Annotated in this window: 204 protein-coding genes and 2 pseudogenes (2 of these 206 only partly in view); 86 read left to right on the top strand and 120 right to left on the bottom strand. The window is 66.5% G+C overall.

Annotated elements, in window-relative coordinates:
* On the bottom strand, nt 1-675 hold the start of the coding sequence (locus tag ACPTTF_RS22445) for a type II toxin-antitoxin system Phd/YefM family antitoxin (protein ID WP_423368263.1). It extends 993 nt beyond the left edge of the window; only the first 675 of its 1,668 coding nucleotides appear in the window; it begins with the start codon at nt 673-675; its stop codon lies beyond the left edge, outside the window.
* 164 nt (nt 676-839) lie between these two features.
* Here ACPTTF_RS22445 and ACPTTF_RS22440 point away from each other — a divergent pair, with 164 nt between their 5' ends.
* On the top strand, nt 840-1,664 hold the full coding sequence (locus tag ACPTTF_RS22440; protein ID WP_423368262.1) for a hypothetical protein: 825 nt from the start codon (nt 840-842) through the stop codon (nt 1,662-1,664).
* 274 nt (nt 1,665-1,938) lie between these two features.
* Here ACPTTF_RS22440 and ACPTTF_RS22435 read toward each other — a convergent pair whose 3' ends face one another.
* The 6 genes from ACPTTF_RS22435 to gspG form a co-directional block, all read right to left on the bottom strand.
* Nucleotides 1,939-2,190 (bottom strand): FecR/PupR family sigma factor regulator, encoded by a 252-nt coding sequence (locus tag ACPTTF_RS22435; protein ID WP_243771512.1) that lies wholly within the window; start codon nt 2,188-2,190, stop codon nt 1,939-1,941.
* A gap of 257 nt (nt 2,191-2,447) precedes the next feature.
* Nucleotides 2,448-3,443: a FecR family protein gene (locus tag ACPTTF_RS22430; RefSeq protein ID WP_423368261.1), complete on the bottom strand. Its 996-nt coding sequence runs from the start codon at nt 3,441-3,443 to the stop codon at nt 2,448-2,450.
* 11 nt (nt 3,444-3,454) lie between these two features.
* Nucleotides 3,455-4,003: an RNA polymerase sigma factor gene (locus tag ACPTTF_RS22425; RefSeq protein WP_043177401.1), complete on the bottom strand. Its 549-nt coding sequence runs from the start codon at nt 4,001-4,003 to the stop codon at nt 3,455-3,457.
* A gap of 6 nt (nt 4,004-4,009) precedes the next feature.
* Complete coding sequence (locus tag ACPTTF_RS22420; RefSeq protein ID WP_423368260.1) at nt 4,010-4,756, bottom strand: TonB C-terminal domain-containing protein; 747 nt, start codon at nt 4,754-4,756, stop codon at nt 4,010-4,012.
* Between the two features lie 172 nt (nt 4,757-4,928).
* Entirely contained in the window at nt 4,929-5,435 is a 507-nt protein-coding gene (locus ACPTTF_RS22415; RefSeq protein WP_423368259.1) for a GspH/FimT family pseudopilin, read from the bottom strand.
* Between the two features lie 10 nt (nt 5,436-5,445).
* On the bottom strand, nt 5,446-5,925 hold the full coding sequence (gspG, locus tag ACPTTF_RS22410) for a type II secretion system major pseudopilin GspG (RefSeq protein ID WP_279573888.1): 480 nt from the start codon (nt 5,923-5,925) through the stop codon (nt 5,446-5,448).
* Nucleotides 5,926-5,989: 64 nt separating this feature from the next.
* Between gspG and ACPTTF_RS22405 the strand changes: the two genes are divergently transcribed.
* Complete coding sequence (locus ACPTTF_RS22405) at nt 5,990-6,436, top strand: type II secretion system protein N (protein WP_423368258.1); 447 nt, start codon at nt 5,990-5,992, stop codon at nt 6,434-6,436.
* Between the two features lie 13 nt (nt 6,437-6,449).
* Here the strand turns inward: ACPTTF_RS22405 and gspF are convergent, their stop codons facing one another.
* Complete coding sequence (gspF, locus tag ACPTTF_RS22400) at nt 6,450-7,667, bottom strand: type II secretion system inner membrane protein GspF (protein ID WP_423368257.1); 1,218 nt, start codon at nt 7,665-7,667, stop codon at nt 6,450-6,452.
* A 641-nt stretch (nt 7,668-8,308) separates the two neighbouring features.
* On the opposite strand from gspF, the gene ACPTTF_RS22395 reads away from it, so the two are divergent.
* Both ACPTTF_RS22395 and ACPTTF_RS22390 read left to right on the top strand, forming a co-directional pair.
* Nucleotides 8,309-9,643, top strand: a complete 1,335-nt coding sequence (locus ACPTTF_RS22395) for a substrate-binding domain-containing protein (protein WP_423368256.1) — start codon at nt 8,309-8,311, stop codon at nt 9,641-9,643.
* 166 nt (nt 9,644-9,809) lie between these two features.
* On the top strand, nt 9,810-11,144 hold the full coding sequence (locus ACPTTF_RS22390) for a substrate-binding domain-containing protein (protein WP_423368255.1): 1,335 nt from the start codon (nt 9,810-9,812) through the stop codon (nt 11,142-11,144).
* A gap of 103 nt (nt 11,145-11,247) precedes the next feature.
* On the opposite strand, the gene ACPTTF_RS22385 is transcribed toward ACPTTF_RS22390, so the two are convergent.
* The 10 genes from ACPTTF_RS22385 to ACPTTF_RS22340 form a co-directional block, all read right to left on the bottom strand.
* A complete protein-coding gene (locus tag ACPTTF_RS22385; RefSeq protein WP_423369857.1) occupies nt 11,248-24,009 on the bottom strand; it encodes a filamentous haemagglutinin family protein in 12,762 nt (4,253 codons plus the stop codon).
* A gap of 311 nt (nt 24,010-24,320) precedes the next feature.
* On the bottom strand, nt 24,321-26,555 hold the full coding sequence (locus tag ACPTTF_RS22380) for a tetratricopeptide repeat protein (protein ID WP_423368254.1): 2,235 nt from the start codon (nt 26,553-26,555) through the stop codon (nt 24,321-24,323).
* Nucleotides 26,552-28,795 carry a tetratricopeptide repeat protein gene (locus tag ACPTTF_RS22375; RefSeq protein WP_423368253.1) on the bottom strand — a complete coding sequence of 748 codons (2,244 nt, stop codon included), beginning with the start codon at nt 28,793-28,795 and terminating at the stop codon, nt 26,552-26,554. The genes ACPTTF_RS22380 and ACPTTF_RS22375 overlap by 4 nt, the downstream gene beginning before the upstream one ends.
* Before the next feature lie 42 nt (nt 28,796-28,837).
* A complete protein-coding gene (locus ACPTTF_RS22370; RefSeq protein WP_423368252.1) occupies nt 28,838-31,060 on the bottom strand; it encodes a tetratricopeptide repeat protein in 2,223 nt (740 codons plus the stop codon).
* A gap of 188 nt (nt 31,061-31,248) precedes the next feature.
* Nucleotides 31,249-31,911 (bottom strand): PulJ/GspJ family protein, encoded by a 663-nt coding sequence (locus ACPTTF_RS22365; protein ID WP_423368251.1) that lies wholly within the window; start codon nt 31,909-31,911, stop codon nt 31,249-31,251.
* Complete coding sequence (gspI, locus tag ACPTTF_RS22360; RefSeq protein ID WP_423368250.1) at nt 31,895-32,326, bottom strand: type II secretion system minor pseudopilin GspI; 432 nt, start codon at nt 32,324-32,326, stop codon at nt 31,895-31,897. Before gspI ends, ACPTTF_RS22365 begins: the two co-directional genes overlap by 17 nt.
* Nucleotides 32,327-32,645: 319 nt before the next feature.
* Nucleotides 32,646-32,852 carry a hypothetical protein gene (locus tag ACPTTF_RS22355; protein WP_034180396.1) on the bottom strand — a complete coding sequence of 69 codons (207 nt, stop codon included), beginning with the start codon at nt 32,850-32,852 and terminating at the stop codon, nt 32,646-32,648.
* Nucleotides 32,853-33,192: 340 nt separating this feature from the next.
* Nucleotides 33,193-33,798, bottom strand: coding sequence for an alpha-ketoglutarate-dependent dioxygenase AlkB family protein (locus ACPTTF_RS22350; protein ID WP_423368249.1), 606 nt, complete (start codon nt 33,796-33,798; stop codon nt 33,193-33,195).
* Nucleotides 33,799-33,978: 180 nt separating this feature from the next.
* On the bottom strand, nt 33,979-35,127 hold the full coding sequence (locus ACPTTF_RS22345) for a metallophosphoesterase (RefSeq protein WP_423368248.1): 1,149 nt from the start codon (nt 35,125-35,127) through the stop codon (nt 33,979-33,981).
* 281 nt (nt 35,128-35,408) lie between these two features.
* Complete coding sequence (locus ACPTTF_RS22340) at nt 35,409-35,822, bottom strand: hypothetical protein (RefSeq protein WP_423391178.1); 414 nt, start codon at nt 35,820-35,822, stop codon at nt 35,409-35,411.
* Nucleotides 35,823-36,239: 417 nt separating this feature from the next.
* On the opposite strand from ACPTTF_RS22340, the gene ACPTTF_RS22335 reads away from it, so the two are divergent.
* From ACPTTF_RS22335 to ACPTTF_RS22315, 5 genes are all read left to right on the top strand, one after another.
* On the top strand, nt 36,240-36,533 hold the full coding sequence (locus ACPTTF_RS22335; protein WP_011547413.1) for a hypothetical protein: 294 nt from the start codon (nt 36,240-36,242) through the stop codon (nt 36,531-36,533).
* Nucleotides 36,530-37,579: a multidrug transporter subunit MdtN gene (gene mdtN / locus ACPTTF_RS22330; protein ID WP_423368246.1), complete on the top strand. Its 1,050-nt coding sequence runs from the start codon at nt 36,530-36,532 to the stop codon at nt 37,577-37,579. The genes ACPTTF_RS22335 and mdtN overlap by 4 nt, the downstream gene beginning before the upstream one ends.
* Nucleotides 37,560-39,632, top strand: coding sequence for an FUSC family protein (locus tag ACPTTF_RS22325; protein WP_423368245.1), 2,073 nt, complete (start codon nt 37,560-37,562; stop codon nt 39,630-39,632). The genes mdtN and ACPTTF_RS22325 overlap by 20 nt, the downstream gene beginning before the upstream one ends.
* A complete protein-coding gene (locus ACPTTF_RS22320; RefSeq protein WP_423368244.1) occupies nt 39,619-41,163 on the top strand; it encodes a TolC family protein in 1,545 nt (514 codons plus the stop codon). Before ACPTTF_RS22325 ends, ACPTTF_RS22320 begins: the two co-directional genes overlap by 14 nt.
* Nucleotides 41,164-41,468: 305 nt before the next feature.
* Nucleotides 41,469-42,176, top strand: a complete 708-nt coding sequence (locus ACPTTF_RS22315) for an MgtC/SapB family protein (protein ID WP_423368243.1) — start codon at nt 41,469-41,471, stop codon at nt 42,174-42,176.
* A gap of 56 nt (nt 42,177-42,232) precedes the next feature.
* Here the strand turns inward: ACPTTF_RS22315 and ACPTTF_RS22310 are convergent, their stop codons facing one another.
* Complete coding sequence (locus ACPTTF_RS22310) at nt 42,233-42,952, bottom strand: autoinducer binding domain-containing protein (protein ID WP_166951319.1); 720 nt, start codon at nt 42,950-42,952, stop codon at nt 42,233-42,235.
* Between the two features lie 73 nt (nt 42,953-43,025).
* Between ACPTTF_RS22310 and ACPTTF_RS22305 the strand changes: the two genes are divergently transcribed.
* From ACPTTF_RS22305 to ACPTTF_RS22290, 4 genes are all read left to right on the top strand, one after another.
* A complete protein-coding gene (locus ACPTTF_RS22305; protein ID WP_423368242.1) occupies nt 43,026-43,469 on the top strand; it encodes a DUF4902 domain-containing protein in 444 nt (147 codons plus the stop codon).
* A 210-nt stretch (nt 43,470-43,679) separates the two neighbouring features.
* Nucleotides 43,680-44,288, top strand: a complete 609-nt coding sequence (locus tag ACPTTF_RS22300) for an acyl-homoserine-lactone synthase (protein WP_423368241.1) — start codon at nt 43,680-43,682, stop codon at nt 44,286-44,288.
* Between the two features lie 51 nt (nt 44,289-44,339).
* Complete coding sequence (locus ACPTTF_RS22295; protein WP_166951310.1) at nt 44,340-45,104, top strand: hypothetical protein; 765 nt, start codon at nt 44,340-44,342, stop codon at nt 45,102-45,104.
* Nucleotides 45,105-45,362: 258 nt separating this feature from the next.
* Complete coding sequence (locus tag ACPTTF_RS22290; RefSeq protein WP_423368240.1) at nt 45,363-45,749, top strand: VOC family protein; 387 nt, start codon at nt 45,363-45,365, stop codon at nt 45,747-45,749.
* A gap of 21 nt (nt 45,750-45,770) precedes the next feature.
* On the opposite strand, the gene ACPTTF_RS22285 is transcribed toward ACPTTF_RS22290, so the two are convergent.
* Nucleotides 45,771-46,337 carry a GNAT family N-acetyltransferase gene (locus tag ACPTTF_RS22285; RefSeq protein ID WP_423368239.1) on the bottom strand — a complete coding sequence of 189 codons (567 nt, stop codon included), beginning with the start codon at nt 46,335-46,337 and terminating at the stop codon, nt 45,771-45,773.
* A gap of 150 nt (nt 46,338-46,487) precedes the next feature.
* Complete coding sequence (gene ribA / locus ACPTTF_RS22280) at nt 46,488-47,138, bottom strand: GTP cyclohydrolase II (protein ID WP_069260282.1); 651 nt, start codon at nt 47,136-47,138, stop codon at nt 46,488-46,490.
* Nucleotides 47,139-47,315: 177 nt separating this feature from the next.
* On the opposite strand from ribA, the gene ACPTTF_RS22275 reads away from it, so the two are divergent.
* Nucleotides 47,316-47,777, top strand: coding sequence for a CBS domain-containing protein (locus tag ACPTTF_RS22275; protein ID WP_423368238.1), 462 nt, complete (start codon nt 47,316-47,318; stop codon nt 47,775-47,777).
* 153 nt (nt 47,778-47,930) lie between these two features.
* Here ACPTTF_RS22275 and ACPTTF_RS22270 read toward each other — a convergent pair whose 3' ends face one another.
* Nucleotides 47,931-48,260 carry a DUF4148 domain-containing protein gene (locus ACPTTF_RS22270; RefSeq protein ID WP_166951298.1) on the bottom strand — a complete coding sequence of 110 codons (330 nt, stop codon included), beginning with the start codon at nt 48,258-48,260 and terminating at the stop codon, nt 47,931-47,933.
* 511 nt (nt 48,261-48,771) lie between these two features.
* On the opposite strand from ACPTTF_RS22270, the gene ACPTTF_RS22265 reads away from it, so the two are divergent.
* Complete coding sequence (locus ACPTTF_RS22265) at nt 48,772-49,170, top strand: GreA/GreB family elongation factor (protein WP_006486027.1); 399 nt, start codon at nt 48,772-48,774, stop codon at nt 49,168-49,170.
* Nucleotides 49,171-49,345: 175 nt separating this feature from the next.
* Here ACPTTF_RS22265 and ACPTTF_RS22260 read toward each other — a convergent pair whose 3' ends face one another.
* Entirely contained in the window at nt 49,346-50,467 is a 1,122-nt protein-coding gene (locus ACPTTF_RS22260; protein ID WP_423368237.1) for a porin, read from the bottom strand.
* 619 nt (nt 50,468-51,086) lie between these two features.
* On the opposite strand from ACPTTF_RS22260, the gene ACPTTF_RS22255 reads away from it, so the two are divergent.
* Nucleotides 51,087-51,461 carry a YXWGXW repeat-containing protein gene (locus tag ACPTTF_RS22255; RefSeq protein ID WP_166951292.1) on the top strand — a complete coding sequence of 125 codons (375 nt, stop codon included), beginning with the start codon at nt 51,087-51,089 and terminating at the stop codon, nt 51,459-51,461.
* Between the two features lie 507 nt (nt 51,462-51,968).
* Here ACPTTF_RS22255 and ACPTTF_RS22250 read toward each other — a convergent pair.
* Entirely contained in the window at nt 51,969-52,355 is a 387-nt protein-coding gene (locus tag ACPTTF_RS22250; protein WP_205785288.1) for a winged helix-turn-helix transcriptional regulator, read from the bottom strand.
* A gap of 326 nt (nt 52,356-52,681) precedes the next feature.
* On the opposite strand from ACPTTF_RS22250, the gene ACPTTF_RS22245 reads away from it, so the two are divergent.
* The 3 genes from ACPTTF_RS22245 to ACPTTF_RS22235 all read left to right on the top strand — a co-directional run bounded on the left by ACPTTF_RS22245 (nt 52,682) and on the right by ACPTTF_RS22235 (nt 56,273).
* Nucleotides 52,682-53,158, top strand: coding sequence for a nuclear transport factor 2 family protein (locus tag ACPTTF_RS22245; protein ID WP_423368236.1), 477 nt, complete (start codon nt 52,682-52,684; stop codon nt 53,156-53,158).
* 255 nt (nt 53,159-53,413) lie between these two features.
* Nucleotides 53,414-54,229 carry a helix-turn-helix transcriptional regulator gene (locus ACPTTF_RS22240; RefSeq protein WP_423368235.1) on the top strand — a complete coding sequence of 272 codons (816 nt, stop codon included), beginning with the start codon at nt 53,414-53,416 and terminating at the stop codon, nt 54,227-54,229.
* A gap of 418 nt (nt 54,230-54,647) precedes the next feature.
* Nucleotides 54,648-56,273, top strand: a complete 1,626-nt coding sequence (locus ACPTTF_RS22235; protein WP_423368234.1) for an amidohydrolase — start codon at nt 54,648-54,650, stop codon at nt 56,271-56,273.
* Nucleotides 56,274-56,292: 19 nt separating this feature from the next.
* Here ACPTTF_RS22235 and ACPTTF_RS22230 read toward each other — a convergent pair whose 3' ends face one another.
* The 3 genes from ACPTTF_RS22230 to ACPTTF_RS22220 all read right to left on the bottom strand — a co-directional run bounded on the left by ACPTTF_RS22230 (nt 56,293) and on the right by ACPTTF_RS22220 (nt 59,802).
* Nucleotides 56,293-56,904: a cysteine hydrolase family protein gene (locus ACPTTF_RS22230; RefSeq protein ID WP_423368233.1), complete on the bottom strand. Its 612-nt coding sequence runs from the start codon at nt 56,902-56,904 to the stop codon at nt 56,293-56,295.
* 173 nt (nt 56,905-57,077) lie between these two features.
* Complete coding sequence (locus ACPTTF_RS22225) at nt 57,078-58,328, bottom strand: MFS transporter (protein WP_423368232.1); 1,251 nt, start codon at nt 58,326-58,328, stop codon at nt 57,078-57,080.
* A 157-nt stretch (nt 58,329-58,485) separates the two neighbouring features.
* Nucleotides 58,486-59,802: an MFS transporter gene (locus ACPTTF_RS22220; protein WP_423368231.1), complete on the bottom strand. Its 1,317-nt coding sequence runs from the start codon at nt 59,800-59,802 to the stop codon at nt 58,486-58,488.
* A gap of 323 nt (nt 59,803-60,125) precedes the next feature.
* On the opposite strand from ACPTTF_RS22220, the gene ACPTTF_RS22215 reads away from it, so the two are divergent.
* The 3 genes from ACPTTF_RS22215 (at nt 60,126) to ACPTTF_RS22205 (ending at nt 62,571) form a co-directional block, all read left to right on the top strand.
* Complete coding sequence (locus tag ACPTTF_RS22215; RefSeq protein ID WP_423368230.1) at nt 60,126-61,043, top strand: LysR family transcriptional regulator; 918 nt, start codon at nt 60,126-60,128, stop codon at nt 61,041-61,043.
* 196 nt (nt 61,044-61,239) lie between these two features.
* Entirely contained in the window at nt 61,240-61,776 is a 537-nt protein-coding gene (locus ACPTTF_RS22210) for a VOC family protein (RefSeq protein WP_423368229.1), read from the top strand.
* A 39-nt stretch (nt 61,777-61,815) separates the two neighbouring features.
* The gene (locus ACPTTF_RS22205; RefSeq protein ID WP_423368228.1) at nt 61,816-62,571 is read left to right on the top strand and encodes a glucose 1-dehydrogenase; all 756 of its coding nucleotides are present in this window, start codon (nt 61,816-61,818) and stop codon (nt 62,569-62,571) included.
* Between the two features lie 177 nt (nt 62,572-62,748).
* On the opposite strand, the gene ACPTTF_RS22200 is transcribed toward ACPTTF_RS22205, so the two are convergent.
* The gene (locus ACPTTF_RS22200; protein ID WP_423368226.1) at nt 62,749-64,263 is read right to left on the bottom strand and encodes a purine-cytosine permease family protein; all 1,515 of its coding nucleotides are present in this window, start codon (nt 64,261-64,263) and stop codon (nt 62,749-62,751) included.
* Between the two features lie 202 nt (nt 64,264-64,465).
* Entirely contained in the window at nt 64,466-65,113 is a 648-nt protein-coding gene (locus ACPTTF_RS22195; RefSeq protein WP_423368225.1) for a glutathione S-transferase family protein, read from the bottom strand.
* A 104-nt stretch (nt 65,114-65,217) separates the two neighbouring features.
* Between ACPTTF_RS22195 and ACPTTF_RS22190 the strand changes: the two genes are divergently transcribed.
* Entirely contained in the window at nt 65,218-66,342 is a 1,125-nt protein-coding gene (locus ACPTTF_RS22190; protein WP_423368223.1) for a transketolase-like TK C-terminal-containing protein, read from the top strand.
* An 18-nt stretch (nt 66,343-66,360) separates the two neighbouring features.
* Here the strand turns inward: ACPTTF_RS22190 and ACPTTF_RS22185 are convergent, their stop codons facing one another.
* Complete coding sequence (locus ACPTTF_RS22185; protein ID WP_176050197.1) at nt 66,361-66,816, bottom strand: MarR family winged helix-turn-helix transcriptional regulator; 456 nt, start codon at nt 66,814-66,816, stop codon at nt 66,361-66,363.
* Nucleotides 66,817-66,994: 178 nt separating this feature from the next.
* Between ACPTTF_RS22185 and aceE the strand changes: the two genes are divergently transcribed.
* Nucleotides 66,995-69,679, top strand: a complete 2,685-nt coding sequence (gene aceE / locus ACPTTF_RS22180) for a pyruvate dehydrogenase (acetyl-transferring), homodimeric type (protein WP_423368221.1) — start codon at nt 66,995-66,997, stop codon at nt 69,677-69,679.
* A gap of 94 nt (nt 69,680-69,773) precedes the next feature.
* On the opposite strand, the gene ACPTTF_RS22175 is transcribed toward aceE, so the two are convergent.
* The 3 genes from ACPTTF_RS22175 to ACPTTF_RS22165 are packed head-to-tail and all read right to left on the bottom strand — an operon-like array spanning nt 69,774 to nt 75,713.
* Nucleotides 69,774-71,291 (bottom strand): efflux transporter outer membrane subunit, encoded by a 1,518-nt coding sequence (locus ACPTTF_RS22175; protein ID WP_423368220.1) that lies wholly within the window; start codon nt 71,289-71,291, stop codon nt 69,774-69,776.
* The gene (locus ACPTTF_RS22170; protein ID WP_166951245.1) at nt 71,288-74,461 is read right to left on the bottom strand and encodes an efflux RND transporter permease subunit; all 3,174 of its coding nucleotides are present in this window, start codon (nt 74,459-74,461) and stop codon (nt 71,288-71,290) included. Before ACPTTF_RS22170 ends, ACPTTF_RS22175 begins: the two co-directional genes overlap by 4 nt.
* Before the next feature lie 13 nt (nt 74,462-74,474).
* Entirely contained in the window at nt 74,475-75,713 is a 1,239-nt protein-coding gene (locus ACPTTF_RS22165) for an efflux RND transporter periplasmic adaptor subunit (RefSeq protein WP_423368219.1), read from the bottom strand.
* Nucleotides 75,714-75,793: 80 nt separating this feature from the next.
* On the opposite strand from ACPTTF_RS22165, the gene soxR reads away from it, so the two are divergent.
* Entirely contained in the window at nt 75,794-76,273 is a 480-nt protein-coding gene (soxR, locus tag ACPTTF_RS22160) for a redox-sensitive transcriptional activator SoxR (RefSeq protein WP_423368218.1), read from the top strand.
* Nucleotides 76,274-76,327: 54 nt separating this feature from the next.
* On the opposite strand, the gene ACPTTF_RS22155 is transcribed toward soxR, so the two are convergent.
* Nucleotides 76,328-77,089: an SDR family NAD(P)-dependent oxidoreductase gene (locus ACPTTF_RS22155; RefSeq protein ID WP_423368216.1), complete on the bottom strand. Its 762-nt coding sequence runs from the start codon at nt 77,087-77,089 to the stop codon at nt 76,328-76,330.
* Nucleotides 77,090-77,197: 108 nt separating this feature from the next.
* Here ACPTTF_RS22155 and ACPTTF_RS22150 point away from each other — a divergent pair, with 108 nt between their 5' ends.
* Entirely contained in the window at nt 77,198-78,109 is a 912-nt protein-coding gene (locus tag ACPTTF_RS22150) for a LysR family transcriptional regulator (RefSeq protein ID WP_423368215.1), read from the top strand.
* A 13-nt stretch (nt 78,110-78,122) separates the two neighbouring features.
* Here ACPTTF_RS22150 and ACPTTF_RS22145 read toward each other — a convergent pair whose 3' ends face one another.
* Nucleotides 78,123-78,776 carry a TetR/AcrR family transcriptional regulator gene (locus tag ACPTTF_RS22145; RefSeq protein ID WP_423369856.1) on the bottom strand — a complete coding sequence of 218 codons (654 nt, stop codon included), beginning with the start codon at nt 78,774-78,776 and terminating at the stop codon, nt 78,123-78,125.
* 148 nt (nt 78,777-78,924) lie between these two features.
* Between ACPTTF_RS22145 and ACPTTF_RS22140 the strand changes: the two genes are divergently transcribed.
* Both ACPTTF_RS22140 and ACPTTF_RS22135 read left to right on the top strand, forming a co-directional pair.
* The gene (locus ACPTTF_RS22140) at nt 78,925-80,217 is read left to right on the top strand and encodes an NAD(P)/FAD-dependent oxidoreductase (protein ID WP_423368213.1); all 1,293 of its coding nucleotides are present in this window, start codon (nt 78,925-78,927) and stop codon (nt 80,215-80,217) included.
* Nucleotides 80,218-80,261: 44 nt separating this feature from the next.
* On the top strand, nt 80,262-80,660 hold the full coding sequence (locus ACPTTF_RS22135) for a DUF3331 domain-containing protein (protein WP_423368212.1): 399 nt from the start codon (nt 80,262-80,264) through the stop codon (nt 80,658-80,660).
* Between the two features lie 17 nt (nt 80,661-80,677).
* On the opposite strand, the gene ACPTTF_RS22130 is transcribed toward ACPTTF_RS22135, so the two are convergent.
* Together ACPTTF_RS22130 and ggt are read right to left on the bottom strand one after the other, a co-directional pair.
* Nucleotides 80,678-82,006 carry a dicarboxylate/amino acid:cation symporter gene (locus ACPTTF_RS22130; RefSeq protein ID WP_423368210.1) on the bottom strand — a complete coding sequence of 443 codons (1,329 nt, stop codon included), beginning with the start codon at nt 82,004-82,006 and terminating at the stop codon, nt 80,678-80,680.
* A 225-nt stretch (nt 82,007-82,231) separates the two neighbouring features.
* Entirely contained in the window at nt 82,232-83,983 is a 1,752-nt protein-coding gene (gene ggt, locus ACPTTF_RS22125) for a gamma-glutamyltransferase (protein WP_423368208.1), read from the bottom strand.
* 363 nt (nt 83,984-84,346) lie between these two features.
* Here ggt and ACPTTF_RS22120 point away from each other — a divergent pair, with 363 nt between their 5' ends.
* Nucleotides 84,347-85,225, top strand: a complete 879-nt coding sequence (locus ACPTTF_RS22120; RefSeq protein ID WP_423368207.1) for a MurR/RpiR family transcriptional regulator — start codon at nt 84,347-84,349, stop codon at nt 85,223-85,225.
* A 26-nt stretch (nt 85,226-85,251) separates the two neighbouring features.
* Here ACPTTF_RS22120 and ACPTTF_RS22115 read toward each other — a convergent pair whose 3' ends face one another.
* The 16 genes from ACPTTF_RS22115 to tssH all read right to left on the bottom strand — a co-directional run bounded on the left by ACPTTF_RS22115 (nt 85,252) and on the right by tssH (nt 107,557).
* On the bottom strand, nt 85,252-85,830 hold the full coding sequence (locus ACPTTF_RS22115; protein ID WP_423368206.1) for a DUF6708 domain-containing protein: 579 nt from the start codon (nt 85,828-85,830) through the stop codon (nt 85,252-85,254).
* Nucleotides 85,831-86,166: 336 nt separating this feature from the next.
* Nucleotides 86,167-87,384, bottom strand: coding sequence for a type IVB secretion system protein IcmH/DotU (gene icmH / locus ACPTTF_RS22110; RefSeq protein WP_423368204.1), 1,218 nt, complete (start codon nt 87,382-87,384; stop codon nt 86,167-86,169).
* A 20-nt stretch (nt 87,385-87,404) separates the two neighbouring features.
* The gene (gene tssM, locus ACPTTF_RS22105; protein WP_423368202.1) at nt 87,405-91,502 is read right to left on the bottom strand and encodes a type VI secretion system membrane subunit TssM; all 4,098 of its coding nucleotides are present in this window, start codon (nt 91,500-91,502) and stop codon (nt 87,405-87,407) included.
* A gap of 25 nt (nt 91,503-91,527) precedes the next feature.
* Complete coding sequence (gene tssL / locus ACPTTF_RS22100; protein WP_423368201.1) at nt 91,528-92,832, bottom strand: type VI secretion system protein TssL, long form; 1,305 nt, start codon at nt 92,830-92,832, stop codon at nt 91,528-91,530.
* 2 nt (nt 92,833-92,834) lie between these two features.
* Nucleotides 92,835-93,116 carry a PAAR domain-containing protein gene (locus ACPTTF_RS22095; RefSeq protein WP_423368200.1) on the bottom strand — a complete coding sequence of 94 codons (282 nt, stop codon included), beginning with the start codon at nt 93,114-93,116 and terminating at the stop codon, nt 92,835-92,837.
* A gap of 24 nt (nt 93,117-93,140) precedes the next feature.
* Complete coding sequence (locus ACPTTF_RS22090) at nt 93,141-95,513, bottom strand: T6SS phospholipase effector Tle1-like catalytic domain-containing protein (protein WP_423368198.1); 2,373 nt, start codon at nt 95,511-95,513, stop codon at nt 93,141-93,143.
* 12 nt (nt 95,514-95,525) lie between these two features.
* Nucleotides 95,526-96,044, bottom strand: coding sequence for a DUF3304 domain-containing protein (locus ACPTTF_RS22085; RefSeq protein WP_423368197.1), 519 nt, complete (start codon nt 96,042-96,044; stop codon nt 95,526-95,528).
* Between the two features lie 179 nt (nt 96,045-96,223).
* Entirely contained in the window at nt 96,224-96,745 is a 522-nt protein-coding gene (locus ACPTTF_RS22080) for a DUF3304 domain-containing protein (RefSeq protein ID WP_423368195.1), read from the bottom strand.
* A complete protein-coding gene (locus ACPTTF_RS22075; protein ID WP_423368193.1) occupies nt 96,742-97,626 on the bottom strand; it encodes a DUF4123 domain-containing protein in 885 nt (294 codons plus the stop codon). The genes ACPTTF_RS22080 and ACPTTF_RS22075 overlap by 4 nt, the downstream gene beginning before the upstream one ends.
* A gap of 10 nt (nt 97,627-97,636) precedes the next feature.
* The gene (locus ACPTTF_RS22070) at nt 97,637-100,168 is read right to left on the bottom strand and encodes a type VI secretion system Vgr family protein (protein ID WP_423368192.1); all 2,532 of its coding nucleotides are present in this window, start codon (nt 100,166-100,168) and stop codon (nt 97,637-97,639) included.
* Nucleotides 100,169-100,239: 71 nt separating this feature from the next.
* On the bottom strand, nt 100,240-101,586 hold the full coding sequence (tssK, locus tag ACPTTF_RS22065; protein ID WP_423368191.1) for a type VI secretion system baseplate subunit TssK: 1,347 nt from the start codon (nt 101,584-101,586) through the stop codon (nt 100,240-100,242).
* A 31-nt stretch (nt 101,587-101,617) separates the two neighbouring features.
* Nucleotides 101,618-102,121, bottom strand: coding sequence for a type VI secretion system lipoprotein TssJ (gene tssJ, locus ACPTTF_RS22060; protein WP_423368190.1), 504 nt, complete (start codon nt 102,119-102,121; stop codon nt 101,618-101,620).
* Between the two features lie 78 nt (nt 102,122-102,199).
* Nucleotides 102,200-102,685, bottom strand: coding sequence for an Hcp family type VI secretion system effector (locus ACPTTF_RS22055; protein WP_166951133.1), 486 nt, complete (start codon nt 102,683-102,685; stop codon nt 102,200-102,202).
* A gap of 93 nt (nt 102,686-102,778) precedes the next feature.
* On the bottom strand, nt 102,779-104,272 hold the full coding sequence (tssC, locus tag ACPTTF_RS22050; RefSeq protein WP_166951129.1) for a type VI secretion system contractile sheath large subunit: 1,494 nt from the start codon (nt 104,270-104,272) through the stop codon (nt 102,779-102,781).
* Nucleotides 104,273-104,299: 27 nt separating this feature from the next.
* The gene (gene tssB / locus ACPTTF_RS22045; RefSeq protein WP_423368189.1) at nt 104,300-104,839 is read right to left on the bottom strand and encodes a type VI secretion system contractile sheath small subunit; all 540 of its coding nucleotides are present in this window, start codon (nt 104,837-104,839) and stop codon (nt 104,300-104,302) included.
* A gap of 36 nt (nt 104,840-104,875) precedes the next feature.
* Nucleotides 104,876-107,557, bottom strand: a complete 2,682-nt coding sequence (tssH, locus tag ACPTTF_RS22040; RefSeq protein ID WP_423368188.1) for a type VI secretion system ATPase TssH — start codon at nt 107,555-107,557, stop codon at nt 104,876-104,878.
* Between the two features lie 619 nt (nt 107,558-108,176).
* Between tssH and ACPTTF_RS22035 the strand changes: the two genes are divergently transcribed.
* From ACPTTF_RS22035 to ACPTTF_RS22010, 6 genes are read left to right on the top strand one after another with little or no spacing between them, the layout of a single operon-like run.
* Nucleotides 108,177-108,728 carry a TagK domain-containing protein gene (locus tag ACPTTF_RS22035; RefSeq protein ID WP_423391177.1) on the top strand — a complete coding sequence of 184 codons (552 nt, stop codon included), beginning with the start codon at nt 108,177-108,179 and terminating at the stop codon, nt 108,726-108,728.
* Nucleotides 108,725-109,576: a type VI secretion system accessory protein TagJ gene (locus ACPTTF_RS22030; RefSeq protein WP_423368186.1), complete on the top strand. Its 852-nt coding sequence runs from the start codon at nt 108,725-108,727 to the stop codon at nt 109,574-109,576. The genes ACPTTF_RS22035 and ACPTTF_RS22030 overlap by 4 nt, the downstream gene beginning before the upstream one ends.
* Entirely contained in the window at nt 109,569-110,135 is a 567-nt protein-coding gene (gene tssE / locus ACPTTF_RS22025) for a type VI secretion system baseplate subunit TssE (RefSeq protein WP_423368185.1), read from the top strand. The genes ACPTTF_RS22030 and tssE overlap by 8 nt, the downstream gene beginning before the upstream one ends.
* Before the next feature lie 39 nt (nt 110,136-110,174).
* Nucleotides 110,175-112,064: a type VI secretion system baseplate subunit TssF gene (gene tssF, locus ACPTTF_RS22020; protein ID WP_423368184.1), complete on the top strand. Its 1,890-nt coding sequence runs from the start codon at nt 110,175-110,177 to the stop codon at nt 112,062-112,064.
* On the top strand, nt 112,064-113,137 hold the full coding sequence (gene tssG, locus ACPTTF_RS22015) for a type VI secretion system baseplate subunit TssG (RefSeq protein WP_423391176.1): 1,074 nt from the start codon (nt 112,064-112,066) through the stop codon (nt 113,135-113,137). Before tssF ends, tssG begins: the two co-directional genes overlap by 1 nt.
* Nucleotides 113,134-114,252, top strand: a complete 1,119-nt coding sequence (locus ACPTTF_RS22010; protein ID WP_423368182.1) for an ImpA family type VI secretion system protein — start codon at nt 113,134-113,136, stop codon at nt 114,250-114,252. The genes tssG and ACPTTF_RS22010 overlap by 4 nt, the downstream gene beginning before the upstream one ends.
* A gap of 50 nt (nt 114,253-114,302) precedes the next feature.
* Here ACPTTF_RS22010 and ACPTTF_RS22005 read toward each other — a convergent pair whose 3' ends face one another.
* The 3 genes from ACPTTF_RS22005 to ACPTTF_RS21995 form a co-directional block, all read right to left on the bottom strand.
* Nucleotides 114,303-115,649 (bottom strand): AAA-associated domain-containing protein, encoded by a 1,347-nt coding sequence (locus ACPTTF_RS22005; RefSeq protein ID WP_423368181.1) that lies wholly within the window; start codon nt 115,647-115,649, stop codon nt 114,303-114,305.
* 11 nt (nt 115,650-115,660) lie between these two features.
* Nucleotides 115,661-117,418 (bottom strand): ABC transporter permease, encoded by a 1,758-nt coding sequence (locus ACPTTF_RS22000; RefSeq protein ID WP_166951073.1) that lies wholly within the window; start codon nt 117,416-117,418, stop codon nt 115,661-115,663.
* Between the two features lie 81 nt (nt 117,419-117,499).
* On the bottom strand, nt 117,500-119,089 hold the full coding sequence (locus tag ACPTTF_RS21995) for an inorganic phosphate transporter (RefSeq protein ID WP_423368180.1): 1,590 nt from the start codon (nt 119,087-119,089) through the stop codon (nt 117,500-117,502).
* 268 nt (nt 119,090-119,357) lie between these two features.
* Here ACPTTF_RS21995 and ACPTTF_RS21990 point away from each other — a divergent pair, with 268 nt between their 5' ends.
* The 4 genes from ACPTTF_RS21990 (at nt 119,358) to ACPTTF_RS21975 (ending at nt 122,562) form a co-directional block, all read left to right on the top strand.
* Complete coding sequence (locus ACPTTF_RS21990) at nt 119,358-120,302, top strand: metallophosphoesterase family protein (protein WP_423368179.1); 945 nt, start codon at nt 119,358-119,360, stop codon at nt 120,300-120,302.
* Nucleotides 120,303-120,327: 25 nt separating this feature from the next.
* Nucleotides 120,328-120,660: a cupredoxin domain-containing protein gene (locus tag ACPTTF_RS21985; RefSeq protein WP_423368178.1), complete on the top strand. Its 333-nt coding sequence runs from the start codon at nt 120,328-120,330 to the stop codon at nt 120,658-120,660.
* Nucleotides 120,661-120,752: 92 nt separating this feature from the next.
* Nucleotides 120,753-121,214 carry a cupin domain-containing protein gene (locus tag ACPTTF_RS21980; protein ID WP_423368177.1) on the top strand — a complete coding sequence of 154 codons (462 nt, stop codon included), beginning with the start codon at nt 120,753-120,755 and terminating at the stop codon, nt 121,212-121,214.
* A 208-nt stretch (nt 121,215-121,422) separates the two neighbouring features.
* The gene (locus ACPTTF_RS21975; protein WP_423368176.1) at nt 121,423-122,562 is read left to right on the top strand and encodes a patatin-like phospholipase family protein; all 1,140 of its coding nucleotides are present in this window, start codon (nt 121,423-121,425) and stop codon (nt 122,560-122,562) included.
* 277 nt (nt 122,563-122,839) lie between these two features.
* Here the strand turns inward: ACPTTF_RS21975 and ACPTTF_RS21970 are convergent.
* The 6 genes and pseudogenes from ACPTTF_RS21970 to ACPTTF_RS21945 form a co-directional block, all read right to left on the bottom strand.
* Nucleotides 122,840-123,805, bottom strand: a pseudogene (locus tag ACPTTF_RS21970) (D-2-hydroxyacid dehydrogenase family protein); the annotation flags it as partial.
* 123 nt (nt 123,806-123,928) lie between these two features.
* Nucleotides 123,929-125,098: an alpha/beta fold hydrolase gene (locus ACPTTF_RS21965; protein ID WP_423368175.1), complete on the bottom strand. Its 1,170-nt coding sequence runs from the start codon at nt 125,096-125,098 to the stop codon at nt 123,929-123,931.
* A 109-nt stretch (nt 125,099-125,207) separates the two neighbouring features.
* Nucleotides 125,208-125,789 carry a Dabb family protein gene (locus tag ACPTTF_RS21960; RefSeq protein WP_423368174.1) on the bottom strand — a complete coding sequence of 194 codons (582 nt, stop codon included), beginning with the start codon at nt 125,787-125,789 and terminating at the stop codon, nt 125,208-125,210.
* Between the two features lie 39 nt (nt 125,790-125,828).
* A complete protein-coding gene (locus tag ACPTTF_RS21955; protein ID WP_423368173.1) occupies nt 125,829-126,653 on the bottom strand; it encodes a helix-turn-helix domain-containing protein in 825 nt (274 codons plus the stop codon).
* A 97-nt stretch (nt 126,654-126,750) separates the two neighbouring features.
* Nucleotides 126,751-127,431: an HAD family hydrolase gene (locus tag ACPTTF_RS21950; RefSeq protein WP_423368172.1), complete on the bottom strand. Its 681-nt coding sequence runs from the start codon at nt 127,429-127,431 to the stop codon at nt 126,751-126,753.
* Between the two features lie 81 nt (nt 127,432-127,512).
* Entirely contained in the window at nt 127,513-127,881 is a 369-nt protein-coding gene (locus ACPTTF_RS21945; protein ID WP_166951030.1) for a winged helix-turn-helix transcriptional regulator, read from the bottom strand.
* Here ACPTTF_RS21945 and ACPTTF_RS21940 point away from each other — a divergent pair.
* Nucleotides 127,880-128,617, top strand: coding sequence for a carboxymuconolactone decarboxylase family protein (locus tag ACPTTF_RS21940; protein ID WP_423368171.1), 738 nt, complete (start codon nt 127,880-127,882; stop codon nt 128,615-128,617). The genes ACPTTF_RS21945 and ACPTTF_RS21940 overlap by 2 nt on opposite strands.
* A gap of 34 nt (nt 128,618-128,651) precedes the next feature.
* On the opposite strand, the gene ACPTTF_RS21935 is transcribed toward ACPTTF_RS21940, so the two are convergent.
* Nucleotides 128,652-129,158: a winged helix-turn-helix transcriptional regulator gene (locus ACPTTF_RS21935; RefSeq protein WP_423368170.1), complete on the bottom strand. Its 507-nt coding sequence runs from the start codon at nt 129,156-129,158 to the stop codon at nt 128,652-128,654.
* A gap of 160 nt (nt 129,159-129,318) precedes the next feature.
* On the opposite strand from ACPTTF_RS21935, the gene ACPTTF_RS21930 reads away from it, so the two are divergent.
* The 3 genes from ACPTTF_RS21930 to ACPTTF_RS21920 all read left to right on the top strand — a co-directional run bounded on the left by ACPTTF_RS21930 (nt 129,319) and on the right by ACPTTF_RS21920 (nt 130,989).
* The gene (locus ACPTTF_RS21930; protein ID WP_423368169.1) at nt 129,319-130,110 is read left to right on the top strand and encodes an SDR family NAD(P)-dependent oxidoreductase; all 792 of its coding nucleotides are present in this window, start codon (nt 129,319-129,321) and stop codon (nt 130,108-130,110) included.
* Between the two features lie 38 nt (nt 130,111-130,148).
* Nucleotides 130,149-130,568 carry a tautomerase family protein gene (locus ACPTTF_RS21925; RefSeq protein ID WP_423368168.1) on the top strand — a complete coding sequence of 140 codons (420 nt, stop codon included), beginning with the start codon at nt 130,149-130,151 and terminating at the stop codon, nt 130,566-130,568.
* A gap of 91 nt (nt 130,569-130,659) precedes the next feature.
* Nucleotides 130,660-130,989, top strand: a complete 330-nt coding sequence (locus ACPTTF_RS21920; RefSeq protein ID WP_423368167.1) for a hypothetical protein — start codon at nt 130,660-130,662, stop codon at nt 130,987-130,989.
* Nucleotides 130,990-131,174: 185 nt separating this feature from the next.
* On the opposite strand, the gene ACPTTF_RS21915 is transcribed toward ACPTTF_RS21920, so the two are convergent.
* From ACPTTF_RS21915 to ACPTTF_RS21905, 3 genes are all read right to left on the bottom strand, one after another.
* A complete protein-coding gene (locus ACPTTF_RS21915) occupies nt 131,175-132,680 on the bottom strand; it encodes an agmatine deiminase family protein (protein WP_423368166.1) in 1,506 nt (501 codons plus the stop codon).
* Between the two features lie 86 nt (nt 132,681-132,766).
* The gene (locus ACPTTF_RS21910) at nt 132,767-134,329 is read right to left on the bottom strand and encodes a DUF3138 family protein (protein ID WP_423368165.1); all 1,563 of its coding nucleotides are present in this window, start codon (nt 134,327-134,329) and stop codon (nt 132,767-132,769) included.
* Nucleotides 134,330-134,562: 233 nt separating this feature from the next.
* A complete protein-coding gene (locus ACPTTF_RS21905; protein WP_423369855.1) occupies nt 134,563-135,684 on the bottom strand; it encodes a polyamine ABC transporter substrate-binding protein in 1,122 nt (373 codons plus the stop codon).
* Between the two features lie 671 nt (nt 135,685-136,355).
* On the opposite strand from ACPTTF_RS21905, the gene ACPTTF_RS21900 reads away from it, so the two are divergent.
* Together ACPTTF_RS21900 and ACPTTF_RS21895 are read left to right on the top strand one after the other, a co-directional pair.
* A complete protein-coding gene (locus ACPTTF_RS21900; RefSeq protein ID WP_166950996.1) occupies nt 136,356-136,664 on the top strand; it encodes an ArsR/SmtB family transcription factor in 309 nt (102 codons plus the stop codon).
* Between the two features lie 81 nt (nt 136,665-136,745).
* Entirely contained in the window at nt 136,746-137,807 is a 1,062-nt protein-coding gene (locus ACPTTF_RS21895; protein ID WP_423368164.1) for an alkene reductase, read from the top strand.
* An 18-nt stretch (nt 137,808-137,825) separates the two neighbouring features.
* Here ACPTTF_RS21895 and ACPTTF_RS21890 read toward each other — a convergent pair whose 3' ends face one another.
* Nucleotides 137,826-138,353, bottom strand: a complete 528-nt coding sequence (locus tag ACPTTF_RS21890; RefSeq protein ID WP_423368163.1) for a GNAT family N-acetyltransferase — start codon at nt 138,351-138,353, stop codon at nt 137,826-137,828.
* A gap of 87 nt (nt 138,354-138,440) precedes the next feature.
* Between ACPTTF_RS21890 and ACPTTF_RS21885 the strand changes: the two genes are divergently transcribed.
* The 3 genes from ACPTTF_RS21885 to ACPTTF_RS21875 all read left to right on the top strand — a co-directional run bounded on the left by ACPTTF_RS21885 (nt 138,441) and on the right by ACPTTF_RS21875 (nt 140,479).
* A complete protein-coding gene (locus ACPTTF_RS21885; protein WP_423368162.1) occupies nt 138,441-139,052 on the top strand; it encodes a LysE family translocator in 612 nt (203 codons plus the stop codon).
* Nucleotides 139,053-139,091: 39 nt separating this feature from the next.
* Nucleotides 139,092-139,430 carry a hypothetical protein gene (locus ACPTTF_RS21880; protein ID WP_166950984.1) on the top strand — a complete coding sequence of 113 codons (339 nt, stop codon included), beginning with the start codon at nt 139,092-139,094 and terminating at the stop codon, nt 139,428-139,430.
* A gap of 83 nt (nt 139,431-139,513) precedes the next feature.
* Nucleotides 139,514-140,479 (top strand): alpha/beta hydrolase family protein, encoded by a 966-nt coding sequence (locus ACPTTF_RS21875; RefSeq protein ID WP_423369854.1) that lies wholly within the window; start codon nt 139,514-139,516, stop codon nt 140,477-140,479.
* On the opposite strand, the gene ACPTTF_RS21870 is transcribed toward ACPTTF_RS21875, so the two are convergent.
* Complete coding sequence (locus ACPTTF_RS21870; protein ID WP_423368161.1) at nt 140,476-141,396, bottom strand: phosphatidylinositol-specific phospholipase C; 921 nt, start codon at nt 141,394-141,396, stop codon at nt 140,476-140,478. The genes ACPTTF_RS21875 and ACPTTF_RS21870 overlap by 4 nt on opposite strands.
* Nucleotides 141,397-141,402: 6 nt before the next feature.
* Here ACPTTF_RS21870 and ACPTTF_RS21865 point away from each other — a divergent pair, with 6 nt between their 5' ends.
* The gene (locus tag ACPTTF_RS21865; RefSeq protein WP_423368160.1) at nt 141,403-142,425 is read left to right on the top strand and encodes a LacI family DNA-binding transcriptional regulator; all 1,023 of its coding nucleotides are present in this window, start codon (nt 141,403-141,405) and stop codon (nt 142,423-142,425) included.
* A gap of 126 nt (nt 142,426-142,551) precedes the next feature.
* Here ACPTTF_RS21865 and ACPTTF_RS21860 read toward each other — a convergent pair whose 3' ends face one another.
* The 12 genes from ACPTTF_RS21860 to ACPTTF_RS21805 form a co-directional block, all read right to left on the bottom strand.
* Nucleotides 142,552-143,412, bottom strand: coding sequence for a carbohydrate ABC transporter permease (locus ACPTTF_RS21860; protein WP_423368159.1), 861 nt, complete (start codon nt 143,410-143,412; stop codon nt 142,552-142,554).
* Nucleotides 143,409-144,278: a carbohydrate ABC transporter permease gene (locus ACPTTF_RS21855; protein WP_423368158.1), complete on the bottom strand. Its 870-nt coding sequence runs from the start codon at nt 144,276-144,278 to the stop codon at nt 143,409-143,411. Before ACPTTF_RS21855 ends, ACPTTF_RS21860 begins: the two co-directional genes overlap by 4 nt.
* Nucleotides 144,279-144,312: 34 nt before the next feature.
* On the bottom strand, nt 144,313-145,551 hold the full coding sequence (locus tag ACPTTF_RS21850) for an ABC transporter substrate-binding protein (RefSeq protein WP_423368157.1): 1,239 nt from the start codon (nt 145,549-145,551) through the stop codon (nt 144,313-144,315).
* A gap of 257 nt (nt 145,552-145,808) precedes the next feature.
* On the bottom strand, nt 145,809-147,017 hold the full coding sequence (locus ACPTTF_RS21845) for a porin (RefSeq protein WP_423368156.1): 1,209 nt from the start codon (nt 147,015-147,017) through the stop codon (nt 145,809-145,811).
* 167 nt (nt 147,018-147,184) lie between these two features.
* On the bottom strand, nt 147,185-148,123 hold the full coding sequence (locus tag ACPTTF_RS21840; protein WP_423368155.1) for a helix-turn-helix domain-containing protein: 939 nt from the start codon (nt 148,121-148,123) through the stop codon (nt 147,185-147,187).
* Nucleotides 148,124-148,186: 63 nt separating this feature from the next.
* On the bottom strand, nt 148,187-148,774 hold the full coding sequence (locus tag ACPTTF_RS21835; RefSeq protein ID WP_423368154.1) for a DUF3156 family protein: 588 nt from the start codon (nt 148,772-148,774) through the stop codon (nt 148,187-148,189).
* Nucleotides 148,771-150,273 carry an APC family permease gene (locus ACPTTF_RS21830; protein WP_423368153.1) on the bottom strand — a complete coding sequence of 501 codons (1,503 nt, stop codon included), beginning with the start codon at nt 150,271-150,273 and terminating at the stop codon, nt 148,771-148,773. The genes ACPTTF_RS21835 and ACPTTF_RS21830 overlap by 4 nt, the downstream gene beginning before the upstream one ends.
* 236 nt (nt 150,274-150,509) lie before the next feature.
* The gene (locus ACPTTF_RS21825; RefSeq protein ID WP_423368152.1) at nt 150,510-151,850 is read right to left on the bottom strand and encodes an aspartate aminotransferase family protein; all 1,341 of its coding nucleotides are present in this window, start codon (nt 151,848-151,850) and stop codon (nt 150,510-150,512) included.
* 70 nt (nt 151,851-151,920) lie between these two features.
* Nucleotides 151,921-153,423, bottom strand: a complete 1,503-nt coding sequence (locus tag ACPTTF_RS21820; protein ID WP_423368151.1) for an aldehyde dehydrogenase family protein — start codon at nt 153,421-153,423, stop codon at nt 151,921-151,923.
* A 189-nt stretch (nt 153,424-153,612) separates the two neighbouring features.
* On the bottom strand, nt 153,613-153,810 hold the full coding sequence (locus ACPTTF_RS21815) for a hypothetical protein (RefSeq protein ID WP_423368150.1): 198 nt from the start codon (nt 153,808-153,810) through the stop codon (nt 153,613-153,615).
* Nucleotides 153,811-153,897: 87 nt separating this feature from the next.
* The gene (locus ACPTTF_RS21810) at nt 153,898-154,563 is read right to left on the bottom strand and encodes a hypothetical protein (protein ID WP_423368149.1); all 666 of its coding nucleotides are present in this window, start codon (nt 154,561-154,563) and stop codon (nt 153,898-153,900) included.
* Nucleotides 154,564-154,626: 63 nt separating this feature from the next.
* The gene (locus ACPTTF_RS21805) at nt 154,627-155,367 is read right to left on the bottom strand and encodes a response regulator transcription factor (protein ID WP_423368148.1); all 741 of its coding nucleotides are present in this window, start codon (nt 155,365-155,367) and stop codon (nt 154,627-154,629) included.
* Between the two features lie 199 nt (nt 155,368-155,566).
* Here ACPTTF_RS21805 and ACPTTF_RS21800 point away from each other — a divergent pair, with 199 nt between their 5' ends.
* Nucleotides 155,567-155,773, top strand: a complete 207-nt coding sequence (locus ACPTTF_RS21800; protein WP_423368147.1) for a hypothetical protein — start codon at nt 155,567-155,569, stop codon at nt 155,771-155,773.
* Between the two features lie 36 nt (nt 155,774-155,809).
* On the opposite strand, the gene ypfJ is transcribed toward ACPTTF_RS21800, so the two are convergent.
* Complete coding sequence (gene ypfJ / locus ACPTTF_RS21795; protein WP_166950936.1) at nt 155,810-156,691, bottom strand: KPN_02809 family neutral zinc metallopeptidase; 882 nt, start codon at nt 156,689-156,691, stop codon at nt 155,810-155,812.
* Nucleotides 156,692-157,092: 401 nt separating this feature from the next.
* Here ypfJ and ACPTTF_RS21790 point away from each other — a divergent pair, with 401 nt between their 5' ends.
* From ACPTTF_RS21790 to ACPTTF_RS21770, 5 genes are all read left to right on the top strand, one after another.
* The gene (locus tag ACPTTF_RS21790; RefSeq protein ID WP_423368146.1) at nt 157,093-157,884 is read left to right on the top strand and encodes an SDR family NAD(P)-dependent oxidoreductase; all 792 of its coding nucleotides are present in this window, start codon (nt 157,093-157,095) and stop codon (nt 157,882-157,884) included.
* Between the two features lie 489 nt (nt 157,885-158,373).
* Nucleotides 158,374-159,420: a LysR family transcriptional regulator gene (locus ACPTTF_RS21785; protein ID WP_166950930.1), complete on the top strand. Its 1,047-nt coding sequence runs from the start codon at nt 158,374-158,376 to the stop codon at nt 159,418-159,420.
* A gap of 98 nt (nt 159,421-159,518) precedes the next feature.
* The gene (locus ACPTTF_RS21780) at nt 159,519-160,208 is read left to right on the top strand and encodes a hypothetical protein (protein ID WP_423368145.1); all 690 of its coding nucleotides are present in this window, start codon (nt 159,519-159,521) and stop codon (nt 160,206-160,208) included.
* Entirely contained in the window at nt 160,150-161,607 is a 1,458-nt protein-coding gene (locus ACPTTF_RS21775) for an MFS transporter (RefSeq protein WP_423368144.1), read from the top strand. The genes ACPTTF_RS21780 and ACPTTF_RS21775 overlap by 59 nt, the downstream gene beginning before the upstream one ends.
* Nucleotides 161,608-161,656: 49 nt before the next feature.
* Nucleotides 161,657-162,358, top strand: coding sequence for a DUF2848 domain-containing protein (locus ACPTTF_RS21770; protein ID WP_423368143.1), 702 nt, complete (start codon nt 161,657-161,659; stop codon nt 162,356-162,358).
* A 64-nt stretch (nt 162,359-162,422) separates the two neighbouring features.
* On the opposite strand, the gene ACPTTF_RS21765 is transcribed toward ACPTTF_RS21770, so the two are convergent.
* From ACPTTF_RS21765 to ACPTTF_RS21755, 3 genes and pseudogenes are all read right to left on the bottom strand, one after another.
* A complete protein-coding gene (locus ACPTTF_RS21765) occupies nt 162,423-162,563 on the bottom strand; it encodes a hypothetical protein (RefSeq protein WP_423368142.1) in 141 nt (46 codons plus the stop codon).
* 209 nt (nt 162,564-162,772) lie between these two features.
* Nucleotides 162,773-164,164: pseudogene (locus tag ACPTTF_RS21760) on the bottom strand (RtcB family protein).
* Nucleotides 164,165-164,296: 132 nt separating this feature from the next.
* The gene (locus tag ACPTTF_RS21755; RefSeq protein WP_423368141.1) at nt 164,297-165,280 is read right to left on the bottom strand and encodes an NAD-dependent epimerase/dehydratase family protein; all 984 of its coding nucleotides are present in this window, start codon (nt 165,278-165,280) and stop codon (nt 164,297-164,299) included.
* A gap of 98 nt (nt 165,281-165,378) precedes the next feature.
* On the opposite strand from ACPTTF_RS21755, the gene ACPTTF_RS21750 reads away from it, so the two are divergent.
* Nucleotides 165,379-166,278, top strand: coding sequence for a LysR family transcriptional regulator (locus tag ACPTTF_RS21750; protein ID WP_423368140.1), 900 nt, complete (start codon nt 165,379-165,381; stop codon nt 166,276-166,278).
* A 143-nt stretch (nt 166,279-166,421) separates the two neighbouring features.
* Here ACPTTF_RS21750 and ACPTTF_RS21745 read toward each other — a convergent pair whose 3' ends face one another.
* The 4 genes from ACPTTF_RS21745 to ACPTTF_RS21730 form a co-directional block, all read right to left on the bottom strand.
* Nucleotides 166,422-166,913, bottom strand: a complete 492-nt coding sequence (locus tag ACPTTF_RS21745) for a hypothetical protein (RefSeq protein ID WP_423368139.1) — start codon at nt 166,911-166,913, stop codon at nt 166,422-166,424.
* An 80-nt stretch (nt 166,914-166,993) separates the two neighbouring features.
* A complete protein-coding gene (locus ACPTTF_RS21740) occupies nt 166,994-167,383 on the bottom strand; it encodes a DUF3592 domain-containing protein (RefSeq protein ID WP_423368138.1) in 390 nt (129 codons plus the stop codon).
* Nucleotides 167,380-167,853: an Hcp family type VI secretion system effector gene (locus ACPTTF_RS21735; RefSeq protein WP_423368137.1), complete on the bottom strand. Its 474-nt coding sequence runs from the start codon at nt 167,851-167,853 to the stop codon at nt 167,380-167,382. The genes ACPTTF_RS21740 and ACPTTF_RS21735 overlap by 4 nt, the downstream gene beginning before the upstream one ends.
* 776 nt (nt 167,854-168,629) lie before the next feature.
* Nucleotides 168,630-169,502 (bottom strand): LysR family transcriptional regulator, encoded by an 873-nt coding sequence (locus tag ACPTTF_RS21730; protein WP_423368136.1) that lies wholly within the window; start codon nt 169,500-169,502, stop codon nt 168,630-168,632.
* Nucleotides 169,503-169,672: 170 nt separating this feature from the next.
* On the opposite strand from ACPTTF_RS21730, the gene ACPTTF_RS21725 reads away from it, so the two are divergent.
* A complete protein-coding gene (locus ACPTTF_RS21725; RefSeq protein ID WP_423368135.1) occupies nt 169,673-171,133 on the top strand; it encodes an MFS transporter in 1,461 nt (486 codons plus the stop codon).
* An 81-nt stretch (nt 171,134-171,214) separates the two neighbouring features.
* Here ACPTTF_RS21725 and ACPTTF_RS21720 read toward each other — a convergent pair whose 3' ends face one another.
* Nucleotides 171,215-171,406, bottom strand: a complete 192-nt coding sequence (locus ACPTTF_RS21720) for an oxidoreductase-like domain-containing protein (RefSeq protein ID WP_021158182.1) — start codon at nt 171,404-171,406, stop codon at nt 171,215-171,217.
* 82 nt (nt 171,407-171,488) lie between these two features.
* A complete protein-coding gene (locus tag ACPTTF_RS21715; protein WP_423368134.1) occupies nt 171,489-171,926 on the bottom strand; it encodes a hypothetical protein in 438 nt (145 codons plus the stop codon).
* Between the two features lie 180 nt (nt 171,927-172,106).
* Here ACPTTF_RS21715 and ACPTTF_RS21710 point away from each other — a divergent pair, with 180 nt between their 5' ends.
* Nucleotides 172,107-172,529 carry a RidA family protein gene (locus ACPTTF_RS21710; protein WP_166950898.1) on the top strand — a complete coding sequence of 141 codons (423 nt, stop codon included), beginning with the start codon at nt 172,107-172,109 and terminating at the stop codon, nt 172,527-172,529.
* A 76-nt stretch (nt 172,530-172,605) separates the two neighbouring features.
* Here the strand turns inward: ACPTTF_RS21710 and creD are convergent, their stop codons facing one another.
* The 5 genes from creD to ACPTTF_RS21685 form a co-directional block, all read right to left on the bottom strand.
* Nucleotides 172,606-173,997, bottom strand: a complete 1,392-nt coding sequence (creD, locus tag ACPTTF_RS21705) for a cell envelope integrity protein CreD (protein ID WP_423368133.1) — start codon at nt 173,995-173,997, stop codon at nt 172,606-172,608.
* A gap of 102 nt (nt 173,998-174,099) precedes the next feature.
* On the bottom strand, nt 174,100-175,551 hold the full coding sequence (creC, locus tag ACPTTF_RS21700) for a two-component system sensor histidine kinase CreC (RefSeq protein ID WP_423368132.1): 1,452 nt from the start codon (nt 175,549-175,551) through the stop codon (nt 174,100-174,102).
* A 15-nt stretch (nt 175,552-175,566) separates the two neighbouring features.
* The gene (gene creB / locus ACPTTF_RS21695) at nt 175,567-176,313 is read right to left on the bottom strand and encodes a two-component system response regulator CreB (protein WP_423368131.1); all 747 of its coding nucleotides are present in this window, start codon (nt 176,311-176,313) and stop codon (nt 175,567-175,569) included.
* A 79-nt stretch (nt 176,314-176,392) separates the two neighbouring features.
* Nucleotides 176,393-177,106, bottom strand: a complete 714-nt coding sequence (locus tag ACPTTF_RS21690) for an SDR family NAD(P)-dependent oxidoreductase (protein WP_423368130.1) — start codon at nt 177,104-177,106, stop codon at nt 176,393-176,395.
* A gap of 105 nt (nt 177,107-177,211) precedes the next feature.
* Nucleotides 177,212-178,120, bottom strand: coding sequence for a sterol desaturase family protein (locus ACPTTF_RS21685; RefSeq protein ID WP_423368129.1), 909 nt, complete (start codon nt 178,118-178,120; stop codon nt 177,212-177,214).
* Between the two features lie 766 nt (nt 178,121-178,886).
* On the opposite strand from ACPTTF_RS21685, the gene ACPTTF_RS21680 reads away from it, so the two are divergent.
* From ACPTTF_RS21680 to ACPTTF_RS21650, 7 genes are all read left to right on the top strand, one after another.
* Nucleotides 178,887-179,966 (top strand): hypothetical protein, encoded by a 1,080-nt coding sequence (locus ACPTTF_RS21680; RefSeq protein WP_423368128.1) that lies wholly within the window; start codon nt 178,887-178,889, stop codon nt 179,964-179,966.
* A gap of 89 nt (nt 179,967-180,055) precedes the next feature.
* Entirely contained in the window at nt 180,056-180,361 is a 306-nt protein-coding gene (locus ACPTTF_RS21675; protein ID WP_081058806.1) for an EF-hand domain-containing protein, read from the top strand.
* Nucleotides 180,362-180,404: 43 nt separating this feature from the next.
* A complete protein-coding gene (locus tag ACPTTF_RS21670) occupies nt 180,405-181,118 on the top strand; it encodes a response regulator (RefSeq protein WP_423368127.1) in 714 nt (237 codons plus the stop codon).
* Nucleotides 181,118-182,464 carry an ATP-binding protein gene (locus ACPTTF_RS21665; RefSeq protein WP_423368126.1) on the top strand — a complete coding sequence of 449 codons (1,347 nt, stop codon included), beginning with the start codon at nt 181,118-181,120 and terminating at the stop codon, nt 182,462-182,464. The genes ACPTTF_RS21670 and ACPTTF_RS21665 overlap by 1 nt, the downstream gene beginning before the upstream one ends.
* 672 nt (nt 182,465-183,136) lie before the next feature.
* The gene (locus ACPTTF_RS21660; RefSeq protein WP_423368125.1) at nt 183,137-183,904 is read left to right on the top strand and encodes a DUF4410 domain-containing protein; all 768 of its coding nucleotides are present in this window, start codon (nt 183,137-183,139) and stop codon (nt 183,902-183,904) included.
* Nucleotides 183,905-184,111: 207 nt separating this feature from the next.
* A complete protein-coding gene (locus ACPTTF_RS21655) occupies nt 184,112-184,834 on the top strand; it encodes a dihydrodipicolinate reductase (protein WP_423368124.1) in 723 nt (240 codons plus the stop codon).
* Between the two features lie 277 nt (nt 184,835-185,111).
* Nucleotides 185,112-185,594, top strand: a complete 483-nt coding sequence (locus ACPTTF_RS21650) for a cupin domain-containing protein (protein WP_166950865.1) — start codon at nt 185,112-185,114, stop codon at nt 185,592-185,594.
* A 102-nt stretch (nt 185,595-185,696) separates the two neighbouring features.
* On the opposite strand, the gene ACPTTF_RS21645 is transcribed toward ACPTTF_RS21650, so the two are convergent.
* Both ACPTTF_RS21645 and ACPTTF_RS21640 read right to left on the bottom strand, forming a co-directional pair.
* Entirely contained in the window at nt 185,697-186,506 is an 810-nt protein-coding gene (locus ACPTTF_RS21645) for an SDR family oxidoreductase (RefSeq protein ID WP_166950862.1), read from the bottom strand.
* Nucleotides 186,503-187,336 carry a MoaF C-terminal domain-containing protein gene (locus ACPTTF_RS21640; RefSeq protein ID WP_423368123.1) on the bottom strand — a complete coding sequence of 278 codons (834 nt, stop codon included), beginning with the start codon at nt 187,334-187,336 and terminating at the stop codon, nt 186,503-186,505. The genes ACPTTF_RS21645 and ACPTTF_RS21640 overlap by 4 nt, the downstream gene beginning before the upstream one ends.
* A gap of 170 nt (nt 187,337-187,506) precedes the next feature.
* Here ACPTTF_RS21640 and ACPTTF_RS21635 point away from each other — a divergent pair, with 170 nt between their 5' ends.
* Complete coding sequence (locus tag ACPTTF_RS21635; RefSeq protein WP_166950859.1) at nt 187,507-188,301, top strand: AraC family transcriptional regulator; 795 nt, start codon at nt 187,507-187,509, stop codon at nt 188,299-188,301.
* Here the strand turns inward: ACPTTF_RS21635 and ACPTTF_RS21630 are convergent.
* Nucleotides 188,285-188,647, bottom strand: coding sequence for a hypothetical protein (locus tag ACPTTF_RS21630; RefSeq protein ID WP_423368122.1), 363 nt, complete (start codon nt 188,645-188,647; stop codon nt 188,285-188,287). The two genes, ACPTTF_RS21635 and ACPTTF_RS21630, sit on opposite strands and share 17 nt — an antisense overlap.
* Here ACPTTF_RS21630 and ACPTTF_RS21625 point away from each other — a divergent pair.
* Nucleotides 188,646-189,605, top strand: a complete 960-nt coding sequence (locus tag ACPTTF_RS21625) for a DMT family transporter (RefSeq protein ID WP_423368121.1) — start codon at nt 188,646-188,648, stop codon at nt 189,603-189,605. The two genes, ACPTTF_RS21630 and ACPTTF_RS21625, sit on opposite strands and share 2 nt — an antisense overlap.
* Nucleotides 189,606-189,842: 237 nt before the next feature.
* On the top strand, nt 189,843-190,412 hold the full coding sequence (locus tag ACPTTF_RS21620) for a permease (protein WP_423368120.1): 570 nt from the start codon (nt 189,843-189,845) through the stop codon (nt 190,410-190,412).
* A 93-nt stretch (nt 190,413-190,505) separates the two neighbouring features.
* Here the strand turns inward: ACPTTF_RS21620 and ACPTTF_RS21615 are convergent, their stop codons facing one another.
* Complete coding sequence (locus ACPTTF_RS21615; protein ID WP_009688930.1) at nt 190,506-190,640, bottom strand: entericidin A/B family lipoprotein; 135 nt, start codon at nt 190,638-190,640, stop codon at nt 190,506-190,508.
* Between the two features lie 233 nt (nt 190,641-190,873).
* Here ACPTTF_RS21615 and ACPTTF_RS21610 point away from each other — a divergent pair, with 233 nt between their 5' ends.
* Nucleotides 190,874-192,169 (top strand): aspartate carbamoyltransferase, encoded by a 1,296-nt coding sequence (locus ACPTTF_RS21610; RefSeq protein ID WP_423368119.1) that lies wholly within the window; start codon nt 190,874-190,876, stop codon nt 192,167-192,169.
* Between the two features lie 136 nt (nt 192,170-192,305).
* Here the strand turns inward: ACPTTF_RS21610 and ACPTTF_RS21605 are convergent, their stop codons facing one another.
* Both ACPTTF_RS21605 and ACPTTF_RS21600 read right to left on the bottom strand, forming a co-directional pair.
* A complete protein-coding gene (locus ACPTTF_RS21605; RefSeq protein WP_423368118.1) occupies nt 192,306-192,725 on the bottom strand; it encodes a type II toxin-antitoxin system VapC family toxin in 420 nt (139 codons plus the stop codon).
* Complete coding sequence (locus ACPTTF_RS21600; RefSeq protein WP_059619278.1) at nt 192,722-192,961, bottom strand: FitA-like ribbon-helix-helix domain-containing protein; 240 nt, start codon at nt 192,959-192,961, stop codon at nt 192,722-192,724. Before ACPTTF_RS21600 ends, ACPTTF_RS21605 begins: the two co-directional genes overlap by 4 nt.
* Before the next feature lie 310 nt (nt 192,962-193,271).
* On the opposite strand from ACPTTF_RS21600, the gene ACPTTF_RS21595 reads away from it, so the two are divergent.
* The 8 genes from ACPTTF_RS21595 to ACPTTF_RS21560 all read left to right on the top strand — a co-directional run bounded on the left by ACPTTF_RS21595 (nt 193,272) and on the right by ACPTTF_RS21560 (nt 199,565).
* Nucleotides 193,272-195,515: a TonB-dependent receptor gene (locus tag ACPTTF_RS21595; protein ID WP_166962202.1), complete on the top strand. Its 2,244-nt coding sequence runs from the start codon at nt 193,272-193,274 to the stop codon at nt 195,513-195,515.
* A gap of 3 nt (nt 195,516-195,518) precedes the next feature.
* Nucleotides 195,519-196,292 carry a tetratricopeptide repeat protein gene (locus ACPTTF_RS21590; RefSeq protein WP_423368117.1) on the top strand — a complete coding sequence of 258 codons (774 nt, stop codon included), beginning with the start codon at nt 195,519-195,521 and terminating at the stop codon, nt 196,290-196,292.
* A complete protein-coding gene (locus tag ACPTTF_RS21585; protein WP_206123042.1) occupies nt 196,289-196,972 on the top strand; it encodes a Fe2+-dependent dioxygenase in 684 nt (227 codons plus the stop codon). Before ACPTTF_RS21590 ends, ACPTTF_RS21585 begins: the two co-directional genes overlap by 4 nt.
* Nucleotides 196,973-197,064: 92 nt before the next feature.
* On the top strand, nt 197,065-197,304 hold the full coding sequence (locus ACPTTF_RS21580; protein ID WP_011659184.1) for a type II toxin-antitoxin system Phd/YefM family antitoxin: 240 nt from the start codon (nt 197,065-197,067) through the stop codon (nt 197,302-197,304).
* The gene (locus tag ACPTTF_RS21575; protein WP_166962194.1) at nt 197,301-197,696 is read left to right on the top strand and encodes a PIN domain-containing protein; all 396 of its coding nucleotides are present in this window, start codon (nt 197,301-197,303) and stop codon (nt 197,694-197,696) included. The genes ACPTTF_RS21580 and ACPTTF_RS21575 overlap by 4 nt, the downstream gene beginning before the upstream one ends.
* A 226-nt stretch (nt 197,697-197,922) precedes the next feature.
* A complete protein-coding gene (locus tag ACPTTF_RS21570) occupies nt 197,923-198,525 on the top strand; it encodes a M15 family metallopeptidase (RefSeq protein ID WP_423368116.1) in 603 nt (200 codons plus the stop codon).
* Nucleotides 198,526-198,628: 103 nt separating this feature from the next.
* Nucleotides 198,629-199,213 (top strand): nucleotidyltransferase family protein, encoded by a 585-nt coding sequence (locus tag ACPTTF_RS21565; protein WP_423368115.1) that lies wholly within the window; start codon nt 198,629-198,631, stop codon nt 199,211-199,213.
* A gap of 211 nt (nt 199,214-199,424) precedes the next feature.
* Entirely contained in the window at nt 199,425-199,565 is a 141-nt protein-coding gene (locus ACPTTF_RS21560; RefSeq protein ID WP_021158153.1) for a hypothetical protein, read from the top strand.
* Nucleotides 199,566-199,632: 67 nt separating this feature from the next.
* On the opposite strand, the gene ACPTTF_RS21555 is transcribed toward ACPTTF_RS21560, so the two are convergent.
* From ACPTTF_RS21555 to panE, 8 genes are all read right to left on the bottom strand, one after another.
* The gene (locus tag ACPTTF_RS21555) at nt 199,633-200,391 is read right to left on the bottom strand and encodes an SDR family oxidoreductase (protein WP_423368114.1); all 759 of its coding nucleotides are present in this window, start codon (nt 200,389-200,391) and stop codon (nt 199,633-199,635) included.
* Complete coding sequence (locus ACPTTF_RS21550) at nt 200,388-201,935, bottom strand: FGGY-family carbohydrate kinase (protein WP_423368113.1); 1,548 nt, start codon at nt 201,933-201,935, stop codon at nt 200,388-200,390. The genes ACPTTF_RS21555 and ACPTTF_RS21550 overlap by 4 nt, the downstream gene beginning before the upstream one ends.
* A gap of 29 nt (nt 201,936-201,964) precedes the next feature.
* On the bottom strand, nt 201,965-203,053 hold the full coding sequence (locus ACPTTF_RS21545; RefSeq protein WP_423368112.1) for an alcohol dehydrogenase catalytic domain-containing protein: 1,089 nt from the start codon (nt 203,051-203,053) through the stop codon (nt 201,965-201,967).
* Nucleotides 203,054-203,105: 52 nt separating this feature from the next.
* Complete coding sequence (locus ACPTTF_RS21540; protein WP_423368111.1) at nt 203,106-204,119, bottom strand: ABC transporter permease; 1,014 nt, start codon at nt 204,117-204,119, stop codon at nt 203,106-203,108.
* Nucleotides 204,106-205,626: a sugar ABC transporter ATP-binding protein gene (locus ACPTTF_RS21535; protein ID WP_423368110.1), complete on the bottom strand. Its 1,521-nt coding sequence runs from the start codon at nt 205,624-205,626 to the stop codon at nt 204,106-204,108. The genes ACPTTF_RS21540 and ACPTTF_RS21535 overlap by 14 nt, the downstream gene beginning before the upstream one ends.
* Nucleotides 205,627-205,688: 62 nt before the next feature.
* Nucleotides 205,689-206,633, bottom strand: a complete 945-nt coding sequence (locus ACPTTF_RS21530; RefSeq protein WP_423368109.1) for a substrate-binding domain-containing protein — start codon at nt 206,631-206,633, stop codon at nt 205,689-205,691.
* Nucleotides 206,634-206,752: 119 nt separating this feature from the next.
* Nucleotides 206,753-207,712 carry an AraC family transcriptional regulator gene (locus ACPTTF_RS21525; RefSeq protein WP_423368108.1) on the bottom strand — a complete coding sequence of 320 codons (960 nt, stop codon included), beginning with the start codon at nt 207,710-207,712 and terminating at the stop codon, nt 206,753-206,755.
* A 276-nt stretch (nt 207,713-207,988) separates the two neighbouring features.
* Entirely contained in the window at nt 207,989-208,936 is a 948-nt protein-coding gene (gene panE / locus ACPTTF_RS21520) for a 2-dehydropantoate 2-reductase (RefSeq protein ID WP_423368107.1), read from the bottom strand.
* A gap of 250 nt (nt 208,937-209,186) precedes the next feature.
* On the opposite strand from panE, the gene ACPTTF_RS21515 reads away from it, so the two are divergent.
* On the top strand, nt 209,187-210,740 hold the full coding sequence (locus ACPTTF_RS21515; RefSeq protein ID WP_423368106.1) for a methyl-accepting chemotaxis protein: 1,554 nt from the start codon (nt 209,187-209,189) through the stop codon (nt 210,738-210,740).
* Nucleotides 210,741-210,765: 25 nt separating this feature from the next.
* On the opposite strand, the gene ACPTTF_RS21510 is transcribed toward ACPTTF_RS21515, so the two are convergent.
* Nucleotides 210,766-211,443: a LuxR C-terminal-related transcriptional regulator gene (locus tag ACPTTF_RS21510; protein WP_423368105.1), complete on the bottom strand. Its 678-nt coding sequence runs from the start codon at nt 211,441-211,443 to the stop codon at nt 210,766-210,768.
* Nucleotides 211,444-211,844: 401 nt separating this feature from the next.
* Here ACPTTF_RS21510 and ACPTTF_RS21505 point away from each other — a divergent pair, with 401 nt between their 5' ends.
* Complete coding sequence (locus ACPTTF_RS21505) at nt 211,845-212,339, top strand: hypothetical protein (protein ID WP_423368104.1); 495 nt, start codon at nt 211,845-211,847, stop codon at nt 212,337-212,339.
* A gap of 27 nt (nt 212,340-212,366) precedes the next feature.
* Here ACPTTF_RS21505 and ACPTTF_RS21500 read toward each other — a convergent pair whose 3' ends face one another.
* From ACPTTF_RS21500 to ACPTTF_RS21460, 9 genes are all read right to left on the bottom strand, one after another.
* The gene (locus ACPTTF_RS21500; protein ID WP_423368103.1) at nt 212,367-212,873 is read right to left on the bottom strand and encodes a hypothetical protein; all 507 of its coding nucleotides are present in this window, start codon (nt 212,871-212,873) and stop codon (nt 212,367-212,369) included.
* 130 nt (nt 212,874-213,003) lie between these two features.
* The gene (locus tag ACPTTF_RS21495) at nt 213,004-214,425 is read right to left on the bottom strand and encodes a sigma 54-interacting transcriptional regulator (RefSeq protein ID WP_423368102.1); all 1,422 of its coding nucleotides are present in this window, start codon (nt 214,423-214,425) and stop codon (nt 213,004-213,006) included.
* A gap of 111 nt (nt 214,426-214,536) precedes the next feature.
* A complete protein-coding gene (locus ACPTTF_RS21490; protein ID WP_166962143.1) occupies nt 214,537-215,121 on the bottom strand; it encodes a hypothetical protein in 585 nt (194 codons plus the stop codon).
* Between the two features lie 156 nt (nt 215,122-215,277).
* Complete coding sequence (locus ACPTTF_RS21485; RefSeq protein ID WP_423368101.1) at nt 215,278-216,999, bottom strand: chemotaxis protein CheA; 1,722 nt, start codon at nt 216,997-216,999, stop codon at nt 215,278-215,280.
* Nucleotides 217,000-217,043: 44 nt separating this feature from the next.
* Nucleotides 217,044-217,325, bottom strand: coding sequence for a hypothetical protein (locus tag ACPTTF_RS21480; protein WP_011354481.1), 282 nt, complete (start codon nt 217,323-217,325; stop codon nt 217,044-217,046).
* A gap of 74 nt (nt 217,326-217,399) precedes the next feature.
* Nucleotides 217,400-217,990 carry a hypothetical protein gene (locus ACPTTF_RS21475; protein WP_166962137.1) on the bottom strand — a complete coding sequence of 197 codons (591 nt, stop codon included), beginning with the start codon at nt 217,988-217,990 and terminating at the stop codon, nt 217,400-217,402.
* A 111-nt stretch (nt 217,991-218,101) separates the two neighbouring features.
* On the bottom strand, nt 218,102-218,425 hold the full coding sequence (locus tag ACPTTF_RS21470; protein ID WP_423368100.1) for a hypothetical protein: 324 nt from the start codon (nt 218,423-218,425) through the stop codon (nt 218,102-218,104).
* An 819-nt stretch (nt 218,426-219,244) separates the two neighbouring features.
* A complete protein-coding gene (locus tag ACPTTF_RS21465) occupies nt 219,245-220,039 on the bottom strand; it encodes a hypothetical protein (protein ID WP_423368099.1) in 795 nt (264 codons plus the stop codon).
* A complete protein-coding gene (locus tag ACPTTF_RS21460) occupies nt 220,008-220,520 on the bottom strand; it encodes a hypothetical protein (RefSeq protein WP_423368098.1) in 513 nt (170 codons plus the stop codon). The genes ACPTTF_RS21465 and ACPTTF_RS21460 overlap by 32 nt, the downstream gene beginning before the upstream one ends.
* Here ACPTTF_RS21460 and ACPTTF_RS21455 point away from each other — a divergent pair.
* The 6 genes from ACPTTF_RS21455 to ACPTTF_RS21430 all read left to right on the top strand — a co-directional run bounded on the left by ACPTTF_RS21455 (nt 220,519) and on the right by ACPTTF_RS21430 (nt 227,468).
* A complete protein-coding gene (locus ACPTTF_RS21455; RefSeq protein WP_423368097.1) occupies nt 220,519-221,526 on the top strand; it encodes a UDP-glucuronic acid decarboxylase family protein in 1,008 nt (335 codons plus the stop codon). The genes ACPTTF_RS21460 and ACPTTF_RS21455 overlap by 2 nt on opposite strands.
* Nucleotides 221,523-222,512, top strand: a complete 990-nt coding sequence (gene galE / locus ACPTTF_RS21450) for a UDP-glucose 4-epimerase GalE (RefSeq protein ID WP_423368096.1) — start codon at nt 221,523-221,525, stop codon at nt 222,510-222,512. Before ACPTTF_RS21455 ends, galE begins: the two co-directional genes overlap by 4 nt.
* Before the next feature lie 35 nt (nt 222,513-222,547).
* Nucleotides 222,548-223,951: a UDP-glucose dehydrogenase family protein gene (locus ACPTTF_RS21445; protein ID WP_423368095.1), complete on the top strand. Its 1,404-nt coding sequence runs from the start codon at nt 222,548-222,550 to the stop codon at nt 223,949-223,951.
* Between the two features lie 26 nt (nt 223,952-223,977).
* The gene (locus ACPTTF_RS21440) at nt 223,978-226,629 is read left to right on the top strand and encodes a glycosyltransferase family 2 protein (RefSeq protein WP_423368094.1); all 2,652 of its coding nucleotides are present in this window, start codon (nt 223,978-223,980) and stop codon (nt 226,627-226,629) included.
* Nucleotides 226,630-226,909: 280 nt separating this feature from the next.
* Nucleotides 226,910-227,140, top strand: coding sequence for a type II toxin-antitoxin system RelE/ParE family toxin (locus ACPTTF_RS21435; protein WP_423368093.1), 231 nt, complete (start codon nt 226,910-226,912; stop codon nt 227,138-227,140).
* The gene (locus tag ACPTTF_RS21430; RefSeq protein ID WP_423368092.1) at nt 227,133-227,468 is read left to right on the top strand and encodes a helix-turn-helix domain-containing protein; all 336 of its coding nucleotides are present in this window, start codon (nt 227,133-227,135) and stop codon (nt 227,466-227,468) included. The genes ACPTTF_RS21435 and ACPTTF_RS21430 overlap by 8 nt, the downstream gene beginning before the upstream one ends.
* A gap of 150 nt (nt 227,469-227,618) precedes the next feature.
* On the opposite strand, the gene ACPTTF_RS21425 is transcribed toward ACPTTF_RS21430, so the two are convergent.
* A complete protein-coding gene (locus ACPTTF_RS21425; protein WP_423368091.1) occupies nt 227,619-228,542 on the bottom strand; it encodes an AraC family transcriptional regulator N-terminal domain-containing protein in 924 nt (307 codons plus the stop codon).
* A 181-nt stretch (nt 228,543-228,723) separates the two neighbouring features.
* Here ACPTTF_RS21425 and ACPTTF_RS21420 point away from each other — a divergent pair, with 181 nt between their 5' ends.
* Nucleotides 228,724-228,828, top strand: partial view of a (2Fe-2S)-binding protein gene (locus ACPTTF_RS21420; protein ID WP_011354470.1) — the 5' end (the start) only. Its footprint extends 357 nt past the window's final position; only the first 105 of its 462 coding nucleotides appear in the window; it begins with the start codon at nt 228,724-228,726; its stop codon lies beyond the right edge, outside the window.

The following is a 228,828-nucleotide window of genomic DNA, read 5'->3' as shown; positions in this document are numbered from 1 at the left end:
CGCGTCGATATCGAAACGGCCGTCGACGATCCACATCTCGCCGGGCCGAACCGCTTCCAGCAGCGCGCCGACGAATGCGCGTTCGTGCGAACGGCCGCGCTCGACCGGCAGCAGATCGACGATCATGGCAAGCTCCGGATCGTAGACCGGCAGCACACGTGCGCCGGTCGGACCCAGCGCCGCGTCACGCACCGGGTCGTCGCACGCGCGGCCGCAGTCGCAACCGACACCGCCGTGCGCACAACCGTCGCCCGCGCCGTCCAGCACGCGCAGCCGCATTCCGCCGAGCGCGCGCCCGCGTTCGTCGGCCCGCGCCGCCGCCACCGGCAACAGCAGATCGACGCTGTCCCTGACGAGCGCACGCCCCCAGCCGGCACGCCATCGGCTCATGCCGTCGTGAAGCGCGGCCACCGCGGCGCCCGGCACGGACGATGCGTGCCCGGCCACACCGTGCGGCATCTGCGATGTCGGCATCTGTTTCTGCGCGGCAATTGCCGCGATCGCGTCGACCGCCAGCGCGAACAGCGTCTCGCGGATCGATTCGTCATCGGGTTCTTCGTCCGCTTCGGCCGTCATATCGATCCAGTCGTCGTGCAGCGCGCACTGCAGCACGAGCCGCGCCATGATCGTCATCGGGCTCTGTTCGACGAAGCGTTCCACAATCGTGCGCATCATCCGGTCACTCCACCTTGTTCGGCCAGGTGCGCCCGCCGGCCTGCGTCGCCGCGCACTCGCACTTGACGGGCCGCCCGCGACGCCGCAGCATCGTGTGCGACCGGACCCGTGCGACGACGCGCCGTTGCGACGGTCCACCCGCAATCGATGCACGAGGCACCGGCATGTACGTAGATCCCCGCGTGGCCCATGGCCGCGCCCGGTTCGACCTGAGCGGCTCCCCGCGGCTCGTCGCCGACGAGCGCCGCTGGGAAATCAGCGACGTGGTCACACGCGGCCTCGACGATTTCACGGGCGTGCGCAATCGCCGCAACCTGATGCGGCTGCTCGAACGCCAGATCGCGCCGAAGCTCGTGCGCCTCGGGCTCGAGCCGTACGTCGGCGCGCTCGGTCATGCCGAAGGGTTGTTCGTCAACTTCTCGACGATGAGCGCCGAGCATGGCCTGCGCGAATTCCAGCTGCAACTGACGGTGCCCGACCTCGTGCTGCGCAGCTTCGCGTCGAACGTGATCCGGCCGCACGCGGTCGCACGCTGCATGCAGCGCAACGGCGTGATGTCGCTTGCGGAAATCGAAGATGAAACGCGCATCGCGTTCGTCGCGGCGCGCGTGATGCGCTCGCTCGCCCTCGCGGAAGGCTGGCAGCAGATCGGCGTGCCGACGCCGCACGGGTTGTTCGTCGGCGCATTGACCGACGCGCACGACGTCTCGATGAACACCTATTTCCGGCCGGGTGACAACGACCGGCCGTCGCGCTGGAGCGGCTTCGCGGCCCTCTTCTCGACGATGCCGGACTGGCGCCCGGAACAGGTCCGGCACGGCGGCGAACTGCTGCAATGGATGGTCAACCATATCGTGGCCCTGCAAGAATCCGCACCGTTCGTCGAACGCTTTCCCTTTCTGCGCGAGCCGCTGCGCGATGCCGGCGATCCGCTCGATGCCGCATGGCACGGCGCACGCGCCGGCCTGCGGCCCGGGTCGCCATCCTGAATCGCGAAGCCGGGCTTCCGTGATGCGGCCGGCACCTACTCGCCACACGCGCGCCGCCGTACGTGAACGGTGATCCGGGAGCCATCTTCGGCCCCCGTTCCCCGGTCTCCGCTTTACCGCCCCTCTTCACGGTCCTGCTACACGGCCCCCTCGCTCTCTCATATACAAGGTCGAAGCAGGCTCGCATAACCCGCAGACTTTCTTCCGATGCCCTTGGGCCACGGCGCGAACGCGATCGCGCACCACACCGGTGCGTGCTCGAATCGCCATCGCGTCAATGCGTGCGCGTCGACCCGCCGGGCTCCTGGCGGCCGACCGTCTCCAGCACGGCCCACATCCAGATCAGCTCGCGGACCGTGCGCGCGTGCTCGTCGCTCTGCGCGCGCCAGCGCCCGAAAGCGTCGAGTTCCTGCTCCGTCGTGTCGCCGGCGCGCAACCACAGCAGCCAGCGCACGGCGCCCTCGCGGATCGCATCGGCGCGCGTATTCGCGTCGCCGGGATCCGTGTCCCGTTGCGATTCGTTCATGATCACGCCACCGCCCGAAGCTCCATCGACACACATCCCCCGCACCGCGCATCGCTGCGCGGCCGGGGCGCTTGCCACCCACGCCTCGGGTCCGACGACGTCACACCGGGCCGCCACGAAGGACAGCCCAGCGTTTGCCGGCCCTCATTGATCAAGTCGTATCGGACGGCCGTAACCCGCAGTGCGCGGACGGCCGCAAGCGTCGCGAACGCATCGCGGGCGGGAGGAAGACTGGGAAATAAAACGCGGGAAGCCGGTCAGCTCAGCAGCACGATGTTGCCGGGCAGGCGCGTGATGTGTGCGCCATACAGGCGGCCGACCATGTCGATCACGTCGTCGAGCCGCGTGATCGGGAACTGCGCCTGCATCCGGTTCTCGCCGAGCGACGCGCTGCGCAGGATGACCTTGCCGCGCCGGTAGCGGTTGATCTCGTCGACGACCTGCGCGAGCGGCACGCCGTTGAACACCAGCATGCCGCGCCGCCACGCGCTGACCGCGCCCGGATCGATGCGCGACACGGGCTGCACGCCACGATCGTCATAGACCACCTGATCGTCAGCCGTCAGCGTGCGCGCGCCGCGCGGATGCTCGAGTGCGACCGTGCCCGACAGGCAGGTCACGCAGACCTGCGTGCCCGTGCGCCGCACGTTGAAGCGCGCGACGGTCGCCTGCATGCGGCCGCCGCCTGCCACCACGGTGACGGGCTGGATCGGCGTCGCGCGGTCGGCCGGCGGCGCGGCCGCGTCGATCTCCGCTTCGCCGGCGACGACTTCGACGCCGTGCGCGGCATCGCTCGCGGCCAGCACGTCAAGACGCGTCTGCGTATTCAGTTCGACCGTCACGCGCGACGACAGCGCGACGCTGCGCTGCTCGCCGGTGCCCGTGTGGTAATCGGCCGCGAGCTCGCCGAGCGACGGCCACAACTGCAGCGGCGGGCGTACCGCGAGCCACGACGCGCCGGCTGCGACCGCGAAACCGATGAACGCGCGCCGCCCGGTGCGCATCGTGCGCTCGCGCTTTGCAACGTTTGCCCAGGCAGCGGCCGCGCGTTCCTCGTGCGCGAGTTCGGTCGCCGCCGCGCGCAGCGAGCTCCAGGTGTCGCGCAGCAGATCGGCGGCTTGCGGACGATCGGCGCACCAGCGCTCGAACGCATCGGCTTCGGCCTGGCTCGCTTCTCCCGAGCGCAGACGCAGCAGCCACGCACTCGCTTCGTCGAGTTCGTCGTGGGCAGGTTGGGCCTGGGCTTTCGTCATCGTCCTGAAGCTCAAAATTTACGCGGGCCGCCTCGCGTGCCCGTGTACGGATCACCGTCTTCCTGCATGCGCTGCAGGCAGTACTTCATTGCCGCACTCAGCTCGCTTTCCACGAGCCGCAGCGAAATGCCGAAATGCTCGGCGATCTCGCGGTTCAACAGGCCGTCCACGCGGGCGGCCAGCAGGATCGCGCGGCGCCGCGGCGGCAGGCCGCGCAGCACGTCCTTCAGGGTCTCGACCTTGCGGCGCGCCGCGACGATCCGCTCGGGATCGGCCAGCTCGTCGGGCATCTCGAGCAGCGTCTCGACATCGTCGTCGTGCAGATGGCGCCGTTCGCGCCGATGCTGGTCGATTGCGACATTGTTCGCCATCCCAAGTATATAGGCGTCCGCGTTCGTCACCTGCGTGGAGACGTTCGCGTTCTCGAGACGCAGCCAGGTTTCGTGCAGCGCGTCGGCGGCGCCGTCCTTCGACCCGGTCACGCGCTCGAGGCGCCTGACGAGGTACGCGTAGCGCGTCGCCAGCAGCTTCCTGAGCCCGGTGCGATTGCTGTCGGTCATCGCGGCCTAGCCCCGAACGGCCGGCTGCGACGCCGGACAGCGGAAATGCACGCCGTTGCCGGCCGGCCGCAGCAGGATCGTGACCGGCTGCGGCAGGTCCGCAGGCGGCGCGTCGTCCAGCTTCAGTGCGCGCAGCGCGCGCATCACCGCCGCGTCGCGGGCGGCCGAGCCGCTCGATGCCACCATGTTGACCGCCACCACCGCCCCCCTGTTGTCGATGCGCACCTGCGCGACGAGTCGATAGCTGCCCGGCACCGCCGCCGGCTGCGCACACAGCGCATCGATCAGATGCGCCTGCAGCAGGCCCGCGAACGTGTGCCGCTCGCCGGAATCGCCGATCCCGTCGATCGGCAAGGCCGCATCCGCCGGCGTGTCGGCCGTCGCGGGCGCCTGCTCGGCGGCCGGTTGCGCGACGATGATCGCTTCGTCCGGACGCGAGAATTCCGCACGCAACCCCGTTCCGGCCAGCATCCGCTCGAGTGCGGCGCGCGGCACGAATTCGCCCTGGACCGGCGCACTCGTGCGCCCGTCGAGCAGCGGCGCCGGCGCCAGCACGATCAGCTCGGTAAGCCGCGCGAAGTCCTGCAAGGTCTTCGCGAGCGGCTGCGCGGGCAGATCGAATCGCACCGCACTGCCCGGCTGGCGGACGATGGAACCGGTCTCCTGCGCGTGTATGCCGTGCATGCACGGCACGACGAACGCCAGCCACGCAACGAGCGCCAGGACACCGGTCGGCGCCCGTGAACGAGTCATGAATCCCTGGACGGAAGTGGAGTTGCACGTTGCCGGCGAAACGTGCTCCCCCGTGAGCGGTTCCGCAGCAAACGAACATCTGATTCTGCGCGGGCACTATGACAGTCAGGTGAACCATGTCGCAATGCGATTCAATCCGTCTCGCCGCGCGCTCGCCGGCGTCGCATGCGGTTCACGGCCGGCGCACGACGAAGTTGCCGATGCCGCTACCCACCACCGCCATCCGCACGTCGCCGGACCACAACGTAATCGTCACCGGCACGTCGATGCTTTCGCTGCCGAGCACGATCTGCGAAGGCGTTTCGCCGCCGCCGGTGTAACGCACCGACACGGCCGTCACCTCGGCGCCCCAGCGGCGCGCACGATAGAGGTCGTCGGACATCGGCGCCCACGCGCCGCTCTCGGTGCGCTGCACGAACCGGTAGCCACCGCCCACCGGCTGCCACGCGATCGGCATCGACCGCACCTGCGCATCGTCGCCGGCCGATTCGAGCAGGTTCGCGAGCCGCTGCGCTTCCTCGGCGAGATCCGTGCGGCGATTGCGCGACGGCGCGAGCGTCACGACCGCGACCAGCAACCCGACGATCACGAGCACGACGAGCATTTCCAGCAGCGTGAAGCCGGATTGACGATATCGACGCGATCGCGGCCGCCCGTTCGTGCGCTTCATGTGCGCCATGCCTTTTCCGTTACTGCCACGAACCGATGTCCGCATCGTTCCCCTCGCCGCCCGGCTTGCCGTCCGCGCCGTAGCTGAACACGTCGATCACGCCGTGCGCGCCCGGGTTCAGATATTGATACGCGTTGCCCCAGGGATCCTTCGGCAACCGCTCCAGATAGCCGCCGTCTTTCCAGTTGTTCGGCACCGGGTCGGTCGTCGGCTTCTGGATCAGCGCCGTGAGCCCCTGCTCCTGCGACGGATATCGGCCGTTGTCGAGTCGATACAGGTTCAGCGACTGCATCATCGTGCCGATGTCCTGCTTCGCGGCAATGCGGCGCGCTTCGTCGGGACGACTCATGATCTTCGGCACGATCAGCGCCGCGAGAATCCCGAGAATCGCGACGACCACCATGATCTCGATCAGCGTGAAGCCGAGTTGCGCGCGTCGACGTGCAGGTTCCTGCGGCTTGCCTGCGCGCGACAAGCGGGTTTCATTCGGGCCCGTCATCATGCATTCACCCTTTCATCAAAGAATGGCAATCGTCTTTCGTCCATCGCACCGACTCTTCGCCATGAAACCGTTCGCCCTGCACCGCATCGTTCCATCCCGCGCCGATCTCGTGCCGCTCGTCGCGACGCTCGCTTCCGGCGCGGCGCTCGTCGCCGTCTCGCTATGGGCCGTGCGGCTGCTGACCGTGCCCGACGCATCGGCGCCCGCGCCCGTCGCAGTGCCCGCGCCGATCGACGTCACCGCGAGCGCGCAACTCTTCGGCGCGAAACCCGACGACAACCGCGACACGATCCAGTTGCTCGGCGTGCTCGCGTTCGACGCGCGCCGTGCGGCCGCGATCGTCAGCGTCGGTGGCGAAGCGGCGCGCGTCGTGTCGCTCGGCGCGGCGGTCGGTGAAGCCGCGAAGCTCGCCGAGGTTCGCGCGCGCTCGATCGTCGTCGATCGCCACGGCCTGCAACGCGAGATCGCGCTGCCCGCCACGGAGAAGGCCAACGCGTTCGTGCGCTGAGCCGAACCGCGCATCACTGCACCATGTTGTTCAGCTCGATGATCGGCATCATCACCGCGAGCACGATCACGAGCACCACGCCGCCCATCGCGAGAATCAGCAGCGGTTCGAGCAGGCTCGTCAGGAACATCGTGCGGCGCTCCAGCTCGCGCGATTCGCCTTCCGATGCGCGGTCGAGCATCGTCGTCACGTCGCCGGTCGCCTCGCCCGAGCGGATCAGGTGCACCAGCACCGGCGGAAACGTCTTCGTGTGGGCGAGCGCACGCGACAGTGCCGAGCCTTCGCGAACGCGCACGATCGCATCGTCGACGTTCGCGCTCATCGCGCGGTTCGACAGTGTCTCGCCGGCCGCCTGCAATGCGCGCAGGATCGGTACGCCGGCGGCCGTCAGGATGCCGAGCGTGCTCGCGAAGCGCACCGTGTTGTAGCCGCGCACGAGCTTGCCGGCGAGCGGCGCGGTGAGCAGCCAGTGATCGAACCTCAGTCGCGGCCCTTCCTGTGACAACACCTTGCGGATCGCGAACGCAACCGCAACCATTCCCGCGAGCGACGCCCACCACCAGTGCCGCACGAAATCGGACAGCGCCATCATCACGACCGTCAGCGTCGGCAACTGCTGTTTCGTGCTGGTGAACACGTTCGCCACCTGCGGCACCACGTAGCTCAGCAGGAACGTGACGATGCCGAACGCAATCAGCGTGACGATCCCCGGATACGTGAACGCCAGCAGGATCTTCTGCTTCAGCGCATTGCTCTGTTCGATGTAGTCGGCCAGACGCGACAGCACGATGCCGAGCTTGCCCGTGTGCTCGCCGGCCGCGACGAGCGCGCGGTAGATGTCGGGGAAATCGCGCGGATGCTGGCCGAGCGCGTTCGCGAACGAATGGCCGCCGACGACTTCCGCGCGGATCGACGCCATCAGCTCACGCAGGTATTCGCGCTCGGCCTGCTCGCTCAGCACCGACAGCGATTCGTCGAGCGGCAGCCCCGCAACCAGCAGGCTCGCGAGCTGGCGCGTGAGGATCGCCTGCTCGCGCTGCGACAGCTTGCGGCCGAGCGACAGGCGTTGATGACGTTCGCCGTGCAGGCGCTGCGCGGCGAGTTCGACGACGAGCGGCGTGAGGCCTTGCGTGCGCAGATGGCTGCGCCCGGCGCGTGCGCTGTCGGCTTCGAGCACGCCTTTCAGCGTGCGGCCGGTGGGATCGATCGCTTCGTAGCGGAATGCCGACATGTCACTGCCCTCGGGTCACGTGTGCGACTTTCCCGGCGACGTCGTGCAACGAGTCGGACGGAGTCGTCGGGGAAGACTAAGGAGTGAACCGGCGCAGATTTGTGACGAATGTTGGGCTACCTTTTGGGGGGTTTGGCGGGCTTTATTACTTCCGGTCTTTGTTCTTATATTGGATAAACGATTTCATTCTGAGCGGTGACATCAATTATTCGATCATTAACCATCCAGCGATCACGATCCAATGATTTTCAAATAATTCAATTCGATCAATTTCAAGAATATCTCAACCGGATGATCGATTCGCCTCTGGAAGAAATGTTCCGTAGCATCTGCCACGAAACCGACTTGATGTTGAGATAGCGCTACTGTGTGCACAAACACGCCAGCGGGGCCGGCGTGGCGCCACATCAGGCCGCCGCCTTCCCACCATCTGGGAATCACTCGTTACGCGAATCGATCTCGATTTAGCGCCCGCCAATCCGGATAACGCGTTGGCAATATCGCCAAAAATGTTCCGTACCATTCGTTATTAAAAATTCACACGCGTCATACGGAATTCCCCCTACATTTACCCGGCGGTCCACAAGTATTCAAACCGCAGTAGCAGGGGTTCCGTTTATCTTCGTCCAAGGAAATTTCTCATGAAATCCAGCAAGCGCAAGATCTGTCAAGTCCTCGCTCTCGTCGTTTCGGGCATGGGTGCATCCCTCGCGATGGCCGCAGGCCCGCTGATTCAAGGTGGCGGTTCGTCGCTCGTCGCGCCGACGATCGGCGCCAACTCGCCGGCTTCGGGTGAAATCGGCCTGTTCGGCACGTCCAACGCCACGTTCACGTACTTCTCGGTCGGCTCGGGCGCCGGCCAGAACGCGTTCCTGAACAACCAGCCGACGTATTTCGGCGCAGGCGCCAACACCGCCAGCGCGGTCTACTTCGCGAACAGCGATGCCGCGCTGACGGGCGCGCAAGTCACGGCGTACAACGCCAGCACGGTCGGTTCGAACAGCGGCCCGCTGATCCAGATCCCGTACATCGTGACGGCCATCACGGTGCCGGTCGTCAACGGCCCGGCCGTGACGAGCACGAAGACGCCGCAAACGACGCCGGGTCAGGCGCACAGCATCGCGCTGAACGATGACGACCTGTGCGGCATCTTCTCGGGCAAGCTGACGAACTGGAACCAGGTCGCGAATCCGGAAGGCGGCAACTACTCGCTGAACGCACCGATCAAGGTGGTCTATCGCGCCGACGGCAGCGGCACGACCGAACTGCTGACCCGCCACCTGGCGGCAGTCTGCACGACCGCCAACACGGCGTCGGGCGTCAAGTTCATCGACTCGCTGACGTTCGCGAACACGTCGGCGTTCCCGTCGGGCGTGCCGGCGAACTTCGTCGCTGCGTCGGGCAGCGGCGGCGTTCGCAATACGCTCACGACGCTGTCGTCGGCCGGCACGGCCGCCGTCGCATACCTGAGCCCGGACTACACGAACACGTTCATCGCATCGCAAAGCACGGTCGTGACGCCGTCGGGCGCGCTGCAACTCCCGCTCGCCAGCCTCTTCAACAAGACGGCCAACGCGTACTACGCGCCGACGTATTCGAACGCGACGACGGCAGTCAACACGACTGCAGCGCCGTCGAACCAGGCCACCGCTTCGGACCCGACGCAGTGGGTGCCGGTCTCCGGCGCGGCTTACGCTTCGCTGGCCAACCCGTCGTCCGGCTATCCGGTTTCGGGCACGAGCCAGATCATTCTGAGCCAGTGCTATGCCGATCCGACGGTTGCCTCGAATGTTCAGAGCTTCCTGAACAACCACTACACGAGCGCCAGCAACGCGACGGTCGTGCACGGCAACGGCTTCGACACCGTCCCGTCGGGCTTCAAGACCGCGATCCTCGCCGACTTCCTGAGCAACAGCAGCACGTACGGCCTGGATATCAACGACGCATCGGCCTGTGGTTTCATCCCGGGCCGGTAATCCGGATCCTCTCTGATTCAACGCATCCTGCTGAAACCGCCTCGAGAATTCGAGGCGGTTTTTTTATCACCGACGCCGCGCGTATCGATTCAACGATAAGCCTGTTGCATGTCGGATCGAGTCGATACCTGTACGTTGCGTTCGACCCTGTCTCCGAGGAATTCACATGAAATTCAACAAACGCAAGGTCTGCCATATCCTGGCACTTGTCATCCCTGGCGCAAGTGCGTCGCTCGCCATCGCAGCCGGCCCCGTCATCCAGGCCGGCGGTTCGTCGCTCGTCGCTCCGCTGATCGGCGCCAACTCGCCGGCTTCTGGTGAAATCGGCCTGTTCGGTACGTCCAACGCCACGTTCACGTACTTCTCGGTCGGCTCGGGCGCCGGCCAGAACGCGTTCCTGAACAACCAACCGACGTTCTTCCGCGCCGGCGCCAACACCGCCAGCGCGGTCTACTTCGCGAACAGCGATGCCGCGCTGACGACCGCGCAAGTCACGTCGTACAACGCCGGTACAGTCGGTTCAAACAGCGGCCCGCTGATCCAGATCCCGTACATCGTGACGGCCATCACGGTGCCGGTCGTCAACGGCCCCGCGGTGACGAGCACGATCACGCCGCAAACGACGCCGGGTCAAGCGCACAGCATCGCGCTGAACGACGACGACCTGTGCGGCATCTTCTCGGGCAAGCTGACGAACTGGAACCAGGTCGCCAATCCGGAAGGCGGCTACTACTGGCAGAACGTACCGATCAAGGTGGTCTATCGCGCCGACGGTAGCGGCACGACCGAACTGCTGACCCGCCACCTGGCTGCGGTCTGCACGACCAGCAACACGGCGTCAGGCGTCAAGTTCGTCGATTCGCTGACGTTTGCGAACACGACAGCATTTCCGACCGGCATGCCGTGGAGCTTCGTCCCGGCTTCGGGTGACGGTGGCGTCCGTGCTTCGCTGGCTTCGCTGTCGTCGGCCGGCACGGCCGCCGTCGCATACCTGAGCCCGGCCTACACGAATACGTTCATCGCGTCGCAAAGCACGGTCGTGAGGCCGTCGGGCGCACTGCAGCTCCCGCTCGCCAGCCTCTACAACACGACGGCCAACACGTACTACGCGCCGACGTATTCGAACGCGACGACGGCAATCAACACGCTTGCCGCGCCGTCGAACCAGGCCACCGCTTCGGACCCGACGCAGTGGGTGCCGGTCTCCGGCGCGGCTTACGCTTCGCTGGCCAACCCGTCGTACGGCTATCCGGTGTCGGGCACGAGCCAGATCATCCTGAGCCAGTGCTATGCCGATCCGACGGTTGCCTCGAATGTTCAGAGCTTCCTGAACAACCACTACACGAACGCCAGCTACGCGACGGTCGTTCACGGCAACGGCTTCGACACCGTCCCGTCGGGCTTCAAGACCGCGATCCTCGCCGACTTCCTGAGCAACAGCAGCGACTATGGGCTGGACATTAACAACTCGACGAACTGCATTTTTGTCACGGGTCGGTAATCCGGATCATCTCTGATTCAACGCGTCCCGTTGACCCCGCCTCACGTGTTCGAGGCGGGGCATTCTCATTCCGCCCAGTTCGATAGACGTTGATTCAGACGGCTCAGAACCTGTTCAGCTTCCCAAGCTCCTCCTTGCTGAGCAACGTCCGCTGGGTCGGACCTGCCGCACCAAACCCCAGCAGCGAAACCGCATTGGACGAATCGTAGCCAACCTGCTCAGACTTGCGACGCTTCGATCCACTATCCGGACCGTTATCTCCGAAGCCCTCGACCTGCACGCTGATCGTCCATCGACGCGGCGCGACACCTGATGCATTGTTCTTTGCAATATCCTGCGCAACCTGGCTCGCCGCAGACGCAGCAGAACTCGCAGCCGTCAGCGCCCCCGTGTTCACTGCCTGCACGAGCGGAATACCGGTTGCCTTACCCGTCACCTGGATGTTGTCGGCGTTCACCACACGCAAAGCAGCAACGTTGAGGTTGCCCGCGCGAATACCCGCATCGCCCGCATCGACCGTACCGCGCGGCGCGATCAGGTTGACCGTTCCCTTCGGTGCATCCGGGATACTTTGCAGCGTCGCGATCCCTGCGCCCGTCACCTGCCCGCGCGCGTCGACCGTACAGTAGTGGTTCGCATCACACACATACTGCGGTGCCGGCGTGTCGGCCGACGTCTTCGCCCCCTTGCCGGCGTTGATATCGCCGTTCGAACTCCAGATCGTCATGTCACCGCCCTGCTCGGTAAAGATCCGGCTCTGCGCGAGCAGCACACTCTGGTCGGTAAAGATATCGACGTTGCCTTTCTCGAGCGTCAAGATCCCCATCGTGCCGGGGCCAGCGACAACCTTCCCCGTACTGTCGACGATCTGCGGCGGCGCTGTCGTACTGCCGACAAGCGCCTGCCCACCCGGCCCGAGGATCGTCACGTCGCCGCCCTGCTGAGTCTGGATCGTCGTGCTGCGGATGTCGAGGCTGCCCGTACTGATCTGCTTGTTCGCACCGTTGGAGCCACCGCCCAGATTGTTCGCCGTATAGCCGTACGAAGCCGGGAACAGCGTGTTGATCGCCTGATAGCCTCTCCCGTACTGGCCGCTGTATCGGCTCGTGGGATCGTTGAAATCGGCACCGACTTGCGCGAGCACGCCGAATAGCACCTTTTCCGCGAAGAGTTGCTGTACGTAGGACGGCAGCGCCTGGAACTGCTTCCACGCTTCGTCAGCCGTCAACTGGCCGACCTTTGCCAGTGCCTTGTCCTTGTCTGCCTGCAACCCCGTATCGACACCCAGCCCCGCGTCGTACTGCTCCATGAACGAGATCAACGCCGGCGTCGCGCTCGGTACGCCGGCAACCGCGCTACCCGGCGCGATATAAGTTGAGACGAACCCCGGTAAATCGACGCCGGGGCCCACGCCGAACAACACGTTGACGTTCGCGCTCTCGTGCGGCAGGTTCGGATTGTTCGCATTGCCTATTGCGTCGATACCGGTGAAAACATGTGCGATCCCATCTGTACTGGCGTGCTGGTTATACAACTCCGCCTGACTCGTCAGCGGGCCGATGTTGCGTCCCGCCTGCACATCGAACCATCCCGGCCCGCCGATCGCCAACACCGGGACAGCGCCGCCACCGGTGTTGGCGATCGGAGTGTCGTAGATATCTCGGCCGGCCACGACTCGTGTCACATCGGAGCTGCGCAGATTCTGCCCCCAGAACGCCAGGTTGACGATGTCCTGCCCGGCCTGCACCAGCGCCGGTTTGTCGATCGATAGCGTAATGAGGCTCCGGTAGAAGCCGTCACTGTAGTTGGGATTTTCCACTGTGCCGTTGACGATGCTTCCATTCAGGCTGTAAATGCGCGCGGGCTGCATATCGTCGCGATGCAGTGCACTCAGCGCATGTCCGGCAAGTGTCGCATCGGTCAATGCCGGAATCACGGCGAGTGGATTCGTCGGTGAAGGCATCTGCGACGGATCGGCATCAGACATACCGAACGTATTGGGCAAGTTGGTTCCAACCAGTATTGACGATATGCTGGAAAGATTCACGGATCGATCCGCAACCAGATTCAACTGACCGACGGCCGACGGATAAAGCACACCACCGGATTGGACATTGATCCCTCCGTCAAATGCCGTCAGATTGACGCTCGCCGGCAGTACTCCATTTGCCCCGGTCAACAAGCCACCGAGCGCACCGATTCGAATGTCGCCGGTTGTGGAGAGCACATTCACCGCGGAAGTCGGTGAGTATCCCTGGCTGTCGGCGTACTGTCCGTATTCCGACAGGTTGACGGCTCGGGTTGGCTGCCCCCCGGGCGGCGCGAAACGACTCGCATAGGACGGATCCAACACCGCACCGATGTCTGCGCCTTGACGCGCCGTGACATCGAATGTGCCATCCTGCGTCGCAAGCACCGTCGATACGGCAATTGGAGCCACCCCAGTCTGAGGAGACAAGACGGTGATGTCCGACCCGATGCTTCCGCCGGCCGATATCGTCCCTGCTCCCTTCGCGACGAAGTAGTCGCCACTCAGAATATCGCCGCCCGCCCGCACCGTCAGATTTCCGCCGCCGACAGTGACAGGCTTACCGCTTCCATTCAGGTACCACGTAGTCGGGAGCGACGCGGCGAAGTCCGAGATATTGCCACCGGCGCTGATCGATACGTTGCCGCCAACACTCAATACACCTTGGCCGAATGCGCCGAAATCGATCGACGATCTCGTCAACGGAGCAACAATTTCACCGTTACTCGCGGTTGCCCCCGCAGTGATCTGCATCCACTGCCACCAGTACTGACCGATGCTGTTACCCGCCCCGCCCGTCACTGCGCCATTCGCATCGGTAACGTTCTGAACGCCATTGATGTCACCCTGCACACGAATCGAAATGTCGCCGGCCGAATCCGGGTTCACTGCAGGCGTGACCAGAATGTCTTGCAGACCCGGCTGGTTACCGTGCATCACCGCCGAAGCTAGTCCCAATGCCGGCGAACCCTGTGCAGGCGCCCCCGCCGCATACACCACCCCCGGTGCGGTGGCATCCGCCAGCGTGAAATCATTGCCTGCCGCAATGTCGATCGATCCCGTGCCGGTCCGGATGGTCGTCGGCTGAAGCAACGTCAATCCATTCGAATCGACGTAAGCAGTGTGCTGGTTCAGGATTACGTTTCCGGCAAGCGTGCCACCGGCGTTCAATGCGGCGGCAGGCTGTACGGCGAGCGGATTGGCACTTGCCAGATCTGCGCCGCCAACAATGCGATATGACGTGCTTTGACCACCCAGCAATGCGGCATAGCTGATCGGCAGCGGGTTGTCTTTCGTTGCAACGTTGGCCGTCGTATTGCCTGGCAATGCACCGATGTTGACACCCGTGTTAGGGATCGACAGCGGAGAGGCAGGCGCATAGAAGAAGCTATACGCGTTCCTTGGATCAACGAACGCAAGATTGGGCGATTTCGTGAAAGTCAATCGCGCCAGATAGTTCCCGTATAAAGCGATGTACTGTCCGTAATCGTCAGGCTTTGACGACATGACCGGCGGCGTCGGCGTACCAAATTTCTCATAGAAAACCACGCCGTTTCGCACTATTCCGGCAACGGTGTTATTTGTATACCCAGACAACCAGGAACCTGGACCAAAGTACGCGTTCGCATAATCCTGGTATGACGCATAGTTCGATAGCACCGGAGCGGCGACACGCAGCGGGACATAAGGCATGATGTGAAATGCATAGTTTCCGCTTGCCCAGTATCCGTAATACGAACCCCATGAATTGCCGTACTCCAGATAGTCGGAGTAGTACAGAGGCGCCTGATTCTGGAGTGGCGCAGTCAATGCAACGTTAGGGTCGTAGAGCGGATTCGTCGAATCTTTACTGATCGACGTCAGTGACTGGGTTGATCCATCGGTAAATTGCACGGTGATCGACGTCGGATCATCCAGCGACATCAAGCTGTTGTACAACGCCAGCGCCGCCGCATACGTCCCGGTAGCAGAACCCGTCCCCGCCGCCCCCAGAATCGTCGCGACCTGGCTCTGGAAAAAACCGTCGGTGATACTCGCTTCCGCATCGAAATTGTTCGTCGCCCGGAACGTCAGCATCGGCGCGATCGTTCCGTTGTAGCGATACGAAGGCACGATCACCCCGTTGTTGTTCGGCAGCCCTGCGCCGAGATTCCAGTTCGACAGGATCGAGATGTTGCCGCCGTTGATCGCCGTGCTCGGATTGTCGAACTCGATCCCCGGCGCCACGCGGAAATTCGCGATATTCGCCGTCGATCCCTGCAGCGTCGGCCCGTTGGCGCCGAGCCCGCTCTGAATGAATCCCATCAGCGTGCCAGGCGTCATCGACAGCGTACCGTCGCTCGCCTTGACGATCTGTCCGCCGTAGAAATTCTGATGATCGGCGTTCGCGGTCGTCGGCACGAAGTACGCGCTGCTCATCCCCGGGAAACCGATCGCCGTGATGCCGTTATACAGCGAGGCCTGGTCCGCGTCGCTGCCCGTCAATGTCACCTGCGCGCCAGTCGCGTTGTTTGTCAGCGTACCGCCACCGTCGCCGTTCGCGTTCGGTGCGAACGTGAAGGTCGGCGGGTTGGCGCCTTGCGCGGTGAACGTGCCGCCCAGCAAATGCCCGTTGCCGTCGTACCAGCCGGCCGGATCGACGATGCCGTCGAAGTGCTGCGCGCCCGACGTCGCGTCGGTCGTGCTCCACGTCGCATACGCCTCGAGCGTTGTTGCACGGGAACCGACGATGCCCTTGCCGCTGTTGAACGTATTCGGCAACTGCACGTCGACGCTGCCGTCCGCAAGCAACGGCGCGCGGAAATTCACGGTGCCGCCGGACAACCCGCCGGCCGTTCCGCCCGATACGTCGATCAGTGCATTCGCGCCTACCCGGATCAGCCCCGAACGCGACGGGTCGATGTTCTCGTAACCATAAGTCGTGTTGTACGGATTCGCGATGGTCGGATCGAACACCGCGCTCGTGCCGATATTCACATTGCCGCCGCGCTGCGTCGGATCGGAGCCGCGCGCGAGCAGCGTGCCCTCGACATCGACGCCGCTGCGCCCGTACAGGTTGATCTGCCCGCCCGCCTTGCCCGACGCGTCGATCGTCCCCAGCACGTTCACGTTGCCGTTTGCCGTATCCGACGCATTGCCCGCGCCGCCGTCGGCCGTCAGCTGCACCGAGCGCGCGGTCAGCGCGTTGCCGGCCGACAGCGTCAGGTTGCCCGACTTCGTGTGAACGGCAATCGACTGGTTCACGCCGCTCGATGCGAGCGTCTTCGCGAGCGAATCGAGATCGGCCGCGCCGGCGGTGTCGAGCGACAGCGAACCGCCCGCGTAGCCGTTCGTCGCACCACCCTTGATCGTGCCGTTCAAATTCACGACCTGCTTCGGCGCCGACAACGTCAGGCTGCCCGCCGCGCCGCCGCCCTTCGCGCCCGAGAAGTCGAGCGTCGTGCCTGACTGCACATCGACCGTCCCTGCATCGGCAGTCAGCACGATCGAACCGGCCGGCGCGTATTGCGTCACGTCGAAGAACTGCTTCGACACACCGGCCGAACTGACCGTCGACCCGCCGCCGATCGTCAGGTTGCCGGTGGTCGCTTCGAGGCTCACGTTGCCGGCCGGTGCGGCGATCGTCGCACCGTTGTCGGCGAGCGTGCCGCCCACGAATTTCCATGCACCGCCCACCGGCGTCTTCGTCAACGCCGTGCCCGCCGCGCCGTTCAGTGTCAGCGCGCCGGTCGTCTTCACGGTCGACGCGGAACTCGTATCGGCGAAATACACCGGCGCATTGAGCGTCACCGGCAGCGCACCGAAATCGAACGTCCCCATGCCTTGCCCGACGATGCCGCCGCTTGCGGTCATGTTCGCCGACGAGAAGCCGCTCAACGTCTTCGCGCCCGTGCCGAAATCGATCTCCTTCGCGTTGACCGTCAGCGTGCCGTTACCCGGCGTGACCGTGCCATTAGGCGCACCCGTCTCGTTCGTGAATGCGATCTGCTGCCCGTTCAGCGTCACGCGGCCGCCGTCGCTCGTGAACGTGCCTGCGCTCAGGTCGACGCTCTTGCCGAACGTCGCGTTCACGTCGCCGACGAAGCCCATCGCGCCGTAGCTGCGCAGCGACACGAGATCCGCATTGGCAAGCTGCGCAAGTCCCGCCTGATCGATCACGAAGCCCGGCAAGTTCGCAGCAGCCGCGCCACTCGCATTGGTGAACGTGATCGCCGAACCGTCCGCCGTGATCGCCTTCGCCGACAGCACCGCGCTCGGGTCAACTTTCAGGTTGCCCGACGAATCGAGCATCAGCGCCTGACCGCCCGACAGCGTCGCACCTGCGCCGACCGTCAACAGCCCCGTGCCGGTGCCGCCCGTGCGCGTGAGCGGCGCCATCGCGCCGTTTGACACGCGCAGCAGCGCACCGTCGCCGGCGATCGTGATCGGCTGATCCTTCGCCGCCGGATAATCGCCTGCCGCTACGATCGACGCACCTGCGTCGACACGCAAGCCGTTCGCCGCATTCGGGTCCGTGCCGCTCGCGTCGGTCTTCGTCACGAGCAGGATTTCGGGGCCCTTCAACGACGAGTTCGCATCGTTCGACACCACCACGCTGTTCGCGATCGGCGTGATCGTCACGCCCTTCGTTGTCCCCGCGCGCGTGCCACCGATCAGCAGGCTGCCCGCGTTCAGCGAATCGAGCGCGTCGCCGCCGATCTGCAGATAACCGGGCAGCGCCGCGCTGCCGTTGCCGGTGATCTGGATGTCCTGCGACGCGACGTCGACCTCGGCCGGTGCGCCGCCTATACCAGCCGCGGCGTTCAGCGTCGCGCCGAGCGTCAGCGCCTTCGTCGCGGCCAGCACGAGCTGGCCGCCGTCCACCGGCAGCGGCGGCGTCACGTTACCCTGTTTCGCGGCCTGCGCGGTGAAGAAGGCGTTCGCGCCCTTCAGCGTGTACTGCGAATACTGTTGCCACGTCGCACCCGACTGCACGTTGAAGAGCGTCGGCGTCGCGCTGCGGCCGCCCGTCACCGCATCGGCGAAGTACCCGGCCGCCATCACCGTGCCGTCCGGCAGCACCTGCGACGCGCCCGGCACGACGTTGCCCGTCGCCGACGACACGGTCACACGGTACGCGCCCGGCAGCGTCGCGTACTTGCCCGGCAGCAGCGTGTAATAGCCGGGCGCCAGGCCCGGCACGCCGGACAGGTACACGGCCTTGCCGATCGCGTCGTTCAACCCGGCCTGACCGACGCCGAGCGTCGAGGTCTTCGTCGTCGGCGTGCCGTTGCTGCCGACGTCCGGCTGCACGGTCTGGGCGAACAGCGGATCGTATGCGGCCACCGGCGATTGTGTGCCCGGCACGATTGCATAGACGTTTCCGGCACCCGCGTTGACCGGCACCGCCGTCGCACCCTTGCCGCTCGCGTAGCTCACGTTGTATTGCGACAGCACGTCGCGCGTGCCGCCCGTGCCTGGCACCCATTCGGCGGCCTGCAGGTCGCCGCCGCCGGAGAGATCGATCGTCGCGCCCTTGTTGAGCGCGACGCTGGTGCCGTTCACGCCGATGTACTTCGCGGGCGGCCCATTCAGGTCCGATGCCGTCGTGCCCGCGAGCGGATTGAACTGCCATTCGACGCCGTCGATCGTCGTGCCGTACGGAATGATCGACCTGCCGTTCGAAACCGACGTTACGCTGCCGTTCGCGAACGTCACCGAATCGGTCGCGACGAGCGGCAGGTTGCCGAACTGCTTCTGTGTCGCGGCGTTCGTCGGATCGCCGACGCCGAACACGAGCGTGCCCGACGGCGCACGTACGTTACCGCCCTGCACGATGTTCGTTGCATCGACGAGCAGCGTGCCGCCGGCCGACAGCGGCGTGCCGGACGAACCGGTCGTGCCGAAGGTGACGGTGGTCGGCGCGGGCTTGCCGGTGGTCGAATCGACCGGGCCGACTGCGTCGATGATGAAGGTGTTGCCGGTGGCCGGATACAGGCTCGCGGCATTGAGCGTCACGTTGCCCGGCGTGTACAGCTCGCCCGGCAGCAGCACGTTGCTGGTCTGCGACACACTGGTCGAACTCAGCCGGATATCGCCGCTGCTCGCCAGATTCGCCTGACCGATGTTGTTCAGCTGGAACTGATTGCGCAGGTCGAGGAACGACGCGTTGACGTTCAGCGTCGCATCGGACAGCGTCGCGACCGGTGCGAATGCGGGCGTTGACGGGGTTACGGTCGGGCCTGCAAGCGCGACATAAGGCGCGTTGATCGTCACCGTCGCGCCGAGAGGATGGGCCGGCGGCTGCGCGAGTTGGTCCGCGAGCGCCGAACTGCCGCCTGCAGGCTTGGCCGGCGTCGACAGCAGCGTCGAGAGCTGATCCATTCCGATTGCCGCGATTCGCCCGGTATTCAGCGTCACCGATTCGGGTAACGTCAGATTCACATCACCGGCAAACACGATCGGCGGCACCGACACGGGAATCGGGGACGGCGTGCTGTCGCCCAGCACGAGATTCGCGATTCCCGAACCGTTCAGGCGATCGGCGGCGAACTGGATCACGCCCGTCGGCTGGCCGATCGGCTGCCCGGTGGTCGGATCGATCGCGGTCGAGAAATCCTGGCCCGGCGCAAGTCCGGCGGGTACGAGCGTCCCGCTCTGCCGCACGACGAGTGCCGTCGCGCCGGCCGAGCCGCTGTTCTGATGCGGCAGGATCGTCAGCGTGCCGCCGCGTGCCTGGGCCGCTCCGCCGTGGCCAACCAGTGTCGCATCCGAGAAGAGACCGTACGCGGCCGACAGCGTGATCGAGCCGGCATCGCTCCACACGGGCTGTGACGCATAAGTGCCGTTCGCCTGCAAACGATCGAAGTTCGCCGACGCACCCGACACATCGATCGTCGAACCGGCTTGTGCAACAACGTAGCCCGAGTCGCTCGACAGCGTCACCGAACCGCCCGGCAGAACCTTGCCTGAATTGGGCACGACAGTCGTTCCACCAACTTTGACCGGCGCGGCGAGCGGATTGGCGAGCGCAACACCGGATACATCGAGCGTGGCATCCGGGCCAAGCCAGACGGACCGGCTGCTCTGCCCGGCCGCAATGCCGCCCGCGTTCGCGCCCAGCGAGATCACCCCGCCCGGCGCGACCACCGACCCGAGCACCGTGACCTGCGTTGGCGACGACAAAGCGACGCTCGCACCGGCATCCGCGTCGATCGACGCACCGGACGACAGCGTGACCGAGCCCGTCACGCCCGGATACGACACCGATCCCGTGCCTCCCGCGTTCGGCCATGCCACGTAACCACCGCCCGTCACCACCAGACTCGTGGGCTGCCGGTGATACGCGTCCAGTTGGCCGATCGTCGTCAGGCCGGCCGTCGTCAGGTTTGCGCCCGAGCCTGTCTGCTGGAGCGCCAGCGCGTCCGGAATACGGTTCAGTTGTGTCAGCGCGACTGTCGCGCCCGGTGCGACGGTCGAGTCGTAGTACGCATTCAGCACATACTTGCCGAAGCCCTGCCGGGAAAAGAAGTTCTCGGGCAGGTACACATCCCACGGAGATGCCGCGGACGGCGCTCCGCCGATCCTGAAGCCGAGCGCGCCCAGCGTCATCGTGCCGCCACCTGAAAAGCCCTCGCTCAGGATCGCGCCGTTCATCGCGATCGTGCCGGCTGTCGGCTGAGCATTCGGCATGTTCGGGCCGCCGTCGCCCGTATCGCCGAACTGCGCGCCTCCCGCCGGCACCGCATAGGTCTGCAACGCCACGTTGCCGCCGCGCCCAGCAGGCACGCCGTTCTGGAGCAACAGCTGGCCGTTCGCGAGCATTTCACCGCCGCCCGATACGTCGAGCAAGCTTCCCGGTTGCAGCAGTACCGAGCCCGTCGTGTCGACGGCATTGCCGTTCACAGTGACCGATCCCTGCGTCGCCGACAACGAGATGCTGCCTCCGTTGATGAACTGGCTGTTGCCAGGCGTCGTGCCAGGCGCGGCCTGCACGTCGTTGTTCACCCACTGGCCGGCCGCGCTGATCGCGCCCTGCGGCCCGACGACGACGTTGCCGCCGCTCGTGATCGAGATCGAACCGGACGGCGCGGACAGCCGCCCCGCAACATTCACGTCGGCGCCAGCGGCCGGGCTGTTGAGCGAGATCGACCCGCCCGGCTGCAGGTTCAGTTGCGTGCCCTGCGCAACCACGATGCCCTTGCCTGCGTTCTTGTCCTCGGTCACGCTCAGGTTCGCGAACCCGCCGTTGTTCAGCGTCGCGACCGGTACCACACGCGTTGCCTGCAGATTGTTCGGATCGTTGCCAGACAGCGATTGCGAAGCATTTTTGTCGAGCTGCGTATCGATCGAGAAACCCGGCATCAGTGCACTCAGTTGCGGCGCCCCGTCCTGCAGGATCGTCAACCCCGAGAGGGCACCGAGCGGTGGTGCCGTGGTAAAGGCCACACTGTTCCACGTCATCCCGGCCAGCGCGCCACCCGCCAGTTTCGGATCCGCACCGAGGTTGAACGTGCCGCCGGACGGCAGGCTATTGCCTTGCATCTGCTTTGCGCCGCCGAACGCCTGCGCGCTGATGTCGCCATCGAGCACCAGCGCCTGCGACGCGAACAGGTCGAGCGTGCCCGCATTGCCGCCGACGATATAGTCGGACTGGTAAGTGCCGCTCGTCAGCAGCGGGTTGTACCAGGACTTCGTCACGCCCCAGCGCGGATGGTTTTCGACGAACTGCCCGGCGATGCCGACATAGTTATCGTACGGGCTCGCCTGCCCGATCGGAACGATCGCGCCGTTGGCGTCGACGAGCCGCGTCGTGTTGACCATCCCGCCGTTGTAATGCACATACCCGCCGTTCAGGTTCATCGACGAACCCGCTGCGGTCACCACCTCGTTGCCGGACAGCGTGATCGTGCCGCCGTTGGTCAGCAACTGGTCGACGGTACGCGGAATCAGGTTCACGTAGCCCGACAGGTTCAGGATCGGGCTGCCGACCCACTGCACGCCGTCGCTGCGCGTGCCCGTCAGCGTGCTGTCGACGACCGCGCCCTTCAGCCCGAACAGGAAGCTGTTGCGCAGCAGCGGCGAATCGGCCAGCTCGTTCTGGCCGATCCGGTCGATCGTGACGAGCGTCTGCGAAATCGGCGCCTGCACGTTTGCCAGCCCCGACACGTCGATCGTCGCGCCGTCGTCCACGTAGATGCGGCCCGGCACCGCGGTCTGGCCCGGCACCTTGTTCGTCACGATCGACGGCGCATAAGCCGTCACCGATACGTTCGAGCCCGGCGCCTCGATCAGCGAGCCGCCCTGGAACCAGACGGAGCCGGCCGTCATCGTGATGCCGCCCGGCGTGAACGTCGTGCCCGGCGTCGACGTCGCGGTCTGGCCGTTGTTGTCCGGCAGTACCGTCGTCACCGAACCTGGCCCGAAGCTCAGCAGGCCGGCACGGTTGACGTTGTCGACGCCGCTCAGGACCTGATTCGGATACGGATTGCCCAGCGGATTGTTCGACGCGTACTCGTCCGCCGTCGAGATCGTGATCGTGCCCGGCGTGTTCACGCTCGTCGTCACGCCGACCACGCCGTTCTGCGCAACGCGGCTGCCGAGCAGGTTCACGTTGCCGCGTGCAGCCTGCACGATGCCCGTATTGGTCAACGTGCCAGCCGGCGTGACGTCGATCGTACTGCCGGTCTGAAGATCCGTCGTCACGATCTGCCCGCTCAACTCCGGCAGCAGGACTTGCGGGTTGCCCGTCGTCCCGGCTCCGTTCGGCCGCAGGCTCACCCCCACGCCCGCCGCGAGCACGACCTGCCCAGACGTCGCCGAAATGCTGCCCGCGTTCGTCACGTTCGGCGCCGCAACCAGCACGAACCCGCCGTCGCTCGCCGTACCGTTGGTATGCGTCGTGATCGACGCCCCCTGCTCGATCGTCACGTCGCCCGGCGCCTGATACGTCCCGATCAGCAGCGCCTGATTACCGAGCCCCAGCACCTCGTTCGGCTTGCCCCCCGGCCCGACCGTCCCGCTCGAACTCCCCGACTCCGGATAAGCGAGCCCGCCGGTCGTCCCCGCCGGCAAGCTCAGGAACTGCTGATTGCTCGCGACGATGCCCGCCGGCGTCGGCACGAGCTGGTTCTTCATGTCGAGCAGGTTCAGCGACGACGCGACCAGCGAATGCACGTTGACCTGCGACCCCGCACCGAACAGCACACCGTTGCGGTTGATCACATACACGGCCCCCTGCGCGGTGATGTTGCCGAGAATCTGGCTCGGCCGCCCGCTCGGGTCGTTGATCCGGTTCAGCACGGCCCAGTTGTTCGCGCCGTTGGTCTGGGTGCCGCCCGACTGATCGAAATTCAGCGTCGTCTGCCGGCCGACGTTCATCGTCTCCCACGTCAGCACCGCGTTCTGCCCGGTCTGCTTGACGTCGACGTTCACGTGGCCGCTGCTGTCGACGGTCTGCTTCGGTCCGTTCGCGTTGACCCACAGCAGCGGGTTACCGGTATCCGTGTTCTGACTGATCTGGTTGCCGTTGCCGTCCGTCACGAAGGTCACGCCGTTCGCCACCTGCAGCCCGCCCGGCGCGAGCCCGTTCGGCACGGTCGAAGGCAGCTTCGCCGCCGCAGCAGCCGCATTCTGCTGCGCGGCAATCTGCGCGGCGATCGCATGTGCGGCATACCCGAGGTTGCGGATCGACGGCTGGCTCGCCTGCAGCGCCTGCTGCGCCGACACGCCGAGATTCGGCATGCCCGGCGCGCCGCCGGCGCCACCCGCGCCGCCGCCGGACGCACGCGCGGCCGCCGCCCCGAGGTTCATGATGCCGGCCGCCTGCACGTGCGCGGACGCGCCCGCCAGCAGCATCAAGGCCACGGCCCGGACCAGCGGCCGCAGTTCCGATTTCAGGACCGGGCGCAAGCCCGTCGCGTCAGGTTGTCGTGCCGTGCGTGCGCGTGCTGCCATTCTTCACCCCGAATCCTATGAAATTGCGCTTGACGACGCTCGCGCCGAAGACGGCACCGAGCCGTCGCCGCGCTGGGTCGTTGCGACCGGGATCGAACCCGGTCACTGGAATCACACGAACATACGAAGGCCCGATGGCAACGGCATGGCGGGTGTTACGGACCATTCGGGCCGCACGCGAAAGGTCCGTAGCTTTTGTCACAGTCAGCCGGTCACGCGGTTTCGCGGTGCGTGCGGATGCGGGCCGCGAGCGCCAGCGCCACACGCTCGACCAGCGCCGGCCAGTCGCCGGGCAGCCCCTGCCGGAACAGTGTCGCGCTCGGGTACCACGGGCTGTCGTCACGTTCGAGCAGCCAGCGCCAGTCCGGCACGCGCGGCAGCAGCACCCACACGGGACGCCCGAGCGCGCCGGCCAAATGCACGACCGAGGTATCGACGGCGATCACGAGGTCCAGCGCATCGACGAGCGCCGCCGTTTCCGCGAAATCCCTCAGCTCCGCCTCGAACGACAGCACGCCGCTTGCCGCGAATGCGTCGGCATCGCGCGAACGCACGCCCACCTGCAGGCTGACGAACGTCGCGTCGAGCGCGACCAGCGGCGCGAGCGCGGTGAACGTCATCGACCGGTTTTCATCGTTTGCATGATCCGGATTACCCGACCATGCGAGCCCCACTCGCAACCGTCGCGCCGGTGCGGCCGCATCGAGCCGGTCGATCCACGCGGCACGCCGCTGCGGGTCGGCATGCAGGTACGGCACGTCGGCCGGCACCGTATCGAGCGTCGTCCGAAACGCGAAAGGCAGGCTCATCATCGGGCAATGAAGATCGAACGCCGGCGCAGGCTGGCCGTCGGCGACGACGCGGCTCACGCCGCTCAAGGTGCCGAGCAGGCCAGCGAGCGCGGCCGGTGCGTCGATCAGCACGGTCGCGCCGCGATCGTGCGCAAGGCTCGCATAGCGGCAGAACTGCAGCGTGTCGCCGAAGCCCTGTTCAGCGTGCAGCAGCAGCGTGCGACCGGCGAGCGGTTCGTCGCCCGTCCATTGCGGGCGGCCGGCATGGCGCCGGTGCAGCATTACGTCGGCGGCATCCCAGCGCGCTTCATGCTGCCGCCAGCCTGCATCGAAGTCGCCCATCACCAGGCGGCAGAACGCCTCGGACCGGCGTGCGATGCCGTGATTCGGATCGCGCACGGTGGCCAGCGCGAAATCGGCGAGCGCGGCGTCGTAGTCGCCGAGTTGCTGGCGTGCGACTGCGCGCGTGTAGATCTCCTGCGCCGTCCGTCCCGGCGCGCCGGCCGCCGCCGCATAGCTCGCGAGCGCATCGTCGTAGCGGCCGAGCAGTTGCAGCGCGATCGCGCGATTGCACAGCACTTCCGCGTGCGGGCCGCGCGCGTCGAGCGCACGGTCGTAATGCGCGAGCGCTTCGTCGCAGGCACCGAATGCCCGCAGCGCACCGGCCCGGTTGCGCAGCGCGTCGAAATCCGCCGGCGCGCGCGCGAGGGCTTCCCCGTACGCATGCGCGGCTTCCTCGTGCCGCCTCAGCCCGAGCAGCGCGTTGCCACGGCCGACCCACGCGCCGACGTTGTCGCGGTCGCGCGCCAGCAGCCGGTCGCTACGCTTGAGCAGTTCGTCGCGCAAATGCAGCAGATCGAGCGCGACACAACTCACGAACAGCAGCTGCATGTCGTCCGGCGTCCGCGCGAGCGCTTCGTCGAGACACGCCAGCGCTTCGGCCGGACGCCCCAGTTCGATCAGCGTATAGCCGCACGCGTAGACGAGATCGGGCGTCTTGCCGCGCACCACCATCGCGAGCTGAAAGCAATGCAGCGCCTCGTCGCCGCGGCCGAGCGCGCGCAACGCATGGCCGCGTTCGGCGAGCGCAGCCGGGTCGTCGGGATCGATCCGCAGCGCACGCTCGATGCTGATCAGTGCGTCGGCAGGCCGGCCGAGCGCGCGCAATGCCTCCCCGCGTCGGACCCACGACTCCGTGCGGCCCGGCTCACGCGTCAGCGCAAGATCGTACGCGCCGACCGCTTCGCCATGCCGGCCGAGCGCGTGCAGCGCGTCGCCGCGCGCCGCGTACGCCGGCGCATGGCCGGGATCGCGCGCGAGCGCCTGCGCGGCCGTGTCGAGCGCTTCACGATGACGGCCGGTGCGTGTCAGCGCCTGCGCATGATTCACGAAATTCCACGGTTGATTCAGCCCGGAGCGCATCGATCGCGCAATCAGCGGCGCCGCGCGCACGGGATCGCCCAGCTGGAGATGCACGAACCCGAGCAGATGCAGCGCCTCGACGTGGTCGGGCAGCATCGCCAGCACCCCGTCGTAAAGCCGCCCCGCCCCCGCGAAGTCGCGTTGCTCGAGTTTCACGCGCGCGTTGCGCAGCGCATCGTCGACGGCGGCCCGCAGCGGCGCGGCACCCGCGCCGAACGCCGGCGCCGTGCTCATCGCGATGCTCCCGCCACCAGTGCCGGCAACGCGTCGCGCATCCGCTCGACGACCGGTGCCCACTGTCCACCGTCCGGCTGGCGAAACAAACGCGCGCCCGGATACCACGGGCTGTCGTCGCGATCGAGCAGCCAGCGGAAGTCGGGCGTGTGCGGCAGCATCACCGCGAGCGGCCGGCCGAGCGCACCGGCCAGGTGTGCAACCGACGTATCGACGCTGATCACCGCGTCCATTGCCTCCGTCAGCGCGGCCGTTTCCGCGAAATCCGTCAGTTCGTCACCGACGAAGCGGATCGGGCTCGCATCGAGCACCGGACGATCCTCGTCGCGGATCACCTTCTGCAGGCTGATCCATTCGTAGCGGTCGTCGAGCAGCGGCGTCAGGTCGGCGAGCGTGATCGAGCGGTTGCGGTCGTTCAGGTGCAGCGGGTTGCCGGACCACACGAGGCCGACGCGCGGCCGGTCGGCCGCGCCCAGCCGCGCGCGCCAGTGCTCGACCCGCGCAGGATCGGCGCGCAGGTACGGCACACTCGCCGGAATCGACGCGAGATCGGTGCGGAATTCGAGCGGCAGGCTCAACAGCGGGCAATGCAGGTCGAACGGCGGCAGCGGGTCGCCGCGCGCGACGAGCACGTCGACGCCGTCGAGCGTCGCGAACAGCGCCTTCAGCTCGACCGGCGCCTCGACCACGACGCGTGCGCCGAGCGCCTTCACGAGCGGCACGTAGCGGCAGAACTGCAACGTGTCGCCGAGCCCCTGCTCCGGATACAGCAGGATCGTCTGCCCGTCGAGCGGCATGCCGTGCGTCCAGCGCGGCTGCGCAAAATCGCGCCGGCTGCCGTCGAGCTGGCTGTCGCGCCAGCGCCATTCGTATTCGGCCCAGCCGGCGTCGAAGTCGCCGATCGACAGGCACAGGAACGAACGCATGCAGTGCGCGTGCGCATAGTCCGGGTCGATGTCGATCGCTTCCGCATACGCGCGCAACGCATCCTCGTGGCGCCGAAGCGCGCGCAACGCGCTGCCGCGGTGGAAGTGCGCGAGCTTGTCGCGTGGCGTCGCGGCGATCACGTTGGCGAGATCGTCGAGCGCGTCATCGTAGCGATGCGCTTCGAGTCGAACCCGCGCACGCGTGAACGACGCGGGCGCATAGTGTGGATCGATCGCCAGCGCGCGGTCACACATGTCGTGCGCATCGTCGTGACGGGCCACCTGCATCAGCGCGCACGCGTAGTTGCACAGCACGCCCGTGCTGCCCGGCTCGACGTCGAGCGCGCGCGCATAGCTGTCGACCGCATCCGCAAAGCGGCCCAGGTGGCTCGCCGCATTGCCGCGATTCGCGTGCGAGCGTGCATGGCGCGGGTCGATCGCGAGCGCACGGTCGCAGCGCACCAGCGCTTCGTCGTGCCGGCCGAGCTGTTCGAGTGCGATCGAGCTGTTGAAGATCGCATCGACGAACGTGGGGCTCGCCGCGATCGCCGCGTTGAAATCCGCCAGCGCGTATTCGGGATCGTGCAGGTCGAGATACGCGACGCCACGCAGAAACAGCGCGTCGGCGCTACCCGGCCGCAGCGCGAGCGCATGACCATAGCTGTCCGCCGCCTCGCGGAAGCGGCCGAGCTCACGCAGCGCGAGCCCGCGCGCGCGCATCGCGTCGAACGTGCGGCCCGCGAGTGCGATCGCGCGATCGCAATCGGCGAGCGCGTCGTCGCAGCGGCCGAGCGCGCGCAGCATGTCGCTGCGCTTCACGTAACCGTCGGCGAACCCGGGTGTCAGTTCGAGAAGGCGATCGTAGACCTCACAGGCTTCGTCGTACCGCGCGAGTTGCGCGAGCAGCCCGGCCCGCTGAAACAGCACGCGCTGATGCACGGGATTGATCGCGAGCGCCTCGTCGAGCCGCGCGAGCGCATCGTGCTCGCGCCCGAGCCCGGCCAGCACCGCCGAGTAGTTCGCGAGCGCGAGCGGCACCGGCTGGCGCTCGACCGAGCGCCGCATCAGCGGCTCGGCATCGTCGAGGCGCCCCTGCTGGAAACGTACCGCGCCGAGCAGGTGCAGCGCCTCCGGATGCTCGGGATCGAGCGCCAGCAGCTCGGCATAGGCATGCTCCGCGTGCTGCAGCGCGCCCTCATGATGCGCCTTGCGCGCACGCACGAGCAGCCGTTCGAGCTGCATGGTGTCGGGCGGGCGGCGATCCGGCGCGACCGGCGCGCTCGCAAGTGTCGTCCCTTCCCCGTTCGGTGTCATCGTGTCGCCCTCACTTATCGCTGTTCGTATCGCGTGTCGTGTCTAACGTGTCATCGGTTCAAGCGCGGCACGCACCGCGTCGATCGCATCGGCCCAGTTGCCGGGTGCCGGCTGGCGAAATAGTCGCGCGGACGGGTACCACGGGCTGTCGTCACGCATACGCATCCAGCGCCACACCGGCGGATCGGGCAGCAGCACCCATACGCGTGCGCCCAGCGCACCCGCCAGATGCGCGACCGCGGAATCGGCCGCGATCACGAGATCCAGCGCGCCGATCAACGCGGCCCTGTCCGCGAAATCGCCTAGCTCGTCGTCGACGCGACGTACCTGCGCATCGGCCAGCCGCGCGGCGTCGCGCTCATGCACCGGTTTCTGCAGGCTGATCCAGTCGACGTCGAGATCGAACAGCGGCGCGAGTCGCGCGAAATCGATCGACCGGCCGGCGTCGTTTCGTCGTGCCGAATCGCTCGCCCACGCGAATCCGACGCGCAGCCTGCACCGTTCGCCCAGCAGCGTGTCCCACTGGCGCGTGCGCTGCGGGTCCGCATGCAGGTACGCGGCCGTGTGCGGAATCGTGTGCGCTTCCGTGCCGAACGCATGCGGCAGGCTCGACAGCGGCACATGGCAGTCGAAGGCCGGCAGCGGCTCGCCCCGTGCGATCACGCGGGCCGCACCGGTGAGCGACGCCATCAGCATGCGCAACGACGGCTGCACCTCGAGCACCACGCGCGCGCCGCGCGCAGCGACGAGCGGGACATAGCGGCAGAACTGCAGCGTGTCGTCGACGCCCGGTTCCGCATGGATCAGGATCGTCTTGCCTTCGAGCGGTTCGTCGCCGCGCCACACCGGCTGCGTGAACGACCGTGCATCGCGCGCGAGTTGCGGATCGCGCAACCGCCATTCATACCCGCGCCAGCCGCGCGCGAAATCGCCTTCCATCAGGTGCAGCGCTGCACGCGCGCAGTGTGCGGCGGCGAAGTCGGGTTGCAGCGCGAGCGCGCGATCGTAGGCGGTGAAGGCGTCCTCCGCCTTCCCCATTTCGGCAAGCAGGTTGCCGTGGGCCAGCCAGTTCGTCGCCAGATCGGGGCGCAGCTCGAGCGCATGATCGAGCGACGCAATCGCTTCTTCGTAGCGATACAGGTCCCGCAGCACGTTGCCGCGGTTCATCCACGCTTCGGCAAAATGCTCGTCGAGTGCCAGCGCGGCGTCGTAGCTGGCGAGCGCCGCATCGAAGCGCTGCAGGTCACGCAGCACGGTGCCGCGATTGCACAGTGTGTCGGCCGCGCGCGGATCGATGGCGAGCGCCCGGTCATGGCTGTCGAGTGCGTCGTCGTGGCGCTCAAGTTGCAGCAGCGCATTGCCACGGCCCGCGAGGGCGCGGACGTGGTCCGGATCGAGCGCCAGCACACGTTCGCACCGCGCGAGCGCTTCGTCCGCACGGCCGAGCCGTTCGAGCACGGCTGCGCTGTCGCAGAGCGTGTCGAGCCGCGCGGGATCGGCCGCGAGTGCGTCGTTGAAGGCGGCAAGGGCTTCGTTGAGACGATCGAGCCCGGCAAGCGTACGGCCGCGTTCGGCCATGATCGCGGCGATGCCCGGCCGGATCGCGTTGGCGCGATCGAAGCAATGCAGCGCATCGGCCGCGCGCTGCAACTCGCGCAGCACGAGGCCGCGGTTGAACCACGATTCGAACGAATGCGGATCGACCATCAGTGCACGGTCGTAGGTGTCGAGCGCGTCGTCGAGGCGGCCGAGTGCGCGCAGCGCGCCGCCGCGATTGCAGAGCGCGTCGAGCACGAGCGGCGACACCGCGAGCGCACGGTCGAACGACGCAAGCGCGTCGTCGTAGCGGCGCAGGCCGATCAACGTGTTGCCGTGACGCACGAGTGTCTGCACATCGTCGGGCGCCGCGCGCAGTGCGTTCTCGAAATGGCCGAGGGCTTCGTCAATGCGGCCGCCCTCGCCGACGATCGCGCCGAGATCCGACAGCGCGCGCACGTCCGGCGCGATCGCGATCGACTGGCGCAGCAGCGCTTCGGCCTGTTCGGCCGCACCGCGCTGGAATTGCAGCACGCCGTACAGATGCAGCGCCTGCGGATGGTCGGGCTCCTTCGCGAGCACCGCGAGGTATTCCCGTGCCGCGTCGTCGAAGCGACCCGCGCCGTGCCACTGCTGTGCGCGGCCCAGCATCGCCGCCGATTGCCATTGCCCGCGCGCGTCGTGTCCCGACGCGCCCGCGTGTGCATCATGCCGGTGCTCGACCGTCACGTTCGCCCCCTTCCCGTTTGCCGATGCCGCCGCTGAACCGGTCGATGGAACCGGTCGCGGCGGTCATGCTCGGCACGAGACTAACGGACGGCCAATAACAGACGTATGACGAAAGTTACGGACCATTTTGCCCGGGGGACGGAACGCCTTTCCGCGCGTGGACGCGCAAGCCGGACGACCTTGCGCGCTCACTGGCCGATCGGGATCGTCCGCACGTACTCGACCGCCGGCGCGCCCATCGTGACCGTGAAGCGGACCCCGCGCGGCACCGGTACGCCGATCGACGTCGAATTGCTGATGCCGTGCTGCGCGAGAAACTGCGCATAGCTCTGTTCGATGGCGGCCTGGCTCGTTGTCCATCCGCCGGGCGGGATCCATACGGAAAGCTGCATCGAGCGCGCATCGTTGCTGACCACCACGCGCGCGAACGCGTCCATGTGTTGCAGCGCGTCCTCCACGTCGGCGAGCGACGCGAGCGGCTGCGACGCGCTGCGCACGAGTTCGCGCCCCTTGAGCTGGTAGCGCACGACCTGCATCTGCGTCGGCCCGCCGCCGACGCCGAGATGGCGCACCATCACGAGCTCGCCCGGACGAATGCGCAGCGGCGGCCCGAACACTTCGTCGGCCGTGACGAGGTTCGTCAGGTCGAACTGCAACTGGGAGAAGTAGCGGCCGAGCAGACGCGTTTGCGCCAGATTCGACGCGATATCGTCGCGGCCGCGGATCGTCGCGTCGAGGCCGCGCCACGACAGCAGCGCGATCACGGCGAGCAGCGCGATCGCGACCAGCATCTCGATCAGCGTGAAGCCGCGGGCACGCGCCGCCGCGCGCGGTTCAGCGGCGCGCTTCATTCTGGATCACCGTGACGACTTCGGCGAGCACGTTGCGGCTCGACGCGGACGGATACACGCTCACCGTCACGCGACGCACGAGCGGGCTCGGCAACGCGGCCACCGACTGGCGGCACACGAACCGGTAGCGGCCCTGCGGGCATGCAAACGTGTTCGTGCCGACGGGCGGCCAGGTCGAAGCGATGCGGATCTCGCCGAGCGCGTTGTCGGCGCTCCACAACGCGAGCAGGCGCATGCGCGCCATGTCGGTATCCGACGCGAGCGCGCCGATCGCGCGCATCACGGCACCCAGCGCCACCGCGACGATCGCCAGCGCGATCAGCACCTCGATCAGCGTGAATCCCCGTTGCGGCGCCCGCGCCGTGCGCGATCCGCCGCGCGCATGGCGGTTGTAGTCGGTTCTGTCGTCGCACATGACCTGCATTCTTGTCGATGGGTCGGCGTCCGGCATCCGGCGTTCAAATCACGGCGCGAAGCCGCATCGCCGGCGCGACGGACGCCGTGCAGGGACGTTAAGCGCGGCGTATGGCACACACGTGTCGAATGGTACGGACCATTTGGCGCGGGGGCCCGGACGGACATGCGCCCACGCGCGCCGCATGCGCTATCGCGCGAAGGGCGTAGCGCGGCGCGGCGGGCGAACGGGCGGAAAACGGAAAACGGAAAACGATCGGAAAAAAACACCCGGCGGCGGGCGGTGAAGGCGATCCTCGAGCGGGATCGACGCGACGGCCTCAGGCCGTCACGGCGGCGTCATACTCGGCGCGGGCAAGCTGGCCGGCGGCATATGCCTCGGCCTCGCCGCGAAAGCCTTCCCGGCTGAACGCAACGACTTTCACGCCAACGCCGGTCGCCCGCTTCACCGTCAGCGCCCATTGCCATCCGCCGTCTTGTTCAAAGACGTGCAGCGAGGGTTCGAAGGAAGGGTCGAGTACGGTCACGCGTTTTGCTCCTGCCCCCTTGCGCGCCGCATCGGCGACGCTTGGGGCATGTCGAAAGGGTCGCGCCGGGATACGACGCGCTTCTGCCATTCGACAGTCTAGTCAAGGATTGTTGCGACGCACCATCAGAGGTTTCACTCATCTATCGGAACCGATCGGTCGATCGAATTTTCCTGAAACCCATATGGGACGGGTCTCAGCGCCGTTTTATAGCGCGCGGTTTCGTGCTCATGCGGCAACGTGCCGCACACGCGACTGCTTGCCTGCGTCGGTCGCCCGTGAGTTAAAAAAACGGGGCGCGAATCGCCCGGCGATCCGGGCACCGCGGTGGCGAGGGTCGTTACCGGCCCGTTCCAGCCGGCATCACACGCCGGAACGTCAGGTTCACCCGCTCGCCCTGCACGCCCGGCGCCTTCGGCACGCGATGCTGCCATTCGGCCTGCGTGCGTCCGCGCATCACGAGCAGGCTGCCATGCGCGAGCCGATACGCATGCGTGACACCGGTCACGCGATGGCGCAGGTCGAACACGCGCATCGCACCGAGGCTCACCGACGCGATCACCGGTGCATCGCCAAGCTCAGGCTCGTTGTCCGCGTGCCAGCCGAGGCTGTCCTGTCCATTGCGGTAGCGATTGAGCAGCACGCTGTTGAAACGCGCGCCGCATGTCGCCTCGACCGCGCACTTCAGGTCGAACACGGCCGGCGTCCACGGCGCCGGCACGTTGCGGATCCCCGAATACACGTAGACGGCATCCGGCTCGCCCTGCCATGCGGTGAGCCGCGGCAGCGGAATGCGTCCGCGCGGCGTGCGGATCGTGTCCTGCCGCCACGCGACCTCGTCGATCAGCGCGGCCAGCGCGCGATCGGCATCGGGCGGCGCCAGCCAGTCCGGGTACCAGTCCACGTCGGGGGCGGGCGTGTCAGCGAAGAGATCGGGTGTCGACATGTCGAGAGGAACGGGCGATGGGCGAAGCGAATAGTGCATGCCTGCATACTAGCCAACGGCGTCGCACGCCGCCATGCGCTGTCATTCGCAGTTGAAGAAAGCTGCCGCCCTCCCTTCTCCCGCCGATGACGGGCTTGCCCCGGTCCCGCGAATGATTTTTTCCAAACGGGGGACAGTGCGCTACCCGCCGCGCGTCAGCCGGATCAGCGTGATCTCGGACGGCACGCCGAAGCGGTTCGGCGGCCCCCAGTATCCGGTGCCGCGGCTCGTATAGAGCCACAGATCGCCAAAGCGGCTCAGCCCGCCGATCACCGGCTGCTGCAGCCGCACGAACGGCGGCCACGGAAGGAACTGGCCGCCGTGCGTGTGCCCCGACAACTGCACGGTAAACCCCGCGCGGTTCGCCGCTTCCGCGCTGCGCGGCTGGTGCGCGAGCAGGATCTTCGTTGCCACCTCGTGCGGCGCCCCCGCCAGCGCCTGCTCCGGGTCGCTGCGATGGGCGGGATCGAACCCGCCCGCCGTGAAATCCGTGACGCCCGCGAGCACCGCGTGCGCGCCGTCATGCTCGATCAGCACGTGCTCGTTGAGCAGCACCGTCAGCCCGATGCGCCGGAATTCGTCGATCCACGCATGCGCGCCCGCGTAATACTCGTGGTTGCCCGTCACCAGGAAGCTGCCGTGCCGCGACTGCATGCGGCCGAGCGGCGCCGTGTGCTCGCGCAGGCGCTTGACCGAGCCGTCGACCACGTCGCCCGTCACGACGACGAGGTCGGCATCTAGCGCATTGACCGCGCGCACGATCCGTTCCACATAGGGCCGCTTGATCGTCGGCCCGACGTGAATGTCGGACAGTTGCACGATCGTCAGCCCGTCGAGCCCGGCCGGCAGCCCCGCGACCGGGATCGACACCCGCTTGACCGCGGCCGTGCGGCGCGCACCGACGAACCCGATCACGGTGACGAGCACCGCGCCGACCAGCACGCCGAGCGCCGTGTCGGTCGCCGCGCCGGGCCATGCGCCGTCGTGCCCGAGATTCCGCCATGCAAACACGCCGAGCAGCACGAATTCGCGGAGGAACGTCAGCAGGAGCAGCGACGAGAAGAAGCCCATCACGAGCGACCCGACCCAGCCGGCCAGCGTCGCGGCCCAGCCTTCGTCGAAGCGGCGCGAGAACATGCCGACCGGGATCAGCACGACGAAGCTCGCCAGCACGAGCGCCGCGATCGTGCGCGCGACCGGCGACGCGAACGCATCGGGAATGATCCGCATCCCGACGTACAGATGGAACAGCACGCCGATTGCGATGAACCGGACAAAAAAACTTCGCATGGAACGCTCACCTTCGTTGCGATGCTGCTTTATCGCTTCCGCGTCGCGCGTCACACGGGGCCGTGAGGCTCCGTTCCGCGCGTCGCACCAGACGTACGATGGTACACAGATCGCGGCGGCGACGACCGGTCGCTGGCCTGGCGTCGCTGCCGCTCGACACAGCGCGAGGCCACGCCCTCATCGGCCTGCCCGAAGTGAACGCGATCGACGACTTCTTGAAGCGCCCCCGCTACCGGCATGAAACGCACGCTGCGCCTGCACATCCAGGTCAGCTACTTCGATCAGTCTGCCGGATGATCGATGGGAGCGTCCGCGGCTTGCCCGAAGGCGCCGCGCGTCGGCATGCGAAGCCGATGGCGCTGCGCGCCGTTGCCATTGCCATTGCCATTGCCATTGCCATTGCCATTGCCATTGCCATTGCCATTGCCATTGCCATTGCCGTTGCCGTTGCCGTTGCCGTTGCCGTTGCCGTTGCCGTTGCCGTTGCCGTTGCCGTTGCCGTTGCCGTTGCCGTTGCCGTTGCCGTTGCCGTTGCCGTTGCCGTTGCCGTTGCCGTTGCCGTTGCCGTTGCCATCGCCATCGCCATCGCCATCGCAGACGAGCAGACGAGCAGACGAGCAGACGAGCAGACAACTCTCGCCGAACGCCCGCTGCAGATCTGCGTGGCCGATCTCGACGCACTGCGCGCTTCGCACGCCATCCCGTCGACCGACTCGTCAACATCGTCCTCCGGCCTGCCGGGCCAACCTGATTCCCATGCGTTCGAGTGGCAATCGACCATTTCCACACCGATTTCACCCTATCGCCAAGGCAAACTCAGCCACCCTTCGTTCGTCTGACGATCCTTTACAGTCTGTTAGCAACCCTACGCGAGCTTGCACTGGCAGAATCGCGACGGTCCGGTCCCGGTTGCCCTCGGTTGCCGAAACGCGATGCCGGACGAGTGGATGCGCTCCCCGACCGGCAACGCCCCCACGGTGCGCAAGGCGGATCGCTGGCGGTCCGCATCACGCTGATTTATTATCGGCTCCGTATCTTGGAATCGTCGTCGCGGCGACGATCCGCATTGCGCCGCGCCCGGCATCCACCCCCAACGTCGAGCTCGTCACACCATGAGAAAAACAACGCCGCGCGCGCCGTTGCGCGTCGCCGCCGTCCTGGCGCCCGCCCTGCCGCTCGCGGGTTGCGCATCGCGCGGCGCACCGTCGTACGTCCTGTTCGGCGCGTATTTCCCGCTTTGGCTCGTCAGTGCGATCGTCGGCGTCGTCGGCGCGATCGTCGCGCACCGCGTATTCGTCGCGACCGGCTGGGCCGCCACGGTGCCCTACCAGCTTGCCGTCTGCACCGCGATCGGGCTCGTGGTCGCCGTAATCGTGTGGCTCACCGGCACGGGGCCGTTCGCATGAAGGCCGCCGGCATCGCCCGCCCCTCGACCAAAGGCCGCGTGATCGCACTGGCGATCGTCGCGCTCGGCATCGCTGCGCTCGTGTACGCGTACTACCGCACGACGGCCTACCCGTCCACCGACGACGCGTCGATCGACGCGGACGTCGTGCATGTCGCGTCACCGGTCGGCGGCCGCATCGTGCAGCTCGCGGTGCATGAAAACCAGCGTGTCGCGAAGGGCGACCTGCTGTACGTCATCGATCCCGTGCCGTACCGTCTGACGGTTGCGCAGGCGCAGGCCGACCTCGAGCTCGCGCGCGCCTCGCTCGACACGCGCCGCCGTTCGCTGATCGGCGAGCGCTCGAACGCGGCCGTGGCCGCTGAGCAGGTCAAGCGCGCGACGCAGAACCACGACCTTGCGGCGCGCGACGTGAACCGGCTCGCACCGCTCGCCGCGCAGGGCTACGTCAGCGCGCAGCAGTTCGACCAGGCGAAGGTCCGCCAGCGCGACGCAGCCGTGTCGCTCACGCAGGCACAGGAACAGCAGCGCGCGTCCGCGCAGACGATCGGCGACGACGCCGATGCGATCGCGACGCTGCATGCGCGCGAAGCCGCGCTGGCGCGCGCGCAGCATGCCCTCGACGACACCGTCGTGCGTGCGCCGCACGACGGCCTCGTCACGGGCCTGACGGTACTGACCGGTGAAACCCTGGCGTCGAACCAGTCGATCTTCACGCTGATCGACGCGAGCGAATGGTTCGCCGTCGGCAACTTCCGCGAGACGTCGCTGAGCCGCATCGCGGTCGGCGACTGCGCGACCGTTTATTCGATGATCGACCGCAGCCGCCCGCTGACGGGCAAGGTCGTCGGCATTGGCGCCGGCATCGCCGACAGCGCACGCATCAACCTGCCGCGCACGCTGCCGATCGTGCAGAACTCGGTGAACTGGGTGCACGTCGCGCAGCGCTTCCCCGTGCGCGTGAAGCTCGACGAACCCGACGGCACGCTCGTGCGCGTCGGCGCCAGCGCGATCGTCGAGGTCCGGCATGGCACTGCCTGCCGCTGAGGTTCGCGCGCCGGGCCCGCGCGAAATCCTGCGGTTGCTCGCGCCGTTTCCGGGGCGTGCGTCGATTGCCGTGCGGGTCGCGCTGATCTGCGCGCTGACCGCGTTTGTGACGGCCGCATACGGCACGCCCGAAGCCGCGCTGTCCGCGTACGTCGTGTTCTTCATGATCCGTGCCGACCGCGTGACGAGCGTCGTGCTCGCGGCCGCGCTGCTGCTGATCGTCACGATCGTGATCGGCCTCGTGCTCGGCATCGCGATCTTCAGCATCGACTATTCGATCCTGCGGGTTGCGTGCATGGCCGTGCTGTCGGTCGCCCTCCTGTACCTGACCTCGGCCAGCAAGCTGCGCCCGGTCGGCGCGATCCTCGCGATGATCGTCGGCTTCGGGCTCGACCAGCTCGGCCTCGCGCCGTTCGGCGAAGCCGCGACGCGCGCGCTGCTGTACATCTGGCTGACGATCGCGATCCCGGTCGGTGTCGCGATCGTCGTCAACCTGCTGATCGCGCCGTCGCCGCGCAAGCTCGCGCACGCGCAGCTCGCGAAGCGCCTGCGGCTCGCCGCGCAGCGGCTGCGCGGCGACGATGCGGCACGCGACGCATTCGATACCGGCCTTCACGAAGGCGACAAGCAGCTGCTCACGTGGCTCAAGCTGTCGACACTCGAAGGCTCGTCGTCCGCCGCCGACTTCGCGGCATTGCGGCAGGCCGTGGCATCGAGCACCGCGCTGCTCGTCGGCGTCGCGCTGGCCGATCGCGAACCGGGCGCGCGGCTGCCCGACACGTACGCCACCCCGATTGCCGCGACGCTCGACGAGATGGCCGACATCCTCGACCAGGGCGGCTACCCCGTCGACGTGACGCTCGCACTGCCGCCGGCCGACTCACTGCCGCCGCTCGCGCGTGTCGCTGTCACGGATATCCATGCGGCGATCACACGCTTCGCGGAACCGGCCGCAGCGGCTGAAGCCACGACGGATGCATCGGCCGCCGCGGCCAACGCGCCGGCGGCCGCCCCCGAAGCGCCTGCTGCCGCGGAAGCAGCCACGCCGCCCGCACCGCGCGGCGGCTTTTTCCTGCCCGACGCGCGCACCAATCCCGACCACATCCGCTACGCGCTGAAGACAACCGCCGCGGCGATCTTCTGCTACCTGCTGTATTCGCAGCTCGACTGGTCGGGCATCCATACGTGCGTCGTCACCTGCTACATCGTTTCGCTCGGCTCGACGGCCGAGACGGTCGAGAAGCTCACGCTGCGAATCTTCGGCTGCATCGTCGGCGCGCTACTCGGCACAGCGGCACTCGTCTTCGTCGTGCCGTCGCTGTCGTCGGTCGGCCACCTGATGGCGCTCGTGTTCGCCGGCGGGTGGCTCGCCGCGTGGGTCGCATTCGGCTCGCCGCGCATCGCGTATGCCGGCTTCCAGATCGCGTTCGCGTTTTTCCTGTGCGTGATCCAGGGCGCCGGCCCCGGTTTCGACCTGACGATCGCGCGCGACCGCACGATCGGCATCCTGCTCGGCAACGTCGTCGTGTATCTCGTGTTCACGCGCATCTGGCCCGTCAGCATCGGCAAGCAGATCGACGCCGGGCTCGCGGCGCTGACCGACCAGTGGCGGCGCCTCGTGCAGGTCGCGCAGCCGGCCGAGCGGCGTGCGCTCGCAGCTGAGGCGTTCGCCCGCCACGGCGCGATCGCGCAGGCGCTCGGGCTGGTTCACTACGAACCGTCGTGGGTGCGGCCGGCCGCCACGTGGCTCGCCACGCGGCGGCGCACACTCGCGGAACTCGGCGCGCTCGAGGGCCCGCTGTTCCTGCTCGCCGAACGCAAGCCCGGCGACGCGGCGATCGCCGCACAGCTCGCCCGCGTGACCGAACCGCGCGACGACGAAGCCGCGCGTCATACCGATTCGCCCGCGCCGCAAGCCACTCCGCCGGGCGCCGCGCCTGCCGACTCCGCGCGCGACGCGTTGCTGAACCTGATCGACACGCGGCTCGCGCACATCGCCGACGCCGCCCGTCAAGCCACACCGAAGGAGCCTGCCCCCCATGCGCCTACCTGAACCGCCGGCCGCCTCGATCGCCGCCGCCGCCCTCGCGACCGCCGTCGCGCTGGCGGGCTGCGCGACGTCATCGATCGATCTGGCGCCGGAGGCGTCCGACCGCCCGTGGCAGCCGCAGACGTCGGCTGCTGGCGACATCGTGCCGGGCCCGCCGCGCACGTCCGCGCAAGGTTCGCACGACTACACGCTGCCCGCCTCGCCCGCACTCGCGTCAGTCTCGCCGCCGGCCGCGCTCGACACCGCGCACGCATACACGCTGCCCGAGCTGATCGATCTCGCCGAATCGGCGAATCCGCTGACCCGCATCGCCTGGAACGATGCACGCAACGCGGCGCTCGCGGTCGGCCTGGCCAAGTCCGCCTACCTGCCGAGGCTGTCCGCGACGGCCATGGGTGCGTACCAGGCAAACCACGGCTCGACGTCGACGATCCTCGGCGACTCGTCGAGCGACACCACCGCTCACGGCACCATCTCGGCGCTGTCGCTGCAATGGCTGCTGTTCGACTTCGGCGGCCGCGCGGCGCGCGTCGAAGCGGCCGAGCAGGCGTCGATCGCGTCGAACGTCGCGTTCACGGCCGTGCACCAGCAGGTGATCCACGACGTGACCGTCGCGTATTACCGTTACGACGCCGCGCGCTCGCGCGCCCTCAGCGCCCGGCAGGGCCTCGCAAACGCGGACGCGATCCTCACGGCCTCCCGCGCGCGGCTCAAGCATGGCGTCGGCACGGTCGTCGAGCTTGCGCAGGCGACACAGAACCGCGCGCAGGCAAACCTCGCGCTCGTGCAGGCGAACGGCACGGAAAGCGACAGCTACCTCGCCCTCGTCTCCGCGCTCGGCATCTCGCCGCTGTCGAAGCCGACCATTGCCGCGCTGCCGAAGCGGCCGCTGCCGCCCGCACTTGGCTCGTCGGTCGACGCGATCGTGTCGGATGCAATCGCGCGCCGCCCCGACCTGCAGGGTGCGTTCGCGCTTGAAAAAGCCAATCGCGCGAAGATCAAGGCCGCGGAAGCCGCGTTCATGCCGAAGATCTTCCTGTCCGCGTCGACGTCGTACGCGAGCGGCGGCACGTCCATCTCCGCGCTGCCCGCGATCGGCGACCAGGCACCGACCGTCAACCTGAACGGCAGCCGCTACGGTGGCGGCGTGTTCCTCGGCGTGACGATTCCGCTGTACGACGGCGGCCTGCGCTCGGCCGTGCTGATGCAGGCGCGCAACGATGCGGAAAGCGCCTCCGCGCGACTCACGCGGACCAAGGAGGAAGCCGTCCGTCAGGTCGTCGCCGCGCAGAACGCGGTGCAGACGAGCCTTGCGTCGCACGACGCGGCGAAGGCGCTCGTCGACGCCGCGCAGACGAGCTACGACGCGGCGCTGACCGCGTACCGGAACGGCGTCGGTTCGGTCACCGATGCGACGATCGCGCAAAGCCAGTTGCTCGCCGCCCGCAACGCGGAGGTCGACAGCTATGCCGGCGCGCTGTCGGCCGCTGCTGCGCTCGCGCTTGCGACGGGGACGATCGGCTCGGCGCAGTAGCCCGACCACCGCGAGGCGGTTGACGCATGCGCTCGCCCCCCACTAGAATGCCGCCCATTCTCCCTTCAGGAACCATCGTGGACAGTTGCAGCACTCCGTTGCGTGCGCCGCTTGCCGCCTGAACGCCTGTCCGACGCAGTTCTCCTGCCCGGCTCGCGTTCCGCGAGCCGCACGCCTACCGTTTCACACTGAATGACGCATTCGCGCGGTACAGTACCGCGCGATGACGGCTATCTTCGCGTCGCTTTCGGCATTGCGCCGCAGCGACGCGAAACGGCACGCGCTCCTTGCACGGCAGGACAACCATGACTTTCGATTTCGCACTTCGTCTTTTCACCGCGTTCGCCTGCGGCGTCGCCATCGGCCTCGAGCGCCAGATGCGCCAGCGCACGGCCGGCCTGCGCACGATCACGCTCGTCGCGAGCGGCGCATGCCTGTTCGTCACGCTCGGCGTGCTGACCGGCAACGGCGTCGCGGGCGTCACGCAGATCGCCGCTTACGTCGTGTCGGGCGTCGGCTTTCTCGGCGGCGGCGTGATCATGCGCGACAAGGGCTCGATCCAGGGCATCAACACGGCCGCGACACTGTGGTGTTCGGCCGCCGTCGGCGTGCTGGCCGGCTCCGGTCATTTCGTACCCGCGCTTGCCGGCACGGGTGTCGTGCTGCTCACCAATACGGTGCTGCGCGGCGTCAGCCAGGCGATCAACGCCACACCCGTGTCGAACGCCGATCTCGTGCGCGAATACCAGATCACCGTGATCTGCCTGACCGCCGACGAAGTGCACATCCGCACGCTGCTGTCGAACTCGATGTATGCGAAGCCGCTGTCGTTCCAGAGCCTCACGAGCGAGGATGTGCCCGACCAGCCGGACCGGCTGAAGGTGACCGCGACACTGAAGCTGCATCCGAAGGATCAGCAGAAGCTCGAGCAGATCGCGAGCCGGATGAGCATGGAGAAGAGCATTTCCAGCGTGAGCTGGACCGCGAAGGAAGCGGAGCCGCTGATGGAGTGAGCGGCCCGGCGGCAGCCGCGTGTCGCGCTGCCGCCCGCGCCCGCCCTCATTCCGGGTCAGGGCGTCTCGATCAGACCGGCCGAGATTGCCTTGACGACCGCCTGGACCTTGTTCGTCGCACCCAGCTTCTCGAGGATGTTGTTGACGTGGAAGTTGACCGTCCGCTCCGAGATGCTGAGGATCTGGCCGATTTCACACGCGGTCTTGCCCTCGGCCGTCCAGCACAGTACCTCCCGCTCGCGCGCGGTCAGCGTGACGCCCGCTGCCGGCGACAGCTTCGGCACCATGAAGCGGCTCATCAGTGAGTGCGACAGGTTCGCGAGCCAGTTCGTCTGCAGCGTCAGCATGTTGATTTCCGCCGGTGTCAGGGGGTCGGCATGGCGTGCGATGCTCAGCAGGCCGAACGCACCGCGAGCCGCCCAGCTCGACTGCGCGATGCCTACCGACAGCCCGAACTCACGCGCGTCCTGCCACAGCGGGCACGGTTCGATCCGGTCGACGTCCGGCCACACGATCATGTTGGTGCTGAGCGCGCCGTCGCGAACCGTCGAATCGATCTCGATGTAGTTCTGCGCCTGGTAGTGCGCCATCCATCCGTCTGGATAGGTATTGAAGATCGCTACCGATGGCTTCGATACGGGCAGCGGCACGCGAATGCCATAACAGCAGTATTCGAATCCCAGCCGTTTGGAATAGGCGGCAATCCGCTGGAAGAGCTGCTGCTCGTCTTCCGCGGCGCTGAATTGTTGATAGGCATCCTGCCAGCGCAGTTCCATTCATTCTCCGACAACGTCACGCTGTCATACTTGTCAGGTTCCAGCACCCGTTCGACGCTGATACATTCCGCGCATGACTTCACCTTTGCTGCACCCGGTCCTCGGCCCGTCCCCGGACGGCTACGTACGCCTGTCAGAAAGCGCACTGGCCGTGCTTGCGCTCGACCATGTCGCAAGCGGCCTCGACGCATCGCTGCTTGCGGAATTGCGCGACAGCGCAATCGACGCACGCCTCGCCGGCTATACCGAATGGCATCGCCCGGCCAGTGCCGGCGTCGCTTACGTGACGATCGGCTGGGACTGGTATCTCGAACGCGCGACGGGCACGTTCGTGATCGCGGGCGGCGACGTCCGCAGCAACGTGATGGCCGTCGACGCCACGGGCACCGACATCGGCATGTTCCGCACGGCCGCCGCGCTCGCCGCGCGGCTCGCGTACATCGACTGGCCCGCAGCGGTCGCGTCGGCCCTGCTCGGGCACAACGACGCCTATCATGCCGGTCCGACGCTCCAGTGACAACTGGCCGCGCATTCCTCTGACGATTTCCGCGATGCTGGCGCTCTTTATAAGCAAAAGCGGCACGGTTTTCAATCCCGTTGATCAAGAAACCGTTACCACGTCCTGATCGGCGTCGTTCCACCGCCACCCTGTAAGAGTTACCAGTTACAGCCTCCTCGTGCTGCGCGATGTAATGCGCACATACAAAAGCACAGATCCGAGGACACCATGCAGACCTTCGTTCACGAGGAAGGGCGGTTGCCGCACGAACTAGCAGCGGATCTCGGGCGCTATCGGCGCCGTGTGTTCGTCGAACAGCTCGGTTGGGCGCTCCCGTCGGCGAACGAAAGCTTCGAGCGCGACCAGTTCGATCGCGACGATACCGTGTACGTGTTCGCGCGAAACGCCGGCGGCGACATGTGCGGATGTGCGCGCCTGCTGCCGACCACGCGCCCGTATCTGCTGAAGTCGCTGTTCGCCGAACTGATCGCCGAAGACATGCCGCTGCCGCAATCGGCCGCCGTCTGGGAGCTCTCCCGGTTCGCGGCGACCGACGACGAAGGCGGGCCGGGCAATGCCGAATGGGCCGTGCGCCCGATGCTCGCGGCCGTCGTCGAGTGCGCGGCGCAGCTTGGCGCGCGGCAGTTGATCGGCGTGACGTTCGCGAGCATGGAGCGGCTGTTCCGCCGGATCGGCATACACGCGCACCGCGCAGGCCCGCCGAAGCAGGTGGACGGACGCCTGGTGGTCGCGTGCTGGATCGATATCGATCCGCAAACGTTTGCCGCACTAGGAATCGAGCCGGGGCTGGCTGCCCGGCAAGCCATCGCCGCCTGATCCGGAACACGCGTTCCTGTTCAGGCGGCATCGTAACGAAGGAGAATCAACGTGGACCAGTCTCAGGTCTTTCGCGCGATGATGCCCGGGTTGACGAGCCCCAACGGCGCCCGCATCGCGGTCGCCTACCCGTCGTTTCCCCGGCCGCTGCCGCTCGTGCGGCTCGACCGGCGCGGCCTCGTGTTCCGTGCCGCCGGCGCCGCGCCGCTCGTCTGCGGGCTGCCGCGCGCAGCGACGCTGCTGGTCGCGGACGAGCCGCTCTGCTCGCTGCGCCTCGTGATCCGCGACATCGCGCCGGCCGGCGAAGGCCGGCATGACCTGACGATGCAGCCGTCCGGCGCCGCCGGTGACGAATTGCTGTGGCATGCGTTGCGCGACCGCGAACCCTACCGCCGGATTCAGCACCCGCTCGCCCCTGTCGACACGTCCATCGCCGCCGACAGCGAACCGCATGCATCGGCGGGCGAAGCCGGGGCGCGCCCGTCGCGCAGCGCGGCCTTCCGGCTGCCGTGCCACAGCGACGCATTGTTCTTTGCCGACTGGCTCGAATATCACTTCGACGAATTGCGCGCGCTGTCGCAACAGCACGGGCCGCAACTGCAGCTCAACCAGCTCGAGCGCCAGGTCGCCGACGACGAAGTCGGCGTGCGCTTCGTCTACGACATCGACGGGCATGCAACGCGCCACGCGCTGACCGACTGCGCGCGCGAAGCCTGTGCATGGATCGAGACGGAGATGCGCGACAAGTTCGCGTTGCCTGTCGCGCAGGAGCGGTTCAGCGCGTTTGCGGCGCACGCGCGGGCCGGCGGCATGTGATTCCAGTGCAACAGAAAGTTGTATCGATACAACTAGGGCTTGCCATGCCTCGGGTTTTCCCTTAAATTTACGTCTGTCTCCTCCATGTCTCCAAACATGGATTCAGCCCGCTGCGATGCAGCGGGCTTTTTCTTGCCTGTTCGAATTGCGGGGCCATACCATCGCCCGCCTTCATCGGTTGCCTGCGCACACAGTCAGGCACGCCACAATCGGAATCGACTATCATCGGCGGGTCTGCCACGCTCCCCCGAGGCCATCTTGCACGCCCATCTGCGCATTGCCCGCCCGGTCAGCAACCTCGCCCGAACCGAACGCATGTATCGCGACGGCCTCGGCCTGTCCGTCCTTGCACGCTTTGAAGATCACGACGGCTTTTCCGGCGTGATGCTCGGACGCGATGGCCTCGACTATCACTTCGAATTCACGCACTGCCCCGACCACCCGATCGCGCCGTCGCCAACGCCGGAAGACCTGATCGTGTTCTACCTGCCCGATCGGCCGGAATGGGAATCTGCCTGCGCGAGCGCCACAGCGCATGGTTTCATGCCCGTGACGTCGTTCAATCCGTACTGGGAAATATCCGGCCAGACCTTCGAGGATGCCGACGGCTACCGGATCGTGCTGCAGAACGGCACGTGGCGCTGACGGGCGAATCCGTGTGAGCCGTTACGCGCCGACCAGGTCGGCGGCGCGGGCGGCAAACACGACGTGCCGACGCAGCGCGTGTCCTTCCGGCAACGCAGGATGGTCGAAATCGCGCGTGGGCTGACGCTGCATGCCGAGCCGCTGCATCACATGCTGCGATCGCAGGTTGGTGTCGGCCGTCCACGCGAGAATCTCGTCGAGCCCGATCCGGTCGAACCCGTCGGCCAATGCGGCGGCGGCCGCTTCGGCGACGTAGCCATGCCCCCAGGCGTGGCGAGCCTGCCGCCACATGATCTCGACGCACGGCGCCATCGGATGTGTCGCACGCACTTCGTGCGACAGGCCGCACACCCCGATCAACATCGCGTCGGCACGGCGCTCGACTGCCCATGGGCCGAAGCCGTGCGCATTGAAATGCACGTCGAAGCGCGCAATGACGTCGCCCGCCTCGTCAATGGACATCGGGCCGCGCGCGAGCCACGCAGTCACTTCCGGATCCGCATGCATCTCCGCCAGCGCACCCGCATCCGCCGGCTGCCAGCGACGCAGCGTCAGACGCCCGGTTTCGATCTTCGACGGTGTGGACATGGGGGAGACGGATCGTTCAGGCGGCGTAACGCGAGCGCCTTCACATACCCGAAAGCGGAATGGACGAAGAGGAAATCGTGATCGTCGCTTGCGCCGGCGACGATCACGGGAACAGATGACGAGAAACGGGCGCCGGCGCGCCCGCGGCAATTACTCGTTCTCTTCGAAGTAATGCCCGAACTTCGTCTGCTTCGTGCGGATATAACGCTCGTTTTCCTCGCGCACGGGCACCGCAAGCGCCACGCGTTCGCAGACGGGGATGCCGTGCTTCGCGAGCGTGTCGAACTTCGCGGGGTTGTTGCTCATCAGCCGCACCGACGTCACGCCGAGGATCCGGAGGATCGCGGCGGCCGAGTCGTATTCGCGGGCGTCGTCGGGCAGGCCGAGGTCGAGGTTCGCTTCGACCGTGTCGCGCCCCTGCTCCTGCAGCGCGTATGCGCGGATCTTGTTGCTCAGGCCGATCCCGCGCCCTTCATGGCCGCGCAGATACAGCAGCACGCCGCGGTCTTCGGCCGCGATGTAGCGCAACGCGAGATCGAGCTGCTCGCCGCAGTCGCAGCGGTACGAGCCGAACACGTCGCCGGTCAGGCATTCGGAATGCAGCCGCGTCAGCACGGACTGCTCGCCGGCGACGTCGCCCATCACGAGCGCGAGATGTTCGGCATCGCTGCCCGATACGCGGAAAGCGTACGACGTGAACGTACCGTAGCGCGTGGGCAGCGACGCCGTGGCGACGAGCGTCACGCACTCGTCGGCCTGGCCATTGCCCGGCGTGGGCGATTGGGGACGCGAAGACATCATGAATTCAATCGAAACGTTCAGGAATGTAGGAGTTGTGTGGATAGTACGTGACGGCAGTTTACCGCTAATCTGGAATCGTCACGCGACTGCCGCCACCTGCGCGGCTATACTGGGCTCGTCGGGTGACACGCATCACGCCCTGCCTGCCCAGCATCGACCTGCACACGGAGAAAGCGAATGAGCACGACTGTCGCGCAGATTCTCAAGGCCAAGCCGGATTCGGGCCGTACCATCTACACCGTCAAGAAGACCGATCTCGTCTACGACGCCATCAAGCTGATGGCGGAAAAGGGCATCGGCGCGCTGCTGGTCGTGGACGGCGACGACATTGCGGGCATCGTCACCGAGCGCGACTACGCGCGCAAGGTCGTCCTGCAGGATCGCTCATCGAAAGCCACCCGCGTCGAGGAAATCATGACGGCGAAGGTGCGTTACGTCGAACCGTCGCAATCGACCGACGAGTGCATGGCGCTGATGACCGAGCACCGGATGCGCCACCTGCCCGTCCTCGACGGCGGCAAGCTGGTCGGCCTCATCTCGATCGGCGACCTCGTCAAGAGCGTGATTGCCGATCAGCAGTTCACGATCAGCCAGCTCGAACACTATATCCACGGCACGCCCGCGGTCACGTCCGCCTGATCCACCCCAGCAAAAAAGGCCCAAACGCGCGAGCGTCTGGGCGGAAAGCCGCCGGAATGCGGCGACGGAGGTTCTGCTCCTGCGGGCGAATGACGCGGGCAACTGGCGCGCGTCTCGTCGATTAAGCGGTGCGCTCGGCAGACCCGGGGGCGTTCAGTTGCCGAAGTAGACCGAGTTCACGGGGTTCGGTGCTTCACGCGTCATGCGACGGCCGGCTTGTCCGGCACCCGTCGCCACGGCACCGTAGCCGCTCGTATCAGCCTGCGCGAGCGTCGGCTGGTTCGGTTGAATGCGTTGTTCGGCGGCCTGGATGTTGTCCGGATACTGCGAATCGGTCGCCAGCGGCTTGTAGCCGTTCTGTTCGAGTTGCACGAGCTCGGCCTTGACCTGGTCGCGGGTCAGCCCCTGCTCCGACTGCGCAAACGATGCGATCGGGGCGGCAAGGACGGATGCGGCGATGGCTGCGTAGATGATCGACTTCATGATTTACCTCCGGAATATGTTCTCTTATGACGTCGCCTCGGCAGGACTGTCTGAAGCGATTGAATGGAGTGTAGTTCTCGTCATCCCAAGGGGAAACCCTTAGTTTGAACATACAGCGTTGCGATTTTGACAAGAATAACCCGCCTTTCCCGGACGATATCGCCGCAACTTGCTTCGCCGGCACAACAATCGCTGACGAAATGCCGACGGCCAAATCACATATCCCAAAGGTTGTGTTGTAGAATCGTAAGGTTTTATTCGCTAGTCGATATTCCATCCACCATGTACGCGCTCACGCCCCTTTCGGTTTCGCCGTCCGGCCCGGCCGGCGTGCGCGCGCGCGCCGGCCATCCGGCGTATCCCCTCGCTCGACGCACGGCCCAGGCGCCGCTCGCCCCTGCCCGGCGCCTGATCTGACGGCTCGGTCTCCTCCCGGAGCCAGTCAGACAGGCTCCGGGCGATCCTCATAGGCACGCCACGCCTGCCCCTGCCGATCATTTGGAGAACTGCCATGAAACAACGCCTTTACCAGTTGACCGAACTCGACGTTGCTCGCCTCGAGAAGCACGCCGAACACAACCCGCGCTTCCAGACGATGCTCGATACGCTGCTCGAGCGCGCCGACATCGTCCAGCCCGATGCCATCAAGGCGAACGTCGTCACGATGAACTCGCAGATCACGCTGCTCGACGAAGCGACCCAGGAACAAGCCACCTGGACGATTGTTTATCCGGATGCCGCCAATCTCGAACTCGGCCGCCTGAACGTCTTCTCGCCCGTCGGCATGGCGCTGCTGGGTACCCAGCGCGGCCAGATGGTCAAGGTGATGCAGCCGAGCGGCGCCGAAAAGCTGATGAAGGTCGCCGCGATCGTGTTCCAGCCGGAAGCCAACGGCGAATACACGCGCTGAGCTATCTGCCGCGGGTATCGCCCCGTAACGGCGCACAACGAAAAAGCGAGGCACGGGCCTCGCTTTTTTGCATCCGGACGACGCGAATCGTCGACACCACATTCCGCAGACGAAAAAAAAGGCGCCCGAAGGCGCCTTTTTCGATGCTGCGAAGCGGGTTACCCCGCCGTCACGCTTAGAAGCGGTGACGCAGACCAACCGTTGCTGCGGTTTGGTTGATCGACGAGCTCGGCAGGTTGTTGTTGAAGCTGTCGCCGTTGTAGATCGATGCGCCAACACCGTTCTTCGCTGCACGCTGGTACACAGCTTGTGCGTAGACGTCCGTGCGCTTCGACAGTGCGTAGTCAGCTTGCAGGCCGAACTGGTTCCAGTGCGTGCTGCCGTTGTTGATCTTCGCGTTCGTGTACGTGTAAGCAGCGCCCAGGCCGAGAGCCGGCGTCAGGTTGTACTTTGCGTTGACTTCGTAGTTGTCGGTGCGCACCGAGCCCAGGCTACCGACTGCATTGTTGTCGAGACGCGCTTGCGTCCATGCTGCGCCGACTTGTGCCGGACCGAATGCATAACCAGCAGCAGCACCGTACGTGCGGACGCGGCCTTGGCTAGCAACGCCACCGATCGCCGACGACGTTGCGCCGCTACCGTTCGTACCGTCACCCAGGTTCGCTTGCGAGTATGCAGCTGCCAGCTTCAGACCTTGGAACTGGTATGCAGCACCCGCGCTGTACGCACGGTTGTTGCCGAAGTTCGTGCTGTTCGAGAACGAGTACGTGGCGCCGAATTGCAGGCCAGCGTAGTTCGCGCTCGTGAACTTGACGGTGTTGTTCGCTGCGACGTCGCCGGTCGTGCTCAGACGGTCGAGGTTCAGCGGGTGCGCGAAGTACGTGCCGCCCCACGAACCCGTTGCCGTCAGCGGCGCCAGGTAGTCTTGCGCTGCGTCATACTGCTTACCCAGCGTGACCGTGCCGTACTGGCTCGACAGGCCGACGAAGGCTTGACGGTTGAACATGCCGCCGTTGTTGCCCAGCTTGCCGTTACCGATGCCGAAGCCGCTTTCCAACGTGAAGATTGCCTTCAGGCCGCCACCCAGGTCTTCCGAGCCACGCAGGCCGAAACGGCTCTGGTCAATGCCCGAACCCATCGCGAAGCGCGACTTGCCAGCTTGGCCCAGTGCCGGTTGGACGTTGCTCGTGTAGGTGATGCCTGCGTCCAGCACGCCGTACAGCGTGACGCTGCTTTGCGCGTGAGCGACGGTAGCAAACGATGCTGCAGCTGCTGCAACGATCAGAGTCTTGTTCATTCGTGGAGCTCCCTTCTAAAAAGAGGCAGGTCTCGCGACCTTGTTCATAAACGGTCTGCAACCGCCCGGGAGCGCCATCGATCCTGCTGGCCGCGCCCGGATAGTTGCCCGTTTGGGAACCGTGAGTTTAGGGGTGTACCCTAGGGGAGCGATCCGCAAATAAAGAAATAAGCTTTTCCAGAACTAGAAATAATGAAAGTGGGGCCGAGTTATAAGTATTTGTTTTAACGTTTGTTTTTGACTTCTTGACGGGGGCTTTTTGGAGGCTTCCATCGCACCATTCTTTCATGTCATCGTCTTGACGGTTGCATAGAAACAACAAACGGATTCGGTACACCACCCCGGAATCGGCAAATTTTACCCAATTCAGTCTCGAATTTCAGGCTCCGAGCACCTAAAACGCATCCGTCAGCCAGTAAACAGGGCGCGACGTTCGTACAACGGACAACCTCCACCCGTCAGCCGCAGCAAAACAGAAAGGTCGGCTTGCGCCTGCCGGCGGCTCGCCTGCCTGCCTGCCGTGACGCACGGTAACAGCCTTAACCGCGCGCGTAACCCGGTCGGCGGACTGGCAGGCTAATGTAAGGCAGCCTCGAATACTGAACAAACAGGACACGCCATGAATCGACGCTCCTTGTTACGCGCCATCGGATTGACCGCCGCCTTCGTCGGCACCGGCAGCTGGCTCCGCGCCGCCTCGGCCCAGCCCGCGCCACCCGTGTACCGGCCGTCCGGCCCGAACCGCGTGCCCGGCGGGCCGCCCTATGCGGACCGGCCGGGATTCGCGCCGCCAGCCGCCCGACACGATCGCCGCCCGCCGCCGCCACGGCCGCACGGCTATATATGGACGGACGGCTACTGGCGCTGGCAGCGTGGCCGCTATATATGGGTGTCCGGCCGCTGGGTGTCACGGCGCCCCGGGCGTCGCTGGGTGCCCGGCTACTGGCGTCGCCAAGGACACGTGTGGATCTACGTCGACGGTACATGGCGATAGGCAGGCACCCGGCGCCTGGCACTCGGCCGATGGCAGGCCCGGGATCAGGCGGCGCGGCGAACCCGCGCCATTCGGCCCCGACATCGTGATGCCTGGCAGGCGGCCCCGCGCGCCCTGCCCGACCTCGCCCCGGTGCCGGCGTCCAAACCGGTGTCGAGGCGTCCATCAGGTCAGGCAACCTCGGCCGCCGACATGCCCGCCGATCTGCGGTGCGCCATCCCGGCTCGACCGGACCCTGCCACGCCGCTTGTGCGCCATGCAGAGGAAGACCGCCGTTTCGGTCGCCCCGGCGGGTGCCCCGTAAGCAGGGCACCGCCAGCGCATTGCCGCATTCGGGACGAACGGAACACAACACATCGAAGCATCGGCGACCCTGCTCACCCCACCAGAGATCATTCGGATAACGAAATCACGTGCGGCAATGCACATGCAGTCGCGACATGCGTCGTCGCATCGCACTCCATCCGCAGTACAACGCCCGTCGACATAGCGGCACGCACCTCCCGCTCAGCGCCCGCCGCCCTCCAGCTCCCGTGCCCGACGTCGCGCGGCGCAGATCGCGCGATGATGTTCGTCGGCCCACCGGATCATCGCCTGCATCGGCGTCAGGAACGAACGCCCGAGGTCGGTCAGCGCATATTCGACACGCGGCGGCACTTCGGCGAACAGCGTGCGACTGACGAAGCCGTCCTGCTCGAGCCGCTTGAGCGTGCGCGACAGCATCTGGTTCGACACATCGCCGATCGCACGGCCAAGTTCGTTGAAACGCATCGTCCCGCCGGACAGCGCTTCGAGCACGAGCAGGCTCCACTGGTCGCCGATGCGGTCGAGCACATCGCGGATCGGGCATGGCTGATCGAGTTCGACGGTTTCATCAGCTGGCGGGAACGGCATGACGGGATTCTCTTTCAAGGGCAGCGCATGGTCAGCGCGGTGTGACCTGTTCACACCGCGCTGACTTCTTGTGACGGGTTCGCGGCAACTGTACCATTCGATCGGCCCGGCAGCCGCGCGGATTCGCCAGTTCAACGAAGCATGACGACGTGCGGCCTCGCGCAGTCCGTATCGTGGCGATACGAACTGCGCGGCGAATCCCTCGCGTCGACCACGCACGTGCATCCGCGGCTCTGCCCCGTCGCCCGCCGATCGTCATGGCCGGCTCGACCCGCCGTCGCGCATCGCGCGCCAACCCACGCTTCGTCAGACAAGGAACCCGCTACATGTCATCGCTCCGCTCCCCCGTTCGCGCCGTTGCCGCGCTCGTCCTGCTGGCCGCGTCGACGGCCGCGCTGGCCGCCGGCCCGGCCACGCGCGACCTGGCCGCCGAGGAAGCCAACCGCCAGCTCGTGCTGACGTTCTACGACCGCTTCTTCAACAAGCACGAAGCGGTCGAGGCCGCGGCCGTCGTCGCGGACGACTACAAACAGCACAACCCGCACGTACCGGACGGCAAGAAGCCGTTCGTGTCGTACTTCGTCGGCGCGTTCCAGAAGAACCCGGCATCGCGCGCGCGCATCGTGCGCAGCGCAACCGACGGCGACCTCGTCTACCTGCACGTGCATGCGACCGAACGTCCGGGCGACCGCGGCGAAGCCGTCGTCGACATCTTCCGCGTTAAGGACGGCAAGATCGTCGAACACTGGGACGTGATCCAGCCGGTACCCGAAACGTCCGCGAACGCGAACACGATGTTCTGACGCGCGGGGCACCTACGCGGTACGCAACGATGCGCGTCGCCCGTCGACGGGCGATCGGCCGGGCGCCGGGCGCCGGGCGCCGGGCGCCGGGCAAGCGAGCATGCCTCGCGCCGGCAAAGTCCCCTACAATCGAGCTTCGCCGCCGCACCGGCCGCCGTCCCGCATGACCGCACAGCCGGCCGCCGCGCCGCCGGCTCGCCGTCGTACGCGAAACACGGCCGGCACGGGCGGCCGTTCGCGCAGACGGTGTCAACGATGAGCCCCGCCCAAATTTCCCTCAGCAATGCCGGCGACCTGGTCGCCAGCCTCGGCAGTCCGCAGTTTCCCGCCCGGCTTTGGGCGTGGCTGCGTGAAACCGTCGATCCGCAGTCCCACTACAGCGTCGCGACGCGCTACCGTCGCGATGCGCCGTCGCAGTCGGTCGACAGCGTCGACGTGCTGTTCTTCGCGGGCGGCGACGATCCCGACGGCACGCGCCACGCGCTCGATCTGTATACACAGGGCGAGTGGCGCACCGACACGCTGCTCCCGCATATCGAGCGCGCCACCGATTCGCAGCTCGTGTTCTCGTGCAACGAGGACGTCGACACGGCGACCGAATACGGCCGCCAGTTCGCGCTCGGCGAACTCGGCGAAGACTGCACGCTGCTCGGCAGCGAGCGCGACTATGTCTATGCGTTCTCCCTGTTCCGCCGGCGCGGCCAACCGTCGTACACGCTGCCCGAACTGGCGCTGCTGCGGCAGCTCGGCGATTTCGTGCTGCCGCTCCTGATCCAGCACGCACGGCTCGCACGCCTGACGCCACGCTCGGACGACGGCGCGCTGTTGCAGCGGTTCGAGCAGCGCCTGTCGGCCAGCGGCGCGGCGCTGTCGCAGCGCGAACGGCTCGTGTGCCGCGCGGTGCTGCAAGGCCAACCCGTCCCGCAGATCGCCGACACGCTCGCGCTCAAGCCGAGCAGCGTGCGCACCTATCTCGGGCGCGCGCTCGCGAAGCTCGGTGTTGCAAACCGGGCCGGGCTGTTCGCGTGGTGCGTGACCGAGGAGGAACCTCCTGAGGACCGCGGCCGCTAGACGGCGCCCCCGCATCGCTGCAACACCTATCCCCCCGCCGCCTTTGTCGCGCATTGTCCTCAAAACGATGACAGACAGCCGGTCGCCCCGCTCCTAGTATCTGACTCACCCGACGACGGGAACGCGTCGGATGCCACGGAGACACCGAATGCCGAATACCGGATGGACGCCGGCCCGCACGGCCGCCCGCGCGTCGCCCATCGACCTGCCGATTCAGTCCCGGCGGCGGAATCGGCATGACGCTCCGGCGGCGGCCGGCCTTCACCACGACGCATCGCCGCGCCTGCCGCGCAGTACCGGCACATAGCCGCTCCCCAGCCCATTTCAACCCGACCGGGTTCACGCGACCGGACGAGCCTCACGGCCCGCCCGCCGGACACGTGCGCCCGTCGAACAGCCCCCAATCCGGAGGAGACACATGCAACACGCCGACACCGTCTATCTGAACGGCCTGCTTTACACAGGCGACGCGCAGCGCCGCTTTGCACAGGCGCTCGCTGTCCAGGACGGCAAGATCGTCGCCATCGGCCGCGACGACGATATCCGCCCGCTGGCCGGCCCTGCGACGCGCACCGTCGACCTGGCCGGCAGGCTGATGCTGCCGGGCCTGATCGATGGCCACGTGCACCCGCTCGAAGGCCACCAGATCCTCGGTGACTTCGACCTGTCCGGCATCAACGATCCCGACGCGATCCTGCAGCGCATCCGCGCCTGCGCCGATGCGACGCCGAACGAGCCGTGGGTTTATCTCGGCGGCGCCAACCTGGCCGCATTCGGCGCGTATCCGACCCGCGAACTGCTCGACCGGATCGTGCCCGACCGGCCGCTGCTCGTGGTCGGCTTCGACGTGCACAGCGGCTGCCTCAACACGAAGGGCCTCGAAGCGGCCGGGATCCACGCCGACACACCCGACCCGGCCGGCGGTGTTTACGAAAGGGATGCATCCGGCGCGCCGAACGGTGTCGTGCACGAAGCGGCGTTCTATCGCGTCTGCCCGATCATTCCGCAACTGAGCCCCGCCGGCTACCCGAAGTCGCTCGCTAAGGCGCACGCGATGGCACACGGTTACGGCATCACCGGGTGGTTCGACGCGCGCGTCGAGGAGGCCGAACTCAAGGCTTATGCCGATGCGCAGCGCGCGGGCACGCTGAAGGTGTACATGAGCGCCGGCCTCTATGCGAACCCGCGCCGCGATCCGCGCGAGCAGATCGAGCGCTTCGCCGCATGGCGCCGCGCGTACGAATGCGACAACCTGCGCCTGCATACGGTGAAGATCTTCGTCGACGGTGTGCCCGAATCGAAAACCGCCGCGCTGCTCGAGCCGTACGCCGGCACCGACGACTGCGGGCTCGCGCTGTGGAGCCAGGATGCGCTGAACGAGATCTGCCTGCTCGCCGATACCGCCGGCTTCGACCTGCACTTCCACACGCTCGCCGACCGCGCGGTGCGCATGACGCTCGATGCGCTCGAATATGTCCAGATCCGCAACGGCATGCGCGACCGCCGTGCACAGCTCGCGCACCTGCAACTCGTCGATCCCGCCGACATGAGCCGCTTCAACCGGCTCGGCGCAATCGCCAGCGTGCAGACGCTGTGGACGGCCGCGCGCGCAGAGCAGCAGCAGCTCTATCGCGACCTGCTCGGCGCCGAACGCACCGCGCGCAACTATCCGTTCCGCAGCCTGCGCAACGCGGGCGCGATGCTCGCGGCCGGCTCCGACTGGTCGGTCAGCACGATGGACCCGATGCAGATCATCCAGACGGGTGTCACGCACCTGCTGATCGACCAGCCCGACAGCCCGCCGTGGAATCCGCACGAACGCCTCGACCTGCTCACGATGCTCGAGGCCTATACGGTGAATACCGCGTATGCGCTGCGCTTCGACGACTGCACGGGTTCGCTCGAAGCGGGCAAGGACGCGAGCTTCGCGATCCTCGACCGCAATCCGTTCGCGCACCCTGTCGAGACGTTCGCGCAAACCCGCGCGATCGAGACGTGCTTCCGCGGCGAAGTCGTGTACGCCGCGCCGGGCTGGGCCGACTGAAGCACGAACCCGGCGGCCGTCAGGCGACGCCGAGCGCCAGCACCTGCTCGGTCGTCAGCACGTCGCCGAACGTGTCCGACAGCGCGGCCAGCGTCGCGCGATGGAGGTCACGGTGCGATACCGTGCCGCCATGCGCGATGTCGAGGTCGCGCGTCGCGCAGGCGTCGTCGACGACGATCACCGAGTAGCCGAGCGGCACCGCATCGCGTGCCGCGCCGGCGACGCATGCATGCGTCATCAGGCCCGTGACGATCAGCGTGTCGATACCGGCCGCCTTCAGGCGCGCATCGATGTCCGTCGTCGGGAACACGCTCACCGACGTTTTCTTCACGACTGCGTGATGCGGCGCCGGCTGCAGGTCCGCGTGAAAGCGGAAGCCGTCGCTGCCGTCCGCGAAGATCGGGCCGTCGGCCGCATCGACGTGCTGGACGTGAAACACCGGAATGCCCGCGCGATCGGCGAACGCGATCACGCGCTGCGCATTGCCCAGCGCACGCGGCCCCTCCGGAATCGGCAGGCGGCCGCTGAAGTATTCATTCTGGAAATCGATCACCAGCAGCGCGGTGCGGGCGGCGGCGATCGACGTCGGCGCGGTCGCGCCCGCCAGGGTACGGATGGTCGGATGTTGCATGGGTCGCTCTCTCGGTTGGCCTATCGAAGGAACGGCGCGCCGGGCGAGCCGGCGCCGCCGGACGCGGCCCGGACGTTCCCCGGCCGCGAGGCGCCAGTGTCGGGCCGCGCGGCCGTGCGCGACAGCGGCACGCGGGACAACGTCCGACAGGATCGGGCCAACGTTCATCCCGCCTATGACAGCGCGGCCGTTCGCGCCCCCGTCTGCGTGCGACCGTACGCGACCATCATCGCGAAGCTGAGCAGGAAACCCGCGCCGCCAATCAGCAGCAAGCCGATCTCGCCGAACACGGGCAGCAGGTTCGTGAGCGCCCCCGTGACGACCCACGCGACGGCCATCACCGAGCCCGCGACGCCGAGTGCCCAGCCTTGCCGGTCCTCGCTGACCGCATCGGAGAACGCCGTATACATCGTCGTATACGCGACCATGTCGAAGCAGCCGACGACCATCGCGAGCGCCCACAACACCGGCTCGTGCGGAAACAGCGCGGACAGGACCTGGCCGACGCCCGCGACGAGCAGACCCGTCTTCGCGATGTCGACCACACGCCACACGCGCAGCATCAGCCGCACGACGAACAGCAGGCCGAATACAAAGCAGAGGCCGATCACGCCGCTGAACAGCCCGAGCCGCGCGCTCGTGTAGCCGAATTTCGCCTGCAGCAGCAGCATGATGGTCTGCAGGTAGAGTCCATAGCCGACCTGCATCAGGAAGAACACCACCGACAGGAACGCGACGTTGCGCTGGCGCGCGGCCTCCCCGATGATTCGCAGCGGCAGCAGCGGATCGATGCGCGTGTCGACGCGCGGCACAGCCGAGTCGCGATACGACGCCCAGGTCCAGAACGCGCCGATCAGCGACAGCGCGGCCACCAGCACGAACGGCGTGCCGTAGTCGAACAGCGGCGAAATCGTGCGGTCGGACGTGACGCCGCCGAGCACGGGGCCGACGATCACGCCCGCGCTGAACGCGAGCGACATGATGCTCATGTTGTACGCCTTGTTCTCCGGCGTGCTCAGGTCGGTGATGGCCGCCTGCGCGATGCCCTGGCAGCCGGCCATCAGCCCGGTGAGCCCGCGGCCGGCGAGCAGCAACACGACACTTGCATGCCATGCGCCGGCCGCCATCATCGCGTAGCCGGCCGCGAGGCCGGTCACGCACAGCAGCAGGATCCTGCGGCGGCCGTAGCGATCGGACAGGTCGCCCATCAGCGACGAGCCGAAGAACATGCACAACGGGTAGATCCCGTAGCCGAGACCGAGGTAGAAATTGCGCGCGTGCACGCCGGCGTCGGCCGGCAGGATGCCCGCGTGCGGATCGCTGAAGATTGCGGACATCATCGGATAAACGAGCCCGAATCCCATCGCATCGATCGCGATCGCGAGCAGGCAGGGGCCGAGCAACTTGTAATCGAGCCGGGACATGGCGACCTTCCGGATAGAGTGGATGATCGCCCAAGCGTAACGACCGGGCGGCGGCCGCGGTAGGCCGCCGCCCGCGATGCTGACCATCGGCAAAACCGATACCCTGCATGCCGCCCGCGCCGATGGGCCGCCGGCGGCGGGCGGCGGGCGGCCGCCGCTACTTGACGCTCAACGGCTCGCCCTGAAACTGCCGCCGCGCGAGCACGCACGGCGCACCGTCATGCATGAACACGCTCGCGAGCAGCCCGAACGACGCCGCGAACAGCACGTACCAGGCGGGCGCGACGGGCGACCCGCTCGCGTGCGTCAGCCACGTGACGATGAACGGCGCGAAGCCGCCGAACACCATCACCGCGACGTTGTACGCGAGCGCGATGCCGGTCGAACGCGAGCGCGTCGCGAACTGTTCGGCGAGCGTGGTCGGAGCAGGCCCGTAGCAGATGCCGATGATCGTACAGATCACGAACTGCATCACGACCAGGCGCCCGATGCCCGGCGCAGCGGCCAGCCACGAGAACAGCGGATACGTGACCGTCAGCAGCGCAAGCGTGCCGGCGATCAGCACGGGCCGCCGGCCGATGCGGTCCGACACGAGCGCCGCGACCGGAATCGTCACCGTCAGCAGCGCAACCGCCGCCATCTGCACCTTGAATACCTGGTCGAGCGGCAGCCCGAAGGTCTTGTGCACGAACGTCGGCATGTTCACGAGCATCACGTAGAACACGGCCGTGCCGGTGATCGTCTGCCCCATCGACACCAGCACGCCGCGCAGGTTGTCGCGCAGCACGCGCGACACGCTCGCCGGCGGCTCGACGGCCGACTTGCTCGCGTCGAGAAACGCGTCGGTCTCCTCCATGTGCCGGCGGATCCACAGGCCGACCGGCCCGATCAACAGCCCGAGCGCGAACGGCACGCGCCAGCCCCAGCTATGCAGCGCCGCGTCCGACAGCGACTGTGTGGCCCACGCGCCCATCGCGGCGCCCGAGAACACCGCGAGACACTGGCCGATCAGCTGCCACGATCCGTACAGCCCGCGCCGGTTCTCGGGCGCGCTTTCCACGAGGAACGCGGTCGCGCTCGCGTATTCGCCGCCGGTGGCGAAACCCTGCAGCAACCGCGCGACGACGATCAGGACGGGTGCCGCCGGGCCGATCGTCGCGTACGACGGCGCGAACGTGATCAGCGCGATCGACAGCGTCATCAGGAAGATGATGAGCTGCATCGCGGCCTTGCGGCCCTTGCGGTCCGCATAGAGCCCGAGCAGGATGCCGCCCACCGGGCGCATGAAGAAGCCGACGCCGAAGGTCGCGAGCGACATCAGCAGCGACGCGTACTGGCTCTCGGCGGGAAAGAACAGCCGCGCGATGATGCCGGAGAAGAAACCGTAAACGATGAAGTCGTACCACTCGAGGGTGTTGCCGACGACAGCGGCAATCACTTGCCGATGCCGCGAGTTCCGACGTGTGTCGCGCATGCTTGTCTCCTGCTGTCTCATGGCGCCGCGCCGCATGCGTGCCGCGTTCCGTGGCAAACATGGGCGAACCGGCTGTTCGTATCGCCGGCCGGTGAGGCGCGGGCCCGCACCATCGGAACCTCTCGCCCCGCGCGCACGACCGGTGTGAAACGATCATAGGGACGCCGAAAACCCGTATCAATTAATGCCTGCGGCAGATGATTAGCCGGAGATTAAATGTTTCCCCGCCGGGCTCCGTCACACGAAAACCCCGGAAATTCGCGCATTGTTGCGGCCTCGGTTCTGCGGCAGAATCGTCGGCCGCCCTTCCCGTCGTCCGCACCATGCGCAACCGCATCAACGAAGAGATCACGTTCCGCAAGCTCGAGGTGCTGCTCGCCTTCATGGAAGCCGGCAGCCTCGCGAAGGCCGCCGAGGCGCTGGGCGTCAGCACGGTCAGCGTGCACCGCGCACTGCACACGCTCGAAGAAGGAATGCACTGCGCGCTGTTCCGCCACGAGGGGCGGAACCTGATTCCGACCGACGCCGCGCAAGTGCTCGCCGAGGTCGCGGGCGAAGTGCTCAAGACGATGACGGACGGGATCCGCTCGACGCGCGAGGCGGCCGGCTACGGCGCCGGCCAGTTGAAGATCGGTTCGCTTTACTCGCTGACGATCCGCACCGTGCCCGAAGTCGTGATCGCGTTGAAGGAGCGCCGCCCCGAGCTGCAGGCCGAGCTCGTGCTCGGCTCGAACGCCGACCTGCTCGACAAGCTCCGGCAGGGCGCGATCGATGCGACGCTGATGGCCCTGCCCGAACCAGATGCCGAGATCGAATCGATCGCGCTGTTCGAGGACGAGATGTTCTTCGCCGCGCCGATCGACTCGCCGTACGCGCGGCACGACGCCATCGATCTCCACGCGTGCGGCGACGCACCGTTCGTATCGCTCGGCGAAGGCTTTGCGACGCATCACGGCTTTACGGAAGCGTTTCGCACGGCCGGCGTCACGCCGAACGTCGTGATGCGGGTGGGCGACATCTTCTCGCTGATCAACCTCGTGTCGGGCGGTATCGGCTGCTCGCTGCTGCCCGGCCGCGTGCGCGACCTGTTCGCGCACAAGATCGCGCTCGTGCCGCTCGCCGGGCCCACGATCCGCCAGACGATCGGCCTGAGTTTCCTGCACCGGCGCGAGCGCGACCCGAACCTGCTCGCGCTCGCGACCGTGTGCCGGCTCACGGTCAAGGCGCCGAACACGCGGTAGCGCGGCTCGCCCGGCGGCGCGCCCTTTCCTTTCCGCTTCACGCACCTGCATCGTCGCGACGACGCGCGCCCGCCCGTCACGCCAAAAAGAAGCGTGCGCACTCGTCCGTTTGGACGGCACGAAGCGCGCGCTTTGTTGCGATCATGGCCGTCATTCAACGCGCGGCGCGCACACGTGCGTCCGCCACGGAGACGCCATGAACGACCCAGTCCTCGGCCCCATCGACCAGATCGGCTACGTCGTCGCCGATCTCGACCGCAGCATCGCGCGCTGGCGCGAACGTCACGACGTCGGCCCGTGGACCGTATTCCGCAACGTGCGCCTCGACGGCCATCATCTCGGCGAACCGGTGACGGTCACGATGGACGTCGGGCTCGCGTATCGCGGCGATCTGCAGATCGAACTGATTCACGTGACGAACGACACGTCGTCGCCGTACCGCGATGTGCATGGGCGGCCGCTCGTCGGGCTGCATCACGCCGCGTGGGTCGTCGACGATCTCGATGCTGCGCTCGCGCAACTGACGGCTCGCGGCCTGCGTGTCGTGTTCGAAGCACGCAACCCGGCCACACGCGTCGCGTATCTCGACGACATCGACGATCCCGGCGTGCGCGTCGAAGTCATCGAAGGCGCCGGCATGCGCGACATGATCGCGCACGGCATCGCCGAAGCCCGCGCATGGGACGGCGCCGATCCGCTTCGCATCATCGACGCGGCGGCCCTCTCCGCGTGAGCGGCCGTGCGCGCCCCTCTCACTAAAGGAGCAAGCAGCATGAAACGACTCGAAGGCAAGGTGGCGCTGATCACGGGCGGTGCCCGCGGCCAGGGCGAAGCGGAAGCGCGCCGGTTCGTCGCCGAAGGCGCACGCGTGGTGATCGCCGACGTGCTGGACGACGCCGGCCGGCGCGTCGCGGCCGAACTCGGCGACGCCGCGCGATTCCAGCATCTCGACGTGACAAGCGAAGCCGACTGGCAAGCTGCCGTCGAGGCAACGCTCGCGCAGTTCGGCCGGCTCGACATCCTCGTGAACAACGCGGCAATCCTGAAGCTCGTGCCGATCGAAGCGTGTTCGCTCGACGACTATCGCAAGGTGATCGACGTGAACCAGGTCGGCTGCTGGCTCGGCATGAAGTCGGCAGTGGCCGCGCTGAAGGAAGCCGGCGGCGGCTCGATCGTCAACGTATCGTCGACGGCCGGGATGGAAGGCGTCGCGGGCGGCAGCGCGTACGTGTCGAGCAAGTTCGCGGTACGCGGGATGACGAAGGCCGCCGCACTCGAATTCGGCCGCTACGGCATTCGCGTGAACTCGGTGCACCCGGGCGGCATCGATACCGTGATGGCGCGCCCGCCCGAGTTCGCGGATTTCGATCCGTCGTCGATCTACAGCGGCCTGCCGATCGCGCGCATCGGCAAGCCCGACGAAGTCGCCAGTCTCGTGCTGTTCCTCGCGTCCGACGAATCCGCGTACTGCACGGGGTCGGAATTCATCGTCGACGGCGGGATGCTGGCGGGCAGCACATTCCACTGACACGCATCGAAGTCGACGCGCGCCTGCCAACCCGGCAGGCGTTTTCGTTTGAGGGGGCGGCACGTGGAAGATCAGGCATCCCCTCTGGCGATCACACACCCGGAAGCGGCAATGCCGCCGGCGGCTCTACCGCGCGGCGGCATCGTCATTTGCGCAGCGACACACCGCGCGCCGCTCTTATCCCCTGGGCTGGATCGCCGGCGCACCGTTGACGCGCGCCGCCTGCGTGCCGCCGCGCACGAAGCGGCGCCCGTGCGGGCCGTACACGCCGTCCGGCTCCGGGTACAGCGTCAGCAGCACGAAGTACAGCATCCCACCCATCACCAGCGACACCGGCACGCTCAGGTCGAGCCCGCCCGCGAGGTTGCCGAGCGGCCCGACGAACTGCCCCGGCAGGTTCACGAACGACAGCCCGACGAACGCGGCCGGCAGCCACGCGCCCATCGCGCGCACGTTCCAGCCACGCGTGAACCAGTAATGGCCGCCGTGCAGCCCGCGATTGAACACCTGCAGGTCGTCGGCGAGATAGTAGCCGCGCCGCGTCACGTAGCCGATCACCATGATCGCCATCCACGGGCAGCTGAACGTATCGATCAGCGTCGAGAACGTCGCAACACTTTCGACGAGGTTGAACCAGAAGCGGCCGACGAAGATGAACGCGATCGCAATCGTGCCGATCAGCAGCGTCGCACGCACGCGATTCAGGAGGCGCGGGAACATGCTCGACACGTCGAGGCCGGTGCCGTACAGCGCGGTCGTGCCGGTCGACATCCCGCCGATGATCGCGATCAGGCACATCGGCAGCAGGAACCAGCGCGGCGAGATCGCGAGCAGGCCGCCGACGTAGTCGTTCGACGCAATGAATGCGGGTGCCTGCGTCGCGATGATCGTCGCGGTCGCGAGGCCAAAGAAGAACGGCACGAAGGTCGCGATCTGCGCGGCGAACACGGCGCCCATCACGCGATGCTTCGGCGTGCGCTGCGGGATGTAGCGTGCCCAGTCGCCGAGTGTCGACGCGAACGACACCGGGTTGCTCAGCGCAACCAGCACCGCGCCGACGAACGCGGCCCAGAAGCCCGCGCTGCCCTGCTGCACCGTGCCGGCGTAGTTCGTGTCGAACAGCCCGGCGAACGCGAACAGGCCCGCGACGAACAGCACGCTCGCGGCCCACACGGCGATCTTGTTGACCCACAGCATGAAGCGGAAGCCGTAGATGCAGACGATCAGCACGAGCACCGCGAACACCATGTACGCCGCACCGAGCGTGAAGCCGTTGACCGGCACGCCGACCATGTTGTGCGCGCCGCCGACGAGCGCATCGCCCGAGCTCCACACCGCGAGCGAGAAGAACGCGATCGACGTGAGCAGCGCGAGGAACGAGCCGACGATCCGGCCGTGAATGCCGAAATGCGCACCGGACGACACGGGGTCGCTCGTGCCGTTGCGCGGGCCGAACAGGCTCATCGGCGCGAGGATGCAGGTGCCGGCGAGCACGCCGAGCACGATCGCGCAGACACCCGCCTTGAACGACAGCCCGACCAGCACGGGAAAGCTGCCGAGCACCGAAGTGGAAAACGTATTGCAACCGCCGAACAGCAACCTGAACAGGTCGATCGGCCGCGCATAGCGCGATGCATCGGGAATGCGCTCGAAACCGAACGACTCGACCTGCGTAATCCTGCCTTCACTCATTTGTCTCCCACTCCTCTGGTGCATCTGTACGGCCCGGGACTGCGGCGGTACGACACATCGTCATCGATTCGCGGCCACTCTAAACCGGATCGCGCGGCGCAAATATCACGCATTCGAGACGTTTACGACGAAGGAGAACGATGTTTCCCGGCAGGCCGGCGGCCGGCGCCCGCGCCATCCGTCCGGCGCGGGCGATGTGATGTCAGTGCGCGTTCTCCGACGCCGGCGCGCGGCATGCAATCAGGCCCCGCTGGACGGCTTGCCGCGCCTCGATTCCGGCGAGCCAGCGCTCGACGTGCGGGTAGCCGGCAAGGTCGATCTCGAGTTCGGCCGCCGCGCGCAGCCACGGGAACGCGGCGATGTCGGCGATCGAGTACCGCGACGAAGCGAGATACGCCGATTCCGCCAATCGGCCGTTCACGACCCCGTAGAGGCGCCGCGCTTCGTTCCGGTAACGCTCGAGCGCTTGCGCATTGACCGTCTTCGATGCATGCAGGAACCACCAGAGCTGGCCAAGCATCGGCCCGATCCCGCCGATCTGGAAGTGCAGCCATTGCTGCACCGCCGTGCGCTCGGCCAGCGTTTCGGGCTGCAGAAAGCCCGTCTTCGCAGCGAGATAGCCGAGGATCGCGCCGGATTCGAACACGGCCAGCCCGGTGTCGTGGTCGACGATGGCCGGGATCTTGCCGTTCGGGTTGATCGCGAGAAACGCCGGGCTGCGCTGCTCGCCGGCGGACAGGTTCACGTGCACGCGGTCATGCGCGAGCCCGGCCTCCTCCAGGTAGATCGCGATCTTGTGCCCGTTCGGCGTATCGGCCGTATAGAACGTGAGGGAATGCGTCGAGGTCATGTCGGTCCTTGTCTTCCGGTTATTGTTGCAACTACAATCGTTGCAATTGCAATCCTATGCCGGAACCGACGCCCCGGCGACATGCCAATACCAGAAGGAGGGACATGCAGACTGCGCGATCCGGTCCGCCCGTGCGGACACCCGACACCCGCCGCGCCGCGGCGGCCTGCCTCGAAAGGCTGCTGACGCAGCGGCTCGCGCCGCGCGGCCGTGCGGTGTCGCCGCTCGACGCGATGCGCGCGGCCGCCGATTGCCTCGAACGCGATGCGGCAACAGCGGAACGCGTATGGATCGTGCGAGCCGATACGCATGAGCCCTGTGCAGACGCGGGTGCGGGCGCGCATCGCCGCATCAGCGCATGGCCGCTGCGGTTTCTCGATGCGCGCAAGCGGTTCGAGCGGCCGCTGCTGTACCTGCTGCATGCGCGCGCGACCGACCGGCTGCGGCTGGCGTCGATCGAAACCGTCGATCGCGGGATCTTCGTGAACGATGCCGAAACGGTCGCTTCGTCCTGGCCGAAAGGCGTGACGCCCGACGTCCCGCACTGGCTGGCCGCGAACCCCGCGTGCATACCCTACGATCCGGCTTCGGGGCACGAGGCAATCGCGATCCTGCGCCACGCGCTGCGCACGCTTTATGTCGCCGGCCAGCCGGGATTCTGCTACCTCGCGAGCCACGACGACCCCGTGCCCGATGCGAAGCCGCTATCGGCCACGGCGGCCCGCGATGCGTTCAGCGGCATGGTGCGGGCCGGCCGGCGCGCGGCGGCCGGCGCGGCCGCCCGAATCCGGCTGTGCGGCGCGGGCAGCACGCTCGCGCAGGTGAAGGAGGCGGCCGATCTGCTGCACGACGAATGGCGCGTCGATTCGACGATCTGGAGCTGCCCGAGCTACACGCAGCTCGCCCGCGACGGTCACGCGGCCGACCGGTGGAACCTGCTGCACCCGCACGACAAGCCGCAGATCGCGCATGTGCGCCGATGCATCGGCGACAGCCGCACGCCGGTGCTCGCGGTGACGGGCTATGCGCGGCACGTCGCCGCGCAGATCGGCGCGTTCGTCCCGGCCCGCTTCGCAGCGCTCGGTGCGGACTCGGCCGGCCCGGGCGCCGGCACACGCGCACCGAATGCGCGCTGGATCGCCGCGGTCGCGCTTCGCCTGCTGGCCGACAACGGCTGCGTGCCGGCCGACTGGGCCGCGCAGGCGATGCACCGTTATGCGCGCGGCTGATGCGCGCGCCGGCTGCCGTTACTTCGCGTCGGCGGTCGCGTCGCGCGCCACGGCCGTCGCGCGATCGAGCGCGGCGGCCATCGCCGCCTGCTCCTTGCCGGTGAACTGATCGAGGAAGAGTTCCGCGACCGTCGACTGGTACACCTTCCACATCTTCTTGCGCAGCGTGCGCCCCTTGTCGGTGATGCTCGCAAACGCGGCGCGGCCGTCGTCGGCCGACCGCGCGCGCGTGACGAGCCCTTCCTGTTCGAGCCGGTCGACGAGCCGCGTCAGGTTGTAGCGCTCGATCGCGAGCACATCGGCCAGTTCGTGCATGCGGCGCGTGCCGTCGGGCCCGCTTTCGAGCCCCCACAACGCGTCGTACCACGCATAGGCGGGAAGGCCGGCAGCCGCGAGGCGGCGCTCGATCTCGCGAATCATCGTCCGGTGCGCGCGGACGAACGAGAACCACAGATCGGGTTCGGGTGCGCTCATGTCAGGTCGTTCCTTTCGTTGAATTGCAGTTGCAATTAAATTTTACCTCGATAACAATGCCCCTCAATACGATTGCAATTGCAATCATTTCTTTGCCCGCCGATCGGCGGGCGTTCCGTCGCGCGACGCGGCGCCACGACCGTCGCCACGCGCAGCCTGATGCTTCTGGAGACACTGCATGACCGCACCTCTCGCGTTACCCGACATCGACCCGCAGGAAACCCGCGAATGGCTCGATGCGCTCGAATCCGTGATCGCGCTCGAAGGCCGTCCGCGCGCGCACTACCTGCTCGACCAGCTTTCCGATCTCGACGCGGCGCGCCACGGCGACCTGCACGGCCGCGTGACGACCGCGTACGTGAACACGGTGCCGCGCGAACGACAGCCGGCCTATCCGGGCGATCTCGCGCTCGAACGCCACCTGAATGCGATGATCCGCTGGAACGCGATGGTGATGGTGCTGCGTGCCGGCCGGCATTCGAACGTCGGCGGGCACATCGCGACCTACCAGTCCGCCGCGGTGCTGTACGACGTCGGCTTCGACCACTTCTTCCGCGGCCGCACCGACACCTTCGACGGCGACATGGTCTACATCCAGGGCCACTCGGCGCCCGGCATCTATGGCCGCGCGTATCTGGAAGGCCGCATCACGGACGCGCAACTCGACAACTTCCGCCGCGAGACCGGCCGCGAAGCGGGCCGCGACGGGCTGTCGTCGTATCCGCATCCCCGGCTGATGCCGGATTTCTGGCAATTCCCCACCGTGTCGATGGGGCTCGGGCCGCTCACAGCCGCGTATCAGGCGCGCTTCATGCGCTACCTCGAATATCGCGGGCTGAAAGCGCATCAGGGCCGCAAGGTCTGGGCCTTTCTCGGCGACGGCGAAATGGACCAGCCCGAATCGCTTGCCGCGATCTCGCTCGCCGGGCGCGAACGGCTCGACAACCTGATCTTCGTCGTCAACTGCAACCTGCAGCGCCTTGACGGCCCGGTACGCGGCAACGGCAAGATCATCCAGGAACTCGAAGGCACATTCCGCGCGGCGGGTTGGAACGTCGTCAAGGTGATCTGGGGCGGCGGCTGGGATCGCCTGCTCGAGCGCGACACAACGGGCCTGCTGCGTCAGCGCATGATGGAATGCGTCGACGGCGACTACCAGACCTTCAAGTCGCAGAGCGGCGCGTACGTGCGCGAGCATTTCTTCGGCAAGTATCCCGAACTGCTCGAACTCGTCGCCGACCTGTCCGACGACGACATCTGGAAACTGGCGCGCGGCGGCCACGATCCGGAAAAGGTGCATGCGGCTTATGCGCAGGCGATGCGCGCGGACGGGCGGCCGACCGTCGTGCTCGCGAAGACGGTCAAGGGCTTCGGGATGGGCGAAGCCGGCGAAGGCCAGAACGTGAATCACCAGTTGAAGAAGATGAGCGCGGACGCCATCCGCGCGTTCCGCGACCGCTTCGCGCTGCCGGTCAGCGATGCGCAGCTCGACGAACTGCCTTACCTGAAACCCGAACCCGGCAGCGCCGAGGCACGCTACTTCGCGGAACGCCGTGCCGCGCTCGGCGGCCACGTGCCGGCCCGCTTCAGCCGTGTGGCGCCGCTGCCGGTGCCCCCGCTCGCCGCATTCGACGCGCAGCTCAAGGACAGCGGCGAGCGCGGGCTGTCGACGACGATGGCGTTCGTGCGCATCCTCGGCACGCTGCTGAAGGATCCGGCGCTCGGCAAGCTCGTCGTGCCGATCGTGCCGGACGAATCGCGTACGTTCGGGATGGAGAGCCTGTTCCGCCAGATCGGTATCCACTCGCATCTCGGCCAGCTCTATACGCCGCAGGACGCGGGCCAGCTCAGCTACTACAAGGAAGCGAAGGACGGGCAGATCCTGCAGGAAGGCATCAACGAATCGGGCGCGATCGCGTCGTGGATCGCGGCCGGCACCGCGTACAGCAATCACGGGCTGCCGGCGATCCCGTTCTACATCTTCTATTCGATGTTCGGGCTGCAGCGCGTCGGCGATCTCGCGTGGGCGGCCGGCGACGCGCGTACGCGCGGCTTCCTGCTCGGCGCGACGTCGGGCCGTACGACGCTGATGGGCGAAGGGCTGCAGCACGACGACGGACACAGCCACGTGCTGTCGTCGGTGATTCCGAACTGCGTGTCGTACGACCCGACCTATGCGTACGAACTCGCGGTGATCGTGCGCGACGGCTTGCGGCGGATGTTCGCGGAACACGAGGACGTCTACTACTACATCACGCTGCTCAACGAGAATTACCCGCATCCGGCGCTGCCCGACGGCGCGGAGGCCGGCATTCTCAAGGGGCTTTACCTGCTGCGCGAAGGCGCGTCGCGCGCGGCCGATGTGCCGCATATGCAGTTGATGGGTAGCGGCGCGATCCTGCGCGAAGTGATCGCCGCGAGCGACCTGCTCGCACAGGACTTCGGCGTGTCGAGCGACGTGTGGAGCGCGACGAGCCTGAACGAGCTGCGTCGAGACGGGCTTGCCGCGGAACGCTGGAACCTGCTGCATCCCGAGCAGGCGCCGCGCGTGCCATACGTGCAGCAATGCCTCGACGGCCGCACGGGGCCGGTGGTGGTCGCGACCGATTACATGAAGATCGTCGGCGACCAGATCCGCGCGTTCGTCGACGGCCGGCGCTTCGTGTCGCTCGGCACCGACGGTTTCGGCCGCTCGGATACGCGCGACGCGCTGCGCACGTTCTTCGAGGTCGACCGGCACTTCATCGTGATCGCGGCGCTGAAGGCGCTCGCCGACGACGGCGCGATACCGCGTGCGCGCGTCGGCGAAGCCATCCGGCGCTACGGCATCGACATCGACAAGATCGATCCGGCCAGCGTGTAGTCACCCGGCGAGCGGCGGGCGGCAGGCGGCAGGCGGCAGGCGGCAGGCGGCAGACAAGAATGCCCCAGCCTGCCGCGCCGCCGTACCCGGACTACTACTGCCCCGCTTGCGCGAGCGGGCCTTGCGAACCCTGCGCCGTTCCCGACGGCCAGCCGCCCGCAAGCGCCTTGTACAGCGCCACCGTCGACGCCGCACTGCGCATCTGCCCGTCGGCCGCCGCATCTTGCGCCTGCAGCAACGTGCGTTGCGCGTCGAGCACCTCGTAATAGTCGATCGCGCCCGCCGAAAACCGCGCCTGCGCCAGTTGCGCGGCACGCGCGCTGTCGGTCGCGGCCCGCACGAGATGGTCCGTCTCGTCACGCGTGCGTGCCGCGCGCAGCAGCGCGTTCTCCGTTTCCTCCAGCGCCCCGAGCACGGTCTGTCGGTACTGTGCGAGCTGCCCGGCCGCTTCCGCGTCGCTCGCGGCAATCCGCGCACGCACGCGGCCGACGTCGAGGAACGACCAGTCGATGCCGAGCGCGATCAGGTTCGTGTCGCTGCCCGCGCGGAAGAACCCGTAGCTGCTCGTCGCGCTGCCGAGCAGGCCCGACAGCGTGAAGCGCGGGAACAGGTCCGCCGTCGCGACGCCGACGCGCGCGGTCGCCGCGTGCAGCCGTGCCTCGGCGGCCGCGACGTCGGGCCGCCGCCGCAGCAGGTCGCCCGGCGTGCCGGGATCGATGTCGGCTGCCAGCACCGGCAGCGGCACGGGCGTGCCCGCCGGCGCGGCTGCCTTCGGGAGATCGAAGCGGCCGATCAGCGCATCCGGCGTCTGCCCGGTCAGCACCGCGAGCCGGTGCTCGTCGACGCCGATCGCCGCTTCGTACACCGCGATCCGAGAGGTCGTCGATTCGTACTGCGCGCGCGCCCGCGCCGCATCGAGTTCGGAGCCGCGCCCCGCGCCGACGCGCGCATTGATCAGCGCGAGCGTCTGCTTCTGGTTGTCGGCGTTCTCGCGCGCGATCCGCAGCCGCTCCTGCGAGCCGCGCAGATCGACGTACGTGCTCGCCACCTCGCCGGCGATCGCAACGCGCACCGCGCGCACGTCCGCCGCGCTGGCAGCCGTTTCCGCACGCTGCGACTCGATCGAACGACGCACGCGGCCGAACAGGTCGAGCTCCCACGCCGCATTGATCCCGACGCTGGACGTCGGCGTATCGCGCTGGCTGCGCGGCGCACCGAACGCCTGGTCCTTGCTCATCAGCTGATGGCCGATCGTCCCGCTCGCGGTGATCGTCGGGTAGCGGTCGAACGTGGCCTGCGACAGCAGCGCATTCGATGCGTCGTAGCGCGACACGGCGACCTGCAGGTCCTGGTTCGCCGCGAGTGCCGTGTCGATCAGCTGCGTCAGTTGCGGATCGCCGAAACCGCGCCAGAACGCGGCATCGGCCGACGCGTCGGGCGGCGTATCCCGCGTCGTACCGGACGGCGACGCATCGCGCTGCGCTGCCGGATGCGCATCGCGGGCGAACCGCGCGGTCGTAGCCGTGTCGGGCCGCTTGAAATCGGGGCCGACCGCGCATGCGGCGAGCGTCACCGACATCGCGAGCGCGGAAAGACGGAAAGCGGCGCTCATCGGTTTTCTCCTTCGAGGGTGCCGTGGTGTTCGCTCCACACGGCCGGCGTGCCGCCCGCGAGCTTGCGGATCGCCACATAAAACACAGGCGTCAGGAACAGCCCGAACAGCGTGACGCCCAGCATCCCCGCGAACACGGTGATGCCGGTTGCCGCCCGCACTTCGCTGCCCGCGCCGCCGCCGATCAGGAGCGGCACCGAACCCGCGATGAACGCGACCGACGTCATCACGATCGGACGCAGCCGCAGCTTGCACGCTTCCAGCGCGGACTCGATCACGCCCTTGCCCTGGATTTCCAGCTCGCGCGCGAACTCGACGATCAGGATCGCGTTCTTGCACGCCAACCCCATCAGCACGACGAGACCGACCTGCACGAACACGTTGTTGTCGCCTCCCGACAGCCACACACCGAACAGTGCCGCACAGATGCACACGGGCACGATCAGGATCACCGCGAGCGGCAGCGTCCAGCTCTCGTACAGCGACGCGAGCACGAGGAACACGAGCATCACCGCGAGCGGGAACACGACGATCGCCGCGTTGCTCTGCGTGACCTGCTGGTAGCTGAGATCGGTCCACTCGAGCACGATCCCCGGCGGCAGCACTTCCTTCGCGATCTGCTGCAGCTTCTCGATCGCCTGCGACGACGACATCACCTTCGGATCGGCGTCGCCGATCAGGTTGGCGGCCGGATAGCCGTTGTAGCGGACGACCGGGTCGGGCCCATACGCGGGCACCACCGTCACCATCGAGCCGATCGGCACCATCTCGCCCTTCGCGTTGCGCGTGCGCAGGTTCGCGATGTCGGCGGCCGTCTGCCGGTGGCCGGCATCCGCCTGCGCCATCACGCGATACACGCGGCCGAACAAGTTGAAGTCGTTCACGTACATCGAGCCGAGATAGACCTGCAGTGTGCTGAACAGGTCGGTCAGCGCGACGCCCTGCGCCTTCGCCTTCAACCGGTCAACCTTCACCTCGAGCTGCGGGATGTTCGCCTGGTACGAGCTGACGGGGTAGCTCATCCCCGGCGTCTTCGCGACCGCGGCCTGGAACGCGGTGAGCGCGTTCTGCAATGCGCCATAGCCGAGCCCGCCGCGATCCTCCAGGTACAGCGAATACCCCGAGCCGTTGCCGAGGCCCTGGATCGGCGGCGGCATCAGCGCATAGGTAATGCCGCCGCCGATGGCCGCGAAGCGCGCGTTCAGGTCCGCGTTGATCTGCGCCGCGCTGCGGTGGCGCTGGTCGAACGGCTTCAGGATCACGTACGAGTTCGTGATGTTCGGCGTGTTCACGCCCTGCAGCGCATTCAGCCCGGCAAACGCCGGCACCATCTCGACACCGTCGGTGCCGAGCGCGATCTTCGTCATCTGCTCGGTCACCTCGCTGGTGCGCGCAAGCGACGCGCCTTCCGGCAGCTTCGCGCCCGCGAACAGGTACAGCTTGTCCTGCACCGGGATGAAGCCGCCCGGCACCGCATTGAGCAGCAGCGCGGTCGCCCCGAGCAGCGCCGCATAGACCGCGAACACCACCCCGCGCCGCTTCAGCGTGCGCGAGACGACGCCGTGATAACGATCGGAACTGCGGTCGAAGAAGCGGTTGAACGGATGGAACAGCCAGCCGAACGCGCGGTCGAGCCCGCGCGTGAGCGCATCCTTCGGCGCGTCGTGCGGACGCAGCAGCTTCGCGGCAAGCGCGGGCGACAGCGTCAGCGAGTTGATCGCGGAGATCACCGTCGAGATCGCGATCGTCACCGCGAACTGCCGGTAGAACTGCCCCGTGACGCCCGACATGAATGCCATCGGCACGAACACCGCGCACAGCACGAGCGCGATCGCGACGATCGGCCCCGACACCTCGCGCATCGCCTGGTGCGCGGCGTCGCGCGGGCTCAAGCCCTGCGCGATGTTGCGCTCGACGTTCTCGACGACCACGATCGCATCGTCGACGACGATCCCGATCGCGAGCACAAGCCCGAACAGCGTCAGCGTGTTGATCGAATAGCCGAGCAGATAAAGCCACGCGAACGTGCCGACCACCGAGACGGGCACCGCGACGAGCGGAATGATCGAGGCGCGCCACGTCTGCAGGAACAGGATCACGACGAGCACGACCAGCACGACGGCCTCGATCAGCGTGTGCTGCACCGCGCGGATCGAATCGCGCACGAATACCGTCGGATCCCACACGGGACGGTACGCGACGCCGGGCGGAAAGTGCTTCGACAGTTCGTCGAACGTCGCGTACACGGCCTTCGCGACCTCGAGCGCGTTCGCGCCCGGCGACAGGAAGATGCCGACCACGGCCGATTGCTTGTCGTTGAAATACGAGCGCAGCGTGTAGTCGCCCGCGCCGAGCTCGACACGCGCGACGTCGGACAGCTTCACGACCTGGCCGTCGTCGCCGTTGCGCAGCACGATGTCGCCGAACTCCTGTGCCGTGCGCAGCCGGCCGCGCACGTTGATCGACAGGAGGAAGTCGTTTTTCTTCGGCGTCGGCTCCGCGCCGAGCTGGCCGGCCGACACCTGCACGTTCTGCTCGCGCACGGCGGCAATCACGTCGCTCGCGGTCAGCCCGCGCGACGCGAGCCGGTTCGGGTCGAGCCACAGCCGCATCGCGTAGTCGCCGGCGCCGGACAATCCGACGTCACCGACACCGGTCAGCCGCGACAGCTCGTCCTTCACATGCAGCGTCAGGTAGTTGCGCAGGTACAGCGAATCGCGGCTGTTGTCCGGCGAGTAGAGGCTCACGTACATCAGCGGCGTCGGCGACTGCTTCTGCGTGGTCACGCCGTACTGGCGCACCTCGTCGGGCAGGCGCGACAGCGCCTGGCTCACGCGGTTCTGCACGCGCACGGCGGCCGTGTCGGGATCGACGCCCTGCAGGAACGTGACGACGACCTGCAGGCTGCCGTCCGAACCGGCGACCGACTTCATGTACATGATGCCTTCGACGCCGTTGATCGCCTCTTCCAGCGGTTCGGCGACCGATTCGGCGATTTCCTTCGGGTTCGCACCCGGGTACGTCGCACGCACGACGACGCTCGGCGGCACGACTTCCGGGTATTCGCCGGCGGGCAGCATCGGAATCGAGATCAGGCCGATCGCGAAGATGACGATCGACAGCACGACCGCGAAGATCGGCCGGTCGATGAAGAATCGGGAGAAATCCATTACATGTCTCCCGTCACTGCACGGCCGGCGCGCCGGCATCGGCGACAGCCTGCGTGCCGTTGCTCGACCCGTTGCTCGGCCCGTTGCCCGCGCCATTGCCGGCACCGGCGTCGGCGCGCGCGGGCAACGCCTTCGGCTTCACCTGCGCGCCCGGATAGTAAATCCGCTGCATGCCGTCGACGACCACGCGGTCGCCCGCCTGGATCCCCTTCTCGATGATCCGCTCGCCGTCCAGCCCGCGGCCGATCGTCACGTCACGGCGCAGCGCCTTGTCGCCGGGTCCGATCACATACACGTACTTGCGGTCCTGGTCGGTGAGCACGGCCTTGTCGTCGACGAGCAGCGCATCCTGGTCGCGGCCGCTGATGAGCTGCACGCGCGCATACAGGCCCGGCGTAAACGTATGGTCCGCATTCGGCAGCCGCACGCGCGCGCGGATCGTGCCCGTCTGCGGGTCGAGCCGGTTGTCGAGGAAATCGACGGTGCCCGCATGCGGGAAGCCCGTCTCGTTCGCGAGGCCCACGCGTACCGGATCGGCGCCGATCGCGCGATGCTTCGGATCGGCACGCCGTGCGTTGTAGCGCAGGTAGCTCTGTTCGTCGCAGTCGAAATACACGTAGACGGGGTTCTGCGACACGACGGTCGTCAGCAGCGTGTCGTCCGCGCGCGCCAGGTTGCCCACGGTGGCGACCGCGCGGCCGACGCGACCCGCGATCGGTGCACGCACTTCGGTGAAACCGAGATTGAGCTTCGCGTCGGCGACGGCCGCGTCGGCCGCCTGCAGGTCCGCACGCGCCTGCTCGGCCGTGGCGCGCGCGTTGTCGAGTTCCTCTTGCGACGTCGCATGCGCGTCGATCAGCGTCTGCACGCGCTTGAGCTGCACGTTCGCGAGGCTCGCGGCCGCGCGGGCCCGCTGCAGCTGCGCGTTCGCGCGATCGAGTGCGATCCGGTACGGGCGCGGGTCGATCTCGAACAACAGCGCGCCCTGCGCGACCAGGTCACCCTCCTTGTAGGCGACGCGCTGCAGATAGCCGCTCACGCGCGGCCGCAGTTCGACTGCATCGACCGCTTCGACGCGTCCGTTGAATTCGTCCGCGAGGCGGATCGTGCGCGGCGCGATGGTGGCAACGCCGACTTCGGGAAGGGATGGGGCCGACGATGCGCCTTTGCCGTCGTGACAGCCCGACAACGCCAGCAGCAGGGCACAGGCCGCGCCCAAAGGCGACGTCCTGCGTAGGGATAAGGAGAGCATGATGCCTCGCGACGGGTTAAACTGGCGCGTAGCATAAAAGTTAAAGTTAACTTCAAGTCAAGCTTTCCCGGAGGAGCGTCATGGGTATCCAGGAAACGCCGCAATGGCCGCTGATGTCGATTCGCGAAGTGGCCTCGCGCAGCGGCGTGCCGGCGTCGACACTGCGGTTCTACGAGACGCGCGGGCTCATCAAGTCGCACCGCAACGGTTCGAGCCATCGCCACTATTCGCGCGCGGTGCTGCGGCTGATCGCGTTCATCGTGTTCGCGCAGAAGATCGGCTATTCGCTCGACGAGATCGCCGAGCAGCTCGTGAGCCTGCCCGAGGACACCGCGCCGAGCAACAAGGATTGGCAGCGGCTGTCGCGCGGCTGGAAGCAACGTGTCGCGAACCGGATCGAGGAGTTGCAGCGGCTCTACATCAACCTCGACGAATGCATCGGCTGCGGCTGCCTGTCGCTGAAGCGCTGCAAGCTGACGAACCCGGAGGACCGTGCGGGCCGCAACGGGCCCGGCGCGCGGCGCTGGCTCGGCGATGCGCCGCCCAAGGACCTCGAGTGACCGGCGGCCGGGCGTGGCGTGCGATGCCGCGCCCGGCCGCCGGTGCGGATGGCGTCACCCGACGCGCCAACCGCCGTTCACCGCGATCGTCGCGCCGGTGACGAACGACGCGCGCGGCCCGGCGAGCCACGCGACCGCGTCCGCGATGTCATCCGGATGCCCGGAGCGGCCGGCCGGCGTCTGCTCGCGGATCGTCGCCGCGATGGACGGCGCAACGCCGCCGTCGCCGAAGAAGCGTGTGTCGGCGATATAGCCTGGCGCGACCGTATTGACCGTTGCCCCGCGCGGCCCGAGTTCGCGCGCGAGCGCGACGGTGAACCCTTCGACGCCGGCCTTCGCCGCCGCGTACGCAAGGCCGCCCGGCAGCAGGCTGCCGGCGCGCGCCGCGATCGAGCCGATGTTGACGATCCGTGCGTCGTGCTCGGCCAGATGCGGCAGCACGGCCATGGTCGTCACGAACAGGCTTTTCAGGTTCGCGTCGAGCACGGTGTCCCACACGTCCTCGGCCTCGCCCGCCTCGGTATCCGCACCGACACGGCCGGTCAGCCCCGCGTTGTTGACCAGCACGTCCACGCAAGACCACTGCGCGACGATCGCGTCGACCGCCGCTTCCGCATCGCGCCGCACACTCAGGTCAGCCGCCTGCCCGATCGCCGCGCCGCCGAGACGCGTGACGGCCGCTTCCAGCCGCATCGCGTCGCGCCCGACGATCGCGACGCGATACCCTTCCTCCACCAGCCGTCGCGCAATCGCGAAGCCGATCCCGCTCGACCCGCCCGTGACGATCGCCGTTCGCTGCCGTTCGTTGCCCGCCATGACCTGCCCTCCTGACTATTGACGGTTGATGACAAGGCCATTCTGGGCAGCGCGAGGTGATAGGTAAAATACGAATTCGATGATCAACTGATACATGAAAGGTATCGCATGATCGATCTGCGGCAGTTCAGGCAATTCATCGCGGTTGCCGAGACGCTGAGCTTCCGGCGCGCGGCCGAGCGGCTGCACATGGCGCAGCCGCCGCTCAGTGCGGCGATCCGCAAGCTGGAGGACGAGCTGGGCGTGACGCTGCTCGAGCGCGACAACCGCGGCTCGGCGCTCACGCCGGCCGGCGAGGCGTTCCTGCTCGAAGCACGGCGCGCGCTCGAACAGGCCGAGCGCGCGGTGGCCGTGGCCCGCCGCGCAGGCGCCGGCCTCGGCGGCACGCTGAGGCTGCGCTTCGTCGACAGCACGGTCAACGCGCTGCTGCCACTGATCCTGCGCGCATTCCAGGAACGGTATCCGGGCGTCGATTTCCAGCTCGAGGAAGGCACGACCGCCGAACAGGTGCTCGCGCTGCGCCAGGACCGTACGGACGTCGGCCTCGTCGTGCTGCCGGTGGCCGATGCGGGCGACGTGCGCGTCGAGCCGCTGCTGCGCGACCGGATGGTCGCGGCGCTGCCCGACGGTCACCGGCTCGCGCGCCGCCGACGCATCGCGCTCGCCGAACTGGCGGACGAACCGTGGGTCATGTTCGCCGCGCACCACGGGCCCGGCATGCACGCGTTGATCGTGACGGCGTGCGCGCAGGCCGGCTTCGCGCCGCGCGTCGTCCAGCGGCCGCGCCAGATGCAGACGACGGCCGGGCTCGTCGCGGGCGGCATCGGCGTCGCGCTGATGCCGCGCCTGTTCGTGCCGATGCAACCACAAGGCATTACGTTCTGCGAACTGAAGGATGCGGGCAGCCCGCTCGCGTACGAACTGGCGATCGCGTACCGGACGCCATCGCCGCTCGTCGATGCGCTGCGCGAAACCGCGCAGCACGCGGTGCGCGAACTGGGGCTGGTTGCCGCGACGTGAGCGCGCGCGGTGCTCAGTCGCCGATGAGGTTGAACGCGACGGCGAGCACCGCTTGCCGGAACGCATCCTGCTGCGTGGGCAGCGACGTGAACTCCAGCATCATGTGACTGTACGACACCGTCGTGCCGACCGCGCTCGCGATCATGAAGAACAACACGTTCGGATCGACCGGGCGGATCGCGCCGGCCTCGACCGCCTCCGCCAGCAGCGGAAACATCGCATCGTGATACGGGCGCACGATCCGCTCCTGCAGCCGGTCGAGCCGCCCGCCCTCCTCGGTCGCCGCTGTCGAAAAAAACATGCCGATGTCCGGCTCCGCGAATTCGTGATCGACGCACAGCTCGAGCATGCGCCGCACGCGATCGCGATGGGGCAGCGACGACGTGCGCAAAGCACGCAGCGCATCGAACATCGGTTCGGCGATCTCGACGATCTGCTCGACGACGGCCAGCCACAACGTTTCCTTCGTACCGAAATGATGGGCGATCAGCGCCGCGTCGATGCCCAGCTCGCGCGCGACCTCGCGCACGCTCGTCGCGTCGTAGCCCCGCTTCGCGAACGTACGACGCGCGGCCCGCAATATCACGTCCGGACCGACGGACGCCCCGGCCAGCGGCCGCCCTCGCATACGCCGCTTGGCCGGCGCGCGCTCAGTGACTTCAGCCACGTTTCCCTGCTCTCCTTGAATGATTCGGATACCCCTGTTCCGGCCCCGCTTTAGCGCCGCCAAAACCATATGACCTGCCCGGTTCCGTTGACACGCGAAGCCGGGAAGCGCTAGGATCATACCTTATTCATCACGTGATGATTTATCCATGGCAACCCCTATACGCATCGTTATCGTCGGCGGCGGGATCGCCGGACTGCAGCTCGCCACCCGCCTGGGCGAGCGCCTCGGCCGGTCCGGGCGCGCACAGGTCACCGTCGTCGACCGCAGCCCGACCCACATCTGGAAACCAATGCTGCACACGATCGCGGCCGGTACACGCGACGTGCAACAGCAGCAGGTGATCTTCCTGGCCCATGCCCGCGATCACGGTTACACGTACCAGCCCGGCGAATTGAAAGGGCTCGATCGCGCGCGGCGCCGCCTGCAGCTCGGCGAGATTCGCTCGCAGGACGGCGAACTCGTGGTCGACGCCCGTGAACTCGAATACGACGTGCTGATCCTCGCGCTCGGCAGCCAGGCCAACGATTTCGGCACGCCGGGCGTACGCGAGCACTGCTATTTCATCGACAGCCAGCCGCAGGCCGAGTCCTTCAACGAAGCGTTGCGGATGCGCGTATTTCGCAGCATCGCGCGCGACGAGCCGTTCCGCGTCGCGATCGTCGGTGCGGGCGCGACGGGCGTCGAGCTTGCCGCGGAGCTGAGCCGCCTGCTGGAAGTGGCACAAGCCTATGGCGACGAAACGGTACGCGACCGGCTGCAACTCACGCTGCTCGAAAGCGGCCCGCGCATCCTCGCCGCATTTCCGCCAAAGATTTCCGCATCGGCACAGCAACGGCTCGAACAGATCGGCTTTCACGTGCTGACGTCGACCCGCGTCACGTCGGCCGACGCGAACGGCTTTCACTACGGCGACGGTTCGTTTGCGGAAGCGGACCTGATGGTCTGGGCGGCCGGTGTGAAGGCGCCCGATTTCATGCAGGCGCTCGGCGGGCTCGACACGAATCGCGCGAACCAGGTCGTCGTCGGCCCGACGCTGCAGGCAACCGGCGACGAGCACGTGTTTGCGATCGGCGATTGCGCGAGCCTGTTGCCCGACGGCCAGGAACGGCCGCTGCCGCCCACCGCGCAAGTCGCGACGCAGCAAGCCGAGCATCTCGCGAAGCACCTGCCCGCGTGGCTCGACGGCAAGCCGATGCCGCCGTTCGCGTTCCACGATTTCGGCGCGCTCGTGTCGATCAGCGACTACGACGCGTTCGGCACGCTCGGGCAGTTCGGGTTCTTTCGCGGCGGCTTCATCCAGGGGCGTTTCGCGCAGTTCAGCCACCTGATGCTCTACCGGCGGCACCAGCAGGCGCTGCACGGCTTCTCCAAGGCGACCCTGCTGTGGATCGCCGAACGGATCAACGGCTGCGTGCGGCCGCGCATCCGCCTGTCGTGATGCCGCGCGAAGCGGTGTCGCGTAACGTTTCGAGGAAAACTGACATGAACAACCGTATAGCGCCCTGGCTCGTGACTGTCGCCGCGATCGGCAGCTTCGACATGCCGTCCGTCTCGTGGGGCATGCCGCAGCGGCGCAGCGTCACACGCGACCGGCTGCCGTCGTGGAACGCGACGAGCAAGCCGGCCATCAGCGTACTCGAGCGGCCCACGGCCGACACCGTGATGATTTCATGGCGCGACGCATGCACCGGGCACTACGGTTATCAGAAGTGGCGGCTGTTCACCACGCGCAAGCGCGGTGTATGCGCGCTGTCGGGGCAACCGATCGAGATCGGCGACAGCGTCTATGCGCCGCAGTTGCTCGGCTCGACGCCGGGCAACGCCGCCGCGATGGTGCTGGCCGCGTGCATCGACGCGGCCCGCCCCGCCGAAGCGGCCTGAAGGCTCGGGATACCGCTTCAGGCCGTGGTGACGCGATCCGCCTCGCGGGCCGCCTCGTTCATCCGTGCTTCGGCTTCCTCATCCAGCCGCGCCGCATTCGCTTCGGCTTCCGCTTCCGGCATCAGCTCGCCTTCCCATTTCGCGACCACCGCGCTGGCGATCGAGTTGCCCACTGCGTTCGTGGCCGAACGGCCCATGTCGAGGAACGTATCAACGCCGAGAATCAGCAGCAGCCCGGCTTCCGGGATGTTGAACTGGTGCAGCGTCGCGGCGATCACGACGAGCGACGCGCGCGGCACGCCGGCCATCCCCTTCGACGTCAGCATCAGGATCAGCAGCATCGTGACCTGCGTGCCGAGCGACAGGTGAATGCCGTATGCCTGCGCGATGAACAGCGACGCGAACGTGCAGTACATCATCGAGCCGTCGAGGTTGAACGAATACCCCATCGGCATCACGAAGCTCGAGATCTTGCGGCGCACGCCGAAACGGTCGAGCGCATCGAGGATCTTCGGATACGCGGCTTCCGAGCTCGCGGTCGCGAACGACAGCATGAACGCTTCCTTGATCAGCACCAGCAGCTTGAACACGCGGCGGCCGAGGAACAGCAGCCCGGCGGCGACAAGCGTGCCCCACAGCAGGAACAGGCTCAGGTAGAAGTCGCCCATGAACACCGCGAACTTCAGCAGGATCGACAGGCCGTTGATCGCGACGGTCGACGCCATCGCCGCCAGCACCGCGAGCGGCGCGAGCTTCATCACGTAGCCGGTGATCCTGAGCATCACGTGCGCGAGCTGGTCGATTGCCGCGACGAGGATCTTGCCGCGTTCGCCGAGCGACGCGAGCGCCACGCCGAAGAACATCGAGAACACGACGATCTGCAGGATCTCGTTGTTCGCCATCGCCTCGGCGATCGACTTCGGCACCATGTGACCGACGAAATCCTTCAGCGTGAACTTGGACGTTGCCAGATGCGCGGACGCGCCGATATCCGGCAACGGCAACCCGAGGTTCTCGCCGGGTCGCAGCAGGTTCGCCATCAACAGGCCGAGCAGCAGCGAGATCAGCGACGCGGTGACGAACCAGCCGAGCGCCTTCACGAACACGCGTCCCACCGACGACGCGTCGCCCATGTGCGCGATCCCGACGACCAGCGTCGAGAACACCAGCGGGCCGATCACCATCTTGATCAGCCGCAGGAACACGTCGGACACCAGCGAGATGTAGCCGGCGATCTCCGCTGCGGACTGCTTGTCCGGCATCTGCGTGTAGATCATGTAGCCGATCAGGATGCCGGCCGCCATCGCGAGCAGGATCCAGCCTGCCGCGGACATTCGTTTGTTCATGACGGAATTCGATGCACGGGGAGAAGTTGAAGGATGAACGGCGCGCGTCCCGTGCCGTGCCAGGGAGCGCGCGTGGCGAGCCGGTCGTGCCCGGTGTATCGGGCACGGGCGCCGGCGCCGGTCAGGCTCGCGGATGTCCGCGAACCGACGTGCTGCCGCCGCAACGGCATTCGCGCGAGGGCGAACGCCTGCGGCAGCGATTCAGCATGATGCGATCGGGTCAGGTCAGTAACCGATTGCCGATCCGGCCGGACGACGCGGGTCGTTGTAGCCGTAGATGAAGCCGACACGTACGTTGCCGGACACGGACGAATCATTCCCGGAACTCTGGCGGCTCGCGGCTTCGGTGCCCGGCAGGCCGACCATGATCAGCTCGGCGGCGCCCCACGGCGTCTGCTCGACCATCTTGTAGCCCATGTTGCGCAGGATCGCGAGCGTGTCGGGCGACAGGCCGTAGGTTTCGTAATAGACCGCGTCAGGCAGCCACTGGTGGTGGATGCGCGGCGCGGTGACCGCGTCCTGCGGCGTCATCCCGTAGTCGATCACGTTCAGCACCGTCTGCAGCGTGATCGTGATGATGCGCGACCCGCCCGGCGAACCGACCACCATGAACACCTTGCCGTCCTTCTTCACGATGGTCGGCGCCATCGACGACAGCGGACGCTTGCCCGGCGCGATCGAGTTGCGCGTGCCCTGCACGAGACCGAACAGGTTCTGCGCGCCGACCTTCACGGTGAAGTCGTCCATCTCGTCGTTCAGGAAGAAGCCCGTGCCCGGCGCGATGACCACGGCGCCGAAGCGGCCGTTGACCGTGTAGGTCGTCGACACCGCGTTGCCGTCCTTGTCGATGATCGAATAGTGGGTCGTCTCCGGCTTCTCGTGCACGCCGACGCCCGGCTGCACGTCCACCGACGGCGTCGCCGTATCCGAATGGATGCTCTTGCGGATCTGCGCCGCGTATTCCTTGCTCGTCAGTTTCGCGACCGGGTTGTCGATGAAGTTCGGATCGCCGAGCAGCGTGTTGCGATCTTCGTATGCGTGGCGCATCGCTTCGGTCATGTAGTGAACCGCCGCGGCCGAATGGTAGCCGAGCTTGCGCAGGTCGTACCCTTCGAGGATGTTCAGCGTCTCGCACATCGTCACGCCGCCCGAGCTCGGCGGCGGCGCCGACACGAACTCGTAGCCGCGATACGTGCACGTCAGCGGCGCCATGTCCTGCGCACGATAGGACGCGAAATCGGCGGCCGTGATCACGCCGCCGCCGCGCTTGGCCGCCGCTTCGACAATCTTCGGGATCTCGCCGTGATAGAACGCGTCGGGCCCCTGCTCCGCGATGCGCTCGAGCGTGCGGGCCAGGTCCTTCTGCACGAGGCGATCGCCTGGCTGCAGCGGCGTGCCGTCCGGCCGCAGGAAGATGCGCGCCGCTTCCGGATCCTTCCTGAAGCGCTCGACCGTCGTGTCGAGGATGTCCGTATCGCCGCGCGTCAGCACGAAACCGTCGCGCGCGAGCCGGATCGCCGGCTCCATCACCTGCTTGCGCGTCAGCTTGCCGTACTTGCGCTGCGCGAGATCGAGGCCCGCAACCGTGCCCGGCACGCCGACCGCGCGATAGCCGTACAGGCTGTCGTCAGGGATGACGTTGCCCTTCTCGTCGAGGTACATGTTCGCGGAAGCCGCGGCCGGCGCGGTCTCGCGGAAATTGATGAAGCGATCGCGCCCGTCGGCCAGGTGGAGGGTCATGAAACCGCCGCCGCCGATGTTGCCGCAGCACGAATTGGTCACGGCCTGCGCATAGCCGACCGCCACCGCCGCATCCACCGCGTTGCCGCCTTCCTTCAGGATGTCGACGCCGATCTGCGACGCAAAGTGCTGCGACGACACGACCATGCCGTTCTTCGCTTCGACCGCCGGGTCCGACGCGGCGATCGCGCACACGCTCATCGCCGACAACAGGGTGAGTACTACGAGCCGCCTCATGACGGAATCCTCCAGACAAATAAACCGGGCCATGCCGGAATGCGACACCGCATCACCGCGTGTCGATGCGGCAATTTGCGATGTAATAAACCGTACATTCCAGTGAGGACGCGATCATATCACTCGGTTTTTTGCACCAAAACCTAGGGTTAATACTGAACAATGAACGAATATTCGCTGAATCGCTTCTTTATAAATGTTTGTTTTATTACATTAGTAGGCGAATCGGCCGACCGTGCGATGCGTCCCTCTAATTCCGGGGCGTGCGCGGCTCGCCGCACGTCAATCGGCTAACATGCGTGGGTTCGCCGGCAGACCCACGTCTGCCGTTTGTCATTCGGATTGAGAAAGCCGGAGTGCCCGATGGGGACAAGCATCAGGGCGTTGCTGTTATCCCAGATGGATAGCTTCACGCCGTCGGAACAGAAGGTCGCGCAGGCATTGCTGGATCGCTATCCCAGTCTCGGGCTGGGGCCCATCGCGCAGTTTGCGAAGCAGGCCGACGTGAGCGACCCGACCGTGTTTCGCTTCGTCGTCCGGATCGGGTTTCCCAACTATTCGTCGTTCCAGCAGGCGCTGTATGGCGAAATCGACACTGCGATGAATTCGCCGCTCGCGCGGATGGATGCGTTTCACTCGGCTTCGGGGCTACGCGACAGTCATGCGGCGATTTTCCAGCGGCTGTCGCAATCGCTGGCGACCACGATCGAAGGGCTCGATGCGGCGGCGTTCGACGCAGCGGTGGCGCTGCTGGCCGATCAGGACGTTCGTGTCTTCTGCGGTGGCGGGCGTTATACCGCGCCGCTCGCTTCGCTGTTTTCGTTCACGCTCGCGTACGCGCGGCCGAATGTTCAGTATGTCGAACCGAATGTGAACCTCGCGTCGGTCGCCCTGGCGGACATGGGGCCCGGCGACGTGCTCGTCATTTTCGATTTTCGCCGCTACCAGCGCGACAGCATCCGGTTCGCACAAGCCGCACATCAACTCGGCACGCGCGTGATGCTGATCACCGACGAATGGCACTCGCCGATCGGGGAATTTGCGGAGATCGTGCTGCGGATCCAGGGGCAGCCGTTCGCGATGCTGCAGACCAACGTGCCTGCGCTCGCGCTCGCCGAGGCGCTCGTGATCGGCGTGACGAACCGGCTGCCTGAGCTGGCGAGACAGCGGATGGAGAAGATCGAATCGCTTAATACCGGCGGAATCGAGCAGAACGCCAACAGCCGCGATTTGCCGGAGTGATGGGTGGCTGAATGGGTCAACGCACTTCAATCGTCTTCTATGACCGAACGGAACCAGGAGGGTACGCTTGACTTAGCTCCGACGGACGTTCCGTCCGGAGCCGTTCGCGATTCGATGTCCATCCCGGCCGGCCAAACCACGTCCGGCGCTAAGCGCATGGCGAGATTCATGCGGGGTGTATTTTCCCTGTTTGTGGAAAATGCTCCAGTCTCCTTCAGAATATCGGCACCATAAACCATATAGGCCTCACACAGATTCCAGAAATCCTCACTTACTCCTCCATTAAAAAAATCACACTTAATCAACGCATCAGGAATATTGCAGACGAAGATAATTTTGCTTGTCGCAGGCTTTACCGCAACTATCTCAATACCTTGGTGACCGCGAGCGGTTGACCAAGTCCTAACACGCAACTGGTCCCACGCATAACCACGTGCGGTGACTCTGCTGCGACGCGGCGCGCACGGACGATCCTTGTAGTAGTAGAAGTAAACTTTTCCACGCGCCCGATTGAAGCGAATCGGCTGGTCTTTCGGCTTATGGCGAATGCGATAGGCTTCCCCATACACGCCCCAAGCCGCGAAAATTGAAAATGCGGAAAACAAAAAAATATTCCCGCATCGCCTGAAAAAATTGCAAATACGATCATCACCAACACAAATGGGGCAGTAACGACATATGCACACAGCTCAATCATTCGCCTGATGGGCGTCGCGAACGACACCTCCATGTACACGTCATCCAGATGCGTGATCTTCAGGGATCGGATCGCGTCGCACTCATCCACCTCCAGTGACGGGATCGATGCGTTGTCATCCAGTTGCGTGTTCAGTTCAAGTCTTTCCATCTTCGTCAAGTCACCCCGTATATAAAGGCACTCAAGCCACACCATCACCAGACAGCCGGTGAGAGTGGCATCTTTTGTCCATATGTTTGTCGCGTCATTTGGAGACGATCACTTCAACGCGACGGTTCCTGGCCCGTCCCAAAGCGGTATCGTTGTCCGCCAGCGAATCGGCATCCCCGCGCCCCTCCACGTTGATGTTCGGCACCGGTACGCCAGCCGCGACAAGAATCCGGGCAACATGTCGGGCACGCGCTTCGGACAGCGCCTGGTTGGAAACTTGACGTGCCGAATTGGCCGGCGCGCTGTCCGCAAATCCGTTCACCCGAACAACCGTGCCTTCGGTCATCGCGGCGATTTCCCGTCCGGCCGAGGCCACGACGGAAGCCCCCCAAGGGTCCACCGTCACACCGCCGGGCACAAACATGCCGCCAAAGCGAAGCGTCAAGGTATTGCGCGCAGGATCTCGGATCAGTTCGACATTCCCTGCTGCAACCTCGTCAAGGAGCCGCTGTTCCAGATTGCGAGCCAGCGAATCAAACGGCGACATGCGTTGCGCCTCTCTCGAACCGGCCCAATGGTTCACCACCGCATATCCCGCGGCACCCAACAGCAACGCAGTCGCTATACCGACAACAGCCCAAATGCGCGACGAGCGGCGCATAACCAAGGGACGCACCCACGGATCGACCGTCTGTCGCATTTGTCTGACCGGCTCCCTTACGTGGTTCATGCCCACCCCACCCGTCACAACCACGTCATGCACGCGCTCACGGATGACCTTCAAGCGCTTCTGTCCTTCACGCTCGAATCGGTAACGCCCGCGAAAGCCAAGATCGAGTATGTTTTGGTACAACTCGATCAGATCGAGGTTCTCCCGCGGGCTGCGTAACGCCTCACCGATCAGTTGAAAAACGCGGTCACCGCCCTGACGATCGTGCCCCATCGCGATAGCCAGCCCATTGACTTGCCATTCGACACCGGTTGCCTCTCCTTTTCCCCAACGCGCCTGCATCGCAGACTCGTCGAGCGCCGAGCACAGGCAATAGCTTGCGCTCCGGACATGCTCCGGTCGGAGGTCGAGTTCACCGCACAGCCGCGTAAATAGCCGGATTTCATGCTCCAGCCACCGTCGTCGCCGGGCAACCGAATCGGCATCGAGAATTTCGGGCCTATCGGCCAACGCGCCCAGCAGGACTCGCGCTGCTTCGAGCAGCGGATTGATCGACTGCTCCGCCATCTTGAGCCTTGCAGCGACAGATGGCGACGCAAAGCCCCGGTCTTGGCTTTGCAGATCGGCGGTTAAGAGACTCATCTTGATCGCCCCTCCTCGATTCAACGGGAAACGCTTCCGGTGTTTATCGGCAACATGCCCTGAGGCAATCCCGGCGGGGGGCCGCTATCCGGCAAATTGAACATCGCCATCGAGGTCGGGCACCGGAACGTCTTCAACACGTCGCTTGTCAACGGGTTCGCGACACTGCCAACGCTCGCGATGTCGAGCACCGCTTCACGACTGTCAAAACTGAACGCGACTCGTGTGCGACCCGGCGTGGCCGTTCCGACCACCTGGCCTTTCTGAAGCAGTCGCATCAATGCCCACGGACCGTCAGTCGAGATCGTGGACGTGTCCGGCCGGATGCGCGGGCTGGCCGTGATCTCGGCGTGGACGCCGCCGCGCGGCCCTGGCCACGTAATCGTGAAGGGTGCGACCGGACCATGCTGGTAAAGCGTCGTCTGCCCGTCTATGTCGAGCGAGAGGCTCATGATCGTCGGCGCGAGTTCCGGAACCCGGATGTCGGCCTTCCACGTCATCTGCTTGTGGCCAGGATCGCTGAAGAAAGTGTCGCGAATCGCCTTCGCATGCTCGAATGGTTCGAGGTTCGGCCCCTGCACGGGCTCCGTCGCGCCCGGCAGCGTTCGATAGCGCCATGGTTTTGCGGACGTATCGACAAACGGTGCCAGCGTCTTCACGAAGAAATCGTCGATCACACCGCCCTGTGCGAATACACGCGTGAAGTCGTCAATGCCGACGTCGCGCTTGCTGTCGAGCGAGAACGGGTAGTTTCCTTCGATCGTCAGTCGACAGGTGTCGCCGACCACCGCCTGCATCTGGCGCGACAACAGTTGACCAATCCCCTGATTGACCTCGCGCGACCCGTCGGCGGCGAGCTTGAGCAATATCGCGCGGAACGGCGCAGGCATCGTATCCGCGGCCATCTTGAGTTTCGCGGCCGTGTCGCTCGCCGGCGGCATGCTGTTGTTCGACAGCGCGTTATCGGCGACGGTAAGCACCGTGTAATAGTCGTTCAGCAGGTTGGCGATGCCGTCCAGTCCAGTCTTTTCAGCCGGTATGCCGGCCGATTGCGCATCAAGCTGCGCATCGACGTTTCCCGTTACGACCTCGCGCAACGCCGCGAAACGATTGTCGACGAGTTCCCGCTCGACGCGCTCCGATGCTCGAATTCCCAGCGCCTTGTCGGCTTTCTGATTCAGTTGGTCAGCGGCTTTTTGCAGCAGCGAACCGCTCGACGCAACCGATTGCTGCGTGAGCGTCGTCTCGCGCACCGCAGCGCGAGCAAGACGCGCGAGCGGCGAATCGGGCGCTGCAAAGCCGCGCAGTACGTTCAGATTGAACGCGAGACTCGTGCCGCTCACGGTCCGGATGTCGTTGAGAAAAGCCTCCCACTGCTGCGCGTACTCCATCAGGTATTCGCGGCGAACGGCGTCGGTCAACGCATCGTCCGCGCCGGCAGCGTTGCTTACAATCTCAGCCGTTTTTTTTTGAGCCTCGCCCAGGTACGAACGCCCCATCACCCACGCGTCGTCGTCGCGCGCGATCTGCACGAACTCGGGCAGCCGCTTGTCGAACAGATTCCGATAGCCGTCGAACGTGAAGAGCCCCGACACACCGCGCGACAACGGTGCGTCGCTCGCACGCGTGAACACCGTGCCGGCCTGCGGGCCGACCGCGCGCAGCAACGTAAACTCGTCGGGCGCCTCCTTGAGCATTGCCGCTTTCGCGCGCTGGTAAAGGCGGTCGGTGGCGTTGCTGCCATCGAGAAAGGCACGTGTCTGCTGTACCAGAGCGTCGTTACGGATCAGCGGAGACTGCACGACACGCTCCCCGGAGAAGAGCTGTTGCACGTGGTCGATCATCGACGCCCTTCCACCAAAAGCAGTAGCGCTGTCGGTCTTCGCCCAGTCGTCGAGCACCCATGCCTTGACGTCGCCTGCATTGAACTTCGCCTTGTCGTACAGCATCAGGTACACGCGAAGCGCATCGTAGGCGGCCTTTGGATCCTTGCTGGCAATTGCACCGGACATGATGTCTTCCAGACGATGCACGATCTGCGGCAGCAGCAGGTTGTCTTCAAGGGCATCGTAGGTGTGCCGACTTTCAGTGGCAATGTCCGCCGGCGTGTAGAGACCGTAGCGCCATGCGCTGTCCGGATCGGACAGGTCGAGCCCCGGAAAAGTGGGCAGATAACGCGCCTCTGTCAGCGTGTCGGGCACGGCTTGCAATTTGGGCGTCTTGTACAACGCCGTGACGCGAGCGGTAAGCGCCTGCACCTTGCTGCCAATCGTGTGGAGATAGTCACTGTTGTTGCCGAAGCTCACGCGCAAACCAATCGCCAGCCACACGAACAACAGCAGCGCCAATGTGTGGCCTATCAGGCGCAAGAGCCGGTAGCGATATTCCCAACGCAGGTTGGGGCTCACGAGATGCGCCTCCGGGAACACGACACGGGTCAGGAGATCGTGCAGGAAGAACCCCTGGTTACCCTCGGCGCGCGCCGGTGCAACAGTGGCGTGATCCTGAGTCGACAGAAGACGTTGAACAACCGTATGGCGTTCCGTCACGATCTCGCTGCCCCGCTGCCGGGCGCTCGTGAAGTAGACGCCGCGCAACGTCGAGTGGAGTTGGGTATTGTCGTAGCGAGAGTCGAGGAATACCCGGTCGATCAGGTCGAGCAGCGGTCCGAGCAGCGCGGAAAACGCCTCAGGCATGGCGGCAAGCTTTCGCCGCTTGTTCAAATCGTACTCATCCTGCAGATGCGTATCGATCGAACCCGTCAATCGTTCCGCCAGTTGGGTAAGCTCATGGTGACAACGCGCACGCAGCCCTTCCTTCGCAACCGTTTCCTTGCCGTACGGAAGCGTGAAGCCCCATGCCTGCGCTCGCCCCTCGGACGTGAGCGCCCCGAAATACTCGGCAAAGCCCGCGAGGCGGTCCAACTTCGTGACAATCACGTAAACGGGGAAGCGGATGCCCAGTTCCTCTCTCAGCTCGGCCAACCGTGCGCGCAATGCAGCGGCCTCAGCGACGCGCGCCTGTTCGTCCGCGCTCGCCAGCGTCGCAAGATCGACTGTCAGCAATGCGCCGTTGATCGGCGCGCGAGGGCGGTTCCGGCGCAATATACCGAGAAATCCGAGCCATTCCGCGCGATCGATCTCCTGTGGACGGTCGCGCACGTCGGCAGGATTCGGAACGACATCGACGCTCGATTTCGAGGCGGCGACCGCCTCCGATTGCCCGGAGGCGCCCTGCTGCGTGCCTTCGGAAGAGCGCTCCGTGCTCGTCGGCGCGTTGGCAGCATCCTTGCCGGATACATCGGTAGTCGGCTTGTTCGGTTCAGCGACGAGTGCATCGGCGCCCCCGACCATCGATGTACGATGGCGCGTGTAGTAGCCGGTCGTGTCGATCAGCACTGCATCGTTCGTCAGCCACCAGTCCACTGCGGCAGCATCGCTGGCAGGCTTCCCGGCAGCGCGTTGCATCTGCTCGGCAACGGGAAACGCCAGCCCACCGTTCGTCAATATGCTGGTCTTGCCGGACCCATGCGAACCGAGCGTGATGTACCAGGGCAACTCGTACAAATAGCGCTTGCCCTGGAACAGCTTGCCGAGGCCGCGTGCGCCGGTGCGCATCGATTTCAGGCGCGCTAGCGCACTCGTCACGCTCCCTTCGACTTTCCGAAGACGGGAAGCTGCAAGCGGATTCTCCTTCTTGCGATCCAGACGCAGCATCTTTTTCATGAACGCATCGTCTTCGCGCATTTTCTGCCAAAGTCGGAACATTCCGACGAGGACAAAAACGGCCGCCACCAGTGCGATCGCGGTGAGCCGGGTCGACGCCGGGTCGAATGGAGCCATATGACCCAGCGAAAGCAGCGGCCCCGCGTACCAGATCAGCAAGCAAAGCATTGCGGCAAACACGATGCTGATCGACCATCCCACGAGCCAGAGCAGCACGCCGGCGAGCAACAACGCGATCAGCAGCACGCGCATGCCGGCCCCGGCGAGCGGCTTGAGCCCGCCGAATGCGAAAAACGGACCGACGAACCAGATCACCAGTGCGACGACAACCAGTGCGAGGAACGCGAGGAACTGGCGCGAGGCCAGAAACGACAGGAACTGGAACTTCTTCATGTGTTATTCCGGAAACGGATCTGGCTTATCGAGCAACGTCGATCTCGACGCGGCGGTTCTGCGCGCGCCCCTGCGCGGTGCGGTTGTCGCCGACCGGATCGGCATCGCCCTTGCCAACGGCTTCGAGGCGGTTCGCCTGTACCCCGGCGGCTTGCAGCATCTGCATGACCTGGGTGGCCCGCTCTTCCGACAGCGCCTGATTCGACGCGAAATGACGGCTGCGAATCGGCACGTTGTCTGTGTAACCGAGAACCGTTACCTTGCCCGGCACCTTGGCGATCTCGGCCGCGATCTTCGAAATCAGCGGGTTCATCGATGCCTGAACCGAAGCGCCACCGGGGCGGAACATCGCGTCGCCGCGGAACGTGACGGCGCTGCGGCGAGCGTCTTCGTCGACGCTGACGGTGTCGGTCGCGATTTCGTCCTTGAGCAACTGCTTGAGGTGTAGTTGCGGCGGCGGTGCGGGTGGCGGCGTCATGCGGGCGATGTCGGCAATCTGCTTCTGGACGTCCGCGCTGCGGCTGAACAGTTCGTACTTGAACCATCCGAATAGTCCGAGCAGGACTACCGACAGGGCGGTCGCTGTGATCCACACTGGAAAATCGTAGAACGACAGACGCTTGCCTTTTGCGCTGGATTGCCAGTGGGGGGACAGCGCCAGTGGCACGGGTTCGCGTTGTGACGTGATGACGTTGTAGAGCCGCTGGCGAATCGCGTCGTGCTTGCGCGTGCCACCGCCCGCACCTCGATAGCGTCCTTCGAAGCCGAGACTAAGCGTCCGGTAAATCACTTCGAGCAGGTCCCGATGCTCGTGAGGGTCTTCGAGCAAGCGGCCGATCAGCAGGTAAACCTTGTCGCCGCCATCGAGGTCCCCGTGAAAGGTAGTTGCCAGCCCCTCTTTGATCCATGCAATCCCCGACGAACCAGCCTTGCCCCACGCGGTTTGCGTTACCGTTTCGTCCAGCGCCGTGCACAGGCAATATCGGGCGCCAATCATGTGGTCGCGGCGGATATTGGTCTGCTCGCAGAGTTTCTCGAATACCCGAACTTCCTGCTTGAGAAGCGCGCGTAGCGACGCGATGGCGTTCTTCGATACAAATTTCTCCGGCATGTCGGCCTGCGCTCGCAGCAGAACACGAGATGCTTCGAGCAATGGATTCGGCGCAGCCTTCACTTGGGCCAGGCGCTGCTCGAAGACCTCGGGCGGTGCAATATCCTCGTTGGCTGGCGTATCGTCTTCCCGGTTCAGCGCATCGGCCAATGCCTCCGGATCTTCCGTGGACGTGTACACGGAATCGATCGGCGTGCTGGCTTTCCTTGGAGTCGACATGGTTAGCGTCCCACCTTTGCCGTCGACGTGGCAATCAGCCGGCAACCGCACTCGGTACGGTGGCCATGCAGCGCCACGAGGCGTCCACCGACGCTGAGCGTCGGATGCGCTTCGATGATCTTGTTGACGCCGTGCGGGCGACCGTCCGGATAGATTTCCGGGCAATCGACCAGATCATGCAGGCGGGCGATTTTCCTGCCGCCGATCTTGTGCGTATCCGAGCCGGTAATGATCCGGCCGCCATGGTCGGTTGCGTCTCCGACGACTGCGATGCTGATTGACATGGTGCTATTCGTAGGCTGGCGCGCTCAATAGCGCGGAAAGGTGCTGAAGTCGATTTTCACTGGCGGCGGCAACGTCCTGGACTGCTCGGCAAGGTAGTTGCCGCGATCCGCCGCCGCTACCCTGGCACGCTCGATGGCAATCTGCGCGGCGGCGTCTTTCAGGCCGAGCGACCGAACGCGCCTGTCGTTGCCGACGAAGAACGTCCGCGCCCAACCGTAACCGCCGGGTGCATATTCATGGAAATAGGGCACGCGGAACCATGCGCGGCTGTCGTGAACGTAATCGTCCAGCAAACGAATCGCGGCGCTAGGCAGCTTTCGCACCGCGGCGTCAGATGTGTGTTCGAGCAGGAACGGCAGCATTTCCTGCGGCGGTGTGAGAACAAAATCCAGGATTGGCTGATACGGGGCAACGGCGCCGAGCAGTTGCAGCACGCGGTCGCGTTCCCCCATCCAGACAGTCGTTGCCCCCTGCCTACGGTGAGTTGGAACGTCCTTCCGTTCAACCGTCAGGAAATAAGCATTGACGTTCTGCTCCAGCGGAATCGCCTTTCCAATCGGCCCCATCTTCAAATTCACGGTTTCAGCCGGTGGGCGTGCCCAATACACCTGCCATCGCCATCGTTGATCGGGATACAGGTACGCCAGCAAGAGCCGGAACTCTTCCGCGGCTTCCAGAAGGTCTGTCTTGTCGTTGGTCGTCACGTCCGTCGTACCCTCCCCGGGCCGCGGAGGCTTCCCAGCCGCAGCCGCCATGATCTCGGCGTCTTTCTTCTTGATTTGTTCGCCGAGTTCAGCCGCCTTTTTCTTGAATGGATTCGCAAGTGCCGGAATCGCAGGCATGCTGAGCGCGGCGGCATCGAGGCCAGCCTTTTGCTTCTCGAGTTGGCTCTTCTCGCGCTTCAGCTTGTCAAGCTGGGAATTCGACGCTGCCTTGCTCGCGATTCGCGTTTCGAGTCCGTGGGGCGTGACCTCGTCTTCAGGCGCATGACGGAAAAAGGCCTGCGACGTGATGTAGGCCTGCGGATTTCCATAGTCCGCGCGCAAGGTACGCCATGCGAGCGACTGACCCATGCCGATACGAAGTGCGGTTTCGACGCTGTCGAGGGGTTTTTGATTGACGGTTGAGAGCCAGTCGTTGAAGGTGCGGGAAACGGATGGCGCCAACGAGAAGTCTCTCACCAAGTCCTCCCGCTTGCGAATATCAGATTGAAGCAGCAGCGGCACCCCGGCCTTTAGTGCTTCGATATACATATTGTGCAAGGTGATCTGACTAAGCTTGCTGCCGTCGCCGTCTCGAGATTTTCCTTCCTCATTGAATGCATAACCACCGCCCACGTCCGAATGCACGCCCGGGTAGGCAACCTCAATCCTGCGCGGCTCGCTGATCGGATAGGCATGCTTCTCCCGAATGGAATCGAGCGGGAAACTCATGCGCTGCTCGTGAATCGAGAAGAAATGCACACATTTCTTGACCGACGATGGGATGTTGAGAGCGCCTTGTGCGGTCCATGCCCAGTGCCCGTCTAGGTCTGCCATATCGATCGCCGCAGTGACTGTATCCGGCAGGCCAACCGATGCAACCGTGTCGAAAATCCCCAGGAAATTGACCTCGTACGGAATCGCGCCCGCGATCATGCCGCCCGGTGCCCAAGTGTTGATGAGACGGTTGACGAATACGCGCGCCCCCGCCGCTCCGCGCGAGAATCCGAACACGTTCACCCATACCTTCTTGATCGAACGATTCAGTTGGCCACCCGGTCCCCCATGCTTCTTCTGAAGCGCAGACAGTTCCCCGTGAAGACGCTCCAGCTTCGCCCGAGTCTTGTATCCGTAGTACACCTGCGATGCGGTTGCTATAGAACCCGCCATTCGGAGAGCCTTAGAAACCTTTCCGACAATTTGCGTCAGCGTGCCGTTCGAGGCGATGACGTCATTGTCGATCGACGCACACAAAGCACGGGCATCCGGGTCATACAACAGGATATCGCCCGCCATCGCCTCGTGCAGCGCGTTCAGCAAGCGGGTGTATCCCCAAGCGACTCGCATGCCAAAACCAAGGGCGAATGCCTTACCTTCAGACGAGAAAGCCATTTCGCCAATTTCATAAAATGGAGTACCGACGCCCGGAACGTACTCGGAGAAAATTCCCGCCTCCTTGTTCTGAGGACAAACGAACGACAATCTCGCGACATTACTGTGTGTCGGCCTTTTCGCGTCTTTAATGTCCCACTCCCGATTATTATTCGTTCCATCGAAGAACAGATTGACGTGAAGTGTCTGCGAACAGCCAGCGGGCTCCCCTGCCAAGGTACTCTTGCCCATTGCTCGGGCCGCTTCACCTTCTGCCAAACGCCCTTGTTCGTTGAACGATTCGGGCCAGCGGATTACGCTCATCGCACCTTCTCCTCACTTTTTGTTCAATTCCGAGTCCAGCACGCCCTGCACGATGTAGGGATCCCGATCATCTATTCTCGGAAAAATCCCTTTCTCATCCCTGATTTGTATGCGAATCCGGTCCCCCGGCAGGAAATGCACCACGAAGCCCGCTGTGCGCGGCCCGTACGGCGGCACGTCAGTGGTTGCTATGTACCACTTACTCGGTGTCTTCCCATCTTGAATCTTGTCAACTTTCCACTTGATCACAAGCTTCATACCCGGACGCCATTGAGAGGGGATACCAATACAGCACGATCCACCACTTTCCGAGCGCTGTTTTCCAGCTGCCTTCGGCAACATATTTGAACCGCCCGCAGACAGGTCTTGATTTTCGTTTGAAATCGTAAATTGATGAATATAATAATCTGTATAGTTATAGCCGCTGACGCTCGACGGATTGATGTCATTCGAATCTGAGCAACCAATCATCGTTAGCAACAGCGAACCGATAAGCAAGACAAGGAAATATCTCAGAACAGTGATATTCATCTCAAGAAAATCTCCTTTTGTGTAGTCAGAATCAAGATGACGCGTAGCGTCTGCGGGCAGCGGCAGAACTCTCCTGCCAAGGTACTTTTTCCCGTTGCTCGAGCAGTTTCGCCCTCGCCCAAACGACCCCGTTCGTTGAATGGCTCAGGCCATCGAATGACGCTCATCGCACCTTCTCCTCACTTCTTGTTCAATTCCGGGTCCAGTACACCCCGCACGATATAGGGATCGTCATCATCGACTTTGGGAAGAATTCCTTTCTCATCCCTGATCTGGATACGAATCCGATCGCCTGACAGGAAATGCACCACAAAGCCCGCGGTGCGCGGCCCATACGGCGGCACGTCCGTGGTCGCCGCGTACCATTTACCTGGCGTCTTTCCATCTTGGATCTTGTCAACCTTCCACTTGATCACGAGCTTCATGCCTGGACGCCAGTGGGCAGGAATGCTGATGCAGCACACGAATCCCCCTCCGCCCGAGCGCGCTTGACCGTCCTTTTTAGGAAAGATATTCGGCCCGCTCGCTGAGACTTCCTGACCTTCACTCCCGACGCGGAATCCGGCGATGTAGTAGTCGGTGTAGTTATAGCCACTCACGTCTGACGGGTTACTCTCATTTGCATCCGAGCACCCAAGGATCGTCGACAGGAAGCCAGCAACAAGAAGACCGGCAAAGCGCTTCGAAACAAATACGATCATTTTTCGGCTTCCTGTTCGTCGAGCGACTTCACATGCTTCTCGAAATCACGCATCAAATCCCGCCATACATACGCCGGAACCAACTCAAACTCTTGTAGCAACGATGCCTCGCCGGCAACAGCCGACCGAATGGCCGATCGAATCTCCCCCTGTCGGTCGAACGCTTCGCCATACTGATACGAGGCCACACAGAACGCGTGAAGATCTGCCCGCAGCGCCAACCCCCATTGAATCGCGCGACCATATCGGCGAAGAAAATCCCGGTACCTGATGGCATATGGCTGATTCGCGTCGATCAGGCCAAGGTCGCTCAACTCGCTCATGAGCGCATGCGGCTCGTCATGCTTTTCCAACGTATCGAGCTGCCGCTGACCGAGTGACAACGAGAACTGCCCCGCATCGTCGACGTGCGAACGTTCTTCGATAGCGATGTACTGCCACTCCGAGTTTCCACCGCGGTACATCCATGTCGTTATCGGGCGCGTGAGTTCAACGCTCACCGCTTTGCCAACGACGTCCACTATCGACGGAAGCGAACGTGGATCGAACCAGCGAAGCAGAACCTGCATGCCTTCGCCGATGTCCGCAAAGAGAAAACGTTGAATATGAATCTTGAGTTCATCGATACCGAGTGCGCTGCGCATCACTGCGAAGCATGGCCGATACAGATCCATCTGATCGATATGACGAACCCATTCGCTATGCGCGTCGTCGATCTCGAAAAGAATCGGAGCCGCGTTTCCGGCCTCCTCCTCAGGCAACCCTTCAAATAACGATCGCACCTCCGGCGAGAACTCGAGCACCCATGCAGCAAGCGCCTCCGGGTACTGCGCGCCATCGACCAGACCATAGAGTTTTCCGTTGTCGTCTACTGTTTTCATGAAGCCAGCCTCAAAGCCGCGGCACAACCGATGCACCGCTCTTCGCGGCTTTCAGCAGACACTCGATGCACACCTTGGGGAGGTGAAGCTCGACGGGAACTTCGTCGGGTTTCGGGAAATAATGGGTGGCTGCATGTGCCAACCAGATGCCGCTGGTGCCACTTTTGATGCTGCCCTGCTCAAGCTCGATATAGCTTCCGCCACCGTTCAGAACCAGCTTCTTTTTCGCCTTGATATGGATCGTGTCGCTGGTGACGTTGATCTCCAGTAGAGCCAGCAGATTGATCGCCTTCTGCAGTGCGTGAATGTCGATATCGCCATCCGCCGCGACGGATTTCATGCCTCCACGCGCTGCAAAATGACGCACCGTATCCTGAGCGCTGACGAGGACGCTACCGCTCGCCGATGCCGCGATATGCGCTCCGCTCGTCAGCGCGACGTGCTGACCGCTCGCGATATGCGTTGTCGCGGGGGTCGTAGTCTGAATGCCGGCGGCGCCGGCAATAACGACGTGCGGCGCACCCAGCTCGGAAAAGCCCTCGTTGGCGGGGTTTTGCGGTCCGCGTATGGCCGCGTTCTGTCTGGCCAGCGTCGCGGCGACTTCTTCCTGATGGGCGTTCGCGTCCTGCGCCGTGGCCTGTTGCGCCAGTTGAGCAATCGTCGACTGCCAACGCGCAGCTTCTTCCAACCGGACAGTCGTTTCACTCATGTCGGTCAAATGCGACTGCGCATTGGGACGTAGCTCCGTCGTAAGCAGCATGCCCTGCCCCGCACGAAACACGCCATGGCCGTCCGTCCGCAGCTCGGCTCCGCGACCGCGCTCATCCTGCCGCCCCGCATTCCCCGCAATACGCGTGATGTACCCCAGATTCAACTGCGAACAACCTTCGTCGCTCGACAGATGCGCCTGGATCTTTCCGTTCGTATCGTCGAAGGCCAGCGTATTCGCCCGCCGGGCACCGACCTCCTTGCTGCGATAACCGGCGAGTGTCTGGTTCTCCGGCAACGCGAACGGCGGCATGTTGAATGCATTCACCGCGCTGCCCACGACGATCGGCAAGTCCGGATCGCCGTTGACAAACGCGACCTCGACCTCATGCCCCCGGCGTGGCAGAAAGATGCCACCGAACTGATCGCCGTGCCACGCACCGGCAACGCGTACCCAGCAGCTGGAACGCTCGTCGCTCCGGCCCAGCCGGTCCCATAGAAACTGCACCTTCACCCGACCGTATGCGTCGGTCCAGATCTCCTGATTCTCGGGGCAAGTCACAACGGCATACTCGACACCTGCCATGCGCGGCTTCGCAATCGTTCGCACCAGCCGAAACGGTTCATTCGTCGGCTGCACCGTGAAATCCGCTTCGCAGCGATACTGCTGGCCGGACCCCGACGCTTCGCCGATCTCTTCGATCGAAAGCCGGCACGCAATCACGGCATATTCGCGATTCGCCGCGCCCTGCGGGTAGTGCGACAGCACGAACGTCTGCCCGGTGACCATGCCACGCAAGTTGCCCTTGCCGTGGGCCCTCAATCCCTGGCACCGCCAGGCCTGCATCTGCACCAGCGTCAGATATTCCGCTTCCGTGCGCGGCTCGTTGTGAGCGCCGGAGAGTCCGGCCGCCCCCGCTTGCGGCTGCGCGTAATCCCCCCACGAATAACGCTCCTGATGAGCGAGGCCCGTATCGCGAGGATCCTCGCGCGTCACGGTCAAATTCGCCCGCGGCAACGTATAGTCGTAGTCGGCAGCCGTCACCACACCCGTGGTCAACGCATGGGACACCGAGAAATCGTGAATGTGTTCCTCGTCGATCCGTCGACTGGTCGGCGGTTCGTAGCGAAGCTCGGCATAGGTATCGCCGAGCGGTTTGAGCGCCCCCATCGAATCGCAAAGCACGAGTCGATGCTTGCCCTCGTCATGCTCGAAGAAGTAGTAGATGCCCCACTCTTCCCACAAACGCTGCAGGAATGTCCAATCGCTTTCGAGGTGCTGACGCTGAATGTCCCGCTTGGGCCATACCTTGTTCGGTCGAGGAGTCGTCAGGCGCTTATCGATCGGGAACGGATAAACCGACAGCACGGCATCCGTGATCTCGACCACCGACATATCCTGGAAAATGCGACAGTCGCAATTCTTGGTCGCATGCCAGAGCCACGGTCGCAGCGTAAGCGCATAGACGATCGAGCGACCGTCTTCACGTACGATGGTCGCCTGACTGACAACGCCGGTGATTTCGCGCGTGCCAGCACCGATATTTGCCATTCCGGCAGCACCGGCGAGACCTGGAATGAAATGCCCCCTGCCCTCGAGCTGGATCGATACGGTCACCTCCGTGCCGATCAGCGCGTCAAGATCGACGTTCGCCGCAATGCTCTGCGAAAAACCGAGTGCGTCCGGCGTTTTCAACTCAAGGACGTACTCGAACAACTCGCCGATCGTCTCGCCTCCAGTGAGCTTTACCGGCGTCAGAAGCGACTGATCACCGTACATCGGCAAGGCCGCTCCGGAAACCGACAGCGTCCGTGGTGCGTCAAACAAAGCCATTCCGATACCTCCGTTGAATCACTCGAATCACCGACGGCCGACGATTTCTGGTCCGCTCGCATCCATTCCGCTCACGCGCGCACCCCCCACAGTTCGAGCCGGAGCGAAGGAAACTCCCCCGCCACATGCAACCCGATCCCGCCGTGGCGCACCACCTCCTCCCACAGCGCCCCGCCCTGCGTCAGCTCGTAATAGATGTATCCCGCGTTGAACGGAATCTGCCGCGGCGGCACCGGCAGGACCTGCATGCCGATACCCGGCAAATGACTACGCACCAGGCTCGGCAGTTTTTCCGACGGCCCCGCCTTCGCCTGCGCGAGAAACTGCTGCCGCAGCACATCGGGCGGCATCGCCGCATTCACGGCCAGCACCAGCGAAGCGAAACCTTGCATATCCACCGGATCGACCACCGCATTGCGCATGCCATGCCCCTGATCCTCGAGCGCAATGCTCTGCGCGCTCCGCACCAGCACGGCATTGAGCAGCCGATGCGTATCGTCGACCACCGGCTTCAGGCAAAGATGCGGCGTCGTATGCTGATAAGGCGGATGTGTCTCGAGCGGACGGCGCGTGTCCGTGCGCAGATGGGTCGACAGTTCCCCCGCCATCGCGATCAGCAGCATGTACAAGTCCGCAGGCGACGTGGTCGGCACGCGCAGCATGTGCTGCAGCAACGGCTCGTACCGGTTCAGGATCTGCAACAGCAGGTAGTCCGTGACAGTCGCCGCACTCGCGGTCGTTTCGTCGGTGCCGGCCAGCCGCTGCGACAGCGCATTCGCGCGCAGGTGAGCGAGATCGTGGATCTTCGTGACCCAGCTCGTCAGCAGATCGCTCGCGCCATAGCCCGACACCGGCGGCACGATCGTGTCATCCAGTTCGATGCTGCCGTCCGCGCGAATGGTCTTCACACTCGTCAGCGCCAGGCCGATCCACGCACTGCCCAGCTCCTTCTCGGGCACCAGGCGCAGCCGGAGGTTCGACAGCTGGACGGACTCGGGCGCCAGCCCGACCGAATTCGAGTCGCGCAGCTCGGTATCGAACACCTGGTAGCGCGCCATCGAATCCGCCGTGTTCTCGAACGTCGTTTCCTCGCAGTTCGGCAAGCGCACCGGCACGGCCAGATAGATCAACTGATCGAGATGTTCCGGACGGATCGTCAACGGCGGCGGCAGCGGTGTATTGCCCGGCGCATCGAACGGCGTGCCGTCAGCGAACACGCCGGTGGCCGACTTGACGATCACCTTCCCGAGCGCGAGCGATTCAAGATCGAGCCCGTAATGCACGAAGCCGAAGAAAAACGGCGACAGCGGCGCCGTACGCATGTGCGCGTACTTCTCGAAATAGCGTTCCTGTTGCTGGAACAGTTGCGGTCTGAAAAACAACCCTTCCTGCCAGGCAACCTTGGCGTACCAGCTCATACGTATCGTCCGTTGTGTTGCGCGACGTGTTTCATTTCTTCTTCGCTTCGTCGATCCTGACAGCCTTGGCCTCGAGATCGACAGTCAGTTTCAGCTTCGGTGTAAAGCGGTACCACGCCTTGTCGGGCGCGACCGGCATCGTGTAGACCGACCGCCACACCGCGTTCGGCAGGTCGCGATAGGCCGCGATCACGCCGATGGCGGTCGTTTCCGGATCGGGCCGCCGGACGACTTTCCGATGCTCGCCGGGCCGCAACAGGAATTCGTCGCGCTTGACGACGTCGTCGGCCAGCACCGTCTTCTCCTGTTTCTCCAACGTGAAGAAATCCGCCGCCTCGAATGCGTTGTCGTTCTTCAGCTCGTAGAGGCGCACCACGATCGGCGCCGCCCGCCCGCGATCGTCCGGATTCACGTCGGATGCCGCGTTGACGGCCAGTTCGAGCCGAATCGGCTCCTTCGGCTTCGGTTCGCCGCTCGCGCAGGCCGAAAGCAGCACGACGGCGGCGCACGAAGCGGCTGTCAAAATCGAACGCATGCAGAATTCACCTCATGAACCGCGAAATGCGTCGCGCGCGGAGAACACGAATGCCCTGTCGCGCGCGACACACCGCACTTACGCTTCCTTGTTGCCCTTGATGTCGAAGCTCGCCGTGACGGCGCCGCCGCTACCGCCCTGCGCGTTCTGCACGACATACTCCTGCTTGACCTTCGAGAACGACAGCGACACCGTCTCTCGGCTCTTCTCTTCGCCGGCCTTGCTGCCCGACGGCTTCACGCGCGTGACGATCACGTCGCTCATCGTGAGCTTCAGGTACTCGAGCGGGTTGCCACCGGCCTTGCGCATCACCAGCACGGCCTGGTCGATGTGCTTGCCCGTCAGCGCGTACTTCATCAGGTTCGGGCTCGCGCGATCGATGTTGTGTTCGAACGTGAGGTCCTTGACGGTCGCCTTCCCGGCGCCGCCGCCGCTCCCCGAATGCATCGACGATTCCTGCAGGATTTCCCAGTCCCAGTTCAGGATCTCGATCTCGTCCTTGTGCTTGTCGTCGAGCGATTCGCCGTTGATGCCGTCGATCTTCAGAAAAATGTCCTGTGACATGCGTAGTATTCCTATTATTAAGTGATTGGAAACGGGCCGATCGCCGTTCGCCGAAGCAATCCGAGGCTCGACCCTGCGGGACCTGCCGGATGGTTAAGCGGCTTCCTTGATCGACGGCAGCTTCGTCACGAGCCGCAGCGAAACGGTCAGCCCTTCGAGCTGGAAGTGCGGGCGCAGGAAGAACTTCGCCTGGTAGTAGCCGGGATTGCCTTCCACATCCTCGACGAGCACCTCGGCCGCCGCGAGCGGCCGGCGCGCCTTCGTGTCCTGAGATGAGTTCGCCGGGTCGGCGTCGACGTAGTGCATGATCCATTCGTTGAGCCAGCGCTGCATGTCCTCGCGCTCCTTGAATGCACCGATCTTGTCGCGCACGATGCACTTCAGGTAGTGCGCGAAGCGCGAGCAGGCGAACAGATACGGCAGGCGCGCGGACAGGTTCGCGTTGGCGGTTGCGTCGGCGTCGTGATACTCGGCCGGCTTCTGCAGCGACTGGGCGCCGATGAAGGTCGCGTGATCGGTATTCTTGCGATGCACGAGCGGGATGAAGCCGTTCTTCGACAGTTCAGCCTCGCGACGATCCGAAATTGCGATCTCGGTCGGGCACTTCATGTCGATCCCGCCGTCGTCCGTCGGGAACGTGTGGCACGGCAGGTTTTCGACCGTACCGCCGGATTCGACGCCGCGGATCAGTGAGCACCAGCCGTATTGCTTGAACGAACGGTTGATGTTGACGCCCATCGCGTATGCCGCGTTGGCCCAGCCGTAGCGGCTGTGATTCGAGCCGTTCGTGTCTTCCTCGAAATCGAACTCGTCGACCGGATTGGTCTTCGCGCCATACGGCAGTCGTGCCAGGAAGCGCGGCATCGCGAGGCCGACGTAGCGCGCGTCCTCGGTATTGCGCAGCGAATTCCACGCGGTGTATTCGAGGTTCTGCGTAAAGATCTTCGTCAGGTCGCGCGGGTTGGCCAGTTCCTGCCAGGACTCCATCTGCAGCACCGATGGGGCCGCACCTGTCACGAACGGCGTGTGCGCTGCCGCCGCTACCTTCGCGATCGAACCGAGCAGGTCGACGTCCGGCGGCGTGTGGTCGAAGTAGTAGTCGGCCACGATGCACCCGTACGGCTCGCCGCCGAGCTGGCCGTATTCCTGCTCGTAGATCTGCTTGAAGAGCGGGCTCTGGTCCCACGCCAGCCCCTTGTAGCGACGCATCGTGCGATGCAGCTCGGTCTTCGAGACGTCCATCACGCGAATCTTCAGGTGCTCGTCCGTCTCGGTGTTCGACACGAGATGGCTCAGGCCGCGCCATGCCGATTCGAGCGCCTGGTAGTCGTCGTGATGCAGGATCAGGTTGATCTGCTCGGAGAGCTTGTGATCGATCTGCGCGATGATGGCGGCGATGCTCTTGTAGGCATCGTCGCTGATCGTGATCGATTGCACGAGCGCCTGCTCAGCGAGCGTTTGCACCGCATGTTCCACCGCCGCGCGGGCCTGGTCCGTCTTCGGACGGAATTCCCGTTCCAGCAACTGCGTGAAATCGGACTGGGTGGTTGCCAGCGCCTCGACGGCCTGTGCTTGCTGTTTTGCCATGATGGTCATCCTCGATCGGTTTGTCGGTCAGCTCGCGTCGCCCGGATCGGCCGCGCCTTCTTCGAGCCGCTCGGGCCGCGGTGCCGCGGCCAGCGACTTCAGCAGCGCCGGGTCCTGCAGCAACTGGGTGACGAGCGCCTCGGCCCCCGACTTGCCGTCCATGTACGTCTGCAGGTTCGCCAGTTGCGTACGCGCCTGGAGCAAGCGGCGCAGCGGCTCCACCTTGTCGGCGATCGCAGCCGGCGAGAAGTCCTCCATGCTTTCGAAGGTCATGTCGACCATCATCTGGCCTTCGCCCGTCAGCGTATTCGGCACGGCAAACGCGACGCGCGGCCGGATCGCCTTCATGCGCTCGTCGAAGTTGTCGATATCGATTTCCAGGAACAGGCGGTCCGACACCGCCGGCAGCGGTTCGACCGGATACTTGCCGGACAGGTCGGCGAGCACGCCCATTACAAACGGAAGCTCGATTTTCTTCTCCGAGCCATACACTTCGACGTCGTATTCGATCTGCACGCGCGGCGCACGATTGCGCGCGATGAACTTCTGCGAACTGCTAGCGGACATGAACAGTCTCCTGACAGTGGTTGACGGATGTCGAGCTCAACAGCAAGGCTCGACAAGATGAGAAGGGGTCGCCTCGAACGTCAGCGCATGGGCGGGCGATGCGGACGCGTCGGTCACGCCGATCGCGATGTGCGCGAGCGGCGCGCGCGATGCAAACGCATCGAGCCAGAGCGAGGAAAGGCGCGGCAGCAAGTGCTGTTCGATGAAGCCAATGAGCACGCGCGCACCGGTCTCCTGAACCAGGCAGCGGCCGACGATGTAGTTCACAACCGTGTCGTCGTACGCAAGCACGATGTCGTGGCTGTCCACCATGCGCTTCACGACGCGATCCAGATGCAGGCGGACGATACTGGCGAGCGCGTCGTCGGCCAGCGGCCGGTACGGCACGACCGTCACCCGCCCCATGAACGCCGCCGGGAATACCTCCAGCAACTCCGGGGCAAGCGCGGCCCGCAAGCCATCGAGATCCGGCGACAGCGCAGGATCCGCGCACAGACTCGCGCTCAGGTCGGCACCGACGTTGCTCGTCAGCAGGATGGTGGTATTGCGGAAATCGATATGTCGGCCGTCGCCGTCTTCCATGTAGCCCTTGTCGAACACCTGGAAGAACATTTCGTGCACGTCGCGATGCGCCTTCTCGATCTCGTCGAGCAACACCACCGCGTATGGGCGGCGGCGCACCGCTTCGGTCAGCACACCGCCTTCGCCGTAGCCGACATAGCCGGGCGGCGCGCCCTTCAGGCCCGACACGGTGTGCGATTCCTGATACTCGCTCATGTTGATCGTGATCAGGTTCTGTTCGCCTCCGTACAGCGCTTCGGCAAGCGCCAGTGCGGTCTCGGTCTTGCCGACACCGGACGGACCGGCAAGCAGGAACACGCCCAGCGGCTTCTTCGGATCGGTCAGGCCGGATCGTGCGGTCTGCACGCGCTCGCCGATCAGGTGCAGTGCGTCGCGTTGCCCGATCACGCGCGCACCCAGCGTTTCCGGAAGGCGGCGCACGGCGGCAATCTCGTCGGTGACCATGCGGCCGACCGGGATGCCGGTCCAGTCCGAAACGATCTCGGCGACGATGGAGGCGTCGACCTCGGGAAAGACGAGCGGCACATCACCCTGCAGCGCGGCCAGCGTCCGTTCGAGTTCACGCAGCCGGTCGACCGATACCGGCGAACCATCTGCGTCCGCGATCGCGGCTTCGCGCACGGCGAGCAACGCCTGGGCGGCCTGCGCCTGCTCACGCCACCGATCCGCGATCGCCGCCTCTTCCGTCGCCAGCACGTCGATGCGCGTGCGCACGCGATTCAACGCCTTGTCTGCATCGAGACCGATGCGGGCCTCCTGCACCAGCAGCGTCTCTTCGGCACGCGCGGCAGCCAGGCGCTGCCGCACGTCGTCCAGTTCGCGCGGTGTCGCGTGCTGCGACAACTCCACGCGCGCGCACGCGGTGTCGAGCAGGCTGATCGCCTTGTCGGGCAGCTGACGGGACGGAATGTATCGATGCGACAGTGTCACTGCGGCGCGGATCGCTTCATCGCGAACGACGACGCCGTGATGCGACGAGAACGTCGGCACGAGCCCGCGAACCATGTCGGTCGCCGCCGCCTCGGACGGCTCCGCGACCTGCAACACCTGGAAACGCCGGGTCAGCGCCGGGTCCTTCTCGATATGCCGCTTGTACTCGGCCCAGGTCGTCGCGCCAATCGTGCGAATCGTGCCGCGTGCAAGCGCGGGTTTGAGGAGGTTGGCGGCATCGCCGGTGCCGGCTTGCCCGCCCGCACCGATCAGCGTATGGATTTCGTCGACGAACAGGATGACGGGCGCCGCCGATCGTGCCGCGGCCTCGAGCACGCCCTTCAGGCGAGCCTCGAATTCGCCCTTCATGCTGGCCCCTGCCAGCAGCGCGCCGACATCGAGGCTCAGCAACCGTACGTCGGCGAGATTCGGCGGCACGTTGCCCGCTGCGATCGAGCGTGCAAGCCCCTCCACGACGGCCGTCTTGCCGACGCCGGCCTCGCCGGTAACCAGCGGATTGTTCTGCCGCCGACGCAGCAACACGTCGATCATGGTGCGGATTTCGAGTTCGCGGCCGATGACGGGATCGATTTCGCCGGCACGCGCCCGCGCGGTGAGATCCAGGCAATACTGCTCGAGCACGTTGCCCTTCGACGGGCCCGGCAGCGCACCGGAAGCCTCGCCCGGCAGGGCCGGTACAAGTTCGCTGCGGTCGTACGGCCCGTCCGCTGCCTCCGGCGACCCGTCGATCCAGGCGGGAAGCGCGTCCCCAAGATCTTCCACCGGAATCTTGCCGAATTCGGGGGAAATGGCGAGGAGCACGCGCCGAAGTTCCGGCGTCGAGACAAGCGCCGCGATCAGCCATGCACCGCGCACGCGACGATCTCCATGCCCGAGGGTCGCCAGCACCCAGCCACGCTCGATGGCCGCTTCGATATGCCAGGAAAAATCGCTGATCGAACTTGCGCCGGCGGGTAACGCAGCGAGCGCACGTGCAAGATCGCGCTCGAGCGCATCGCGATCGATCTCCGCATGACGCAAGATCCGCTGCAGGTCGCCGTCAGGCTGCTGGAGCAACTGGTGCAGCCAGTGGACTAGTTCGACGAACGGATTCCCGCGCAGTTTGCAGAAACTCGTCGCCGACTCGATTCCCCGGTAAAGCTCGACCCCGAGCTTGCCGAACAAAGTCTGGCGTGAAATGTTCATGATGGTCTTGTTTTGTTCGTTAGCGTGTTTCGAACGAATCCGCTCCAGCAATGAGGAGTCCTTTATGCTCGTCGTACCAGGCGGGATCTCGAACCCTCAAAACACGCATCTCTCTCCGATTCGAAAAAACGGCCGACTCGAATCAGGAGCCGAATTATCAACACGAAACAATAAACACGTCAACGCATTAATTTCATCGCAAATATTAAATAAAAATTCGGACTAGTCCTATAGTCCACGGCATCAAATCCATGCAAAAGCAACCGAAAAATCATGCACGACCAACGCCACCCCATCGAACTCACCACACGCAAGTCACTGTTATTTCGAGATAAAAATCATGAATCCACCACCAAAAATGCAAACAAATGGCAGCATCACTTTGATTCAAATCGTATTTTTATTTAACTGTTTCAATTTTTAACAATCGATTTTCAAACATTCAATTGTCCAAGTCCTTTTTTGAGACGATATATTCATCGATACTCACGTTTTATTTTCAGATCTTTCGCCACCGAACCTGCCCATGCGCCCCCTTCGCCTGCCGTGGCATCATCAGTCGAACACCCCGCTCGTCGCGTCCGTGCCGGAGAAAGCACGTCCGTCCGTTACCGACACGTTGCCGCTGGACGACGCCTTCGGTTCCGCTCGCACCGACGACGACATGCTCGCTCTGCTCGGTATCGGCACCCGGGAAGATGCTGCTGCCCGTTCGCATACCACCGCGGACACGGCCGACATCGAGGCCGGCAACACCGACGCGCTGATCGATGCGCTTCATGCGCAGTACTGGCGCGCGCTCGCCGATCCAGGCGCACCGATCGCTTCCGTATGGGCCCCATCGGTGGACGACACGCTTGCGCCCCCGATCGCACCGGATCACCCGCACGACTCGCCGGCTTACGAAAGCCCGGGGCGTTCGGATTCGATCGAGACGTTCCTGTCCGGCAATCGCACGATCGAGGATGCCTTCGGCCATCTGGTCGGACACGTGGAAGCGGTGACCGATGGCGAATCCGTTCCGGAGATCCTGCAACTGTTCGCGCCACCCGAATTTCATGCCGAGTCCGCGCGCCGCGCCCCCGCCCCGCCACCGCTTACCCGGCGCGAGCACCATGCGCTGTCCGTGGACAGCCCGTTGGTCGCGCCCTTGCGCAAGGACCAGCCATGACCGCGCACACCACCACCGATACGCCCGCCACCCATCGCGCGGACAACATTCCGCTCGCCGACCAGATCGCGCGAATCGAAACGCGCATCCGCTCGCAACCGACAACCGCGCCACATCGCCGTGCGCTGTTCCAGCTGCTGTGCATCGTCGGCGAGTGGTCACGCGCGATGCAGCAACTGCAGGTGTGGGCGAAGCTCGATCCGGATCAGGCCCGAACCGCGCAGATGTATCGCGACCTGATTCGTGCCGAACGGTGGCGGGCAAAGGTGGTCGAGGGCCGCGAACACCCTGGCGCCATCCATGCATCGCCGCCCTGGATCGATGCACTGCTGGACGCGATACGTCACGCTGCCGACGGGCAGGTCGAACAGGCCGACATCGTGCGCGACTCGGCGTTCCGGGCTGCGCCGAATGTTCCGCTCGTCGCCCCGCAGGGGCATGCCGCCTGGATCGCCGACAGCGATTCCCGCTTCGGCCCGGCCTGCGAATTCATCACGGCCGGACACTATCGCTGGGTGCCGTTCGCCGACCTGGCAGCATGGCGCGTGTCGCAGCCGGCGCAACCAATCGATCTGGTCTGGGCGCCCTGCACACTCACGCTCGTCGACGGCAGCCTCATCCACGGCTTCATGCCGGCCCGGTATCCGGGTTCGGAAATCGGCAGCGACGCCGTGCGTCTCGGACGCGAGACTCTCTGGCGCGACATCGGCCGCACAGGTGTCGTCGCACTCGGGCAGAAAACCTGGGCAACGGACCTGGGCGACTTCAGCTTGTTCGAACTGGCGCACGCCGAGTTCGGCTCGCGCGTCACGCCGGTTGCGATCGGCGCGGATCCAGCCCATGACTGAACGCCGACAACGCCAGCCGGGTACCGATGCACCGGCCGTACGTACACCGCGGCGAGCCAACTCGCATCTGATGCCGACGCTGCTCGACCGCCTGCGCGACGATGCTCCGCATCGACAGACCGAAGCCCCGGAGGAATACACGGTCACGCGCAAGCAGATGCGCGACATCGTGCAGCGCGATCTCGCTTATCTGCTCAACACGACGAGCATCGAAGACCGGATCGATCGCGCCCGCCATCCGCAAGCCGCTGCGTCGACCGTGAATTTCGGCGTGCCGCCGCTCGCGGGCACCTTTATCGCGTCGCGCCAGTGGAACGACGTCGAATGCATGATCAGTCGCGCCATCGGCGATTTCGAGCCGCGCCTGATTCCGGATTCACTGGTGGTATCGCCCCGCACCCACGCCGATGCCGATTCCGCGGGCGAACATCACAACGTGCTCGCCTTCGAAGTGCGCGGGCTGATTCACATGGATCCGTATCCGCTCGAATTCATGGTGCAAAGCTCGCTGGATCTCGAAACGAGCGAGATCCGCATCACGGGCATGCGCGCCGGCTGAGCACGGCGCGCACACCACGACCCTAACGAGGCCTCTCCGATGGACCCGCGACTGCTCGATTACTACAACCAGGAACTCATTTACATGCGCGAGCTCGCCGCCGAGTTCGCGCATGCGCATCCGAAGATCGCGCGTCGGCTCGGCATGCAGGCCGGTGAAGTGGCCGATCCTTACGTCGAGCGGCTGATCGAATCGTTCAGCTTCATGGCGGCGCGTATGCAGATCAAGCTCGATGCGGAGTTTCCGCGTTTCACAGAGCGGCTGCTCGAGGTCATCTACCCGAACTACGTCGCGCCGACTCCATCGATCTCGATCGCTCGCCTGTATCCCGGACAGGCGGAAGGTAGCCTCGTCGATGGCTATCGCCTTGCGCGCGGGACCGCGTTCACCGCGCAGGTTCCCGATGGCGAGCGCACGGCCTGCCAGTTCACGAGCGGACAGGACGTCACGCTGTGGCCGCTCGCGATCACCGACGTGCGGCTGACCGGCATTCCACCGGACATCCCGGCGCTGGAGCGTTATTGCCCGCCCGATATGCAAGTGCGTGGGGCGCTGCGAATCAGGCTCGCGACCACCGGCAATATGCGGATCGCCGACCTGAAAGGACTCGACCGGCTTCCGGTCTATCTGGCAGGCGACGAACAAGTCGCGTCGCACCTGTTCGAATTGCTGCATGCCAGCGGCATCGCTTCCGTGATCGGCGCGCCCGGCGAGTTCGGCACGCCGGGCGCGCCGATCACGGCCGTCACCGACCATGCGGTCGAACACGAAGGTCTGGGTACCGATCAAAGCCTGTTGCCGCTCAACTGGGCCAAGTTCCACGGGCACAACCTGCTGCACGAGTACTTCGCCTGCCCCGCGCGGTTCTGGTTCTTCGCGTTGAACGGCCTTGCCGAAGGGTTCTCGCGCGTCAACGGCCGGGAAGTCGAGATCGTCGTCCTGCTCGACCGGGCGCCCGGGTCGCTCGCCAATCTCGTCGATGCATCGCGCTTCGCGCTCTTCTGCACGCCCGTCATCAATCTGTTCCGCAAGCATACCGACCGGGTCGAGATCTCGCCGCGCGACACCGAATTCCATCTGGTACCGGCTCGACTCACGCCGCTCGACTACGAGGTGTTCTCGGTCAGCGCCGTCTACGGGCAGGTCGCCGCGACGTCGTCCGAACTCGAGTTCCGGCCGCTCTACCAGACGCTGAACAACGATGAAGGCAACCACGGCCGTTATTTTTCGATGCGGCGCGAGCGGCGCCTGCTGTCCGATTCGGCGCGCCGCTACGGGACGCGCACGCCGTACGTGGGGACGGAAGTCTTTCTCTCGCTCGTCGACCAGGCCGAGGCGCCATATGGCGAAAACATCCGCTTCCTGTCGGTCGAGGCACTGTTGACGAACCGCGATCTCGCCACGCTCGTGCCGCGCGACGGCGTGCACGACCTGGAGACCGCGCAGTCCGCGCCGGTCGACAGCATCGGCCTGATCCGCCCGCCGAGCGCACCGTTGCCGCCTTATGCCGAGCGGGAAATGGCGTGGCGCCTGATCCGCCAGCTGAACTTCAACTATCTGCCGCTCGAAGCGCTCGATCACCGGGAGGGCGGGCAAGGCCTGCGCGACCTGTTGCACCTGTATCTCGTAGATGGCGACGCCGGACAAGGCCGGCAGGTCGAAAGCCTCGTGGGCGCGAAAACGCGCGCGGTGACGCGCAAGCTGCCGGGAACCGGCCCGATGACCTTCGGCCGCGGCATCGAATGTGCGCTGACGGTCGACGAGACTGGCTTCTCGGGCGTGAGCCCCTATCTTTTCGGCACGATCCTCGAACATTGGCTCGCGCGGCACGTGTCGATCAACAGCTTCACGCAGACGGAGCTGCACTCGATGCAACGCGGCCGGATCGCGCGCTGGCCGGCGCGCACCGGCACGCGCGGGGCCCTGTGATGAAGCGCGTCACGCTCCCCGCGCTGCTGCGCGACAACGCCCTGTCGCCCGAATTACTCGACGCCCTGCAGGCCGAACCCTGGCGTTTCGGGTTCCTGTCGTTGCTGCGGCGGATCGCTGCGAACCCCGCGATCGATCCGATCGGCACCGCGCGTCGGCCGCAGGCCGAACCGTTCAGGCTGGGCCAGCAGCCGAGCCTGGCCTTCGCGCCGCGGGAAATCGCGAGCGCACACGAGATGGCCGGGCGACTCAAGGTGCGGCTGTTCGGCCTCGGCATGCTGGGGCCCAACGGCCCACTCCCCATCCACATGACCGAAATCGCGAAGGATCGGGAAAGCAGCCGCCGCGACACGACCACGGTCGACTTCTTCGACATCTTCCATCACCGGTTCTTCACCCTGTTCTATCGGGCGTGGGCGTCCGCACAGGCGGCTGCAGGCCTCGACCGGAAACACGACGAGCAGTTCTCGTTCTATGTCGCCAGCCTTGTCGGGCAAGACATCGGCGAAATCACCCGGCGCGCCCTTCCGTCGCATGCGCGCCTTGCCGCCTCGGCCCATCTCGTTCGAGAGTCGCGCAATCCGGACGGGCTGCGCGCCACGCTCGAACATTATTTCGGCGTCCCGGTCGCCCTCGAGGAAAACGTCTTTCACTGGATCGAAATCGATCCGGCCGACTGCGGGCGCATGGGTTACCCGGGCGCTGCCGCGACGATGGGCCACGGCGCGGTGCTCGGGCGCGTCGCACCGGACCGCCAGCACCGGTTCCGCATCGTAATCGGCCCCGTCGATCTCGACGCGTACCTGCGCTTCACGCCGCAAGGCGAAGACCTGCCGCGCCTCGTCGAGTGGGTGCGGGCATTCGTCGGTCACGAGCTCGAATGGGAACTCGAGCTGCGCATCAAGCCCGAGAGCGCGCCGCCGGCCGTGATGGGCGGCCGGCAGCGGATGGGCTGGTCCGGCTGGCTGGGCCGCCCTGCGTCCGACAAGCCGATCACCGGCATGCGCTTTGAGCCCGAACGCCATGCACGCCATTTCAATCGCCGCGACACGGCCTCCGAACATCGACCATGAGCAGGAAATCGTCTACCACGCAAAACACGCCCGGCCGGGCGGCCGTCGCGGATACGCCGCATGAGGACTGGCTCGCGCCGTTGAGCGATACGGCGCCGTGCGGCCCGGATCTCGAATACGACCACGATTTCGTGGTGCTGTTTGCCGGCACCGCGCCCAGGCAGGATGTGCAATACGGCGCCTTCGTCGGTGCGCCCGATCCGCTCAACTGGAGCGAGATCGAGCGAGACTGCCGACGTTTGATGACGCGGACGAAGGACATGCGCGTCGCCATGCTGCATACGCGCTGCCGCACGCGCCTGGGCGGCGTGGCGGGTCTTGCGGATGGGACGCGGCTGCTGGCGGCCTGGTTGCAGGCGTTTCCGGACCAGGTCCATCCACAGGCCGATGCCGACAACGATCGACCTGCCGCGCTGGAAATGCGGATGAACGCATTGCAGGCGCTGTCGGATCCGGAAGGGTTGCTGGCCGATGTGCGGGAAATCGTCCTGACACGATCGACCGCCACCCGGCTGCAGGTACGCGACGTCGAGCGTGCATTCGCACATCCGCGTCCGGTCGATGCGCTCGCGCCCGATTCGGTCGCGCTGCAGTTGCAGAACCTGCGCGAACAGCAGCCGTCGACGATGAAGGCCTTCGACGACACGATCTCGAGCCTCTGCGCCATCGATACGTGGTGCGCGACGCATCTCGAGACGTATCTGCCGGATTTCTCCTCGTTGATCCGCCTGCTCCGGCTCTTTCAAGCAAGCGAACCGCAGGTCGATACCCGATCCGACACTTTGCCTGCGGTCGAGCACGAGGACCGCGATACACCGGCGTTGGCGGCACTCGCCGAAACGCCCGCATCGCCGGCACGCCCGGATGATGCGCCGGCTGCTTCTCCAACCTCGACGTCCGTTGTCGCGCCCGCCCCCCTTGCGCCGACGGACCGGCAGGCAGCGTTGACGTTGATCTGCGCGGCACGCCGGTGGTTCGAAACGAACGAACCGAGCAGCCCCATTCCGGTGCTGCTCAAACGCGCCGAACAATTCGTCGGGAAACGCTATGTCGATGTCGTCAAGGCCATCCCGCCGGAGCTGCTCGCTCAGTGGGAAGAGGCCGATGGCTCATGACGGCATCTCGTCACGCCTTGGCGTGACGAGATGCAACACGCATTCGACGATCAGCTCTCCACATCCTCGAGACTGAACACCTCCGTCTTGTCGTTATACGAAAAGACTTCGCCGTAACGCCCCCAGTCGATCACCGCGTCGAGCGTTTCCTCCGCTGCTTCGTCGGACAGGAAATCCTCCAGCTCCTGCTCGAAGCGCACGCGCGGCGCGCGATGGCCCGGACGCTCGTTCAGCACCTTCCGGATCCGCGCAGCCAGCGGCACGTGCTTCAGCAAATGATCCGCGAACATCAGCTTGCGCTCCTGCGTGCCGAATTCCGCGAACACGCGCGCGGGCGGCGTCAGGAACACGTCGCCTTCCCGCACGTCCGCGAAACCGAGGTACTGCAGCACTTCGGCGATCGGGAACAGTTCGTCGACCTCGAGATGCAGCGTGCGCGCAATTTCCGGCATGTCCGCGCGGCCATGGTACGGCGCCATCGCGAGCGTTTCGATCAGGCCGGACATCAGGTTGGTCGACACGCGCGGCAGCCAGCTGCCGAGCTCCAGCCCCTTCTTCGTCGCCTCGTTGGTCGCGCGCGCCGTCATCTTCGCGTAGATGTCGTCGACCAGCTTGCGGAAATCAGTGTCGAGCCGATTACGCGGATGCTTGAACGGCACCTTGATCTCCGCGATCACCCGGCCCGGGTTCGACGACAGCACGAGGATCCGGTCGCACATGAACACGGCTTCCTCGATGTTGTGCGTGACGATCAGCACCGACTTGATCGGCATGCGGCCCTGCGTCCACAGATCGAGCAGGTCGGTACGCAGCGTCTCCGCGGTCAGCACGTCGAGCGCGGAGAACGGCTCGTCCATCAGCAGGATCGTCGGATCGACGACGAGCGCGCGCGCAAAGCCGACGCGCTGGCGCATGCCGCCCGACAGCTCGCGCGGGTACGCGTTTTCGAAACCGTCGAGACCGATCAGGTCGATCGCGGCGAGCGCACGCTCGCGCCGCTCGCGTGCACCGACGCCGAGCGCCTCGAGGCCGGCTTCCACGTTCTGCAGCACCGTGAGCCACGGGAACAGCGCGAAGGTCTGGAACACCATCGCGACGCCTTCGGCCGGGCCGCTCAGCGGCTTGCCGAGGTAGGTCACTTCGCCGCCGGTGGGCTCGATCAGGCCGGCAATGATGCGCAGCAGCGTCGACTTGCCCGAGCCGGAACGGCCGAGCAGCCCGACGATCTCGCCTTCGCGCAGCGACAGGTTCGCATCGTCGAGCACGAGCAGCTCGCCCTGCGTCTTGTTGAAGCCGCGGTTCACGTGCTCCACGCGCAGGATTTCGTCGCCGAGGCGCGGCGGCTGCAGTGGCTGGGACGTCTTGACGGGGGCGTTGATAACGTTCGAATTTTGCATCGCGCTTACTCTCAATCGAGACGGAGCCGGGATTCCGCATAGGCGTACATCGGACGCCACAGCAGACGGTTGAACAAGGTGACGAACAGGGACATCACGGCGATGCCCAGGATGATCTTCGGAAAATCGCCGGCGGCGGTGGTCTGCGCGATGTATGCGCCAAGGCCGTGCGCGACGACCTTCGTGTCGCCCCACTGCACGAACTCGGACACGATGCTCGCGTTCCACGCGCCGCCCGATGCGGTGATCGCGCCGGTCACGTAGTACGGGAAGATGCCGGGCAGGATCGCCTGCCGCCACCACTGCTTGCCGCGAATACGGAAATTCTTCGTCACTTCCTTGTAGTCGTTCGGATAGGACATCGCACCGGCGATCACGTTGAACAGGATGTACCACTGCGTGCCGAGCACGATCAGCGGCGACAGCCAGATATCCGCGTTCAGGTGGAAGCGCACGATCACGATCACGAACACCGGGAACAGCAGGTTCGCCGGGAACGCCGCGAGGAACTGCGCGATCGGCTGGACTTTCTCGGCAAGCGACGGGCGCAGCCCGATCCACACGCCGATCGGCACCCAGATGACCGATGCGATCAGGATCAGGAACAGCACGCGCAACAGCGTGATGAGGCCGAGCACGAACACGTGGCCGACCTCGGCCATCGTCACGCCGGTCGCGACGAAGCTGACGACGCGCCACACGACGTACACCGTCAGCAGGACCACGAGCGCGCCCCACACGATGTCGCCGATCCGCGACGACTTGCGGCGCGCCGATGCGCCACGCGCACGCGTGCCCTTCAGCGCCGGCACGCGCAGCGGAATCCGCGCAGCCTGCGACAGCAGCCAGCCGGCCGGCACGAGCAACTGATGGATCAGGTGCGTGCGGCGCATCATGTCGAGCAGCCAGGATTGCGGCGCATCGCCCGACGCGGTGTTCTCCATCCGGAACTTGTCGGCCCACGCGACGAGCGGGCGGAACAGGAACTGGTCGTACGCGAGGATCACGACGGTCATCGCGAGCACGACCCAGCCGACCGCGCCGAGGTTCTTGTCCGAGATTGCCTGCGCGAGATACGCACCGATGCCCGGCAGCGTGATGGTCTGGTTGCCGACGGTGATGGCTTCCGACGCGACGACGAAGAACCAGCCGCCCGACATCGACATCATCATGTTCCAGATCAGCCCCGGCATCGAGAACGGCACCTCGAGCTTCCAGAAGCGCTGCCAGGCCGTCAGATGGAAGCCGCGCGACACTTCGCTCAGGTCGCGCGGCACCGTGCGCAGCGACTGGTAGAAGCTGAACGTCATGTTCCACGCCTGGCTCGTGAAGATCGCGAAGATCGCGGCGAGCTCGGCACCGAGTACGCGGCCCGGAAACAGCGCGAGGAAGAACGTGACCGTAAACGAGATGTAGCCGAGCACCGGCACCGACTGCAGGATGTCGAGGATCGGAATCAGCACCATGCCCGCGCGGCGACTTTTCGCGGCGAGCGTGCCGTAGACGAGCGTGAACACGAGCGACGCGACCATCGCGGCGAGCATCCGCAGCGTGGTGCGCAACGCGTATTCGGGCAGGTTCGACGGGTCGAGCGTGATCTTCTGCGTCTGCAGCACGCCGATCGGCGCCATCGTCTGATGGAAGCCGACGATCGCCATCGCCAGCAGGCAGATGATCAGCGGAAACGCGATGGCATCCCAGCGGTTGGGGAGCACACGCCACGCCGAAGCGTTCGCGGTGCGATTCGGATCGAAGAAACTGATATCCATCGGTAGCGTCTTGTGTCGGATTGAAATTCGATGGGACCGGCCGCGCGCCGCGCGGCCGGACGTCGCGCCCCCCGGCGCGGGTCAGAACAGTCCGTGCAGCGCCCAGTACAGGGCGGCCGACAGGGCGATCGACGCAGGCAGCGTCAGCACCCATGCGAGCACGAGGTTGCGCACCGTATCCCAGCGCAGGCCCGCGCCGCTCGCCGTCATCGTGCCGGCCACGCCCGACGCGAGCACGTGCGTCGTCGACACCGGCAGCCCGTATGCGTCGGCCATCCCGATCGTCAGCATCGCGACGGCCTCGGCCGATGCGCCCTGCCCGTACGTGAGATGCGACTTGCCGATCTTCTCGCCGACCGTCACGACGATCCGCTTCCACCCGACCATCGTGCCGAGGCCCAGCGCGATCGCGACTGCGACCTTCACCCAGGTCGGGATGAATTTCGTCGCGCGGTCCATCTGTTTCTTGAACGCTTCGAGCGCGCTCGCGTCCTCGACCGAGAACGCCGGCGCCTTCGCCTTCTCCATCAGCCGGATCGCCTCGGACGCGACGTACATGTTGTTGCGCACGTTGTCGACGAGGTTCTGCGGCACGCTCGAGATGCCGCCGGCCTGCGCGACCTGGTCGGCGATCGTGTCGGTGAGCTTGCCAAGCGCGGGAATCGTCACGGGCGTCAGCTTGTGCGTGCGCACGTACGCTTCGACATCGGCACGCGGGTTGTCGGACTGCACGGCCGGGTCCGCGTACTTGACGAGCGTCGTCGACGCATGGCGCGCAACCGCGACGAACGTGCTCGTCTGGTCCGGCGTCACGGCCTTGTTCAGCGCGTACGCGGTCGGCATCACGCCGATCAGGATCAGCATGATCAGCCCCATGCCCTTCTGCCCGTCGTTCGAGCCGTGCGCGAACGACACGCCCGTGCACGTGAGGATCAGCAGCAAGCGAATCCAGAACGGCGGCGGCTTGTTGCCCCTCGGCTCCTGGTACAGCGCCGGCACGCGCACCAGCGCCTTCAGCAGCAGAAGCACCAGTGCCGACAGCACGAAACCGATCAGCGGCGAGAACAGCAGCGCCTTGCCGACGCCGAGCGCCTGGTTCCAGTCGACGCCGCTCGTGCCCGACGGGCCGTTGACGATCTGGTTCATCAGGCCCACGCCGATGATCGAGCCGACGAGCGTGTGCGAGCTCGACGACGGCAGGCCGAAATACCAGGTTGCGAGGTTCCACGTGACGGCCGCGATCAGCAGCGAGAACACCATCGCGAAACCCGAGCCGCTGCCCACCTGCAGAATCAGCTCGACCGGCAGCAACTGCAGGATGCCGAACGCGACGGCGCCGCTAGACACGAGCACGCCGCACAGATTCCAGAGGCCCGACCAGACGACGGCGAGGTGCGGATCGAGCGAGTGCGTATAGATGACAGTCGCGACCGCGTTCGCGGTGTCATGGAAGCCGTTGACGAATTCGAAGCCGAGCGCGATCAGCAGCGCGACGATCAGCAGCAGGAACGGGAGGACCGAGCTTTCCTTGACGGGGCTGAGATCGGCACTGAGATGAACGCCGACATAGACGATGCCGCAGGCAATGATCAGAAAAAACAGCGCAAGGCTGATGGTGCGCGTGCGGTTGCTGACCGCACCGCTGGTTTCCGTTGCCGCGAGATTCGGCATGAAGGGGGCTCCGGACAGGTGACTCGGAGTCGCAGGCTATAGGTCGGTCGTGACGCAAATGTGACGTGTCACTTACAGGACATTGACAGGTCATCCTTCAATCGCCGTTCATCGCCCCGCTGCCCGCGGGCAGCGGTATCCGCCCTCGTAACGCGCGGGAATATCCGCGGGAATAAATCCGCCGCTTCGCCGGTATCGCACACGAATGCGCCGGTTTATTCCAGGACGATCCGGCCGTCCGGTTTCGTCACACGAATGCGAGGCTCCCATGTCTTCATCGAACCCCACCCGCCCTTCGCGCCGCAAGGCCCTGCAGTGCATGGCCTTCGGCGGTCTCGGCACGCTGTTTACGCTGTCGGGCGGCATCCTGACGCCGTTCGACCTTGCGCTCGCGCAGGCCGGCGACGCGCTCCCGGCCAACGCGGGCCGCCCGCTGTTCGTGCAGATCAGCGACACGCACATCGGCTTCAACAAGGACGCGAACCCCGACGTATCGGCCACGCTGCGGCAAACGATCGACCTCGTCAACGGCATGCCGGCGATGCCCGCGCTGGCCATCCATACGGGCGACATCACGCACCTGTCCAAGCCCGAGGAGTTCGACCACGCGTCGCAGCTGCTGTCCGCGCTGCGCGTACCGGAACTGCATACGGTGCCCGGCGAGCACGACGTCACCGACGGTTCGGGTGCCGAATATTTCGGCCGGTTCGGCAAGGCGTCGGACAACCGCGGGTATTACAGCTTCGATCACGCGGGCGTGCATTTCATCGGCCTCGTCAACGTCATGCACTTCAAGCCGAACGGGCTCGGCAGCTTCGGCGACGACCAGCTCGCGTGGCTCGAGCAGGATCTCAAGGGCCGCTCGTCGAGCACGCCGATCGTCGTGTTCTCGCACATGCCGATGTGGACCATCTACGAACCCTGGGGCTGGGGCACCGGCGACGCACCGCAGACGATGGCGCTGCTGCGCCGCTTCGGCTCGGTCACCGTGCTGAACGGGCACATCCACCAGATCGTGTCGAAGGTCGAGGGCAATGTGACGTTCCACACCGCGCGCTCCACCGCGTTCCCGCAACCCACCGCCGGCAACGGCCCGGGCCCCGTGCCGCTCACCGTGCCGCGCGACCGGCTGCCGTCGATGCTCGGCGTGACGACCGTCGAATTCGCGGGCCATCCGGTCGCGTCGTCGCTGCACGATGCGACGCTGGCCTGACGCACCGATCCGCAAGGAGACCGACATGAACCGCCTCAAGCAATCCAGCCTCGTCGCGGCGCTGATCCTGTGCGCTACCGCCCCGCTCGCCGCATTCGCGCAGGGCCCGGACGGCCCGCTCGTGACGATCCACAATTTCATGTTTTCGCCGATGTCGACCACGGTCAAGGCCGGCACGACGGTCACGTGGAAGAACCTCGACGGGGAGCCGCACACCGTCGTCAACGACGCCGGCATCTTTCACTCGTCGGCGCTCGACCAGGGCGATACGTACTCGTTCCGGTTCGACAAGCCGGGCGTCTACAAGGTGTTCTGCGGGATTCACCCGTACATGAAGGAAACCATCACGGTCGAATGACGCGGCGCACCACGACACGCGCGGACGCATGGCGGGCGGCACCGCCTACAATGCCCCCATCCCATTCGCCCGCGTGGCCGACGGAGCCGCCCATGCCCAGGATCGACCTCAGCGCCGTGCCCGAACGCCACGGCAGCGGCTATCCGCGGCCGTTCGACGCGCCGTGCGCGCAGCGCATCCGCCAGCGCGTCGGCGACGCCGGCGGGCTGCGCGATTTCGGCGTCAACCTGATGCGCGTGCCGCCGGGCGGCTGGTCGGCGCAGCGCCACTGGCATTCCGACGAGGACGAATTCGTCTACGTGCTCGAAGGCGAACTGGTGATGATCGAGGACGGCGGCGAAACCGTGCTGCGCGCGGGCGACTGCGCGGCGTTCCCGAAAGGCTCCGGCAACGGCCATCACCTGGTCAACCGGTCGGAGGCGCTCGCCGTCTACCTCGAAGTCGGCTCGCGCTCGCCGGACGACGTGATCACCTGCCCCGACATCGACATGATGAGCCCGAGCCGTGACGGCCGGTTCCTGCACAAGGACGGCACGCCTTACCCGGACGCGTGACGCCGGTCACTCGCGGATGCGCCGCGAACGACGGCGCGTGCGGCCGGACACCGGCTTCGCGACCCTGACAACCGCGCCGAAGGGTCGGAAGCGATCGGCGAAGCAGGCACGAATCGCCGTTGCGCGACGGGCGATCGCCGCCGCCCATCGCCTAAACTGAATCGAACCATTCGGTTCCGACCCACCTTCACACGCAGCGAGGCGAGCCATGACCGCGAGCGAACCGGCACGCATGAACCTCCCCGGGCAAGTCGTGCTCGTGCTCCAGGGCGGCGGCGCACTGGGCGCGTTCCAGCTCGGCGTCTTTCAGGCGATGGACGAAGCCGGGATCCGGCCCGACTGGGTGGTCGGCACGTCGATCGGCGCGATCAACGCGGCGCTGATCGCCGGAAACCCGCCGGAGCAGCGCTACGACAAGCTGTCGGCGTTCTGGCGCCGCGTGACCGAACGAACCCGTTTCGACGCCGCGCCGTTGCTGCCCGGTTGGGACCGGACGCTGGCCGAGCTGATGATCATCGGCGGCGGCATCGCGGGGTTCTTCCAGCCCAATCCGGCATCGTGGCTCGGGCCGATGGCGCGCCTCGGCGTCGATCGCGCGTCGTATTACCGGATCGCGCCGCTGCGCGACACGCTTGCGTCGCTGATCGATCCCGACCTGCTGAACGCGGGCCACCCGCGCCTGACCGTCAGTGCGGTCAATGCATGCACGGGCACGATGCGCTATTTCGATTCACGCGACACGCGGCTCGGGATCGAGCACATCATGAGCTCGGGCGCGCTGCCGCCCGCGTTTCCGGCGATACGGATCGACGGCGAACCGTACTGGGACGGGGGCGTGTATTCGAACACACCGGTCGAGGTCGTGCTCGACGACAACCCGCGCCGCAGCTCGATCATCTTTTCCGTCCAGATGTGGAACCCCGCCGGCCCCGAGCCCGAGAGCATCTGGCAGGTGTCGGAGCGGCAGAAGGACATCCAGTATGCGAGCCGCACCGACAGCCACATCGCACGCCAGCAGCAGATCCACCGGCTGCGCCACGTGATCCGCGAACTGGCCCGCCACGTGCCGGAAGCCGAACGCGCGTCGCCGGCCGTGCGCCGGCTCGCCGCGTGGGGATGCGAGACGACGATGCACCTGATCAAGCTCGCGGCGCCGCGCCTCGCCGGCGACAATCAGTTGAAGGACATCGACTTCACGCCGGCCGGCATCGCGGCCCGCCGGCAGGCCGGCTACGAGGCCGCGCAACGGGCTATCGCGGCACGTCCGTGGGACACGCCGACGGACCCGACGGAGGGCCTGACGGTATTCGACGCAAGCGCGCCGCCAGGCGCGGAAGAAACGGCCTGACACGCGGCGCCGCGATCGCGTGCCGACAGCCTCCGCGAGATCACGCGCGATCGGCCTGAAGGCGGGCACGGCCGGCCGCATTCACCTCGACCATCGCCACGCCGTCGCGCGCGGGTTGCCGCACCACATAGCCCCGCGCGCAGGCTTCCTCCCACACCGGCAGGCGCGGGCACGACGTGCGCCATGCATCGATCACCTCGTCATAAGGGCGCCCGGCGGGCCCGATCCATTCGAGCAGGTCGAGGATCAGCGGCTCGATCGACGCCGTTTCGCGCACGAGCACGTCCGGGTTGACCACGTGGATCGGCTGGCCGGCCAGGTAGGACACGATCTGGTCGAACACATCCGAGAACTGCGTCTCGTATTCGTCCTCGGTCACGTAGCCGATATGCGGCGTGCACACCACATTCGGCAAGCGCAGCAACGGATGCCGCGGGTCGCGCAACGGCTCCGTCTCGTAGACATCCACCGCCGCCATCCCGGGCCGACCGGCCTGCAACGCCGCTTCGAGCGCGCCCGGTGCGACGAGGCCCGCGCGGCTCGTGTTCACCAGCAGCGCGCCCGGTTTCATCCGGCCCAGATCCTCGGCCGTCACGATGCCGCGCGTGGCCGGCACGAGCCGCATGTGCAGCGACAGCACATCGCAGGTTTCGAAGAATGTGCGCTTGTCCGGCGCCGTGTTCCAGCCATCGTCGCGCGCACGCTGCAGCGACGCCTCGCTCGCCCACACCAGGACGTTCATGCCGAACGCGGCACCGTAGCGCGCGACTTCCGCGCCGATCCGGCCATAACCGTAGATGCCCAGCGTGCGCCCGCGCAGCGTCCGTCCGACACCGATCTGCCAGTTGCCGGCCTGCAGCGCGCGCATCTGCTGCGGAATCTGGCGCATCGCGGCGAGCACGAGGCCCCACGTGAGCTCGGCAGCCGCATAAGAAGGCGTGCCCGCATGCGGGTTCGACGACACGATCACGCCGTGCGCGGTGCATGCGTCGATGTCGATGTGCGGATAGACGCTGCGCTGGCTGATCAGCCGCAGCTTCGGCAGCCGCGCGATCAGCGGCGCGCGAATCTGCGTGCGTTCGCGGATCACCACCAGCGCTTCCGTGTCGCGCAGGCGCTCGGCCAGCGCGTCGACGTCCTGCACGTGATCGTTCCAGATCGTGACCGCGTGCCCGTCCAGCTTGCGAAAGCACGGCAGCGTGCGCAGCGTGTCGAAATAATCGTCGAGGATCGTGATGTTCATGGGGGCGCTCCTGGCAACGCCGTCATCCTGAACCACGCGCACCCGATTGAGAAATGAATTTATCTTGTCGACCGATGCATTTTTCTGCTCGATCGGCCGTTGCCGCGACGATCGTGTGCACGCTCACTGCGACGCCGCGCGCATGCCCGGCGCGGTGCCGGCGACGACCGGACACGATTGCGGCAATGCCTGGCCGAACAGCACGGCGAGCCCGCAGGCGGACGTGAACATGCCGAGATTGTCGTGCCCGACGCCCGGCACTTCGACGACCTGCTGCGCGAGATCGTCCGGATGCCGCTTCTTCAGGTAGTCGAAATACGCGAGCCCGCGCGCGAGCCGGTACGGGCCTTGCGCCATGGCCGCGCACGAACGGTCGATGAAGTGCGTGTAAGGGTTCGTGTCGGCCTGGCCGAGCAGATAGACGACATGGCGCGCGACGTAGCGCGTTTCGAGTTCGTGCACGTCCTGCGACGCGACGTAAGGCGGCGCCGACTTCAACCCGTATTTCCATTCCGTCGCACTCGGGCAGGTGCCGCCCGCGATCGCCGTGGCGTCCGGCCGTTCGTCGTCGAAATACAGGTAGCTCGACGGGTTCGCGACCACATAGCGCACGGCGATGCCGGCGTTCGCGAGCGCATCGCCTTCGCGCCCGGCTACCGCATAACGCTGCAACAACTGCGCGCCCGCAGAATGGCCGATCACGACCACCGTCGACAGCGACGGGTACAGGCTGCGGTCGGCGAAATGCGCGAGCAACGCGTCGAGCGCGGCAAACGAGCTGACCGGGCCCGGCTGGCGGGCCGGTTCGCCGCCCTTCCAGCCTTCCTGCGTCCACGCGAGCGTCGGCGCGGGCAACGAGAACGCGCGCGTATCGGCGCGCGTCAGGAACTGCGGCGCGACGACCATCGTGCCCTTGCCCGCCGCACCGGCCTTCTCGACGACCTCGCGCCCCGACGCGTAGTACGCGTCGGCATTGCGGAGCGTGCCGTGAATCACGACGAAAACCCGCGTGACATCGGGCGCCGCCTGGTCGAGCGGACGATCGGCGTAGACGGGCAGCAGCGCACTGCCCTGCGGCGTATCGACGGCCACGCGCTGGCCAGCGACGGCCTTGACCGGCGCCTCGAGGCGTTCGCGCTGCGTGAGCGTGGCGGCTTCGGCCGGACGCGCGCCGCCGGGCACGCCGAGTACGGCACCGGCGGCCGCGAGCGAAACCGCACATGACAGCGTTCGGGCGGCCGGCAGCACGTGCGGGAACCGGAGAGTGGCGAAGGCGACGGAAATGAGTGACATGGCGACGGATCGAGTGGCGGGTATGACTTTAACGGCGATGGTCGCAGAATCCGTCGCGCACCGCCTGACTGTTGCGGAAAGCGGTTCCGTCGGCCGGCGCCGCGTCGGGCTAGGCCGCTGCAACGCCCGGCAGGCCCGGCCGCGCCGGTGCCGGCTCGAGCCCTTGCCCATCCGGCTGACGACGGTGGGCACCTTCCCCGTCGATCACGGCGTCGACGGGCGCGTCGGCGACCGGGTAGTCGAACACCAGCACGCGTTGCGGATCCAGCAGCGGGCCGATATCCGCCTTGAACGCATGGTGTTGAAGGTCGTAGTAGAGCGGATCGTCGACGATCGGCTCGCCGATGTAGTAGTTGCGATCGCCCTCGGAATCGAAGCTCATCAGGAACGCGTGCTCGAAGCCGCGGTCCGCGCCTTCCCCGCTGCTCTGCAGGCCGTGTTCGATCGAACGGATATACGGCCTGCCGTCGCGCACGCACGTGTCGCGCAGGGCCAGGAACGCCGCGACGGCCTCACGCTGCCGCGCGACGGGGACGCGCTCGGCGAAACGGAGCAGCACCAGGTGACGAACCGTGCCGACCCGGTAGCCGGGGGCCGTAAACGCGCGAACGCCGACCTGTCGAAGCGCATCCCTGAGCATCTCGGTAGCTGGTTTTCGGTCGACTTCGGCAAGTGTGTGGCTGGCGTTCATGGCAACTCGCGTACGGAATGGAGGGACGCCCAGTATTCGCTAGCGCGGCCACGCAGCATTGTAGAAATGCGCATGACCGGCGAGCGCCGCGCGCCGCACCTCGCCGGGACTGAAACCGGTCAGCGCGCGGAATTCGTGCGTCTGATGCGCCTGGTCGGTATAGCCGGAATCGAGCAGATCAGTGAGCGAACGATCCGGCGACGCCAGCACGATCGTACGCAGCGCGCGTTGCAGCCGCGCGAGCCGCCTGAAGCGAACGGGCGACGAGCCCGTTGCCGCGCGGAAGCGATACGCAAGCTGGCGGCGGCACAGGCCGGTTGCGGCCGCGACATCGGCGATCCGGGCCGGGTCGCCTCGCAGCAGCCACGCCACCGCTTCGTCGATGCGGCAGCCGCGTGACGGCCTGCGCAACTGCGCGAGAAAGAAATCGTCCAGCAGGGTCGCGCGTTCAGCGGCGCCGGTGCTCAGCGCGATGCGCTCCGCCAGCACGGCCGCCGCCGGCCCCCACACTGCGTCGGCGGATACGACGGAATCGGCCAGGTCGGTCGCGGGCAGGCCGGTCAGCCTGGGAATGGCACCGGCGCGCACGCGCACGGCGATGAATCCGGGCCACCCCGGCGCGGCAAGCCGGACCGGCTCACCCCGCACGCAGGTGACATGCGCAAGCGGCAATGCCTGCATGCATTCGCCGTCGACAGATCGGCGCTCGAACGGCGCGTGAAAATGAAAGAAGACCTCCATGCCGCCGGGCCCCGGCATCACGGGCAGCAATGCCGGAGACGGCAGGCCGGCGCCGTCCCAGCTCCAGTAGCGATCGATGAATGCCCGTAGTGGCGCGGCGGGAAGACGATGATCGATACGCATGTCAAATCTTGCGGTGCGCGGCATGATGGATGTCCCGAATGAGCAAGAGCCGGCAACGACGCGCAGCGCTCCGGCGCCGGCACCGCCCGGGGTCGCGTCAGCCCGATGCTTCGGACGGACCGCGCTGCATCCGTTGCACGATCGCGTCGAGCTCGCCGATATGCGTGGCCACCGCCTGCTTGCCCGCCCGTGCCCATCCGTCGAACGACGTCATCCCGCTCACCGCGCCGACGAACGCCACGCCGGCGCGCTCGGCCGCCTGCGCGTCCACCGCGTGGTCGCCCACGTAGATCGCCGACCGGGCCGGCAAGCCAAGCCGCGCCAGCGCCAGCACGAGCCCTTCGGGATCGGGCTTGTGACGCTGCACGTCTTCCCCGCCGATCAGCACGTCGACGAGCGATTGCAATTCGTTCAGCGCAAGGATCGCCTCGATCCGGTAGCGAAACTTCGACGAAACGATCGCGACCGCGAGCCCCTGCTCGCGCAGACGCGCGAGCAGCGGCGGAACCTCGGGATAGATGCGCGTGCCGTGCACCATGATCTCGTCGGCACGCGCCACGAAGTGACGCGCGAACGCGTCGGCCCGCGCCGGTTCGGTTTCACCGGTCAGCGAGCGGAACATCTCGTGCAGCGGCAGCCCGATCACGGCACCGATCTGCGCCGGCGTTGCGCCGGCGGCACCCAGCTGATTCAACGCGTACGTCGTGCACGCGATGATCGCGGCGGACGAATCCGCCAGCGTCAGATCGAAATCGAAGATGACAGCCCGAACAGACATGAAATGACTCCGCAAAAAATCGGCTCGCGCGTGACGGGCGAACCGGTATGACGTTGCGATACGCACCCGCGTATCGATCGATCAGCGTTCCTGACCGGATTGCTCGCGATCGGCTGCGTCGAACCCCACCGGGTCGCGCTTCGCCCATTGTTTCGCCCACCCCAGCAACGGCTGCAGTGCCGCCTCGAGCCGCCGGCCCTCGGCGGTCATGCAGTAGCCGCCCTCTCCATGCTCGACGAGCCCCGACGCCTTGAGCTCGGCCAGCCGGGTGTTGAGCAGGCGCGCGTTCGTTTCGCAGGCTTCCTGCAACGCGCGGAAGGTGAGCGGCTCGCCGCGCAGCTCCCACAGGATGCGTAGCGTGGTGCGCCGCCCGAGCAGATCCAGCACGACCATGATGGGCCGCCCTGTCTTCGATCCGCGAACACGTTGTCCGATTTTTGGTGTGGTCATGCTGTACTTTTTAAAGCAAACATCACACGACGTCAACGAATCGATGCGATATCGGGCGCGCGCCGCGTCGCAACGTCGACGTTTTCCCTCCCCCAATGCTTTACTTTTTAAAGCACTCAACCTACGCTACCGGCTCAGCCATCGGCGAATGCGAGCGTTCACGCGCACCCGCCACGAGCACGAAGGAGTTCACATGACTCAGCGTATCGCATGCGCAGTGCCGCCGTTCGCCCCCGACATCGCCGCGTCGATCGACCGGATCATGCGAGGCCGCCCGCCGTTGCGCCTCTTCACCACGCTGGCGCGCGACGCGCGCCTGTTCACGAAGTTCTTCGCCGGCGGCCTGCTGGACAAAGGCCACCTCGCCATCCGGCAACGCGAAATCGTGATCGACCGCACCACCGCGCTTTGCCGCTCCGAATACGAATGGGGCGTGCATGTGTCCGTGTTTTCGCCGGTCGCGGGGTTGACCGCCGCACAGATTCGCTCACTGGCCCGCGGCTCGGCCGACGACGCATGCTGGAGCGACGACGACCGGTTGCTGATCCGGCTGTGCGACACCCTGCATCGGCACTGCGACATCGACGACGACCTGTGGCAGGCGCTGCGCCCGCATTTCAGCGATGAGGCGCTGCTCGAGCTGCTGATGCTCGCGGGCTTCTACCGGACCGTCAGCTACCTCACGAACGGGCTGCGCCTGCCGCCGGAAGCGGGCGCCGCGCGATTTCCGGCATGACCCGCGAACCGGCCGCGCGGCGGCGATTCGCCCATCACGGTTCGCCGCGCCGCGCGTGCGTCTTCTCGAGCCGCCAGTGCATGATCTCGTCAGCGCCGGGCCCTGCCTCCACGCGCAGATCCGGCAGGCCGATCGGGCTGCCCGTCTCGGCGTCGACCACCGCCAGCCGCACCGCATGCCCCGAGCGCGCCTCCGTGAAACGGAGCGGCGGCGCCTTCGACTCTGCCTGCCCCCACGCATCGCCGACCTGCGCGAGCGCCATCAGCACGATGCCGATGTCGCGGCCACGCGACGTCAGATGGTATTCGTACCGGTCGGGGCGCGACTGATACAACCGGCGCTCGATCAGCCCGCTGCCTTCGAGCGCCTTCAGCCGGTCCGACAGCGTCGCATGGGTCACGCCCGTCGACTGGCGCAGATCGTCGTAACGCGCCAGCCCCAGCGCCAGATCGCGCACGATCAGCATGCTCCATCGATCGCCAAGCGCGTCGAGCACGCTGGCGATCGAGCAGGTCATGCCGTCAAAACTTTTGGATTTCATCGCGAATCACCTTTCCTGACTTCGATGCGCAGCACATGGCGGTGCGCGCGGCGGTAATCGTATCGCATCCGGCAACGCTTGACGGCGTATCGCTCGCCACTTACTCTAATAATAAGAGTTATAAGAAACCTTGTCAGTCCACCCCTTTGGAGGTTCGAACATGAAGCAGGAAGATCGAGGCGTGATCGTCGTGACCGGTGCATCGTCGGGTATCGGTGCCGTCTATGCGGATCGTCTCGCCGCTCGCGGATACGACCTGATCCTGGTTGCGCGCCGGCGCGAGCGACTCGCCGCACTCGCCGACCGGCTCCAGTCCGCATACGGCTGCGATGCGCGAGCCGTCGTCGCCGACCTGTCGAGCCCCGACGGCGTCGCGCGAATCGAGGCGCTGATCGACGGCACCGTCGGGCTCACCGGCATCGTCAATGCCGCCGGCCTCGGCGCGCTGGGCCTGTCGGCATCGGTCGACCCGGCCGCCGTCGACGCGATGATCCGGGTCAACGTGCTCGCGCTGACCCGGCTCTCGCTCGCAGCCGCGCGCCGCTGCGGCGCAGCCGGACGCGGCATGATCGTGAACATCGGGTCGATCGTCACGCTGATGCCCGTGCCCGGTGCGGGTGGATACAGCGGCTCGAAAGCGTATGTGCTCAATTTCACGCGTTCGCTGCATGCCGAGCTTGCGCCGCGCGGCGTCGCGGTGCAGGCCGTGATGCCGGGGCCGGTGCGCACGGAGTTTTTCGGCAACGCAAGCGCGCCGTTCCCGGATTCGCTGTTCATGACGCCGGAAACGCTCGTCGACACCGCGCTGCACGCACTGGATCACGAGGAATTCGTGTGCTTTCCGACGCTCCACGATCTCGGCGCATGGCAGCAGTTCGACGGTGCACGCGGCAACCTCCTTCACGCCGTCACGCGGGACGGCCAACCCGCCGCGCGTTACAGCGCAATCTGACGCGACGCCTGATCTCTCTCACGAACCGGGGACCACACATGCCGCTCTGGAACATCTACCATCCCGAACACACCTATACCGACGCCGACAAGCTGGAGATCGCCGAGCGCATCGTCGGCTTCTACGACGGGTTTCTGCCGCGCTTCTACGTGAACGTGCTGTTCCAGCCGTTGCGGCCCGCGTCATTCCTGATCGGCGGCAAGCCGACCGACGACTTCGTGCGCATCCGGGTCGACCACATCGCGCGGCAGATCGACGATCCCGGCGAACAGGCGCGGTTCATGCATCAAGTGGGCCAGCGGCTAGCGCCGTTCATCGGCGAGCGCGGCTTGCGCTGGGAAATCCATATCGGCGAAACGCCGTTCGGGCTGTGGACGATCGAGGGGCTGCGCCCGCCGCGGCCGGGCACGCCGGCCGATCTCAAGTGGCGCACGGAGAACCGTCCGTCACCGTACTGATCGGCCGGGCATCCCGGGGGCGCGTCGCCCGACGTCACGCCCCGGAGGCATCCCCGCCGTATCCCCATCAATCGCGAAGAGAGGCACTGTCATGATCACCGAAATCGTCTTCTTCAAGCTGCAGCCCGACGTCGACCTGCCCACGCTGCAGGACCGCTATGAAAAGACCGCCGGGAATTGGGCACTGAACCCGGACCTGCTGCACAAGTGGTACTTCTACGATCCGGCAACGCACGAAGGCGGCGGCGTGTACGTGTGGCGCACGCGCGAAGCCGCCGCGCGCTGGCACGGCGACGAATACAAGGCGATGGTCGAGCGGGTGTACGGCTGTCCGCCCGTGATACGCGTGCTCGATACGCTCGCGCACGTCGATGCGACGCAGGGGTGGTATGAGATCGTGGGGACGGCTCTGCCTGGTTGAGGCGACCGCCCCTACCGCGGGCGTCCCGTCACGGCCACCCTTGAACGAGGCGGCACCCGGGCATTGCCACTGGCGGCCATCCGGCCGTGCTCCGGAAGACGGGAAGCCCTGCGACTTCCAGCCTCCGGGCGCGATCCGGCCGAACCGGCAATACGATCGCCTGCGTCCTGACGCAGAACGCAGGCCTACGCGGGCAGTTCACGCGTCGCGCAATGCACGCCCCCTCCCCCCGATGCGATACCGAGAATATCCACCTGGACGATGTCCCGCGAACCCGTATACGGCTGGATCGCCGTTACGGCAGCAGCATCGGCCGATGCGTCGTTGAATTTCGGCATGATGATCGCGCCATTGCACTTGTAGAAATTGACGTAGCCGGCCGCGAAGTTCGTCATCTGGCTCGTGTTCAACGTCACGCCGTTCGACGTGCCATAGTTTGCCGGCGTGGCCAGCTCGATCAACTGAAGCGTCCTTCCGCTGGCGTCCGTTTGATCGATCAGGCACTGCCGGTTGGCCTCGCTCAACGCCCGTTCTCCCATCGAATTCGACGCGTCGTAGCAATACGCGACTACGCCGGGCGCAAGGAACTTCGCGTAGAAATCGACGTGCCCGTTCGTGATGTCGGTCTCGTTCGCCGGCGTCGCGGCGCCGCCTTGCCCGCCGGCTCCGCAGCCTTGCGGATAAATCGCCGTTCCCGGAATCCAGATGATCTTCCGTACGCCGAGCGTACGCTGCAGTTCCGCCAGCACCGTGTCTTTCGCAGTCGGCAGCAGCGTCGCGTTGGCGACGACGCCATCCGGAATACTGAACAGCTGCGGGTTGCGGTTCACGTGCAGCACCGCGGATTCCGTCAGGATCGCCGTCGCTTCGCCGTCGAATTCGATCGCCCCGCCTTCCAGCGTCAGCGTGCTCTGTATCAGCGCCGCGTTGTTTTCCTGCGCCATCCATCCCGCCAGCGTGCGATCGTTGGCAAACGGCTGGAAGAATTTGCCCGCCTTGGACTTGTTGCTGCCCGCGGCAACGGCAGGCGGCACCGTCATTCCCGCATTGAGGTTCAAGCCGTCGGTGTTCGCGTTCCCCCAGCCGTTGAAGTTGAAGCTCACCGCGCACAACGCATTGCCATTGGCCGTATCCTTCACGAAGACACAGCCGGTATCGCGCGTCCACAGATCGTCGAAACCATTGGCCAGCGCAATCAGATTGACGCCGCCCACGCCCGCGGCACGTGCCAGGTAATTCGTGTGGATCACGGGATTCGCGCCGCTCGCGGTCGCCAGCAAGGCCTGGGCGACGTCCAGGTCGACCGGCAGCACCAGCATGTTGACCGGTTCGTAGGTGCCGATCGCTTTCGCCACGTCCATCAGGTCGGCACGGACCCGGTCGATGCCGGCATCCGTGCTCTGCGCGCCAAGCGGCGTCCAGATGCCTTCCGAAGCCGATGCAAATGCCATGTACGTCGCCGTATGCGGCGCGTCCTCGCCCGGCTGCAGGTAGACCGCCGGGTTTGCCGCCTGACGCGAAGACGCGCGAATCGCCGCGGGATTCGCCGGCGCATCTTCTCCGCCGCATCCCGCCAACACGCCCACCCAGGACGTGCCGAGCAGCGCGACCGATCCCCTGATGAAGTCGCGACGCGCGAGTGACGCGTGGCCGGTTGCCGAATGCGGCGGTCTGGTTTCCTTGTGTTTCATTGCATCTCCATGAGCGGTGAGTCAACTGGATGGAGCCGGACGACGGCGAATCACCGGCGACCGGCACGGCAGCGCGGAAACCCGCGCTAGAACGAATAGATGAACTGCGTCGCGAGCAAGTCGTTGCTCTTGCTGTACGAGCCGTCGTTTCGCAGGAACACCCTGTTGTTGGCCCAGTCGTGCCGGTATTCGACCTTCACCGTTATCTGGGCGGTCGGGAAAAACAGCAGATCGAGTGCGACATCCTGTCGATTCGAGCCCTTGCACTGAAGGCCCAGACCACCGCTTGCCTGTGAACTGGCGAAACAGTCCGCGCCGATGCCGAAGCCGTTGTACGGATCGCGCCCCTGGCCATTCAGCGCGACGCCGCCACCCCCGCCGCCGTTCTTGCTGTCGGCGAGAAAGTCGTAGCGCAGCGTCGCGCCCATCCGGCCCACACCCGGCAAGCTGAACTTCCGGTGCGCCAGCAGCGAAATGCCATACCATTGCGCCTGGCCGCCGTTGAACGCGGCATTCTGCTGCTGGCCGTAGTCGATTTCTGCGTTGTACTGAACGTCGGCAAGCTGATAAGTCAGGTCGGCTTCCGAGAAGAAGAATGCGCCGAAGCCACTGGGCGCCTGGCCGCCGATGCCATAGTTCACCGCGCCGGTTGCGGGATTGACCGCACTCGGCAACGTCTGCCGGCCGATGTTGAAAGACGCGCCGATATCAAGCGCGCTGGACCACGCATAGTCTGCGCGCGCGGTGAATGTCGGCACCTTGTTGCTGGTCGTGATCGGGTCGCCCAGCGCGTTGGTCCCGGTCTGCGTCACGGCGCCATTGGTCCGGTACTGTTCGTTGCCGAGCAGGAACTTCCACGTCCAGTTGCCTTTCGCATAGTTGGCGCCGAGGCCGATGTAGCTACCGGGATCGGAAAAGTCGTACAGCAGGTTGTGGGTCAGCGTGAGCATCTGATTCGACTGCTGCACTTCGTAGCCGCCGAAGCTGGGCATCAGGCCCGCGACGAAGGTCGTCGTGCCCGTCAGCGGCACACTGACGACCGCCGTATTCAGGATGTTGTTGCCGAGCTGGCCATGTTCGTTCTGCAACAGCGTGATGCCGTTGCCGCGATTGGGCATCAGCGTGATTTCGGCCGACGGCGCCATCGGCCCGACACCGAAGGTCTTCTTGATGTCCAGGTACAGGTCGCCGAACGTGCTGTTGAAGTAACCGCCGGTACTTTCGTGATTCGCGAACAGGAACGACGAACTGCCCTGCGCGCGGTTGTACACATAGGTCGGATCGATGTACCCGGTCACCGAAAGACCGGCAATCCGGCCGGTATTCGCCGCGTCCTCGAGCGAATTCACCTTCAGTTGCTGCGCGGCGAGCTGCTGCTTCATGGCCGTGACGTCGTCGTTGGTGAGCGTCGCCTGCGCGCTGCCATAAGCGGGCGAAGACGGATCGATCTGCGCGGGCGCGGGCGCGGGCGCGGGTGCCGACGCGCCGACTGCCGGCCTGTCTGACGAATGCGCATGCACTTCGGCCATCTCGCGCTTCAGTACGTCGAGTTGTGCCTGCAATGCCCGGATCCGGTCAGCCAGGGTGTCCGCCATCGCGACACCGGGCAGGCAGCCCGCCACCAGCAGGCCAATCAGTTTTCTTCTCATACGTTGTCTCCATGTTTTTTTCGATTGATCCGGCGCTGCCCGCGCCCGTCGCGAGTCGAACGTTCGACGGGCGCGGGCGCGAACGTCCCCGTGCGAGGCGCGCAAGGCGGCTCGCAACGTGTGCGACGTTCAAGGAATACGCCCGCGCGCGATCGGTGCAGGCGGTCAGGCGTGACTGCGGTGCCTCCCCGTGCGGCGCCGGGCGCTGGCCGGAACCGCGCGATTCGACGCCATCAGCGCCCTGCCTTCAGCTGTGCCCAGAGGCGGTTCTCCAGGCGCACGATCTCGACGGGAAGCGGCTTCATCAGCGTCATCTTCCGCAGCACGTCATCGGGGGGATAGACACTCGGATCCTGCGATACGACGGCGTTGACGAGCGATCGCGCGTCACGGTTCGCGGTCGGATAGAACACTTCGTTGGTGATCGCGGCATTGACCTTCGGGTCTTCGATATAGTCGATCCACTTCATGGCCGCTTCCGGATGCTGCGCATCCTTCGGAATCACCATCATGTCGAACCACAGCAGGCCGCCTTCCCGGACGTTCGAGAAGCGGACCTCGTAGGATCGCTTCGCGTCCGCGGCACGCCGCCGCGCAATGCCCACGTCGCCCGACCAGCCGATCGCGACACAGACGTCGTTGTTGGCGAGGTCGTTGATGTAGCCCGACGAGTTGAACTGGGTGATGTACGGGCGCACCTTCTTCAGCAAATCGAACGCCGCCTGATAGTCAGCAGGATTCGAACTGTTCGGATCCTTGTGCAGGTATTGCAGCGCGCTCGCAAAAGCGTCGGCTGCCTGATCCAGGAACGAGACGCCGCAATGCTTCAGCTTCGACACATTGTCCACGTCGAACACCAGAGCCCAGCTGTCGACCGGCGCGTTGTCACCCAGCGCCTTCTTCACTTCCTGCACGTTGTAGCCGATCCCGTCCGTGCCGAATGCCCAGGGCACACCGTATTGCGCGCCCGGATCGACGTCCGCGACCATCTTCATCAGCACCGGGTCGAGATGCCTGAGGTTCGGAATCTTCGACTTGTCGAGTTTCTGGAGCATGCCGGCCTGAATCTGCCTCGCCATGTACAACGACGACGGCACCACGATGTCGTATCCCGAACTCCCCGCCAGGAGCTTTGCCTGAAGCGTGTCGTCACTGTCGTAGTTGTCGTACCGCACGTGAATGCCGGACGTCTTTTCGAAGTTCGGGATCGTGTCCCTGGCGATGTAGTCCGACCAGTTGTAGACGTTGAGTTCGGGCGTGGCCGCGATCGCCGGCAGCGAAGCGCACGAAAGAAGCCCCGCAATTGCAACGAGAGCAACGCCCGCGACCTGCGGACGAAGATGACAGAAGCGCATTGCTGTTTTCCTTGAAGGTAATGGAGCGACGTGAAGACTGACGGCAAATTGAAAGAAGCCGGCCGGCGATCGGCGCGCTCCGTACGACTCGTTCCTGCCGATGCAGTCGCGCATCCTTGCCGACGAAAGCATTGCGCAGTGGCGTACGGGCCCCCTTGATGCTTTCTCCTGCATCGCAAGCCGATGACAATTTGCTTACTAGTCCGATATAATCGGACGATACCCGTGGCTGCGACGTTGAATGAAAGCCGTTGCCCGTCGGGTATCGCTGCACTCGCCTTGCCGACGAGTGAGCCATTGTGGGTAGAACAATGTCTGGTGAAAATTGATGTTTTTTGCTTGATTCGATCAATTTCCCTCATGGCTGCGTGGCACACGGCAGGCACCTCGGCAAACCGGTCGAGCCGCGCAAAGCATCGCCGGAAATACCCGCGCGCCACCCGGCTCGCGCATTTCTCGCCCAGGGCCAGACTCCCGCCTGCGCATCCCGACACGACGCGACGGCATCCCGTTGCAAGTCCGATGCCGCACCTGAGAAGCGCGCCCCGTCATGCACGCAAGAACCTATCAACCCCATTGGCAACAATGCTTTCACATATATCGTCAAATTCCGATATAAGATTCGCCCATCGACGATACCTCGTTGCCCGACCGAAACGCCAAACCCGTCCATGCCGACCGAACTCGACATCGAAGCGATCCTGAAAGCGCTCTCGAACCCCGTGCGCCGGGAAATCCTCGCCTGGCTGAAAACGCCGGACGTGCATTTCCCGAACCAGACGCTGCCGTACGAACACGGCGTCTGCGCGGGCCAGATCGACGCGCGCTGCGGGCTGTCGCAATCGACCGTCTCCGCGCACCTTGCGACGCTGCAGCGCGCGGGGCTCGTGACGTCGACGCGGATCGGCCAGTGGGCGTTCTTCCGGCGCAACGAGGCCGTCATCGACGCATTTCACGACGCCCTGCGCCGCGAACTCTAGCCAACGGCCAAACCGGCCATGCGGGCCGCCGCCGCACATGACGCGACGGGGTTCCCGCCTTTCGTGAAGAGGTTATCTGCCATGCCCACGTTGTTCGATCCCGTTACCCTCGGCGACCTGAACCTGCCGAACCGCATCGTGATGGCGCCGCTCACCCGCTCCCGTGCGGGCGCGGCGCGCGTGCCGAACGCACTGATGGCGCGCTATTACCGCGAGCGCGCATCGGCCGGCCTGATCATTACCGAAGCGACGTCGGTCACGCCGCAGGGCGTCGGTTATGCCGACACGCCCGGCATCTGGTCCGACGAACAGGTCGAAGGCTGGAAGCAGGTGACGCAGGCCGTGCACGCGGCCGGCGGGCGCATCGTGCTGCAACTCTGGCACGTCGGCCGGATCTCCGACCCGGTGTTCCTGAACGGCGACCTGCCGGTCGCGCCGAGCGCGATCGCCGCAGGCGGCCACGTGAGCCTCGTGCGTCCGCAGCGCCCGTACGTGACGCCGCGCGCACTCGAACTCGACGAAATCCCGGGCATCGTCGCCGCGTACCGCAAGGGTGCCGAAAATGCGAAGGCCGCCGGCTTCGACGGCGTCGAGATCCACGGCGCGAACGGCTACCTGCTCGACCAGTTCCTGCAGGACAGCACCAATCGCCGCACCGACGCGTACGGCGGCCCGATCGAGAACCGCGCACGCCTGCTGCTCGAAGTGGTCGACGCGGCGATCGACGTGTGGGGCGCCGGCCGCGTCGGCGTGCACCTTGCACCGCGCGGCGACGCGCACACGATGGGCGATTCCGATCCGGCGGCAACGTTCGGCTATGTCGCGCGCGAACTCGGCCGCCGCAAGATCGCGTTCATCTTCACGCGCGAGTCGTATTCGGGCGACCACCTGAGCCCGCGCCTGAAGGAAGCGTTCGGCGGCCCGCTGATCGCGAACGAGCAGTTCACGCTCGACTCGGCACAAGCTGCGCTCGCGAGCGGCAACGCCGACGCGATCGCATGGGGCAAGCTGTTCATCGCGAACCCCGACCTGCCGCGCCGCCTCGAGATCGGCGCACCGCTCAACAAGCCGGTGCCGGAGACGTTCTACGCGGAAGGCGAAACGGGTTATACCGATTACCCGGCGCTGAGCGACGCGGCCTGACGGCCGGGCAGCGCGTGTTCAGTTGCGCACGTCCGCGCGCATGAACACGCGCTGCGTTTCATCGAGGCCGAGCGCGACGTGGTGCGCGCGGATCGCACGCAGCGTGTCGTCGAGCATGGCGTCGTCGACGATGCTGAAACCCAGGCGCGCGTAGTACGGCGCATTCCACGGCGCATCGCGAAACGTCGACAGCACGACCTCGGCGATGCCTTCCTGCTCGGCGCGCGCGGTCACTTGTTCGATCAGGCGCGCGCCGATCCGCTGTCCGGCATGCGACGGCGCGACATCCAGTTCTTCCAGGTAGAGCCGCCGCGCATCCAGCAGCCGGTAGAACGCAAACCCGACGCACACCCCTTGCGTATCCACTGCCACATACGCACGGCCGCCGTCGATGCGCACGAGCACGGCGGTGGTATCGGTCGGCTCGGCTTCGGCAATGTGAGTCATGCCGATTGCGCGAAACCGCTGCGCGGCGGCAACTTCCACGGCAGCCATGGCGGCCGCGTCTTCCCGCGTGGCGGGACGGATCAGGATCGATGCAGTCATGACGACAATTCAGGCAGGCAGTCTGGAACGGTCGTCACTATAATCGAAACTTCATACGTTTCGAACGCGCCACCCACGAGGTCCGTCATGACGTTGTCCGCACTCGCCGTCTTCGCCTTCGCCCTGCTCGTTACCTCCGGCACGCCCGGCCCGAGCGTCGCCGCGCTCGTCTCGCGCGTGCTGACGAACGGCGTGCGAGACGTGCTGCCGTTCCTCGCGGCCATGTGGCTCGGCGAAGCGCTGTGGCTCACGGTCGCGGTCGCCGGGCTGTCCGCGTTCACGCGCACGTTCGCGGCGGGCCTGATCGTGCTGAAGCTGCTCGGCGTCGCGTACCTGCTGTTCCTCGCGTGGAAGATGTGGACCGCGCCGACCGACACGCGTGCGGACGACCTGCCGCGCGGCCAGTCGCCGTGGCGCATGTTCGTCGCCGGCATGCTGGTGACGCTCGGCAATCCGAAGATCATGGTGTTCTATCTTGCGCTGCTGCCGACCATCGTCGACCTCACGCATGTCGGCGTGACGGCCTGGGCCGAGCTGGTAGGTACGATGCTCGCGATCCTGATCGCCACCGACTGCGTCTGGTCGCTGCTCGCATCACGCGCACGCGCGTTCCTGACGTCGGCGCGCGCCAAGCGGATCGCCAACCGCACGAGCGCAACTGCGATGGCCGGTGCGGCGGTGGCGATTGCGACGCGCTAGCCCACCGGTCGTGCGCCACACCACCGCCTGCCACCTGTCATGTCGCAACTCGGGAACATTCCTGCCGCACTCGCCGCACAATCGATTTCCCGTCGCGAGATCGTGCTTCCGCTCGACGCCGCGCTCGAATGCATCGATCATTGCGTGCGTCATCGCATTCCGATCTACGGGTGGGAAGGCTGGGTGCTGACTGCCGACGGACGGGTCGGACACGGCAGTGCGCCGCAGGGCACCGTAAGTCTTGAAGACTTGCCGCTCGAAGAAGCCGCCGCGTTCTGCCACCGCACGATGGTGTCCGACGCGCAGGCGTGGCATGACGAGTACCCCGAAACGACCGACCGGCTCCATTTCTGCATCACGATCGGCGACGCGCGCTGATCGTCGTGTCCGTGCTATCGCATGCCGGCGCGCGACCGGCGACCCGCAACCGTAGTCCGATCGTTGCTCCGGAGGGTTTCACCGTGAAGACCTGGCTATCGAGTGTATCGGCTGTCCTCCTCTGCCTGTCCGCCACGGTCGCGCACGCGGCCGGCGTCAAGCTCGTCCGGATTCCGGCCGATGCCGGCGGCCCCGAGCTGAAGGCAGTCGTGTGGACGCCCTGCGCGGACGCCCCTCAGACGCTCACGATCGGCCCTTACGAATTGAAAGGGCAACGCGACTGCCCGACCGTCGGCGACAAGCTGCCGCTCGTCGTGATCTCGCACGGGCATGGCGGCACGTTCCTCGGCCATCACGATCTCGCGGAAACGCTCGCCGACGCCGGCTATGTGGTCGCGGCCATTAACCATCCCGGCGACACGGCGCTCGACATGAGCCACGCGGCCGACATTCAGGAGTTCGTCGAACGCCCCGTCGACATCAAGCGCCTGATCGACTACATGCTCGCCCACTCCGCCGACGCCGCACGAATCGACCCCGCCCGGATCGGCTTCTTCGGTTTCTCGCGCGGCGGGTATACCGGGCTGGTGCTGGCCGGAGGCAATCCCGATTACGTTCATGCGCCGGTCGCGTGCACGGACCCGACCTGGCTGATCTGCCGGCAGATTCGCGACCGCGACCTTGTCCTGCCACCGCTGACCCACGACCCGCGAATCAAGGCCTACGTGCTGGCCGATCCGCTCGACGAATTTCCGAGCGCCGACACGGTAAAGAATGTCCACGCGCCGATCCAGCTCTGGGCATCGGAGGAAGGCGGCGACGGCGTCGAGCCGGCCACCCTCCCCGCACTGGCCGGCCTGTTGCCGCAGCGGCCGGAATTCCACGTCGTTCAGCATGCCGCGCATTTCGCGTTCGTCGCGCCGTGTTCCGACGCATTGAAAAAAATATCGCCGCGCGTGTGCGTCGACGCCGGCGAATTCGATCGCGTCGCCTTTCACCAGACGCTCGACGCCAGCGCACTCGCGTTCTTCACGGCGAACCTTCGCTAGCAGCGAAACGCCTTGCGCCAGACACCCGGCGCCGGCGCATGGTCGTTGCACGCGATCAGCGCGCGCACGAGCGCCCAGTCATCGTCGTCGCAGAAATCGAGCAGCATCGCGCCGCAAGGGCCGCGCTGCTCGCGCAATCGTTCGGCCAGCCGCGCATGAATGCCCTGCACCTTGCCGTCGCCGTGAGCAACGACCGACGGATTCGCGCCCATCCCCGTTCCGCTGCAGAAATTGATCGCCCAGCGGCCGCTGTCCGGCGAAGGAAGGTCCGTCAGCAGCGCGTCGATCGCACGCCACTTCCAGCCGATCGACGCGGCCACCGGCACGCGATATTCGTCCTGGATCACGAACGCGCCGTCGGGATGATCGATCGTGAACGTCGCGTTGTCGGGCCACGCGGTCAGGTCGATGCCGAGCGGCCGGCTGCCGCGAAAGCGCCGCAGCAACACGATCGCGCCGCGCACGTCGCCGAGCGCGGGCAGCGTGCCGCCGGCATGCCAGCGCAGCCGCGGATGCCGCGCACGATGCGCGTCGAACGTCGCGTCGAAACTGCGCGTACACGCATGCGCCGGCCATTCGTCCTTCACCGACATCACGATGCATTCGCGTGGATGCGCATCGAGAAAGCGCGTGCAATCGGCCAGCACGTCGTCGAACGTCATGCCGAGCGCGATGCCGCCATGATGGATGTCGAACGCATCGCGCACGTGCCGGCAGCGGATGTCGAGCAGCCGCACGCCATGCGCGAGCTGTGCATCGAGCGGCGAACGCTGGGTGCGCACCAGCCGATCGTCGACGGTATACGCACAGGTGTCATGGCTGCCCGGTAGGGTCAGCGTATGCAGCGGCCGCGCGTCGTCGAGCGCCGACATCCAGTCGGCAGGCGGCGTGCACGTATCGTGGCTCGAAGGAATCATGAATCGATGAATGACAAGGAAAGAAAACCGTGGGTAACGGCGTCGGATGTCGCGGCGCGCGCCGGCGTATCGCGCTCCGCGGTGTCACGCGCGTTCTCGCCGACAGCAAGCATCGCACCGCAAACGCGTGAGCGCGTGATGGTCGCCGCGCGCGCGCTCGGCTACCAGGTCAACCTGATCGCGCGCGACATGATCACGCAGCGCAGCAGCATGATCGGCGTCGTGACGGCCGGGTTCGAGAATCCGTTTCGCGCGCGGCTGCTGTCGGACCTGATGGCCGCGCTCGGGCAGCGCTCGCTCACGCCGCTCGTGACCAATGCGGAAGACCCGCGCCAGGTCCGGCAATCGCTCGAACAGTTGCTCAGCTACCGGATCGCGGGCCTCGTGATGACGTCCGCGTCGCCGCCGCTGTCGGTCGCGCAGCAGTATCTCGAACACCGGATCCCGGTCGTGATGATCAACCGCGAGGCGAACCTGCCGGGCGCCGACATCGTCGTCAGCGACAACTCGGCGGGCGCCGTCCATGCGGCGCAGCGGCTCGTGCGGGCCGGCGCGCGCCGGCTTGCGTTTGTCGGGCCGCGCAGCGCGAGCTACAGCGCACAGTCGCGCGCCGCCGCGTTCGAGCACGCGATCGGACGCGGCGACGCGTTCGACGCAACCCTCGCCTGCGTGCTCGACACGCCGTCCGACACTCATGCGAGCGGAATCGAAGCCGCGCGGCAACTGTTCGCGAACGGCGAGCGGCCCGACGGCGTGTTCTGCTCGTCGGACCTGCTCGCGCTCGGCGTGATCGACGTCGCGCGCAGCGAATTCGGGTTGCGCGTGCCGGACGACGTGCGCGTGATCGGCTTCGACGACATCCCGGCCGCCGAATACGACGCGTATCGACTGACGACGCTCCGGCAGGACACGCGCGGCCTCGCGCACGCGGCAGTCGACCTGCTCGCCGAGCGGATGCAGGCGTTCGACGGCCCGTCGCGCACGCGCGTCGTGCCGGTTACGCAGGTGGTGCGGCATAGCTGCGCATGATCAGTCGCGTCGCGTGGCGTCCGGATGCGCGATGCGAGTCACACCCATGTCGCGTCGTTTCCGCGAACAGCACGCCCATTCGATGCGCATGGCCGCCAGGTCCGTTCAGCCTGCGTGCTGCCCGCGTCACTTCAGCCCGCCCGCGAACCCGCGCAACAGGTAGCGCTGCACATAGCCGGCCACGGCCAGCGTGGGCAGCGACGCCATCAGCCCCGCACTCATCAGGTCGCCCCAGTCGATGCCGTTTTCCGTCACGTAGCCGGCAATCGCGAGCGGCAGCGTGAAGCGGCTCGGCGTCGATACGAACAGCAGCGCGATCAGGAATTCGTTCCACGCGGCGATGAACACGAAGATCGCGGTCGCGATCAGGCCCGGCGCGCACAGCGGCAGCACGATCTGCACGAGCCGTCGCGCGAGCCCCGCACCGTCGATGCAGGCCGCCTCTTCGTACTCGATCGGCACTTCGCGCACGAACGCGAGCAGCATCCAGATCGCCATCGGCAGCGCATAGATCTGGTACGCGAGCATCAGGCCGAGCGTCGAATCGAGCAGGTGCAGCCGCTTCGCGAGCGCGAACAGCGGCACCGCGATCGTGATCGGCGGCATCAGCTTCAACGCGAGCACGAGCACCAGGAACAGCAGGTCGAGCCGCGCCGGAAACCGCAACCGCACGAGCGCGTACGCGGCCGGAAACGCGAGTGCCAGCGCGAGCAGCGTCGTGCCGAAGCCGACCAGCAGCGAATTGAAGAGCGGCGCGCCGATGCCGTTGGACCATACCGATGCGAAATGCTCGAAAGTCGGCGCGGCCGGCCAGATCCGCATCGGATGATCGAGGCGTTCGAGCGTCGGCATGAAGGCCGCGCCGGCCATCCACAGGCACGGCAGCAGCAACAGCGCGAGCGCGACGATGCGCAACACCCACGGCATCGCGCGACCGAATGCGGCGCCCGTTCGCGCGCCCGTGATGCCTGCGGGATGCGCCGTCATGCGCGCCGCTTGCGAACCGTCTGCCATACGTACCCCGAAACCAGCACCGCGGACGCCGCGAGCATCAGCACCGACGCGGCGCTCGCCGGCCCGACGTTGAAGAAGCGGAAGCCCGTGTCGTAGATATAGGTCGACAGCGTCTGCGTCGCATTGCCGGGGCCGCCGCCCGTCAGCGCATAGACCTTGTCGAACAGCTTGAACGTGTCGATCGAGCGCAGCAGCAGCGCGAGGCCGATCTGCGGCGCCGCGAGCGGCAGCGTGATGTCGCGCAGGCACTGCCACTCGCTCGCGCCGTCGGTGCGCGCGGCCTCGTACAACTCCTGCGGGATCGACTGCAACCCGGCCAGCACGATCAGGAACGCCATCGGCGTCCACTGCCACACGTCGACCAGCGCGAGCGACCAGAGCGCGAGATGCGGATCGGACAGCCAGCGCACGCCCTCGACGCCGAACACCGCGAGCAGCGCGTTCAGGAAGCCGTCGAAGTTGAGCCAGTTGCGCCAGATCGCCGAGCACACGAGCGTGGACAGCATCATCGGCAGGATTGCGAGCGGCAGCGCGATGCGCCGCCCCGGAAACGCGCGCACGAACAGCAGCGCGAGGCCGAAACCCAGCGCGACTTCGGCGAGCGACGCAACGATCGTGAAGCGCAGCGTGTTGCCGAAGCCGGCCGTGAACGCGTCGTCGCCGAGCACCGCGCGATAGTTCGCGAGCCCCGCGAACGCGCGGCGACCGGCCGAGTAGTCGACCTGGCAGAACGAATCGATCAGCACCTGCGCGACCGGATACAGCGCGAGCGCGGCGAGCACCAGCAGCGCGGGCCCGAGCAGCGCGACGAACGGCAGGCTGCGGCCGAAGGCTTTCATGCGCTGTGCCCCGGCGATGGGTCGAGGCGGGCCGTCACTTGCCGGCCGCGGCCGTCGCCTGCGCGATCTTCTGCTGCGCCTGGCGCAGCGCGGCGTCGGGCGCGGCCTGCCCCGTCAGCGCGAGCTGCAGCTGGTCGCCGAGAATGCTCTCGACCTGCTGCCAGTCTTTCACGCGCGGCCGCGCACGGCCGGCTTCGAGCGCCTTCAGTTGATCCGGATACCAGCGGTACTGGCGCACCAGCGCCGGATCGTTGAACACGCTGCGACGGGTCGGCGGAATGCCGATGCCGGCGAGGCGCGTCTGCGTGTCTCGGTTGGTCAGGTAGGCCAGGAAGTCCTGCGCGAGCTTCGCATGCGGCGCGTCCTTCGGAATGCCCATCTGCCAGATGCCGAGCATCGGCGCCGGGCCCGCAGTCTGCCCGGGCGGCGGCTGCAGCGCGATCTGCCCGACCACGCGCGATTGTTTCGGATCGTCGAGCGCCGGCACCCACGCCGGCCACACCTCGATCGACTGCGCGGCCGTGCCGCGCTGCAGGGCGTCACGCACTTCCGCCGCGCCGTACACGTCGACGTCCTTCGGCGCGGATGCCTTCAGCGCGAGGAAGGTCTTCAGCGCGGCCTGCGCCTCGCGCGAATCGATCGTCACGTTGCCGGCGTGGTCGAACACGTCGCCGCCGTACGCCCACAGGATCGGCAGGAAGCCCGTCACGACCGGGTTGCCCTTGGTGCCGCGGAACACGACGCCCGATACGCTCTTGTCCGCGCCGCCGACGGTCTGCGCGATCTTCAGCACGTCGTCCCAGTTGCGCGGCGGCTGCAGCTTGTACTTCGCGAGCAGGTCCTTGCGGTACGCGAACATCTCGACGTTGCCGACGATCGGCAGCGCGTACAGCGCACCGGCCGCGTTGCGGCCGAGCGCGACGGTGGACGGCACGAGATCGGCGTCGGCAAGCGACGCGGGCAGCGGCTTCAGCCAGCCGTTGCCGATGAATTCGGGGGCCCACGTGTCGTCCATCATCACGAGGTCGTACGCGCCGGTGCCTTCACGCATCGACAGCTTGAGCTTCTGGTACAGGTTCGCGTTCGGCAGCTTGAGCAACTCGATCTCGGTGCCCGGGTGCAGCTTGTTGAAGCCGGCGACGGCGTCGGCCAGCCCCTTGCCGTAGATGTCGTCGCGGCCTGCGATGACGAGATCAGCGGCACCGGCGTGCGTGGCGGCGAAGGACAACGCAAGGGCGGCGGACAGCGCGCGCAGGCGGCTCAGCAGGGTCATGAGGTCTCTCTCGTTCGGCGTGGTGGCGGGACGGCCAGGCGTTGCACACGTGTGCAACGCGGGCGGCGCTTCGGGCCGCCTGATGCGAACGCCATTGTTCACGCCGATCGTTAAGAATTTATGGCACCCGGCGAGAGAGGCTGCCGCCGTACCTGGCCGCCCCGCCCGCCTGGCTGCCCAGGCCCGGCCTCCCCGGCTGGACCTCCCGAGCCAGACCTCCCCGGCCGGACCTCCCCGGCCAGACCTCCCCGGCCGGGTCAGAAGTTCACGCGGATCCCGGCCATCACTGCCAGTTGCCGGCTCGAGTTGCTGTTCGCGAGCACCGGGATCTGCGCGTAGTTCACCGCGTTGCCGTCCGCGTCGGTCCCCAGCCCCTTCCCGCTGGCGATCTGGCCGATCGCAACCGCATACAGCGCGGTGCGCTTCGACAGGCTGTAGTTCGTGCCGATGTTCACCTGATGGAACCGCGTCGTGCCGCGCCCGTCGGTATGCGCGGCGTTGAAGATATAGGCGACGCCGCCCTGCAGCGCGGGCGTGAACATGTACGTGGCGTTCAGCTCGCCGATGTCGAACGTGAACGCCTGTGTGCGCGGCTGCGCCGTGGTCGAGAAGTAGCGGCTGTCGCCGAGGCGCGTATGCGTATAGGTGAGCGCGATCGTCGCATCGCCGAACGTGACCGACCCGCCCGCACCGAACGCGCGCATCGAGCCGGCATCCTGCAGCAGGCAGTACATCGCGCCCGGGTTGCTGCACGAGAAATCGCCGATATAGCCGTTCGCGCCGCCGAGCGCCGCATCGAGCGGCTGGTGCAAATCGAGGTAGCCGACCGAGAACGCGACCGGCGCGCGCGTGTAGGTCGCGGCCACCGCGTAGCCGCGCTTCGCGGAGAAATCGCCGGCCTGCCCGCCGAAGCTGAACGTGCCGCCGAACGTGAGGCCGTTGAAATCCGCGCTGGTGAACTTCACCGCGTTGTTGAAGTTGAATGCGGCATTCAGGTTGTCGACGTCGCCGAGGTGCGAGCCGTACGGTGTCGCCCAGTTGTTGCTCGACACGTACGCGCCGAGCATGTCCGTGTACGAGTCGTATTGGCGGCCGAGGCCGAGCGTGCCGATCCCGTCCTGGCGCAGCCCGACCCACGCCTGCCGGCTGAAGGCCGTGCCGCCCTGCAGCGCCTGCCCGTTCGCCGACAGGAACTGCTGCTCGAGCGTGAACACCGCGTTGAGCCCGCCGCCAAGCGGCTCGGCACCCTGGAAGCCGAAGCGCGACGGCACGAGGTTGCCGCCGCCCATCTGCCACGCATGGCCGCCGCCCGTGCTGCCGTCGGCGCGCGTGAACTGCTGGTTCGTCGAGTAGATGATGCCGGTGTCCACGGTGCCGTACAGCGTCACGCTGCCCGAAGTCTGCGCGTGTGCGTGCATGCATCCCAGCGTGGCCGCGGCCGCGGCCAGTCGTCGTCCGATCTTCATGTCCCGCCCCTCTGTTGTCATCGATTCGCAGTGCAAATCGATGGGGTTATCGATATGGGTGACAGGACTCTATCCAGCGAAAATTCAGGACCTCTATCGCAAATCGGCAAACGGTGGAATGCGCTGCCCGCAACGGTGCCGGGCGGCGCCGTTGCAGCGTGCGCGCGTCAGTCGGGACGCGTCGTCTGGGAAGGCAGCTCGCCGAACAGGTCGCGATACTCGCGCGCGAAATAGCCGAGATGCGTAAAACCCCAGCTCGCGGCAGCCTCGCCGACGCCGAGCTGCTGCACCGACGTCGTACGCAGCATGCGGCGCACCGCGTTCAGCCGGATCGTGCGCAGATAGCCGACCGGCGTGACGTCGGCCACGCGTTGAAAACTCGTCTGCAGCGTGCGGCGGCTGCAGCGCAGCGCGCGGCACAGTTCGAGCACGGTGACGGGTTCCTCGGGGCGGTCGCGCAGATGCTTCTCGCAGCGGCTCACGATGTCGCTGTAAGTGGCGTGCGTGATGTCGCGGCGTTCGACGCCGATACCCTGCTCGAGCGCATCGAGGAACATGCCGAGCATCGCGTCGCGAAACATCTTGCGGGTGGCCGCATATTCGAGGTGGCCCGGATTGCGCTGCGCATCGTCGATCAGCGCCGACAGCCGCACGCCGAGCGCGACGCCCTGCGCGTCGGACAGGCGCGTCACGTGGCGCAGCTTGCGCGCGCCGGATGCGCCGAATTCGGCTTCGCACAGTTCGTCGACCATGTCGGACGCCGCGCTGATCCCGACGAGCCCCATCCCTTCCGGCGTGTGAAATTCGAAATCCTCGCCGGCGCGCAGCGCAAGCAGCGCATAGCCGTCGACGGGCTGGCCCTGGAACGTGCCCGCGAGCGGCACCGACAGCGGCACCGCGAGCGACGTGCGCCCGGCCGGCGCGAGCCCGGTTTGCGCGACGCGCCGGTTGGTCGTCTCGCGGAAGAAGTGAAAATCGTCGTACAGCACCTGCGTGACGGTGCCCTTGAAGCGGCCAGGCGTCATCTGGCGGTAGACCTGATGCCAGCCCGCGATCGCGAGCCCGTGATCGTGCACGTCTTCGTGTGAGCGTGACTGGAACAGCATCGGCATCTCCGGTAAAACCCCTAAACGCGGCCGCCGGGTTCCCCCGGCGCGCAACGCCACAGCTTACCCGTGCAAAATCCTGCGTAGTGCGGTTTCGAACGCAAGACAGGCCGCCGACAGTGCAGCAGCCTGCTCGCCCGTCAGGCGGACGTAGCGGCGGAACGACGGCATCCGGTTCACGACCTCGCTGCCGCCGAACGGCACGATCGTGAGCGTCCAGCGGCCATCGCGCGCATCGATCGTCGCGTCGGTCAGGTGCAGCGGCCGCAGCGCGTCGGCCAGCGACGGCTCGGCGACCAGCGCGGCCACCGTGTCGGCGAATCCGGGGTCGCATCCCGGCTCGGCTACCGCATCGATGCCCGTGCGGCGCAGCCAGCCGGTCTGCTTCACCCGCGCGCCGCCCTGCACGACCGGGCCGCACGCGGCTGCCGCCACCTTCACGCTGACCGTGTGCATCAGGAACTGGCGGTCGACACGCTCGTCGACGCTCACGCGCACGCCATTCGGCAGCCGGGCCGTCAGGCTGCCGCCCCCGTCGACATCACGCGCGGCGCCCAGATCGGCCAGCACACGCGCGGCGATCGCGCCGGGCCGATGGCCGGGCGGCGGCGCAGCGGGCGCCGCGCGCCAGCGGGCGAGCGCGGCCTTCACGATGCGACGTGCTCGTTGCGCAGCACTTCCTCGACCGGCACCGGCTTGAACGGATGCCGGCGCTGCACGACGAGCGTCCAGAACAGCGCGTACAGCGCGGTGAGCCCGAGCATCGCGCCGAACGGCACGTAGATGTCGCGCGCGTTCATGCCCGGCGGCGTGATGTACCAGATCGCGAGCACGATGCCGACGCTCGACACGATCTGCGGCAGCGGGAACAGCGGCGAACGGTACGGGCGCGGCAGGTCCGGGCGGCGAATCCGCAGCATCACGACCGACGCGGTAACGAGCAGGTACGCGGTGCCCCACGCGCAGGTCGCTGCGAGCACGAGGTGCAGGATGCTGTCGAGATTGCCGTTGATCAGCCACGCGTGGAAGATCGGCACGATCGCCGCCGCGACGATGCCGACCACCGGCGTCTTGAAGCGCGGATGCAGGTACGCAAAGCAGCGCGGCAGCGCACCGTCGATCGCCATCCCGTACAGGATGCGCGGCAGCCCGGCCATCAGCGTGTTGATCGTCGCGGCGCCCGCGCACAGGAACGCGATGCCGAACCAGATGCGACCGAAGGGCCCAAGCACCTGCAGCGCGAACGCGGGAATCGCGCCCGGCGTGTCGAGCAGGTGCGTGAGGCCGTCGGGGCTCACGGGCACGTTCGCGACCTGGCGGCGGATCGCCGCGCCGTACAGGAACATGCAGATCGCGACGCCGACGAGGCCCAGCGCCATCGCGCGCGGGATCGTGCGGCCCGGCGACTTCATCTCCGGCGCGAGCGGCGTGACGAACTCGCAGCCGACGAACATGAACATCGCCATCCCGACCAGCGACAGCACGGCCGGCACCGACGTGCCGACTTCCGAGCCGCCGAACCATCCGTCGAGGTGGACGGCCGGCGCGGCCGCGAGCCCGAGGATCCCGAAGATCATCAGCGACAGCCACATGCCGGCCGTCAGCACGATCTCGAGCTTGCTGAATACCTTGATGCCGATGATGTTGGTGATCGCGAACGTGACGACGAGGCCGACGCCGACGAGCCACGAGCTGTTGTGCTTCTCGAACGCGGCATTCAGCGATTCGAAATTGACGAGCGCCATGATGCCGCTCAGGATCGTTTCCGCCGTACCGGCGAACACGTGCACGAGGAAATACGCGGAGATCGTGCCGGTGATGGCCCAGAAGCGGCCGAGCCCGCACGACAGGTAATCGTAAACCGAGCCGGCGGTGGGCAGCATCGCGGCGGCTTCGGAGAAGGTGGTCGCCTGCGCCTGCATCATCACGAACGCGATGATCATCGCGACCGCGAACGCCCAGCCGCCCATCCCGAAGCCCGACGTCGCGGTGAGGATCACCGGGCTTGCCATGATGAGGCCGACGGCGCTCGCCAGCGCGGTCGGAAAGCCGACCGCCCCCGCCTTCAGGGCCGTGCCGCCACCCGCTTCAGCCGGCGTGCCGGCGGGCGTGTCGCCTGCGGCGCCGGTAATTCCTGACCATCCCGACATCTTCGTCTCCTTCCTGAGTGGGCCCGAACCTGCGCTCCGGCAGCTATTGAGGCCCCATGCTTTGCGGTCGGCCCGGGGCGGCGCTTCAGCGCTTCGATTCCCGGGCCCCCTGTCGATCACACCTTGATCCGATGTCGAAAAAATACGCAGGCAAAATAATCCGGTCATAGCGCAAATCGGCAAACCGGCGGCAGCCGCGCTGCGCGCCGCCGGTATGCCGTCACGCGATCACGCCATCATGCGAACGGCACGCCCTCGAAGCCCGCCGCGAGCGCGTCGACGATCCGGTCGAGCTGCTCGCGCTGGATCACGAGCGGCGGCGACAGGATGATCTTCGTGCCGACCGGACGCACCAGCACGCCGTTCTCGCGCGCGACTTCCGCGACCGCGTTCGCATAGCCGGACAGCGGATCGATCGGCTCGCGCGTTGCCTTGTTCGCGACGAGGTCGAGCGCGAGCATCAGCCCCTTGCCGCGCACCTCGCCGACCGCCGCGAAACGTTCCGGGAACGACTGCAGCGCTTCGAGCAGATACGCGCCCTGCTTCGCCGCATTCGCCGGCAGGTCTTCCTTCACGACGATGTCGAGGCTCGCGATCGCGGCCGCGCATGCAACCGGGTGGCCCGCATACGTGTAGCCGTGCATGATCGCACCGCCAAAATCGGCGTTCGCGGCGAACGCGTCCTCGATCCGCGCGTTCACGACCGTCGCGCCGAGCGGCACGTAGCCCGACGAGATCCCCTTCGCGAGACACATGATGTCCGGGCGCACGCCCCAGCCGCGGCTGCCGAACATGCTGCCGCTGCGGCCGAAGCCCGTCACGACCTCGTCGGCGATCAGCAGCACACCGTAGCGGTCGCACACCTCGCGCACGAGCGGCCAGTAGTTGGCCGGCGGCACGATCACGCCGCCCGCGCCCTGGATCGGCTCCGCGATGAACGCGGCCACCGTGTCCGGGCTCTGGAACTGGATCTCGCGTTCCAGCATTTCCGCGCAGATCCGGCCGAGCTCCTCCGGGTCCTGCGTGAACGGGTTGCGGTACAGCCACGGCGTCTCGACGTGGAAGCAGCCCGGCAGGTTCGGCTCGTAGTTGCGGCGGAACACCGTGTTGCCGTTCACCGACGCGCCGCCGAAATGCGTGCCGTGATAGCCCTGCTTCAGCGAGATGAACTTCGTGCGGTCGGCCTGGCCGCGCACCTTCCAGTACTGGCGCGCGATCTTCAGCGCGGTCTCGATCGAATCGGAGCCGCCCGAGCTGTACAGCACGCGGCGCATTCCTTCCGGTTCGAGCATGTCGATCACCTTCTTCGACAGTTCTTCCGCGCGCGGATGCGAGATCCCGTCGAACAGCTGGAAGTATTCGAGCTCGTCGAGCTGGCGCACGATCGCGTCCTTCACTTCCTGGCGGTTGTGGCCGACGTTCACGTTCCACAGGCCCGCGACGCCGTCGACGAGCTTGCGCCCCTCTTCGTCGAACACGTAGCAGCCGTCGCCGCGCACGATGCGGATCGGCTTGCGCTGCTTCATCTCGTTCGGGTGCACCATCGGATGCCAGAATTTTGCTTCGTTGTAGCTCATTGCAGTCTCCACTGTCGGATCGTTTGAACCTGGGTCGTTCGGGTTCAGGGTTCGAGGTTGATGCCGCGCGTCAGTGCGCGATGCAGACGGATTTGGTTTCGGTGAAGCCTTCGATCGCGTACTGGCCGAATTCGCGGCCGATGCCCGATTGCTTGTAGCCGCCGAACGGCATCGACGGATCGAGCGGGATATGGCAATTCACCCACACGGTGCCGGCCTCGATCTGCGGCACGAGGTTCATCACGCGCTTCAGGTCGTTGCTCCAGATGCTCGCGGCGAGGCCGTACGGCGACGCGTTCGCGAGGCGCACCGCGTCGGCTGCGTCGTCGAACGGCACGACGACGATCACCGGGCCGAACACTTCGTCGCGCACGATCGCGCTGTCCGGATGCGGATCGGCGATCACGGCCGGCTTCACGTAGTAGCCGGGCAGGTCGTCGGCCGGCGTACCGCCCGCGAGGAACGTGAGGCCCGCGCGGCGCGCGCCTTCGATGTGCTGGACGACCTTGTCGCGATGGTGCGCGGATACCAGCGGGTTGATCTGCGCGGTCGTGTCGAGGCCCGCGCCGAGCTTCATCGACTGCGCGACACCCGCGAGGCCGTCGGCCAGCTGCGCGAACTTGCTGCGATGCACGTAGATGCGCGACGCGGCCGCGCACACCTGCCCCTGGTTGAAGAATGCGCCGGCGGCGACGCCGTCGAGCGCCTGCGCGACGTCGATGTCGTCGAGCATCACGATCGGGTTCTTGCCGCCGAGCTCGAGCGAGAAGCGCGTCATGTTCTGCACGGCCGCCGCGCCGACCAGCTTGCCGGTCGCGGTCGAGCCCGTGAACGAGATCTTCGCGATCGACGGGTGGCTCGCAAGCGCGGCGCCGCAGGTGCGGCCGCCCGTGACAACGTTGAACACGCCGGGCGGCACGCCCGCTTCGCGTGCGAGCTCGGCGAGGCGCAGCGCGGTGAGCGGCGTTTCCGGCGACGGCTTCAGCACGATCGTGCAGCCGGCCGCGAGCGCGGGAATCAGCTTCCACACCGCGATCATCAGCGGGAAATTCCACGGCACGATCGCGGCAACCACGCCGACGGGCTCCTTGCGCGTATAGGCCGTATAGCGCGCGCCGGGCGGGAACGGGATCGACACGTCGAGCGTCTGGCCGGTGATCTTGGTCGCCCAGCCGGCCATGTAGCGCACGTATTCGACGCTCGCGCCGACCTCGATCGCGCGCGACACGTGAATCGACTTGCCCTGGTTCAGCGTTTCGAGCTGCGCGAGCGTTTCGGCGTCGGCCTCGATCAGGTCGGCGAGTTTCAGCAGGATGCGTTCGCGGTCGGCCGGGCGCAGGCCGCTCCACACGCGCGCGTCGAACGCGCGCTTCGCGCTGGCGACCGCGCGGTCGACGTCGTGTTCGTCGGCGTCCGCGACTGTCGCGAGCCGCTCGCCCGTCGCCGGGTCGTACACGTCGAGTCGCGCGGCCGCGTGCGCGGGCTGCATTTCACCGTCGATGAAGAGGCCGAAATCGCGCGCAACGAAAGTGCGCACGGTGTCGCTGACGGCGACGTAGTTCGTGGTGCTCATGGGCGTCTCGTTAGATTGTCGTGGCTAGCCGCGTGCGTGAGGGCACGCGGGCGTCGGACCACTGTATCGACGAGGGATCGCGCCCGGTGAGCGCAAATTGGCAGCGCGTGAGCGCTGGGGGGCGGGTTCGAACCCCGTGGGAGAGCCGGCGGGCGCCGCGGAAAGCCGCTGCGGCAGCGAACCGGAGGGCTAGTTTCTGAAACCGTGCGCCATCGACGCAACGAAGTCGTACGCCTGGTAATCCAGCCAGTAGATACCGAGCGCAAGCGGAATCAGGAAGTACAGCGAATCGTAGGACCCGCTTCGCACGGTCCTGACGATGAAAACCGGCAGCGCAACGCTCAAGGCGATGACCACGAGCGAAACGGCGATGATCGCGACATCCATTTTCCCGGCCCCTGGATTGTTATCGAAATGACGATCGCGCAAGGTACTGCACGATCCCGAGGGGCGATGCGTGGAACGGCGAGCCGGTCAGCCGCTGAAGACCATGCACGCTGCGGGCCCGACCAGTTCGTTTTCCTTCGCACTCCGCGATGTGAACAGGCAAAAGCTGCCGCCGAGGTCGCTTTCGAATTCCATCAGGAAGTCCAGTCGGCCGTCGCGGTCGAGATCGCCCGCCCAGATCAGCGACGCGCTGAACGGCGGCGAGCTGCCGCCGAAGTCATTCAGGACCGACCGCTTGCCGTCGCCTTCGGCAATCACCTCACCGGCCAGCGTATGGCGCAGCGTGTACCGGCGGCCGTGAAAACCAAAGCGCAGCGGGTTGCCGCCGGGCTCGATCGCCCTTCCGCCCTTCGGAAACGCCAAGTTCGCCGCATCGACCTTGCCCTGCCTGAACGTCTTGCAACGGAACAGCGCCACGGCTTTTCCCGGGTCGGATCTGACGTCGACAACGCCGCCGTTCGCCGACGACGAATCGAACCGGACGCGTGCCGGTGCGAGCTTCCAGCGATTCCCGTCCGGTATCAGTCCGAGCCACCCGCCGCCGGGATAGGCGGCGGCCTCGCCGACGTCGTCCGGGGCAATCTTGGTCGGTGTCAGCACGAGGCACGACTCGGGCTCGCCCACTTGCGCGAAGGCGGAGGAGCAGGCACCCAGCAACACGAGCAGCACGGCCGGCAGCGCTTTGGTATTCATGAATCGGCAATCGCGAAGGTTCGAAGTCCGGTCCGCAATTATCCGATGAATTTATCCGATGCATTACAGGAACAGCGCACCCACCAGTTCGGTGCGGTTCGACACGCCGAGCTTGCGGTACATGCGCATCAGGTGCGTCTTGATCGTCGGTTGCCCGAGCGCGAGATCGCGGGCGATCTCCTTGTTCGAGCGGCCGTCGCGCACGAGGCGCGCGATCTGCTCCTCGCGGTAGGTCAACCGCTCCTCGCAGCCGATCCGGTGGATGCCGCGCCGCGCGCGCAGCAGCGGGCTCAGCGCGGCTTCGGCCACGGGCTGCAGCCGTGCGAGCGCATCGATCTCGCCGGGTGCGAACCGCCCGGCCGTGCCGTTGCCGGGCAAGGCGCCGCGCGTTTCACCCGCCCCGAAGCGCAGCAGCGAGAACGCGCCGACCGTGCGGCCCGCGTCGCGCAGCCAGATCTCGACGACGTCGGCCACGTCGTGCCGCCGCAGGAAGCGGGTCCAGTACGCGGACGCGTCGCGCCTTTCGTCAGGCAATTGGGACGCGAGCGTGACGACCGCGCGTTCGCCTGACGCGCAACGCGACGGATGCAGCGGATCGAGCATCCGGTAGCGCGCGACATAGGTGCGATGCATCGATTCCGGCATCCCGAACAGCTCGAAATCCGCTGGTTCCCCGCTCTGGTCGAGCCGGTAGAACACGATCGCGGACGGGCTCGCGAACGCATCGAACGCGTCCACGCACGCTCGCAGCGCGCGCAGCCAGTCGGCGGCGGCCGGGTCGGCGGGAACGGATGGGGTCGGCATGGTGGAATCGGCTGGCGGGCGAACGCATCGAATATCGAAGTTCGGGCCAGCCTACCGGCGCCGAAAAGCGCCGGTGAGCACAAATCGGCAAATCGTCCCGGTGGGGTCGGTGGGGTCGGTGGGGTCGGTGGGGTCGGTGGGGTCGGTGGGGCCGGTGGGGTCGGTGGGGCCGGTGGAGCCCGTGGGGTCGGTGGAGCCCGTGGAGCTGGTGGAGCTGGTGGAGCTGGTGGAGCTGGTGGAGCTGGTGGAGCTGGTGTGGCTGGTGTGGCTGGTGAAGCTGGTGTGGCTGGTGAAGCTGGTGAAGCTGGTGAAGCTGGTGAAGCTGGTGCGGCTGGTGCGGCTGGTGCCGCCCGTTCACGTTGCGCAACGCGCAACGCCACCCGTGCCGCCCATGCGGCCGGTTTGACCAGGACGACACAGGCGCGCTGACGCGCGCCTCGCGTCAACGCGCGTTCGCAGCGAACGTGTCGCAGGCGCTCAGCTCGCCCGATTCCATCCCGCGCCGCAGCCAGTACACGCGCTGGTCGCTGGTGCCGTGCGTGAAGCTTTCCGGCACGACGTAGCCCTGCCCTTGCTGCTGCAGCCGGTCGTCGCCGATCGCGGCGGCCGCCTTCAGCCCCTGCTCGAAATCGCCGGGTTCCATCAGGCGCTGGTTCGCGCGCTGCGCGTTGTTCGCCCACACGCCGGCAAAGCAGTCGGCCTGCAGCTCCATCCGTACCGACAGCGCGTTCGAGTGCGCCTGGCTCGCGCGCCGGCGCGCGGCGTCGACCTTGTCGGAAATGCCGAGCAGGTTCTGCACGTGATGGCCGACTTCGTGCGCGATCACGTAAGCCTGCGCGAAATCGCCGCCCGCGCCGAAACGCTTGCGCAACTCGTCGTAGAAACCGAGATCGATGTACACCTTGCGGTCGGCCGGGCAATAGAACGGCCCCATCGCAGTCTGGCCCGTGCCGCACGCTGTCGGCGTCGAATTCGTGAACATCACGAGCGTCGGCGGCTGGTACTGCGCATGCAGCTGGGTATTGAACACGCCCGTCCACGTGCGCTCGATATTGCCGAGCACCTTGCGCGTGAACACCACGCCCGGCTCGTTCGACGGCACGCCCTGCCGCTGCGCGGGCGCGGGCTGCGCCTGCTGCTGGCGTCCCTGCAGCGCCGATGCGCCTTCGAGTATCACGCGCGGGTCGATCCCGAAGAAATACGATGCGGCGAACGCGACCACGATCGTGCCGATGCCGATCGTCGCACCACGCCCGCCGCCGAACCCGCCGGCGCCACGGCGATCCTCGACGTTCGTGCTTTCCCTTTCGTCGTCCAGCCTCATTGCCGGCCCTCCCTGTTCTTGTCGATGGTCCGGTGCGCGAGCGCGCAACCGGGCGATATGTTGTCGTGGCGCAATCCGTCGGCAGCGGCAACGCCCGCGCGTCGGGTGCATGCTCGTGCCGGGATCGCCGGCCCGCCGCTCCGCTCGCACGACGGAATCGGCCAGCCGATGCGCCGCGCGTCGATACGCGGCCCGCCCGCGCTATTCTGCCGGGCTTTCGTGACTTATCGCAAAAATGTGGAGGATAGAGCGATTCGGTGCCAGACATCGTCAGCCTTTGCAAAATTGGCGGCGACCGACGTTGCCGGCCGGATGCCACCCGCGTTCATCCTTTCGGCTGATACCGGCGCTCGCCGGCGCCGCCTAAAGTGACCGGGAACGACACCCTTCCGGAGCACGACATGACATACCCGCAACCCCGCACGATCGCGATCACCGGCGCCGGCACCGGTATCGGCGCCGCGTGTGCGCGCCGCTTCGCCAGCCGCGGCGACCGCGTCGTGCTGATCGGGCGGCGTCAGGCGCCGCTCGACGCGCTGGCCGCCGAAACGGGCGGCCTCGCGCTTGCCGGCGATGCCGCGAGCGCCACCGACTGGGCCCGTTTCCTGCCGCATATCGCCGAACGCTTCGGACGCGTCGACGCGCTCGTCACATGCGCGGGCGGCCACGGGCTCGGCCGCGCAGACGAAACCGACGACGCGCAGTGGCGCGACGCGATGCACGCGAACCTCGACACCGCGTTCGTCAGCGCGCGCGCGTGCCTGCCCGACCTGATCGCGCAGCGCGGCAGCATCGTGCTGGTCGCGTCGATCGCGGCGCTCGCGGCCGGGCCCGGCGTGTGCGGCTATACGGTCGGCAAGCACGCGCTGCTCGGGCTCGCGCGGTCGCTCGCGCGCGACTACGGGCCGCACGGCGTACGGGCGAATACGGTGTGCCCCGGCTGGGTCCGCACGCCGATGGCCGATGCGGAGATGGAGCCGCTGATGTCGGCGCACGGCGACACGCTCGACGGCGCGTATGCGCGCGTCAGCGCCGACGTGCCGCTGCGCCGCGCGGCCGATCCGGACGAGATCGCGGCCGTCTGCGCGTTCCTCGCGTCGCCGGACGCGTCGTTCGTGACCGGTGCGACGCTCGTCGCGGACGGCGGCGCGATGGTCGTCGACGTGCCGACGCTCGCGTTCGACACGCTCTGAAGCACGCGGGCACACCGCCCGCGTAACGCTTCGTTGCACCCGGCGTGTCGTGCACGCTCGCCGGCACGCCGCCGCCCGCCCGGGCCTCACGACGCGCGCACCGCGCCGCCCGCTCGTTTCCCGCCCCGAAAAGTTCGACACGCTTTGAAGCGCGCGGGCACGCCGCCCGCGTAACGCGTCATGACACCCGGCGTGTCGTGCACGCTCGCCGGCACGCGGCCGCCCGTCAGGGCCTCACGACGCGCGCACCGCGCCGCCCGCTCGTTTCCCGCCCCGAAAAGTTCGACACGCTCTAAAACACGCGGGCACACCACCCGCGTAACGCGTCGTGACGCCCGGCGTGTCGTGCACGCTCGCCGGCACGCGGCCGCCCGTCCCACCCACCCACGACACACACCGCGCAGCCCGCTCGTTTCCCCGCCCCGAAAATCCGCTACCATCGACCGATCCCGCCGCCCCGCCCGGCACCGCCTCACGTTTCGGACTTCGATGAACATCCGGTTTCTTGAAACCTTCGTCTGGCTCGCGAAGCTGGAAAACTTCCGGCTCACGGCCGAAAAGCTGCACACGACGCAGGCCGCCGTGTCGAGCCGCATCGCGTCGCTCGAGGAAGCGTTCGACGTGCGCCTGTTCGACCGCAACACGCGCTCGGCCACGCTCACGCCCGCGGGCCGGCGCATGCTGGCCTATGCGGAGCGGATCGTGCGGCTCGACGGCGAAATGCGGCGCGACATCGACGCGGCGAGCGACGCGGGCCTGATCCGGATCGGCGTGATCGAATCGATCGTGCACAGCTGGTTCCCCGCGCTGATGGCGCAACTGCGCGAGCGCTATCCGCGCCTCGACGTCGAGATCACGAGCGACACCACGCTGCACCTGATCCGCCTGCTCAGCACCGACGGCGTCGACCTGATCCTGCAGACCGACCCGGTGCCGGGCCCCGACTTCACGAACCTGCCGCTGTGCGAATTCCCGGTGCGCTGGGCGGCCAGCCCGCGCCTCGGGCTCGGCGGCCAGCCGCTCGACGTCGCGCGCCTGGCCGAATTCCCGATCATCAGCTTCTCGCGCCACTCGGGGCCGCACGCGACGATCGAGCGGCTGTTCGCGGCCGTCGAGCGGCCGGCCAGCATCAACTGCATCACGTCGGTCGCCGCGATGATCCGCCTCGTCGCCGACGGCTTCGGCGTGGCCGCGCTGCCGCCCGCGATCATCGGGCGCGAACTGCACGAAGGCGCGCTCGAACTGCTCGACGTCGAACCCGAGTTCCCCGCGCTGCCGCTCGTCGCGACGTACCGCAGCCAGGGCCTGCCGGTGGCCGCGCGCATCGCGGAACTGGCCAGCGAAGTCGCGCGCGCGATGTCGGCCGCCGCAAGCCACGCCAGGCCGGCGGCAGCGGTCACGCCCGATCGCGTGGACGACACACCCGCCCGTCCCGCGACGAAAGCAAAAGCCAAAGCGCCTGCGAAAACGAAGCGCACGGCGCAATCCGCACCGCCCGCCACCTCCCCCGCGAAACGCCGCCCGCGCCGCTCATAAGAAAACCTGTTCACCGCGAATTTGTTTTCTTGTTGGACGGGCGCGGCCCGTCTTCGGGACACTGCGGTTCCTGACACCCCCGTCACAAGGAACCCGCAATGACCCGCTTCCCCCTTCCGCACGGCCAGCTTTGCGTCTGGACGGATATCGACCCCGCGCACGAAGCCGATTTCAACGCGTGGTACGACCGCGAGCACATGCAGGAACGTGTCGCGATTCCGGGCTTCACGCATGCGCGGCGCTTTCGCGCGACCGACGGCGGCCCGCGCAAGTACCTCGCGCTGTACGTGACGGACGCGCTCGACGTGTTCCATGGCGACGCTTACCGGCGCGCGTTCACGCAGCAGACCGCATGGTCGCTCGCGAACTTCGAGCGCATGACGGGCACGCAGCGGCGCGTCGGCGAACTGACGATCGAGGCCGGCGACGGCGAAGGCGTGCATCTCGCGCTGTTCGTGCTGCCGCCGGATCGCATCGACGTGCCGCACCTGCGCGAGCGTTTCGACGAGGTGCTGCACGAACCGGGCATCCACGCCGCGCGGCTCTTTCGCACCGCGCCCGAGCTGTCCGCACCGATCGGCGCCGACGCGGCCGCCCGCCCGGCCGCCGATGCGCTCGTGCTGATCGAAGGCAGCGATGCAGCCACGACGCGCCGCGTGGCGGCCACGCTCGCCGGGCACGACGACGTGCGCACCTTCGAGCTGCTGTGGCGCGCCGCCGCACCGCTGCATGCGGCACGCGGAGACGTCGACGCCGAGCCCGCTGCCGCCGCCGCACTGCCGGCCTGATCGCCCGCGCCGGCCGCGCCGCCTGCGCGATGCACACCCGCGCATCGGCCCGGCGCTTCATCCCGTTCCCCGTCACGACAGGCCCGACACCATGAGCACTCTCGCCCAGCCCGCCGCCCACGCGCCCCGCCGCGTCCGCAACAGCCGACTCGCGACCGCGAGCATGATCGGCACGTCGCTCGAGTGGTACGACTTCACGATCTACAACACGCTCGCCGCACTCGTCTTCAACCACCTGTTTTTCCCGTCGGTCGATCCGCTGGCCGGCACGATCCTCGCGTTCTCGACCTATGCGGTCGGCTACGTATCGCGACCGCTCGGCGGCTTCGTGTTCGGCAATCTCGGCGACCGTATCGGCCGCCGCGCGGTGCTGATGCTCACGCTCGTGCTGATGGGGGTGACGACCGCGCTGATGGGCGCGCTGCCGACCTACGCGCAGGCCGGCATCCTGAGCCCGATCCTGCTCGTCGCGCTGCGCTTCGTGCAGGGCGTCGCGCTCGGCGGCGAATGGGCAGGCGCGGTGCTGCTGTCGGTCGAGCACGGCGACCAGAAGCGGCGCGGGCTGTCCGCATCGTGGACGCAGATCGGCCCGTCGTTCGGCACGCTGCTCGGCACCGGCTGCATCGCGCTCGTGACGCTGTCTACCACGTCGGGAGACTTCCTGTCATGGGGCTGGCGCGTGCCGTTCGCGGCCAGCGCGCTGCTCGTCGTGTTCGGTTTCTGGCTGCGGCGCGGCGTTGACGAAACGCCGCAGTTCGAACAGCTCGCCGAATCGCACGCGACCGCCGAGGTGCCCGTCGCGGACGTGCTGAAGTACCACTGGAAGCGCCTGCTGATCGCGGGCGGTTCGCGAATCGGCTCGGACGTGCTGTATGCGTTGATCGTCGTGTTCACGCTGACCTATGTGACGACCGTGCTGCACCTGTCGCGCCCCGTCGCACTGACGGCCGTGATGATCGGCACGGCCTGCAACGCGCTCGCGGTGCCGTTCTTCGGCGCGCTGTCGGATCGCTTCGGCCGCCGGCCCGTCTATCTCGCCGGCGCGCTCGCCGGCATCGTGTGGGCGTTCGTGTTCTTCGCGATGCTCGATTCGGCACGCCCGGGCGCGATCGTCGCGGCCGTCGCGATCGGCCTCGTGATCCACGCGGTGATGTACGGCCCGCAGGGCGCGTTCGTGACCGAACAGTTTCCGACCCGCGTGCGCTATGCGGGCTCGTCGCTCGCGTACACGCTCGCCGGCATCGTCGGCGGCGGCTTCGCGCCGCTCGTGATCGCCGCGCTGTTCCGGCAGACCGGCACGACGACGGCCGTCTCGCTGTACGTCGCCGCCGCGCTCGTCGTCACGTCGATCGCGCTGATCGCCGCGCGCGAAACTGCGCACCAGCCGCTCGCGGATTGAGCGTCGCCGCCCGTCGTTTCATTCCTTCGCACTTCAAACGGATACCCGCATGCAAACCCTGTCGTTCAACGTGATTTCCCGGCAACACGCACCGGCCACGGTCGACGTCGAGATCGAGCGCGTCGTGATCGCCGGCTGGGCCGGCCGCGATCCGGCCGCGATCCGCGCGCATATCGACGAACTCGCGGCGCTCGGCGTTGCACCGCCGTCGACCACGCCCTGCTTCTATCGCGTGTCGGCTGCGCTGCTCACGCAGGCGCCGTCGATAAGCGTGCTCGGCGCGCGCTCGGGTGGCGAGATCGAATGCGTGCTGGTCGACGGCCCGGACGGCACGCTCGTGACCGTCGGCTCCGATCATACGGATCGCGAAGTCGAGGCATACGGCGTCGCGGTGTCGAAGCAGGTGTGCGCGAAGCCGCTCGGCCGCGACGCGTGGCTTTACGCGGACGTCGCGGATCACTGGGATGCGATCGAGATGCGTGCGTGGCTGATCTCGCGCGATGGCGAGCGCACGGCGTACCAGCACGGCGCGGTCAGCGGCCTGCTCGCGCCTGACGTGCTGTGGCATCGCTTCGACGACCGCCGCACGATGCCCGCGCGCTGCGCGATGTATGGCGGCACGGTCGCCGTGCACGGCGCGATCGCGGCAATGGGCGACGGCGATGCGTTCGAAATGGAACTGCACGATCCGGTGCTCGGGCGCAGCCTTCGGCACCGCTATGCGGTGGAGGTGTTGCCGGTCGTCGCGTGACGGGCCATGAGGCATCGTGGGGCACACGGGTGCGACGGCTTTCCGTCACTGCGCCCGCCCCCTGCTAGTACGGCTGAAAGCAGTGATAGTCCGGGAAGTTGAACTGCGAGTTGTCGCAATACAGAAGACCGACCAGGTTGGTACACCCGCTCAACGCGAACATGATCGCCCCCGCAACCGACACTTTCCATCCGAAATGCAACATTGCGCCCCCGCTTTTGCTTTATCGACGTTGACCGCCATGATGCTCATCGGACGCGCCCGGGTATGTGGAAAATTGTTGCCCTGCGGGTTCTTCGGTTCGCCATGACGCGCTCCCGTGCCCGGGCACGGCCCGACGCACGGGAACGCGGACGACGTAACGCCGGCCGTGGCGCAAGCCACGGCGGCGGCCAAGTCCCACGCCGCCGCCCGTCATGCCTTGAACGTGACCCACGGCTTCAACCGGACGGCGCTGCGAATGAGGCCGGCCTGCTCCTGCGCATCGATCACGGGCCCGATCGGCTTGTAGGCTTCCGGCGCTTCCTCGATGCGGCGCTCGTCGCGCAGCGTGACGCAGCGCCACGTGCCCGGTGCCTGCTCGGTGCGCATCCGCCGCACCGCCTGCCGGCGCACGCTGCGGCCGGCGCCGTGGCTGCATGACCACAGCCAGTCGGGATGGCCGAGCCCGGTCGCGAGAAACGACGCATCGCCCATCGATCCTGGAATCAGCGCGAGATCGCCGTCGCGGGCGGGTGTCGCCCCCTTGCGATGGATGTTCATCCCGTTTTCGCGCAGCACGACGTTGTGCGGCACGTCGACCACGAGTGCCGAACGGGTTTCGCCGGTGAGCTCCGCTAGTTCCTTGCGAACCATCTCGGCAAGCACGACACGATTGAGCCACGCATAGCGCGCGGCCGTGCCCATCGCGACGAGATACTCGTGCGCCAGCTCGCCGGACAGGCCGTACAGGCCGCTTTCCGGATGCCTGACGCCTGCCGGCCATGCCGCGCGCGCCCGGTCCATCCAGCGTCGCCCGACGTAGAAGCCGACATCGCGCGACCCGCTGTGGATCATCACGACGACATCGTCCTTCGCGAGTCCCGCCCGGTAGGCCGCATGCCGATCGAACACTTCGTCGACCACCTGCAGTTCGACGAAGTGATTGCCCGACCCGGGGGTGCCGAGGCAAGGATCGCGAAATACCTCGCGCGACCCGACGTGTGCGTCCGGCGCATATTTCGCGCTGCCGTCGAACCGGTCGAGGCCGATGCACGACGACAGTTCGTCGATGAGCCGATCGCGGTCGACGTGCGCCCAGAGCCCCTGCCGCGCGACGCGATCGACGAAGGCCGCCGGGCCCGCGTCGAACAGCGCGCGGAATGCGTCGCTGGCGACCGGCACGTCGCGCCGGTCCGCGAGAATCGCGCGCGTCAGCCGCTCGACGAGTGCCGCCTCGAACGGCGCGAGCGCCGAGCGCTTGAGGCCCGTGGTGACGAGACGCATCCCGCAATTGATATCGGTGCCGATCGCGGCAGGAATCACGAACGCGTCGTCGGTCGCGACGATCTAGCCGACGGGCGCGACCCCGCCCGGATGAAAATCGGGCGTCGCGCACGCCTTGCACACACCCTGATGGCCGTCCGGCGAACGGACTGCCGCGAACGCGAGCAACTGCTGAACGGCCTTCTCCTCGAGCGGGAGCGAATCGGGCAACAGGACGGACGCCTGCGTCAGTTCATTGCGCAGGTGATAGATGCCGGCGTGATAGTCGACACGGATGCCTTGCCGTTGCAAGGCCTTTTTTAAGCGAGGAAATGTAGACATCGCTGCTGAAAATGAAAAAGGTACGACGCGACCTCCGGCTTTCCGGCGGTCGTGGGTACCTTCCTGCAGCAGCGTCGAGGAAGGGAGCGCGGATCATAGCAGAACGCGATTGCGTTCGCGCGCCGCCGTTGCTCACTTGAGACACCCGAGCCCCGCCAGCGTCGCCTCCACCGCCGTGTCGAGCGGCGTCACCGGCTCGCGGCCGAGCACCGCGGTCACGCGCGTGTTGTCGAGCCGGATCGGCTCGCGCCACAGGTAGCGCATCTCGAGCAATTCGCGCAGCGTCGTGACGAACGGCGCCGCGACCCACACGAACCACCAGGGGAACTTGCGCACCGTCGGCCGCAGCCCGTGCCGCTGCGCGACGCGGCGCACGGCCTCCGCCATCTGCGTGCCATCCTCATCCCAATGTCCGCCGAGGTGAAAGCGCGCGAACGGTTCCAGCGTGTCGCGCCGCTCGATCAGCTCGACCATCGTGCGCGCGGCGTCCGGCACATACGACCATTGATGCCCGATACCGTCCCGCCCCGGCACGCTGATGGCCGCGACCGGCTGCCCGGCCTTGACGAACCCCTGCGCAAACCAGCTGTTGCCGGTGAGCTTCGGCCCGAAGAAATCGCCGGCGCGCACGATGATCGTGCGCACGCCACGCCCGGCCGCATCCTGCAGCCGGCGCTCCAGCTCGACGCGGATCGCGCCCTTGCGCGTCGACGGATGCTGCGGCGCATCCTCGTGCAGCACCGGAAACGCGTCGGCGCCGTAGTTGTACACCGTGCCCGGCAGCACGACGGTTGCCTGCTCCGCCTTCGCCGCCGCGATCGTGTTGTCGATCATCGGCAGCACCTGCCCGGCCCAGTTCCGGTAGCCGGGCGGATTCACCGCGTGCACGATCACGCTGCAACCCCGCGCGGCCCGGACCACCGCGTCACGGTCCATCGCGTCGCCGCGCATCCATGTGATGCCGTCGTGCTCCACGACCTCGGCGCCGAGCCCGCGCTTCAGCGCGCGTACCTGCCAGCCCGCATCGCGCAGCTGCCGCGCGACTTCCCCGCCAATCCCGCCGCTCGCACCGAGCACGAGGGCCTGTCGTTGCGTTCCGCCTGCGTGGGTCGTCATTGCCGCTCTCCTTGAATGAACCGTCATGACACGCATTCTGGCGCGCCGTTGGCTACCAAGGAATTGCCGAACCTGATGGATCAGCTATACATTTATGCATGACCACCGATCTGAACTGGGAACGCTACCGCACCTTCCTTGCCGTGCTGACGGAAGGCTCGCTGTCCGGTGCGGCGCGCGCGCTCGGCATCACGCAGCCGACGGCCGGCCGCCACGTCGCGGCGCTCGAGGCCGGGTTCGGCCAGACACTGTTCACGCGCTCGCCGTCCGGCCTGCTGCCAACCGAGGCGGCGCTCGCACTGCGCGGCCATGCGGAGGCGCTGCGCAGCGCGGCGGCCGCGTTCGAGCGCGCGGCCGCGAGCCACGGCGCCGGCGTGCGCGGCATCGTGCGGATTTCGGCCAGCGACGTGATCGCCGTCGAAGTGCTCCCGCCGATTCTCGCGCAATTGCGGCGCAATCATCCGGGGCTCGTCATCGAGCTGGTGCCGACCGACCGCATCCAGGACGTGCTCAAGCGCGAGGCCGACATCGCGGTCCGGATGGCGCCGCCCGTGCAGGAGGCGCTCGTTGCGCGGCGCATCGGCGAAATCGATGTCGCGCTGTTTGCGCGCGACGACTACCTGGCACGCAACGGTGCGCCCGCGACGATCGACGAACTCGCGCGTCACGCGCTGATCGGCTTCGACACGGTCACGCCGTTCATCCGCTCGGCGGGCCGCGGCATGCCACTGTGGAAGCGCGAGGCGTTCGCGCTGCGCACCGACAGCAACCTGGCGCAGCTCGCGATGATCCGCGCCGGCTACGGGATCGGCTTCTGCCAGACCGGGCTCGCGAAGCGGGATACGCGGCTCGTGCGCGTGCTGCCGGACGGGCCTGCGATGCAGCTGGAAACCTGGGTCGTGATGCACGAGGACTTGCGGACGAGCCCGCGCTGCCGGGCGACGTTCGATGCGCTGGTGCGGGGGTTGCTTGAGTACGTCGACGGCGAGCAAGTGTGACCGTTGCGCGCCAGGAAGGGGGGGCACAACAGCAACCGCCTCGCCAGCACCTCTCTCGCCTGCGTCACTGGCCCCCGTCCTCCGGTTCGGACAATCCATAGCTGCCTGAGCAGAACGCGTGCGCGGTCAACGCAACGATTGTCTTATTCGGCGCTGTACAAGCCCTTGTAATCAATGTGGCCAAACATGTACGAATATCCCACCGCATCTTGCAGCCCTTCATTAAAGCCGGCCACCCACAGCGCCGCTGGCGCTCTTCTGATCGCCATACCAATGAAGTCCGGCTTTGCGATGCCCATCATGAGCAGGGATCGATTGAGGCCGAGCAGCATTAACGAGCCCGCACCGCCAAATAGGTAACCTCCGGCCCCTTGGAAGTAGACTGTCCCTCCTTCGAGACTCTTGGGGTCCGTCACGTCTACACCTTTGAACGAATCCGTCAGGAAAAGTCTGCCAGTACTTGTAAATTCGGTGGTAGCCCCCGTGCCGCTCAAGGAATCATTCTTTATCACTATTCTCGGAAGAGATAATTTTGAAAATTTGACAAGTGAAGCCAAGGCGACGGACCTTCCAATTCCGAATCCAGCGTAAGCATATCGATGCGATTCACCTTGAACATCACTGAGCGCAAACATACCGGCCTCGGAATTGAATGGACCATAACCAACCCCGGAGCCAGCACTTGTATTGAACCTCCATCGACTCCTTCTTAAAATCATTGCCCCAAATCCTCTCTAAACCGCACACCTCGAAATCCCGCGATCAAAGTAACCATCGCCAGAAACGTCAATAGCAATATGTAATCCCAGTGATCCGCAAAGGTGTCAATCGTTACCGACCCTTCCGGGTCGTCGCGATAGTAACGTACCTGCGTGGATTGACCGACCTCCAAATTCCACCATGAGCTCACTGAAGTTTCGCAATGCCGTCCGTCCTGCGCATCGAATACGATCACAGGATGGTGCTTGCCGAATTCGAAATGAGCCACCTTTCCGGTAGCGACCTCCGAGGTCGAGAGGAAATGAATATTCGAGATTACACAGTAGGCCGTTACGAGAGCGAGGACGCCACCAATCAACAACGCAAAATAATTTCGTCGCCTCATCGATCTCGGTTCTCTTTGATGTCAAAGCTTGCCGTGACGGTCCCGGCGCTTCCACCCAAGCTGCCTTGCAAGGTGTACTCCTGCTTGACTCGCGAAAATGAAAGGCTCACATGCTCACAATAGCTGCTTTCAGCGACAATCGGCTGTACCTCTGTGATCACAACATCTTCCATTGTGATTTTCAGGAAATCCAATGGAGTTCCACCAGACTTTCTGGCCGTCAGCACGACCTTAGGAATATGCCGCCCCGTCAGACAATAGCGCATAAGATTAGGACTTGCCCGATCAATTTGATGAATAAATTCCAGATCGTTAATTGTTGCCTTACCAGCCCCACCACCCGACCCGGAAAGCATCGATGATTGCTGAGATATCTTCCATCTCCATCCATCTACTTGAATCTCGTCCCGATGAAACTCATCCTGCGATTCACCGGAAATTCCGTCAATCTTGACAAACATATCCGACATGGTGCCTCCAGACACAGCAACGCCCAAAAATTCGACAAATCCGTAACAGTCAAATCGCACGACACTACCATGTCGCCACTCCCATTCATCTCAATATTGCCGAGACAAGATAGCGACAGAATGGAGGGGAGAATGTGGAATCATCACAATAGATTCACAAGCAAGCCATGCTCCGGCTCGAAATCCGCCCGTGCCGATCGGTGCGCACCGGCAGCGGATCGGCAGCTCACTGCATCACATCGGTTGGCACGACAAGCACGACGAACATGAGACATCCGGATTCGAACAATTTTCGGACCCGCATTGCTCGACAACATGATGTGACTGAGGTCACTGCCTCCAATCGGTCGACGTCGATCAGGTCGCAGCCAATGACCGTACGAGTCGTTGCGTCGATGCGCCCGATGTACGTCACATGCAGTCGATTCAAGTGTGGGAGTAGATCAGTGTCGCATTCGAGCGATTAACCCAATTCGACAATCTCATATTTTTTTATTCGGCAATCTTCGCCAGTGAATTGTGACCTTGGGTCAGACCTCGCCTTCCTGTATTCAGGGGTAGCCCGTCAATCCGGTGAGGAAGATACGAGTGGGTAGACACAATGACGCGGGTGGCAGACTGCAGTTGAAGCCCAATCCGGCAGGCCACCGGCCCCTGCCACCGCCTCGCGCATCGAGAAGAACGCGTGCGGCAGATGTCCGGCCTGCCGGGCCAGACGTGCGGGCTTTCGCATTTCAGACCGGCACGCCTGAACCGTCGTCCGGCTCGAAGCCGCTTCACATCAGCAATTGCCGCGACAGCACCTCGCGCGCCTGCTTGACGGTTTCGCGTTCGCCCGGCATCGGCGGCGTCAGCGAAAACACCGCGTCGGGCAGCGGCGGCAGACGGTATTTCGCGCCGAGCCGCATCATGCCCTCGCCGATCGCCGACGCGCACAGACAGCCCACACCGAGCCCCGCCGCCAGCATCGACTGCAGCCCCGCGACCCCCGACGCGCTGTGCACGAGCCGATAAGGCATGTGCTGCTCGTCGAGCGAGCGCACCGCGACCTGATGCATCATGCAGTCGTCCGGCAGCAGCACGAGCGGCAACGGCTCGGGCAACTGCTCGGCGAGCGTGGGTGAAGCGACCCACGACAGCGGCTCACGCCGCAGCACCCAGCGCGTATCGGCCGACGCCGGCCGGAACGGCCCGCTCGACAGGTGCATCACCACGCCGAGATCGACCTGCCCCCGCGCGTGCGCCGCCTCGATATCCGCGCTCTTCATCGCGCTGACGTGCAGGCTCAGTTGCGGGTAGCACTCCCGCAGCCGGGCGAGCAGGCCCGCGACTTCGTTCGTCCGGTAGTAATCGGTAATCGCGACGCGCAGCTCGCCCTTGATCGCCTGCCCGCGCACTTCGTCGAACGCGGCCTCGTTCAGCGCGACGATGCGCCGCGCGTGCTGCAACAGCCGCGAGCCGGCCGGGGTCGGCTCGACCCCGCGCTTGCTGCGCACGAACAGCGGCACGCCGGCGCGCGATTCGAGCTTGCGCACCTGCTCGCTGACCGTCGACTGCGACAGGTGCAGCAGCGGCGCGGCGGCCGTCAGGCTGCCGGCGTCCGCGACCGCCGCGAAAGTACGCAACTGATCCAGGTCGAAACCGCGCATCGCCATTCTCCATCCATCGAGTAACCCGATGGATGCTACCACCAATTCCCGCTTTTCCGATTCATTGCCGCCACCCAGAATGTCGGTCAATCGCCCGCCCCCGGTCGAACCGGCGCGCCCGACGGCACGTCCGGCCTGGATACGGCCCTCATTCCTTCGGACTTGCTTTCATGACCCACGACACCCTTGCCCCCTGCGTGCCGGCCGGCTCGGCCGCCGCGGCGCCGGCACGCAGCCACCACGGCTGGGCGCTGGTGGTCCTGCTGGTTGGCGCGATTTTGCCGCCGCTCGACTACTTCATTGTGAATCTGGCGCTACCGGCCATCCGCGACGGCATCGGCGCGCGCCCGGCCGAGCTGCAGTTGGTCGTGTCGGCGTACGCGTGCGCGAACGCCGTCGTGCAGATCACCGGCGGCCGACTCGGCGACCTGTACGGCCGCAAGCGCATGTTCATGATCGGGATGGCCGGCTTCGTCGTCGCGTCGACGCTGTGCGGGCTGGCCGGCAGCGGCGCGGTGCTGGTGGGCGGCCGCGTGCTGCAGGGCCTGTTCGCCGCGATCCTCGCGCCGCAGGTGCTCGCGACGATCCGCAGCGTGTTCAGTCCGCAGGAGCAGGTGCGCGTGATGGGCTTCTACGGCTTCGTGTTCGGCCTCGCGGCCGTAATCGGCCAGCTCGGCGGCGGTGCGTTGATCAGCCTGCATCCGTTCGGGCTCGGCTGGCGCGCAATCTTCCTCGTCAATCTGCCGATCGGCATCCTGGCGCTGATCGGCAGCTGGCGCTTCATCCCGGAAAGCCGGCCACCGCGCGGCCAGCGCATCGACGTGCCAGGCATGGCGCTGCTGTCGCTGTTCCTGCTGATGCTCGTCTACCCGCTCACGCACGGGCGCGAGGCCGGCTGGCCGCTGTGGATGGTCGCGTGCCTCGTCGGCGCGCTGCCGATGCTCGGCGCGCTGCTGGCGGTCGAGGCGCGCCGTCTCGCGAGCGGCCACGATCCGCTGCTCGACGTGCGCCTGTTCCGGAACCCCGTCGTCGCGCTCGGGCTCGTGCTGGCGTTCCTGTTCTATACGCTGAGCGCGTTCTTCCTGAGCTACGGGATCTATCTGCAGGGCTGCCTGAACTGGTCGCCGCTCGCATCGGGGCTCGCGATCCTGCCGCTCGGGCTCGGCTTCCTGTCGAGCCCGCTGCTGATGCCGCGACTCGTCGGCCGGTTCGGCGGCTATCGCGTGCTCACGCTCGGTTTCGCGATGCTCACGGCCGGCGTCGCGACGGCTGCCGCGCTTGCCGGTGCAGCCGCGCCAGGCGCCGGCTTCTACGTGGGGATCGCAGCGATCGGCATCGGCCAGGGCCTCGTGCTGCCGTCGGTCGTGCGGATCGTGCTCGCGGAAGTCGATACGGCGCGCGCGGGCGTTGCATCCGGCATGGTCACCGCGATGCTGCAGATCGGCGCGGCGGTTGGCGCAGCCACGCTCGGCGGCATGTTCTTCGCCCGGCTCGGCGCGCATCCGGCCGCGCTCGATTATGTGCAGGGCTTCAGAACCTCGATGTTAGCGCTGACGGCCGTGCTGCTCGCCTGCATCGCGCTGTCGGCGATGCTCGGGCCGCTGCATCGGCGGCTGCATGCCGGCGCGTGACGCGGAACCGGGCACGCGCCGCCGGCTCGGCTCGAAACGCGCGCGATCAATGCGCACCGCTCGCCGGCATCGGCCTTGTCGTTATGGCTTGCGTTGCGCGTGCCGCGCTTCCCACTCGGCCAGCTCGACGCGATAGCGCGCCAGTGCTTCATCGTAGAGATCGAAGACGCACGGCGAGCAGCCGCTGTTGCAGCAGTCTTCCAGTTCGGGCTGTACGGGCGGGGTCGGACGCGGATCGTCGATGGACGGATCGGTGGGGGCAGGCGTGGGCACGGCGAAAATCGAATGGCGGGAAACGTTCAGTATAAGGGGATGCCGCCCGGCCTGCCGGTGGTGACACCCGGCACGCGCCGCATCACATTCCCAGGATCGTCACCTGGTCGTGGCGAAGCCGAACTTCGCGCGTCCACGCGTCGACTTCCGCGATCACGCCGGCCAGTGCGGCGCAGCTTGCGTCGAGACGATCGACGAAAGCCTGTCGCGATCCGCTGAAAATGAAACCGAGCCGGTCGAGCGCATCGGTGCGCTGCGCGGCGTTGCCGAGCATCTTGCCCGTGCCGGCCAGTTCGGCGACGATCGCAAGCCAGTCGGCCATGCCGATACCGTTGAACGCGTAATGGTCGTAGTCGGGTATCTGCCGCGCGATGGCCGCCTCGAGCAGCCCGAACACTTCCTCGTCGAAGAACAGCGACCCGGCATTCCAGCAGGTGCGCGCATACGGCCCGCCCATGAGTTCGACGTACGCGGTGCCGTCGAGCGCCGCAAGATCCTTGATGACGCGGATATCGTCCATGTGTGTCGTCGGGATGTCGGGAATCGCGATGCAACGCCCCATGCGTCGCCGCGCGTTCATCCATAATGGCGCGATTGTCGACGAAGCGAACGGTGCTGTCGACGGCGCGTGACCGTTGCGCGCCCGCTCGCCGCAAACCGCGCAGCCGCGTCTTCCCCACCGACCGACAGGAGTTGCGTCATGGCCGAAGCAGTGAATCCGCCGGAAGTCTGGGCGCCGTTCGGCGCGTTCTCGATGGCCGTGATCCAGGGCGACGGCCGGATCGTGCATCTGAAGGGGCAAGTGGCGCTCGACCGCGACGGCCAGGTGGTCGGCCACGGCGACATGCGCACGCAGGTGCGGCAGACGCTCGACAACATCCGCGCCGTGCTCGCCACGATGGGCGGGCAGATGCAGGACGTGATTTCGCTCGTCCACTACGCGACCGACATCGATGCCTTCATGCAGGCCGGCGACATCCGCAAGACGTATTTCGCCGAGCCCTATCCCGTGACGACGACCGTCCAGGTCGAGCGCCTCTACCATCCCGATCTGCTGATCGAGATCACCGCCGTCGCCGAAATTCCGCTGGCGCGTTTTCGCCGGCCTGCACCGCGCGTGTGAATCGCGGCTGTCCCACGCCGCATGACGCGCCGGCCGTGGCATGCCCGACCGGCGCGCTTTCTCGCCACCCGCGTGCTTACTTCGCCTGCGCGCCCGGCTTCACGGCGCCCGCACCTGCCTTGTCGGCCAGCGGTTGCCACGCGGCGCCGAGCGAATACCAGTCGACGCGGCGCGTGAGCGTCATGATGCCGGCGAGAATCGCGAACAGCAGCAGCGAACCGAGCATCAGCGCGTTGTCTTCCGACAGCAGCAGCCCGTAGAGCGCCGCGTACAGCACCGCGAGCAGCGCCGCGAACACCGCACCGCGCTTCACGCTGTGCAGCACGAAGCTCAGGTAGAAGCCGAGCAGCCCGATGCAGGCACTGCTCGCCGCGAGATACGCATACGCGAACGCGATGTGTTCGGACAGGCTCAGCAGCAGCAGGAAGAACAACGCGAGCGACAGGCCGACCAGCGCGTACTGGATCGGGTGAATGCGCAGCCGCTTCACGAGCTCGTACATGAAGAAACTCGCGAACGTGAGCATCACGAACAGCGCGCCGTACTTCGTTGCGCGTTCAGCCTGCAGATAGACGTTCACGGGTTCGATCACCGACACCGATGCCATTTCGATCGCGCCTTCCCCGTTGCCGGTCGCGATTTGCTCACGCGCCTTCGTGTTGAACGACGTCACGCGCCAGTTGCCGGTGAAGCCATGCGCATCGACCGTGCGGTTGCTCGGCAGGAACGCGCCGTCGAAACTCGGATGCGGCCACGTCGACTTCAGCGAGAAATCGTTCTGGTCGCCCACCGGCGCGAACGCGACGGACTCCGCGCCCCGCAGCGGCAGGTCGATGCTGAACGGCACGACCGCCCCCGCGCTTGTTTCCGCCAGCGCCGCGAGATCGACGTTCGCGTGCACACCCTGGCGCAGGCTGTCCAGCCGCGTGCCCTGCTCGACGTCGAAACGCGCGCCGCCGATGCGCAGGTCGGGTTGCGCGGTCAGCCCGCGAATGTCGCCGATGCCGATCGCGACATAGGCGTCGTCGACCTTGAAGCTCACGTGGCCGTCCGCCTGCGGCAGCTTCTTCAGGTCCGGCAACGGCAGCGTGCCGGTCAACCGGCTCGCCAGCTCGTACACCAGTGCCTTGTGGATGCCGCGATAGCGGACGCTGGTCGTCAGCGTACCGTCGACGTTCAGCGTCTTCGGAAACACGAGCAGGCGCTTCGTCTCGCTTCTCAGGCTCGTCTTCGTCGCGCCGCCGGCCGGCGTGTCGTCGCGCACGCGCGTGACTTCCGTGTAATGCACGACGAGCACGGGCCCCGACACCGTCTGCGGCCCCGCATAGCTCGACCAGATGCTCTGCAGCGCATCCATGCGATACGCGGAGCGTTCCTGCACGATGCTTTGCACCATGTGCAGCGGGATCAGGATCAGCAGCGCGAGAAACGCGGTGATCGCGAATTTGAACAACAGGACTCGATTCATGGCCGACGGATACCGGAGTAAAAGTACCGTCAGCATGGGCAGGCCCGGTGAAGGGCGATTGAAGCCGGTGTGAAGCGAATGTGTGGCGAACGTGAAGCGCGCTCAGGCCGCCGACGGCAGCGTGAGCGTCGCGCACGCGCCGCCTTCGTCGCGGTTCGCGAGCGCGACCTGGCCGCGGTGCAGCATCGCGACCTCGCGGACGAAACACAGCCCGAGGCCCGTGCTGCGATCCTGCCCGTCGGGGCGTGGCAGCGAATAGAAACGCTCGAACACGCGCGCCAGTGCGTAGTCGGGCACGCCGGGGCCGTCATCGGCCACGCGCACGATCGCGACATGCGCCCTGCCCGCCGCCTGCCGTTCGAGCGCGATGCGGATCGTGCTGCCCCGCGGCGCGAAATCCAGCGCGTTGTCGAGCAGGTTGCCGAGCGCCTGGCGCAGCAGGAACGGATCGCCTTCGACGACCGCCGGGTCGGCCGTGTCGTTCGCGTCGATCGCCAGGTTCACGCCGCGCTGCCGCGCGCGCGGCTCGATATCGTCGACGAGCTGGTCGAGCACCGGCCGCAGCGCGACCGGTTCGCGCACCGACAGGCGCTGCTTCTGCTCGACTTCGGCGAGCGCGAGCAGCTTGCGGATCATCTGTTCGAGGCGGCCGGCCTGACGGCGGATGTTCTCGGTGAAGCGCCGGCGGTTCGCAACCGGCATGTCTTCCTGCAGCAGTTCGGCCGCGCCGCTGATCGCCGCCAGCGGGCTTTTCATCTCGTGCGTGAGCGTGTGGATGTAGGTTTCGACGTACTGCCGGTCCTCCAGCCGCTGATGCATGCTTTCCACCGCGCGCCCGAGCTCGGCCAGCTCGCTCGCGCCCTGCAGCGGCATGTCGGCCCGCTCGCCCGCCGCAATCGCGCGCGCATAGCGCTGCAGGCGACGCAGCCCGACCACCAGCCACCAGGTGCACGCGACGCCGATCAGGATCGCGCCGCCCATCAGCAGCGCGCCGTACAGCATGATCTTGCGCTGGCTGCGCGCGATGAACGGCGCGACCGTCTGGTTCGGCTTCGCGATCGTCAGCACGCCGATGATCTCGTTGCCGCGCCGGATCGGTGCCGCCACGTGCATCACGGTGCTGCTGTCGTCATTCGGATCGCTGCGTGTGCTGCGCGCGCCGTATTCGCCGCGCAGCGTCCGGTATACGTCGTTCCAGCGCGAATAGTCCTGCCCGAGCGCGCGGCCGGTCGAGTCGTAGCGCACGATGCCGTGCGCATCGGTGATGTAGAGACGGTAACCGATCACGTTCTTCTGCACGCCCCACACGTTCGCGCTGACCGGGCGTTCGTGCAGTGTCGCGAGCTGCCGCGCGAAAGCGCCGTCGGCGATATGGCCGCTGGCCATGTCGTCGGCGGCCAGCGTCGCGAGCACCTGTGCGGTATCGACGAGCGTGTCCTCCATCGCCTCGCGCACGCCGGGCTTCACCTCCTGCACGAACACACGCAACGTGATCAGCGCGGCCAGGCCGACGATCAGAAAAAAGCCGAAGAAGATGCGCAGGCCGATATGCATGGGCGGTGCCGGTCGTTACGGTTGCAGCGAATAACCCATCCCGCGATGCGTGCGGATCGGGTCGCGCTCGGGGTCGATCGCGCGCAGCTTGGCGCGCAGCGTCTTGATGTGCGTGTCGACCGTGCGGTCGGCGGAATCGAATGCCTCGTGCCACACGAGATCCATCAACTGCTCGCGCGAATAGATGCGCCCGGGATGCCGGACCAGCAGCGCCAGCAGCCCGAATTCGTAGCGCGTGAGATCCAGTGCGTGGCCGAGCCACGACACGCGCGCGCCAGCGGTATCGAGCGTGAAGCCCGGCGCGGTTGTCTCGGCCGGTGCCGGTGCCGGTGCCGGTACGGGTGTCGATGCCGATGCAGGCGCGGGCGCGGGCGTCGATTCGGGTGCGGCCGTCCGGTAGAAACGCCGCAGGATCACGCGCACCCGCGCCGCCAGCTCGCGTGGCGAAAACGGCTTGACCACGTAATCGTCGGCGCCGATTTCGAGCCCGACGATCCGGTCGATTTCATCGTGCCGCGCCGTGAGGAAGATCACCGGCACGTCGGAGAACGTGCGCAGCCGCCGACACACTTCGAAACCGCTGAGGTCCGGCAGGCCGACGTCGAGCACGACGAGATCGAAGCGCGCATCGCGCAGGCTGTCGAGCGCCGCCTGCCCGAGGGTGCAGTGGACGGTCTGCATGCCGTCGGTACCGAGGGCGTAGACGATCGTGTCCGCGATCGCCACTTCATCTTCGACGATCAGGATATTGGGTTGATGCATGGTCTCAGGCTGGGCTCGCGCGTGTCCGGTGCGACATTGTACGCACGGCCGGCCGCGGCGCGAGCCCCTGCCCGTCGCGCTACGCCACGCGGCCGGTCACTGGAATCGACGCGCCGGTGATCGCCTGCGCGTCGGCCGACAGCAGGAACCCGATCGTCGCCGCGATCTGTTCCAGCCGCACCCAGCGCGTGAAATCCGCGTCCGGCATGTCCGCGCGGTTCGGCGGCGTATCGATGATGCTCGGCAGGATCGCGTTCACCGTCACGCCATGGTCGAGCAGTTCGGCCGCCAGTGCCTCGGTGAGCCGCGCGACGCCGGCCTTCGCGGCCGCATAGGCGCCCATCCCCGCGCCGGCCTTGAACGCCGCGCCCGCGCCGATGTTGACGACGCGCCCGGCCGGGCTCGCCAGCAGGTGCGGCAGCGCGGCCTTCGATGCGTTCAGCGCGGTCTTCACGTTCAGTTCGTACATGCGGTCCCAGGTGGCGGCGTCGCCGTCGGCAATCGTCTGCCACACGAACGCGCCCGCGATGTTCAACAGCGCGTCGACCCGGCCGAATTCGCGCTGCACGGTATCGAGCGCCTGCGCGGCGGCCTGCGGATCGACGAGATCGATGCCGCCGATGCGCAGCGCGTCGGCCGGCACGCCGGGCAGTGCCGCTGCCGCCGGCGCCGCGCCGCGGCCGATCAGCGCGACGCGTGCACCGCGCGCGCCGAGCCACGCGGCCGTCGCGACGCCCAGATGGCCGAATCCGCCGGTGATCGCGACTGCCTTGCCTTTGAGATCGTGTTCCATCGATGTTTTCTCCTGGATCGAGGGTTGCTTGATGATGCATGTTGCATGGGTCATGCCGGCCGCGGCATGCATGCGCGGCCGGCAATTCGACACAGCGTAGCGCGTTCACGCATCCGTGCGCACGGCGACGAGGCTGCGGCGGCGCAGTTCTTCCGTCGTTTCGCCCTGGTTGTCCGGGCGCCAGCCCGGCGGCAGCAGCACGAAGCGGATCGCCGTCCACACGTCGCGGGCCGTCGCGACGTCGCGGGCGAGGCTCGCCCAGTGCTCCAGCTCGACGACGAACGGATTGCGCGAACGGGTCGGCGTGACGAGGCCGAAACGGCACGGCTCGTCGGCGCGTTCGGCGACATAGGTGCCGAACAGCCGGTCGAACACGATCAGCACGCCGCCGTAGTTCGCATCGAGATAGTCGAGGTTCGACGCGTGGTGCACGCGGTGCGCGGACGGCGTGTTGAACACGTATTCGAGCCAGCCGAGCTTCGGCATCCACGTGTTGTGCAGCCAGAACTGGTACATCAGGTTGAACGACAGGATCGCGAGCACGGCTTCCGGACGCACGCCGAGCCACACGAGCGGCGTGAAGAACATCGCGGCGCCGGCGATCTTGCCGGTCCAGCCGAGGCGAAATGCGGACGACAGCGTCAACTGGTTCGGCGAGTGATGCACCGCATGGGTCGACCAGAAGAAGCGCACGCGGTGCGACGCGCGGTGATACCAGTAGTAGCAGAACTCCTGGCCGACGAACACGAGCAGCGCGAGCGCGACGCTGTGGAGCGGGATCGTGAAGAGCCGGTGCGCCCACGCGAAATCGAACAGCGGCGTGGCGAGCGACAGCGGCACCAGCGCGAGCAGCTTGCGGCCCGCGAGATCGGCGAGCGACAGCCACACCTCGTTCCAGTCGAATGGTTCGGGCCCGCGGGCGCGGCGCCAGGTGAGCACGGCCGCCTCGACGAGCGAGACGGCGACGATGAAGAGCGTGACGTAGTACGCGAGCTTTCCGGTGGTCGTGAGCATGATGGGTCGTTCCTTCGGTTGAGTCGGACGCGTCACGGGCCGCACGGGCTGCCATCGCGTCGAATGGAACGCACTGTAGTGGGCGTGGAATGGAAAGACCACGCGGGAAATATGTCGCCGTATGTCGCGGTGAAGGGCATGCAGGTGATGCGTGGCGGCCACAGGCGCCAAGGAGCGGAAGCCGGGACGGTTTGCGGCCGCGCATGTGCATGTCCGGCGGGAAATGTGTCGCCGCATGTCGTGATGAAGCCGGTAGACGGTGCACACAACATGACATTGGCCGACGGATAAACCTGCGCGACATACGAACACGGCCGTCAGGAGGTATCCGGAAACCGATTCCTCGGACGGTATGCGACCGCCGCGCCATGTTGCGGAGAGGCCGGTTCCGGTCGCACGTGGCGTACTGCATGCGTTCAACTGGATGCGTTCAATTCGCGTGATGCGGCTCGACACGACACACGCATGGATCAGCCGGCAAATATGTCACCGCGTGTCACCTCGACACACTTTCGCGCTGCGCACGACACGTTCCGCCCCATACCGCTGCACTGTGCCTTCACGCGACCGCATCGCCGGAAACCTTGCCCGGCGCGGCATGCCCGCGATCGGCGCGGTCGGCACACGCATTCGTCGTACCTCGAAACAGCACGCCACGTGTAACACCGCGACATCTTTTATGACGCGACGGGCGCGTGTCGTCGCCCTAAAGTTCGTCCCGTCGCCACGCCACTGCGTGCACCGAAACGAACCGCAAGGACACCCGATGAAAACCCGCTTCCTCGTCACCGCCGCCGCACTCGCCCTCACCTGCGCGCCGGCCTTCGCCGGCTGGTCCGGCCACGGCACCGCGTACACGCCGCGCGGCACCTACAACGGCGCACACGCCGGTTCGTGCGGCGGCGGCAGCTGCTCGCATGCAGGCGGCGTGATCGGCCCCGGCGGCGGGATCGCGACCAATACCGGCACCGTCACGCGCACCGCGCCCGGCCAGTTCTCGAACAGCGGCACGGCCGTCGGCCCGAACGGGCGCTCGGTCGAACACAGCGGCGACACGAGCTGCGCCGACGGCACCTGCTCGCATACCGGTTCGCTGACGGGCTCGGACGGTCGCAGCGCAACGACGTCGGGCAGCGTGACGCGCAACGGCGCGGGCCAGTATTCGTCGAGCGGCACGATCACGGGATCGAACGGCAATACGGCCAGCCACACCGCGTCGACGAATTGCGCGGGCTCGACCTGCTCGCGCTCGGGCACCGTGACGGGCGCCGACGGCGCAAGCGTCACGCATTCCGGCAGCGCGACGCGCGTGGCGCCGGGCGTCGTGACGACGTCGGGGGGCTCGACGGTCGTACACGGCGGCACGGTCTCGACCGGCGGCACGACCGTGATCCACGGCAGCACGGCGGCAGGCGGCACGGTCGTCGTGGCCGGCGCTACGGTGCCGGTTCCTGTCCCGGTGCCCGTGCCCGTCGTGCCGCCTCCGCCCGCCGCGGTGGTCGTGACGACTCCGCCGCCCGCCGCCACGGTCGCTGTCGTGGCACCTGCGCCGGCACCTGCCGCCGTCGTGGTCACGCCCCCACCGCCCCCGCCTGCCGCCGTCGTCGTCACGCCGCCGCCGAAGGTCGTGCATGTTGCGCCGCCGAAGGCCGTCGTGGTCGCACCCGCGCCGCGCGTCGTCTACGTCGCGCCGCCGCCGCCGAAGGTCCTGTACCTCGCGCCGCCGCTGCCGCGTGCCGTGTACGTCGCCCCGCGCGCCGTGTATGTCGCTCACCCGCCGCGCGCCGTCGTCTGGGTGCCCGGCCACTGGGCCGGCCGCATGTGGGTGCCCGCGCACTGGGCATGATCCGGCACCGCTCCGTCTTGTTTCGTTTTCCATCCGTTTCATCAACCACCCGGCCGGCGCAGACCGTCGGCCACGCAAGGAGAAACCCCATGAAGTCCATCAAGAAGATGATTGCCGTCGTCGTTTTGTGTATCGTCTCAGCAGCAGCGTCGGCCCAGCAGGTGCCGCCCGGCGCGGCGAACGGCGGTGCACGCGTCGAACGTGCGCTGATGCAGCTGCAGGCCCGCTTCGCCAGCGCGAACACGACGCATGACGGCAGGCTCACCCGCGAGCAGGCCGCCGCGGGCATGCCGATGGTCGCGCAGCATTTCGACGAAATCGACACGCAGCACAACGGCTACGTCACGCTCGAACAGCTCGCCGGCTTCATGCGCCAGCGCATGGCGGCCCGTTGAGCCCGCACGACGATCCGGCCGCGCACGCACCGGGAGGCAAGCGATGGAACAGTCCTGCAGGATCGTCGTGCTCGACGACGAAGCCGAGTTGCGCAACATGCTGCAGCGCTTCCTGACCGGCCACGGCTTCCAGGTCCGCGCGGTCGCCGACGGCAAGCGGCTCGACCGCCTGCTGCAGCGCGAACCGTACGACCTACTGGTGCTCGACCTGATGATGGAACCCGAGGACGGCCTGAGCGTGTGCCGGCGCCTGCGTGCCGAAGGCCAGACGCTGCCGATCCTGATGCTCACCGCGAAAGGCGATGCCGCGGACAAGGTCGTCGGCCTCGAGACGGGCGCCGACGATTACCTGGCGAAGCCGTTTCTCCCCGACGAACTCGTGGCCCGCGTCCGCGCGCTGCTGCGGCGGCAGAAGATGGCGGCCGGCGAACCGACGGTCACTTCACAGCGCTTGCGTTTCGGCGCGTTCACGTTCGACGTCGGCCAGCAGGCGCTGATGCGCGACGGCACGCCCGTCGAGATCCATTCGGCGCAAATGCTGTTGTTGCACGCGCTCGGCTCGTCGCCGAATCGCGCGGTGAGCCGCGAGAACCTGCTCGCCCGTGCGCGCGGCCGCGACCATGCCGCACTCGACCGCAGCGTCGACGTACAGATCCTGCGGCTGCGCCAGATCGTCGAGGACGATCCCGGCAAGCCGCGCTTCATCAAGACCGTCTGGGGCATCGGCTACATGCTGGTGGCCGGCATCGAGTCGTGATGCGCATCCCGCTGCCGCGCTCGCTGCTCGCGCGCAACATCGCGCTGCTGGTGGCGCTCGTCGCGCTGTCGCTCGCCTGTTCGCTCACCGTGCTACTGCACTACGTGCAGCGCCCGCGCATCGAGCGGGCCTCGATCGTCTTCTCCGACTACGTGCAATTGCTCGACCGCACGCTCGCCGGCCTGCCGCCCGACGCCGGCCGCACGGTCGTCGCGCAGTTCGGCGGCCAGGCCGCGCTGCCGCCCGCCGCACCGCCGCAAGCGCCGAACCTGGCGGCCTTCTTCCGCACCTGGCAGCGCGACGTGTTCATGCAGGCGCTCGAACGCCACTTGCCGCCGGACCTCCCGGCGCGCTGGCAGTCGGGCGACGACGAGCGCCTGTGGATCCGGCTGCATGCGGCCGGCTCGCCCGTCTGGGTGCCGCTGCCGATGGCCGCCGACGCGCAGGCGAGTGGCATCACGACGGCCCTCGTGCTGTCGGTCGGGCTGGCGTTGCTCGCGGCGCTGACCGGCTACCTGATCCAGCTCCACCTGAACCGGCCGCTCGACGCGCTGGCGCGTGCGGCGCAGCGCGTGAGCGCGGGCGAGCGCCCGCCGCCGCTGCCCACCGACGGCCCGACCGAAATCGCCGACGTGAGCCGCGCGTTCAACCAGATGGCCGACGCGCTGCAACAGGCGGAAGCGACCCGTTCGCTGATGCTGGCCGGCGTGTCGCACGACATCCGCACGCCGCTCACCAAGCTGCGCCTGGCGATCGCGATGGCGCTGCCGCGCGGCACGCACGACGCGCTCACCGCATCGGCCGAGCACTACCTGGACCAGATCGATACGATCCTGCAGCAATTCATGGACTACGCGGGCAGCGGCGAGCGCGAAACGCCGCAAACCGGCGACCTGAATGCGCTGATCGGCCAGCTCGTCGCGGATTTCGCGGGGCTAGGCCACGAATTCGAATTCGACGAAGGCGAGGTGCCCATGTTCGCGTTTCGTCCGATCAGCCTGATGCGGCTGCTGATGAACCTGATGCAGAACGCGGTCGTCTATGGCCGCACGGGCCTTGGTGTGCGCACCTGGACCGAACGCGGGATCGCGTATGCCGTGGTCAGCGATCGCGGCAACGGCATCGGCGCAGCCGAACTCGAACGGCTCAAGGCGCCATTCAGCCGGGGCGCGAACGCACGCAGCCACGCGGGCGGCACGGGCTTGGGCCTTGCGATCGTCGAGCGGATCGCCCGCCTGCACGGCGGCTCGCTGACGTTCCGCGACCGCGATGGCGGCGGGCTGGAGGCCGTCGTCGCGCTGCCGCTCGATTCGTCCGGGCAGGCGAGGCGGGGGCTATCGGGCTGATGGACTGTCCGTCTGTCCGTCTGCCTTGTTGCCCGTCTGCCCTGCTGCCCTGCTGCCCTGCTGCCTTGCTGCCTTGCTGCCTTGCTGCCTTGCTGCCTTGCTGCCTTGCTGCCTTGCTGCCTTGCTGCCTTGCTGCCTTGCTGCCTTGCTGCCTTGCTGCCTTGCTGCCTTGCTGCCTTGCTGCCTTGCTGCCTTGCTGCCTTGCTGCCTTGCTGACTTGCTGACTTGCTGACTTGCTGACTTGCTGACTTGCTGACTTGCTGACTTGCTGACTTGCTGACTTGCTGACTTGCTGACTTGCTGACTTGCTGCCTTGCTGACTTGCTGCCTGGCGTTCTGGCGTTCTGGCGTTCTGGCGTTCTGGCGTTCTGGCGTTCTGGCGTTCTGGCGTTCTGGCGTTCTGGCGTTCTGGCGTTCTGGCGCTCTGGCGCTCTGGCGCTCTAGCGTTCCGACGCTCCGACGGCCCAGCGTGTCCGCGCGCAGCGGCACGTGACATGCGCCGACATAATTCCTGCGTGGCGCATCACACCCGACCTCCGCATACTTGCGCCTGCGTGTTGCGCAACGGCATGAAACCTCTCCCTCGCCAGCGATCACGCCCCGCTTCCGATCGTTCGCGTTCCTGAATGCCGCGACAGTATCGGCAACTTCATCCAGGCCACGGAGATCGACATGTTCACTTCCCTTCACGCACTTGCCACCCACACCAAACGTCTGACCAGCGCCGCGCTGATCGCCAGCGCGCTCGCGATGGGCGGCTGCGCTTCGACCGCGACCACGACCATGAACACCGCGCCCGCGGCCCGCACGCAGCCGCAGGTTCATGCGGACGTCCTCTACGTGTCCCCGTTCGACGTGGACACGACCGACGTCAAGGTCGACGGCGGGATGATCAGCAAGCTCGCGACCCTCGCGAGCGGTTCGTCCGCCGACGTGCAGCGCCAGCAGAGCGCGCTGAAGACCCGTGAGCAGCTCGCCGACGCACTCGTGCGCGAACTCCGCTCGCAAGGCATCCCCGCGCTGCGCGGCCCGGTGCCCGACGGCCGCGATGCGCTGGTGGTCGAAGGCCGGTTCGAGTCGATCGACGCGGGCAACCGCCGCCGCCGCACCCTGATCGGGCTCGGTGCGGGCAAGAGCGAAGTGAAGGCATCGGTCACCGTGCTGTTCCAGCCGGCGCATGGCACGCCGCAGCCGCTCGGCACGTTCTCGTCGAGCGCGAACAGCGGCCACCTGCCCGGCATGGTGGAAACCGCCGGGGTCGGCGCGGCGGCCGGCCGCCTCGCGACGTCGGCAGCGGTCGGCGCCGGCCTGCATGGCGTATCGGAAACGAAGCACGACACGGTGGCCTCCGATACGGACCGCCTCGCGCGCTCGATCGCAAAGCAGCTCGCCACGCAGAACGCGGCGAACACGTGGCTGCCGACGGTGTCGGCGAGCTGACGCACCGCACCGCACCGCACCGCACCGCACCGCATTACATTGCATCGCATCGCCACCCGCGCCCCACGCGGCCCTCGCGGGCGCGCTGGCGGGCGGCCGGGCATAATGCGTGCAGCCGCCGCGGCGCCACGCGCCGCGACCGTGCCGGGCAACCCGAAGGCCGGCGCATTTCCCGTCCCGAATCCTGAACCTCACCCCGTCAATTCCATGCAAGTACTCGTCGTAGGAACCGGCAAGCTGGCCAGCGAACTGCTCGGCGCTCACCGGCTCGACCCGGCAACCTGTCGCGTGATGGCGTGGTCGGACAGCGTGCACAACGATGCGCAGCGTGACGACGCACGGCGTAGCGACGCCCGATGTATCGACGCCCGCTCGATCGTCGTGCATGCCGGTTCCGGCCGCGAACTCGCTGACGTAATCGCGTTCTGCGAGGCCACCGCATCGCCGCTCGTCGAGCTGTCGACCGGCTCCGAGCTCGAAACCGGCTCGCACGCTTTCCCGATCGTGCTGTGTCCGAACACGAACATCCTGATGCTCAAGTTCATGAGCATGCTGGAAACCAGCGGCCACCTGTTTCACGACTGCCGGATCAGCCTGACGGAGTCGCACCAGGCGGGCAAGACGTCCGTCCCGGGCACGGCCGTCGGGATCGGCCAGTCGCTCGGCGTGCGGCCGGAAGACATCCGCTCCGTGCGCGACCCGGACGTGCAGCGCAGCGAATTCGCCGTCGCCGATGATCAGCTCGGCCGCCACGCGATTCACCGGATCCGCATCGACGACGGTGCGTGCAGCCTGCAGTTCGAATCGCGCGTGGTGGGCGCAACACCTTACGCGGACGGCGTATCGCGCATCGTCGACGCCGTCCGGCAGCACGATCTCGAGCACCGCCGTTATTCGATCGTCGAGTTCATCCGCAACGGCTGGCTGTAGTCGCGGCGATACGCGGCGGTCGGCACGCGCGCGTCGCGCACGGCATTTGCGCAGCGCAAAAAGGTTCGTCGCGAAATGCCGTGGATGTCACCGATCGCTTCGACTGCGGCTTCCGGGCATGCATCCCACCGCCCGGAAGCCGCAACGAGCAACCGTCATCTCGTATTGGCTGGTAAGTTATCGGCCGAGGTCCATTCGCCGAGATGGGGCGCGAATCACTGCTGACGTCGGTGCCTGAACCACGACCCTCGACATCCCCCCGAAAGGAGAGCACCCGATGACCCGCCCCGATTTCATCAAGCACTGGACCGAGCTCGAAGAACCGGAAGCGCATTGCTATCGCGGCGACACCGAGCCGATGGCGCTGGACGCACCGCTTTCCGCCGAACTCGGCATCACGCGTATCGGCATTCACCACGTGAGGCTCCTGCCGGGTCGGCGGACGTCATATCCGCATGCCGAAAGCACCGAACAGGAGTTTGTGTACGTGCTAGAGGGCAAGCCCGATGTCTGGATCGACGGCGTGCTTCACCCCGTTGCCGAAGGCGATTCCGTCGCCTTTCCGGCGGGCACCGGCATCTGTCACACCTTCATCAACAACACGAAGGACGAAGTCAGGCTGATGGTGATCGGTGAACGCCCACGCGACGACAACCGCATCCGCTACCCGAAGAACGAAGCGTACGAGTTCACCCGCGCGGATCGCTGGGTGGACTGGCCCGCCAGGCCGCTCGGGGACCATGACGGGATGCCGGACTGACGCTCGCGAAGATGCCCCCGACGGAACATACCGAGCCTGCAGCACGAGTTCGCAGCGGGCGCCGTGGCCGCCCCGTTCTGCGGCTCGTTAGCCGGTCTACCGTCACTCGCCACCAAGCACCGCCCCGCTCTCGGGCAACGTCGCACCACCATCGACGACGATCGTCTGCCCCGTGATGTACGCGGCATCGGCCGACGCGAGAAACAGCATCGCGTTCGCGATATCTTCTGGCTCGCCCATCCGCGCGAGCGGAATGTCGCGCGCGATCTGCGCCGCGACCGACGCGTCGCCGAGATTACCGGCCGCCGGCGTGCGGATCATGCCCGGCTCGACACCGTTCACCGTCACGTTGCGGCGCGCGAGCTCCAGCGCCGCCGCGCGAATGAAGCCGTTCACGCCGGCCTTCGACGCCGCGTAATGCGCGAGCCCCGGATACGCGACGCGCGGCCCCGTCACCGACGACGTGACGAGCAGCCGCCCCGCGCCCGCGCGCCCGAAGGCCGGCAACGCGGCCTGCGCGAGCCAGAACAGCGCCGACAGGTTGACCGACAGCGTCCGGTCGAGTGTCGCCTCGTCGATCTGCGTAAATGGTGTCAGCGGAAAATACGCGGCATTGTGGACGACGACATCGAGCCGGCCGCCGTCGCGCTCGACTGCGGCGACCAGGGCGCCCAGTTCGTCGCGGCTGGCCGCATCCACCCGATAGGCGCGCGCCTCGCCGCCCGTGCTCGCGAGCGCGTCGGCCTGCGCGGCGGCGGCCTCGCCGTTCAGGTCGGCGAGCGCGACGAACGCGTCGGATTCCGCGAAACGGCGCGCGATCGCCGCGCCGATCCCCTGCGCGGCGCCCGTGACGAGCACGACGCGCCCGCTGAAATCCGCCCGCAGGCGGCCGCTGCCCGGCACGGCCTTCATCGCCGCGCCTCGCCGTCGAGCGGATGCACGGTGTCGTTCAGCACCTGCGCATGCGCGCCGATCGGGAAGTTCGACAGCGTGCCGAAATCGCCGCCCTGGTAGCCGAAGATCTTGCCGTCGGTCTTGCGCTGCGCGAGGTCGATCAGCACGACGCCGAGCGTCGGCACCACCTTTTCGCGCCACACGAACAGATACAGCTCGTCTGCAATCCTGAAGTAATGACAGCGGTCGACATCGGCCAGCCCGCCCTCGACACCCTGCAGGCACTGCCACGCGTAGAAGTTCTCGTTCAGGTAGATGTGCTCGTAGCATTCGGTCGGGCTGTAGCGGTACATCGTCCGCTTGCCGATCAACTCGTGCGTGGGCCCATGCAGCAGCCCCGGCTGCGTGTGGTCGCCGAGCGTGCCATGCCGGAAACTCGCCTCGACGCCCGTCAGCGGCAGCCCGCGCGCAACCCGCGTGAATGCGTCGATGCGCGTGTCGGCTTCGGTCGGCAGTGTGCCGACAACCGACGTCCATACACCGTCGTCGAGATCGATCACGAGACTGACCGACGTCGCGCGGGCGGCCGAATCGATGTAGTCGACGAAGTACAGCCCGTTGCGCAACCGCGTCACGCGGCACGGCTCGCGGCCGCCTGTATCGGTCGCCGCGTCGCGCCACTGCAGCGCGCCCGGCTCGAACGTGTAGACCCGCCACGCCCCCGACGCGTCGCCGAGCGCAAGCGTATGCCCGGCGAGCGCGTCGACGGATGCGAGGATGTTCGCTTCCGGCGCGAAGCCGTCCGCGAGCGCGCCAACCTGAATGAATACCGGATCCTGTCGTTCCATCTGCCGTCTCCCGCGCAGCTTCAGGCCCGGCGGGCCGTGTACGCTGCTGATGTGCACATGGTGCGGGCTGTGCGCGACGCGCGGTATCGGCCAAAAGGATGAAGGGCGCGCGGCGCCGGAACGCGCTAAAGTGCACGAAATCCGCGCCCCGACCGGCGCGAGGAGCGCACATGCACCACGTCACCCACTACCGACGGACCGGCGAAGGCATCGAGGCAATCAGCCTCGAATCCGACCGCGCGTTTCCGCGCCACGCGCACGACGAATTCGGGGTCGGCGTGATCGTCAGCGGCGCGCACCGGTCGTGGAGCGGCCGCGGGCAGGTCGATGCACTGGCCGGCGACGCGATCATGGTCAACCCGGGCGAGGTGCACGACGGCTCGCCGATCGAGGCCGGCACGGGCCGGCGCTGGCGGATGCTGTACCTCGCGCCCGCGCTGGTCGCGGGCGTCGCGGCGGAAGAAGGCCTCGGCGGCGTCGAACTGGCGCATCCGGCGGTGCGCGACGCGCGGCTCTCGGCCGCCGTCGGCCGGCTGCATGCGCGCATCGTCGCGGGGGAATCCCAGCCGCTCGCCCGCGACGAGGCGCTCGTGATGCTCGTCGCCGGGCTGCTCGCCCGGCACGCGAACCGCGCACTGCCGGCGGCAGGCGTTGCACCTGCGATCCGCATCGCCCGGGAGCGGCTCGACGCAGCACCGGCCGCGCCCGTTTCACTCGCCGAGCTGGCCGACCTGAGCGGTGTCAGCCGCTTTCAGCTGCTGCGCGGGTTTGCCCGCGAACTCGGCATCACACCGCACGCCTACCTGATCCAGTCGCGTGCGCGGCTGGCGCGCACGCTGCTCGCCAGCGGCCTGCCGATCGCCGATGCCGCGGCCGAAGCCGGCTTTGCCGACCAGAGCCACCTGACGCGTGCGTTCGCGCGCCAGTTCGGGATCACGCCGGGGCGGTTTACGCAGGCCGGTTGACGCCTGCGGCGTCCCCGCGCAACGCGATCAGGCGCAAGGCGATCGAAGGCGAGTCCCGCGTCAACGGGAACCGGCGCAGCTTGGGCTTGGGCTTGGGCTTGGGCTTGGGCTTGGGCTTGGGCGTGGGCTTGGGCGTGGGCTTGGGCGTCGGCGTCGGCTTGGGCGTCGGCTTGGGCGTCCGCTTCGGCTTCGGCTTCGGCTTCGGCTTCGGCTTCGGCTTCGGCTTCGGCAGCAGTTTGCACTGACGCAGATGCGCAAGGCCCCACGCACTGCCCCCGACGCTCCCGCGCCCGCTGCAATTTCGTTCAAGACGCGCAAAGCCGCCGTACGCGACGATGCGGCGCATGAAGACACGACTGATTGGCTATCTCTACCTCGCCGCCGCAATGGCGGGCGTTGGCAGCACCGTCATCGCGAGCCGTCTCGCGGCAAGCGGCCTGCCACCGTTCGCAGCTACGGCGCTGCGCTTCCTGATCGCGACACCGTTGCTGTTCGCGCTGATGCGCGCGCAGCGAATGCGCTGGCCGCGCATCTCCGCGCGCGACGCCGTGCTGCTCGTCATCCAGGCTGCGGCGGGCGGCGTCGGTTATACGGTGCTGCTGATCAGTGGCACGAAGCTGTCGTCGCCGCTCGATGCTGGCGTGATGCTCGGCACGCTGCCCGCGATGTCGACGCTGATCGCGGCCGTCGTGCTGCGCGAGCGGCAGACGCCGCGCGACTGGGTGGCCGCCGCGCTTGCAACAGCCGGCGTGCTGTTCGTCACGTTCGCGCCAGGCCAGGCGCTGCCGTCGCTCCGCGTGCTTGCCGGCGATGCGCTGGTGCTGGCCGCGGTCGCGTGCGAAGCCGTATTCATCCTGCTCAATCGGCGGCTTGCCGCACCATTGCCGCCGCTTGTGCTGTCCACCGCGATGTCGGGCCTCGGCTTCGTACTCGCACTCGTGCCCGCCGCATTCGAATGGCGCGCGGTGGTGACCGGCTGGACGGCCGGCGCCGTGTCGGCAATCGTCTACTACGCGCTGGTGCCGACCGTGCTCGGCTACCTGTGCTGGTATGCGGGTTCGGCGCGCACGAGCGGCACCGAGGCCGCACTGTTCACGGCAGTCGCGCCGGTCTCGGCCGTGCTGTTCGCGGTTGCGTTGTTCGGCGAGGCGCTCAACGGCACGCGGGTCGCGGGCATCGCGCTCGTCGTTGCGGGCATGGTCGTCGGCGCGACACGGCGGCGCGAACCGCCCGCGGACGCACACGATGCGCGGCCGGCGAAGCCGGTACGGCCGGCCGGCCCCGCACCAACCGCTGCCGACTGATCTACGTTCATCACGTTCATCACGTTCATCGCGTTCATCGCATTCATCGCCTTCATCGCAGCATCGCAGCATCGCAGCATCGCAGGTCAGGCCGCGTCGCTCCGCCGCGTTCCCGCGCCGCCGCAGGTGATTGTAGGAATGTGTCCGCGCGCCGCAAAACCGTTGCGTGCCACCCGACGAGATGCAATATTCGCGGACCGGACCTTTGACGACCATCGAACGACACTCCGCCGCGCAATGAACAGGAAGGAAGCCAAAACAAGAATCGCGGTGCTGATGTCCGCGGGAACGAGGAAGGCCGACGTACTGGCTGATCTGTCCGGACAAGGGCTCAAGGATCGTGTGCTCGCCGGCCTGATTGCGGCGCGCCCCGATCCCGAACGCTGCCGCAAGAACAAGGTGCACGTCCGGATCCTGGTCGCACTTGCCATCGTCCAGCTCGTGAACGGCCTGACGTTCGCCTATGGCGTCTCCACAGCCGGCGACCTCGGCGTCTCGGGCGCACTCGGCAACGGCCTCGTCATGCTGTTGCTCGCGCTGAACGTGCTGCTGTCGCTGCTGTTCATCTGGGGCTTCGCGACGCACCGCGTCGGCGCCTATCACGCGTTCATCCTGTTGTCGCTGGTGCAGTTGCCGAAGACCATCGCCGAGCTCGGACGCAGTCCGTCGACCGCGCTGCCGAGCCTCGTGGTCACGGTCCTGCTGGTGGGCTACGTGTGGTTCGTCCGCAACCGGATGTTCCCCGACTACGGCTGGTTCACCCCGCGCAAGGTCGAAGGCCGCTACGCATTCGTCGAACACGCGTGACGCCGCCGGCGTCGACGCAGCAAATAAAAAGCGCCGGGCCGCCCCGCAATCGCGGGACGGCCCGGCGCCTTCTGCATTCCGGAACCAGTCGGCTTACTTGGCCTTTTCAGCCGTATCGCTGATCGCCTGGCCGCCCTTCGAAATGTCCTGCCCCATGCCGGCGACCGTGTTGCAACCGGCGAGCGCGGCGGTCACCACCAGCAGCATTGCAGCAATCGTACGCGTCATTCCCAATCTCCTTCGAATCAACAAGCCCGACGGGCGAATCGTTTGCGGCGTGGCGCCCCACAAGATGCAGGGCACGGGGCCTGACCTGATTATACGGAGACGGCCGCCACGCGCCAGTACGAACCCGCCCCATGTCACACGGGCCACACAGCCGGTTCGCGCAGATTTTCCTTGACTTCAACGCGCCAGGATCTAATATACGCACCGCGTATATTTTCCGTCAGGAGCCGCCGATGACCGTTCCCCAGCAAGCCTTCCTCCGCGACGCCATGCGCCGCCTCAACATGACGCGCGAAGCGTTCGCCAACCGCATCGGCGTCAGCCGGCGCGCACTGGACACCTGGCTGCTGCCCGACGATTCGCAGGAATCGCGCGGGATGCCCGAGATCGTCGAGCGCTTCGTATCGGAGATCGTCGAACGCTCGGTACCGGAAGGCGGAAACTATACGCAAAGCGTAGATAACCAGGGGCTCGCCCGGCAGTTCTTTTTCGAAGGCAAGCCGCAACTGCTGTCGGTGGATCAGTTCTCGCGGGAGTCGGTCGAGGCGCTGTTTCGCGTGGCCGACGTGATGCAGCCGATCGCGCGCCGCCACAAGATTTCGCGCGTGCTGGAAGGTGCCGTGCTCGGCAACCTGTTCTTCGAGGCCAGCACGCGTACGCGCGTGTCGTTCGGGGCCGCCTTCTGCCGGCTCGGCGGCTCGGTGTGCGATACGACGGGCTTCACGTTCTCGTCGATGGCCAAGGGCGAATCGATCTACGACACGAGCCGCGTGATGGCCGGCTACGTCGACGCGCTCGTGATCCGCCACCCGGAGAAAGGCTCGGTGGCCGAGTTCGCGCGCGCGACCAACCTGCCCGTAATCAACGGCGGTGACGGGCCCGGCGAGCACCCGAGCCAGGCGCTGCTCGATCTCTATACGATCCAGCGCGAGTTCTCGCGGCTCGGCAAGATCGTCGACGGCGCGCACATCGCGCTGGTCGGCGACCTCAAGTACGGCCGCACCGTGCACTCGCTCGTCAAGCTGCTCGCGCTGTACCGCGGGCTGAAGTTCACGCTCGTGTCGCCGCCGACGCTCGAGATGCCGGCCCACATCGTCGACCAGATCTCGACGAACGGCCATGTGATCGAACAGACGACCGACCTCGCGGCCGGGCTGCGCGGCGCGGACGTCGTCTACGCGACGCGGATCCAGAAGGAGCGCTTCACCGACGAGTCGTTCGAAGGCTACACGCCGGATTTCCAGATCAACCAGGCGCTCGTCGATACGGTGTGCAAACCGGACACGCTGATCATGCATCCGCTGCCGCGCGACAGCCGGCCCGGCGCGAACGACCTGTCGGTCGACCTGAACCGCGACCCGCGCCTCGCGATCTTCCGCCAGACCGACAACGGCATTCCGGTGCGGATGGCGATCTTCGCGGTACTGCTCGGCGTCGAGAACCTCGTCCAGCATTCGATGCGCGACGCGACGTGGCGCCCGCCGGCGTATCTCGGGCCGGAGGACGCGGTGTTTCACGGCGTCGATTGAACCGCGCCGCAGGTCTCGCGCCCGCCTGCCATCGTTTCAGGATGGCAGGCGCCCTTGCCTGAAGCAAAACGCGCCGCATCGTACGGCGCGTTTTTCAATTGTGGGGCAACCTGCGGGGCCGGCAGCCGTGCGCTCGCTAGCGCGCCCACGGGTCGATTACGCGAATTCCCATTGCCTCGAACGGCGTGACGTCGCGCGTGGCGACGATCAGGCCGTTCGCCTCGGCCGTGCCGGCGATAAAACCATCGGAAGGTGCGATTACGGCACCTGCGGCACGGGCGCGTGCACGAAGGCTCGCATACGCTTTGCTCGCAGCATCGTCGAATGGCAGGATCCGTCCTCGAAACAATGGCAGCACGCGCTGCTCGATGCTCTGATGCAGCCACTCTCGCCGGCGCCCTTCGGGCAATACAGCCACGCCCAACCGTATTTCCGCGAGACTGATCGCGGCCAGAAACAGCGTCTCGACATTCTGGGCATCGAGCCACTCGATCACGGCCGCGCTCGGCTCGCGTCGTAGCGGTTCGGAAATGACATTCGTATCAACAAGGATCATTCGAAGCTCATCGGATCGGCAGGCGTCTTGTCGCGCTGGGCGTCGAAATCGAATCCGCCGGCCTCCTGCCCGATTGCCGCCAGCATCGTTCCCAGCTTGAGCCGCCCGCCTGGAAGAACGGCCTGTTCGAGAATGTCGCGTACCTCGGCTTCGGTGCTGCGCCCATGCTGGGCCGCGCGAATGCGAAGTGCTCGATGCACTTCATCGGGCAAATTTCGAACGGTGATCACCGGCATGATGCGCCTCGTCAAGATTGCTTTCAATGCAGTCATATTAGCATTTTGCTGTCACACCAAGTGAACCGCGACATGGCCATGCTAACCGGCCCGACAAGCCCATCCCATCTGGCCATTCGGCCAATCTTGCCCCCGCAACCACCCCGCCACATTCGTTGACAATTTCCCAACAAACGAGAACAAGAACGCTTCTCATTTAACTTGAAATTACATAGAATGCCGCCTGAAAACAAATCGTAATAATTCCCGACGGCGTGCACATTTCCGCAGCGCACCGCCCCGGGGCCACACCGCGAGGTCGAAGCGCACCATGAAGTCACGTCCCGACGAGCTGAAGCTCGGCAAGTTCACCACCCTGTGCAGCGTGCTCGCCGCGAGCCCGGCATTCGCGGCAGACGGCACGCCGCCGCCCACCCCCGCCAGCACCGAAGGCCATCTCGCGCCGATCGAGGTCCAGGGCAAGGCCGAGCACAGCTACAAGGCCGACTTCTCCGCTTCCGCGAAATTCACCGCGCCGCTCGTCGACACGCCGAAATCCGTCACCGTGATCCCGCAGGAACTGATCCAGAACAGCGGCGCGTCAACGCTGACGGAAGCGCTGCGCACCGTGCCCGGCATCACGTTCGGCGCCGGCGAAGGCGGCAACCCGCTCGGCGATCGTCCGTTCATCCGCGGCTACGACACACAGGGCAGCATGTTCGTCGACGGCATGCGCGACACGGGCGCCACGACGCGCGAGATCTTCAACACCGAGCGCATCGAGATCACCAAGGGTTCCGACGGCGCATACGGCGGCCGCGGCGGCGCGGGCGGCAGCATCAACCTGATCACGAAGGCCCCGCACCTCGGCACCACCGCCGCCGCGAGCGCGGGCCTCGGCACCGACCGCTATCGCCGCTTCACGGCCGACGGCAACTGGCAGTTCGCCGATCACGCCGCGTTCCGCCTGAACCTGATGAGCCACAACAACGACGTCGCCGGCCGCGACGCGGTCAACAACGAGCGCTGGGGCGTCGCGCCGTCGATCGCGTTCGGCCTCGGCACGTCGACGCGCGTCGTCGCGAGCTATTACCACCTGTCCACCGACGACCTGCCCGACGGCGGCATCCCGTACTACTACGGCTTCAACCTCCCGAAAGGCGTCGCCACCGACGGCCCGGCGCCCGTCGACCGCCACAACTTCTACGGCCTGGTCGACCGCGACTTCCGCAAGACGACGTCGGACATCAGCACGCTCAGGATCGAGCACGACATCACGTCGTCGCTGACGATCCGCAACACCACGCGCTACACCGAATCCACCCAGGACTACATCTGGACGCAGCCGGACGACAGCCAGGGCAACGTGGTCAACGGCAAGGTCTGGCGGCGCGCGAACACCCGCAACAGCTCGATCAACAGCATCGCGAACCAGACCGAGCTGTTCGGCGAATTCCGCACCGGCCCGCTCAAGCACAGCTTCACGACCGGCATCGAGCTGTCGCGCGAATGGGGCAAGCGCGACACGTACAACGTCGCCGCCGCGAACGGCAAGATCTGCCAGAACGGCATCGGCGCAGCATCGGGCTACAACTGCACGAGCCTGTGGTCGCCGAATCCCAACGACCCGTGGGCCGGCTCGATCACGCGCAACAACGACTACGCGCATGCACGCACGGTGACGAAGTCGATCTACGGCTTCGACACGATCGAGATCACGCCGCGCTGGCAGGTCAACGGCGGCGTGCGCATCGACGACTACTCGACCCGCTTCACCGACACCAAGGCCAACGGCGGCAAGACCACCACGCGCGACGACACCCTCGTGAACTGGCAGGCCGGCCTCGTGTTCAAGCCGGCGCAGAACGGCAGCATCTATGCGTCGTATGCAACATCGTCGACGCCGGCCGGGATGATGCTCGGCGAAGGCAGCGAAACGCAGTCGCTCACGCCGGGCCGCGGCGGCGTCGGCTCGAACGCCGACCAGCTGTCGCCGGAAAAGAATCGCAGCATCGAGCTCGGCACGAAGTGGAACGTGCTGAACGACAAGCTCGCACTGACCGCCGCGCTGTTCCAGATCGACACGACGAACGCGCGCGTCACACTGCCGAACAACCAGTACGCGATGGTCGGCAACAAGCGCGTGCAGGGGCTCGAACTCGGCGTCGCCGGCCAGATCACGAAGCAGTGGCAACTGTTCGGCGGCTATACGTACATGAAGAGCGAGCTGCGCGACAACGGCAAGGACACGGCGAACAACGGCAACCGCTTCCCGAACACGCCGAAGCACAGCTTCACGATGTGGTCGAACTACGACGTGACGCCGAAGTTCACCGTCGGCGGCGGCGCGTTCTACATGTCGCAGGTGTTCGGCGATACCGCGAACCAGCACGCGGTGCCGTCGTACTGGCGCTTCGATGCGATGGCGCAGTACCGGATCAACAAGAAGCTCGACTTGCAGCTGAACGTGAACAACCTGTTCAACCGCACCTACTTCGACCAGGCGTACCCGGCGCACTACGCGTCGATCGCGCCGGGCCGCTCGGCGTTCGTCACGCTGAACGCGCGCTACTGATCGATGGAGGCCGTGTCGCTGAAGGCGCTCGCGTCGGTATCGCCGCGCGAGTTCGCCGACATCCTGGCCGGGCCGCCCGAGCGCGCCGCCGCGTGGGTCGCGGCGGCGGCCGACAATGGCATCGTCGATGCGCAGGCCGTCTACGGGCAATACCTGCTCGACGGGCATGGCGTCGCGCGCGATCCGGCAGCCGCGTTCAACTGGTTCCGGCACGCCGCGCGGGCCGGCCACGCGATGGCGATGAACATGCTCGGCCGCTGCTACGAGTTCGGCTGGGGCACGGCTGCGTGCGCGCCGGTCGCCGTGTACTGGTACCGGCTCGCCGCGCAAGCGGGGCTCGACTGGGGCATGTACAACTACGCGACGGCGCTCGCGCTCGGCAACGGCGTCGACGAGAACCGCCCTGACGCGCTCGACTGGTTCCGCCGCGCGGCCGCACTCGGCCATGCGAAATCGATCAACCTGATCGGCGGCTTCTACGAGGACGGCTGGGTCGTGTCCATCGACCCAGACGCCGCGTTCGACCACTATCGCCGCGCCGCCGTTGCCGGCGATTTCCGCGGCCAGTTCAACCTTGCGCGGCTGCTTGCCGAGCGCGGGCAGATCGACGAAGCGCTCGCGTGGCTCGCGCGCGTGCCAGCCACCGCTACCCCCGCGTTCGTCGCGAAGATGCACGCGTATCTCGCGTCGTCGCCGATCGATGCGTTTCGTGCGGCGGCGCTGCAGTTGCCACCACAACCGCAGCCACAGCCGCGCTGCATGGAATTCGCATCATGATGCTTCACATCCCCGGCGTGCTGACGAAAGCCCAGGTCGCGCAATGCCGCGACCTGCTCGATGCGGCCGAATGGGTCGACGGCAACGCGACGTCCGGCACGCAATCGGCGCTCGCGAAACGCAACCGGCAATTGCCGGAAGGCGCGCCTGCCGCGCGCGCCGTGGGCGACGCAATCCAGGACGCGCTCGCGCGCCACCCGCTGTTCTTTTCGGCGGCGCTGCCGCTCAAGGTGTTTCCGCCGCTGTTCAATCGCTATGAAGGCGGCGAGACGTTCGGCACGCACGTCGACAACGCGATCCGGCTGCTGCGCGGCACGGATTTCCGCGTGCGCAGCGATCTGTCGGCGACGCTGTTTCTCGAAGAACCCGATGCGTACGACGGCGGCGAGCTGTGTGTCGAGGATACGTACGGCACCCATCGCGCGAAGCTGCCGGCGGGCGACCTCGTGCTGTATCCGGCGTCGAGCCTGCATCACGTGACGCCCGTCACGCGTGGCGAGCGCGTCGCATCGTTCTTCTGGATCCAGAGCATGGTGCGCGACGACGGCGATCGCACGCTGCTGTTTCAGCTCGATACGCAGATCCAGGCGCTTTCCGCCGAAAAAGGTGCGAAGGATCCGATGGTCATTTCGCTGACGGGGATTTATCACAACCTGCTGCGGAAGTGGGCGGATGCGTAACGCGAACGGGTAACGCTGCCCGCCCCCGGGCGCTTGCGCCGTGTCGGATTCCATGACTAAAATGACCATCGTCAAATGACCATGCTCACATCATGATGCCGCACGCTCCCGTATCGAAATCCGAATTCAAGGCTCGCGCACTCGAATACTTCCGGCTCGTCGAGGCGTCGGGCGAAAGCCTGATCGTCACCGATCACGGCAAGCCGACGCTCGAGATCCGGCCATATCACGCGCGCGAAGCTCAGCCGTTGGACATATTGCGCGGCTCGGTCATGCGCTACGACAATCCTCTCGATCCGATTGCGGAAGATGATTGGGAGGCGTCGCGGTGATCGTGCTGGATACACATGCATTGGTGTGGTGGGTGGCGGGCGACCCGTCGCTCAGCAAGAAGGCGAGAAGCGCGATCGATCGCGCCCGGAGCGAAGGCGCGCTCGCCGCATCCTCAATCTCCGCCTGGGAGATTGCGATGTTGGTGCGCAACGACCGCCTCGCACTGACGATGGATGTCGACGCGTGGCTCGCCACCGTCGCGCAGATCGACGGGATGCGCTTCGTGCCGGTCGACGCCGACATCGCCGCGAAATCCACCGACCTGCCCGGCACGTTCCACAAGGATCCGGCCGACCGCATGATCGTCGCGACCGCACGGCGGCTCGGCGCGCCGCTCGTCACGCGGGACGAAAAAATCCGCGCTTACGCGCACGTCAAGACGCTCTGGTAAGCGTCGCCCGCGCGCGAGCCAAACCGCCGCGCATCCCCGGCCGGACTCTGGCATATTGGCGAATCGTCTGACAAAAACGACCTCGGCCGGCCCGCCTCGGCGCCAGCTCGCGGCCCGCAACCGTCATAGCGCCACTTTGTCCGCTATCGTGATATCGCTCTCCGATCCCGTGGTCCGGTCGATCGCCCTGCTGGAGTCGCACGAAGGGTTTGTCGATCTCGCAGGCTTGCATGACCGCATCGCCGTCGATCCCGGCCGCGACGACGTCGCACACTCGAGCCGGCATTTCCTGAAAGTGCGTCGTGGCGTAGCGCAACGGCTGATCGCCGCCGCGCACGCACTGCCCGACGGCCTGCGCCTGTACGTCAAGGAAGGCTATCGCCCGCTGGCCCTGCAGCGCCACTACTTCACCCGGCATCTCGCGCACCTGCGCCGGACGCTGAATCCGCTGCCGGACGAAGACACATTGGTCGCGCTGACGAGCCACTACGTCGCGCCGCCGGAAGTCGCCGCCCATCCGACGGGCGCGGCCGTCGACCTGACACTGATCGCGACGGACGGCGTCGAGCTCGACATGGGCTGCGTGTTGGACGCCACCGACCGGGAATCATCCGGCACGTGCTACACGCACAACCCGTTCATCAGCCGGGCAGCCGACCGCAACCGCCAGGTGCTGATCGCCGCGCTGACGGGCGCCGGCTTCACCAATTACCCGTCGGAATGGTGGCATTGGTCGTTCGGCGACCGCTATTGGGCCGTCATGCACAACCAATCGCACGCAATCTACGGTCCCGTCGAAGAAAGCATGCTCGACGAAGCCACGCGCTGACATTCTTTCCGACGAAACGAGCCCGCCTCGGTAACATCCTCACTTGTCGATCCCTGCCCGCTCCCGCACAATCGCTGCACCTGCATCACTCTCCCCCGCGCCGATGTCCTATGCGTCACTCACCACCGGCGTCCTCCTCGCGGGCGGCCTCGGTCAACGCTTCGACCCGAGCGGCCTGCACAGCAAGCTGCTCGCGCTGCTTCCCGACGGCACGCCGGTTGCGGTCGCGGCCGCCCGCCATCTCGCGGCGGCCACGGCCGACGTGATCGCCGTCGTGCGTCCCGGTGCCGAAAAACTCGCGATGCTGCTGAACGAGGCCGGCTGCCACGTCGTCTACGCGCCCGACGCCATGCGCGGCATGGGCGCGAGCCTCGCGGCCGGCGTACGCGCGACGCCCGACGCGAACGGCTGGCTCGTCGCGCTCGGCGACATGCCGTGGATCGCGGCTTCCACCTACGAAAGCGTCACGCGCGCGCTCGACGCCGACGACGCATCGATCGTCGCACCCGCGCATCGCGGCGTTCGCGGCCATCCGGTCGGTTTCGCCGCGCACCACTTCGATGCGCTCGCCGCCCTCGACGGCGACACCGGCGCCCGCGCGCTGTTCGCCAGCGCACCGGTCAAACTGCTCGACGTCGACGATCCCGGCATCGTGCGCGACGTCGATACGCCGGCGGATTTGCGCTGACCTCGATCCCGCCAGGCGCGCGGTGCAACGCATGGGCCGCTCCGGCGCAGCAGGTGCCCGCACGAAACCCGCAAAACCGCCCATGCGCGGATTGCGCCAACGATAAAGCACCCGCCGCAACAATCCCGCTGCAAACGCGCGCCCGATTGGCTATAACGGAGACGAGGCGCGCCCGCCGCGCCACCGCCGTCACGCACCGCGCGAGTTCTCCATGACCGATCACACGACCCCGACACCCGAGCCACCGGCCGATCCGAACCGCGACCCGGAAGACGACCCGCTGTCGTCACCGCCCGGCCATCACGACAACCCGCAGCAACCGGACGGACCGCCGAGCAAGGATCCGGTCTAGCCGCCGGGTAGCCGCGCCGCGCATTCGCCGCGGGTTCCGGTCATGCGGCGCCCGCGCATGACGTTGCCTAGCGCGCCGTGTACCCGCCGTCGATCGGCAGCGAAACGCCGCTGACCATCGACGCCGCATCACTCAGCAGGAACAGGATCGGTTCGACGACCTCGTCCGGCTCCGCGAATCGCCCGAGCGGAATCGCGGCAAGCATCGGCGCACACTTTTCCGGTTCGCTCCACGCGAACTGCGCCATCGGCGTGAGCGTGACGGTCGGGTTCACGCTGTTCACACGAATGCCGTGCGGCCCGAGTTCGATACACAGCACGCGCGTGATCGCGTCCATCGCCGCCTTCGACGCGCAATAACCCAGATGCGCGGGCAAGCCGACGAGCGCGGCCTGGCTCGATACGTTGACGATGCTGCCCCGCGCCTGCGCTACGCCACGTCCGTCGCGCGCGATCATCTTCCGCGCGACGGCCCGTGCGACGAGCGCCGCGCCACGTGCATTGACGGCCATCACGCGATCGAAATGCGCGGCGCTCACGTCGAGCGCCGGTTCGAGCGACGCGATCCCCGCGCAATTCACGAGGCCGTCGAACGCATCGTGCGCGGCGAGCGCCGCGTCGATCGCATGCTCGTCGCCGCCGACATCGACGCGCAACGTCTCGCACGCGATGTCGCCGGCGAGCGCGTCGAGCGCGGCCATGTCGCGCCCCGCCGCGACGACCTGCGCGCCCGCCTGCGCCAGCGCGACCGCGCACGCGCGCCCGATCCCGCTCGACGCGCCCGTGACGAGCACCCGCGACCCGCCGAAATCGAATCGGCTCTTCATGATGGCGTGTGCAACCCGTGCATGATCGGTTCGAGCGCCGGATACAGCGCCGTATAGAGTGCAAAGCGCGCCGCATACGCGTTCGCGCGCTCGGTATCGGGCCGCGCGCGCTCGACGAGCGTGACCCATCCGCGTTGCGCGTCGTCGTGCGACACGAGCCCCGCCCCGACTCCCGCGAGCAAGGCCGCGCCCATCGCGGCCTCGACGTCCTGCTCGATCGTCCACACCGGGAAGCCCGTCACGTCCGCGATGATCTGCATCCATAGCGCCGAATGCGCGGCCCCGCCAACGACGATCAGCCGGTCGTCGAGCGCCGCCGCGCCGCGGCGGCCGGCCTCGATGTTGTGCCGCAACGCGAACGCGACACCTTCGAGCACCGCGCGATACAGGTGCGCGCGCGTATGCGCGAGACTCAGCCCGACGAATGCGCCGCTCGCCTTCGCGTCCCACACGGGGCTGCGCTCGCCCATCAGGTACGGCAGGAACAGCACGCCGTCCGCGCCCGGCGGCACGCTTTCGGCCGCTTCCTCGAGCAACACGTGCGGATCGCCGTGCGGCAGCAGGCGGGCCGCATCGATTTCCGCGTGACAGAACTGGTCGCGAAACCACGCGACCGACGCCCCTGCGGTAATCGCGCCGCCAAACACGTACAGGTCGCGCTGCCCGTTGAACACGTGCGGCATGCTGACGAGCCCGTGCCGCGCATCGACGTGCGGGCTCACGTAACCCCAGCACATGCTGGTGCCGATCATCGCGACATGCTGCCCCGCGCGCGTCGCGCCGGCCGCGAAAGTCGCGACGGCCGCATCGACGCCGCCCGCGACGACGGGCGTGCCGGCCGGCAGCCCGAGCTGCTCCGTCCATTGCGACAGCAGCCCGCCGACGATGTCCGTCGATTCGACGAGCCGCTCGGGCATCATCGTCGCCGGAATGCCGAGCATGTCGAGCGCATCGTCGGACCACTCGCGGCGCGCGACGTCGTACACGCCGCCGATATTGCCGGCCGAACTGTGATCGACCGCGACTTCGCCGGTCAGCAGGTAGATCACGTAGGCGTTCGGCGGCAGGAAATAGCGCACGTTCGCCCACACGTCCGGCCGCTGGTCGCGCAGCCACAGCATCTTCGTGAAGCCGTAATAGCTGTCGACGCCGTTGCCCGTGATCACGCGCAACCGTTCGACGTTCACGCTCGCATTGACCCAGTCGACTTCCGCGGTCGCGCGCCGGTCCATCCAGATCAGGCATGGATGGAGCGGCCGCATGTCGCTGCCGACCGGAATGCCCGAGCCGCCGTACAGGCTGCTCACGCACACCGCGCGGATCGCATCGGCCGGCACACCCTGCGCGCACGCGTCGCTCACGCAGCCCGCGATGCAGGCGAGCACCGCGTCGAACCACACGTGCGGCCATTGCTCGGCCCACAGCGGGCGCGGCGTATCGGGCTGGTAGCCGGCCGAGCGCCGCGCGACGATCGTGCCGTGCCGGTCGACGAGCAGCGCCTTGGTGCTCTGCGTACCGATGTCGACGCCTATGACGTATTCCATGATGTCTCCGGTGAGGCGCACGCCGGCCGTCAGCGGGCCGGTTTCAGCAGCACCTTGATCGATTCGGGTGATTTCGCGACGCGGATCGCGTCGTCCCATTCCTCGAGCGCGAAATCGTGCGTGACGATGCCTTTCGACGTGACGAGCCCGCGTGCGAGCAGGTCGATCGCGATCGGGTAGCAGTAAGGCCCCAGGTGCGCGCCGCGCACGTCGAGTTCCTTGCGGTCGCCGATGATCGACCAGTCGACGGTCGCATCCTCGCCGAACACGCTGAATTCGACGAAGCGGCCGAGCTTGCGGATCAGGTCGAGCCCCTGGCTCACGCCGACCGGCGCGCCGGTCGTCTCGATGTAGACGTCGCAGCCGTAGCCGTCGGTGAGCGACCTGACGATCTCGCGCGCGTCGTCGCGCTTCGGGTTGATCGTCACGTCGGCACCGTATTGCCGCGCGAGTTCGAGCCGTTCGTCGATCAGGTCGATCACGACGAGCTTCTTCGGCGTCTTCAGGTGCGCGACCTGCGTCATCATCAGCCCGAGCGGGCCCGCTCCGGCGATCACGACCACATCGTCGAGCTGCAGGTCGCCGCGATTCACCGTGTGGATCGCGCATGACAGCGGCTCGATGATCGCGGCGTCTTCAAGCGACACGCCGAGCGGGATCTTGTGGACGAGCGCAGTCGGCGGAATGCGCATGTATTCGGCCATCCCGCCGTCGGCCACGTCGCGCTGGAAGCCGAAGATGTTGTGCACTTCGCACATCCAGTATTGCCCCGACCTGCAATAGCGGCACTTGCCGCACGGCACGATCTGCTCGGCGATCACGCGGTCGCCCACCGTCACGCCGAAATGCTCGGCCGCGCCGTCGCCAAGTGCCTCGACATGGCCGAAGAATTCGTGGCCGGGAATCACGGGCGCCTTGACCCACGGGCTCGGGCCGCCCCAGAACATCTTCGCGCCCGTGTAGCACTTGCAGTCGCTTGCGCAGATGCCGCACGCGGCGATGCGGATCACGAGTTCGTTCGCGCCGGGGCGCGGCTTCGCGACCTGTTCGACGCGATAGTCCTCGGGGCCGTGGCAGACGACCGCGGTCATCCGCGGCGGGGCTTCGGGTGTCGTCATGGGTTGCCTCTTTCTCTTTTGTTGATGATCTGGATGACTGATTAATCGATCGTTACCGCGACCGTTCGCGGCTGATGTAGATCGCGAGCAGGATGATTCCGCCCTTGATCACGTTCTGCACATACGGGTTCACGCCGATCATGTTCAGCCCGTTGTTGAGCACGCCGAGCAGCAGCGCACCGACCAGCGTGCCAAGGATCGCGCCGCGCCCGCCCGAGATCGACGTGCCGCCCATCACGACGGCCGCGATCGCGTCGAGCTCGAAGCCGACGCCCGCGTTCGGTTGCCCGCTCATCAGCCGCCCGGTCAGCACGATCGCGGCGAGCGCCGACGTGAGCCCGGCCAGCATGTAGACGATCAGCTTCACGCGCGCGACACGCACGCCGGTGAGCCGCGTCGCCTGCTCGTTGCCGCCGATTGCATACACGTAACGGCCGAACGGCATCCGGTCGAGCAGCAGCCACGCGATTGCGTACACCACCAGCATGATCAGCACGGGCGCCTGGATGCCGAGCACCTTGCCGCTGCCGAAGAACGCGACCCAGTCGGGCAAGCCGTCGATCGGATAGCCGCCCGTGTAGATCAACGCCAGGCCGCGCGCGATGCCCATCGTCGCGAGCGTGACGATGATCGGCGGCATCCCCGCGAACGCGACGAACACGCCGTTCAGGAAACCGAAACCGAGGCCGACCGCGATGCCGATCGCGAGCGCGCCCACCGCGTTCACGCCCGCGACCATCAGCCCGGTTGCCAGCGTGCCCGACAGCGCCATCACCGAGCCGACCGACAGGTCGATTCCGCCGGTCAGGATCACGCAGGTCATGCCGACCGCGATGATCGCGTTGATCGACACCTGGCGCAGCACGTTTTCGAGGTTCGCGGCAGACAGGAAGCTCGGGCTCGCGATCATCATCGCGATGCACACGACGATCAGGCCGACGAGCGGATAGAACAGCGTCGAGCGTCGCAACTGCGCCCACATCGCGCGTGGCGGCGGTGCGTCGCCGTTTCCGGCGGCGGCCGCGAGCGTCGTGGAAGGCGTGGAAGAAGAATCAGGCAGGTTCATGGGTCGCTCCTCGCGTGCCGGCCGTGGCATAGGTCATGACCGTGTCGGGATCGATCTCGTCGCCTTCGAGCGTCGCCTCGATGCGGCCCTGGCGGAACACGGCGACGCGATCGCACATGCCGACGATTTCCGGCAATTCGGACGAGATCATGATGATGGCGTAGCCGCGCGCGGTGAGTTCGCGCATCAGCCCGTAGATTTCCGCTTTCGCGCCGACGTCGATGCCGCGCGTCGGCTCGTCGAAGATCAGCACCGACGTGTGGTGGTTCAGCCAGCGCGCGATCACGACCTTCTGCTGGTTGCCGCCGGACAATGTCGCGACCTCGGTGTGGATCGACGGTGCCTTCACGCCGACGCGCCGCATCACGTCGTGCGTCGCGCGCGCTTCGCCGCGACGGTCGATCAGCCAGCGCATCGACCGGTACTTGCCGAGGTTGTTCAGCGAGATGTTGTCGCGGATCGAGAACGACGTGACGAGCCCTTCCGTCTTGCGGCTTTCGGGCAGGATGCCGATACCCGCGCGCAGTGCGTCGGCTGGATCGGCGAGCGTCGCGGCCGCGCCGCGCACGCGCAGGTCCTTGCGATACGCACGCGTCGCGCCGATCACCGCGAGCGCGGTTTCGGTGCGGCCCGAGCCGACCAGCCCGGCGAAGCCGAGAATTTCGCCGGCATGCAGCGCGAAGCGGTTCACGGGCCCGTCGCGCTCGATCTGCAGCGCATCGACCTCCAGCACCCGCGGCGCATCGGCCACGCGCGCAGGCTTCGGCGGAAAGCTGCTTTCGATCCGGCGGCCGACCATCATCCGCACGAGCTGCTCGACGTCCGTGTGAGCGACATCGGTCGTCGCCACGTACTGGCCGTCGCGCAGCACCGTGATGCGGTCGCACACCGCGAAAATCTCCTCGAGGTGATGCGAGATGAAGATCATCGCGACGCCCTGCCGCTTCAGCTCGCGCATGATCGCGAACAGGTGCCCGGCCTCGGCCGGCGTGAGCGTGGCGGTCGGTTCGTCGAGGATCAGGATGCGCGCGTCGAGCGACAGCGCCTTGCCGATCTCGACGAACTGCTGCTGCGCGACCGACAGCGCGCGGATCGGCGCATCGAGATCGATCGCCACCCCGAGCCGCGCGAAGATCGCGGCCGCCGCATGGCGCATCCGCTTGCGGTCGCGGGCGCCCCAGCGGTTGCGCAGCTCGCGGCCGAGGAACAGGTTGTCGACGGCGTCGAGGTGCGGAATCAGGCTGAACTCCTGGAACACGATGCCGACACCCGCCGCAACCGCGTCGTGATAATCCGCGAAATGACGCACCGCGCCGTCGATCTCGATCGTGCCAGTATCCGGCTGATGAATGCCGCACAGAATCTTCATCAGCGTCGACTTGCCCGCGCCGTTCTCGCCGAGCAGCGCGTGAATCTCGCCGCGCGCAATCTCCAGGTGAATGCCGGACAGCGCCTTCACACCCGGAAAGCGCTTCGTGATGTGGCTGAGCCTGAGTATCGTGTCCATCGGCTTCTCCGTGCGAAAGGCGCCAGCCGGGCCGCCGCCCTTCGCGTCGCATTGCACCTCGTTCACCAGCTGAAGCCCTTCGCGTTGCCGCGATCGACCACCTTCACATCGACCGGGATCGCCTTCGGCACCGTCGCGCCCCACTTCCGCGCGATCGCAATGCCGAGCGCGATACGCACCTGGTCGGCCGGGAACTGCGCGGTCGTCTCGATGAACTTCGAGTTCGGCTTCTGGATCGCGGCGATCGCCTCGGGCGCGCCGTCGACGCTCGTCAGCTTGATGTCCTTGCCCGAACTCTCGATCGCGGCGAGCGCGCCCATCGCGCCGCCGTCGTTCACGCTGAAGATGCCCTTCAGCTTCGGGTGCGCGGAAATCAGGTTCTCGGTTACCGACAGCGCGGTCGCGCGCTCCTGCTTGCCGTTTTGCGTATCGACCAGCTTCACGTTCGGGTATTTCGCGAGCCCCGCCTTGCAGCCGCGCACGCGTTCGAGAATCGGCACGACCGGAATGCCGTCGAGAATCGCCACCTCGCCGCTGCCGCCGAGCGCTTTCGCGAGGTAGTCGCACGACATCAGGCCCGCGTCGTAGTTCTTCGAGCCGACGAACGAATCGACCGGGCCGTTCGCGTTCGCATCGACGGCCACGACCACCGCGCCGGCCTTCTTCGCCTGTGTGATCGCCGACTGGATGCCGGTCGAATCGGTCGGGTTCACGAGCAGGATGTCGATCTTCTTCTGCAGCATGTCCTCGACGTCGCTCACCTGCTTGCTGACGTCGTGATGCGCGTCGGTGACGAAAACCTGCGCGCCGATCGACGCAGCCGCGTCGTTCAGCGCCTTCTGCATCGTCACGAAATACGGGTTGTTCAGTTCCTGGAACGTCATGCCGATCCGCAGCGGTGCCGCCTGCGCGGCCGTGACGGGCAGCAAGGCCGCGACGGCGAGCGCGGCAACGGCCGCCATGCGGGCGGCGCGACGAGGGGATGAAGCGGGCGATGCATGCGTCATGACGGTGTCTCCGAAATTGTGTGCAGCTTTTTCGTGGGTGAGTGAGCCCCTCGCGACGTGAGCGGCGCGATCGGCTGGGTAAAACGGTGGGGAAAGTCAGGCGGGCCGCGGCCCCGCGATCATCCGGGGTGCGGCGCGAGTTCGGGTACGCCGGGCGTCACGACACGCGGCGGCAGCGGATTGCCGGTGGGCGCCGCGTGCAGCGCCAGCTCGCGGCTGCGCGCGTTCAAGCGCTGCAGTGCGCGGAATTCGGACGGCGCCATCCCCTTCACCGCGCGAAACTGGCGGTTGAAGTTCGACACGTTGTTGAAGCCGGCCTGGAAGCAGATATCGGTGATGTTCGCGTCGTCGGCGAGCAGCATCTGGCATGCTGATTCAATCCGCAGACGATTCACGTACTGGACGAACGGCATGCCCGTCTGGCGGTGGAACGCACGCGAGAACGCGCTGACGCTCTGCCCGGTCAATTGCGCGAGATCGGATTCGCGCAGCTCGGACGCGAGGTTCTTGCCGATGTACGACAGCGCATGGCTGAGCCGCGTCGGCGTGACATCGGCCTGGTCGTACGCGGGGCTCGCGAGCAGCGTGCGTTCGGCCGCCCCGCACAGCCGCTCGAGGATCGTCATGAACAGCGCGATGCGGCGCATGCCGCGCGCTGTCAGCAATTCGTCGAACAGCGGCGCAATCGCGGCGCTGGTGGCCGCGTCGAAGCCGACCCCGCGCCGCGCATCGTCGAGCAACGCCTGCGCGTCGCGGCATTCGGGAAACGCGTCCATGCAGCGGCGCACGAACGCCGGGTCGAACTGGATCACGAGATTGCGGCGCTCGACGGTTTCGCCCTCGGCCATGTCGCTGACCCAGTTGTGCGGCAGATTCGGGCCGAGCAGCACGAGATGGCCGGGGCCGAACGAGCCGATGTGGTCGCCGACGAAATACTTGCCGCGCGTCGCGACGATCAGGTGCAGCTCGAATTCGGGATGGAAGTGCCAGCGGATCGTGCGATACGGATAGCCGTGCGACCAGACCTTGAACGACTCGTCGCGTCGCACTTCGACCACTTCCAGATCGGGGTGCATCATGTTGGCGTCTCCATTCCCATGTGTCGCTGGCCGACTCGTTTCGCGCGTGCGCCGCGGATTTCACGCGGCGACGCGACCGGTCGCATGGGAAGCAATGTAGGTCGATCGAGCGCGCGGCTCCACCAACTTTACGCCTGATTTCCGATACTTTTTTGCGCATTCCGGCCGTAAACGGCGCCGGATGGCAAATTTGTGCAGCGCGGAACGCGCCGGGACGAGAGATGCCCGGCGCCGTCCGTCGGGCGTGGGGCACACCTGAGCCGGCGGCCCCGACGACTACGCGGCCGCGTGCTCGCGTGCCGTGCGCACCTCATACGCCTTCAGGTGGTTGTACGCGATCCGCAGCAGCGACAGCCCATCGGCCGCCTGCGGGTCGCGGCGCGCGAGCAGGTCGCCGATCACGTGATCCGCCTCGACACGCGCATGGTTCTCGACGTCGCGCAGCATCGACGCGGTCAGCGGCGACGGCGTCAGCACCATCCGCTGCATCCGTTCGATTGCCGTCGGGTCGGGCCGGTACCCGTTGTGCTCCGCAATCGCGCTGCATTCGGCGAGCATCGTCTCGAGCAGGCGGCGGCCGTCCGGCGCGGCGAGGATGTCACCGACCGAGCCGCGGAACAGCGACGTGCTCGCGGCGAGCGTCGCGAGGAACACCCACTTCTCCCACATCCGTGCGGCGATATTGTCGCTGAGCGTCGCGTCGAAGCCCGCGCCGCCGAACACGTCGGCCACCGCGCGCACGCGCGGCGATTCGCCGCCCGCGAGCTCGCCGAACGACAGCCCCGCCGTGTCGTTGAGGTGCACGATGCGCTGCTCGCGATCGAGCGTCGCCGCGATCACGCACAGCCCGCCGAGCACCAGCGCGGCGCCGAACCGGTCGCGCAGCACGTCGAGATGACGCATCCCGTTGAGCATCGGCAGGATCAGCGTCTGCGGGCCGACGAACGGCGCGAACGACTGAATCGCGTCGTCGAGGCTGTACGCCTTGCAGCTCAGCAGCACGAGGTCGAACGGCGCGACGCCGGCCCCCGCATCGCCTGCGCGCACGGTCTGCACGTTCGCGAGCGTCAGGTCGCCGCGCGGGCTGCGGATCAGCAGCCCGTCGCGCGCCAGCGCGGCCGCGCGGCCGTCGCGCACCAGGAACGTCACGTCGCGCCCCGCCGCGGCCAGCCGGCCGCCGAAGTATCCGCCGACCGCGCCAGCCCCTACCACCAGAATTCGCATCGTTGCCTCCTTTCGGTTTCATTCATCGCCGCGCCGCCAGACCGGGCGCGCGGCGCGCACACAAGCGCCCCGACAGTATAGCGACGCCCGTTATGCATATGCATAGATACCCGTATTGGCGTCAAAGGCATGGGTGACGGTACCGGTTCCTAGGGATAACCCGTCTACGGCGACGCACGTCGGGCGCCGTCAAGACATATATCCCGTCACGCCGTTCCGGCGAGCGTCCACGACTGACCGACCACACACCATGCGCAATCTTTCCCTGAATCAGAAACTCGCCTCGATGATCGTCATCCTCTGGCTCGGCCTGCTCGTGATCGCCGGGCTCGGCGCCTGGCAGACGCGCGCGTCGATGATCACGGATCGCCGCGACCAGCTCGCGTCGCTGGTCGCGCAGGCCACGAGCGTGGCCGACCACTACTACAAGCTGTCGCAGCAGAACGCGCTGCCGGAAGCCGACGCCAAGCAGAAGGCGCTCGAGGCGATCGCCGCGATGCGTTACGGCGCCGACGGCTACATCTCCGTCAACGACTCGAAGCCCGTGATCGTGATGCATCCGATCAAGGCCGAGCTCAACGGCAAGGACGTGTCGAATTTCACCGACCCGAACGGCAAGCACCTGTTCGTCGAGATCGTGAAGGCCGGCAACATCGAAGGCGGCAAGGGCTTCGTCGAGTATCTGTGGCCGAAGCCGGGCGCCGACAAGCCGCAGGAGAAAACCAGCGCCGTGCAGCGCTTCGCGCCGTGGGACTGGTATCTCGTGACGGGCATGTACATGAACGACGTGCGCACCGCCGTGCTCGAAAGCGTCGGCCGCTGGCTTGCGATGACGACCGTGCTCGGCGGGATCGCGACCGCCGTGATGGTGCTGGTGCTGAAAAGCGTGCGCGCGAACCTCGGCGGCGAACTGGAAGTGGCACTCGACGCCGCGCAGCGCATCGCGCAGGGCGACCTGACCGCGCATGTCGCCGTGAAGCACGACGATCGCGGCAGCCTGCTGCACGCGCTGCACACAATGCAAGGCGGGCTGATCGACATGGTGTCGCGCGTGCGGATGGGTACCGAGAACATCAACGTCGGCGCAGGCGAGATCGCGTCCGGCAACACGGACTTGTCGCAGCGCACTGAGGAGCAGGCGGCCGCGCTCGTGCAGACCGCGTCGAGCATGGACCAGATGACCGCGAACGTGAAGCAGAACGCGGACAGCGCCGCTCAGGCCGCATCGCTCGCCAGCCAGGCCGCGCAGGTCGCGACGCGCGGCAGCACGGTGGTCGACGACGTCGTGCGCACGATGAACGAGATCACCGACCGCTCGCACAAGATCGGCGACATCATCGGCGTGATCGACGGGATCGCGTTCCAGACCAACATCCTCGCGCTGAATGCGGCCGTCGAAGCGGCGCGTGCCGGCGAACAGGGCCGCGGCTTCGCGGTGGTCGCGGCCGAAGTGCGCTCGCTCGCGCAACGCTCGGCGACGGCCGCGAAGGAGATCAAGTCGCTGATCGTGTCGTCGAACGAGACCGTCGAGCAAGGCGCGGCGCTCGTCACGCACGCGGGCGAGACGATGGCCGAGATCGTGCAGTCGGTACGGCGCGTGAACGAGATCCTCGACGAGATCAGCCATGCGTCGCGCGAACAGAGCGCCGGGATCGAGCAGGTCAATCGCGCGGTGGGCGAGATGGACCAGGTCACGCAGCAGAACGCGGCGCTCGTCGAAGAGGCGGCAGCCGCCGCGCATTCGCTGCGCGATCAGGCCGAGGCGCTGCGGGACGCCGTGACGCGGTTTGCGTTGCCGGCTTGACGGCGGCCGCCCGGCACCCGCCAACTCACACCACGCCGCCGGGCCGTAACGCAGCGGGGCCGGCGCCGAGCCCCAACCCCGCCGCCCGCTGGATCAGCTCGACGTCGTTGTTCACGCCGAGCTTCTTCATCGCACTGATCTTCTGCGCGCTGACCGTCTGCTTGCCCTTGCTCAGGCGCTGCGCGATCGTCTTGATCGGCACCCCCGACAGATACAGGCGAATGACCTCGATCTCGCGCGCCGACAGCTTCACGGGCGCCTCGCCGCGCTCGCCGGCTGCATCGACCGCGCGCCTGACGAGCGGCGACAGGTAACGCCCGCCGCTGTAGCTCGAATGAATCGCCGTGACGATATGGCCGACCTCGTCGAACTTGCTGACGATGCTCACGCCGTCGATCGCGAGAATCGACCCAAGGATCAGCGGATTCTCGTTCGCGACCAGCACGACGATCCCGACGTTCGGACGCGTGCGCCGCAGCCAGCCGAGGAGCGCAAGGCCGTCCATCTGCGCGTCGCCACGGATCGCATAGTCGACCAGCACGACATCGCAGTCGACGCCGCCGAGCGACGCGACCAGTTCGGCTGCACTCCGGTAGACCGCGACGAGCTCGATCGCACTGGTGCTGCCGGCGACCTGCTCGATGCCGGCCAGCGTCAACGGCCAGTCGTACGCGAAGACGATGCGAACGTTGAATTTCCTCATGCGTAGTTCCCGGTGGTTCAACGGCCGCGCGACGCGGAACGCGCACGGCCGGTTTGGCGTGGATAGGATGTTCAGGCTATTTTTAGCCTGAACATCGATTCTATGAAGCCGTGCGCGAACGGGATATCGGACGGCATCGGGATCGGCCGTCCGGGACGTAATACGAGTTTGATATTTGCGCCGGTTCGAGCGCCCGACACGAAGCGGCCGGTATCTGCGGACATCGACCGGATGGCCAACGTGGCGGGCTGCGCGGGCCAAGCGGCCGGCCAGCAGGTAAAATCGACGCCTTTGCATGCCGCGCCGGCCCCCGGCGGCGAGCGACGCGCCGATGCCGGCCGCGCGCCGCCGCCCTGTTGCCGGCGCCCGTACTCCGGTGGCCCGTACGCCCCGCACTCCTCATGACCGAATCCGACCTGCAATCCGACGACACCTCCATCCACGAAAACGGCCTCTGGCGCGACAACGGCTGGACGGCCCGCATCATCAAGAACGAAGACGACGACGGCTGGGCCGTCGAGATGATCAAGGACGGCGAGTCCGAGCCCGCGCTCGTCGGGCCGTGGACCATGGGCCGCGACAAGAAGAACCCGAAGCCGATGGACGCGAACGCGTTCCGCACGCTCGTGAAAACCGCGACCGAGGTGCTGATGCGCCACGAGCAGCAGCGGCGCGCGATGCTGCACAAGGAAGTGACGGTTCAGGGCGAGGACGGCGAGGACGTGTCGGTGACACTCGACATCGTGCCGGACGAATTCGAGCCGTACGCGCAGCTCAAGGCATTCGACCCGTATGGCGAGCTGCTGGCCGAAGCCAAGGTGTCGGCCGGTTTCAAGCTCAACAAGGCCAGTGCCGAGCGCTGGGTCGCATCGGGCTTCGAGCGGCCGGCCGCCTGATCGCGCGCGGCGCGCCGAGCCGCGCGCTCATGCGCCGGCGCCGGGCCGCGCGCGCCGCAGCCGGCGCGCCGCCAGCTTGCGCCGCACGAGCTGCTCGAACTGCTGCGTCGCGACCTCCGGATCGCGCGCGGCCAGCCCGAGCGCGTTGCGCGCGAGCTGGATCGGCGTCAGCACGAGGCCCCACGGCAGCCCCCACCAGCCGAACGCGGCCGACGCCAGCAGCGCGAGCGCCTGCTTCCTGCGGCCGCAACGCCGGCAGCACACGTGGCGCCGCGTCGCCCAGCGCGTGACGAACAGCAACGACACGACACGATGCGACGCATGGACATCGACCGGCCGGTCGTCGCGACGGCAGATCGGGCACGGCCCGTAACGCCAGTCGTGCACGTACTCCCAGACCTTCGCATCGGGCAACCGGTCTGCCTCGACGACGACCGGATGCGCCCGGGCGCATGCCGAACGGCAATAGCGGCGGCCGTCGATCGACCGCCCGCCGACCAGGAACGTCCTGCCGCAGTGACTGCACTCTGCCACGATAACCTCGGATAAGCGTGATGCGCCGCGTGCCGGCCGCGCGCGTCGCTGCGCAGGCGGTCCGGACGGGCCGTTTCATGTCTTAACGGCCGACGTCGCGCGGTCTTGAGCGGCTGCGCGCCGCGGTGCGTCAGCCGTGCAGCCCGTGCGCGGTCATCAGCCGATACAGCGTCGCGCGCGAGATCCCCAGCTCGGCCGCCACGTCCGCATGCTGGTGGCGGTGGCGCATCAGCGTTTCCTCGATCGCGCGCCGCTCGGCGTGCCGGCGCGCTTCGGCGAGCGTCGGCGGCTGCCGCGAGGTGTACTGGTGCAGTTCGAGATCGGCGGCCGAGATCATCGGGCCGTTCGTCATCACGACCGCGAACCGGATCCGGTTGATCAGCTCGCGCACGTTGCCTGGCCACGGATAGTTGTGGATCGCTTCGACCGCGCACGGCATGAAGCCGCGAATCCGGTGCGAACTGTCGCCGCGATAGCGCCGCAGCACGTAGTCGGCGAGCAGCATGATGTCGCGGCCGCGCACGCGCAGCGGCGGCTCGTCGATGCGCAGCACGCACAGGCGGTAGTACAGGTCGGCACGGAACCGCCCCGCCTGCATCGCGGCCTCGAGATCGACGTGGGTCGCCGACACGATCCGCACGTCCACCGGAATCGACGCGTGTCCGCCGAGGCGCTCGATCGTGCCTTCCTGCAGGAAGCGCAGCAGGCTCGCCTGGCTCTCGAACGGCATGTCGCCGATTTCATCGAGAAACAGCGTCCCGCCGTGCGCGGCCTCGATACGGCCGATCTTGCGCTGGTGCGCACCCGTGAACGCGCCGCGCTCATGGCCGAACAGCTCGGCCTGCAGCAACGTCGACGGAATGGCCGCGCAGTTCACGGCAACGAATGGCGCGTCGGCGCGCAACGACTGCTGGTGAATCGCCGCCGCCGTCAGCTCCTTGCCGGTGCCGGATTCGCCGGCGATGAATACGGTGGCGTCCGTGTTCGCGACCTTGCGGATCGTCGCGAACAGCCGGCGCATCGCGTCGCACGAGCCGATCATCGTGCCGCCGGGGGGCGCCGCATCCGCGTCCGGGCTGCCGTCGGCGAGCGTCAGCATCCCGTACGCATGGCCGACCAGATAGCCGATCGTCGTATACGCGGTCGCATTGCGCACGTAGTCGAAGCAGCAGTGGCGAATCAGGCGCGCGATGACGAGATCCCGCAGCCGCTCATCGTCGGCGAGCGCGACCCAGCCGACGCGTGGGTCGCGCAACAGCGCCTCGAACGACGTGACGTCGGGCGACGCGAAGCCGCCGAAATCGACGATGCCCGCATGCGGACGGTTCGCCCGGACGAGATTCAGTGCGTCCGCAACGGTTTTCGCGCGCCACACGTCCCAGCCGCGCGACGCGAGACAGTCGGCGAGCGCGGCATCGTGCTGTTGCGACAGGTAGACGAGCGGCCGTGACGGTACGACATGGTTGCGCCGGACGGCCACGAACGGCGCCGTACCCGCATCGCGTTCGAGATCCTGCGGGCCCGACACCCTGATCTGGCAACAATAGTTCACGATGGCCTCGTCGCTTGGGTTGGTTGTCGAAACGGCCGTTGCCGGATCACGTGGGGCGGGGCATCGTGGTCCCGCGGCGCGGCGCCGGGCCGTCCTCGGATTGACGTTTCGTTATCGGCAGAACACGACGCGCTGCGTGTAGATCTGCGGCTCGACGACCGGCTTCGCGGAACCGTTGAGGTCGTCACGATAGGCCCGGTAGGTCTTGCCGTTCATCGTCACTTCCGTCGCGCGGGCCGTCTCGATCGAGTTGAGCCCGTTGCGCTGCCACCCGCTCACCCGGTCCGCCGCCGTCACGCTCGACTCGCCGGCGATCTTCTGCGTGATCGCGCTGCCGTCGCTCCATGGAAGCGTCTGCATGTCCTCGGCATGCTGCATCGCGCCGACCGTCTTGCCGGTCGGCGACGGCCCGTTCTGCGCTTCGAACGGCGCGCCACGGCCGTACACCGGCGATTGCCACGACGGCGCGTGGCCCTCCTCCGGCATCATGTAGATCATCTGCGGATCGCCGATCATCATCATCGGCGCGCATGCCGTGTTGTCGGCACGACCGAGCGTCGTCAGCGCCTGCTCGACGCTCACGGCGTTCGCGGCGGTCTGCTCACCCAGGATCACGAAGACCGCCGGGTTCTGGAATACCGCCTGTGCTGCGGCTTGCGCGCTGTACAACAACAGAGCGACCAAAAAGATCCTCATGATTGAGGCCTCCTTGCATCCTCGTCAGGCAAAAAGAGGTGTTGACCTCGGGGATGGGACCAACACCCTTCAAACAGGACACGACCGTCGGGCAGCGGGGCCGAACGACTCCCGCGCGGCCGGCGTTCCGGCCGCACGGGAGACCGACCCGTGTGCTTACGACGACGTGCTCGTCGAGATGACAGCCGGAGCCGGCACGACCGGTGCAGCCGGGGCGGCCTGCTGGTCGACCGAAGCCGGCGGCAATCCTTGCGCCGGATCGGACAACGCCGGCATGTCGGCGGGCTGCGCCGCTGCCTCGTCCGGCACCTTCGCGTCGGCTGCCGGCATGTCGGCAGGCGCTGCGGCTGCGGCAGGCGCCGCGGCTTCCGGTGCGGGCGCTTCCGCGGCGACCGGAGCCGGCTCGGCGGCCTTCGCATCGGCTGCCGGTGCAGGCATCGCGACATCGGCTGCAGGCACCGCGACGACGGCAGGAGCCGGCATCGTGTCCGCAGCCGGCGCGGCAGCGGCCTGCGCTGCGTTGTCGGTTGCGGCCGGCATCGGCTCCGGCGCCTTGTCGGCGACGGGCTGCACGGGATCGGGTGCCTTGTCGGCAACCGCCGGTGCAGGCTCGGGCGCCTTGTCGGCCACCGCCGGTGCGGGTTCGGGCGCCTTGTCGGCCACCGCCGGTGCGGGCTCCGGCGCCTTGTCGGCCACCGGCTGCACGGGATCGGGTGCCTTCGTGTCGGCGACCGGCGCGGCAGGCACTGGCGATGCCTTGTCCGCAACTGCCGGTGCAGCGATCACGGCCGCAGCCGGCACGGCTGCGATCGCGGCAGCCGGTACGACCGAGGCTGCGGGTGCGGCGGCGGCGACAGCGGGCGCGGCTGCCACGGCAGGTGCTGCGGCTGCGACCGGTGCCGCGGCTGCAACGGCGGGTACTGCGACGGCCGGAGCGGCGGCAACAGCCGGTGCCGCCACTGCCGGTGCGGCAGCAGCAACAGCCGGTGCAGCGACAGCCGGTGCGGAAACGGCCGGCGCGGCGGCAATCGGCGCGATCGACGGCACGGGCACCGGTACCGGCACCGACACGGGTGCCGCCTGCACCGAGGTCGTCGCCACCGGGCGGGTCTGCACCGGTGCCGGCGCGGCAGCGCCCAGCGGCGGCAAGCCCATGCGATCACGCACGATCGGATCGTGATACTTCACGTCGTCGGCGACTGTCGCTTCTGCGCTCGGTGCCACGTTCGAACGGGCGAGCGGCGCGGTCGTGCCCGGGCACAGGTGCCCGGTCGCTTCCACCGCACGCCGGTTCGCATCGCTCTGGCAGAGCAGCGCGAGCGCCACGTCGGTCAGGCCCATCGCACGAAATTCACGCGCATCGAGACGCCGGACGCAGGCCTGGTCGACCAGCGTCGTGCCGCCCGTCGCGCCGAACCCCGGGAACGACACGCCGACGCTCACCGACCCCATGCAGGTATCGGACAGCGTGGTCGTGAGGCCCGGCGCCTGGATCGCGGGGTTCGTCTTGATCGTCTGCGTACCCGAGTAATTGACGTTTTCCGCTGACTGGGTGTTGTACGGGTTGGTGCCGGGCGCGCCGGATGACTGCAGCGACTGCGGCGTCACGTTCGTGCCGCCACTCGTGCTGGACGGCATCGTCACGTTCACGTTCACGCTCGAATTGCCGCTGCTGCGAACCCCGCTGGAGCTGGTGGCGTTACCGCCGCGCGAGCTTGTGGTGTTCGTGTTCATGCTCGAGCCGCCACCCTGGCTGACCGCCGTCGACGACGTCGACGACTGCGCGCTCGAAGTCGAATCGGCGGTTTGCGCTTGGGCGCCGATCGTGGTCATCGCGAACATCGCTGCGCATGCCACCTTGATCCTGTTGCTGTTCATTTCACTCTCCGGACGAGGTTTGACCTCCCACCCAGGCAACCGTACTAGTTCCCCTGATTCCCTTCAGCTTTGCCTGCTTCCCCGAACTGTTTCCAGCCGTTACCCAGCTGGGACCACGAGCCGGCCGACATACCCTGCCACTGCTGGGCGTCTGGTCCACCGATGGCACTGCCCGAAGAAAGCGTTTGTTGTTCTGACGGTTTGGTTGTCTGGTCAGGGTTGTTTGACGTCTGCAAATTCGATTGCACGTCGTTGGCAATACGGTCAGCGCCATACGCCGTCAAAGACGCGAGCATCAGAGCGGCGGCAATCAGTTTCTGCTTCATGCCAACTCCTTACGTGACAACAATGTGGAGAAAAGAGACCAGCGTCGCTGGGAAACTGGTCCCCCCACACCTGACTAATGACTGCTTCCGGTCGCACTTGCACTGCCCTGGCTTCCGCCCGATGCGGACGGCGAGCCGGCCGGACCGGTACTCCATACGGTCGACGAGTTGTAGTGATTCGAACCCGTGATCGCGCCTGACCCGGCACTGCCGGTCAGCCCAGCGGCACCCGCGTTGGCATTGCCCTGGTCGTTGGCGCTCGAGGCCGTGTAGTGGTTTGCGCCGAGTACGATCGTGGCGCTCACCCCACCCGAGAGCGCATTCGCGTTCTCGTTCGTGCTGCTGTTTCCACCGTACGAGCCTGCGGCACCGATACCGCCGCCTGCCGCGAACGCGCCCCCGTTCGTGCCCGAACCGCTGGCCGTCGAAGTCGTGTTGTGGAAGGCGGATGCCGTGCCGGCGGAACCAGCGGGTGTCACCGTACTGCCCGCGTTCGCGCCCGCCGTCGAAGTCGAATTGCTGGTATAGCTGCCGGAGCCGACCAGGACCGAACCGGAAACACCCGCCGCAACGGATTGCGTCTGGTTGGTCGTGGAGGAACCTGCTGCCAATGCAGCCGACGAAATGACGGTGAGCGCTGTCGCGAAAATCACTTTGGCTTTCATAGCAATTCCTTGCTGTGAGTAAGTTCGGCGGTGGCGGAGCCGGGTCTACCCCCATCGAGCGGAACCCGGCATCCGTACCGCCAGCCAATGACGAACGCTACGCGTCGCGGCTTAGTGGTGATACGTCCAGCCGATCGAACCGGCATTCGCGCCGCTGTTGCCGCCTGCTTGCGCGCCACCGAAGCCGAAGCCGCCAACCGACGACGATTGCGTGTGGCTCGTGTACGAGATCGAGCCGCTGCCGGGGCCACCGGCAACTGCGCCGGCTGCGCCGAGCGCTGCACCGGAATCGGTCGCGGTGAAATGACCGAACCCTGCAACGCCAGCCATCGTCGAACCGCCACTCGACGAATTGCTGCTCGACACCGTGCCGCTACCTGCGAACGCTGCACCCGAAACCGCCAGAACTGCTGCTGCAATCAGAAGCTTCTTCATGGTCGACTCCAAAACGGCGTGGACAGAATGAGCCAGGAAGATCGCACGCCATCAATCATCCTGACTTGAGCAATCCCCAAAAAATTAAGGATCACTATCCAATTAATAAAAACCTGATGCCTTTTGAATTCAGTTTTTTTGTTAATTTGGCCAGACGAAGCTTAGCCTCGTGATTTTTAGTTATCCAAATTTTTTTGATAGGTGTTTTCGATTATTTTTATGAACATTGGCTTTATAACGAAAACACCATTACTTGATAAACCGGAACGATGCGCACATCTTTCCGGCCCGCGACATTCGATACCCCGCCGGATAGCGTGCCGGCATGCGGCACCCCATTCCGGAATCGAAAATCCGCGAATACATTAACCACCGCAAAATGCAGAGCCGCCTTAAATACACCCTTTATCCGGGCGACAACGGGCGTGCATGGAAGCCAGGTGGCATGTCTTCTCCCTGAGCTAGCGACGAAAGGTCTTCCGGATAATCCGGCCGACGGGCGTTCGATCTAATCCGGCCGGCGCTGGCATGGGCCAGGCGCGATCGAAGCGACCCTGCACGGCCGAAGACGAATCGGCATCACGCTGTCCGGCACGAACAGCCTGATCCATCCGGGTGAACTGAATGAAAGCGAGTACCGCTGTCGCCCGACTGCCGTGCGGCGCGACAACCGCGCCAGCACGCGAAGCGCGCGGCGGGCAAGAAGCCGGGACAGCGCAACCCGCGAAGCTGGCACAGCGTCGCGAGCGTCCCCCCGGTCTTTCCGACTACCCCATTGATGCGCAAAGTACGCGCCGATCAACCTACTGCTTATGGTCTTCATCGCCGTTTCCCCGACTGCTTATTGACGAGTTGGCCGCCCCACCTCTTCGTTACTTCGTGTCGACCGCTCGCCGGTGCGTCCAGTACCGCAAGCAGCGTGCCACGCGTTATTCCACCGCAGATTGCACCCGGCAAACGGCCGCCACGACAGCCTGCGGCGCCGGGAACGACATTTTTTGTTTCAGGAATGTATCGCAATAGCGGTTTGACACCCGCGGCGATCGTTGAGCGCCGCGATGCAATCGCCGGATTAGACGGACGAATCCGGCTCGCGGGCCTGCGCCGGACGGCCAGATGAACGGGTGTTTCAAACTTGAGAAGCGCACGGCCGCGCAGGGCCGGCGGCGCCGGCATTTCCGCTTGCGAACCGTGGGGCGCGGCGCGTGCGGCCCCCTCCCGCGCCATCACAAACGAGAATCGATTCGCCCGGCGCCGGGCCCGAACAGCCCGATACAGCAGCCTCCAGCAAGCCGTCGACACACGTTTGCGCTGACGACCGGAACGAATTTGATTCATCCGTGAAAATACCGACAGGATCACACGTCGCTCGAGCGTCGAAATGACCGTAAAAAATAAAACTTTCGTTACGGCGTAATAATTAAAACAAATGAAAACACGCGACCTCCGCCGGAACCCGTGCATCATTTTTTCATTTTCGTTCGCCCCACCTTTCATACACCGAATTGCCCGATGAACCGCGCATTCGAGTAACGTTTTTAATCCGTTATCGGCGCATTTCTCATTGATGAAACATTTCCATTCAACACCTGTTTGACGAAACCATCCACGCAAAAGCCTGATTTATCGTGCGTTTCGTCGTATCGAATGGCATCGATCCGGCAATGGGCCAGCCCGCTTTCCTGTCCCCACGATTCATGCATGAAACAGAAGCGCGCATATTGCGCGGCAATCGCGCCGCCGCGCCCGTGCGCATCGTGACGGCATCGTCCATGGCATGCCGATTGCCTGATGTCCGGCTCTCACCGAGCGGCACGCCCAGGCACAAGATTACGGACGGCGGCCGCTCGTCAATCAGCGTATCGGGGAAACGGCGATGAAGATCACCACCGATCGATCGACGCTTGCGTCGTTCAAGCATCAACGGGGTAGTCAGCGAAACCGGAGCGCCTGTCGCGGCGCTTCGTCGACATCGGCACATGCGAACCGGCGCTTGCCGAAACGCGACCCGTGCAGCGGGATGGAACGCGTGCGCGCCGCCGTCGAGCTGATCGACGTGTGGTTCCCGGAGCTGAACGACGAAGGTGAAAGCCATGAATGACAGGGTCGCGCTCGAGACGCGCGCCGGTCAGCGCATCCTCGTCACGGGCGGCGCCGGCTTTCTCGGCAGCTACGTATGCGAGCGCCTGGTCATGGAGGGCGCATCCGTCACGTGCATCGACAGCCTGCTGACGGGGCGCAAGCTCAACGTCGCCGACCTGAAAGCGTCCGGCCGCTTCGAGTTCGTGAAGGGCGACGTATCGCTCGGCCTGCCGCAACTGCAGGTGGACGAGATCTGGAATCTCGCGTGCGCGGCATCACCGCCCACCTACCAGCTCGATCCTGTTCATACGATGATGACGAACGTGCTCGGCATGAACCACTGCCTTGCGCTCGCGCGCAAGACGGGCGCGCGCGTGTTCCAGGCGTCGACCAGCGAGATCTACGGCGACCCGGGCGTGCATCCGCAAACGGAAACCTATCGCGGCAACGTGAACACGATCGGCCCGCGCGCGTGCTACGACGAAGGCAAGCGCGCGGCCGAGGCGCTGTGTTACGACTACTACCGCACGCACGGCATCGACGTGCGCGTCGCGCGTATCTTCAACACCTACGGCCCGCGGATGTCGCCGCGCGACGGCCGCGTCGTGTCGAACTTCATCGTCGGCGCGCTCAACGGCGCGCCGCTCGAGATCTACGGCGACGGCAGGCAGACACGCTCGTTCTGCTTCGCCAGCGACCTGATCGACGGCTTCTTCTGCCTGATGGGCGCCGGGCGCAACGTCGGCACGCCGGTCAACATCGGCAACCCCGGCGAATTCACGATGATCGAACTCGCGCAGAAAGTGCTCGCGATGACGGGCTCGAAATCGGAGATCGTGTTCCGTCCGCTACCGATCGACGATCCGCACCAGCGCAGGCCCGACATCTCGATCGCGTTGGCCGAGCTCGGCTGGCGGCCGGCCGTCGATCTCGACGAAGGCCTGCGCCGCACCGTCGACTATTTCAGCCGGGAACTGTGGCTCGAGCCGGTGCTGCGCATGACCGGGGCCACGGCATGAAGGTGCTCGTGACAGGCGGAGCGGGCTATATCGGCAGCCATACCTGCAAGGCGCTCGCGGCAGCGGGACACGAGCCGGTCGCCTACGACAACCTGTCGACCGGCCATCGCGATGCCGTTCGGTGGGGGCCGCTCGTCGCAGCCGACATTCTCGATTGCGACGCGCTGTCGAAGGCGTTCGCCGCGCATCGGCCCGATGTCGTGATCCATTTCGCCGCCCTCGCCTACGTCGGCGAATCGGTGCTCGCTCCCGAGCGCTATTACACGGTCAACGTCACGGGCACCTGCACGCTGTTGAGCGCGATGCGCGCGGCCGGTATCGGCCGGATCGTGATGTCGTCGTCGTGCGCGACGTACGGCATTCCGGACATGCTGCCGATCTCGGAGCGCACGCCGCAGCGGCCGATCAATCCGTACGGTTTCACCAAGTACGCGATGGAACGGATGGCCGCCGATTTCGAGCGCGCGTACGGATTGAAGTGGGTCGCGCTGCGCTACTTCAACGCGGCAGGCGCGGACCCCGACGGCATGATCGGCGAATGCCACGAACCGGAAACGCACGCGCTGCCGCTCGCGATCCGCGCGGCACTCGGCACGGGCCACGCGTTCCAGGTGATGGGCACCGACTACCCGACGCCCGACGGCTCCGCGATTCGCGACTACGTGCACGTGAGCGATCTCGCCGATGCGCACCTGAAGGCGACCGCCTATCTATGCGGCGGCGGCCACAGCGTCGCACTGAATCTCGGCACCGGCAAAGGGACGTCGGTGCTCGACGCGCTGCGCGCCGTCGAGGCCGTGACGGGCCGCCGCGTGCCGACGGTCACGGCCGCGCGCCGCCCGGGCGACCCGCCCGAGCTGTACGCCGACGCGACGAAAGCCGCGCTCGTGCTCGGCTGGCGGCCGCGTTTCACCGCGATCGAACCGATGGTCGAACACGCCGCGGCGTGGTGTCAGAAAGAACTGCAATTCGAGTCCGGCAAGTGAGCAAGTTTCCTTGAACGCCATGCAGGGGAATCACCATGAAGGTACGGATCGCCATCGTCGGCACGGGTTACGTCGGGCTGGTAAGCGGCGCGTGCTTTGCGGATCTCGGGCATGACGTCGTCTGCATCGACAACAATCGCGGCAAGATCGACGCGCTGAACGACGGCCGCATGCCGATCTACGAACCGGGCCTCGACGCCGTCGTCGCGCGCAACGTCGAACGCGGCACGCTGCGCTTCAGCAGCGACCTCGCGGCGAGCGTGTGCGATCGCGACGCGGTATTCATCGCGGTCGGCACGCCGACGCTGCCGGGCACCGACCAGGCAGACCTGCAGTACGTCGAAGCGGCCGCGCGCGAGATCGCGTCGAACCTGACCGGCTTCGCGGTCGTCGTCACGAAGTCGACCGTGCCGGTCGGCACCAACCGGGTCGTCAAGCAAATCGTCGAACGCTGCGCGCCGGCGGGCGTCGACGCGGCGATCGCATCGAATCCGGAGTTCCTGCGCGAAGGTTCGGCGATCGACGATTTCATGCATCCGGACCGCGTCGTGTTCGGCGCCGAGCATCCGCGCGCGATCGAGATCATGAAGGCCATCTATGCGCCGCTCGAAGCGACGGGCCATCTCGTGCTCGCGACCGAAATCGAAACGGCCGAACTCGTGAAATACGCGGCGAATGCGTTCCTCGCGGTGAAGATCAGCTACATCAACGAGATCTCGGACCTGTGCGAAGCCGTCGGCGCCGATGTCGAACTGGTTGCGAACGGCATGGGCCTCGACCGCCGCATCGGCGCATCGTTCCTGAAGGCCGGCCCCGGCTGGGGCGGCTCGTGCTTCCCGAAGGACACGCGCGCGCTGAAGGCGACGGCCTCCGAACATGCGGTGCCGCTGCGCATCGTCAGCGCGGCGATCGAATCGAACGCGCTGCGCAAGGAGCAAATCCTGCGCCGCATCGAGAAGGCCTGCGGCGGCTCGATCAGGGACAAGCGCATCGCGGTGCTCGGCCTCACGTTCAAAGGCCAGACCGACGACGTGCGCGAAAGCCCGAGCATCGACGTGATCCAGCTGCTCGTCGGCGCGGGCGCGCATATCCGCGCATACGACCCGGCGCGTCCGCACGAGGCATCGCGGCTGTTGCCGCAGGTATTCATGGAGGGCTCCGCGATCGACGCGGTGCGCAGCGCGGACGCCGTCGTCGTGATGACCGAATGGAAGGCGTTCGAGGCACTCGATCTCGCCGACCTCGCGGATCACATGGCCGATCCCGTGATGCTCGACATGCGCAACCTGTTCAGCGAACGGCTGGCCGTCGACAGCGGCTTTCGCCGCTACGAACGCGTGGGCCGCTCGTGCGGCAAGCGCACACCGGCGGACCCTGCACCGGAACAAACGCACGCAAGCGAGGACACCCGGCCGCAGCGCGGCCTGCTTCAGGACTGATGGTCTGACCTTGACGGGAGAGCACCATGAAGAAGCTGGTTGCGTCGCTTGCCGGCGGCCTTTCGCCGGATACCGCCGACACCACCGATTCCGAAGCGGATCGCACCGCATCGCTGCAAGCAGACGTCCCGCTGCTCGTCCCGTTGATGGACGGCGGGACCAAATTCATCTTCCAGATCCTCGCGCTGTGCTGGTTCGTCGCGCTGGGCATCTTCTGGCGCTGGTGGCTGCGCGACGAGCACTACGTCGACGCGTTCCGATTCGGCGTCAACTGCTTCGTGCTGTTCTGGACCACCTTCATTCCCGGCTACTTCATCTTCATCATCCGCTCGGCGGTCGTGCCGAACCCCGCGCTGCCGGTGCCGCGCGACTGGCGCGTCGCGATGGTCGTCACCAAGGCGCCGTCCGAGCCGTTCGACATCGTCCGCACGACGCTGCTCGCGATGCTCGACCAGACCTACCCGCACGATACGTGGCTCGCCGATGAAGACCCGTCGCCCGAGACGCTCGACTGGTGCCGCGAGCACGGCGTATTCGTGTCGACGCGGCGTGGCGTAACCGCGTATCACCGCACCAGCTGGCCGCGCCGCACCCAATGCAAGGAAGGCAATCTCGCGTACTTCTACGACATGGTCGGCTACGACAACTACGATTTCGTGTCGCAGCTCGACGCCGATCACGTGCCGACCCGCACCTATCTCGAGGAGATGCTGCGGCCGTTCGTCGATCCGGAAATCGGCTACGTGTCGGCACCGAGCATCTGCGACAGCAACGCGGCCGAAAGCTGGAGCGCGCGCGGGCGCGTGAACGTCGAGGGGCCGCTGCACGGCACGATGCAGGCCGGCTATGCGGGCGGCCTCGCGCCGCTGTGCATCGGCTCGCACTATGCGGTGCGCTGCCGCGCGCTGCGCGAGATCGGCGGGCTCGGGCCCGAGCTCGCCGAGGATCACTCGACCACGATGATCTTCAATTCGAAGGGCTGGCGCGGCATGCATGCGCTGAACGCGATCGCGAACGGCGAAGGGCCGCGCACGTTCGGCGACCTGGCCACGCAGGAATTCCAGTGGTCCAAGAGCGTGATGATCATCATGCTGCGCTACACGCGCCACTATTTCATGGGGCTGCCGCTGAAGCTGAAGGCGCAGTTCCTGTTCTGCCAGCTGTGGTACCCGCTGTGCGCGCTCGCGATGGCCGGCAGCGTCGTGATTCCGGTCGTCGCGCTGCTCACCGGCCGCGTGTGGGCACACGTCGACTACCTCACGTATCTCACCTACGCGCTGCCGCTGACCGTGCTGATCCTGTGCGTCGTGACCTGGGCCACGCATTCGACCCAGTCATGCCGCCCGCTGAATACGAAGCTGCTGTCGTGGGAAGGGCTGTCGTTTGTGTTCGCGCGCTGGCCATGGGTCGTGCTCGGCTGCGCGTCGGCGGTATTCGACTGCGTGCGCGGCAAGGAATTTCCGTTCAAGGTCACACCGAAGGGCGGCACGATCGAACAGGACGCGCCGCTGCGCGTGGTCGCGCCGTACCTGCTGATCTCGCTGTTCTGCAGCCTGCCCGTCGTCACGGTCGAGAATCCGCGCAACGCCGCCGGCTTCTATCTGTTCTCGACGCTGACGAGCATCCTGTATCTCGTGATCGCGGCCGTCATCACGGTGAATCACGGCAGGGAGCAAGGGCTCGACTGGTCGGCGTTCCGGCAGATGTTCTTCAGCCGCCTGCCCGTGCGCAACGCGCTGTTCGTGTTCGCCCTCGCGATGCTGCTCTCGGGCATCGGGCTGCGCGCGCCGAAAGGCTGGCAGGCGATGATGTGGCGCTCGGGTTTGCCGGCCGTGGTCGCGCCCGTACCGGGCGAACCGGTGAAGCAGCCCGAACTCGGCGCATACGATCCCGAGAACACGCTCGCGGCCGACCGGGATCTCGCGTTCGACCATGTGTTCGTGTCGTGGAACGCGCCCGACATCCGCGCCGAAATCGACGCTGCCTACCGGAGCGCGCAGGCGCGCAACCGCTCGCTGATGCTGACCGTCGAGCCCTGGGCGGCCGGAGATACGCGGCAAGGCGCGCTGCTCGCGGATATCGCGCACGGGCGCTACGACGCGCGGATCGCGGCCACCTGCTCGGCACTCGCCGCGTTGAAGGGCCCCGTGTTCGTGCGCTGGGGCCACGAGATGGAGGCCGACACCGGGCGCTATCCGTGGGCCATCGGCGATGCGTCGGCCTACGTGGATGCGTACCGGCGGGTCGTGACCGCGTGCCGCACGATGACCGACCAGATCCGCTTCGTGTGGTCGCCGGCCGGCAACCGCAATCTCGACGACTATTTTCCGGGCCGCGGCTATGTGGACGATGTCGGCCTGTCCGTATTCGACTGCCCGCGCTGCGCGATCTGGCCGGCCGGCGGCCATGCGTCCGCCGCGAGCATCCTGCGGACCAAGTACGAGCGGGTGACCGACTACGGGCTGCCGGTGATGGTCACGGAACTCGGCGTCGACGGGTCCAGTTCGCGCAAGCGCGAGGAACTCGAGGAATTCCAGCGATCGCTGTGGCGCTATCCGCTGCTGAAGGCCGTGGTGTATTTCAATGCGGTCGATACGCCCGGCGCGTGGCCGGCGCATTACGTGCCGGACTGGCGGATCGCGCCGACGTTCCTGCAGACGACGGTGGTTGCGCAATGAATGAGGGGCGCTGACTGCCGGGCGGCGCCACGGCACGGTCGTGAACAGGCCACGCGTTCGCGCCGGCTGACAGGGGCGTGAGCCGGCGGTCATACCCCGCCGGCCAACCTGCGCGACGCCGCGCGTCGCCAACTTTCACGCGCGTCTCCTCTTTTTCCCAAAATTAGCATATTTGCTAACATGCGCGAATGAACTGGGCCGTCAGCTATTACAACGCGCGCATCAAACGTGAAGTGTTCGCCCAGGGATTCTTGCCAGCTATCTGAGGCTGCTTGAATTGATGGAGTCGTACGGGGCAGACCTGCGCATGCCGCACTCTCGGGCGATGGGTGGCGGTCTCTTTGAATTGCGGCCCAAGGGTCGCGAAGGCATCGGGCGCGTTTTCTATTGCATGCACGTCGGCCAGGAAATCGTTGTCCTTCACTCCTTCGTCAAGAAGACGCAGGAAACCCCGGACAGCGAATTGAAGATCGCCCGGAAACGAATGAAAGAGGTACAAGACAATGGCTAAGGCAGCACGCCCCGCACGCACGCGGGATGACGGATACGCACCGGTTCGGCACACGAAGGCAGACACAAAGCGCTTGCTTGCCGATCCGGCCGTGAAGACGGCATATGACGCGCTCGAGGAAGAATTTTCTGCGCTCGATGCCCTGCTCGCCGCGCGTCGCGACGCAGGCCTTACCCAGGCGCAAGTCGCAGAACGCATGGGCACCACCGCGTCGGCCGTGTCACGCCTCGAAGCATCGTTGTCCAGCGACAAGCATTCGCCGTCGTTCTCGACACTGCGCAAATACGCAGCCGCTTGCGGGAAAAGGCTGGTGATCTCGTTTGCCTGAACACGGCGCAACGTCACGCCGCATCGTCAATGGTCAGTAGCCGGCTGTCGGTCATAACCACGATGTCATCGACACTGCACCCCATGCTTACCCGCCACGGCGCGGCGGCAAGCAGCACCCAAGCCGGCGCGCGGCACGCCAGCCGCCGTATCACCCGAGCAGTTCCTTCCTCCGCAACTGCACGACGTCGCGCATCGGCGGCGCGCCGAACAGCCGGCTGTATTCGCGGCTGAACTGCGACGCGCTCTCGTAGCCGACGACGGCGGCCACCGACCCGACATCGCCGCCCTGCCGCAGCAACAGCCGCCGCGCCTCGTGCAGCCGCAACTGCTTCTGGTACTGCAGCGGGCTGAGCGTCGTCACGTGCTTGAAATGATGGTGCAGCGACGACACGCTCATGTTGACCGCCTGCGCGAGCGACTCGACGCGCATCGGCTCCGCGAAGTGATCACGGATCCATTCGATCGCGCGCGCGATGCGGTGCGTCTGGCTGCCCGCGATCGCCATGTGCCGCAGCCGCGTGCCCTGCCCGCTCGTCATCAGCCGGTACAGCAGTTCCTTCTCGATCAGCGGCGCGACGACCGGAATGTCGGCCGGCGTATCGAGCAGCCGCATCAGCCGCAGCGCGGCATCGAGCAGCGGCGGCGTCAGCTCGGCGAGCGCGATCCCCTCGCCTTCGGGGCCGGCGTCGGGTTCGGGCAGCCGCATCTCGGCCGCGAGCTCGACGATGCGCTGCGGATCGAGCGTCAGCGACAGGCACAGGTACGGCGCGTCCGGCGACGCGCGCGTCACGCGCGACAGGATCGGCAAGTCGATAGAGGTAATCAGGCAATTCTGCGTGTCGTACTCGTAAGCCTGACCGGCCACGATCACGCGCTTCGCGCCCTGCGCGGCGATCACGAGCGCGGCCCGCGACACGCCGCAGCCCATATCGACCGGCCGCGTGTGCCGGTGCAGCATCAAACCCGGCACGGCCGTCGAATGCGAGCCGTCCGCGGGCGCGAATCGGCCGATCAGCGTCGCCAGCTCGCGCCGCCCGGATTCGCGCGACGTCACGATATCGGTCATGTCCATGACGCTTCCTCGATCAATTTCCTCATCTCGCGGGAGCATAGCGAAACCGCCCGCGACCCGCCGGGGATTTGCAGGATTGTTCAATAAATTTGCAGGATTGGGTAGACGCAAAAATCGGCTGCTCGCGCACACTGCCCGCTAACCGGGCGCATGCCGGGTTTTCCCCACGGAGACATACAAAATGCCTACCTCGTTTGTTCTCAATGGCAAGAACGTCACGCTCGACGCCGATCCGTCGATGCCCGTCCTCTGGGCGATTCGCGAACACGCGGGACTGACCGGCACG

It is taken from the genome of Burkholderia crassaminum, assembly GCF_964265005.1.
Lineage (GTDB): Bacteria > Pseudomonadota > Gammaproteobacteria > Burkholderiales > Burkholderiaceae > Burkholderia.
This window is presented reverse-complemented; position numbering and strand designations above follow the sequence as displayed.

Bases quoted from the DNA above. Each gene is read 5' to 3' on its own strand.
- ACPTTF_RS22380 (WP_423368254.1), bottom strand. From the start codon at position 26,555: ATGAGCACGGCGCCGGCGTTCGGCGCGGGTGCCGCGCCGCTGCGGGCC.
- ACPTTF_RS21965 (WP_423368175.1), bottom strand. From the start codon at position 125,098: ATGTCACTCATTTCCGTCGCCTTCGCCACTCTCCGGTTCCCGCACGTG.
- tssH (WP_423368188.1), bottom strand. From the start codon at position 107,557: ATGAACATTTCACGCCAGACTTTGTTCGGCAAGCTCGGGGTCGAGCTT.
- ACPTTF_RS21825 (WP_423368152.1), bottom strand. From the start codon at position 151,850: ATGAGCTACAACGAAGCAAAATTCTGGCATCCGATGGTGCACCCGAAC.
- ACPTTF_RS21650 (WP_166950865.1), top strand. From the start codon at position 185,112: ATGACCCGCCCCGATTTCATCAAGCACTGGACCGAGCTCGAAGAACCG.
- ACPTTF_RS21925 (WP_423368168.1), top strand. From the start codon at position 130,149: ATGCCGCTCTGGAACATCTACCATCCCGAACACACCTATACCGACGCC.
- ACPTTF_RS21610 (WP_423368119.1), top strand. From the start codon at position 190,874: ATGACCGTTCCCCAGCAAGCCTTCCTCCGCGACGCCATGCGCCGCCTC.
- ACPTTF_RS21775 (WP_423368144.1), top strand. From the start codon at position 160,150: ATGCGGCACGCGGAGACGTCGACGCCGAGCCCGCTGCCGCCGCCGCAC.
- ACPTTF_RS21540 (WP_423368111.1), bottom strand. From the start codon at position 204,119: ATGAACCTGCCTGATTCTTCTTCCACGCCTTCCACGACGCTCGCGGCC.
- ACPTTF_RS22425 (WP_043177401.1), bottom strand. From the start codon at position 4,003: ATGACCGACAGCAATCGCACCGGGCTCAGGAAGCTGCTGGCGACGCGC.
- ACPTTF_RS21635 (WP_166950859.1), top strand. From the start codon at position 187,507: ATGCACCACGTCACCCACTACCGACGGACCGGCGAAGGCATCGAGGCA.
- tssK (WP_423368191.1), bottom strand. From the start codon at position 101,586: ATGAGCTGGTACGCCAAGGTTGCCTGGCAGGAAGGGTTGTTTTTCAGA.
- ACPTTF_RS21915 (WP_423368166.1), bottom strand. From the start codon at position 132,680: ATGAAACACAAGGAAACCAGACCGCCGCATTCGGCAACCGGCCACGCG.
- ACPTTF_RS22075 (WP_423368193.1), bottom strand. From the start codon at position 97,626: ATGAAAACAGTAGACGACAACGGAAAACTCTATGGTCTGGTCGATGGC.
- ACPTTF_RS21535 (WP_423368110.1), bottom strand. From the start codon at position 205,626: ATGGACACGATACTCAGGCTCAGCCACATCACGAAGCGCTTTCCGGGT.
- ACPTTF_RS21735 (WP_423368137.1), bottom strand. From the start codon at position 167,853: ATGTCGGATATGTTTGTCAAGATTGACGGAATTTCCGGTGAATCGCAG.
- ACPTTF_RS21670 (WP_423368127.1), top strand. From the start codon at position 180,405: ATGGAACAGTCCTGCAGGATCGTCGTGCTCGACGACGAAGCCGAGTTG.
- ACPTTF_RS22255 (WP_166951292.1), top strand. From the start codon at position 51,087: ATGAATCGACGCTCCTTGTTACGCGCCATCGGATTGACCGCCGCCTTC.
- ACPTTF_RS21485 (WP_423368101.1), bottom strand. From the start codon at position 216,999: ATGAACAGCAACAGGATCAAGGTGGCATGCGCAGCGATGTTCGCGATG.
- ACPTTF_RS21745 (WP_423368139.1), bottom strand. From the start codon at position 166,913: ATGTTTGCGCTCAGTGATGTTCAAGGTGAATCGCATCGATATGCTTAC.
- ggt (WP_423368208.1), bottom strand. From the start codon at position 83,983: ATGAGGCGGCTCGTAGTACTCACCCTGTTGTCGGCGATGAGCGTGTGC.
- ACPTTF_RS21920 (WP_423368167.1), top strand. From the start codon at position 130,660: ATGATCACCGAAATCGTCTTCTTCAAGCTGCAGCCCGACGTCGACCTG.
- ACPTTF_RS21780 (WP_423368145.1), top strand. From the start codon at position 159,519: ATGACCCGCTTCCCCCTTCCGCACGGCCAGCTTTGCGTCTGGACGGAT.
- tssF (WP_423368184.1), top strand. From the start codon at position 110,175: ATGGACCCGCGACTGCTCGATTACTACAACCAGGAACTCATTTACATG.
- ACPTTF_RS21435 (WP_423368093.1), top strand. From the start codon at position 226,910: ATGGAGTCGTACGGGGCAGACCTGCGCATGCCGCACTCTCGGGCGATG.
- ACPTTF_RS22030 (WP_423368186.1), top strand. From the start codon at position 108,725: ATGACCGCGCACACCACCACCGATACGCCCGCCACCCATCGCGCGGAC.
- ACPTTF_RS22190 (WP_423368223.1), top strand. From the start codon at position 65,218: ATGCAGACTGCGCGATCCGGTCCGCCCGTGCGGACACCCGACACCCGC.
- ACPTTF_RS21595 (WP_166962202.1), top strand. From the start codon at position 193,272: ATGAAGTCACGTCCCGACGAGCTGAAGCTCGGCAAGTTCACCACCCTG.
- ACPTTF_RS21515 (WP_423368106.1), top strand. From the start codon at position 209,187: ATGCGCAATCTTTCCCTGAATCAGAAACTCGCCTCGATGATCGTCATC.
- ACPTTF_RS22395 (WP_423368256.1), top strand. From the start codon at position 8,309: ATGAAATCCAGCAAGCGCAAGATCTGTCAAGTCCTCGCTCTCGTCGTT.
- ACPTTF_RS21790 (WP_423368146.1), top strand. From the start codon at position 157,093: ATGACATACCCGCAACCCCGCACGATCGCGATCACCGGCGCCGGCACC.
- ACPTTF_RS21685 (WP_423368129.1), bottom strand. From the start codon at position 178,120: ATGCTCACGACCACCGGAAAGCTCGCGTACTACGTCACGCTCTTCATC.
- ACPTTF_RS21640 (WP_423368123.1), bottom strand. From the start codon at position 187,336: ATGGAACGACAGGATCCGGTATTCATTCAGGTTGGCGCGCTCGCGGAC.
- ACPTTF_RS22150 (WP_423368215.1), top strand. From the start codon at position 77,198: ATGATCGATCTGCGGCAGTTCAGGCAATTCATCGCGGTTGCCGAGACG.
- icmH (WP_423368204.1), bottom strand. From the start codon at position 87,384: ATGAGTCTCTTAACCGCCGATCTGCAAAGCCAAGACCGGGGCTTTGCG.
- ACPTTF_RS21900 (WP_166950996.1), top strand. From the start codon at position 136,356: ATGCCGACCGAACTCGACATCGAAGCGATCCTGAAAGCGCTCTCGAAC.
- ACPTTF_RS21625 (WP_423368121.1), top strand. From the start codon at position 188,646: ATGAAGACACGACTGATTGGCTATCTCTACCTCGCCGCCGCAATGGCG.
- ACPTTF_RS21845 (WP_423368156.1), bottom strand. From the start codon at position 147,017: ATGAAGATCGGACGACGACTGGCCGCGGCCGCGGCCACGCTGGGATGC.
- ACPTTF_RS22385 (WP_423369857.1), bottom strand. From the start codon at position 24,009: ATGCTGCTGGCGGGCGCGTCCGCGCACGTGCAGGCGGCCGGCATCATG.
- ACPTTF_RS22350 (WP_423368249.1), bottom strand. From the start codon at position 33,798: ATGTCGACACCCGATCTCTTCGCTGACACGCCCGCCCCCGACGTGGAC.
- ACPTTF_RS21785 (WP_166950930.1), top strand. From the start codon at position 158,374: ATGAACATCCGGTTTCTTGAAACCTTCGTCTGGCTCGCGAAGCTGGAA.
- ACPTTF_RS22260 (WP_423368237.1), bottom strand. From the start codon at position 50,467: ATGAACAAGACTCTGATCGTTGCAGCAGCTGCAGCATCGTTTGCTACC.
- ACPTTF_RS21440 (WP_423368094.1), top strand. From the start codon at position 223,978: ATGAAGAAGCTGGTTGCGTCGCTTGCCGGCGGCCTTTCGCCGGATACC.
- ACPTTF_RS22155 (WP_423368216.1), bottom strand. From the start codon at position 77,089: ATGGCGGGCAACGAACGGCAGCGAACGGCGATCGTCACGGGCGGGTCG.
- ACPTTF_RS21945 (WP_166951030.1), bottom strand. From the start codon at position 127,881: ATGACCACACCAAAAATCGGACAACGTGTTCGCGGATCGAAGACAGGG.
- ACPTTF_RS21995 (WP_423368180.1), bottom strand. From the start codon at position 119,089: ATGCCGAATCTCGCGGCAACGGAAACCAGCGGTGCGGTCAGCAACCGC.
- ACPTTF_RS21660 (WP_423368125.1), top strand. From the start codon at position 183,137: ATGTTCACTTCCCTTCACGCACTTGCCACCCACACCAAACGTCTGACC.
- ACPTTF_RS21455 (WP_423368097.1), top strand. From the start codon at position 220,519: ATGAATGACAGGGTCGCGCTCGAGACGCGCGCCGGTCAGCGCATCCTC.
- ACPTTF_RS21430 (WP_423368092.1), top strand. From the start codon at position 227,133: ATGGCTAAGGCAGCACGCCCCGCACGCACGCGGGATGACGGATACGCA.
- ACPTTF_RS21985 (WP_423368178.1), top strand. From the start codon at position 120,328: ATGAACCGCCTCAAGCAATCCAGCCTCGTCGCGGCGCTGATCCTGTGC.
- ACPTTF_RS22185 (WP_176050197.1), bottom strand. From the start codon at position 66,816: ATGAGCGCACCCGAACCCGATCTGTGGTTCTCGTTCGTCCGCGCGCAC.
- ACPTTF_RS22085 (WP_423368197.1), bottom strand. From the start codon at position 96,044: ATGAATATCACTGTTCTGAGATATTTCCTTGTCTTGCTTATCGGTTCG.
- creC (WP_423368132.1), bottom strand. From the start codon at position 175,551: ATGCATATCGGCCTGCGCATCTTCTTCGGCTTTTTTCTGATCGTCGGC.
- ACPTTF_RS21560 (WP_021158153.1), top strand. From the start codon at position 199,425: ATGACCGATCACACGACCCCGACACCCGAGCCACCGGCCGATCCGAAC.
- ACPTTF_RS22235 (WP_423368234.1), top strand. From the start codon at position 54,648: ATGCAACACGCCGACACCGTCTATCTGAACGGCCTGCTTTACACAGGC.
- ACPTTF_RS22210 (WP_423368229.1), top strand. From the start codon at position 61,240: ATGAACGACCCAGTCCTCGGCCCCATCGACCAGATCGGCTACGTCGTC.
- ACPTTF_RS22200 (WP_423368226.1), bottom strand. From the start codon at position 64,263: ATGAGTGAAGGCAGGATTACGCAGGTCGAGTCGTTCGGTTTCGAGCGC.
- ACPTTF_RS22225 (WP_423368232.1), bottom strand. From the start codon at position 58,328: ATGTCCCGGCTCGATTACAAGTTGCTCGGCCCCTGCCTGCTCGCGATC.
- ACPTTF_RS21750 (WP_423368140.1), top strand. From the start codon at position 165,379: ATGACCACCGATCTGAACTGGGAACGCTACCGCACCTTCCTTGCCGTG.
- ACPTTF_RS22375 (WP_423368253.1), bottom strand. From the start codon at position 28,795: ATGACACCGAACGGGGAAGGGACGACACTTGCGAGCGCGCCGGTCGCG.
- ACPTTF_RS22000 (WP_166951073.1), bottom strand. From the start codon at position 117,418: ATGGATATCAGTTTCTTCGATCCGAATCGCACCGCGAACGCTTCGGCG.
- ACPTTF_RS21870 (WP_423368161.1), bottom strand. From the start codon at position 141,396: ATGATTCCTTCGAGCCACGATACGTGCACGCCGCCTGCCGACTGGATG.
- ACPTTF_RS21955 (WP_423368173.1), bottom strand. From the start codon at position 126,653: ATGCGTATCGATCATCGTCTTCCCGCCGCGCCACTACGGGCATTCATC.
- ACPTTF_RS22135 (WP_423368212.1), top strand. From the start codon at position 80,262: ATGAACAACCGTATAGCGCCCTGGCTCGTGACTGTCGCCGCGATCGGC.
- ACPTTF_RS21590 (WP_423368117.1), top strand. From the start codon at position 195,519: ATGGAGGCCGTGTCGCTGAAGGCGCTCGCGTCGGTATCGCCGCGCGAG.
- ACPTTF_RS21990 (WP_423368179.1), top strand. From the start codon at position 119,358: ATGTCTTCATCGAACCCCACCCGCCCTTCGCGCCGCAAGGCCCTGCAG.
- ACPTTF_RS21755 (WP_423368141.1), bottom strand. From the start codon at position 165,280: ATGACGACCCACGCAGGCGGAACGCAACGACAGGCCCTCGTGCTCGGT.
- ACPTTF_RS21815 (WP_423368150.1), bottom strand. From the start codon at position 153,810: ATGGATGTCGCGATCATCGCCGTTTCGCTCGTGGTCATCGCCTTGAGC.
- ACPTTF_RS21580 (WP_011659184.1), top strand. From the start codon at position 197,065: ATGATGCCGCACGCTCCCGTATCGAAATCCGAATTCAAGGCTCGCGCA.
- ACPTTF_RS21950 (WP_423368172.1), bottom strand. From the start codon at position 127,431: ATGTCTGTTCGGGCTGTCATCTTCGATTTCGATCTGACGCTGGCGGAT.
- ACPTTF_RS21475 (WP_166962137.1), bottom strand. From the start codon at position 217,990: ATGAAAGCCAAAGTGATTTTCGCGACAGCGCTCACCGTCATTTCGTCG.
- ACPTTF_RS21655 (WP_423368124.1), top strand. From the start codon at position 184,112: ATGCAAGTACTCGTCGTAGGAACCGGCAAGCTGGCCAGCGAACTGCTC.
- ACPTTF_RS21980 (WP_423368177.1), top strand. From the start codon at position 120,753: ATGCCCAGGATCGACCTCAGCGCCGTGCCCGAACGCCACGGCAGCGGC.
- ACPTTF_RS22335 (WP_011547413.1), top strand. From the start codon at position 36,240: ATGAGAAAAACAACGCCGCGCGCGCCGTTGCGCGTCGCCGCCGTCCTG.
- gspG (WP_279573888.1), bottom strand. From the start codon at position 5,925: ATGACGGGCCCGAATGAAACCCGCTTGTCGCGCGCAGGCAAGCCGCAG.
- ACPTTF_RS21425 (WP_423368091.1), bottom strand. From the start codon at position 228,542: ATGGACATGACCGATATCGTGACGTCGCGCGAATCCGGGCGGCGCGAG.
- ACPTTF_RS22120 (WP_423368207.1), top strand. From the start codon at position 84,347: ATGGGGACAAGCATCAGGGCGTTGCTGTTATCCCAGATGGATAGCTTC.
- ACPTTF_RS22245 (WP_423368236.1), top strand. From the start codon at position 52,682: ATGTCATCGCTCCGCTCCCCCGTTCGCGCCGTTGCCGCGCTCGTCCTG.
- ACPTTF_RS21675 (WP_081058806.1), top strand. From the start codon at position 180,056: ATGAAGTCCATCAAGAAGATGATTGCCGTCGTCGTTTTGTGTATCGTC.
- ACPTTF_RS21930 (WP_423368169.1), top strand. From the start codon at position 129,319: ATGAAGCAGGAAGATCGAGGCGTGATCGTCGTGACCGGTGCATCGTCG.
- ACPTTF_RS21645 (WP_166950862.1), bottom strand. From the start codon at position 186,506: ATGAAGGCCGTGCCGGGCAGCGGCCGCCTGCGGGCGGATTTCAGCGGG.
- ACPTTF_RS21865 (WP_423368160.1), top strand. From the start codon at position 141,403: ATGAATGACAAGGAAAGAAAACCGTGGGTAACGGCGTCGGATGTCGCG.
- ACPTTF_RS22095 (WP_423368200.1), bottom strand. From the start codon at position 93,116: ATGTCAATCAGCATCGCAGTCGTCGGAGACGCAACCGACCATGGCGGC.
- ACPTTF_RS21555 (WP_423368114.1), bottom strand. From the start codon at position 200,391: ATGAAGAGCCGATTCGATTTCGGCGGGTCGCGGGTGCTCGTCACGGGC.
- ACPTTF_RS21710 (WP_166950898.1), top strand. From the start codon at position 172,107: ATGGCCGAAGCAGTGAATCCGCCGGAAGTCTGGGCGCCGTTCGGCGCG.
- ACPTTF_RS21680 (WP_423368128.1), top strand. From the start codon at position 178,887: ATGAAAACCCGCTTCCTCGTCACCGCCGCCGCACTCGCCCTCACCTGC.
- ACPTTF_RS21725 (WP_423368135.1), top strand. From the start codon at position 169,673: ATGACCCACGACACCCTTGCCCCCTGCGTGCCGGCCGGCTCGGCCGCC.
- ACPTTF_RS22215 (WP_423368230.1), top strand. From the start codon at position 60,126: ATGCGCAACCGCATCAACGAAGAGATCACGTTCCGCAAGCTCGAGGTG.
- ACPTTF_RS21805 (WP_423368148.1), bottom strand. From the start codon at position 155,367: ATGCCGACCCCATCCGTTCCCGCCGACCCGGCCGCCGCCGACTGGCTG.
- ACPTTF_RS22205 (WP_423368228.1), top strand. From the start codon at position 61,816: ATGAAACGACTCGAAGGCAAGGTGGCGCTGATCACGGGCGGTGCCCGC.
- ACPTTF_RS22440 (WP_423368262.1), top strand. From the start codon at position 840: ATGTACGTAGATCCCCGCGTGGCCCATGGCCGCGCCCGGTTCGACCTG.
- ACPTTF_RS21665 (WP_423368126.1), top strand. From the start codon at position 181,118: ATGCGCATCCCGCTGCCGCGCTCGCTGCTCGCGCGCAACATCGCGCTG.
- ACPTTF_RS21935 (WP_423368170.1), bottom strand. From the start codon at position 129,158: ATGAAATCCAAAAGTTTTGACGGCATGACCTGCTCGATCGCCAGCGTG.
- ACPTTF_RS21505 (WP_423368104.1), top strand. From the start codon at position 211,845: ATGACCGAATCCGACCTGCAATCCGACGACACCTCCATCCACGAAAAC.
- ACPTTF_RS22415 (WP_423368259.1), bottom strand. From the start codon at position 5,435: ATGGCGCACATGAAGCGCACGAACGGGCGGCCGCGATCGCGTCGATAT.
- ACPTTF_RS22250 (WP_205785288.1), bottom strand. From the start codon at position 52,355: ATGCCGTTCCCGCCAGCTGATGAAACCGTCGAACTCGATCAGCCATGC.
- ACPTTF_RS22320 (WP_423368244.1), top strand. From the start codon at position 39,619: ATGCGCCTACCTGAACCGCCGGCCGCCTCGATCGCCGCCGCCGCCCTC.
- ACPTTF_RS22140 (WP_423368213.1), top strand. From the start codon at position 78,925: ATGGCAACCCCTATACGCATCGTTATCGTCGGCGGCGGGATCGCCGGA.
- ACPTTF_RS21530 (WP_423368109.1), bottom strand. From the start codon at position 206,633: ATGACGCATGCATCGCCCGCTTCATCCCCTCGTCGCGCCGCCCGCATG.
- ACPTTF_RS22240 (WP_423368235.1), top strand. From the start codon at position 53,414: ATGAGCCCCGCCCAAATTTCCCTCAGCAATGCCGGCGACCTGGTCGCC.
- ACPTTF_RS21490 (WP_166962143.1), bottom strand. From the start codon at position 215,121: ATGAGGATCTTTTTGGTCGCTCTGTTGTTGTACAGCGCGCAAGCCGCA.
- ACPTTF_RS21850 (WP_423368157.1), bottom strand. From the start codon at position 145,551: ATGACCCTGCTGAGCCGCCTGCGCGCGCTGTCCGCCGCCCTTGCGTTG.
- ACPTTF_RS21605 (WP_423368118.1), bottom strand. From the start codon at position 192,725: ATGATCCTTGTTGATACGAATGTCATTTCCGAACCGCTACGACGCGAG.
- ACPTTF_RS21975 (WP_423368176.1), top strand. From the start codon at position 121,423: ATGACCGCGAGCGAACCGGCACGCATGAACCTCCCCGGGCAAGTCGTG.
- ACPTTF_RS22325 (WP_423368245.1), top strand. From the start codon at position 37,560: ATGGCACTGCCTGCCGCTGAGGTTCGCGCGCCGGGCCCGCGCGAAATC.
- ACPTTF_RS21470 (WP_423368100.1), bottom strand. From the start codon at position 218,425: ATGAAGAAGCTTCTGATTGCAGCAGCAGTTCTGGCGGTTTCGGGTGCA.
- ACPTTF_RS22090 (WP_423368198.1), bottom strand. From the start codon at position 95,513: ATGAGCGTAATCCGCTGGCCCGAATCGTTCAACGAACAAGGGCGTTTG.
- tssB (WP_423368189.1), bottom strand. From the start codon at position 104,839: ATGTCCGCTAGCAGTTCGCAGAAGTTCATCGCGCGCAATCGTGCGCCG.
- ACPTTF_RS22230 (WP_423368233.1), bottom strand. From the start codon at position 56,904: ATGCAACATCCGACCATCCGTACCCTGGCGGGCGCGACCGCGCCGACG.
- ACPTTF_RS21830 (WP_423368153.1), bottom strand. From the start codon at position 150,273: ATGTCGGGATGGTCAGGAATTACCGGCGCCGCAGGCGACACGCCCGCC.
- ACPTTF_RS22270 (WP_166951298.1), bottom strand. From the start codon at position 48,260: ATGAAGTCGATCATCTACGCAGCCATCGCCGCATCCGTCCTTGCCGCC.
- ACPTTF_RS21905 (WP_423369855.1), bottom strand. From the start codon at position 135,684: ATGCGCTTCTGTCATCTTCGTCCGCAGGTCGCGGGCGTTGCTCTCGTT.
- ACPTTF_RS22430 (WP_423368261.1), bottom strand. From the start codon at position 3,443: ATGACGAAAGCCCAGGCCCAACCTGCCCACGACGAACTCGACGAAGCG.
- ACPTTF_RS21840 (WP_423368155.1), bottom strand. From the start codon at position 148,123: ATGCTGTTCCAGTCACGCTCACACGAAGACGTGCACGATCACGGGCTC.
- ACPTTF_RS22055 (WP_166951133.1), bottom strand. From the start codon at position 102,685: ATGTCACAGGACATTTTTCTGAAGATCGACGGCATCAACGGCGAATCG.
- ACPTTF_RS22310 (WP_166951319.1), bottom strand. From the start codon at position 42,952: ATGGAACTGCGCTGGCAGGATGCCTATCAACAATTCAGCGCCGCGGAA.
- ACPTTF_RS21480 (WP_011354481.1), bottom strand. From the start codon at position 217,325: ATGAAGCAGAAACTGATTGCCGCCGCTCTGATGCTCGCGTCTTTGACG.
- ACPTTF_RS22435 (WP_243771512.1), bottom strand. From the start codon at position 2,190: ATGAACGAATCGCAACGGGACACGGATCCCGGCGACGCGAATACGCGC.
- ACPTTF_RS21565 (WP_423368115.1), top strand. From the start codon at position 198,629: ATGTCCTATGCGTCACTCACCACCGGCGTCCTCCTCGCGGGCGGCCTC.
- ACPTTF_RS21960 (WP_423368174.1), bottom strand. From the start codon at position 125,789: ATGAACGCCAGCCACACACTTGCCGAAGTCGACCGAAAACCAGCTACC.
- ACPTTF_RS21940 (WP_423368171.1), top strand. From the start codon at position 127,880: ATGCTGTACTTTTTAAAGCAAACATCACACGACGTCAACGAATCGATG.
- tssJ (WP_423368190.1), bottom strand. From the start codon at position 102,121: ATGCGTTCGATTTTGACAGCCGCTTCGTGCGCCGCCGTCGTGCTGCTT.
- ACPTTF_RS21880 (WP_166950984.1), top strand. From the start codon at position 139,092: ATGTCGCAACTCGGGAACATTCCTGCCGCACTCGCCGCACAATCGATT.
- ACPTTF_RS21810 (WP_423368149.1), bottom strand. From the start codon at position 154,563: ATGAATACCAAAGCGCTGCCGGCCGTGCTGCTCGTGTTGCTGGGTGCC.
- ACPTTF_RS22165 (WP_423368219.1), bottom strand. From the start codon at position 75,713: ATGCTCTCCTTATCCCTACGCAGGACGTCGCCTTTGGGCGCGGCCTGT.
- ACPTTF_RS21600 (WP_059619278.1), bottom strand. From the start codon at position 192,961: ATGCCGGTGATCACCGTTCGAAATTTGCCCGATGAAGTGCATCGAGCA.
- panE (WP_423368107.1), bottom strand. From the start codon at position 208,936: ATGCGAATTCTGGTGGTAGGGGCTGGCGCGGTCGGCGGATACTTCGGC.
- ACPTTF_RS21630 (WP_423368122.1), bottom strand. From the start codon at position 188,647: ATGCGCCGCATCGTCGCGTACGGCGGCTTTGCGCGTCTTGAACGAAAT.
- ACPTTF_RS22365 (WP_423368251.1), bottom strand. From the start codon at position 31,911: ATGAAGCGCGCCGCTGAACCGCGCGCGGCGGCGCGTGCCCGCGGCTTC.
- ACPTTF_RS21890 (WP_423368163.1), bottom strand. From the start codon at position 138,353: ATGACTGCATCGATCCTGATCCGTCCCGCCACGCGGGAAGACGCGGCC.
- ACPTTF_RS21820 (WP_423368151.1), bottom strand. From the start codon at position 153,423: ATGAGCACCACGAACTACGTCGCCGTCAGCGACACCGTGCGCACTTTC.
- ACPTTF_RS22420 (WP_423368260.1), bottom strand. From the start codon at position 4,756: ATGACTCGTTCACGGGCGCCGACCGGTGTCCTGGCGCTCGTTGCGTGG.
- gspI (WP_423368250.1), bottom strand. From the start codon at position 32,326: ATGTGCGACGACAGAACCGACTACAACCGCCATGCGCGCGGCGGATCG.
- ACPTTF_RS22170 (WP_166951245.1), bottom strand. From the start codon at position 74,461: ATGGATTTCTCCCGATTCTTCATCGACCGGCCGATCTTCGCGGTCGTG.
- ACPTTF_RS21445 (WP_423368095.1), top strand. From the start codon at position 222,548: ATGAAGGTACGGATCGCCATCGTCGGCACGGGTTACGTCGGGCTGGTA.
- ACPTTF_RS21620 (WP_423368120.1), top strand. From the start codon at position 189,843: ATGAACAGGAAGGAAGCCAAAACAAGAATCGCGGTGCTGATGTCCGCG.
- ACPTTF_RS22315 (WP_423368243.1), top strand. From the start codon at position 41,469: ATGACTTTCGATTTCGCACTTCGTCTTTTCACCGCGTTCGCCTGCGGC.
- ACPTTF_RS22300 (WP_423368241.1), top strand. From the start codon at position 43,680: ATGCAGACCTTCGTTCACGAGGAAGGGCGGTTGCCGCACGAACTAGCA.
- ACPTTF_RS22220 (WP_423368231.1), bottom strand. From the start codon at position 59,802: ATGCGCGACACACGTCGGAACTCGCGGCATCGGCAAGTGATTGCCGCT.
- tssC (WP_166951129.1), bottom strand. From the start codon at position 104,272: ATGGCAAAACAGCAAGCACAGGCCGTCGAGGCGCTGGCAACCACCCAG.
- ribA (WP_069260282.1), bottom strand. From the start codon at position 47,138: ATGATGTCTTCGCGTCCCCAATCGCCCACGCCGGGCAATGGCCAGGCC.
- mdtN (WP_423368246.1), top strand. From the start codon at position 36,530: ATGAAGGCCGCCGGCATCGCCCGCCCCTCGACCAAAGGCCGCGTGATC.
- ACPTTF_RS21585 (WP_206123042.1), top strand. From the start codon at position 196,289: ATGATGCTTCACATCCCCGGCGTGCTGACGAAAGCCCAGGTCGCGCAA.
- galE (WP_423368096.1), top strand. From the start codon at position 221,523: ATGAAGGTGCTCGTGACAGGCGGAGCGGGCTATATCGGCAGCCATACC.
- tssG (WP_423391176.1), top strand. From the start codon at position 112,064: ATGAAGCGCGTCACGCTCCCCGCGCTGCTGCGCGACAACGCCCTGTCG.
- ACPTTF_RS21615 (WP_009688930.1), bottom strand. From the start codon at position 190,640: ATGACGCGTACGATTGCTGCAATGCTGCTGGTGGTGACCGCCGCGCTC.
- ACPTTF_RS22175 (WP_423368220.1), bottom strand. From the start codon at position 71,291: ATGAGCGCCGCTTTCCGTCTTTCCGCGCTCGCGATGTCGGTGACGCTC.
- ACPTTF_RS21860 (WP_423368159.1), bottom strand. From the start codon at position 143,412: ATGACGGCGCATCCCGCAGGCATCACGGGCGCGCGAACGGGCGCCGCA.
- ACPTTF_RS21690 (WP_423368130.1), bottom strand. From the start codon at position 177,106: ATGGAACACGATCTCAAAGGCAAGGCAGTCGCGATCACCGGCGGATTC.
- ACPTTF_RS21550 (WP_423368113.1), bottom strand. From the start codon at position 201,935: ATGGAATACGTCATAGGCGTCGACATCGGTACGCAGAGCACCAAGGCG.
- ACPTTF_RS21460 (WP_423368098.1), bottom strand. From the start codon at position 220,520: ATGGCTTTCACCTTCGTCGTTCAGCTCCGGGAACCACACGTCGATCAG.
- ACPTTF_RS21730 (WP_423368136.1), bottom strand. From the start codon at position 169,502: ATGCGCGGTTTCGACCTGGATCAGTTGCGTACTTTCGCGGCGGTCGCG.
- ypfJ (WP_166950936.1), bottom strand. From the start codon at position 156,691: ATGAGGCTGGACGACGAAAGGGAAAGCACGAACGTCGAGGATCGCCGT.
- ACPTTF_RS22405 (WP_423368258.1), top strand. From the start codon at position 5,990: ATGAAACCGTTCGCCCTGCACCGCATCGTTCCATCCCGCGCCGATCTC.
- ACPTTF_RS22195 (WP_423368225.1), bottom strand. From the start codon at position 65,113: ATGACCTCGACGCATTCCCTCACGTTCTATACGGCCGATACGCCGAAC.
- ACPTTF_RS21770 (WP_423368143.1), top strand. From the start codon at position 161,657: ATGCAAACCCTGTCGTTCAACGTGATTTCCCGGCAACACGCACCGGCC.
- ACPTTF_RS21715 (WP_423368134.1), bottom strand. From the start codon at position 171,926: ATGGACGATATCCGCGTCATCAAGGATCTTGCGGCGCTCGACGGCACC.
- ACPTTF_RS21510 (WP_423368105.1), bottom strand. From the start codon at position 211,443: ATGAGGAAATTCAACGTTCGCATCGTCTTCGCGTACGACTGGCCGTTG.
- tssL (WP_423368201.1), bottom strand. From the start codon at position 92,832: ATGTCGACTCCAAGGAAAGCCAGCACGCCGATCGATTCCGTGTACACG.
- ACPTTF_RS22080 (WP_423368195.1), bottom strand. From the start codon at position 96,745: ATGATCGTATTTGTTTCGAAGCGCTTTGCCGGTCTTCTTGTTGCTGGC.
- ACPTTF_RS22275 (WP_423368238.1), top strand. From the start codon at position 47,316: ATGAGCACGACTGTCGCGCAGATTCTCAAGGCCAAGCCGGATTCGGGC.
- ACPTTF_RS22130 (WP_423368210.1), bottom strand. From the start codon at position 82,006: ATGAACAAACGAATGTCCGCGGCAGGCTGGATCCTGCTCGCGATGGCG.
- ACPTTF_RS22285 (WP_423368239.1), bottom strand. From the start codon at position 46,337: ATGTCCACACCGTCGAAGATCGAAACCGGGCGTCTGACGCTGCGTCGC.
- soxR (WP_423368218.1), top strand. From the start codon at position 75,794: ATGGGTATCCAGGAAACGCCGCAATGGCCGCTGATGTCGATTCGCGAA.
- ACPTTF_RS22345 (WP_423368248.1), bottom strand. From the start codon at position 35,127: ATGCGAAGTTTTTTTGTCCGGTTCATCGCAATCGGCGTGCTGTTCCAT.
- ACPTTF_RS21765 (WP_423368142.1), bottom strand. From the start codon at position 162,563: ATGTTGCATTTCGGATGGAAAGTGTCGGTTGCGGGGGCGATCATGTTC.
- ACPTTF_RS22070 (WP_423368192.1), bottom strand. From the start codon at position 100,168: ATGGCTTTGTTTGACGCACCACGGACGCTGTCGGTTTCCGGAGCGGCC.
- ACPTTF_RS21885 (WP_423368162.1), top strand. From the start codon at position 138,441: ATGACGTTGTCCGCACTCGCCGTCTTCGCCTTCGCCCTGCTCGTTACC.
- ACPTTF_RS21910 (WP_423368165.1), bottom strand. From the start codon at position 134,329: ATGAGAAGAAAACTGATTGGCCTGCTGGTGGCGGGCTGCCTGCCCGGT.
- ACPTTF_RS22005 (WP_423368181.1), bottom strand. From the start codon at position 115,649: ATGCAAAATTCGAACGTTATCAACGCCCCCGTCAAGACGTCCCAGCCA.
- ACPTTF_RS22265 (WP_006486027.1), top strand. From the start codon at position 48,772: ATGAAACAACGCCTTTACCAGTTGACCGAACTCGACGTTGCTCGCCTC.
- ACPTTF_RS21545 (WP_423368112.1), bottom strand. From the start codon at position 203,053: ATGACGACACCCGAAGCCCCGCCGCGGATGACCGCGGTCGTCTGCCAC.
- creD (WP_423368133.1), bottom strand. From the start codon at position 173,997: ATGAATCGAGTCCTGTTGTTCAAATTCGCGATCACCGCGTTTCTCGCG.
- ACPTTF_RS22305 (WP_423368242.1), top strand. From the start codon at position 43,026: ATGACTTCACCTTTGCTGCACCCGGTCCTCGGCCCGTCCCCGGACGGC.
- ACPTTF_RS21855 (WP_423368158.1), bottom strand. From the start codon at position 144,278: ATGAAAGCCTTCGGCCGCAGCCTGCCGTTCGTCGCGCTGCTCGGGCCC.
- creB (WP_423368131.1), bottom strand. From the start codon at position 176,313: ATGCATCAACCCAATATCCTGATCGTCGAAGATGAAGTGGCGATCGCG.
- ACPTTF_RS22010 (WP_423368182.1), top strand. From the start codon at position 113,134: ATGAGCAGGAAATCGTCTACCACGCAAAACACGCCCGGCCGGGCGGCC.
- aceE (WP_423368221.1), top strand. From the start codon at position 66,995: ATGACCGCACCTCTCGCGTTACCCGACATCGACCCGCAGGAAACCCGC.
- ACPTTF_RS21740 (WP_423368138.1), bottom strand. From the start codon at position 167,383: ATGAGGCGACGAAATTATTTTGCGTTGTTGATTGGTGGCGTCCTCGCT.
- tssM (WP_423368202.1), bottom strand. From the start codon at position 91,502: ATGAAGAAGTTCCAGTTCCTGTCGTTTCTGGCCTCGCGCCAGTTCCTC.
- ACPTTF_RS21895 (WP_423368164.1), top strand. From the start codon at position 136,746: ATGCCCACGTTGTTCGATCCCGTTACCCTCGGCGACCTGAACCTGCCG.
- ACPTTF_RS21525 (WP_423368108.1), bottom strand. From the start codon at position 207,712: ATGATGCACCCCGATCTGGAAGTGGTCGAAGTGCGACGCGACGAGTCG.
- tssE (WP_423368185.1), top strand. From the start codon at position 109,569: ATGACTGAACGCCGACAACGCCAGCCGGGTACCGATGCACCGGCCGTA.
- ACPTTF_RS22390 (WP_423368255.1), top strand. From the start codon at position 9,810: ATGAAATTCAACAAACGCAAGGTCTGCCATATCCTGGCACTTGTCATC.
- gspF (WP_423368257.1), bottom strand. From the start codon at position 7,667: ATGTCGGCATTCCGCTACGAAGCGATCGATCCCACCGGCCGCACGCTG.